This window comes from Gordonia sp. KTR9 (genome assembly GCF_000143885.2).
Lineage (GTDB): Bacteria > Actinomycetota > Actinomycetes > Mycobacteriales > Mycobacteriaceae > Gordonia.
This window is the reverse complement of record NC_018581.1, coordinates 1,838,926-2,069,611: the sequence shown is the minus strand read 5'-3', so window position 1 is coordinate 2,069,611 and position 230,686 is coordinate 1,838,926. Positions and strand designations below refer to the sequence as shown.

Here is a 230,686-nt window from a genome sequence, read left to right as displayed (position 1 = left end):
GGGTGCTCGAGCTGATCGCGGCCTATCGCAGCCGCGGGCACCTGATGGCCGACATCGATCCGCTCATGATGGACAGCGATGCGCGCAGCAGCCATCCGGATCTGGACATCCAGAACTACGGCCTGACCCTGTGGGACCTCGATCGCAGCTTCAAGGTCGGCGGATTCCACGGCCAGGAGAAGATGAAGCTGCGGGACGTGCTGTCGATCCTGCGGGACGCGTACTGCCGGCACGTCGGTGTCGAATACACCCACATCCTCGAACCCGAGCAGCAGAAGTGGCTGCAGGAACGGGTCGAGATCAAGCACGTCAAGCCGCCGGTCGGCGAGCAGAAGTACATCCTGAGCAAGCTCAACGCCGCCGAGGCGTTCGAGACCTTCCTGCAGACCAAGTACGTCGGGCAGAAGCGCTTCTCGCTCGAAGGCGCCGAGTCGGTCATCCCGATGATGGATGCGGTGATCGACCAGAGCGCCGAGCACAGTCTCTCCGAGGTCGTGATCGGCATGCCGCACCGCGGCCGCCTGAACGTGCTCGCCAACATCGTCGGCAAGCCGTACTCGAAGATCTTCAGCGAGTTCGAGGGCAACCTGAACCCGTCGCAGGCGCACGGTTCCGGTGACGTGAAGTACCACCTCGGCGCCGAGGGCAAGTACTACCAGATGTTCGGCGACAACGAGATCAACGTCTCGCTGACCGCCAACCCCAGCCACCTGGAGGCCGTCGACCCGGTCCTCGAAGGTCTGGTCCGCGCCAAGCAGGACCTCATGGACGAGGACGATCGCTTCCCGATCCTTCCGCTCATGCTGCACGGTGATGCCGCGTTCGCCGGTCAGGGCGTGGTCGCCGAGACCCTGAACATGGCGATGTTGCCCGGTTACCGCACCGGCGGCACCGTGCACATCGTGGTCAACAACCAGGTCGGGTTCACCACCGCGCCCGAGCACTCGCGCTCCACCGAGTACTGCACCGACGTCGCGAAGATGATCGGTGCGCCGATCTTCCACGTGAACGGCGACGACCCCGAGGCCTGCGTCTGGGCCGCCAAGCTCGCCGTCGACTATCGCCAGGCGTACCACAAGGACGTCGTCATCGACCTCGTCTGCTTCCGTCGCCGCGGGCACAACGAGGGCGACGACCCGTCGATGACTCAGCCGGCGATGTACGAGGTCATCGACACCAAGCGCGGCGTCCGCAAGAGCTACACCGAAGCCCTGATCGGTCGCGGTGACATCTCGACGAAGGAGGCCGAGGACGCCCTGCGCGACTACCAGGGTCAGCTCGAGCGGGTCTTCAACGAGGTCAAGGAACTCGAGAAGTTCAGCGTCGAGCCGTCCCCGTCGATCCAAGCCGATCAGACCCTGCCGACCAAGCTGGTGACCGCCGTCGACAACAAGACGCTGGAGCTCATCGGCGACGCCTTCGTCAACGTCCCCGACGGCTTCACCCCGCATCCGCGCGTCAAGCCGGTGCTGGAGCGGCGTGCCGAGGCCGCCCGCAAGGGCAACATCGACTGGGCCTTCGCCGAGTTGCTGGCGTTCGGCTCGCTGGTCATGGAGGGACGCACCGTCCGGCTGTCCGGCCAGGACTCGCGTCGCGGCACGTTCACGCAGCGTCACTCGGTACTCATCGACCGTTCGACCGGTAAGGAGTACACGCCGCTCAACCATCTGCAGCCCGCTGGTGAGGAGAACGACGCCGAGAGCAACGGCGGCCGGTTCATGGTCTACGACTCGCCGCTCTCCGAGTTCGCGATCGTCGGCTTCGAGTACGGCTACTCGGTCGGCAACCCCGATGCACTCGTGGTGTGGGAGGGTCAGTTCGGCGACTTCGTCAACGGCGCGCAGTCCATCATCGACGAGTTCATCTCGTCGGGTGAGGCCAAGTGGGGCCAGCTCTCCGACGTCGTGCTGCTGCTGCCGCACGGCCACGAGGGACAGGGACCCGACCACACCTCGGGACGCATCGAGCGGTTCCTACAGCTCTGTGCTGAGGGTTCGATGACGGTCGCACTGCCGTCGACGCCGGCGAGCTACTTCCACCTGCTGCGCCGCCACGTGCTCGACGGCATCAGCCGCCCGCTCATCGTCTTTACCCCGAAGTCGATGCTGCGCAACAAGGCCGCCGTCAGTCCGGTGGAGGACTTCACCGAGGACAAGTTCCGGTCGGTCATCGACGACCCGCGCTTCGAGAAAGACGGCGCCGATCGCAGCAAGGTGAAGCGGGTGCTGCTGGTGAGCGGCAAGCTCTACTACGAGCTCGCCGCCCGCCGCGACAAGGAGAAGCGCGAGGACATCGCCGTCGTACGCATCGAGCAGCTCTACCCGGTGCCGCACCGCCGGCTCCGCAAGACGCTCGAGCAGTACGGCAACGCGACCGAGTTCCGGTGGGTTCAGGAAGAGCCCGCCAACCAGGGCCCGTGGCCGTTCCTCGGTCTTTGGCTGCCCGAGGTGCTGCCGGACCTGCTCGGCGGTCTCCGCCGGGTGTCGCGCCGCGCGATGTCGGCACCGTCGTCGGGTTCGAGCAAGGTCCACGCGGTCGAGCAGCAGGAGATCCTCGACGAGGCCTTCGGCGAGTAGCCAGTACGACTGTCGTCACCGCGGCCACCGACCCAGAGGGTCGGTGGCCGCCGTTGTGGCCCCGATCGTCTCGACGCCTATCGCAACCGGGACTCACAGATGTCGGCAGCGGCGGCGACGGCCTTGTCGGGGGATGTCATCCGCCGTGCGAAAGCGGCAGCCGCCGAACGGGTCTCGGCGGCGAGCACCGTGGCCAGACCCGCGTGCGCGTCGTCGTCGGTGAAGGTGGACAGCCGCACGGCCGCACCCACCCGCAGGGCCCGGACCCGTTCGCCCCAGAACGGTTGATCGGCGGTGACCGCACAGACGAGGGTCGGAAGTCCGGCTCGCAGGCTCGCCGCGGTGGTCCCGGCGCCGCCGTGATGGACCGCCGCGACGCAGCGAGGCAGGACCGACGCGTGGTCGACGCCCGCGGTGTGGAAGACATCGGGGTCGTCGGGATCGATCCCGGTCGCGTCTCCCATCGCGATCAGGCAGCGCACCCCGTGGGCGCGCGCGGCGGCGCGCCAGCGTGCGATCACCGTCTTCGGCTCGAGGATCGGCATACTGCCGAAGGTGAGGAACACCGGCGGTTCGCCCGCATCCAGCCAGCGGGCGAGTCCGGTGGCATCGGCTCCGATCTCCCCGATCCCCGCCCGGCTCGCCGCCGGCAGGTCGAAGAACCCGACGAGGGGTTTGCGATCGTCCCACTCCGCCGCCAGGCCCGGGACCATCTCCGGGTCGTAGGCCTGGATCTGCTGGATCCGGTCGGCACCCAGTCGCCGCGGCAGCGGGCGGCGGCTCGGGGGAAGCCCGATCCGGCGCCGGAAGCGATTCTCGTTCCATCCGGTCGCGATCCAGGTCAGTTGATCGGCGATGCGCCAGGATCGACGCTTCCAGGCCGGCGACCACCGCTCGGTGAGACCGGGTACGGCGCCGATGAGTCCGTTCTCCGACATCGGGCCGAATCGCAGCACGGCCGGCGGGATGTCGAGACGCTCGGCCACCGCCACCACGCGGTCCTGGCAGAGCGGCGCTGCGACGAGGAGATCGGCGTCGTGCAGCGGCGCGGTCTCCGGTACGAACAGCCGCTCGAGGTCGGTGTCGAGGGCGTCGAATCCGGCACGGACGGTCCGCAGCGCGAACGCCGCGCGCGTCAACGGGTTACGGTGGCCGCGCGCCGACCGCGCATCGTCCGACGACCACGCCGCGTCGGAGTCGAGACCGATCTCGTGGACGTCGCCGACACCGGTGGCCCGTGCGAGGCCGGCCAGGTTCGGCGGGACGAGGACGCTCACGCGATGCCCGCGCATCAGGAGTTCGAGTGCCAGGCAGATGCCCGGCTGGATGTCGCCGCGGCTGCCGTACAGGACGATCGAGACGTGGTGCGCCGTCACCAGAATCGGTGTCCGATCCGCCAGGCGGTCAGCTCGTCGGCGATGAGGGTGCGCAACCGCCCGGGGTCGCCGAAGTCGTCGGGGTCGATACCGAAGAACGTGAGCGTGACCGTGTCGCCGTAGGTGACCGCCCACGCGGCGATCGCCGGACCCCGCACCCGCCGTTCCTGCGCGGGCATGCCCTGCATCACCGCGCGGATGGCGAACCGGGACGCCGTGCGGCCGCCGATGCGCAACGCCGAGTCCGGCGTCGTCCCCAGATTGGACACGGTCGTGTCGGGCCCGGGGATGGCACGCATCATCCGGCCGATGAGTCGATTCGGCAGCATCCGGACGATCGGCTGCAGATTGTCGGCGGCCTGATCGGCCCCGGACTCGGCGTAGTCGACGAAGGCCTGCTTGCTCGACGCCCGGATGCCGGCGAGGTCGGTGCCCGGCTCGACGGGATCGGCGAGCCGGATCCACACGCCGCCCGACGCATTGGCGCGGTTGTCCTCGTCGCCGTCCCTCTTGCTGACCGCGATGCACACCCTCATCGGGCCGTCGAGCGGACGGCCCGAGCGGTGCACGATCCCGGCGAGGAGCGCGGTGAACAACGAGTTCTGAGTGCCACCGTGCTCGGCGGCGCGTGCTGCCCACTCGGTTGCCGAGACGTCGACGGTGGCCAGCGTCGTGTCCGGGTCGGGCGCGGACCGCACCCTCCTCGGACGGTCGGCACGCGCGGATCGCGGAGCGGTTCCGGTGCCGGCGGCCCGTGCCGTGCGCGCCTCGCGGATCAGGATCCGCACCGATCGCGCGGCCGCGCGCACCGAGGCGGCGGCGTCGGCGGCGTCGGCGCGCAGGGTGTCCCAGGAGCGTTCACTCCCCGCGGCGGGAAGCCCGGCGGTCCGGCCCGCGGCCGCGTCCGCCACCAGTCGATACAGACCGTGGCCGTCGGTGATCATGTGCGAGGCGAGCAACGACACCGCCCGGCCACCGCCTCGGATCCGTGCCGAGTCGAGCTGCCAGCCCGACCCTCGCACCGGATCGAGACGACTCGCGCGGAGCACCGAATCCGCCCATGCCCCGACGTCGTCGGCGTCGACGACCTCCACCGGCCCGGCCTGCACCGGAAGAGGCGACCGTACCCAGCGGTGGCGGGCGAAGGGGACCCGACGCCGGGACACGGCACGGTGCAGCGGTCCGGCCGCGAGTCCGGCCCGTAGCGAGTCGATCGCCTCGTCCCCCGGATCGTCATCGAAGATCCAGGTGATCTGGATGGGGGCACCCATCCCGAACAGTTCCGCGACGAGGAGATAGGACTCGTCGGGGCCCGTCACGCGGAGCACCTCGGTGGGCCGGGTCTCGGTCGCCGTTGCCGTCACATGTTCTCCTCTGCATCACGGGGTCTCATGGGTCACCAGATCTCATGGGGCAGTCCCCACGCCGTCAGTTCACGGTCGAGCAGGTCCGCGACCCGGGCGTCGGAGGAGAAACTGGTCTCGTCACAGCCCAGCACGGTGAAGGTCACCTGGTCCCGGGTGCGGACCAGCCACGACTGGACACCGTCGCCGAACCGCTGCCCCGCCGAGGCGTCGACGCCCTGTGCCATCCCGCGGAAGGCGACCTTGCGCGCCGACCTGCCCCCCAGCACCGTCGCCGCCGGCGGCACGTCACCGAGGTTGGAGATGACCGCGTCGGGAATACCGTTGCCCGCGCTGACGATCTTGACGATCACCGCGGGCGGCAGGAACCAGGCCAGCGGTCGCAGGTGGATGTGCGGGGCACGCCGGCCCTCCGACAGGCGGACGAATGCCGCCTTGCACGTCGCCCGGATGCCGCCCAGATCGCCACCTGCGACCGGCTCGTCGGTGAGGTACACCGAGACGCCGGCGATCGGGTTGGACCGGGTGTCCTCCTCGCTCTCGCGACGGTCGACCGGCACTCCGACCTTGATCGGGTTCGGCAGCGGCGCATGGCCACTCGACCGCAGTAGACCGCTGACCACGGCGATGAACAGGGTGTTGGCGGTGCCATCGTGTTCTGCGGCGACCCGGTCGAAGTCCGCCGCCGGGACGGTCGCCGTCGCCCAGGTGAACTCGGCGGCGGGCGAGCGTTCGGCGATCGGGGCGCGAACCGGGCGGGGGTCGGGTTCGGGGCCGCCGGCCTTGCGCTGTTCGAGCGCCGCCCGCGCGAGCCCGGTGACGACCGCGACGGCTTGTGATCCGGCGTCCACGAGGTCACCGACCCGCCGGCGACGCCACGAGACCGGCGGGAGGGGCGTCACGCCGGTCGCTGCGGTCGCGGGACCCGACACCGGGTTCAGCGGAACCTCCGACGCTGAGGCGGCCTCGGCCGCGGCCGCCAACATGCCGCGGCCGTCGGTGACCACGTGCAGCGTGCACAGGGAGACCACGGTGCCGCCGCCCGCGATGGGAACCGACCGCAGCCGCCAGCACCGGCCACCCTCGGCGTCGAGGGGAACCGAGGACATCTCGGCGGTCGCCCACTCGTCGATCTCCGCGTCTGACACCGGCCGGCTGTCGGCGGCCAGTCCGGGTGCGTCGGGCGCATCGACCCACCGGGGACGCGCACCGACGACATCCGGTACGACGAGCATGCGGTTCAGCCGCCCCCGAGCCAGGGCCGCGTTCATCGCGGTCAGTGCCTCGATCGAGACCTCGTCGTCGAACACCCAGACCAGCTGGAGCACGACCGACCAGCCGAGGGCCGGCGTGACGAACCAGAACGGGGCGTCTTCGGAGGTGAGGCGGTCGCCTCGGAGAGCCGAGCTCTGCGCGCGTAGCCGCGCCGTGATGCCGCGCAGGCCCCGATCTCCCGCCGCCGGCGGGCCGGCCTCGGGTCGTCCTGTCACGGGCGACGGCATCGTCGTCATACGTCCACCTTCGTTTCGCTGTGCATATGCGGTCCCCGCGTACTCGGTTCCCTCATGCACGAGCTTGTCACCGAACTCTCGACCGCGTGTACGGCGTCCGCCAGAGCCACGTCCTCGGCCACCAAGACGTCCCGCAGCCGCGCGGCGCGCTCGGCCACCGCGGGGTCGAGCATCGCCGCGACGGCGTCGCACAGCCGATCCACGTCCAGGTCGCGTCCCGCGCGGGCCATCGGCATCGACACGCCGACACCCAGTCGTTCGAGTTCGGCTCCCCAGAACGGCTGGTCCGCGCCGTACCAGCAGATGACCGACGGCCGGCCCGCGCGCAGCACGGCCGCGGTGGTCCCGGCGCCGCCGTGGTGGACCACGACCGCGCACCGGCCGAAGACCGTGCGGTGGTCGACCTGGGACTCGATGCGCACCGCGTCGGACTCGGCGCCGGTGCGCACCTCCGCACTCAGTTCGGTCCAGCCCGCACACACCAGGACACGTCGGCCGAGCCGGCGGCCGAGTTCCGCGACGACGCGGAGGGTGCTCTCCTCTCCCCGCAACGGCATGCTGCCGAAACCCACGTAGATCGGGGCGTCACCGCCGTCGAGCCAAGACGCGAGCGCGTCGGACCCGGCGACCGGGTGCTCCCCCGGCAACCCGAGGAACCCCACCGAGGGTCGAGGACGCGCCGCCGTGTCGGCGATCCACCTCTGGTCGTCGTGCACCCCGAACATCGGGTCGTAGGCCTGCAACTCCAGACCCGCCGCCGCACGGAGTCGAGCGGTGTAGGGCCGCGATGTCCCGGTCGAACCCAGTTCGGCGCGCAGGCGACGCTCGCGTCGTCTGGTGAGGACGCCGAACGCGGCGTCGTAGGCCGCCCACTGCGCACGAACGGCGCGCGGGCCACCCGGGAGGTGACCGGGTACGGGGCCGACGCGGCTGTTGCGGCGCACCGGGGCGTGGTGCAGCGACACCAGCGGAACCCCGGCGGACTCGGCGAAGGCGAGTGCGGGCTGTTCGGTGATCAGCCCGCTCACGATGACGTCCGCGCCGTCGACGACGTCGGTCATGTCGGAGACGAGGTCCTCCCACCCGGCATTCCGCAGCGACAGGAACACACGCAGCCGACGCAGCGGGCGACGACCCGCCTGCTTGCGGGCCCGCGCCACCGATTCGAGGTGGGCGCGGGTGTCCTGGCCGAGGGGCACGACCTCGAGCCGCGCGACCCCGTCCGCCCAGCCCCGGGCCGGCCGCACCATGTTGGGCGGGACCCCGAGACGCACGTCGTGCCCGCGCCGCGCGAGTGCGGTCGCAAGCAGCGTCGCCGGCTGGACGTCCCCGCGGGTCCCGTTGATGACGAACGAGATTCTCATGACAAGGCCCCGGTGATCCCGGTCTCCGGCCGCGCGGCGCGGTGGCCGGCCGTGTTTAGAATCGGTCGCCCATCTGACCACACCGACACGTGAGGGGTCCGACGTTGAGGTTCGTGATCGCGGTCAACGGTAGTCGCGGAGACGCCCAGCCGGCCGTCGCCCTCGCCGCCGAACTCCTGGGCCGGGGTCATGGGGTGACTCTCGCGGCGCCACCGGATCTGGTCGGATTCGGCAGCGGTGCAGGTGTTCCCACCGAGGTCTACGGCGAGAGCACACGCGCCCTGTTCGATTCCGGTCTGGTGCGGGAGGACATGCGGTCGAAGAACCCGCGCACCAGGCTGCGTGCAGTGTCGGCCATGTCGGTGCGGGGCGGCCGGACCATGCAGCAACGCTTGCTCGAGCTCGCCGACGGCGCGGATGCGATCATCGCGAGCAGCGCCGGTCAGGAACGCGCCCACAACGTCTCGGCGGTTCTCGGGATTCCACACATCCCGTTGCACTACTGCCCCATTCGGCGCAACAGCTCGGTGTCGCTGCTCGCCCACCTCGGTGTCGATGCCCCGGCGGTGGTCAACGACCTGAGCTGGCGGGTCGCCGAACGCGCTCTCTGGCTGGCCACCCGGTCGGCCGAGAACACACTGCGGACCGACCTGGGTCTGTCGCCACTGAACCGCCCCTACTCCGAACTGATCGCCCGCACCGGGGTTCCCGAGATCCAGGCCTACGACCCCGCCCTCTTCGAGGGGCTCGCAGCGCAGTGGGGACCGCGTCGGCCGCTGGTCGGATTCTTCACCCTCGCCGCGGCACAGCGAGCCGGGGTGGGTGACGCCGGACTCGACGGAGCTTCGGGCGCAGGCACACTCGGCGAGTGGCTCGACGCGGGCGAGGCCCCGGTGTACGTCGGTTTCGGCAGTATGCTGCCGGCCGACCCGGACGGGCTGGCCGACGCGTTCCGTACCGCGGCGCAACGCCTCGGGATCCGACTGCTGGTGTCGGGCGGCTGGAGCGGATTCATGTCGAGCGAATCCACCTCGGGTGCAACGACATCGGGGGACGCCGTGCATGTCGTCGGGCACGTCGATCACGACACCGTATTGCCGAGATGTCGTGCCGCGGTCCACCATGGCGGCGCGGGTTCGGTGGCCGCCGGCCTGCGTGCCGGTCTGCCCACCCTGGTCACCTGGGTCGGAGCCGATCAGCCGATCTGGGGACGCGCGGTGAGCAAGGCGCGTGTGGGTGCCACCTTGCCGATGGCGCGGGTGACCGCGAAGTCGCTGATCCCGGCGCTCGAGCAGATCCTGGACGCGGACACCCGACGGCGTTCCGCCGATCTCCGCGGCCGGCTCGTACCCCCTGGCGAGGCGGTCCGCTCGGCGGCCGCCATCGCCGAGCGGGCGGCCGGCGCCGGGGCGACGGGTAGGCGTGCCGGCTGACTCCGGCATGGTCGTGTCCGGACTCCGCCGATCACGGCAGGACACGATCGGAACCACCGCCCCGCACCAGGTTTCGCGGGTCGAGCCGTCCTGTCCGGGTGTCGTAGGACCGCAGCACGACGAGGCGCAACGCGTGCGCGATCGTGATCGCGGGCACGTAGACCGCCGCGGCACCGGCGGCCAGCCCGAATCGACGGTGCAGCAGGAATGTTCGCGGGAGGAAACTCATGTACTGGACGAACGGCACCATGCCGGTCTCCATCCGGCGGGGCGACACCCCGACGGTCAGCGAGCGGAGGAAGGCGTTGCGCCCGCCGGTGTCACCGACGCAGAGACCCATGTCGACATCCTCGAAGATGTTCCGGCGCATGCTGACACGATCCCGGATCACCGCCCAGGTCTCGCGCCGCAGCACCATGTTCGAGCCGTAGAGCACGGGCACCTCGGTCACGGCCTTCTCGCGCCACAACCGGTTCAGCGGGTGCAGCCGGGTCTTCCATCTGTCGAATCTGCCGGCAAGCGGCACGTCGTAGGCCTCGCCGCGCCCGCAGAGTGCCGACCAGTCTCCCCCGACGTCCGCGGCGAAGAACTCCACGATCGTCCGCGCCCAGTCCGGCGGCACCCGGGTGTCGGCGTCGATCCGGGCCACGAGGTCTCCGGTCGCGGCGTCGAGTCCGGCGTTCCGTGCGTACACCAGCCCCTGTCGTGGCTCGTCGATCGTGCGGATCCGTGGGTGAGCCGAACACCAGGCGTCGATCACCGCACTGCTGCCGTCGGTCGAGTTGTTGTCCACGACCACGATCTCGGTGATCCGGTCGAACTGCGCGGACAGCCGGGCGAGACACTCGCCGATCGTGTCCACCTCGTTGTAGACCGGGACCACCACCGAGAAGGTGAGCGGCATGGTGTCTGCTCCTTGTGCTGATCGGTTCGTCATGGGCGCGGACATTCAGGTCCGCCGCATGTAGGTCCGCAGGGTCACCGGCACCACCACGGCGAGGATCGCCGCCGCGCCCACGAGCGTGTATGCGATGTCGGTCCCCACGTTCTCGCCGGCGGCCAGTCCGCGTGCCGCCGTGACGAGATGGGAGACGGGGTTGGCCGATGCGCAGGCCTGCATCCACCCGGGCATGGTGTCGATCGGGACGAGCGCGTTGGACACGAACGTGATCGGCATCAGCACGAGCATCGAGACACCCTGGACGGTCGACGCCTTGTCGAGCAGGACCCCGAGGAGCGCGAAGATCCAGCTCAACGAGAACGCCACGACCACGATCAGCACGCAGGCGACCACGATCCCCACCGGGCTCGCCGGCCGGTACCCCATGATCAGCCCGACGCACACCGTGATGGCCGAGGCCACCACGTAGCGGAACGTGTTGGCCACCAGCGCGCCGGCCAGCGGAGCGATACGCGCTATCGGCAGCGACTTGAACCGGTCGAAGACCCCGCGGTCGAGGTCCTCGCGCAACTGGACTCCGGTGACGACCGACGCCGCGATACACACCTGGACCAGTACGCCCGGGATCAGCAACGGGAGATAGCCGACGACGTTCCCGGCGATCGCACCGCCGAAGATCGAGGAGAACATGACGGTGAACACGATGGGCAGCACGATGACGTCGAACAGCTGCTGTGGATTGTGTTTGATCTTCAGCAGGCCCCGGTGGGTCATCGTGAGCGACTGCATCACCGCGGCCGCCGGCCGAACCCGATCGTGCGCCTCGGGCGTCGCGCCGCCGGAAAGGGCGCTCGGTTGCAGTGATCCCGTGGTCATGCCCGCGCTCCCGTCGGATCGACTTCCGGCGCGGACCGCGTGGGGTCGCCGCCGTCGGTCAGCGCGAAGAACACCTCGTCGAGGGTCGGACGCACGACGTTGACCGACGTCAGCACGATCCCGCGGGCGCGGAGCGCACCGAGGATGTCGGCGAGCGGGTCGATGTCGGACATCGGCAGCACGAGGACCCCCTCGCGCCGGGCGATCGTCGCCTCGCCGCTCGAGGTGAACGGCGCGCACACCTGGGCGGCCGCCGTCAGATCATCCACGTCGGCGAGTTCGATTCGCACGCTCATGTCCCCGACGCCGGCCTTCAGTTCGTCCGCGGTGCCGTCGGCGACCACCCGGCCACGATCCATCACCGCGATGTGATCGGCGAGTTCGTCGGCCTCGTCGAGATACTGTGTGGTCAGCAGGACTGTCGATCCGCGCGCGACCATGTCGCGCACCGTCTGCCACATCTGGGCCCGCGTGCGGGGGTCGAGTCCGGTGGTGGGCTCGTCCAGGAACAGCAGGCGGGGCCGGGTGATCAGCGACGCCGCGAGATCCAGACGGCGGCGCATGCCGCCGGAGAAATGCCCCACGCGCCGGGTGGCGACCGCGCCGAGCCCGAACTCGTCGAGCAGTTCGTCGGCGCGGATGCGCGCCCGGCTGCGTGACGATCCGATGAGTCGACCGAAGATCATGAGGTTCTCGCGGGCGGTGAGATCTTCGTCCACGGAGGCGTATTGGCCGGTGACCCCGATGAGCGACCGGACCGCCGTCGCCTGCGTGACGACATCGTGCCCGAAGATCCGGGCGTCTCCGGCATCCGGCCGCAGCAGCGTCGCGAGCATGCGCACGGTGGTGGTCTTTCCGGCGCCGTTGGTCCCCAGCAGGGCGAAGACGCCACCTGCGGGCACGAGGAGATCGACCGCGTCGACGGCCCGTGTGCCGCCGAATTCCTTGGTCAGACCGCGGGCCTCGATGGCCGGGACGGTCGTGGACATGGCACCCCCGATGCGTGTGGTCGACTTCGGCCCCACGGTAGGTGAGCTCCCGAGGTGTCGCAACGTGACCTGTTGCGGTATTCGACACTGCCCGGCAACGGTTTTCGTCGACACGCCGTCTGACTTCGCATTCCGTCGGGACGGCGCCCGATCGCGTCGCAGCTCGTCACCAGTTCTTTACATGAACGCAACGAGAGCCCGGTGCGTTCACCGCCGTCGATCCCCGATCAGCGAAACAACCAGGTACACAGCCGACTTCCACGCCCACACGGTCGATCCTCGACGCAGCGACAACGGCCTCGGTGATGAACGTCACGCGCTCGTGCCGCTGCACGTGTCCGTTGTGACCGCTTAGGCTCGCTACAGACACAGGCGGTTTCGACGTGATCCGCTCGATCCCGGGGAAACTCCCCCGGTGCGTCGTACCGAGTCGCGCACGTGCATCGGGGTACGAGCGATTCCTGTTGTCTCAGATCAGAACTCATGGGCCGGGGGGTCATGTCGTCGAAGGCACGGCATGGTGTCGCGGCCCGGGAACGGATGACCGACACATGGACGACCGCGCATGAAGTTCACCGAGCTGTCCGACTATCCCGTACCGGCTGGGACGGTGACGATCTGGACACCGACCACACGTACGGATCTCGCGGGGTGGCAGTCGGATCCGCGGCCGTTCACCTACGACCAGTCGGCGTCGATATGGCGGTCGGCGGCCGGTGACGACGATGAGAACTCCTGGCTCGGAGCGATTTTCGAGATCGACGACGAGCTCGATGCCGAGCGTTTCGAATCCTGCCTGAACCAGTTCCTCACCCGGCACGAGGCCCTTCGGTCGACCGCCGACCCGACGAGCGACGATCCGCACCACGGACGCCGGACGTACCGGGGCGGCCATCTCGGTGTCGACACCGAGGTGGCCGGCGGATTCGACTCCGGTGACGATGTCCGCGAGCTCCTGACCGGGATCTTCGACGCCAGACTCGCGCCGACGCGCTGGCCGCACTGCATCGTGGCCACCATCTCCTCGCCCCGCGGTGGTTTCTGCGTTGCGTTCGCCGCCGATCACGTGGTGATGGATGCGTATTCGATCCTGTTGAGCATGAGTGAGATCCGGCGCCTGTACATCTCGGCGCGGCGCGGCGCGTCCACCGAGATGGCGGATGTCGGAAGTCATCTCGACTTCGGCGTCCATGACCGCGCGGTGGGGCTCGGACTCACCGGCGAGCACCCGGCCGTCTCGCGCTGGCGCACGTTCCTGGACCGTTCCGCGGACGCACCGGGATTCGGTCTGCCACTGGTCCGTCCGCACCTGGAGACCGGGGATCGTGCGCGCACACCGCGCCAGCGCGGCGTTTCCGAGTACGTGGCCACCGACCGCCTGGCGACGTTCGTGACATCGGCGGCCCGGACGAGCGGACACGGAACGCAGACGGCGGTGTTCGCCGCTCTCGCGGTCACCCTCCGCGCACTCACCGGGCGCGACACGCTGCGACTGACGATGCCGATGCACACGCGAACGGAGGCTCGGTACGCGGGATCGGTGGGCTGGTATGTCGGGCTGGCGCCGCTCGAGGTCGATCTGTCCGGCTCGGTCACCTTCGACGACGCACTCACCGCGACCGCGGCCGCGATCGACGAGGTGCGGCACCTGCCGCTGTTCCCCTATCAGCGCATCGTCGAATTGCTCGGCACCGGAGGAGAACCGGAGTTCGTCGTGTCGTACCTGGACATCCGTCACGTCCCGGGAGCCGCCGAATGGGATGCGGCCCGGGCGCAGATCCTGCGGGGCGGCTCGAGGTCGGACCGTGAGGTGTACCTCTGGATCGCGCGGGTGCCCGGCGGGATCACGGTGTCGGCCCGGCATCCGGGTCACGATCCCGCCGACGCGAGCATTCGCGACCTCATCACGACCTACGCGACGATCCTGCGGACGCTCGCGACCGAGGGAACAGCACTCCCGCTGTCCTCCTACACCTGCGCGACCTTCGCCGGCACCGCCGCGCTGGACGACGCCCGCCCCGCCTGATCGACGAGAGGACCCGATGAGAATCACGGCAATGGGCAACTGGCGCCCGCAACCGGGAACCGCAGTTCGCTTCGACCCGACCGAAGCGTGCCGCGAGGCCGCCGCGACCGCCCTCGCCCACGCGGCGCCGGTCACGTTCCTGGCGCAGAACCACGTCCGCGGTGCCCAGCTGGCCCGGGCGGCGGGTCGCACCCATCGCGGATACCTGGGATCGGGCACCGAGATCGACGGCGACCTCGACACCGCCGCCCTCGGACGCGCCCTGACCCTTTTCGTCCGGCGTCACGAGGTACTGCGCACCTGGTTCGAGTGCCGCGACGGGGAGGTCACCGCTCATCTCGTCGACTCGTCGGACATCGAGTTCGAGGGTCACGTCGACCGCCGACTGACGACCGTCGACGACGTGCACCCGTATCTCATCGATCGTTTCGACCGCGAGACCCCCAGCGACACCTTCCCCGGCTTCGCCTTCGGGGCCATCAGCCGGCCGGGCGGTTTCGCCATCTTCCTGGCGTGCGACCACGCCCTCTCCGACGGCGCGTCACAGGCCCTCGCCCTCGACGAGATCGCGCAGATCTACGCCGAACTGGTGCGGGCCGACGAGCCCGACGACGCGGTGGCCGCAGAGGCAATACAGACCGGGGCAATGCAGACCGAGGCGGCGGCGCCCGCCGGAGGCTACTTCGCCTACGCCGCGGCCGAGGAGCAAGCGACCGCCGCGCATCTGGCCGGAACCCCGCAGACCCGCGCCTGGCAGGACATCTTCCGTCGGCACGACCTGCAGATGCCCCGCTTCCCTCTCGACCTCGGCCTGGGCCCGGGTGAGACCGCGCAGGTGACCGGTGTCGAGGTCTCGCTGCTCGACCGTGCCGGGATCGTCGCCTTCGACGCCGCCTGCCGCGCGGCGGGAGGTCGCTTCATCGACGGCGTCTACGCGGCCATCGCCATCGCCGACCGGGAACTGGCCGGCGCCGAGGACTACTACGGCATGACGGTGTTCAACACCCGGGTCGCCCTCGACGGTTACGCCACGTCTCAGGGATGGTTCTGCAGCTTCGCACCGGTCGAGTTCTCCATGACCGACGCATCCACCTTCGCCGAACTGATCCCGGCCGCCCACGCGGCCCGCCGGCGCGCGCGCGACCTCGCGGCGGTGCCGGTGGCGGCCGCGCTCGCCGCCATAGCCGCCGCGGGCGCCACCCCGGATGCGATCGTCACTGCCCCGAACCTGCTGTCGTACATCGATTTCCGATGGTTTCCCGGAACGTCGCGCGACGCGTTCCGGCGCGGCGCCCTGTTCACCGGGGAGGGCCGCACGGCCAACGCGTCGGCGTGGATCAACCGCGACCACGACGAGCTCTACCTGGGCAGCCAGATCCCGGGGACGCCGTTCGCGGAGTCGGTGGCGCGCCCCTACTACCACCACCTGCGCGACATCGTCACCGACATCGCCGCAGCCGGCGACCGGCAGATCCACGGGCCCGCGGTTGCGGCAGGGCCATCCGACCCCGGCGCCGCGGCTCTGCGCAGAGGAGCGTGAGTACGAGTGCACGTCACCACCATCGATCGCTATGGTCCGCCCGCGGGTGAGCTGTTGTGCTGGACCGTGGACACCTCCGCCGCACGGTCCGAGATCTCCGATGTGCCACCGTCGTTCAACCAGACCGTGCACCTGGCCACCGCCGAGGACTCGAGTACGTGGTTGGCCGCGGCGTTCACGGTCCGCGGCCGGGTGGACCGCGCCGCGCTCGGCTCCGCCTACCACGCCCTCATCGCACGGCACGGCACCCTGCGGTCGTCGTTCTCGACCGGGCCGGAGGGGGTCCGGCGCCACTCCTACGATCCGGACGACCTCGTACTCCGCATCGACACCGTGATCGACACGTCCTCCGACACCGTCCTGCGCGATCGGCTCCGCGACACCCTCGACCGCGCATGTCATCCCTTCGGCTACCCGGCGTACCTGTTCGCCGCGATCGACCGCGACGACGCGTCGACGATCATCTGCGGATTCGACCACTGCCACGTGGATGCCTACTCGATCTCCATCGTGATCGACGACCTGCACCGCTTGTATGACGGATACCGTTGCCACGGAGGTTCTTTCGATCCCTCGGCGACTGCCATGAGCGGTAGTTTCGTCGACTTCTGCGCAGCCGAGTCATCCGCTCCCCCCGTCGCGCTGTCCGATCCCCGGATGCGCCAATGGCTCCGCTTCTTCGACGACCGGGACGGCGCGCTGCCCACCTTTCCCCTTGATCTCGGTGTCGAACCCGGGGCCATCGCAGCCCAGGCCACCGAGGTGCGCACGCTGTTGGATTCGGCTGCGACGGAGCGGTTCGCCCAGTTGTGCCGACGCAACGGTGCGAGCGTGTTCGGCGGAACGCTGGCCGCGATGGCCGACGCGGTGCGCCGCTGCGGCGGCGGGCCAGAACTACCTCTGCTGTTCCCGATGCACACGCGTCGGGAGGAGAGGTGGCGCGACGCCGTCGGCTGGTTCACCACCAATGCGCCGCTGCGGGTCGTCGGTACCGGGGATCTGGTGGAGACGATCCGGCGCACCGGACCGGAGCTGCGTCGGGCCGTCGCGCTCGGCGAGGTACCCGTTCCGCAGGTCATCGAGGCGATGGGCGGACTACGCCGCACGCGGGCGGACATCTTCATGGTGTCCTACGTCGACTACCGGCTGCTCCCCGGCGCGGATCGGCACCGGGCCATCGATGCCCACCACATCTCCAATGCGACGACCGCCGACGACGCGCAGTTCTGGATCTCACGGACCGGCGACGGACTGGCGCTTCGTGCCCGGCATCCCGACACGCTGACCGCCCACCGCACGATCCGCCGGTTCACCGACGAACTCGTCCGGACGCTGCGCGCCGGCGCCGAACTCGCGGACACCGATGGTGTCGATGTTCTCGAGCAAGCCGTCGGGCCCGACACCGCGCGGGTCGTCGGCCTCTGACCGCCTCACGAGCAGGTTTCGGGACACCGGTGGGCGGATACTCCTCTGCGGTCCACCCGCCACGGTGAAGAGCCCGCCGCGGCGACCCGGCATCTCTCGGAGGCGATCCTCATGACATCGGAGAATTCGCGACTGACACGTTCACCGATCCGGACCGCGGCGCTGGCAGTCGGTGTCGTGTTCCTGCTGGTCGGCATCCTCGGGTTCATCCCCGGCATCACCACGGACTACGACACGCTGACGTTCGCCGGTCATCATTCCGAGGCCGCACTGCTGGGCATCTTCCAGGTGTCGATCCTGCACAACATCGTCCACCTGCTGTTCGGCGTCGCGGGTGTGCTCATGTCCCGCACGGCGTCCTCGTCGTTCCTCTATCTCGTGGCCGGCGGTGCCGTGTACCTGGTGCTCTGGGTGTACGGACTGCTGATCGACCACCACAGTGCCGCCAATTTCGTACCGGTGAACACGGCCGACAACTGGTTGCACTTCGTGCTCGGCGTCGGGATGGTGGGCCTCGGCCTGCTCCTGCGACGGTCGGAGCCAGTAGCCACGCGGCATACGGGCCCGGCCGGCGGCCGGCGGATCTGATCCGCTGCGCCCGGCAGCTACCCGATGGTCGCCGCCGCGAGGGCGGGAAGCGCGGCGGTGATCAGGGCGAGCAGTTCGTCCCGGGTGAGCGTCGGCGCCTCGGTCGTCTCCGCGGTGAGCCACCGGATCGTCGTCTCCTCGACGAAGGCGATCCAGCCGTGCACGCTCATCACGACGACCGGGGTCACCTCGACCCCGAACACCGGAGCGTGGTCGAGAACCCGGGCGACCATCACCTCGCGGGTGCGGTCGAAGACCTCCCGCATCGCGGCGTCCGAACTCGAGGCTCCGCGGATCAGCGTGGTGTAGGCGGTGCGGTTCTCACTCACATAGTCGACGAACGCGGCCATCGACGCCGACAGGATCGCTATCGGATCACCCAGGGACTCGTCCGGCTCGGTACGCGCGAGCATCCGGTCCGCCTGAGCCTGCGCGATCGCGACGTGGAACTCCTGCTTCGAGGCGAAGTAGTGGAAGAGCAGCGCCCGCGACACCCCGGCGGCGTCGGCGATCGCGTCGATGGTGATCTCCTCGAGCGGCCGGTCCCCGACCATGGCGAGGCCGTACTCGATGAGCTGGTCGCGACGCGCCTCGGGACTCATCCGCGTGCGCTTGTGCGGGGCGCGCCGGTCGCCGGCGTCGCCGCCGATCGGGTCGCCGCTGATCGTCTTGCCGTTGATCACCGACACTGTGCACTTCCTCGTCCTCTGGCCACCCGGCCAGACTACTCCTATTGAGTCTCGTTCAATAGCTATTGACACGTGTTCAGTACCACCCTATGGTGACACCATGACAACGAACGATGTAGAGATCGCCATCATCGGTGCCGGCTTCTCGGGTCTCGGTGCCGCGGTCCGTCTCAAGCAGAACGGCTTCGACGACTTCGTCCTCCTCGATCGCGGTCGCGACTTCGGCGGGACCTGGCGCGACAACACCTACCCCGGCGCGGCCTGCGACGTGCCCTCACAGCTCTACTCCTTCTCGTTCGCGAAGAACCCCACGTGGTCGCGGTCGTACTCGCACCAGCCCGAGATCCACGACTACATCAACGGGGTGGCCGACAAGTTCGACATCCCCGCCAAGGCCCGATTCGGCACCGAGGTGACCCGGACCGAGTGGAACGAGGACGAGGGCCGGTGGATCATCGACACCCTCCGGGACGGCACCACCGACCAGGTCCGGGCGCGAGTGCTCGTCGGCGGTGTCGGCCCGCTCTGTGAACCCAACCTCCCCGACATCGAGGGCATCGAGTCCTTCGAGGGCAAGATCGTGCACTCCGCACGCTGGGACAACGACCACGACTTCGGCGGTCAGCGGGTCGCCGTTATCGGCACCGGGGCGTCGGCCATCCAGTTGGTCCCCGAGGTCGCGAAGGTCGCCGGCCGTCTGGACGTCTACCAGCGCACCGCACCGTGGATCGTGCCCCGCACAGAGCGCGCCTACAGCTCGGTCGAACACTGGGCCTACAAGAACGTCCCGGGGTACCAGTCCGCGGTCCGCGGCGGGATCTACGCCGCCAACGAGGTCGTGGCGTTCGGCCTCACCTACTCACCGAAGTCGCTCAAGCCGGTCGAGTTGCTCTGCCGCGCCAACATCCTGCGCGGCATCGGCCGCGACGCCGAACTGCGCCGCAAGGCGACTCCGACGTTCCAGGTGGGCTGTAAGCGAATCCTGCGCTCCAACGACTGGTACCCGGCGCTCGCGCGGCCCAACGTCGATCTGGTGACCGACGGCATCGACCGGATCACCCCGACCGGGATCGTGGCCAAGGACGGCACCGTCCGGGAGGTCGACGTGATCGTCGTCGCCACCGGATTCCACGTCACCGACTCCCCCGTGTTCGAGAAGATCATCGGCAAGGACGGCCGCAGCCTCGCGCAGGTGTGGAGCGAGATCGGCATGCAGGGCTACAAGGGTTCGTTCGTCCACGGGTTCCCGAACATGATGCTCATGGTCGGCCCGTCGACCGGCCTGGGCCACACCTCGATGGTCTACATGATCGAGTCGCAGCTCAACTACCTCGTCGACTACCTGAAAACCTCTCGCGCGCTGGGCATCACCCGGACCGAGGTGAAGCTCGCCGCCCAGCAGGAGTTCAACGCGGGCATCCAGCACAAGCTCCGCAACAGCGTCTGGGTGAACGGCGGGTGCGCCTCCTGGTACAAGGACGCCAACGGCAACATCACGACTCTGTGGCCCGGCTTCACCTTCGCGTTCCGACAGGCGACCCGGTCCTTCGATGTCGCCGCCTACGATGTCACCCGCGGCGCCCGGCGACCCGTCGCACCCGCCGTGTCGGCCGGTTCCGCCACCGGCGAGGACATCGACTCGCCCGCCACCGCCAACGCCTGACCGACCGCACCCACTCACAGGAGACAACACATGAAGGACTTTCGCGGCAAGGTCGTCGTGATCACCGGCGCCGGTTCGGGAATGGGCCGTGACATCGCGGTCAAGCTCGCGCGCCGTGGTGCGCGGCTGGCCATCTCCGACGTCACCCCCGACGGCCTGGCCGTCACCGAGAAGCTGGTGAAAGAGGCCGGCGCCGAGGTTCATTCGCAGCTGCTCAACGTCGCCGAGCGCGAAGCCGTGCTCACCTATGCCGACACCGTCGCCGAGCACTTCGGCGTGGTCAACGTCGTCTTCAACAACGCAGGCATCGCCCACCACGGGGAGATCGAGCGCACCGAGTTCAAGGACATCGAACGGGTGATGGATGTCGACTACTGGGGAGTCGTCAACGGCACCAAGGCATTCCTGCCCCACGTGATCGCCTCCGGCGACGGGCACATCGTGAACACGTCGTCGTTGTTCGGATTGCTCGCCGAGCCGGGACAGGCCGCCTACAACTCCGCGAAGTTCGCGGTACGCGGGTTCACCGAGGCGCTGCGCCAGGAGATGATCGTCGCCAAGCACCCGGTGCAGGTGTCCTGTGTGCACCCCGGCGGTATCAAGACCGCGATCGCCCGGAACGCCACCGTGTCCGGCGACCACGACCAGAAGGCCACGGCGGCGCTCTTCGATCGCTATCTCGCCCGTATGACCAGCGAAGACGCCGCGGAGGTGATCATCGAGGGCGTTCGCAAGAACAAGGCACGCATCCTCGTCGGCACCGACGCCAAGATCCTCGACCTCGCGGTGCGCCTGGTCGCGTCGAAGTACCAGTGGGTGTCGGCGAAGCTCACCGGCTGGGCGATGTCGAAGGCCGCCTGACACCTCAGGTGAGCCGGCGACGCCGTGGCACCAACACGCGGTCGGGGGCGTGTTGGTGCCACGGCGTTTGTCGTGTCCGGCAGGCCGTGTCGTGTCTACAGCCCGTGTTCGCCCAGCCAGGCCAGGGCCACATCGCGCGGGTCCGCCCCACCGTCGACCTCGGCGGACATGGTGGCGAGATCGGCGGTGGTGATCTCGCCCGCCACCTTGTTCATCGCCTTGACCTGGTCGCGATTCAGCGCCGCGGAACGGAAAACCGGCACGAGGACCTCCGCCCGCGGGCCCGAGGGGTCCGCCTGGTCGGCGTCCGCGTCGACCGCACCGTCCGCGGTGTCGCCGCCGCCCGGCGTGGTCCGGAGCGCCTGCACCTCCGAGGACGCGCCCTCGGCGTTCTCGCCGGCGAGCTCGAGAGGCGTCAGCAGACCGACAGCCGTGCCGCCGGCGGCGCGACGGAGCACGTCCTCGGACGTCGCGGCGAGCTCGACCGGGCCGAACACGCAGCCCGCGTCGGCGAAGGCACGCATGGTCGCCTCGTCGGGTTCGGCGACGGCCGCGACCGGCAGTCCCGAGGGCAGTCGCGCACAATCGTCGAGGCCGGTGGCGCCGACGTCGCCCGCGAGGGTCGTCGACACGAAGATCTGCGGAGCCGCTGCCACCGGCGTCTCGTCACCGACCGAAACACCTTGCGGCAGTGCGCGGTTGAGGTCGCGGTAGACGTCTTCGGCACCGATCGCGGTGGACGACGGGGAGAGCATCGTCAGCAGTTCCCCGGTGAAGGCCGGGAAGAGATCGAGTCCGGCGCGATCCATCTCGTCCAGCAGGGTCGGCACGTCACCGCGGAGCTGGTCGGCGGACACCACGGAGCCGGAGTTGCGCAGCGCCCCCGCATAGATCTCGGCCATCACCCGCATCGCCGGGTCGTCCGACGAGCCGATCACCAGCCCACGCGGCGGGGACGAGGCGTCGTCGGCGCATCCGGCGATCACCACCGCGAGGACCACGAGCAGGCCGGCCAGCGTGACGAGACGTTTGCGGACAAGACGTTCAGGCACCCCGCCACCGTATCCCCAGCACAGCTCCGCGCCCGAACGAGGCCGCCGGGTACCATCGGCACTCATGCCGTCGCTCCCCCGGCCCGGTCCGCGCGGGTTGTCCCCGCGCCGCGAACGCCGACCGCTCCCGCAGATCCGTGTCCCGGTGGCTCGGGCGATCGTGGACTGCGCGGTCTACATCGACGGTCGCCGACAGCCCGGCCGCGTCACCTACACCGAGGGCCTCGCCCGGGTGCGGGCAGCGGGCGAGGGCTTCGTGTGGGTCGGGTTGCACGCCCCCGACGACGCGCAGATGGCCGACGTCGGAGCCACGTTCGGCCTGCACGAACTCGTCGTCGAGGATGCGGTACACGCACACCAGCGACCGAAACTCGAGGTGTACGACGAGACCCAGTTCCTGGTCCTGCGGACCGTGCAGTACGTCGAGCACGAGACGATGGCCTTGGCCAGCGAGGTCGTGGAGACCGGCGAGATCATGGTCTTCGCCGGACCCGACTTCGTCCTGACCGTGCGGCACGGCGAGCACACCGAGTTGTCGGAGCTGCGACGCCGTCTGGAAACCCATCCCGAGCGACTCGCCCTCGGCCCCACCGCGGTCTTGCACGCCGTCGCCGACAAGGTCGTCGACACCTACCTGGCGGTCAGCGACCGGATGGACGTCGACGTCGCCGCGATCGAGGAGGTCGTCTTCGGCCGCCAGGGCCACTCGCTCGACATCGACCCGGTCTACCTCCTGCGTCGCGAGGTGCTCGAACTGCGTCGCGCGGTGACGCCGCTCGCGGCACCGTTGCAGAGCCTGACGGCGAGCGGTAACCCGTTGGTGCCCAAAGAGATCCGACGCCAGTTCCGGGACGTCTCCGACCACCTCACCACCGTCATCGACCGCGTCCTCGAGTACGACGACCTGCTCACCTCACTACTGCAGGCCGCGGCCGCCAAGGTCGGCATCCAGCAGTCGACCGACATGCGCAAGATCTCGGCCTGGGTCGCGATCGCCGCGGTGCCCACCATGGTCGCCGGCATCTACGGCATGAACTTCGACCACATGCCCGAGCTCCATCAGGAGTGGGGTTACCCCGTCGTGCTCGCCTGCCTGGCCACGCTCTGCAGTGTGCTGTTCGTGGTGTTCCGCCGCAGTCACTGGTTGTGACCCCCGGCGTGTGACCCGCGACCGCACGGAGGATTACCCGGGCACAGCGACGGGTAATCGGCAGCAATGACCCGCACCGACCACGCCGGCGACACGGCCCGGGCCCTGCTCGACCGCGCCGGCCACACCTACGCCGAGGACGCCGGCATCACGCTGAAGAACACGCCGTCGCCGCTGTTCGAACTGTTGGTGCTCGCCCTGCTGCTGAGCACCCGGATCTCCGCGGACATCGCGGTGGCAGCCGCCCGCGAATTGTTCGCGGCCGGTTACCGCACGCCGGAGAAGATGGCGCGGGCCGACTGGCAGAGCCTGGTCGACGCCCTCGGCCGAGGCCACTACGTCCGCTACGACGAGAGCACCGCCACCCGCCTCGGCGAGGCAGCACGGAAGGTTCTCGACGACTATCACGGCGATCTGCGCCGCCTCGCCGACGAGGCCGGGTCCGAGCCCGCCCGCGCGGCACAGCTGCTCCAGGGGTTCACCGGTATCGGGCCGGTCGGGGCCGACATCTTCCTGCGCGAGGTGCAGTCGGTGTGGGACTGGGCGACACCGTATTTCGACAAGCGCGCCCTCGCCGCGGCGCGCGACCTCGGCCTGCCCGACGATCCGGCCAGGCTCGCCGACCTCGCCGACGGGCGACCCGAGGCCCTGGCTGCCGCGCTGGTCCGCGTCTCCCTCGACGAGTCCCTGCGCAGGGAGATCGTCTGAGCCGACCGGCGGCCCTATGCTGGGACAACGGTCACAGTCACATCCGGGTGGTTTGCGTGGCGCCCGGTTCGGTTATCCGGAAGAGTCCGCGTTCGCTGCACGCAGCGATACTGGACGCCCGGACACGACAGGAGGACTCGCAGGTGTCAGCTGATCCGATGGTCGACGTCTCGACGGTGCACGACACGGCCTTCCGACGGCCGGAGTTGCCGAGTGCGCGTGGACCGCTGTCGGGCATCGTCATCGATCTCCTGCGGGGTGATCCCGACTCCGCGTCGGTTCCCGAGTTGCCGATCGACGACGCCGACCCCTACGGCGACGACCTCCAGCTCGCCCTCTACCTCTGCTACGAGATGCACTACATGGGGTTTGCCGACGCCGAGGTCGAGTGGGAATGGAACCCCGCGCTCCTCACGGTGCGGGCCGCGCTCGAGCGGCCCTTCCTCGCGGCCCTGCACCGGGACGTGCCCACCGCGACCGCTGCCGATTCCGCCGACCACGAGATGGACGAGCTCTGCATCGAGAACCCCGACGGCGACGGTGCTTCGTACCGCCTCCGCGACGCGGGGACGTGGGAGCAGTACCGACAGCTGTTCGCGCTGCGCTCGCTGTACCACCTCAAGGAGGCCGACCCGCACGCGTGGGCGATCCCGCGTCTGAGAGGCCACGCCAAGGCCGCCTATGTCGCCGTCGAGTTCGACGAGTTCGGCGGCGGGCGAGGCGACGCCGTGCATCAGGAGCTCTTCGCCGACCTGCTCCGGGCCGCGGATCTGAGCGCCGACTACCTCGGTTATCTCGACACCGTCCCCGGGGTCGCCCTGACACCGGTCAACCTGATGTCGCTGTTCGGCCTCCATCGCCGGTACCGGGGTGCCGCGGTCGGACATCTGGCGGCCACCGAGATCACCTCACCTCCGGGCTCCCAGCGCCTGCTCGCGGGCCTGGAACAGCTCGACGCGCCGGAGGCCTGCCGACGCTTCTATCGCGAACACGTCGAGGCGGATGCGGTTCACGAGCAGATCCTGCGCACCGATGTCGTCGGCGATCTCATCCGCACCGAGCCGGACACCGAGGCCGACGTGATCTTCGGGATCCGCGCCTTCCTGTTCGTCGAGGACGCCCTCGACCGGTATGTGCTGTCCGCCTGGGACAACGGCGAAAGCGCCTTCCCAGGCATCTGAGCTCCCCGGAGGTCAGTCGGTCCGTCGACGCTTCCTGCGATGGCTGGTGTCGCACAGTGGATAGTTCTTGCTGCGGCCGCACGCGCACACCGCGACCATGAACCGATCCGACTCGACCTTGGCACCGTCGGGAAGTTCGATCTCGACGGGGCCGGAGACGAGGACGGGTCCGCCGCGGACCACCCGCACCACGTTGCGCTTGCCGTCCCCACTCACGCCGGGCATCCCCTCGGACCGGAACCGCCCGGGGCGACCGCGACGATCGCGACCAGTCGCTCGATCCGGCGGTTGCGTTCGAGCATTCCGCACTCCTCCATCCAGCCCGCGCGCGCGGTGAGGACCGGACCGAATGGGATGACCCGTTCGGCCACCACCTCGGCGGTCAGTCCGGCGGCGCGCAGAGCGCGTACCGAGGCGTCCTCGTCCGCGAATTCCGAGTGCACGAGGATGAATGCGCCGCCGGGTACCAGCAGATCGGCAACGCGTGCGCACAGCGGGTCGAGGACGGCCCGGCCGTCGAGGCCGGCATCCCAGGCGTGCGACGGCCCGGCCGGATGAAGCGCCGCCTCGGATTCGGGCGGGGTCGGCACATAGGGCGGATTACAGGTGACCACGTCATAGCGACCCCGGTGACGGCGGAGATCACCGAGTGTCACCTCGATCCGGACGCCGGCTTCGGCTGCCGCACGGCGCGCGTAGGCGACTGCGTCCTCGGAGGCGTCCACCGCGGTCACCTCGGCCGCACCTGCCCGGGCCGCCGCGATGGCGATGGCCCCGCTGCCGGTGCAGAGATCGAGGACACGGGCGCCGGAGACCCCGCGGGATCGGAGGGTGTCGATCAGCAACTGCGTGTCCTGCTGCGGCAGATAGACATCGAGATCGGACCGTGCGGCTGTCGTCGTCGGCGACGATGATGTGAGCGTCACGCCGGGCACCGCCCATCCGCCGTGCCGATGGTCCCTGCACCCCGTGACTCCATGCACCCTCACCTTTCCGACCGACCGTGATGTCGTGCTCAGACGTTCCCTCTGTCATACGTTCCGAAACCTGGGAACGGATGTGTCCGCCGACGATCCGCCGGCCGTCTCAGGACGGTGTCGCCGACGAACGGTCGGGCCTGGTCACGTCGATACCCGCCTCGCGCCACGCCTCCCGCAGCGCGTCGGCACCCTTCAGTCGGACCCACGCGGCCTCGTTGGCGGTGATCGGTATGGCCCGGAGCATGGTGACCGGGTCCATCGGCTCGGGCAGTTCGACGATGCCCAGCTCGTCGGCCTCGAGCAGCACGGCGGTGAACGGGGAACCGTCCCAGAGGGGTTCGCCGAGGTCGACCAGGGCGTCGGCGGCGATGATCAGACCCTCGACCGCGGGCGCGGCCGCCAGCGTCGCCATGCGTTTGTGCAGACCCGGCAGCGGCGTACCCGACCGCATGCGCACGACCAGTTCGGCCCGGGGGCCACGGACCGGATCGGCATGCAGGTCGGTGGGATCGGACATGGGGTGCCGCGCGCAGCCCGACGTCACGTAGACCACCGTGCCGCGATCGTCGGTGTCGCCGGTCACGAACCGCAGGACGTCGATCGGCTCGACCCCCAGGAACGTCACCGACGCACGCTGCGGCGTCGCCCCCAGCCGGTCTTCCAGGAATCGTCCGACGACCTCTGTCACGGCTTCACTCACATCCGACAGGCTACCGACCGGCCGCGAGGGTCCGGGGTGCTCCTCTAGCCTGGAGCCATGGTCCGGGTTCTGGCTGTCGCCGACGAGGTGGTGGATTCCCTCACCTTCGGCGTGGGGATCGAGTCCCGCCCCGACCTCATCCTCGGGGCGGGCGATCTCCCGTTCGAGTACCTGGAGATCCTGTCGTCGCTGTGCGACGCGCCGTGCGTCTTCGTACCCGGCAATCACGACCGGGACCTGCGCGGCTACCGGCGCGGCCGGACCGGCTGGACGCGGGCGGGGCTCCCCGCCGAGGACCCCGGACCCTGCGGTGCGGTCAACGCCGACGGGCGTACCGTCACGGTCGCCGGACTCCGCATCAGCGGACTCGGCGGCAGCCGTCGCTACAACGGCGGCACCAACCAGTACACCGACATCCAGCAGCGGCTGCGCTCCCTCCGCCTGCGGTGCACGGCCGCCCTGTCGCCGCCGCGTGGCGCCGACATCCTCCTCACCCACAGTCCCGCCCGCGGCGTCGGCGACCGCGACGATCTCCCCCACCGGGGTTTCGACTGTTTCCATCCACTGGTGCGGTCGCTGCAGCCCGCACTGCTGGTCCACGGGCATGTGCATCCGTATGGCGAACGGCCGTCGGATCTGCCCATCGGGTCGTCGACGACGTCGATGAACGTCGTCGGCTTCTGTCAGTTCGACATCGATCCCGTGACGCGGGAGGTCGAGATCGTGAGGCGCAGATATGGTGCGTGACACCGGTTTTCCCGATGCCGACGCCGAGAACGACTTCGCCCGGCTGCGACGGCAAGCCGAACGGGCCCGGCTCGCGCAGTGGTTCATGCGTCAGCCGGCCGACGTCAACACCATCCTCCCGTTCGACGAGGTCGTCGCCGCGCTCGGCCGGACCGGGGAGACCTCGCTCGGGCTGCAGGTGGTCGAGGTGTCCTCGATCGTCGGCAGTGTCGACCGCACGAAGGACTTCGACCGCTACTTCCGGCCCACGTCGTCCCGCGGCCGTGAGCGCTGGCAGCGGCTGGCGGCCGCGCAACGACGGGGCGAGTCGGTGCCACCGGTCCAGCTCTACCGGATCGGGTCGATGCACTTCGTCATCGACGGTCACCACCGCGTGTCCATCGCGATCGCGCGGAACTGGGCCACGATCGACGCCTACGTCACCCTCATCCACACGCGCATCTCCCCCGAGGGCATCACCGCGACCTCCGACCTGGTCCTCAAGGACCACCGTCGGATCTTCCTGTCCCGCGTGCCGCTCGAGGGTTCCCAGGCCGACGCCATCCGGCTCAGTTTCCCGTTCGACTACGCCGAACTCGCCGAAAACGTCGAAGCCTGGGGATTCCGTCTGAGTCAGGAGATCGGCGAGTTCCTCAACCGCACCGAGACCGCCCGGCGCTGGTTCGGTGAGGAGTTCCTGCCGGTCGTCCGGATGGCCCGGCGCGCGGGCATCCGTCCCGACCTCGAAAGCGACGCCGAGCTGTACATGTGGGTCGCCTGCGAACGCTATCGCCTCGTGCGCAGGCACATCTGGGACGAGCACGTCTTCGACGAACTCCTCGACCACTCCCGGCGACGTAAACGATGACCCGTCGCCGGGAGGACAGCGCTCAGCGAACCCGCAGGGACGCCCCCGAGCTCTGATCGAACACCGCGATCTTCGAGGCGTCGTAGAACAGTTCGGCCGAAGTGCCGCGTGTCACCTTCGAGTCCGGGGACAGCCTGGCGATGAGCTGGTTGCCGCCGAGATCGGCTCCGGAATCGGCGGACAGCTCCGCGAGGGCGTCGCTCGACGCCCGGCCCGACCCCACACCGAAGTAGGCGTAGATGTCCGACCCCATCGACTCCAGGACATCGATGTTCGCGGTGAACGTCGCCCCCTGTCCACGCGTCGTCGAGTCGACGAGAGACGCGTCCTCGAGATGCTCTGGGCGGATGCCGATCAGCACGTCCCCGCTGCTGCCGACGTCACCGGCGCGGGACATCACCGCACGGTGGTCGTCGAGAACGATCGTGCCGATCGCGGTCTCGATGCCGTCGGAGCCCAGGCGCCCGGACAGGAAGTTCATCGCGGGCGAACCGATGAAGCCTGCCACGAACACGTTGGTCGGGTTGTTGTAGAGCTCCTGCGGTGTGCCGATCTGCTGCACGTGGCCACCGCGCAGGACGACCACGCGATCTCCGAGGGTCATCGCCTCGGTCTGGTCGTGGGTCACGTAGACGGTCGTGGTGCCCAGTCGCTGCTGCAACTGCGAGATCTCGGTCCGCATCTGCACGCGCAGCTTCGCGTCGAGATTCGACAGCGGCTCGTCCATCAGGAACGCCTTGGGAGACCGCACGATCGCGCGTCCCATCGCGACACGCTGCCGCTGACCACCGGAGAGGTTCGCCGGCTTGCGATCGAGGTACTGACCGAGATCGAGGATGCGCGCAGCCTCGTCGACCTTCGCGGCCACCTGATCCTTCGACATCTTCGCGAGTGTCAATGGGAAGGCGATGTTCTCGCGCACCGACATGTGTGGGTAGAGCGCGTAGCTCTGGAACACCATGGCGATGTCGCGGTCCTTCGGCGCACGCTCGTTGACCCGCTCGCCACCGATGCGCAGTTCACCCCCGGAGATGTCCTCGAGCCCGGCGATCATGTTGAGCGTCGTCGACTTACCGCAGCCCGACGGACCCACCAGGATCACGAACTCGCCGTCGGCGATCTCGATGTCGACCCCGTGTACGGCGGTCGAGCCGTCGGGATACTGCTTGGAGACGTTGTCCAGAACGATGTCTGCCATGGGTTATCCCTTCACGGCGCCGGAGGTCAGGCCGGCCACGATTCGACGTTGGAAGAAGAGCACGAAGATGATGATGGGGATGGTGATGATCACCGCAGCGGCCGAGATCGACCCGGTGGGTTCCTCGAATTGCGATGCGCCGGTGAAGTTCGCGATGGCGACCGGGGCGGTGATCGCGCGTTCGGTCGAGGTCAGCGACAAGGCCAGCAGGAGGTCGTTCCAGGCGAAGATGAACACCAGGATCGCGGCCGTCACCACGCCGGGCGCGGCGAGTGGGGCGATGACCTTGCGGAACGCCTGCCATGGTGTGGCGCCGTCCATCTTGGCGGCCTTCTCCAGCTCCCACGGGATCTCGCGGAAGAACGCGGAAAGGGTGTAGATCGCCAGCGGTAGCGCGAAGGTGATGTACGGCAGGATCAGGCCCGGCCACGTGTCGAACAGCCCGAGTCGGCGTTCGATGTTGAACAGCGGTGTGACGAGGGAGATCTGCGGGAACATCGCGATCAGCAGAGCGGCACCGATCAGCAGCTTCTTACCCGGGAACTCCAGGCGCGCCACCGCATACGCGGCCATGGTGCCCAGGATGACCGCGATCACCGTGGTGATGAGCCCGACGCCGATCGAGTTGATCAGCGCCGAGGTGAAGGCACTCGTCTCGAAGATGCTCCGATAGTTGTCGAGGGTGAACTCGCTCGGCCAGAACTTGCCGTCGGTCACGCTGCTCGCCGGCTTGAACGACAGGCTGATGATCCAGAGCAGCGGGATGAGTGCGTACAGGATCACCAGGATGTTCGCGATCGACCACCACGCCTTGGACTTTCCGCTCGTATTCAACGGCTTACCTCCCCTCGTCGTCGGAACCCGGTGCGGCGGTGCCGAACCCCTTGATGAACACGAACGCGATGATCGCGACGCACAGGAAGATCAGGATCGAGATGGCCGATCCGACTCCGAGATTGAATGCGCCGAACAGGTTGTCGTAACCGAGCATCGACACCGAATACGTGTTGTTGGACCCGCTGGTGAGGACGTAGATGTTGTCGAACACGCGGAATGCGTCCAGTGTGCGGAACAGCAGCGCGACCAGGATCGCCGGCTTCATCAGCGGAAGGATGATGCGCCACAACCTCGTCCACGCCCCGGCACCGTCCACCTGGGCCGCCTTGAGCAGGTCGTCGGGAACGAGCGCGAGGCCGGCCAGCAGGAGCAGCGCCATGAACGGCGTGGTCTTCCAGACCTCGGCGAGGACGATGATCGCCAGTGAGGGCCACTGCTCGGTCAGCGGTGCGGTGCCATCGGGCAACAGGTTGGCGAGGTAACCGGTCCCCGGCGTCCACGCGTAGTACCACGAGAACGCCGCCGCCACCGTCACGATGCCGTACGGGATGAGGACGACGGTACGAATCGTGCCGCGCCCGAAGATCGTTCGGTGCATGACCAGTGCGATCGCCATGCCCAGCACGAGTTCGATGATCACCGACACGACCGTGATGCCGACCGTGACCGCGAACGCCGTCCACCAGTAGTTGTCGGTGAGCACGGTCGCGTAGTTGGCGAACCACACGAACTCGCGTTCGCCCGGTGCCGACAGGCTCATCTTGTTCAGCGACAGCCAGACCGCGTACACGATCGGGTACCCGGTGACCAGGATCATCATCAGCGCGGCCGGCGCCACGAGCCAGAAGGCCAGACGGCGCTCGGCGGCCTTGCCCTCGCTGCGCCTGCGCGGTTCGGCCGGCGCAGCATCGGCGCGGGGACGCTCGGCGACCGCCGTCGTACCGGCGCCAGGACCGGCAGCGGGACCGGCGGCCGGAGCAGGCGCACCTGCCGAGCCGCTCACCGGTGGCCCGGCGTCGCGCCGACCGCCCGGTGGTGGGGTCCACACCTGATCCGATTGCACCGGCGGTGTGTCGCCGACGATCGGGATCGGGCCGGTCTGCGGCGGGGCGTCATCCGGCAGGGCATGCCGTCCGGCGCGGAACCGTGCGTCGTCATCCGACCGGCCGGCGCCGGTCCGCTCGTCGTCCCCGGGTGTCGTGTTGTCGCTCACGGGACCAGCCCTTCCCCGTCGATGGCCTTCTGGACCGCTTCGGCGAGCTCGTCGACCAGGGCCTCCGGCTCCCACGCGCCGACCGGGCTCAACTTGGCCTGCAACAGCGTCGAGATCGCCTGGTAGTCGGGCGACTTCGGACGCAACGCGGCGTGCTCGGGTTCGAGCTGCCGCTTGATCTCGTCGGCCATCGGGTAGGCGAGCCGGAAATCGGCGTCGTCGTAGATGGATTCGATGACCGGCGGTGGTCCGGCACTGAAGGAGAACGCCTTCTGCGACGCCTCACTGGTGATGCACTCGGCGGCCTGGTAGGCGAGGTCCTGCTGCTGCGAGGTGCTCGCGACCGCGATGTTGATGCCGCCCACGGTCGTCTTCGTCGGGAGTCCCTCGAACCCGGGGTAGGGCGCGAAGTCGAAGACCCGCCGCATCTCGCGGTTGAGCGGGACCACCTGGGCCGGGGTCGGCGGGTTCGCGGTGTCGGCGTAGAGGTTCGCGTATTGGGTCAGGTCGAGGAAGGCGACGCTTCCCGCCACGGCGTTCTCGCGCATGCCGGCGAAGACGAAGGGCCAGTTGACCTGGTACAGAGCCTCTCCGCTCTCCATGCCGAGTCGGGCAGCACCCTCGTCGGAGTTGGTCAGCGACGGGTCGGCCCCCGGTGCGGTCGCCACGCGCTTGAGGGTTTCCAGGGCGCGCACTGTGGCGGCGCGGTGCTCGGGTGTGTCGTTCAGGGTGACCTTGTCGGGATCGTCCGGGTCGACGATCTGGCCGCCTGCGCTGGCGAGCACCGAGTTGAACCACACCATCAGGCCCTCGTATTGCCTGCCCTGCACCATGATGTAGGTCGGACCGCCGTTGCGTCCGCTGACGAGCGCGTCCTCGAGCATGCCGTTCCACGTCGACGCCGGGCGCCGGCGGTCGACGTCTTCGGCGAGGACATCCGGTCGGTACCAGAGCAATTGGGTGTTCGTGGAGAACGGGATGGCGTAGAGGCGTTCACGCTCGTCGTCGTCGGTCTTCCACACCGCCGTGTCGAGCGGGCCGCCCAGCGTGCGCGCCGAGACCTCCGCGGCCATGGCGTCGGGCACCGGCACCATCCACCCCGCGTCGGCGAATTCGGCGGTCCACACGACGTCCATGCCCATCAGATCCAGACCGCTGTCGTTGCCCGCGAGGCGCCGTGCGAGCTGAAGACGCTGATCGTCGGCACCCTTGGGCAGCGGAGTGGTCACGACCTTGTACGCCCCGCCGGAGTCGGCCGAGCACTTGTCGCCGATCTCGGCGAGGGTGTCCGCGCCGTCGGCCGGCGGATAGAAATTGAGTACGCCCGCTTCATATCCCGAGCCACACGCGGACAGCACGGGCAGCATGGCCGCCGCTGCCACCGCCGCGGCGAGGACCTTCCGTCTCACGCGCCTGGTAGATCCGTCAGTCCTGACCCTGCTCCGCACGCAGCCTCCTCGATGTCGTACGCGGCGCGGCACCAGGTGCTCGGCCGTGAGCGTCCGAAGAGCAACGCTATACGTGAGGATTCGTGACATGCAACACATTCGGCATGGGCGTGCCACTCCCCGAGCGATTGTGATCCCACCGTGTCCGAGCGAGGGACGCGCGCTCAGAAGGTCAGACGGGTGAGCATGTCGCGCGCCCTCTCTGCGCTTTTCGGGTCGCACAGCACGTCATAGCGGCCGGCGACCAATTGCATCGTCGAGGCGAAATCCCGTTGGCCGCGCGTCGCCGCGTACGGAATGGTCGCGGAGATCACACCGAAGACCATGCCGCCGACGATGCCCACGAGGATCGGCGCGATCGGCGAACCGGTGAACACCAGCGCCACCAGACACCCGAAGAAGAAGCCGAGCCAGGCACCCGACACCAGCCCGCCGCCGATCACCTTGCCCCATGTCAGCCGGCCGATGACCCGCTCGACCTGCATGAGGTCGACGCCCACGATGGTGACGTCCTGCACGGTGAAGTTCTCGTCGGACAGGTAGTCCACCGCTCGCTGGGCCTCGGCGTAGGTTCCGTAGGAACCGATCGGCCAGCCCTTGGGCGGGGTGGGCAGGCCCGGCGTCTCGCGGCTCGGGCGCATCGGATTGGTCATATCGGAGCCTTCCCTCGTAGGACTCGACAGTGAGACGTCGTGAGACTGCACGTCCGCCCGTGCTGTTCAGGTCTGCCGTCGGCCTGCCGTGCACCGATGGCACTACCCTTACTCCCATGTCGTCGGTGAGCAAGGTGTTCGTGGCCAGATTAGTCGGGTTGGCCGTCCTTGGTCCCGATGGCGAATCCATCGGACGCGTCCGCGACGTGGTGATCTCGATCCGGATGTCCGGACAGCAGCCGCGCGTTCTGGGCCTGGCGGTCGAATTGACCACTCGGCGTAGGATTTTCGTGCCCATGCTGCGGGTGACCGCGATCGAGCCGCAGGCCGTCGCCCTCAACACCGGCACCGTCAGCCTCCGCCGGCTCCACCTGCGGCCCGGCGAGGCACTCGCCATCGGGCAGGTCCTCGACACCCACGTCCGGGTCGTCGATCCCGACCTCCCCGAACTCGCCGACGCCGACGTGACGGTGATCGACCTCGGCATCGAACGCACCCGGACCCGCGACTGGGTCGTGTCCCGCGTCGCGATCCGTGCGGGCCGGCGAGGCCTGCGGAGGCGTCACGAGACCCAGGTCGTGGAGTGGTCCAGCGTGCAGGGCATCACCCAGAGTGCACTGAACCTCCCGGGCCAGGGAGTCGCCCAGGCGCTCCTGCAGTTCGAGGGCATGCGCGCGGCCGACGTGGCCAACGCGCTGCGGGAACTGCCGGCGAAACGGCGCGACGAGATCGCCACGGCCCTCGACGACGAACGGCTCGCCGACGTGCTGCAGGAGCTGCCGCCCGACGACCAGAAGGAGGTCCTCGCCGCGCTCGGACGCGACCGCGCCGTCGACATCCTCGAGGCAATGGATCCCGACGACGCCGCCGATCTCCTCGGCGAGCTGCCCGACACCGAGGCCGAGGCGTTCCTGAAGGAGATGGACCCCGAGGAGTCCGAACCCGTTCGGCGACTGCTCCTCCACTCCCCCGACACCGCGGGCGGTGTGATGACCTCCGAGCCGATCGTGGTCACGCCGTCGACCACCATCGCCGAAGCCCTGGCCCGGGTCCGCAATCCCGATCTGACGCCCGCCGCGGCCAGCATCGTGTTCGTCGTCCGCCCACCCACCGCGACGCCGACCGGGAAGTATCTCGGGTGCGTGCACCTGCAAGCGCTGCTGCGGGAACCGCCTGCGCATCTCGTCGGCGGAATCCTGGACACCGACCTCGCCCAACTCCACCCCGAGGATTCCCTGGAGACGATGACGAGATATTTCGCGACCTACAACCTGGTCTGTGGACCCGTCGTGGACGAGTCCGGCCATCTCCTCGGCGCGGTGAGCGTCGACGACCTCCTCGACGAGATCCTGCCGCGCGACTGGCGTGAGACCGAACCCGAGGACGTCGTCGACCCCGCCGGCCAGGGACCCCCGCCGGGAAGCCGCGCGCAGGTGCGGATCCGATGAGCGAGCCCGGACGCAAACTCGACACCCCCAGCACTCGTCGCACGATCTCGTTCAACCTCGACTCCGACGTCGTCGGGATGTACAGCGAACGCATCGCGCGATTCCTGGGCACCGGGCGCTATCTGGCGATCCAGACGGTCATCGTGATCGTGTGGATCGCGCTGAACCTGATCGCGGTGTCCATCCAGTGGGACCCCTATCCGTTCATCCTGCTGAACCTCGCGTTCTCCACCCAGGCGGCGTACGCGGCCCCGCTGATCCTGCTGGCCCAGAACCGGCAGGAGAACCGCGACCGGGTCTCACTGGAAGAGGACCGGCTGCGGTCCGCCCAGACGAAGGCCGACACCGAGTTCCTCGCCCGCGAGCTCGCCGCCGTCCGCCTCGCGGTCGGCGACACCGTCACACGCGACTACCTGCGCAAGGAACTCGACGACCTGCTGGACGAGCTCACCGAACGGCTGGGTGCCCCCGCAGGCGACGAGCCGTCCGCCGGCCAGGGTTCGCGCGACCGCACCCGCTAGCACCCGAACCCGGCGGCCCCGGCGTAAGCCTGGCCCGCGTCGGAGCGATTCGATCACTGACGCCAATAGCGGAGTTCGTGTCTGGGACGTCAGACCCATATGTATGGTGGGTCACAGTCAGGATCGGATTCCGGTGTCGACCACGACATGACGAATCGGTCCGGTGCATCCATGCGAGCGGCTCTCGACCTGGGCCGCAGGTGGTGATGGCCGCGTTCTCGGGGGCAGATGTGTGTGACAACGGAGTGGACATGATCGGGCAGCGCCGTGGGGCCGTGCTCTGCGATCGGAGCGGTCGATGAGGCCCCTCGACCTCGTCCGCCGTCGCCGCGGGCCGCGCCGCCCGTCCTCCTTCCCGCGACGCGCCGCCACGCTGGCGGTGGGTGGCGGTCTGGTCGGCGCCCTGGTCCTGGGCACCGCGACGTCGAGCGCCTCGGGCGGCTCGGTCGCCGCGCCGGCGGCCGAGACGGTCGCCCCCGTCGTGGTCGCCGGGGTCGTGTCCGGTTCGCCGGTGGCGCTCCTCGGCTTCGCGCCGCCGCCGGAGAAGCCCGCGACGGCGCTCCCGGCGCCGCAGTTCCGGCTCGCGAACGATCTCCCCTCCGGTCCGCTGGGGATTCCCGGCGTCGTACTACAGGCCTACAAGCTGGCCGCCAACCGCGTCGCGGCCGAGAGCCCCCAGTGCAAGCTCCCCTGGTTCCTGCTGGCCGGAATCGGACGGATCGAGTCCAATCACGCGAGCAACGGCTCGGTCGATCAGTACGGCACGACCATCAACCCGATCGCCGGTCCGGTCCTCGACGGTTCCCTGGCCGGCAACGCGGTCATCAAGGACACCGACGGCGGTCGCATCGACGGCGACGCCGGACACGACCGCGCGATGGGCCCGATGCAGTTCATCCCCAGCACCTGGGCCGCGTGGGGCTCCGACGCCAACGGCGACGCGAAACCCGACCCGAACAACATCTTCGACGCCACCTACTCGGCGGGCCGGTACCTGTGCGCCGGGGTCACCGACATCATGAACGAGCGCACCCGGGTGTCGGCGGTGCTGCGCTACAACCGTTCGATGGAGTACGTCGCGAACGTGCTCGGCTGGGCCGGGGCCTACGCGACGGGCGTGATGCCGACGAACCCCATCCCGGAGATGAAGCGCAAGCCGTCGAGCAGTTCGAGCAAGTCCAGCAAGCCGCGCGCACCGGAGTCCGGGTCGTCCTCGTCCTCGTCGTCGTCCTCCACCTCGCGCCGGCCGAGTCCGCCGCCGCAGCCGTGCATCATCGTCTGCCTGCCGTCGATCCCACCGTTGTTCCCGGGCCAGCCCGCGCCCCCACCGCCCAAGAAGGACGCGCCGGCGATCAAGCAGGCACCGGCGGGCAACGCCGGGCCGAACCGGCCCGGCGCGGCGAGCACCCCCGTACCGGTTCGCTGACACCGTGACCCGGGCCTCCGCCGGGAGTCATCGGCGCCGCCGGTAGTCTGGACCAGATGACAACAGGAGTCGTGCCCACGGAATCGGCAGTTCGCGCCGCTCTGGGCAAGGTCAAGGATCCCGAGATCGGCAAGCCGATCACCGACATCGGGATGGTCAAGTCGGTGACGATCAACGGCGACGCGAGTGTCGACGTCGGCGTATACCTCACGACGTCGGGCTGTCCGATGCGCACCGAGATCGCGCAGCGCGTGGAGACGGCCGTGTCCGACGTCCCGGGGGTCGGCGCGATCCGCGTCGAACTCGACGTGATGGACGACGAACAGCGCACCGAGCTCCGCAAGAAGCTGCGCGGGGACAAGGCAGAACCGGTCATCCCGTTCGCCCAGCCCGGATCACTGACCCGCGTGTACGCGGTCGCATCGGGCAAGGGCGGCGTCGGCAAGTCGAGCGTGACCGTCAACCTGGCCACCGCGCTCGCCGAACGCGGGCTCAGCGTGGGTGTTCTCGACGCCGACATCTACGGCCATTCGGTTCCCCGCATGCTCGGCAGCGACGCCAAGCCCACCCAGGTCGAGCGCATGATCATGCCGCCGATCAACCACGGGGTCCGCTTCATCTCGATCGGACAGTTCACCGACGGCAACACCCCGGTGACGTGGCGCGGTCCGATGCTGCACCGCGCTCTCCAGCAGTTCCTCGCGGACGTGTACTGGGGCGATCTCGACGTGTTGCTCCTCGACCTGCCGCCGGGCACCGGCGACGTCGCGATCTCCATCGCGCAGCTGATCCCGGGCGCGGAGATCCTGGTCGTGACGACACCTCAGCAGGCCGCCGCCGAGGTCGCCGAACGCGCGGGCGCCATCGCCCTGCAGACGCGGCAGAAGATCCTCGGTGTCGTCGAGAACATGTCGTGGCTGGAACTGCCCGACGGCAGCCGCATGGAACCGTTCGGCTCCGGCGGCGGCGAGCAGGTTGCGCAACGCCTCACGCGTGCCGTCGGCGCTCAGGTCGACCTACTCGGTCAGGTGCCGCTGGAGACCGCCCTGCGCGAGGGTGGCGACGCCGGTGTCCCGGTTGTGCTGTCGGCGCCGGAATCGGCCTCCGGGTCCGCGCTGCGCGCGATCGCCGGCAAACTCGCCTCGCGCAAGCGCGGTCTGGCCGGGATGAGTCTGGGACTCGACACCATCCGTAATTCCTGACCGGTCAGGTCGCGTCCCAGTCGGCAGCGGCGGGACGTGACCCGGGACGGGGAGTACGTTCCGACCCCGCGGCGCTCGTCGCCGACGATTCCGGTTTGTCGAACGACAGCGGTGCCGAGACAGGCTTGATCTCCGGCGCCGCCGGAGTGGTGTTCCGATCGATCGTGGTGGCGCTCTCGTTCAGGCGGAAGAGCGAATCATCGCCGTCCAGAAGGTGTTTCGTGACGATGGACCGCGGTGTCATACCCCGGAGCTCATTCAGGTCGGCGAGCGGTTTGCGCAGATCCTCGAATTCCGGACCGAGCTCGTCCTTCAGCTGGTTGCTCGCCCCGGTCGCGTAATCGCGCACCTTCTTGACCGACTGCATCGTCCAGGAGACGGCGCCGGGCAGGCGTTCGGGTCCGAGGATGACGAGCGCCGCGACCACCAGGATCGCGATCTCGCCCCATCCGATGCTGCTGAACATGTACCTCGTCCTGACCCGTGCCGGTGATTTTCTAGTCGCTCGCCGGAGTGATGGTACCGCTGAACGTCCGACCGGCACGCCAGTACTGGAACGGGACCGACTCGCCGATGTTCGCGGTCCGGATCGCGACGTTCAACTCGTCGGCGCTCTCGATCGGCCGGTTGTTGAAGGACGTGATCACGTCGTTTTCCCGGACTCCCGCGCGTTCGGCGGGGCTGCCCGCCACGACGTTGCGGACCTGCGCACCGAGGACCCGCTCATTGCGGACCGAGCTCGCGTTGACCCCGATCTGCGGATGGTTGACCCGGCCGTCGCGGATCAGCGCCTCGGCGATCGGCCTTGCCTCGTCGATCGGGATCGCGAAACCGAGTCCGATGTTGCCGCCGCCTGCGCCCAGGCGCCCGGCGGTGTTGATCCCGACCACCTGGGCCTCGGCGTTGACCAGTGGCCCGCCGGAGTTGCCCGGGTTGATCGCGGCATCGGTCTGGATGGCGTCGATCACCGCGTCGGTGTCGGACTCCGCGTCGGGGGTCAGTGCCACGGCACGATCGGTCGCACTGACGATGCCGCTGGTCACGGTCCGGTTGAGTCCGAGTGGAGATCCGAAGGCGACGACCTCCTCACCGATCTGGAGATCGCCCGAGCTGCCGAGCACCGACACGGTCGGGTTCTCGACGTTGTCGACCTTCAGCACCGCGAGATCGGTCTTGGGGTCGCGGCCGACGATGCGCGCCGGGACCCGCTGGCGGTCGAAGAACACGACCTCGAGTTTGGCGCTCTTGTCGTTCGCGGCCATCGAGATCACGTGGTTGTTGGTGAGGATGTAACCCTCTTTGTCGATGACGAATCCCGACCCGGTGGCGTAGGCACCCGCGGCGCGGACGTCGATGGCGACCACCGACTTCTCGACGGCGCGTGCCACCTCGGCCACCGAGGACCGGGGTCCGGTGTCGCCGTCGGTGTCCTCGGTGGACAGTTCGACGGTGTCGCTGGTGAGCGGAGCGGCCACCTCGGCGGTGTATCGCCCCATGAGACCGCCGACGAGTCCGATGAGCAACGCGATCATCGCGAGCGTCGCGAGGGCGACCCAACTGAGGCGCTTGCCGAGCAGGATGTCCCGGACGCCGAGCTTGGGGCCTGGTTCGGTCGGCGTCTCCGAAGCCGCGGTCGCCAGCGCGGGCGCGTCCAGCCGGGCCGGACTCTCGGGGTCGCGCCACGGATCGTCCGGCGTCGGCGGCTGTTCGGTCTGCCCGTAGGTCGCGAGCGGGTCCCGCTGCAGGGTGTCGGTGGATCCGGCCGGCCGGCCGAACGCCTCGGCGAGTACCGGGTCCGGGGCCGCGATCTGTGGCTCGGGCGGGCGGGCACCGGCCGAGGTGGCGAACGATCCACGCACCCCCGACGGACGGCCGAACACCTGCGCGGTCGACGGCGACACAGGTGAGTGTCGGGATCTCGACGGGGTCAGACGTTGCGACTCGGGTGGTTCGGCACGACGCGCGAACTGTGCATCACCCGCATCGGGAAAATCGGCGCCGGGAGAACCGGCATCAGGAGAATCGGGATCGTGGGCCACGTTCACCGGCCCCGGCGGCGGAAGGCGCGACCCCGACCGGAATTCCGGTCGAGCGGGCCTGCGGAGGGGCGCATCGCGTCGCGGACGGCGGGGATTCCGTCGGTCGGCGCATCGGGCGACGCGGCGCCGGGCCCGAGGTCGCGCGACCGGGGACCATCGGAGGACATGTCGATCTCCCGCGTCGGGATCTGCGAGAGCTGACCGAGGAGGGAGTCCGGTATCGACACCCGGCCGGACTCGCGGAGTCGGGTGCGGGCGAGGGACTGCGCATCCACGGCCGCCACGCATTCGGGGCACAGCGCGAGGTGGTGAGTCGCCCGCGCATGCGCGGACATGCCGAGCTCACCGTCGACGAACGCGGCGACCGCCTCGGGGGCGAGGTGCTCGGTGGGTGCGAAACCGCGTCCACCGGCCGTTCCCGGCGCACGGTAGCCACGGTTGGGCAGGAACGACGAGGGAGCCGGACTCCAGGTGTTGGGGTTCCATCTGGCGGGGGTCCAGGAAGACCGTCGGCGACGGAGGTTCGGCGTTGGTGGCTCGACACCGCCACTCCCGGTCGGACGCCCGCGATCGCCGTCCATCATCGTCGTTCACCCCTCTCCACGACGAAACCGCCGCACGATGAATCCTTGTTGCTGGGCCTACTGCTCCACTGCCACGGTACCGACCGGCGGCAATCGATGCGTCCGCCGAACGGGCGGTCGTCGGCGGATCACGCAGACCGTCGGCATCGTGCGCCGCGGCACGTGCAACGTCTCAGCTTATCCGAGACCGACAACGAAGCTCGGCCGAGAAGGGTTCCCGGGACGGGCGGTACCGGCCCAGGCGGCGGCCGGGTTCAGGGACGCGAGCCGATCGCGACCGAACGGCTGCTGGTGTGGCCCTGTGCCGCGAGGGCGTCGCGGATGCTCTGCCGACCGCGGTGGATGCGGCTGCGAACGGTACCCAGCTTGACGCCGAGCGTCGCCGAGATCTCCTCGTAGGACAGACCTTCGATGTCACACAGCACCACCGCCGCGCGGAAGTCGGGCGCCAGTGAGTCCAGGGCCCGCTGCAGGTCGGGGTCGAGATTCGTCGCGTCGAAGATCTGCTGCGGATCCGGGGTGTCGGCCGGCACGCGGTCGTACTCCTCGGGCAGCGCTTCCATCCGGATCTTGCTGCGGCGTCGGACCATGTCGAGGAACAGGTTGGTGGTGATGCGGTGCAGCCAGCCCTCGAAGGTGCCGGGACGATAGTTCGACAGGGAACGGAAGACCCGGATGAACGTCTCCTGCGTCAGGTCCTCGGCGTCGTGCTGATTCCCCGACAGGCGGTAGGCCAGGCGGTAGACGCGGTCGGCGTGTTCGCGTACCAGGTCGTCCCAGGACGGCATGAGCAGTTCGTCGCCGGTGGCGTCGAAACCTGCGGTGCCCGCGGGCACGGCGTCGGCGGGATCGCGGGGATCGATCATGGTCGGTGGTCGGTTCCTCTCTCGTGAACACGCACCCGGTGACCCAAGTACTCACCGAATCGAACAGATGACTCCGGTTGGGTATTCCCGAACTGCCGGGGGTTCACACCGACCTCACGGGAACTGTCCCAACCGGAACAGCTCTCACCCTCTCCTATCCGAGTGTGGCCGCCGTATGAGGCGCCTGAGTGTTGCCTGAGGATGCGTCGCCACTCTCGCCGCGAGCGGATTCGTGCAGGTCTGGCGTGCCGCGTCCGATTCCGCCGCGGGCTCGGACTAACCTCGACGCGTGACCGAGTCAACGCCGTCCGCGCGCCCCGACCTGATCGCCTACGCCGAGTCGGCCATCGTCGAGGACGACGCCGTCATCGCCGCCCGCGCCCGCGCCGAGGAACTGGGCGCGACGCCGGTCTCACCGGCGGTCGGTGCGTTGCTGGCGCTGCTGGCCCGCGTGGCCGACGCGCACGCCGTCGTCGAGATCGGCACCGGCACCGGGGTGAGCGGCCTGTGGTTGCTCAACGGCATGTCGGCCGACGGCGTGCTGACCACCATCGACCCCGAACCCGAACACCACCGGGCCGCGCGGGCGTCGTTCGCCGGCGCCGACATCGCCCCCGGCCGCACCCGCCTCATCAACGGCACCCCCATCGAGGTCCTGCCGCGGTTGTCCGATGCGTCCTACGATCTCGTCTTCGTCGACGGACCACTGCTCGACCTGCCCCGATTCGTCGGCGAGGCGGTCCGGATGCTGCGGCCGGGAGGGGTCGTGGTCGTGCACAACGCGACCGCGGACGGGACGGTCGGCGATCCGGCCCGCACCGAACCTCCCACCGCGGCCGCTCGCGAGGCGGCACTGCTGATCGCCGACGACGAGCAGCTGCTGCCGGTGGTCATCCCGCTGGGTCCCGGTGTGCTCGCCGCGGCGAAGATCCGCTAGGCGGATCCGCCGGCCGGACTAGACGTCCGTGGAGAACCGGACCCCGTTGTCGGGGATCTCGATGCCCGGCCACACCCGCGCCCCGCGCAGCAGCTCACAGCGCGCGCCGATGTCGGCGCCGTCGCCGATGACCGTGTCCCGGATCAGGGCTCGCGGGCCGATACGGGCCCCGAAGCCGATGATCGACCGTTCCACGACCGCGCCGGCCTCGATCACGGCGCCGTCGAAGACGACCGCACCGTCGAGGCGGGCCCGTGGCCCGATCTCGGCGCCGCGACCGACCACGGTGCCACCGATCAGGAGGGCACCCGGGCCCACGCCCGCACCCTCGTGAACCAGGGATTCGCCGCGACGGTCCCCCAGAGCCGGTGAGGGCGCGATCCCGCGGACGAGGTCGGCCGAGCCGCGGACGAAGTCCTCCGGCGTACCCATGTCCCGCCAGTAGGCGTGGTCGACGTGCGCATGGACATGACTGCCCTCGGCGAGCAGGCGGGGAAACACCTCACGCTCCACCGACACCGGCAGCCCGGACGGAATGGACTCGATGACCTCGCGCTTGAAAACGTATGTGCCGGCATTGATCTGATCGGTCGGCGGGTCCTGGGTCTTCTCCAGGAACGCGGTGACCCGACCGTCGCCGTCGGTGGGCACGCAACCGAACGCGCGCGGGTCGCTCACGCGCACGAGGTGGATGGTGACGTCGGCGTCGGCAGCGCGGTGACTGTCGATGACGTCGCCGACGTCGGTGCCGCCCAGGACGTCGCCGTTGAACACCACGATCGTGCTGGCGGTCAGTTCGTCGAGGACGTTGCGGATGCCGCCGCCGGTGCCCAGCGGCTCGTCCTCGGTGACATAGCGCATGCGCAGTCCCAGTTTCGAACCGTCGCCGTAGTACTCGCTGAAGACCTCGGCCTTGAACGAGGTGCTGAGCACGATGTCGCGGATACCCGCCGCGCGGATGCGGGACAGCAGGTGGGTGAGGAAGGGCAGTCCGGCCGTCGGCAACATCGGTTTGGGCGCCGACAGGGTGAGTGGACGCAGGCGGGTTCCCTTGCCGCCGACGAGGATGACGGCCTCGACGTCCTCCCTGATGTCGTCCGATCCCCCCACAGACTGTCTTTCCACCGACTCACGCACGGTGTAGTTGTCCACTGGATCGGGTCCTTCCTCGAGGTGACTGGTGTTCACTCAGCGTTCGGTGTTCACTTCAGCACTCAGCGGCTGTTTTCGCTCGCCGACGCGCGGCGCGCCGCACGGACGGCCAGCCGTGACCGCACGCCCAGACCGACGCGCAACGCCAGGCGCAGCGGCGCCCGCCACGGGCCGGGATTGCGGTCGGCCTGGAACCGGTAGGCACTGCGATGGTGCGCCGGCAGCATCTTCTCCGGATGCCGACCTGCGCTGTGCCCCTTGGTGTGTACGACCTCCGCGGTGGGGACGTACACGTTCTGCCAGCCCGCCTTGCCGAGCCGGTCGCCGAGGTCGACGTCCTCCATGTACATGAAGTAGCGGGCGTCGAATCCGCCGATGGCGTCGAAGGCTTCACGCCGCACGAGCAGACAGGATCCCGAGAGCCATCCCACAGCACGCTCCGAGGGTGTCTCGTCGTCGGCGCGGTAGGCCGCGGTCCACGGATTGGACTTCCAGACGGTGCCGAGGATCGCGTGCCCGGTGCCCGACACGAGGTCGGGAACCCGTCGAGCCGACGGGTAGATCGAGCCGTCGGGCTCGCGGATCAGCGGACCGAGCGAGCCCGCGCGCGGCCAGCGCTGCGCGGCGGCCATCAGCTCCTCGATGGCTCCCGGCTTCCACTCGACATCCGGGTTGGAGATGAGGATGAACTCGACGTCGGGGTCGACTTCGGCGACCCCGCGGTTCATCGCGCCGCCGTATCCGATGTTGCCGCCGGTCCGGACGAGGGTCACCGCGTCGTACTCCTGCTCGGCCCGTTCCGGCGCGCCGTCCTCCGAACCGTTGTCGGCGATGATGACCTGCGGCATGACGTCGGTGACGGCGGCAAGACTACGCAGGAAGGTCGCGAGGTGATCGCCGGAGAAATAGGTCACCGTCACCACGGCTGGCTGAACTGGCACGCCGCTCAGGGTAACGAACGGGTGCCGGCGTCCGACGCGGCGATCGCCGCGTGCAGCGCGGGCCGCCACGGGCGGAGCGGGGTGAGTCCGGCTGACGCCCACGACTGTCCGGACAGCACCGAGTAGGCCGGACGCGGCGCCGGGCGAGGGAAATCCGCGGTCGTGGTGGGCAGGACCCGGTCGGGCTGTGCCCCGATCTCCTCGAAGACGCCTCGGGCGACGTCGAACCACGTGGCACTGCCCGAGTTCGTCGCATGCAGGACCGCACCGGCGACCTCGGGACGCGCTCCGCCCTCGACCAGTTCCCAGAGGCCGTCGGCGAGATCGTGCGAATAGGTGGGCGACCCGAGCTGGTCGTCGACGACCGACACCGTCTCCCGTGACTGCTCGAGACGCCGCATCGTGCCGACGAAGTCGCGGCTGTCGGGTCCGCCGGTGTACACCCACGCCGTGCGCACGACGGTGGCCCGCGGGTCGGCCGCCAGCGCCGCGCGTTCGCCGTCGAGTTTGGTGCGGCCGTACACGGTGGCCGGTGTTCCGCTCACGTCGCCGGGCTCGTATCCGCCGCCCGCGCCCTTCGGCGACTCCGCCTCGGCGGTCCCCGGGAACACGTAGTCGGTCGAGACGTGGATGAGCCACGCGCCGGCCTCGGCGGTCCGGGCCGCGAGGACCTCGGGCCCGACGGTGTTGACCCGTCGCGCGCCGGCCTCGTCGGACTCCGCGCCGTCGACGTCGGTGTAGGCCGCACAGTTCACCACGACGTCGTCGGCGGCGAGGTCGCCGAGCGCGGCGGCCACCGAGGTCGGGTCGGCGATGTCGATGTCGGCCGAGGTGAGCGGCCGCACGAGCGTGTCGTCGACTCGCGCCGCGCGCTCCTGCAGGGCGGTTCCGAGTTGCCCGCCGGCTCCGACGATGTACACGGTGGGGTTGCTCGGCGTGACACGCATGGGCACCATCGTGCCGGACCCGGGTGATGTCCTCCACTCCGCCCGGACCGCACACGTGACGACGGCTACTCACCCGCCCGGCGTTGCGTTCTCGAATTTCGGAATCACTTCAGTAGCCTGACGAGAGCACACAACACCTGACTCGTCCTGCACATCAGCATCGACATCCTCAGGCGTAACCGTTGCCGCGTCGACGCTCCGACGCGACGTCTCGACCTCGAAAGGGACCGTTCACCAGTGGATTCACCATCCGACGGCCCGCGCCGGCGTTCGCAGGCGCGCCGTCCGGCGGGGCCGGGTCCGGACGGGCGTCAGCCGATGCCCGGCGACCGGCGGGGCCCCGAGCCGGGTGCCCGTCGACGCCCGGCGCGGCCCCCGCACGACGGTGGACCCGATGGCCGCGGGTTCCCCCGCGGCGCCGAACCGCGCCCCGGTGAACCCGGTTCTCCCCCACCCCGCGCGCGCCGCCAACCCCCGCCGGAACAGCAGCGACGTCGCGCCGCCGATCCCCGCGACCCCCGGCGCCGGGCGGCCGCCGATCCGCGCAACCCGGCACGACGGGCGGCCGGCGATCGCCGCGCGGCACCGGAGTCGGTGGAACCCGCACCGACCCGCCCCCGTCGTCCCGGTGAACCGCGGCCCGTCCGACGGACCTCCGGCGAGATCCACACCCGTCCGGCCCCGAACGCGAAGAAGAAGGGCAAGCCGGCACCCCGCGCACAGGCAGCCGAACCGAAGGCCGGACCGAAGCCCGGACCGAAGCCCGGACGCCGTCGTGATCCGGCGACGGTGGCGACACCGACCAAGTCCGCGGCAACGGCGGCCGCACCGGCCACCCCGCCGACCACCCCACCGAGCGGCACCCCGCGAACAGGCGGCCGGCTGTCGGGCGCGGGATGGGGCCGTGCGCTCATCGCCGTCGCATCCGTGGCGGTGCTGTTGTGCACCGGCTACGCGTGGAACACCATGTCGGATCTGCAGACCCGTATCACCCAGCTCGGCGGACTCGACCTCGGCGGCGCCGAAGACGGTGCCGTCGACATCCTTCTCGTGGGCACCGACTCGCGAACCGATGCGAAGGGCAACCCGCTCTCCCCGGAGGAGCTCCGGCTCCTGCGCTCGGGCGACGAGGTCGCGACCAACACCGACACCATCCTGCTGATCCGCATCCCCGACGACGGCTCGTCGGCGACCGCGATCTCGATCCCCCGCGACTCCTACGTCGACGTGCCCGGCATCGGGATGAGCAAGATCAACGCCGCCTACGGCACGACCCGCGAAAGCGTCCGCGCCCGGGCGGTCGGCGAGGGCAGGTCGGAGGGCGAGGCCGAGTCCGAGGGCACGCTCGCGGGCCGGAAAGCGTTGGTGGACACGGTCGCCAACCTGACCGGTGTGCAGGTGGACCACTACGCGGAGGTCGGTCTGTTGGGTTTCGTGCTGCTCACGAACGCGGCCGGCGGCATCGACGTCTGCCTGAACGACGCGGTCCGCGATCCCTACAGTGGCGCGCGGTTCAAGGCCGGCCGCCAGACACTGAACGGCCCCAAGGCACTGAGCTTCGTGCGCCAGCGGCACGGACTCCCCCGCGGCGACCTGGACCGCATCACACGCCAGCAGGCGTTCATGGCGTCGCTGACCCAGAAGATCCTCTCCGCGGGCACCCTCACCGATCCGGGCAAGCTGTCGGAGTTGCAGAACGCGGTCTCGCGTTCGGTGGTCATCGACGACGACTGGGACATCATCCGGTTCGCCGAGCAGCTCAAGGATCTCAGCGGCGGCCGGGTCAAGTTCGCGACCATCCCGATCGTGACCGAACAGGGCTGGAGCGAGGACGGACAGCAGAGCGTCGTGGAGGTGGACCCGCGCGAGGTCCAGACGTTCACCGGGGACCTGCTGGCTCCGAAGGAGTCGAAGGGAATCCAGCGCGGCGACTACACGGTCGACGTGGTCAACGCCGGCACCATCGACGGCCTCGCCTCGAACGTGGCGAACATCCTGACCAACAAGGGATTCCGGGTCGGTGCCACCTCGAGCGGCAAGGCCGACACGAGAGACTCCATCGTCTACGCCAAGGACGACAACGAGGCGGCGCGGGTTCTCGCGAAGGATCTGGGCGGCGCCCGGGTCGTGGCCGATCCCGCACTGGCCGACGACCGGTTCAAGGTCGTGCTCACCAACACCTATGCCGGGCCGGGCTCGATCAGCGACACCGGCGACCAGACCGACAACACCCCGGCGAGCGAGCGCGTCGGCAACAAGCGTCCGCCGATCACGGCGGGCAACGAGGGGCCGATGTGCGTGAACTGAACACCGTCACCGATGCGATCTTCGATGCGGTCGCCGATCATTCGCGTCCGCTGCTGACCTATTACGACGACGCGACCGGCGAGCGCACCGAACTCTCCGGCGCCACCCTCGGCAACTGGGCGGCCAAGACCGCGAACTATCTTCTCGACGAGATCGGCGTGGTCGAGGGCGACATCGTCGCGGTCGATCTACCCGAACACTGGCAGACCGCGGGCATTCTGCTCGGCGCCCTCTGGGCAGGCGCCGACGTGCACCTCGACATCGACGACGACACCCCGCTGGTCTTGTTCACCAGCCGTGATCGTCTCGACGATCACCCGGACGCCGACGAGGTCGTGGTCGCCTCGCTGGATCCGTTCGCCCTGCCGCTGCGTGATCTGCCGCCGGGCGTCGGCGACTACGGCAGCGTCGTCCGCGTCCACGGCGACCAGTTCTTCTCCCGCGGGCCGGCATCGGCAGCGGTCGAGGGAGAGCCGACCACCGCGGTACTGGCCGCCGCGCGGGCGACCGCCGAGCGCGACGGCCTCGGTCCCGGCGCCCGTGTGGTGTCCACCCGGCCGTGGCACACGGCCGATCGGGTGATCGACCATCTCCTGGCACCATTCCTGGTGGGCGGCAGTCTGGTCCACGTCACGGCGGCCTCGCCGGAGCGGATCTCGGCGATCGCCGAGATGGAGAAGGCCACGCTGATCCTGTCGTGAACCCCGGCGGGCGCGCCGCCGATCGGGCACAGTGGGGACATGCGAATTCCCCGCGCGGTGGCCCGCCTCAACAAGCGAGTGACGAACCCGATCCAGCGACAATGGGCACCCCGCGTGGCCCCGTACGCGATGGTCGAGCACGTCGGCCGCAAGTCCGGTCGGCACTACTCCATCCCGGTGCTCGCGTGGGTCGACGGCGACCGGCTCACGATCATCCTCACCTACGGGCGGCACACCGATTGGGTCCGGAACGTGCAGGCCGCGGGCAGCTTCGGACTGATCCGGAAGAACCGGCACTACCGGGTGACGGGTCCGCGGGTGGTGCCCTCCGACTCACCGGACATCGCGCGTGGTGCACGCATCCCGGCGCGGCTGTTCGAGTCCGCGCTCCTCGGCACCCTGCACCGGGCGTGATCGCATGGCCGACGATCCACTCGACGACTTCGACGCCGAGGACGTGACGCTGTGCGGGACGACCCGCCGAGTGCATCGCCTCGGTAGTGGCCCGGCGGTCATCGTCATCGCCGAGATGCCGGGAATCAGTCCCAAGGTCGCCGACGTCGGTCGCCGCATCGCCGGCGCCGGGGCCACCGCGGTGCTCCCCTCGTTGTTCGGCGTCGACGGTCGCGACCCGCGTCCGGAGAATCTCGGCGTCGTCGGATCGGCCACGAACATGCTCACCACCATCGCCCGGGCGTGCATCACCCGCGAGTTCACCATCCTCGCCTCCGGCAAGACATCCCCGGTCGCGTCGTGGTTGCGAGCGCTGGCCGCCCGCGAGCACGACCGGTGCGGCGGGCCCGGGGTCGGCGCGGTCGGGATGTGCTTCACCGGCGGGTTCGCGCTCGCGATGGCGACCGACGACCGCATGCTCGCACCGGTGTTGTCCCAGCCCTCACTGCCGTTCGCGGTGCTACCCGGACGCGCCCGCGCCATCGACGTGAGCGAGTCGGATCTCGCACTGGTGCAAGCGCGTTGCGCGCGGGGTCTGAAGGTGATGGGTCTTCGTTTCCGAGGCGACCGGCTCGTGCCGGAGGCCCGATTCGCTCATCTGCGGGAGCTCCTCGGCGACGCCTTCATCGGCATCGAACTACCCGATGAGTCCGCGAACCCGGATTCGATGCTGCCGCGGCCACATTCAGTGCTCACCGAGGACCTGCGCGACGAACCGGGACAACCCACGCGAGAGGCCTACGACCGGGTCATCGCCTTCTTCACCGAGAAACTCGGCCTGCAGCCGACGGCCTGACCGCGACGAGAGTCCTACTCCCCCAGCAATTCCTGCTGCAGTGCCGCATCCTTGTCGAGGACCATCTGCTCGAGCCCCTGCTGGAACTCGACCATCCGGGCGCGCAGCCCTGGGTCGGCGGCCGCGAGGATACGAACCGCGAGCAGACCGGCGTTGCGGGCCCCACCGACCGAGACGGTCGCCACCGGGACACCGGCGGGCATCTGCACGATCGACAGCAGTGAATCCAGTCCGTCGAGGTGCCGCAGCGGTACCGGCACGCCGATCACCGGCAACGGCGTCGCGGAGGCGACCATACCCGGAAGATGAGCTGCGCCACCGGCTCCCGCGATGATCACCTCGATGCCGTGGTCGGCGGCACCGGCCGCGTAGTCGAGCATGCGCTGCGGCGTGCGGTGCGCCGAGACGACACCTACCTGGAACGGCACGTCGAACTCGGCGAGCGCCTCGGCGGCTGCCTTCATCGTCGGCCAGTCCGAATCGCTGCCCATGATCAGGCCCACCCGCGGGCCGTGTGTCTCACTCATGAATGTTCATCCCATCCGTCGGTCCACGTCGCCCGCGACATCCACTGGGCCGCCCGCTCGGCGCGTTCGCGTACCGATTCCGGCGAATCCCCTTCGCGCCCCACGATGTTCACATGCCCGATCTTGCGATCGGGTCGCTCGCCCTTGCCGTAGAGGTGCACCTTGGCCTCGGGCATCCGGGCCATCAGATGGTGCAGCCGCTCGTCCATCGACATCGCCGGCGCGTCCGGTGCGCCGAGGATGTTGGCCATCACGGTCATCGGTGCGCTCGGCACCGTGCTGCCGAGCGGATAGTCGAGGACCGCGCGAAGGTGCTGCTCGAACTGCGAGGTCACCGCCCCGTCCATCGTCCAGTGCCCGCTGTTGTGCGGACGCATCGCCAGCTCGTTGACGACCAGCTCGCCGTCCACGGTCTCGAAGAGTTCCATCGCCATCACACCGACCACGCCGAGCTCGTCTGCCAGTCGCAGCGCCATCTGCTGTGCGCAGGCGGCGACCTCGTCGTCGAGCCCGGGTGCGGGCGCCAGGACGACGGCGCATTGACCGTTGCGCTGGATGGTCTCGACCACCGGCCACGCCCCGCCCTGGCCGAACGGCGACCGGGCGATCATCGCCGAGAGCTCGCGCCGCATCGGCACCTTCTGTTCGGCGAGCAGCGCCGGCGCGTCCTCGGGATGGTCGTCGAAGACGGCGAGTGCGTCCTGCGCACCGTCGACGAGCCACACACCGCGTCCGTCGTAGCCTCCGCGCACCGCCTTCACGACGATGGCCCAGTCGTTGGCCTCGCCGAACTCGATCAGACGTGAGCGGGCCGCCGCGCGATCTCCGGACAGGTCGGCGAAATCGGGCACCGGCAGGCCGAGTTCGGCCAGCCGGACACGCATCGCGAGCTTGTCCTGCGCGAAATGCAGTGCGGCCGGCGGCGGGAGAACGGCGACGCCCTCGGCTTCGAGCGCGCGGAGATGCTCCAGCGGGACGCCTTCGTGGTCGAAGGTCAGGGCGACCGACCCGGCCGCGGCGCGGCGCAGGTCATCGAGGTCGTCGTGGGACCCGAGGACGATGTCGGCACTGACCTGTGCCGCCGGATCGGCCTCCGAGGCGGCCAGCACGCGCAGGCACTGGCCGAGGGCGATGGCCGCCTGATGGGTCATCCGAGCGAGCTGGCCGCCGCCGATCATGGTGACGGTCGGCATCCCCGACGACCCGCCGTTCGCGCGTCCGGTGTCGGGCACCGGCGGCACCTGCGACGACGGGGCCACGGCGCCGTCGACCTGCTCGCGTGGATTCACGCGAACCATCGTGGCATGTGGTCGGCGTCATTCGCACAACCGCCCAGGAAGTGCCCGGCGGTTGTCGTTTCGTACACTCGGATCTTGTGCCATTGATCGACGAGATGATCGCCCGCCTCCCAGCGCCGGCTCGTCGGCTCGTGATGCGGCACCACGAACTGATCAAGTTCGCGATGGTCGGCGGCACTACCTTCGTCTTCGACCTCGCGATCTTCTACAGCCTGAGCCTCACGGTCCTCGAGACGAAACCGGTGATCGCCAAGGTCATCGCCGGCGTCCTGGCCACGATCCTGAGCTACGTACTCAATCGCGAGTGGGCGTTCAAGAACCGCGGCGGCCGCGAGCGGCACCACGAGGCGATGCTGTTCTTCGCCATCAGCGGCATCGGCGTGATCCTGCAGGCGGCACCGCTGTTCGTCGCCAACAACGTCTTCGACATGCGCTCCAACCTCAGCGTGTCCGAGATCGTGATCATCGACTTCGTGCTCGGCTACATCATCGGCAATCTGATGCAGATGGCGTTCCGGTTCTGGGCGCTGCGCAAGTTCGCGTTTCCCGAGGAGCAGCTCCGCGGAGGCGACGCGGGGTCCACCGACCTGCATCCCTCGCTCGCCGAACTCAACGATGAGGAACTCGGTCACGCCTGACGCCGGAGTCGGCGGACCGGCCTGACTTCTCGTCGATGCCGACGGCGAGTTCGGTGTCGCCGCGGTCGGTGCCGAAGTGCTCGCGTCCGGTGACCAGCCGGGCGGGCACGACGATCGCGAAGACCGGGGGCCGGCGGACGGTGAGTTCGAGCCGTCCCCCGTCGGATTCGATGAGCGCCCGGGCCAGGGAGAGTCCGACCCCGCTGCGGCCCGCACCCGGCCGGCCGCCGCCGGAGAAGCCCCGGCGGAAGATGTGGGCGGCAATCTCGTCGGCCACCCCGTCGCCCTCGTCCGCGACGGTGATGCGCACCAGGTCGCCCGCGGGCAGTGTGCCCACGTGGATCCGGCAGGTCCCGCGGCCGTGGTGCAGCGCGTTGTCGACGAGCACGCTGACCGCCTCCCGGAGCCGGCCCGGGTTGGAGGTCAACGCATGCGGCACGCCGTCGAAGGTGACGACCAGCTCGCGACCCCGCGCCTCGAAGACCTGCCGGAAGTCCCCGACCAGGGTGGTGAGCATGCCCGACACGTCCACGAACACCGGGGCGGGCTCGTCGGCGCGTGATGCCTCGACCAGGTCGTCGAGCTCGCAGGCGAGCCGTTCTATCTGATCGAGCGCTGCCTCGGCTTCGGTGACCACGGCCGGATCGTCGTGCAGGGTGAGTTCCTCCAGACGCAGCTGGATCGCGGTGAGGCGGCTGCGGAGCTGGTGCGAGGCGTCGCCGGCGACCTCCCGCTCGCGTTCGAGACGCAGGGCGAGTTCGGCGTTCGCGTCGGCCAGCGCCCGTGAGACCCGGTCGAGTTCGGCGATGCCGTACATCTTCCACTGCGTCCGGAAATCGCCCCGGCCCATGGTCGCGGCACGGTTCGCGAGGTCGGTGAGGGGGTCGACGATCCGTCCCGCGGTGACCGCGGCGACCACCGTGCCGCCGATGACGGACGCGACGACGATGATGGCGACGATCGAGGCCGCGGTGAACTGGTCGTTGCGCACCTCGTCCCGCGGTATCGACAGGGTCAGTGTCCCCGCGGCACCCAGCGCGATCGACTCCGACAGGCGTGAACCGTCGATCTCGGCACCCACGACCGTGCGCTGCGGGGTCCCGGTGGGGTCGGGGAAGGTGACCGTCAGGCGGCCGTTCGGCGGCAGCAGCAGCTCGAAGGCGTCGCGGTCGAGCGATTCCGGCGGGATCCGGCCGTCGGCACCCTCCTGCCGGATCAGCTGGTCGGCGACGATCTTGAGCCGGTTGTCGAGGTCTTGATGGGCGTTCTCGGCCACCCACCACCACGCGACGACGCTCAGCGGGATACCCAGCAGACCACCGACCGCCAGCAGGACGGCGATCGTGGTGGTGAGCAGGCGACGGCGCATGACTGCTACGAGTCGAAGCGGAAGCCGACGCCGCGCACGGTCACGATGTGGCGAGGACGATCGTGGCGGTCGTCGCCGATCTTCCGGCGCAACCAGGAGATGTGCATGTCGAGGGTCTTCGACGACCGCAGGTCGGCCGAACCCCACACCTCGGTGAGGATCTCCTCCCGGGTCACCACCTCACCGGCGCGTTCCATCAGGAAGCGCAGGAGGTCGAACTCCCGGTTCGCGAGGGTGAGATCGTGCCCGTTCACCAGGACGCGCCGCGCGCGTGCGTCCAGGCGCAGGGCACCGCCCTCGAGCACCACGTCGCCGGGCTGGCGACGCCGCAGCAGGGCGCGCACCCGGGCCAGCAGTTCGGCCAGGCGGAACGGTTTGCCGACGTAGTCGTCGGCACCGGCATCGAGTCCGACCACGAAGTCCACCTCGTCGGTGCGCGCGGTCAACATCAGCACGGCCAGCGCGGGACGTTGGGCGCGCACCCGCCGGCACACCTCCAGGCCGTCGAGGACCGGGAGTCCGAGGTCGAGGATGAGCAACTCGTAGCGGGTGTCCAGGGCCTTCTCGAGGGCGTCGGCGCCGGTCGAGACGACTTCGCAGCCGTAGCCCTCGCGCGTCAGTGCCCGCGCGAGCGGCTCGGCGATCGCGGCGTCGTCCTCGGCGAGCAACACGGTGGTCATCGGTCACGCCCCCCGCGATCGGACCGGTCCCCGGTGGGAGCGGTACCGGCGCCGGGCTGGTCATAGGAGTCGCGCCGGCGTCCCTCCCACGTATGACCTTCGTCGTCGTGCACGTCGAGCACCTCGTGGTAGAGCAGCGCATGCACCCTCTCCACCTGCGGGATGTCGTCGAAGGACAGCGGCTCGTCGGATGCCGATTCGATGACCAGGGTGCCGGTGCGCAGCATCCGGTCGACGAGGCCGTGCCGGAACTCGACGGTGTTGATCCGACGGATCGGGATGTCGATCCCCGACCGGGTGACGATGCCGTTGCGAAACATCACCCGTCGGTCGGTGAGCACGAAATGCGTTGTCTTCCAGGCCAACAACGGGCGAATGAAGTACCAGCAGAAGCCGGCCGCCCAGACCACCGCGACGACGATGAGCAGGACGGTCTGCGGTGTCGACCGCAACGACGACGAGGCGATGACGCCGAGTAGTACGCCCGCGGCGGCGGTCACGATCGCGAACAGCAGAAACGGCCCCAACAGGCACTTCCAGTGCGGATGTCGATGGAGGACGACACGCTCACCCGGTGCCAGGTTCTCCCGCGGATAGGCCATGCGGCTCAGCATAAACGGCACCGGCCCCACCGGGGCCCACCCGCGTAAACGCGGCACGGACGCCTCCGGATCGCGGCCGGGCCTGAGTAGACTGCACGCAGACGACCGCCGTCGACGTGCAGTTGAGCATGCCAGGCCCACACACCTGATCCGACCGACACCGGATCCGACCATCGGCTTCGAGAACCGGCCGGCGAGGAGAACGCCATGAGCTACCAGGATCCCCGTGACCCTCGGACCGCGCGCTACGAGTCCGGCTACACCCCCGAGTCACGGGCCTACAGCAGTCAGAACGACCCGTATGCGAGAGATCCCTACGCGGCCGATCCGTACGCGGGCCAGGCCGGCTACAACCAGGGCGGCTACGAGCAGGGCCGGCCGGCGAAACCTCGTCGTGGTCCGGACATCAACCCCGTCACGTTCGCCGGCGGCGTGGTCATGACCGGTGTGGTGACCGGTCTGGCCGCCTGGCTGGTGGCCTGGATCATCTCCGCGTTCGTCGAGAAGGTGAACGAGTCGGGCAAGCTCGGCGTGTGGAACCCGGTGGCCGCCAGCGAACTCTGGTTCGGCGTCGTCGGCTTCCTGTGCGCGCTCGCCGCCGGTGCGCTCTGGTACGTCCTGCACCTCATCACGCCGTCCCCGGACCAGTTCTACCGCTGGATCGTCGGCCTGCTGCTCGTGGCGGCGGTGCTGATCCCGATCCTGACCTACAACCAGATCTCGGTGGGCATCGAGACCGCGATCGTGCACCTGGTGATCGGTCTCCCGTCGCTGACGATCATCCCGGCCATGGCCGGCAAGAGCCTGCAGTCCACCGCCGGCTGAGCCGGCGAGGAGCGCAGCCGTCGGGCCGAGCAAGCGACGAAGGAGCGCGTCGAGGTCGACGAGCCGAGTCGAAGTCACTCCGGCCGAAGATGGGTGACGTCGCCCGCGGCGGCGACCACCTGCTGACCGTCGGCGTCGACGATGATCCGGCCGGAGTGGTCGACACCGGTCGCGGTGCCGATGACCTCACGATCGCCGGGCAGGACCAGCCGCACACTGCGGCCGATGGTGTCGCTGCTGTCGCGGTACCGCGCTGCCAGCCCGTCCAGATCGTGCGGCCAGAGGTCGAGCAGGTCCGACAGGGCCCGCAGGTACGACGCGGCGAGCTCGGTCAGCGGTACCTCGCGGCCGGTCGCCAGCCGGAGCGAGGTCGCGGTCGGGACCGGCAGCTGATCCGCCGCCATCGTGGTGTTGAGTCCGGTGCCGATCACCGCCACTCCTCCCGGCCCGGACGGGGCGTGCTCGGAACGGGTGTACTCGGAGAGGATCCCGGCGACCTTCTTGCCGTCGATCAGGACGTCGTTCGGCCACTTGAGCGTCGGACGCACTCCCACCGCCTCGTCGACGCCCTGCACCGCGGCGAGACCTGCCAGCAGCGACAGCCAGCCCAGGTCCTCGGTGTGGTCGGCGACGTCGATCGCCGCCGACATGGCCAGCTGCGTCCCGGCTGGCGCCGTCCACGTCCGGGCGTGGCGACCGCGCCCGGCGGTCTGGTCGGTGGTGATCCGCACGGTGCCGCCGATGCTCTCGGTGGCTGCCCGCGACACCAGGTCGGCGTTCGTCGAGCCGGTCGACTCGACCACCTCGATCCGGTCCCAGCGGGTGCCGGCGAGACGGGTGCGGAGCAGATCTGCGTCGAGAGTCATGGACAACGAACCTACTGTCCGCCGCGGTGACACGGTCGGGTACCGCCTGTTTCGACGAGATGCGGCCACCGCACCGACCGATCGCTCGGAAACCTGAGGGATATCTCACGTTGATCCGGTTGACTTGGCTCACACCTGGGTAGTTAGCATCGTCAGTCATGACCACTGCTTCGCGCGACGACGCCGCCGCTCCCGACATCCACACCACGGCGGGAAAGCTCGCCGATCTGCGCAATCGTCTCGACGAGACGAAGCACCCGGTGGGTGAGGCCGCCGTCGAGAAGACCCACGCGAAGGGCAAGCTGACCGCGCGGGAGCGCATCACGCACCTGCTCGACGATGGATCGTTCGTCGAGCTCGACGCCCTCGCCCGGCACCGCAGCACCAACTTCGGGCTCGCCGAACGCCGCCCGCTCGGCGACGGTGTCGTCTCGGGTTACGGCACCATCGACGGCCGCGAGGTCTGCGTCTTCTCGCAGGATTCCACCGTCTTCGGCGGCAGCCTCGGCGAGGTCTACGGCGAGAAGATCGTCAAGGTCATGGATCTCGCGATCAAGACCGGTCGGCCGCTGATCGGCATCAACGACGGCGCCGGTGCCCGAATCCAGGAGGGCGTGGTCTCCCTGGGTCTGTACGGCGAGATCTTCCACCGCAACGTGCGCGCGTCCGGCGTCATCCCGCAGATCTCGCTGATCATGGGCGCCGCGGCCGGCGGTCATGTGTACTCCCCCGCACTCACCGACTTCGTGGTCATGGTCGACAAGACCAGCCAGATGTTCATCACGGGTCCGGACGTCATCAAGACGGTCACCGGCGAAGAGGTGACCATGGAGGAGCTCGGCGGTGCGCACACGCACATGTCGAAGTCGGGCACCGCGCACTACGTCGCCTCCGACGAAGAGGACGCCCTGGAGTACGTCAAGGAACTCCTGAGCTACCTGCCGAGCAACAACCGCGCCGACGCGCCGCGTCTGCCGGTCGCGCAGCCTGCCGCCGGTTCCATCGAGGACACCCTCACCGAAGAGGATCTCGAGCTCGACACCCTGATCCCGGATTCGCCGAACCAGCCCTACGACATGCACGAGGTCATCCGTCGCATCCTCGACGACGACGAGTTCCTCGAGGTCCAGGCCGAGTACGCGACCAACATCATCGTCGGCTACGGGCGCGTCGACGGCCGCAGCGTCGGCATCGTCGCCAATCAGCCGACCCAGTTCGCCGGCTGCCTCGACATCGACGCCTCGGAGAAGGCCGCGCGGTTCGTCCGGACCTGCGACGCCTTCAACATCCCGATCGTCACCCTGGTCGACGTCCCCGGCTTCCTGCCCGGAACCGACCAGGAGTACCGGGGCATCATCCGACGCGGCGCCAAGCTGCTCTACGCCTACGGCGAGGCGACGGTCGGCAAGATCACGGTCATCACCCGCAAGGCCTACGGCGGCGCGTACGACGTCATGGGCTCCAAGCACATGGGTGCCGACGTCAACCTCGCGTGGCCGACCGCCCAGATCGCGGTCATGGGCGCCTCCGGTGCGGTCGGGTTCGTCTACCGCAGCCAGCTCAAGGACGCCGCCGCCAAGGGCGAGGACGTCGACGCGCTGCGCCTGCAGCTGCAGGAGGAGTACGAGGACACGCTGGTCAATCCGTATGTCGCGGCCGCCCGCGGATACGTCGACGCCGTGATCCCGCCGAGCCACACCCGCGGCCAGATCGCCACCGCACTCAAGCTGCTCGAGCGCAAGATGGTCAACCTGCCGCCCAAGAAGCACGGCAACATCCCCCTGTGACATCAGCCGGTAATCCCGAGAGCGAGAATCCCGTGAGCGAAGACTCGAAGTCCGAGCGTCCGTTCCTCACCGTCGTCGGCGGCAATCCGACCGACGAGGACCTCGCGGTGCTGGTGACCGTCCTCGCCGGTGCCGGCTCGGGCGGCGGTGACTCCGAGCCCTCGACGCGCAACGACTGGGGCCGGCCGATCGACCGGCTGCGTCCTCAGTGGGGCGGTCCGGGGAGTTTCACCAACCTGCGCTACTGACTGTGACGCCTCCATCTGAGATCGGGCCGGGTTCCTCCGGCCCGATCTTCGTCCTCGGCTCGGCCTCCCCCGCTCGGCTCCGCATCCTGCGGGCGGCGGGTGTCGAGCCGGTCGTGCGTGTGTCGGACGTCGACGAGGATGCGCTCCTCGCCTCGCTCCCCGACTCCACGCCGGCAGACGTGGTCGTCGCCGAACTGGCCCGGGCCAAGGCAGAGGCCGTCGCGGCACTTCCGGAGATCGCCGAGCTCGCCGGCTCCGGCAACCCGGTGGCGGTCATCGGCTGTGACTCGATGCTCCATCTGGGCGATCAGCTCCTGGGCAAGCCGCACACACCCGAACGCGCTGTCGCGCAGTGGTCGGACATGCGCGGCCGTAGCGCGGCCCTGCTGACCGGACACCACCTGATCCGGTTGGACCTCCCCGACACCGCCGGCGGCACCAGCTCCACGACCATCCATTTCGCCGATGCGGACGACGACGTGATCCACCGGTACGTCGCCAGCGGCGAACCGCTGCAGGTCGCCGGCGCCTTCACGCTCGACGGCCTCGGCGGCTGGCTGGTCGAACGCATCGAGGGCGACCCGTCGTCGGTCATCGGCATCGGCCTGCCGCTGGTCCGAACCCTCTTGCGAGACGTGGGCCTGTCGGTCACCGACTTCTGGCAGCACTGACCGTCACTCCACCTCGAAGAACTCCGGCCAGTACCTCTCGATGCAGTCCACGGGCTGTCCCTGGCGGTTGAACTGCGGGCCGGTGAGCCCCACCGTCAGGGCCACCGCGCGTTCGCGTGCCGATCCGTGCCCGGAGGCGCCGCCGGTGTCGCCGATGATCGGCAGCAGACTTGCGACCTGCAGGACCTCCTTGGCGCCGAGCGCATCCCGCTGATAGGCGGTCGCACCCCAGTTCGCGGCCAGGCAGTCGGCGATCAGTTCGCTGTTCTTGCCTGCCGGGAGTCGACTGTCCGGGATGTCGAAGGCCTCGGCCATCCGGAACACGATGTTGTGGCCGTACTCGTGCGCGACCACGATCGCCGCGGTGAAGTCCCCGACGATCGGCGACGGCACCCCGAAGACGTTGCCGTCCCAGATCGCCGCGAAGGTCTCGACCGGCAGGACGACGCTTCCCTCGGTCGGGGTGCCCTGGCCGTTGGGTTCGGTGTCCACACCGCAGAAGAACGCGTTCGCCTCGTCGGAGGGAATCGGTACCGGACTCGAATCCTCGTCACCGACAATGCATTCGGTGGTGAACGAGGTGCCGGATTCGATGAGGACCCGGCCGGGTGCTGGATCGCCCCAGCCGAGTTCGTCGAACCAACCGCCCCATGTCTGGTCGAGGTCGTCGAGGAGGGTCGTGAGGTACTCGGGGACCGCGGTGTCGACGTTGGCCGGGTTCACCCCGCTCGTCATGAGTTCCGCGGTCGGCGTCGGCAGCTTCGGGCAGTCGTCGGGGCGGCACTGGGCCGGGTCGCCCGGTCCGGCGGAATCCGATCCGGAGGTGTCCGGCGAGCGCGACTGCGTCGGGCTCGGCGTGGCGCTCGTCGACGCGGACGAGGCGGGAGCCTGCCCCGAATCGTCGGACGGGATCAGCGAGCATCCGCTCCCGACGGTCAGTGCCGCCACGACGGCCAAGGAGACCGCCCACCGCATCGCGAGGGGGCCGCGTCGATCGATCATTCGGCGAACCTAGCAGGCGATGACCCGTTTCACCTGCGGTTTGTCGTCTGATCGAAGCACGCTCCGGCCGATGCCCTACGCTTTATCAGCGGGACCGCAGATGGTCCGCGCGTGATCCACGCGGAACGTCCGAACAGCGAGCTGGAGAGCACCGTGAGCGTTGACACCGACCCGAATCCGGCCTTCGCCGAATACGCCCACCCCGAACGGCTGGTGACGACACAGTGGCTGTCGGCGCATCTCGGCGCCAAGGGACTCAAGATCATCGAGTCCGACGAGGATGTGTTGCTCTACGACATCGGCCACATCCCGACGGCCCAGAAGATCGACTGGCATCTGCACCTCAACGATCCGGTCACGCGTGACTACATCAACGGCGAGCAGTTCGCGGAGTTGATGCGCAGCAAGGGAATCGAGCGGGACGACACCGTCGTCATCTACGGCGACAAGAGCAACTGGTGGGCCGCCTACGCGCTGTGGGTGTTCACCTTGTTCGGTCACGAGGACGTGCGCCTCCTCGACGGCGGGCGCGATGCCTGGATGGCCGAGGACCGCGACACCTCCTTCGACGTCCCCGACTACCCCCGGTCGGACTACCCGGTCGTCGAGCGCGACGACGCCAAGATCCGCGCGTTCGCACCCCAGGTCCTGGAGGCTCTGGGCACCGAGCCGCTGGTCGACGTCCGCTCGCCGCAGGAGTACACCGGCGAGCGCACCCACATGCCGGACTACCCGGAGGAGGGCGCGTTGCGCGGCGGGCACATCCCCACCGCCATCTCGATCCCGTGGGCGAAGTCCGCGGCGCCCGACGGCCGTTTCCGCAGTCGCGCCGAGCTCGACGAGATCTATGCGGATCTCGATCCGCAGACACCCACGATCGCCTACTGCCGCATCGGCGAACGGTCGAGCCACACCTGGTTCGTGCTGACACACCTGCTGGGACACACCGCGGTCCGCAACTATGACGGCTCGTGGACCGAGTGGGGCAACGCCGTGCGGGTCCCGATCGCCGTCGGCGACGAGCCGGGCGCCGCCCCCGGCACCGAGTGAGCCCGACCGCACGATGAGTCTGCCCCCAGCCCTGGCCGAGATCGTCGACGACTTCGGCGCCCTCGGCGATTCCGACAAGATCACGCTCCTGCTCGAGTTCGCCGGCGAATTGCCGGACCTGCCGGCGCATCTCGAGCAGGATGCGATGGAACCGGTACCCGAGTGCCAGTCCCCGGTGTTCCTGTCGGTCGACGCCGGCGACCAGTCGTCGGTGCGGTTGTACTTCAGCGCTCCGCGCGAGGCGCCGACGACGCGCGGTTTCGCGGCGATCCTGCACCAGGGGCTCGACACCGCGTCAGCGCGCGAGATCCTCGGCGTGCCATCGGATTTCTACTACGACCTCGGACTCGGGAGCGCGGTGAGTCCGCTGCGTCTGAGAGGTATGGCGGGCATGCTGGGCCGGATCAAGGCCCAGGTTCGCGCCCAGGTCCCCGACCTGTCCGGGGCATGAAGTTCATCCAGATCCGCGACGAACCCATCGCTCCCGGCGGTCTCGTCGAGTGGACGCCGTATGTGCCGGGTGGGCTGGGCAACTGGGACTTCGACTCTCGTCTGACCTCGCACAACCACGAGCAGCATCTCCGCTCCGCGTTCGACTACCGGGTCCGCACCCGTCGCGAGGGTGGACGCGAGGCATGGCTCGGGTTGAGCATCGAGTTCGACGAGCCGCTGTCGATCCCGGCGATCCGGTCGGTGCTGACCCAGTGGATCGACCGGCACGAGGTGCTGCGGAGTCACGTGGTGATCAAGGGATCCGGTCTGCAGCGACTCACCACCGCGCCCGGCACGGTGAAACTCAAGATGGGCCGGGTCGGCTGGTACTCCGAATCCGGTCCCCTCGTCGAGCAGCTGGCCGGGTCGTTCGATCGTGCGACCGCGCCGCTGCACTGGCCGGCGTATCGGTTCGCGACGGTCGGTCGCGAACGGTCGTTCACCCTGCTCTTCGCCGCCGACCACTCGTTGGTGGACGGGTACTCGTTGATCATGGCGCAGCAGGAGCTGGTGTCGATGTACCGGGCGGCACGAGAGCACCGCGGCGCGAACCTGCCCGAGGTAGGCAGCTATGTCGACTTCAGCGCAGAGGAACGCCGGGACGCCGACCAGACCGGCAGCGACCACCCGGCCGTCGGCCTGTGGTCGGAGTTCCTGGCTGCCGGGAACGGAGACATGCCCGGTCTGCACACGACCGCGCCCACGGCGCCGACCGCCGACGATCCCGTCGACGACGCCTCGCAGCCTCAGGAGTCGCTGTGGGGTGTGATCGCCGACGACGCGACGGCCAATCGGTTCACCGCGATCTGCTCCGAGGCCGGCGGGACACTGACCGCCGGGGTGCTCGCGGCCTTCGCGGTGGTCCACCACGAGCTGACCGGTGATCGGAAGTTCCGCTGTGTGCTGCCGCGGCACACCCGCGACGATGCCCGCTGGCTGACCTCACTCGGCTGGTTCGTGGGGGTCGCCCCGTTCTGTGTGGACATGTCCGACTCACCGACGTTCGATCAGACCGTCGCCCGGTCGACCGCCGCGCTCAAACGCGGACGCCAGGGCGCCTCGCTGCCCTTCCTACGGGTGGCGGACCTGATCGGTCACGAGGGTGGACCCCGCTTCGTGATCTCGTTCATCGACACCCGCTACGCACCGGGGGCGGGTGCCGCCGACGCGGGGCGCGCGAAAGTGATCCGGAGTCACAGCTACTCGCCCGACGAGGTGTACATCTGGATCAACCGAACGCCGTCGGGGCTGCGGTACTCCGCCCGATTCCCCTGGGAGTCGCCGCTGCACGATCTCGGCGTCGAATCCTCGGCGACCGACGTCCCCGACCGGGGCGTCCTGGCGGGCAGCACGGCTGCCGCGCACCCGCCGTCCGGGAACGTGCTGGAGGCCCAACATGAGGGAATCATCACATTTACCGACCCGGGCGACCAACGCGATCCCCGTCCCGACATCGACGCTTCCGCTGGTCCTGTCCATGCCTACCTGCACGGTTTCGCCCAACTGATCCGCAGCCTCGGTGATGCGAGCACATTCTCTCCGGCGTTGTGACCCAGGGCTCCACCGAACGATTGCTCGGTGGGCTAGGGTATTGCCCGGAAGGTCGCGACACCTGCACCTCGAAGGTGTCGCAGCGCCCTCGCCGTCCGCATCCCGGCCGGTGACGGCGTACCACCAGACTTGACCGACGTCCGACAACCGTGTCGCGTGCGCTACCGCGTCGTGAGCACCGAGTACGAGTAAGGCCCAGGAGAACAAGTGCCCAGTACCTCTGCGAACACCCCGTCCGCAATCAGCAAGGTCCTCATCGCCAACCGCGGCGAGATCGCTGTCCGCGTGATCCGCGCCGCCCGGGATGCAGGCATCGCGAGCGTCGCCGTCTACGCCGAGCCCGACGCGAACGCGCTGTTCGTCAAGCTCGCCGACGAGGCTTTCGCACTGGGCGGGCAGACCTCGGCGGAGTCGTACCTGGTCTTCGACAAGATCCTCGACGCAGCCAAGAAGTCCGGTGCGGACGCGATCCATCCCGGCTACGGCTTCCTGTCGGAGAACGGCGACTTCGCGCAGGCCGTCATCGACGCCGGGCTCATCTGGATCGGTCCGTCACCGCAGTCGATCCGCGACCTGGGCGACAAGGTCACCGCGCGTCACATCGCACTCAAGGCCGACGCCCCGATGGCCCCTGGCACCAAGGACCCGGTGAAGAACGCCGACGAGGTCGTCGCGTTCGCCAAGGAGCACGGCGTGCCGGTCGCCATCAAGGCGGCATTCGGCGGCGGCGGACGCGGCATGAAGGTCGCGTACACCATCGAGGAGATCCCGCACCTGTTCGAGTCGGCCACCCGCGAGGCCGTTGCGGCGTTCGGTCGCGGCGAGTGCTTCGTCGAGCGCTACCTGGACAAGGCGCGCCACGTGGAGGCCCAGGTCATCGCCGACCAGCACGGCAACGTCATCGTCGCCGGCACTCGCGACTGCTCGCTGCAGCGTCGCTTCCAGAAGCTGGTCGAGGAGGCGCCCGCGCCGTTCCTCACCGCCGAGCAGCGCACCAAGATCCACGAGTCGGCCAAGGCCATCTGCCGCGAGGCCGGTTACTACGGCGCCGGCACCGTCGAGTTCCTGGTCGGCAGCGACGGACTGGTCTCGTTCCTCGAGGTCAACACCCGCCTGCAGGTCGAGCACCCGGTCACCGAGGAGACCGCGGGCATCGACCTCGTGCGTCAGCAGTTCCGCATCGCCAACGGCGAGAAGCTGGAGTTCACCGAGGACCCGACGCCGCGCGGTCACGCCTTCGAGTTCCGGATCAACGGCGAGGACGCGGGCCGCAACTTCCTGCCCGCCCCCGGACCGATCTCGGTCTACAAGGAGCCGACCGGCCCCGGCGTGCGCGTCGACTCCGGTGTCGTCGAGGGCGACGTCATCGGCGGACAGTTCGACTCGATGCTGGCCAAGCTGATCGTCACCGGCGAGACCCGCGAGCAGGCTCTCGAACGTTCGCGGCGCGCACTCGCCGAGTTCCAGGTCGAGGGCCTGGCAACGGTCATCCCGTTCCATCGGCACATCGTCTCCAACCCCGCCTTCATCGGCGACGGTGAGAAGTTCGACGTCTACACCAAGTGGATCGAGACCGATTGGGAGAACCCGATCGAGCCGTACACCGGTGGCGAGCCCATCGAAGAGGACGAGGCCGCGCCGCGGCAGAACGTCGTCGTCGAGGTCGGCGGCCGTCGCGTCGAGGTGTCGCTGCCCGGCGATCTCGCGCTCGGCGGCGGTGGCGGATCGGCCAACGGCGTCGTCCGCAAGAAGCCGAAGGCACGGTCGCGCAAGAAGGGTGGCGGCGCAGCCGTCTCCGGTGACGCCGTGGCCGCTCCCATGCAGGGCACCGTCGTCAAGGTTGCCGTCGAAGAGGGCCAGGAAGTCGCCGCCGGCGATCTGGTCGTCGTGCTCGAGGCCATGAAGATGGAGAACCCGGTCACCGCCCACAAGGACGGCGTCGTCACCGGCCTCACCATCGAGGCCGGCGCCGCGGTCACCCAGGGCACGGTACTGCTCGAGCTGAAGTAGCCCCTGTTCCCTGAGTAGCGAGCCCGCTCCTGCTCCCTGAGGTGCGAGGAGCGCAAGCGACGAGCCTCGAAGGGCCGCGAAGCTCGCAAGCCTCCCCTGCTCCCTGAGGAGCCCCGAAGCTTGCGGAGGGGCGTCACGAAGGGTCAACGCGGCACCAGGACAATGCAACCAGTCGAGATCAACGCCGGGACGTGGTATCTGCGTGCGCTTCGTGCGGACGAGCGGATCACCGACGTCCCGGCGTTGTCTCTTCTCCAGGTCGACGACCCCACCGCGTACGTCGCCGCGGCAGAGCGTGATTGGGAGTCCGAGACCCGATTCGTCTGGGCGATCTGCATCCCGACCACCGGGGAGCTCATCGCGCTGATCGGGCTCACGTCGGACGGTTCGTCCGGCCGGCTCTGGGGCGAGGCACGCGACGGTTACGACGAGGCGCTCGACGCCGCGATCGGGCCGGTGTCGCGATTCGCGGAGGGTGCGCTCGATCTGGCTGTCGAGCAACCGTTCTCGCGCGGGATCGGCTGAGTCTCGCAGAACCAGCACACGATGACGCGCATAATCTGTCGGTGCGTCATGGTTACCTGTGCAGACCGTCGAAGAAGACAAAACCCTTGACTCGAACATATGTTCGAGTACACTGGGAACATGGCGCAGGGGCGGGGGTCGATTCCCAGGGTTCGGTGGCTTCGTCACCGGACTCCGTTGAACCGCGCCTTAGCCCTGACGATGAACTTTCTGCCGCCGAACTCGTCGAGGTCCTGAATCATTGTGCGGGACTGGCTGCTTCGGCGGCGCATCGGATGATGACCGTGGCCAGCCTCATTCACGACGAACGTGCGATGGACTACGCGCAGCGACGCGCCGAGGTGCACAGCGGTGAACTCGACTCCCTCGAAGCGTTCGACGCGCTGTCGGCGCGGGTGGCCGCCGGTGAGGACCCCTACGAACAGTTCGGGCCCGACGGGCTCGAGCAGGCCATCGCCGAAGTCGGCGCCACCCTCACGGTGACCCCGGCCGAGGCCAAAGACCTCATCATGGCCGGTGACGCCCTGCGCTACCGACTGTCCTTCACCGGCCACGCCCTGGCCTGCGGACGAATCGACAAGCGCCGCTTCCTCATCGCACTCAAACGCACCGACCTGATCACCGACGCCGACGAGATGCAGACCGTCGACGCCCACCTCGCCGAGGCCATCTTCGCCCGCGCACCCATGTCCACAGCACGCTTCACCGCCATGGTCGACGCCATCGTCGCCGCGTGGGCACCCGACGCGCTCCGGCGACGCAAAGAGCGGGTGACCGCCGACCGCAACGTGTCGATCACCCCGGATCGGTTCACCCCCGGCCAATCCCGGATCTCGGGTACCTTGCCCGACGCCGACGCCGCCGAATTCAACGCCCGCCTATCCGCGATGGCCGCAGCGGTGCACCCCGGGGACCCGCGCACCCTGCCCATGCGACGCGCCGACGCCCTCAAAGCACTCGCCCGCGGCGAAGTCGCCCTGACATGCCGCTGCGCCGACTGCGACGCTGCCGCAGCCGAACCCGACACCACTGCGGGACAGGAGCTCGACGAAACCAGGGGCGACACCGACACTCCCGCCGACGCACCAGCCGTCGACGCGATCGTCGCCGAGCCGCACGAGTCGGCCGCTTCGTCGTCGCCGTCGCACGCTCCGCGCGCGACCTTCCACATCGTGGTCAACCTGTCGACGCTGATCGGCCTCGATGACGACCCCGCGTTCCTCGACCGGCACGGCATCATCGACGCCGACACCGCCCGCCGGCTGCTCGCCGAAGCCCGACGCACCTACATCCAGCCCACCCCCGCCGACCCCGACGCGCCACCGGGACCCGCCGCGAACAGTTCAGTGACCCGGTACACCCCGTCGAGAAAGCTCCAGGCGCTGGTGCGTGCGGGCGAGTTGTGCTGCACCTTCCCGGGCTGCAACGCCCCGGTGTGGCAGATCGACCTCGACCACACCGATCCGTTCGACCACACCGACCCACGTCGCGGTGGCCGCACCGAAGCGCGCAACCTCAAACCGCTGTGCCGGTTTTTCACCACCGGATCAAGACCTTCACCAGCTGGCAGGACCACCAGGACGAGTTCCTGACGGCCTGGTTCACCACACCCACCGGCCACATGTTCGTCGGCAACGCCTACAACGGACGCGACCTGTTCAACCGGCTCGCTCCCGGCCGGCCTCCCGATCACCCGGCACGCGACACACTGAACCAGATGCGCACCAACGACTTCCGACGCCAACAGCGCGCCGAGAAACGCTGGAACGACGCCAACCCGCCACCCTTCTAGGGACGGACCGGGTCAACCGGTGCGCATGAGCACGCGCACCGGTTGCCGTGGCATCCCCCGTACGCCCATCCCCGTACGCCTCAGCCCATCAACACCGACGCCGACGGGTAGCTCTCCGCGAATCCCGTCGGCAACGGTGCGATGAAGACGTTCTCGGTACGCGTGCGGGTGATCCGCCAGCGCCCGTCGCTTCTACGGAACGCGTTGTTCAGTCGACTCGATCGCAGGAGCGCCGTTCCGTCTCCGAACAGCCAGGGCTGCATGTGAATCCACTGCCCCTCCGCGTCTTCGCCGTCGACGTGGATCTGCTCCGAGGTGAGGTAGTGCGCGTTGAGCAACAGTGCGGGGTCACGCTTCTCACCCCAGAAGCGCTGAAAATGTTCGCGGATCGCCTGCTTGCCCTCCGCGCGCCCGAACTGACCGTCGTAGTACTCGCCGACGCCCTCCCACAGCGCGTCGTCGGTGTAGAGGTCGAGGATGAGCTCGATGCGCTCGGCGTCGTCGGCGACACCGGGCTCGGGACACGGGGTGTCACACAGGAACATGTACCGAGCCTGAATCCGCCGGATGTCGGCTTCGGCCTCCAGCGTCTCGATGCGGGCCACCAGAGTGGCGATCCTGGCGTCGACCTGCACATCGGTCATCGCCCGAGCACCTCCACCACCGCGCGGGCCTGCTCGATCCACGCCTGCACCTGGGCTCCGGTCACGCCCAGTGGCAGCTGTGACAACCGAAGCGTCATCGAGTAACCGCCGCGTGCGTCCCGGATCGGCAACACGATGGAGCCGACGTCGTAGGTCTGATCGCTTCGCACGTCGCGCAGGCGGTAGTCGATCGGCGACTTCCCGATGGATTCGCAGATCTCGCGTTCCTGTGACGGCGTCAACCTGCCCCGCTCATAGGATTTCGTCGCCGCCCGCATCTCCTCGTACGCGGTCGAGCCCGCATCGGGCAAGAAGGACACGAGATATCCGTGCTGCCGTACGAAGTCGAGCCGGTCGCGATGCACCTGTCGCACCTCGTCGTCGGCGTCTCGCAGTTTGGCCAGCCACCTCTCGCGGGTGTCGCCGTCCTGGTCGAACACGTACGTGTCGCCGATCGGCGGCACCATCGGGATGCGGTAGGCCAGGCCCTCCTCGCGGTCGACGCCCGGCGCGGTGGCCGACAGGACCACCGCCATCTCGTCGCGACTGACGGCGGTGAGCACGGACACCTCGCACCGCGCGGACGTGGCCAGCGCCTCGACCTGGGGACGCGCCGCGTGCGCGGCGTGGATCGTCGGCAGGATCTCGTGGTCCATCCGGGCCATCAGCGACGTCGACACGAAACTGCCATAGCCGCCCTGGAAGAAGATCAGCGGAGACACGGGGTTGGTCACCGCCAGATCCCGCACCTCGCAGAGCGCGATCCAGTGATCGCCTGCCTCGACGACGTTCCGGATGCGGGTGTCGATCCAGGCCACCGAGTCGGCCAGGACCGGATCGCCCGACGGTGACGGGAACCAGTCGATGCCGTCGAGCTTGTTCTCCCACCGCTGCGCGATCGTGAGGACGACGTCTTCCTGCTCACCCCCGAGAATGTTGATGCACAGCGACTCGCAGTCCCGCATCTTCTCGAAGGTGCGCGAGGTCTTCATCGGCATGAAGGACACCAGCGGCGGGTCCATCGACACCGAGCTGAAGGTTCCGACGACCATGGCCAGCACCGATCCGTCGTCTCCACGTCCGGTCACCACCACCACACCGGTCGGATAGTGCCCCATCACATTTCGGAAGATGCCTGGGTCGATGGCACTGAGTACGTTGTCGGACATGACTTCTCCTGTGTCGGGTCGTCGGGCAGGGTCAGGCGGCGGGGGCCTCGGCCGGCTCCTTGACGTAGCGCTTCTGCAAAGTGGCACCGAGTCGTTCCGGGCGGAGGAAGGCGATACAGAGCGCGCCGCCGACGAGGAGGACGATTCCGGTGATGGTGAAGGCCTGGTGCACGCCGTCGGCCATGTTCCCGGCCATCTCCGCGCTGGGCTTCTCGCCCTTCGGCGGCGACACGTATCCGGCGTCGGTCATGAGCCATCCGACGAGAATCGGCGAGATGACCGCGCCGAACGACGCCACACCGCCGAGGGTCGCCATCAGGATGGGCCGCTGCCGGGCGCCGACCGCGTAGCCGATCGCCGTGGCGGTCATCGGGAACGCCAGACTGCATCCGCCGGCCAGGCACAGCAGTGCCACCGCGGTGATCCCCGACGTCGCCTGGATCGCGATGAAGCACAATCCGGCCAGCACCGCGGCACACCCGAACGGAACGGCGATCGCCAGATGGGCCGAACTCCCCCGATGCATCATCCGGTGCCCGAGCGCGCCCAGTCCGAGCAGGACGAGGGCTCCGACCACCCACGGCACGGTCGTCATCGCACCGACCTCGCCGAGCGAGAGCCCGACGACGGTGCCCAGGTACTGAGGCAGCCAGGTCGTCAGGAAGCCCTGCACCCAGAAGTTCGACGCCCCGCCGATCACGGCGGACAAGAATGCCAGACTCAGCAGCGCACGCCAGATCACGACCGGCTTCTGCTCGTCGACCGCGGAGGTCGCCACCTCCTTGGTACCGGTCACCCGCTCGCCGGCGTCGGCCGCCGTCTCGTCCGGCGACGCTGCCTTCTTGGGCCGGTAGGGACCGTCGGCACCGATCGCGAACCAGGCGATCACCCACACCAGGCCGATGATGCCGAGCACACCGAACGCCCAGCGCCAACCCCACACGGCGATGACCCAGGCCAGCAGCGGTGCCGCGAAGACCGGACCCAGGGTGGATCCGGCGGCGATGAGGTTCGACGGCAGCGCGCGTCGCGTCGGCGAGAACCAGGTGTGTGCGGAGGTGAGCGACATCGCGGTGGCCGGACCCTCGGCACCGCCGAGCACGATCCGGGTCACCAGGAGAACCGCCGCACCGCCGCCGAGAAGCATCGGGAACTGCAGGACCGCCCAGGTGACGCCCATCGCGAACAGGATCCACTTCACCGAGATCTTCGATGCCAGGAATCCGGTGATGACCGAGACGACCGCGTACAGGAAGAAGAAGGCACTGCCGATGAAACCGAATTCGGTTGGGGTCAAACCGAGTTCGGGCATGGCGTCGGCCGAGACCAGACCGAGCACCGCCTTGTCGGCGAAGGCGATGATCTGGAACAGCACGAGCATGCCGGTGACGATCCATGCCCTTCTCGACATGCGGCTGAGGTCGATTCGCCGTTCGGGGGCGGCCGGCGTCGACGACGGCGTCGTCACCGCGGATTCTCTGATGGTCATTGCGTTTCCTTGGGCTGGCGGACTGAGATGACGCCTGGATTTCGAGGGCTGACACCGAAGTTATGGCCACCCGTGCCTACGGCGATACGAGGGAAATCTTTACTGTCGCCGCGATGCGCGACAGGGCAGACTGGTGCCAGAACGCGAAGGAGGAACGGTGAGCTCGGCCTACTGGAAACACCCCATCAGCGAGCAGGCGACCGCGGTGCACGAGAAGGTCGTGTCGGCGGAGGTTCTGGCGCAACAGGTTCGTGAGGAGATCATCCGCACCGACACCGAACTGCACGCCTGGGTCGAGCTGTCCCCGACCGTCGTCGACGACGCACGCCGGCAGGATGCGATGCCTGGGCGTCGGCCCCTGCGCGGTGTCTCGCTCGGCGTCAAAGACCTCATCGACGTCTCCGGGCTGCCGACCCGAGCCGGTTCCCCCATCACGTCCTCGTCACCGGCATCCTCGGATGCACCCTGTGTCAGTCGCTTTCGCGACCTCGGTGCGGTGGTCCAGGGCAAGACGGTCACGACCGAGTTCGGCTACTTCTCGCCCGGACCCACGCGTAATCCGCACCAGCACGAGCACACGCCGGGCGGGTCGTCGAGCGGATCGGCGGCCGCCGTCGGGGCCGGTGTCATCCCGGTGGCGCTCGGTACGCAGACCGCGGGTTCGCTGACGCGGCCGGCCGCCTACTGCGGTGCGGCGGGCATGGTCCTCGCGCACGGCTCGACGGACCTGTCCGGGGTCACCGGGCTCAGCGAGTCGCTGGACTCCCTGGGAATCCTCACCCGGGACATCGCCGACCTGCAGTACGTGTACTCCGCCTTCTCCGGCCGTTCGCCGATCGTCCCCGGACGTTCCACCGTCCGGACCGTGGTGGTGTGGGGCGGCAGCGACCTGCATCCGATCGACGAGGCGATGACGGGGTTGATCAACCGGTTGCCGGAACTGCTCGACGGAGCCGGCGTCGAGACCCGGGCTCTCGAGTACGACGATCACGTGCGCACCCTGGCCGACGACCACGTGACGGTCATGTCCCATGAGGCGGCCCGCACGCTGGACGACGCCGTCCGGGAACACGCGAACGCACTCGGCCCGGAACTGCGCGCACTCGTCGAAGCCGGCCGCGCGATCAGCGTCACCGATCATGCGGCCGCCCTCATCCGCCGCGACCGCTCCCGTGATCTACTCGCCGAGGCGCTCGGCGACCACACCGTGATCGTCGGTCCCGCCGCACCCGGTCCCGCACCGCACGGTCTCGCGGCAACCGGGTCACCGGTGCTGAGCCGCCCGTGGCAACTCCTCGGGTGTCCGGTCGTCGTCGTGCCCGGTGCGACAACCGACGCCGGGATGCCCCTCGGGCTACAGGTGATCGGTCTGCTCGGGCGGGAGTCGGCGCTGTTCGAGGTCGCCGCCGTGCTCGAGACCGAGCTCCGGTCGCATCCGGTCGTTCCGGCCTGAGTCCGGTTGGAAGAGAGAAGATCTGCCATGACGATCAAGCCCCGTCCGGAGACGCATCACCGGATGTTCCTCACGTGCTACGAGGACACCTTCAACTACGGCTGGCATCACGTCGACCTGTTCGTGCACGACGAGCACGGCCGCGAGGTCAACTGGGTGCACTGGACCGTCGAAGCCGATGGTCCGGAGGCCGCCGACGAATCTGTCCGGCGCGAGGAGCCCTGGCTGAACCGGACCTCGGAGTGGCGGCATCAGGTCAGTGCCGTCGGCATGAACTACTGGACGGCGGACGCGGCGTGGGTGTGACCGCGACGGTGTACGTGGTCGACGACGACCCGGAGCTCTGCGAATCGGTCGACTGGCTACTCGGCAGCATCGGGATCTCGCCGCGGATCTGCCACAGCGCCGACGACTTCCTCGCGCAGTACTCCGGGGACGCGCCCGCGTGCATCGTGCTCGATGTGCGAATGCCGACGATGAGCGGTCCGCGGTTGCAGGAGAAGCTCAACGAGTTCGCGCCGCACGTCGCCATCATCTTCGTCTCCGCGCACGGCGACATCCGGATGTCGGTGTCCACGCTGCAGGCCGGCGCGATGGACTTCCTGGAGAAGCCCTACGACCCCCAGCGACTGCTCGACGCCGTCCAGGCGGGTATGGAGAAGGCCGTCGAGCGCTTTCGCACCCACGAGCAGAAGCGGTCGGTGGAGTCGAAGGTCGCTCTCCTCACGCCCCGTGAGCGCGAGATCCTCGCGCTGGTGGTCGAGGGGTTGCCGAGCCAGAACATCGCACGCCGGCTCGAGATGAGCGTGAAGACGGTGGACGTGCACCGTGCGCGGATCAAGAGCAAGACCGACGCCGACAGCATCAGCACGCTCGTGCGGGACATCCTCCGCTTCGATGTCGAGGTGCCGACCAACTCCTGAGATCCGCCCCCCCGGCGCTCGGTTCAGTAGTAGTCGAGCACGATCTTCTCGCCGGAGGTCCGCGAGACGCACACGGCGATCACCTCTCCGGACTCTCGCTCCGCCTTGGTCAGCACGTTGTCGCGGTGCTCGGGTTCGCCGGCGAGGACCTGCATGATGCAGGTGCCGCAGATGCCCTCCTGACAGGAGGTGTCGACGTCGCAACCGTTCTCCTCGAGGACCTCGACGATGCTCCGATCGGCCGGCACGTGATACGTCTGTCCGTCGAGCTCGACGTCGAAAGCGGTGTTCTCCGACGCGTCGGGCTGGTCCGTGGCGTGGAAGTTCTCGAAGTGGACCGCGTCGGCCGGGACGAAACGTTCGGCGAGTTCCCGGACCTTGGTCATGAAGCCGTCCGGGCCGCAGACGTAGACGTGCGACTGCTGCGGTGCCGATTCCAGGGCGGTGGTCAGGATCGCTCCGTGGGCCTCGCGGCGCACGCCGACGTGGGCGTGCAGCTTCTCCGGGCAGCGCTCGCGCAGCAGCGGCAGGAACGCCGCGTCCTCGGCGGTGCGGGCGAAGTAGTGCAGCTCGAAGCTGATGCCGTGCACGTCCATGTGGCGCGCCATGCTCAGCATCGGGGTGATCCCGATCCCGGCGGCCACCAGGACGTGATGCATTGCCGCGGGGTCGATCCCGAGCAGATTCCGCGTCTCGCTGATCTGCAGCCGGTCGCCGACCCGCAGCTCGTGCAGTGCCGCCGACCCGCCCCGGGACTGGTCCTCACGCTTGACCGCCACGGCGAACGACTCCCGGCCGTCGGGGCGGCTACAGAGCGAGTACTGCCGGGTGATGGCGGTCGGCCCGACGACGTCGATGTGCGCACCCGGCGTGTACTCCCCCATCGTCGAGCCGTCGGGCCTCGACAGGTAGAAGGTCTTGATGCTCGGGGTCTCCTGGACGATCGCGGACACGACGACGTCGGTGAGGGCCATGTGTACTCCTGGTGATGGCAGATGGTTCTACAGGTGCGATCAGCGGACGAAGAGCCCACCGTTGACGTCCCAGCACGCACCCGTGACGAAGAAGGCGTTCTCGGCGGTCAGCAGGCCGACCATGTCCCCGATGAAGTCGGGGCTGCCCAGCTTGCCGACGGGGATGCCGGCGATCACGGCGTCGAGTCTGTCCGGCGGAACGGTCGCCTTCACGACGGGCAGGTCATGGGGTCCCGGTGCGATCGCGTTGACCGTGACCCCCTTCGGCGCAAGCTCTTTCGCGAAGATCTTGGTGACCGTCAGGATCGCGCCCTTCGACGTGGCGTAGTGCGCGCCGGTGGCGGTGCCGCCGTTCTGGCCCGCCAGCGAGGCCATGTTGACGATGCGGCCGAAACCCTCGTCGGCCATTGCGGCACCGAACACCTGGCAGCCGAAGAAGATGCTGTTGACGTTGGTGTTCAGCACCCGCGTGAAATCCGGCTCGTCGATGCTCATGAGATCGGCCGCCTGGGTCAGCGCGGCGTTGTTGACGACGATCGTGGGAGTGCCCCACACCGACTGCACATGTGCCAGCGCGTCGACGAAGTTCTGCCGGTGCGCGACGTCGAGGACCGCCGCCTGAGCCGTCGACCCGTCGGGCGAGAGTTCTTCGGCGATCCGTCGGGCCGGGTCGAGGGCGATGTCGGTGAGCAGGACGCGATGTCCGTCCCGATGGAGCCGGCGGGCGATGAAGGAACCCATCCCGCCGGCGGCGCCGGTGACGACCGCGATCCCCTTGGTGGTCGAGCTCATGTCCACGCCCCCGTTCACACGAGGTATCCCGAGGCGCTGACCGCGTCCTCGCTGTCGATGAGGCGGGCCACCTTCAGGCTGATCCGGTCGTTCCCGTCCGGTCCGAGTGAGATGGTGTGGGTGAGCTCGGCGCCGATCGTGGAGAAGGCATCGCGCTTGAACGCGTTGAGGATCTGCGCCGAGCGCAGGATGACGGTGTCCTCGCTCACGTCGGACACCGTGAAGCGCGAGATGACTCGAACCGTACGAGCCGCGGCCACCGCCGACGGTGCGTACCCCTGCATCATCCGCTCGACGCGCAGCCGCCGCATCCGCTTGTCGTCGTACACCATGTTCAGCGACGAGTCGAAGTCGTCGGTGTCGGGATCGATCGGGATGACGTAATGCGCGTCGTCGGTGTAGAGGGCCTCCCACGCCGGATAGTCCTTGGCGTCGAGGAGTTCGGCCTCCTTCCACACGAGCGCGATCGCGCGCAGGACACGCGGGTCGTTGAAGGTGTGCAGTTCAGTCATCGCTCATCATCCTCTTCCACATGCCGTAGGACTCGCGCATCCCGGTTTCGTCGGTGACATGCGAAGTGGGCCAGCCCTCTTCGGTCGTGAACTCGCGGTTCTCCCCGCGGTTGACCAGGATCGGCATGTTCGGGTTGCCCCCGGCGCCTATCTGCACCCGGTCCCATCCCTCCGCGTCGTCGGGGCTACCGAACCCGAAGGGGCCCTGGAAGTGTTCGTGGATGCGCAGGCGTTCCCGGTTGATGCTCTCCGGACCGCCTTCCATACCGATGGCCATGTGCCACACCTCGGTGACGTCGACGCTGATCGGGATGAGCACCCGGAAGAACGACGACGACATGGCGATGTTCGGGAACATGTTGAGGTTGAACCCGCAACCGTGCATCGAACGCATGTAGCGACGGATGCGTTCGGGACTCTCCCCCGCCTCGGCCAGTTCGTCGACCAGGTGCTGGAACCGCGGCTGGATCTCCTCGCTGCCGTCGTCGACGTCGAGGTCGGCGTGCGCGGCCGCCATGATCGCGACGCTGTGCCCGTTGCCGAGGGCATGCGTCTGCGCGGCCGGATCGTCCATGAACGACATCATGTTCGCGGTCTCGGCGTCGACGGAGGCCATCCACGACTTGTGCACCATCGGGAAGTGGTAACCGTCGGTGGTGTTCTCGAGCTGGATCTTCCAGTTGCCCTTGAAGCGGAACTTGTGGCTGCCGAGCACCTTGGTGGGAAATCCGTTGGACTGCTTGAGGAATCGCTCCATCCAGATCTTGGCGTCACCGAGGTGATCCTCGAGCGGCTCGATCTCGTGGTTGAACGTCGCGAAGATCATGCCGAGGTAGCTCTCGGTGCGCAACTTCTGCAGCGGGAAGTCGTTCTTCTCGACGACGCCCTCGTACCCGTCCGGGTACGGGATACCACGGAGCCGGCCGTCGAGGGTGTACGACCAATTGTGGTACGGGCAGGTGAACCCGTTGGCCTTGCCGCTGCGCTGGTCGCAGACCGTCGCACCGCGATGCCGACACCTGTTGAGCAGGGTGTTGAAGTTGCCCTTGCGATCCCGGGTCACGATGACCGGTTGGTCACCGACCTGCGTCGTCTTGAACGAACCTGCCTCGGGGACCTCGCTCTCGTGCGCGACCCACACCCAGGTGCGGTAGAAGATCTTGCGCATCTCCTCGGCGAAGATCTCGGGATCGGTGTAGAGCTGACCGGCGACGCGGTCTTTCTCGGCGAGGTCCGCGAAGCCGCGGGTCGGCCTCTCGATGGTGGTCATCGATAATCCTTCGTGTGGTCGGGATGGTCGGGATCGGTTGTCGCGCAGGAGGCGGTGCTCACGAGGCGACGTCGTCGCGGATGGTGAGAGCCCGACCCATCCTCGCCTCGACCTTGAAGTACTTCCAGAGGGCGTATTCGCCGACCATGGTGGTGCGCAACAGGTTGCAGGCCGCCTTGACGGTCGGCTGGTCGCGTACGTCGGCGAGGACGTAGAAGGTCCACGGCCAGCCCTCGGACGGCCCGACCATGTGGGCATCGTCGTCGAAGGTCCCGATGATCTCGACGCCGTCGAGGTTCTTGAGACCGGAGAGGAATTCCATCGTCGCCTTCCACACCGGACCGATGTCGGCCTTGGGCAGGTCGAAGAAGTTCTGGTTGTTCCCCACGCAGAACAGCGTGCGCAACGGTTCGTCGGTCATGGGCGGTGCACTCCTTGCGGGTGGTGATGTCGGCGGTCGTGATGTCCGGGCTGATGTCGGGTGTGTCAGGGAAAGCTGGGGATTCCGGCCTCGAGGCCGAGGAGCAGGGCACCGGCGGCCTCGTAGGTGTTGGTCTGCAACATGGCGTGCTGCGCGGGTACGAGGGCGTCCTGCAGGTACCGCTGGAGCGGATGGGTCTCGTAGATGGCGCCGGTCCCGGCGAGATCGAAGACCTGCAGCACCACGCTGCGCCCGACATGCGCCGCGTGTGTGGCACTCAGCCGCAGCAACGCTTGATCGTCGGTCGAGATGTGCGCTCCGGCGACGGCCTTGGCCCACACCTGGTCGGTGCTGTCGTAGAAGAACGCTCGCGCCGAACGTAATTCGGCCTCGGCGACCGCGAGGCCGCTCTTGTATGCCGGGCGGTTTCCCTTGCTGGCTCCCCCGGTGATCGAGGTCCGCGCCGCACCGACCTCGATCGCATAGTCGAGTGCACCCCGGGCCGCACCGAGGGTCACCACCGCCAGCACCTGGGCGGCGTACGCCAGCGCCGGGTAGCGGGTCAGCGGTTCGTCGATCTGGGGCGCGCCGCCCCGCACGAAGGTCATCTCCTCCGGCACGAACACGCGATCGGCGCGGACCGCGTGTGAACCCGTCGCCTTCATCCCGGCGACATCCCAGTTCTCGACGATCTCCACGTCGGCCGGATCGACCAGTGCCGTCAGCGGTTTGCCGCCGGTCTCGGGTCCGCCGGCCAGGCCGATGCCGATGAGGTCGGCACCGCGGCATCCGCTCGCGAATTGCCAGACCCCGGTACACAGGTAGCCCCCGTCGACCTTCTGTGCCTCCTGCATCGGGAACAGTCCGCCCGCATACGCGATGTCGGGTCCGTGCGCGTAGATCTTCCGTTGCGTCTCGGCGGGCAGTGCGGCGAAGTACACCAGCGACGATCCGAAGCTGGACACCCACCCGGTGGCGGGGTCGACAGCGGAGATGCGCTCGACGAGCGACATGAAATCGGACGGCGCCATCGGCTCACCCCCGAACACCGCCGGCGTCGACGCCCGGTACATGCCGGCGCGCTTCAGCAACGCGATGTAGTCACCGGGGACGTACCGCTGCGAGTTGAACTCGTCCCGACGATCCCGGAGCACGTCGAGCGCATGATCGAAGGCTGCATCACGCGCCGCCCCCGCCGGTTCGGCACACACCCGTTCGGTCAGGCTCTCCGCGGTCATCATTGTCTCCGTTCGGAATCGACTCTCGATCTCGAGTCCGACACTATGGACGCGGGACCCGGCGCGGTATCGGGATTTCCCGCGTCGCGGGTAAGCAATTCCTTACTTGCGTGTCCTCACCTGCATGGCATCGTGGCGGGGGCGAAGGTCGAACTCGACGAAGGTGAGGTGATGGCGATGTTCCCCGCTCGTCGGGACTTCGAGCAGATGATCCTCAACACCGGTACCGGGATCCTGATCCACGAGGCGAGTTCGAAGAACATCCTGTGGGCGAATCCGGCCGCCTGCCGCATCTTCGGTTTCACGCTCGAAGAGCTCAAGCCGCTCAAGGCGCACCACATGAGCGCGCAGGAACGCCAGTATCGCCGCGAGGTCGGGGTGGCGTGGCTCCAGTCGGCGGTGGTCCACGGGTCGAGCCGCAAACAGTGGAAGTACCGCGCGAAGGACGGCACCGAATTCCTCACCGATGCGCGCGCGACTCTCGTGCGCTGCGAGGACGGGCCGGTCGTGATGGTCGAGTTCCGCAACATCTCCGACGAGGTCGAGTTGCAGGAAGAACTCACGTGGGTGTCGGAGTCGTTGCAGCGCATCATGACCCACACCTCGGCCGGCATCGTCGTGCTCGACGACGACAACTGCATCGACGACATCTCACCGCTGGCCGCGAAGCTGTTCGGTCGCACCCCCGCGGAGTTGTCGGGGGTCCATCTGGAAGACCTCGGACGATGCGAACCCCGACTGACCAGTGACCCCGTCGTCGAACGCCTGGCGGACGGTGGGGGTTCGGTGGAGATCCAGCAGGAGATCATCAAGGACGACGGCAGCACCGTGTGGCTGGCCGGCGAACTCGAGATCGTCGCCCATGACGGCATCCGGTCGCGGGTCCTGACCGTCCGCGACGTGACCGACCGGGTCGAATGGGAGCGACGCAACGCCTACCAGGAAGCCAATCTCCAGTACCTGAGCCGCTATCACGCGATGGGCGACATGGCGATGATCCTGGCCCATGAGCTCGGTCAGCCGCTCGCGGCGTCGACCAACTATCTCACCGGCCTGAAGGCGCGCGTGTCCGCCGAGACGGTCGATGCACGGAGCCTCGCCTACGGGATCGACCAGATCGAGAAACAGCTGCACCGCGCCGCCGACATCGTCGCGTCCGTGAAGCGCTACGTACGACGCATCGAGAGCACGGCGACCCTGATGGACCTCAACGAGACCGTCGAGGAGAGCTTGTACTTCGTGCGATTGCGCGCGGCCGAGCAGGGGGTCCGGGTGTATGCCGAGACCCTCGACCGCGACCTGCCGATCCAGGGCGAGAACGTGCTCATCGGTCAGGTCATCATCAACCTCTGCGTCAACGCACTCGACGAGATCGTGCGGCCGACGACCGAGGTGAAAGAGCTGACGATCCAGACCGGCGAGGCCGACGGACAGGCCTCGGTGTGGATCCGCGACCAGGGCCGCGGCATGACGGGCGCACCCGCCGACCGGCTCGCGTCGGGTGCGTTCTCCGCCAAACAGGACGGCTCGGGGATCGGGCTGATCATCTCCGAGCACATCGTGGAACGGCACGGCGGCACGATCAGTTACCTGCCGAACGAACCGTCCGGGACCGCGGTCCGCGTGACGTTCCCGCTCGCGCCGGCGCCCTGACCCGACCCCGCACGGCTGTTAGCCTGCGACCATGCCGGAGCCGCCGCCGTTCAGTCCCACCGTCATGTTGCTCACGGTGGGCCGCGTCTGGGAGGCCGAGCTGACGACGGCGCTGAAACCGCTCGGTCTCACCCCGCGGAAGTACGGTCTCCTGGGCCACATCCGGGGCACGCCGGGGATCTCGTTCAGCGAGCTCGCGCGCCGTTCTCGGATCACGGTGCAGAGCGCGCACACGGCGGTCTCGGGATTCGTCGACGCCGGGCTCGTCGACGACCGGACCGCGCACGCCGGCACCGCATCGACGCTGGGGATCACCGCCGCCGGCGAGGACCTTCTCGCACAGGCCGCCGAGCGGGTCACCCGCCTCGACGCCGAGTTCACCGCCCGCCACCCCGAGCTCACCGCGGCCCTCGCCGCACACTTCGAGTCGGTGTCCCGTACCTTCAGTTAGACTGAAGGTTATGAAGGTCCGTCACTATCTCCGGCGCCCGCCCGCCGTGCCCGCCTCCGACGCCGTGCGCCTCGTCGCCGAGGGTGCGGTGATCGTGGACGTGCGTCGCGACTTCGAATGGAACCGCGTCCACATCCCGGGAGCGGTACACATGCCGCTCGAGGTCCTGCCCGAGCGCTGCATCGAGCTACCCGAGGACAGGCTCCTCATCGCGTTCTGCACCGGCGGAATCAGATCCGCCGGTGCGGCGAACCTCCTCGTGGAGAACGGCTTCGACGCCACGAACATGAGCGGCGGCCTCATCGGCTGGCGGGCCGCCGGCGGCGCGCTATCCGAGTGAGTCGACGCCCTAAGCGTTCGCGAACGAGTCCAGACTGCTCGTCGCGTCGATGTACTCGGTGACCCACCGTTCGATCACCGCGGAGGTCTTCTCGACCTTGCGGAACTGACCGACCACCTGCCCGACGGGATTGAAGGCGACGTCGATGCTCTCGTCGGGGTACTTGTGGGTCGCGGCCACCGCCATGCCGGACACCATGTACTGCAGCGGCATCCCCAACGGATCGGGATTGTTGGGGTCCTCCCAGGCCTCGGTCCAGTCGTTGCGCAGCATCCGGCACGGCTTTCCGGTGAACGACCGGCTCCGCACGGTGTCCCGGCTCGACGCCTCGATGTAGGTCTGCTGCTGGACCGGGGTGTTCTCGGCCTCCTCGACCATGAGCCACTGCGATCCGGTCCAGGCGCCTTGCGCACCCAGGGCCAGCGCGGCCGCGATCTGTTCGCCGCTGCCGATGCCCCCGGCGGCCAGAACCGGCACCGGCGCAACCTCTTTGACCACCTGCGGCCACAGCACGATGGAACCCACCTCGCCGCAGTGACCACCACCTTCGCCACCCTGGGCGATGATGATGTCGACGCCCGCGTCGGCGTGCTTGCGCGCCTGCTTCGGCGATCCGCACAGGGCGGCCACCTTGCGGCCCGCGGACTGGATCTTCTCGATCATGTCCGCGGGAGGCGTCCCGAGGGCGTTCGCGATCAGGGTGACCTTGGGATGCTGTAACGCGATCTCGACCTGCGGGGTGGCGGTGGCCTCGGTCCAGCCGAGGAGCTGCAGGGAGTTGTCGCTGTCCTCGTTGAGTGGCACCCCGTGGTCACGCAGGAGCTTGCGACCGAAGTCGAGGGTCTCCGCGGGAACCATCGACTGCAGCATCGCGGCCAGGTCTTCGCCCGACATGTTCGAGTCCATGCCCTCGTACTTGTTCGGGATGACGATGTCGACGCCGTAGGGGCGGTCGCCGATGTGCTCGTCGATCCAGTTCAGCTCGACCTCGAGTTCCTCGGGCGTGAAGCCGACCGCGCCGAGCACGCCGAACCCGCCGGCCTTGCTCACCGCGACCACGACGTCGCGGCAGTGGGTGAACGCGAAGATCGGGAACTCGACACCGAGCTCGTCGCAGATCGGAGTGTGCATGGAGGACTCCTCGCCCTGTCAGAATTAGAACGTGTTCTACTCTGGATACCAGGCGCGCGGGTCACGGACAAGCGTTCGAGGGCAACTCGGGCTGCTCCCGGCGCCGGGAGCGAAGCGAGCGGGCCGAATCAACCCGGCGCCGGGAGCGAAACGAGCGGGCCGAATCAACCCGGCGCCGGGAGCGAAGCGAGCGGGCCTAATCGACCCGGTCACCCCCCGTAGGGCTGCCTCGCCGTCTCCGGGTCGCCGTAGGTGATCGCGCGCTCCCGCCGACTGTCGGTGAGCAGTGTTGCACCCCAGGTCATCACGGTGCCCATACGGTTGCGCACACCCGCCAGGAAGGCGATGTGGATGACGCCCCACGCGACCCAGCCGAGGAACCCCGACAACTGGAGCGGCCCCGACTGCACGATCGCGTGACGGCGCGCGATGTAGGCGGCCGTGCCGAGATCGCGGTATTTGAACGGGGACCGGTCGGCCTGGCCCGCAACGGTTTCGGCGATCACGGACCCGGCATGACGGCCGCCCTGCATGGCCACCTCGGCAACCCCGGCGAGGTCGCGGTAGGAGCTCATGTCACCGCAGACGAAGACGTCGGGGTGGCCCGGGACCGACAGGTCGGGCTCCACCGGTATCCGCCCCCCGCGGTCCTGTTCGACACCGAGCGCCTGGGCGAGTGTGGTGGCGAACGGGACGGCCTCGACACCGGTCGTCCACAGGGTCGTCCGTGCGGGATAGGTCTGTTTGCTGCCGTCGGCCTTGCGGGTCGTCTCGACGAAGTCCTCCCCCACACCGGTCACATGCACACCGAGGTGGGTCTCGACCCCGAGATCGTCGAGGGTGCGCTGGGCACTGGCCGAGAGTCTGGAGGAGAACGACGGCAGTACCCGATCACCGCCGTGGAGCAGCAGCACCCGCGCCTGGGCCGGATCGATCGCGTCGAACTCCCGCTCGAGGGCGAGCGTCGCGACCTCCCGGATCTGTCCCGCGAGCTCGACCCCGGTGGGGCCGCCACCCGCCACCGCGAAGGTGAGCCAGGACCGCTGCTCCTCCGGGTCGGTGATCGTCTCGGCCATCTCGAACGCGGCCATGATCTTGCGCCGGATCGACAGCGCGTCGTCGAGGGTCTTCATCCCCGGCGCGTGGGCGGCGAAGTCCTCGTTGCCGCGATAGGCGGTGCGCATCCCGGCGGCGACGACGAGGTAGTCGTACGAGAGGTGGAACGACGACCCGTCGATGCGGTCGACGGTCAGCTCGCGGGCGTCGACGTCGATGCCCGAAGCCTCACCGAGTACCACGTCGAGGTTCTTGTGTCTGCGGGTCAGATGACGAACCGGGCTGGAGATCGCGCCTTCCGACAGCAGACCGGTGGCGCACTGATACAGCAGTGGCTGGAACAGGTGGCTCGTTCCGCGGTCGACGATGGTGACATCCACCGGCTCGTTCTTGAGCCGACGGACGCAGTGCATGCCCGCGAATCCGGCGCCGATGACGACAACTCTGGGTCTCGAGGTGGCCATTGCGCCGATTCTTCCAGAGATCCAACGCATCTGCGGCGAGTGTTTACCGCCCGGGCCGTCGGGTACGCCCCGCGATGTGGAAGCCAGAATCTCGCTGTCCGTGAACGGTGCCGATCACGACGTCGTCGTGGACACGCGCACGACCCTGCTCGACGGCCTGCGCGACCGGCTCGGGATCTTCTCCCCGAAGAAGGGATGCGATCACGGGCAGTGCGGATCCTGCACCGTCCTGGTCGACGGTCGTCGGATCGTCAGCTGCCTGTCGTTCGCGGTGGCCTACGAGGGCAGTGAGATCGTGACCGCCGAGGGGCTGGGTGAGGGCGACGACCTGCACGAGATGCAGCAGGCGTTCATCGACGAAGACGCCTTCCAGTGCGGATACTGCACCCCCGGTCAGTTGTGCTCGGCTATCGGCATGCTCGACGAGGCGAAGCAGGGGTACCCGAGCCACGTCACCGAGGACCTCGACCCGTCCGCCGGGGATGCGAGCCCGCCGACCGAGGGCGCCGACAGGCTGGCCGACGACGAGATCCGAGAACGGATGAGCGGCAACCTCTGCCGGTGCGCTGCCTACCCCAACATCCTCGCCGCGATCCGACAGGTGGTCGATCGATGATCCCGTTCACCTACGACCGGGCGACCGATGTGGCCGGCGCCGTGGAGTTCCTGCGCGACCACGACGGCGCGAAACTGATCGCCGGGGGCACCAACCTCGTCGATCACATGAAGCTAGGGATCGCCGATCCGACTGCGCTGCTCGACATCTCGCGCCTTCCACTCGACGACATCACCGAGAGACCGGACGGCTCGCTGCGGCTGGGCGGCACCGCCCGCAATGCCGACACCGCCGCCCACCCCCTGGTCCGACGTCGCTATCCCGTGTTGGCACGCGCGCTGCTCTCGGGCGCATCTCCGCAACTGCGCAATCTCGCGACGAACGCGGGCAATCTGCTGCAGCGCACGCGGTGCGTGTACTTCCAGGACGTCACGACACCCTGCAACAAGCGGACGCCGGGTTCGGGATGCTCGGCCATCGGCGGTTACACGCGGTACCACGCCGTCCTGGGCGCGTCGGACGCCTGCGTGGCGACCCACCCGTCGGACATGGCGGTGGCCCTCACCGTCCTCGACGCGCGCGTCGTGGTGCAGGGTCCCGACGGGGAGCGCGAGGTGGACATCCGGGACTTCTACCGCCTGCCGGGCGAACACCCCGAACGCGACACGGTGCTCGAGCCACACGACGTCATCGTGGCCGTCGACGTGCCGCCTCCGCCGCCCGACTCGTCGTCGACCTACCGCAAGGTCCGCGACCGCGCCTCCTATGCGTTCGCCCTGGTGTCCGTCGGGGCCGAGGTGACGATGGACGGCGACGTGATCGGCGACGCTCGGATCGCGCTCGGCGGCGTCGCACACAAGCCCTGGCGGGCCGAACGCGCCGAAGCCGTGGTGCGCGGGCAGCGCCCGTCACCCGAACTGTTCGCCGCGGCAGCCGACGCCGAACTCGGCGACGCGCGCACACTGGACGGAAACGAGTTCAAGGTGCCCCTGGCCCGTCGCACCCTGATCGCCACCCTGCGGGAGCTGAGCACCCGATGACCGCCATCGGCACCTCCCATGCACGGATCGACGGCGCCGACAAGGTCCGCGGCACGGCGCCCTACGCGTACGAGCACCTCACCGACGCGGTGTACCTGTGGCCTGTCACCGCCACCGTCGCGCGCGGCCGGGTGACCGGATTCGACACCGCCGCAGCCGAATCCACGTCCGGTGTCCTACTCGTCCTCACCCACGAGAACGCGCCTCGACTCGCGGACACGTCCAACGGCGACCTCACGATCCTGCAGTCGCCGGAGATCGCCTACCGCGGTCAGCTGATCGGCGCCGTCGTCGCGGAGAGTCCCGAGACGGCCCGGGAGGCCGCGGCGGCTGTGACCGTGACCTACGACGAGGACGACCACGACACCGAGTTCCGCGTCGATCACCCCGGCAGCTACCGGCCCGAACAGGTCAACGGCGGATTCGAGCCGACCTCGCTGGACGGCGACCCCGACCGAATCCTGGACCGGGCGGCAGGGGACCCGGCACACACCGACCTCGTCACGATCGACGAGTGGTACTCGACGCCGGAAGAGCACAACAACCCGATGGAGCCCCACACCGTGGTGGCGACGTGGCAGCCCGCCGACTCGACCTTGACGCTGTACGACTCGACCCAGTCGACACAGGGCGTGGTGTCCACGCTGGCGCCGGTCCTCGGACTCGAGCCCGAGCAGATGAGGGTCGTCGCGCCGCACGTCGGCGGCGGTTTCGGCTCCAAGGGCTCCCCCCATTCCCACGACGTGCTGGCCGCCTTCGCGGCGATGAGCCTGCCCGGGCGTCCGGTGAAGTTCGCCGTCACCCGACAGCACATGTTCGTCTACGTCGGACACCGCGCGCCCACGCGGTCGCGGCTCCGGCTCGCCGCGGACCGCACGGGCCACCTCATCGCCCTGGTACATGAAGCGCACACGCACAGCGCACATGCCAAGGAGTTCGCCGAACAGGCCGCGGTCACGTCGCGTTCGATGTACGCCGCCGAGAACCGCCGGACCGACCACCATGTCGTCCCGCTCGACGTGCCGGTCCCCTTCTGGATGCGCGCGCCCGGTGAGGCGCCGGGGATGTTCGCCGGCGAGGTGGCGATGGACGAACTCGCGCACGCAACCGGTATCGACCCGATCGAGCTGCGTGTGCGCAACGAACCGTCGGAGGACCCCGAGACGGGTAACCCGTGGTCGTCGAGGCGGTTGCTCGACTGTCTCCGCGAGGGCGCCGCCAGATTCGGCTGGGACCGCCGTGCCGCCGAGCCCGGCTCACTACGCGACGGTCGCCACCTCATCGGCCTGGGCGTCGCATCGTCGACCTACCCGCACATGGTGCAACCGGGCAACGAGGCCTCGATCGCACATCGCGGTGGTCGCTACTCGGTGCGGATCGCCGCCACCGACATCGGGACCGGTGCGTGGACGACCCTGCTGCTCATCGCCGCCGACGCGCTCGGGGTCTCCACCGACGTGGTCGACATCGAGATCGGCGACAGTGCACTCCCGAGCGCCACCGTCGCCGGCGGCTCGTCGGGCACCTCGTCGTGGGGATCGGCGATCGTCACCGCCGCGCATCAGTTCCGCGCGCGATTCGGCGACGATCCGCCCGAGGGCGCGGAGCTGAGCGCCGAGGCCGCGGACAACCCCGACCTCGAGAAGTTCACGGTGGCCTCGTTCGGCGCGCACTTCGTGGAGGTCCGCGTCGACGTGGACACCGGCGAGATCAGGATCCCGCGCATGCTCGGGGTGTTCTCCATCGGGCGTGCCATCAATCCGCGCACCGTCCGCTCACAGCTGATCGGCGGCATGACCTTCGGCATCTCGATGGCGTTGCACGAGGAAAGCGTTCGCGATCACCGCTTCGGGCACGTGGTCACGCAGGATCTCGCCGAGTACCACATCCCCGTACACGCCGACATCGCCGACGTCGACGCGATCTGTCTCGACGACCGCGACGAGCACGCCACTCCGATGGGCTCACGCGGCGCAGGTGAGATCGGCATCGTGGGCAGCGCCGCGGCAGTGGTCAACGCGATCCACAACGCCACCGGAGTCCGGGTCCGCGACCTGCCGGTCCACCTCGACGACCTGCTCGACGGGCTGCCCGACCAGTAGGTACCCCGACCAGTGGGCACGGGGTCTCCGGTCGAGGTTCAAGCCGCACCGGGGTAGCTGGACCACCCCGGCGACGGCGACAGCGACGGCCACGGCTCGGCGTCGGCCATCGGCAGCCAGCGCGGCATTCCCGCCGGAGTCATTGCCGCACACGCTTTCTGGTCGGCTGTCGGGGTCGGATACAGCGCCGCGAAGTCGTAGCGGGAGGTGAACCACCCGCCGAACACATCGGACCCCGGGGTTCGTTCGCCGCCGCGCGACGCGACCGCGGGATCGTGCCCCACCCGTCGGATGTCGATCTCGACCGGTCGCGGGGTGTCGAAGCCGACGGTCCAGGCGCCGTCTCGCTGCACGGACCGATATCCATGGCGGCACAGTACGATTCGCGCCCACCCGTTGTCGTCGACGCGGCGCAGAGCGCGGTAGAAGGCCGTGCCGACCTCGCGCTCCGACGCCGACACGTCCGCGGGGTACGCCGTCACCATCTGGTCGATGTTCGACGGCGCGGCCTCGGCGAAACCGGGGTACCCCCACCGGGCCGACCGACCGGCGTTGGCGAGTTCGAAGGACTCGGTGAAGGCGCGGACGAAGGTGCCCTCGGCGGACTGCGGGTCGAGGACCCCGGTGGCGGTCCAGCGGAAAGTGGTGTCGAATCCGGGCGGCAGATGCGAATCCTCGACGAACCGTGAGACGGGGTTCGGATCGGCGGCGTCGGGACCGGTCGCGCACGCGGCGAGTCCGCCTCCCACGACGAGCGCGGCGATGATCGCGGTGAGGCGTCGACGACGATCCTGCGCCACGGCGATCACCCGCTTCGAGGAGAGTGCGGTCCGTTACCCGGCTATGTCTGCACCCTAGACATGGACGGTTGTCCCACGTGGGATCACCGTGCACCGGAACGGCGACGAGAAGGTCTCGAAATGGGCACGCCCGCCCTCAGCGGAACCGCTCGTCGATGTCCTCACCGGTGGACAGATCCCCGCATTCGACGGGGGTCACCGCCTGGGAGCGGAGATAGACCTGAGCCCCCACATCACCGCCGATCACGCGCAGCGCGGACGCGAAATGGTCGGCTCCGATGTACACGGGGTGTCCGGGACGACCGTCGAAGACCGCTCGAGCGAGCACGCCTCGATCACCGGACGCCGCGTCGAGCACCCGTCGGGTGACCTCGGGGCCGGTGTCGGGGGTGTCGACCACGTGCACTGCCAGTCCCGCAGCGGCCGGTCGTGCGATCGCCCACCGCAGGGCGGCCGACACCGAGGCGCCCACCCCGTCGGCCCAGTCCTCGACGATCAGGGCCTCGGCGCCCGCGGGCGGCTCGACGACCGCGGCGCCCATCGCGACCGCCACCTCGGCGCAGCCACCGTCGCGCAACGCCGCGACCGCACACTCGAGCCACTCTCCGTCGTCTGCGAGGATCTTCGGCATTCCGTATCTGGTTCCGGCGCCGGCGGCGAGCACCGCACCGAGCACCTGACCCGGCGACCGATGCGCGCGCGAGGGCACGGTGCTGTCGCTCATCGCTCCATCTTCCACGCGACGACCACGCCCGCTGATCCTAGGCTGGTCACCATGTTGCTCAACGAGATGGACGACGCGCAGGCCCGGTCCGCCCTGCGCTCCTGCTGCGCATCGACGGCCTGGATCGAGCGCATGATCCGCGCCAGGCCCTTTCGCGATGTCCCGGCACTGCTCGACGTCGCCGACCACGCCCTCGCCGAGATCTCGGAGGACGACGTCGACGAGGCGCTCGCCGGACACCCCCGGATCGGCGACCGGCCGGACAACGCCTCGTCGGCGCGGGAGCAGTCGGGGGTGGCCGGGGCTGCGGCGTCGGTGCTCGCCGAGCTGCGCGAGCGCAACGCGTCCTACGAGGAGCGGTTCGGGCACGTGTACCTGGTCTTCGCCAACGGCCGGCCCGCCGACGAACTGCTGGCCATCCTCGAACAGCGGATGACCAATGACGCCACGACCGAACGGCGCGTCCTGCGCGAGGAACTGGCGAAGATCAACCGCGCCCGCCTGCTCCGTATGCTGTCGACCGAGCACAACGCCGACGAACACGCCGACGATCAAGGGGTTTCGAGATGACCGGACTGTCCACGCACGTCCTGAACGCGGTGTCGGGAGCACCCGCCGTCGGTGTCGAGGTGTCCCTCCAGGATGCGTCGGGGACGCAGTTGTCCGCCGGCACGACCGATTCGGACGGTCGCATCACCAGCGTGAACACCGAGACCCTCGTCCCGGGGATCTACCACCTCGTCTTCGACACCGGGAACTGGTTCGCCGACAACGACATCAAGGGTTTCTATCCCGAAATCGACATCTGCTTCGAGATCGAGGACCCCGAACGTCACCACCACGTACCGATCCTGTTGAGCCCCTTCGCCTATTCGACCTACCGGGGTAGCTGACCGGGCGGCGGGGCGCTCGCCCCGCCGCCCTCGGATCAGCGGATCTCGATGAGCAGGTCACCCGGCGCGACCTGGGTGACCTGTCCGACGGCGAGTCTGGCCACCTTGCCCGCGACCGGCGCGGTGATCGCCGCCTCCATCTTCATCGCCTCGATCGTGCCGATCGTCGCGCCGACGGCCACCTCGTCGCCGACGTCGACCGACAGGGAGACGACGCCGGCGAACGGGGCGCCGATGTGGTGCGGGTCGGAACGGTCGGCCTTCTCTGCCGACGCGACCGCCGAATCGACCGAGTGGTCGCGCACCGCGATGGGCCGCAACTGGCCGTTGAGGACGCACATGACCGTCCGCATGCCCTGCTCATCCGGTTCGCTGATCGCCTCGAGCCCGATGAGCAGGTCCACGCCCGGTTCGAGCACCACCCGATGTTCCTCGCCGTAGCGCAGACCGTAGAAGAACTGGTTGGCCGACAGCGTCGAGGTGTCGCCGTAGGCCTCGTAGTGCTCCTCGAATTCCTTTGCCGGACCGGGGAACAGCAGGTGGTTGAGCCGGACCTGACGGTCGCGCCCCGGCTTGTCGAGGATGGCCTCGTCGTCGGCGGTGAGTTCGGTGACCTCCGGGGCGGGTGCCCGACCCTGCAGCGCGAGGGTGCGCAACGGTTCGGGCCAGCCGCCGGGCGGATCACCCAGCTCGCCGCGCAGGAAGCCGATGACCGAGTCCGGGATGTCGTAGGACGCCGGATCGGCGGCGAAGTCCGACGCGGTGATACCGCGACCCACCAGGGCCAGCGCGAGGTCACCGACGACCTTCGACGACGGGGTCACCTTGACCAGCCGACCCAGCATCGAATCGGCTGCGGCGTAGGCCTGCTCGACGGCCTCGAAGCGGTTGCCCAGGCCCAGGGAGATGGCCTGCTGCCGCAGGTTCGACAGCTGCCCGCCGGGGATCTCGTGCGAGTAGACCCGGCCGGTCGGCGCCGGAAGACCGGACTCGAACGGCGAGTACACCTTTCGCAGCGCCTCCCAGTACGGCTCGAGGTCGCACACCCGCGCCAGGTCGATCCCGCTGTCCCGCTCGGTGTGGGCGGTCGCGGCCACGATCGCCGACAACGGCGGCTGGCTGGTGGTGCCCGCCAACGCGGCGCTGGCGCCGTCGACGGCGTCGGCACCGGCCTGCCACGCGGCCATGTAGGTCGCGAGCTGCCCGCCGGGGGTGTCGTGGGTGTGCACATGGATCGGCAGATCGAACTCCCGCCGCAGCGCCGTGACCAGGGTGGTCGCCGCGGGTGCCCGCAGCAGACCCGCCATGTCCTTGATCGCCAGGACGTGGGCGCCCGCCTCCACGATCTGTTCGGCCAGCCGCAGGTAGTAGTCGAGCGTGTAGAGGTCCTCGGCCGGATCCGACAGATCGCCGGTGTAACTCATCGCCACCTCGGCCACCGCCGTGCCGGTCTCGCGGACCGCGTCGATCGCCGGTCGCATCGCGTCGATGTTGTTCAGCGCATCGAAGATGCGGAAGATGTCGATGCCGACGTCGGTCGCCTCGGACACGAACGCGGTCGTCACCTTCGTGGGATACGGCGTGTACCCGACGGTGTTGGCGCCGCGCAGCAGCATCTGCAGACAGATGTTGGGGATGGCTTCGCGCAACTGCGCGAGGCGATCCCACGGATCTTCCTTCAGGAAGCGCAGTGCCACATCGTAGGTCGCGCCGCCCCAGCACTCGACGGAGAGCAGTTCGGGGGTCAGCGCCGCCACATACGGCGCGACGTTGAGCAGCCCGTTGGTGCGCACCCGCGTCGCGAGCAGCGACTGGTGCGCATCACGGAACGTCGTGTCGGTGATGCCCAGACGCGGGTTCTCCCGCAGGTCACGGGCGAACCCCTCCGGGCCGAGCTCCAGCAACCGCTGCCGTGAGCCGTTCGGCGGCGAGGCCAGCACCGAGCGCTCGACGGTGGGCAGCTTGTCCCTCGGGTACACCGTCGTCGGACGCTCACCGTGCGGCTTGTTGACGGTGACATCGGCGAGGTACGACAGGATCTTGGTGCCGCGGTCGGCCGACGAGCGTGAGGTCAGCAGGCCGGGACGTTCGTCGATGAACGAGGTGGTGACGCGGCCGGCGCGGAAGTCCGGGTCGTCGAGCACCGCCTGCAGGAACGGGATGTTGGTCGCGACGCCGCGGATGCGGAACTCGGCCACAGCGCGCCGTGCGCGCCGCATCGCGGTCGGGAAATCCCTTCCACGACAGGTGAGTTTGACCAGCATCGAGTCGAAGTGACCACTGACCTCGGCACCCAGGGTGGCGCCGCCGTCGAGCCGGACACCCGCGCCGCCCGGGCTGCGGTAGGCCGTGATCCGGCCGACGTCGGGCCGGAAGCCGTTGGCGGGGTCCTCGGTGGTGATGCGGCACTGCAGGGCGGCTCCGCGGATGCCGATCACGTCCTGACTCAGGCCCAGATCAGCCAGCGACTCACCCGAGGCGATGCGCAGCTGCGCGCTGACGAGGTCGACGTCGGTGATCTCCTCGGTGACCGTGTGCTCGACCTGGATGCGCGGATTCATCTCGATGAACACGTGCCGGCCCTGCTCGTCGAGCAGGAACTCCACCGTGCCCGCACACGAGTAGCCGATGGAACGGGCGAAAGCCACTGCGTCGGAGCAGATTCGCTCGCGCAATTCATCCGAGAGGTTCGGCGCGGGCGCGAGCTCGATCACCTTCTGGTGGCGGCGCTGCAGACTGCAGTCGCGTTCATAGAGGTGGATGACGTTGCCGTAGGTGTCGGCGAGGATCTGGACCTCGATGTGCCGCGGGTTGACCACCGCCTGCTCGAGGAACACCGTCGCATCACCGAACGCGGCCTCGGCCTCGCGCGACGCGGCGGCGATGGCCTCGGCGAGATCGGCGCGCTCGTCGACGCGACGCATCCCACGCCCGCCGCCACCGGCGACCGCCTTCACGAAGACCGGGAACTGCATGTCCTCGGCCGCGGCGAGCAACTCGTCGAGATCCGACGACGGCTCCGAACTCGCGAGAACGGGGATGCCCGCAGCCTTCGCCGCGGCCACCGCGGTCGCCTTGTTACCGGTCATCTCCAGGATGTCGGCGCTCGGACCCACGAAGGTGATGCCTGCCTCCGCGCACGCCGCGGCCAGACCCTGGTTCTCCGACAGGAACCCGTACCCGGGGTAGATCGCGTCCGCGCCACAGCGAACCGCCGCGCTGACGACCTCGTCGACCGACAGATACGCCCGCACCGGATGTCCCGGCACCCCGATCTGATAGGACTCGTCGGCCTTCAGCCGGTGCACCGAAGTGCGATCCTCGTACGGGAAGATCGCGACCGTGCGCGCACCGAGTTCGTAGGCAGCGCGGAACGCGCGGATGGCGATCTCGCCGCGGTTGGCGACCAGAACCTTGTCGAACATCGTCGTGTTCTCTTTCTCTCACGCCTGCGCCGGTCCGGCGCGTGCTCAGCGACTCGCACAATCGCGGTGGAGATCGCGCGAACAAACCCCCCGGCGGACACGGTTCGACGCAGGTGTCCCGACGACGCCGACCCGTTTTTCCACGGGCAGTTCACGTCGTGATCCTACTCACCGAGACCGGCCGACCGGCCACCCCCTCACACTGCCTTCGACGCTTTCGGAAAGGGCCGCCGGGACCGCATTCCGAATTGATCGGAACACCCTGCCGCCGCGATGCACCGACCCTTCCGCGAGAATCGAAAACAATTGCCGCGCAATGTACGTGGCACTCATTGCCGCTGTGTTGAGAAATGCTCTCCTCCGACGATCGACAATGAGAGATCCGCGGTCCGGAAATCCTCCGAATGCCGATCGATCGCTCCGTCGGAATGCCGACCGATCGCTCCGTCCAGGGCGCGCTTTGATCGGGCCGACAGACGGGATTAGCGTCATGCCGACACTCGACAGGAAGGCGCGCTCGTGGGCTTCACCCGCTACGTGGCATTGGGCGATTCGTTCACCGAAGGCGTGGGCGATCCGGATCCGACCCGACCCAACGGTGTCCGCGGATGGGCCGACCGCGTCGCCGAGCAACTCGCCGCGCGGGCCGACGACGGGACGGGCCCGGACCGGTCCGCCTTCACCTACGCGAACCTCGCCATCCGCGGCCGGTTGCTCGACGAGGTGGTCGCCGAGCAGGTCGGTCCGGCCATCGACCTGGACCCCGACCTCGTCACCATCTATGCGGGCGGGAACGACCTCATGCGTCCGTCCCTCGACGTGGACAAGTTGATCGCGCGTTATGACGCCGCACTCGGCGACCTGGCGGCGACCGGCGCCACCGTCGTCGTCTTCACCGCCTACGACACCGGATGGGCTCCGGTGTTCCGGATGCTGCGCGGACGCATCGCGATCTACAACGAACTCGTGCGCGGAGTGGCAGAGCGCCACGGCGCACTGATCTGCGACTTCTGGCGCATGCCGGGATATGACGACTACCGCATGTGGGACACCGACCGCCTGCACATGTCCCCGCTCGGCCACGCACACATGTCCGGCCGGGTCCTCGACCTCCTCGGCGTCGACCACGACATCACACCCGCCACCCTGGCCGCCGCCGCGGTCGCCACCCGCCGGGAGCAACGGCGCCAGAACGCGGAATGGGCCCGGACGTTTCTCGGACCGTGGGTGATGCGACGCATCCGTGGGGTCTCGTCGGGTGACGGACTCACCCCGCGATGGCCGCACCCCGTCAGCGCCGCCGAGCTCGCCTAGCTGTACTGAGCCGATCAGGCCCCGCTCGGGCGGATCCGAACGTCTGCGTCGATCGCCCGCGCGATACCCTGATCGTTCGGAGGTGTGAACAATCGATGATCGGAACCAGCGGGATGACGGCGTGACCAGCCGCACCGACGCCGACGGAACAACGGACAGCACCCCGGACCTCCCGCCCCCCGATCCCGCCGCCGACAAGCCCCACCCCCGCCTGGCGGTGGCCGTGCTCTGCCTCGCCGGCATCGTCGTGGCACTGATGCAGACGATCATCGTGCCGCTCATCCCCCAGCTCCCCGCGCTGTTGCACGCCGATGCCTCCGACACCACGTGGGCGATCACCATCACCCTGCTGCTCGGCGCGGTCGCGACCCCCATCGGCGGGCGGATCGGTGACATGTACGGCAAACGTCTCGCCATCCTGGTCAGTCTCGGTTTCGTCGCCGTGGGTTCGGTCGCCTGCGCGGTCGCGACGTCGCTCCCGCTGTTCATCATCGGCCGCGGCCTCCAGGGTCTGGGTTTCGGCATCATCGCGCTCGGCATCAGCGTGATGCGCGACATCGTCCCGCCCCGCCACCTCGGCTCGTCGGTGGGGACGATGAGCGCCTCGCTCGGCATCGGCGGTGCACTCGGACTCCCGGTCGCCGCCCTCATCGCCCAGCACGTGAGCTGGCACGCCCTCTTCTGGTCGTGTGCCGGCGCCGCGACCCTGGCCGGCGTCGGCGTGGCCCTCACGGTGCGGTCCACCGCCAAGCCCTCGGGCGGCCGCTTCGACGCGCTCGGTGCGCTCGGCCTCACCGTGCTGCTCGTCTGCCTGCTGTTGCCGTTGTCGAAGGGCGCCGAATGGGGATGGTCCGCTCCGGTCACGCTCGGGCTGTTCGCCGGCTTCGTCGTGTCGTTGGGCGTGTGGGTCCTCGTCGAACTCCGTCGCAAGGGTCCACTGATCGATCTCCGCATCCTCGCCAAGCGTCCGCTGCTCATGACCAACCTCGCCTCCATCGCGACCGGGTTCGCCTTCTACGCGATGCAACTCATCCCGATCCAGCTGCTGATGGCCCCGACGAGCAGCCCGGACGGCTTCGGCTACGACATGGTCCACGCGAGTCTGCTGCTCGCGCCCAGTGGGGCGGTCATGTTCCTCTTCTCCCACGTCAGCGGTCGCATGAATGCACGCTTCGGCGCCCGCGTGTCCCTGGCGATGGGCGCGATCGTGATCGGGATCGGTTACGTCGTGTTCATCGTCGGGATCGCCGGCCCGTGGGACCTGACGTGGATCCACATGGTCGTCATCGCCTGCTGCATCGGCGCGGGTCTCGGCATCGCCTACTCGGCGATGCCGGCCCTGATCATGCAATCGGTCAGTGTCGAGCAGACCGGTGAGTCCAACGGCGTCAACGCGCTCATGCGGATCGTCGGGACGTCGACGGCCGCCGCGGTGGTCGGCATGCTCCTCACGTGGTCGATGGTCTCGGTTCAAGCCGCCGATGGGACCACGGTCGAGGTCCCGACCGCCGATGGTTACCTGTGGGCCTCCGGCATCGCCCTCGTCATGAGCGTGGTCGCCGCCCTGGTCGCCTTCGGCATCCCCGCACACGGACGCAGCGCCGAGACCCCGGTCTGACGAGTCGATCACGTCTACCACCGGCCCGCCGATCACGAGATGCGGACCGCACCGGATACACGTAGCGTGACGCCGTGCTTCTCTTGACGTCGATCTCGGCGATCCGCTCCGACGGGCGCATCGGCCTCGTACGGTGGGAGCCACCCACCGCTGCACCCCGCCTCCTCGACAAGGCACGCTGATGGACCTCACCGCCGTCTCCCACTACCGGTTCGCCCGAACCCGCGAGGAGGCGTTCCCCGGTCCCGGCGAACAGATCGTCGCCGGTGGCACGTGGGTGTTCTCCGAGCCGCAGCCGGCCACCACCGGACTCGTCGACCTGAGCGAGATGGGTTGGGCACCTGTCGAAGATCTACCCGGAGGCGGCCTGCGGATCGCGGCCACCTGCACGATCGCCGAGCTCGCCGCGCTGCCCCCGCGTCCGGGCTTCAGGGCCCATCCGATGTTCGCGCACTGCGCGAACGCGCTGCTGGCATCGTTCAAGATCTGGAACATGGCCACGGTCGGCGGCAACATCTGCCGATCGTTCGCCGCCGCGTCGATGGTCTCCCTCGCGGTGGGACTCGACGCGACCGCACACGTGTGGGCACCCACCGGCGCCGACCGCGATCTGCCCGTCGCCGAGCTGGTCATCGGGGACGGGATCAATCTCCTCGGACCGGGAGAAGTCCTGCGTGCCATCGACTTCCCCGGTCACGCCCTGCGCGCACACACCGCGGTTCGCACGATCGCCCTCGCCGAACTCGGTCGCTCGGGGGCGGTGGTCACCGGCCGCATCGACGACGACGGCGCCGCCACCTTCGGGATCACCGCGGCCACCGAGTGGCCGACGGTCCTGCGCTACCCCGGATTACCGACCCGCGACGCGCTCCACGACGACATCGTCGCGGCGAGCGGCTATTACACCGATCCGATGGGCTCGGCCGACTGGCGCCGCGGAGTCTCGGCGGTCCTCGGCGAGGAGATCCGGACCGAGTTGGCCGAATGGGTGCCGCTGAGCGACAAGGGATTCGGAGCCCACGTATGAAATTCGAGGTCAACGGCGAGCATCTCGAAGCCGAACCCGCTGCGGGACAGTGCCTGCGGATGTTGCTGCGCGAACACGCCCACTACGAGGTCAAGAAGGGCTGCGACGCCGGGGACTGCGGGGCGTGCTCGGTACTCGTCGACGGCGAACCCGTGCACTCCTGCATCTTTCCCGCCCACCGCGCCGCCGGGAAGTCGGTGACGACGGTCTCCGGGCTCGGCACCCCGGACGACCTGCATCCCGTCCAGCAGTCCTTCGTCGACAACTTCGGGTTCCAGTGCGGGTTCTGCACCGCGGGGATGATCGTGACCGCCTCGACCGTCACCGCCGAGAATCTTCCCGACCTGCCGCGGCGGATGAAGGGAAACATCTGCCGCTGCACCGGATACCGGTCCATCCGGGATGCGATCACCGCGGCCGTCGCACCCCCCGCCACCACGACCGCGCCGCCCCCGGCGGCGGATCCGCGTCCCCTCGTCGGCACCTCGGTCAACCCGCTCGCGGCCCGGCGGGTGGTGACCGGCACCGAGCCGTACACCTTCGACGTCCCCACGCCCGGGACCCTGCACATCCACGTGCTCGGATCACCGCACGCGCATGCACGGATCACCACCATCGACACCACCGACGCGGCCGCGCTGCCGGGCGTCGAGCTGATCCTGACCCACGAGAACGTGTCGACCCCGAGGTTTTCCACGGGACGTCACGAGAACCGACTGGAAGACCCCGACGACACGCTCATCTTCGACCCGATCGTGCGGTTCGTCGGCCAGCGGGTCGCCGCGGTGGTCGCCTCGTCCCCCGCCGTGGCCGATCAGGCGTTGGCGCTGATCGACGTCACCTACGAGGTGCTCCCCGCGGTGTTCGACCCGGAGGAGGCCCGGACTCCGGGTGCGCCGCTGCTCCACCCCGATCGCACCCCCGCCGACCGGGTCGCCGAGGCCGACCGCAACGTCGTCGCCACCTTCCACGAGGGCTTCGGCGGTGACGTCGACGATGCGCTCGCCGCGTCGACGGCGACCGTGCACGGTACCTGGTCCAGCGGACGGGTCTCGCACGCCCAGCTGGAGACACATGGCTCGATCGGGTGGTTCGACGAACACGGCCGCCTGGTCATCCGGACCAGCACGCAGGTCCCGTTCCTCGTCCGCAACGAACTCGCAGTCCTCTTCGACCTGCCACCAGAACGCATCCGGGTCTTCAGCGCCCGGGTGGGCGGAGGATTCGGCGGCAAACAGGAGATGCTGACCGAGGATCTCGTGGCCCTCGCCGTACTCCGCACCGGTAGACCCTGCGCCTACGAGATGACCCGCACGGACGAGCTGACCCGCACCACCTACCGTCATCCGATGCGGGTCACGGTCGATGTCGGCGCCGACGCGGACGGTCGGCTCACGGGCTTGCGCGTGAACCTGTTGTCCGACACCGGCGCCTACGGCAACCACGCCATCGGCGTGATGTTCCACGCCTGCGCGGAATCGGTGTCGGTGTACAACTGCCCGGTCAAACGACTCGACGCGGAGGTCGTCTACACCAACAACCCGCCGTCGGGTGCGTTCCGCGGTTACGGCCTCGGCCAGGTGGTCTTCGCCGTGGAGAGTGCGATGGACGAACTCGCGATCGAACTCGGCATCGATCCGTTCGAGTTCCGGCGGCGCAATGCCGTCGCCGACGGCGATCCACTGCTCATCGCGCGCGCCGAACCCGAGGTCGACCTGGTCTACGGCAGCTACGGACTCGACCAGTGTCTCGACCTCGCCGAGCAGGCGATGCGCGCCGGCAACGGGGTCGAGGCACCGCCGGGTGAACGCTGGCGCGTGGGCGAGGGTATGGCCATCGCCGCGATCGCGACCATGGCCCCGCGCGGGCACTTCGCCGACGTCACCGTCGCGGTCGACGCCGCGGGGACCTACCACGTGGGCGTCGGGACCGCCGAGTTCGGCAACGGCACCACCACGGTGCACGCCCAGATCGTCGCCACCGCCCTGTCGACCGGGCTGGATCGCGTCTCTCTGTGGCACGGCGACACCGACGCCGTCGCCCACGACACCGGGGCATTCGCCTCGGCCGGCACGACCGTCGCGGGAAAGGCCGTGTACTCGGCCTGCCTCGCGTTGCGCGACGCACTCGTCGGCGCGGCGGCGCAACTCACCGGAACCGGGGCGGCACAGATCGATCTCGTCGCGGACGGCGCTCTCGTCGACGGCCGGATCGTCGGGTTCACCGACCTCATCGGCTCCGTCGATCCGTCGTTCCGGGTCGACCACCCCGCCGGACCGCGCGCTGTCGCCGCGGGCGCCGAACGCGGCGAGATGCGGTCCATCGCGTTCAACGTGCAGGCGTTCCGCGTCGCGGTCGACACCGAGACCGGCACCGTACGCATACTGCAGTCCGTGCACGCGGCCGACGCCGGCACCGTGATGAATCCCGAACAATGCCGCGGCCAGGTGGAAGGTGGTGTCGCACAAGGCATCGGGACGGCCCTGTACGAGGAGATCATGATCGACGAGCGCGGACGGCCGGTGACGAACGTCTTCCGGACCTACCGCGTGCCGCAGATGGCCGATATCCCCGTCACCGAGGTCCACTTCGCCGAGACCAGCGACGAACTGGGTCCGTTCGGCGCGAAGTCGATGAGCGAGTCGCCCTACAATCCGGTCGCGCCGGCACTCGCCAACGCGATCCGCCGCGCGCTGGGCACCCGGCCCTGTGAGACGCCGATGTCGCGAGACCGGATCTGGCGTCTCGGCCGGAATGCGGACTGACCGGACTCGTTAGCTGCGCGTAAGGCATTGTGGGACAGTCGTATCGAATCGACGGCATGGTTGTCACAAATCTGCGCCCGCTCTTCTCGGAACGCTTGCGGGGCGAGACGCCTGGTAGGACACTCCACATTGTCGGAGTTGTCCAGAGAAGGGCGTCATCATGACTCACACCGCACCCATCCATGAGAACGACCGTCCACCCGTCAGACAGGGCATCGCCGCGGGAACCTCCATCGGAGCCGCGATCATCCTGACCGTCCTAGGTGTAGTCCAGCTCGCCCAGGGGATCGCCGCGGTCGCCGAGGACGAGGTCTTCGTCCGCGGCGTGGAGTACGTCTACAAGCTCGACTTCACCACCTGGGGCTGGATACACGTCGCCCTGGGCGTCGTGATGGTCATCGTGGGCATCGCACTGATGACCGGCGCGACGTGGGCGCGGTTCACCGCGATCGTCATCGCCGGTCTGTCGATCATCGCGAACTTCCTGTGGTTGCCCTACTACCCGTGGTGGTCGATCCTGATCATCGCTCTCGACGTCGTCGTCATCTGGGCCGTGTCCACCTGGCACCCGAAGGCCGAGTACCGCTAGGACCCGTTCACGCTCCACCGGCGAGGCGCGGCCTCGGCGGTGGAGCGTGCTCGCTCGACCACGGATCTCCAGACGACCAGCGGCCGGAAGGGCGGCGTCGACATGACCACGGACACCAACGGAAACAACGTCGAGCAGAGTGTCGGGATCACCGACTCCGAGCGCGCCGAACTCGAACGTCTACGAGCCGAAGTCGCCCGGCTGCGCGACACCGTCGGCGGTGAACCGCCCTCGTCCTCATCTGCTGCGGCGTCGCGACACCGGTGGCGCTGGTTCGCCGTCGGGGTCCTGTGCGTCCTCGTCGCGATCCTCGCGATCACCTCCGTGACGTCGCGTTTCGTCCGGGGCGAGATCCTCGACACGGACCGCTACATCAGCACCGTCGCACCACTCGCCTCCGATCCCGCAGTCCAAGCGGAGATCTCGAACACGATCACCGACGAGATCTTCACCCGCATCGACGTCGAGGGCCTCACCGCCGCCGCGTTGACGACACTGACCGACGCCGTGCCGGCCACCCAGAACGCGCCGCGCGTCGATCGTGCGGTCGAGGGCCTCGCTCCGGTGCTGGCCGGCCAGGCGCGCGGATTCGTCCAGCAGACCGTGTCGTCGTTCGTCGCGAGTGACGAGTTCGAATCGCTGTGGCTGCAGGCGAATCGGGCCGCTCACACCGCCCTGGTCGCAGTCGTGACCGGCGACGTCGGACCGTCGTCGGTGACGGTCGACGACTCCGGCACGGTGAGCATCTCACTCGGCACCGTGATCGAGAACGTCAAGGCGCGCCTGCTCGACCGCGGCTTCACCTTCGCCGAGAAGATCCCCGCGGTCGACAAGCAGTTCGTCCTCTTCCGCTCGCCCGAACTCGTTCGCGCCCAACGCGCCGTCTCGGCACTCGACACCGCCGCCGACGTGTTGCCCTGGCTGACGATCGCCCTGGCATTCGCCGCGGTCGCGGTCGCACCCCGCGGTCGGCGCATGCGCGCCTTCTCGCTTGCGGGCCTCTCGCTCGTCCTCGCCATGCTCGTGTTGGCCATCGCACTGCTGATCGGCCGAGGACTGTACCTCGACGCGATGCCTCCTGACATCCTCGCTCCGGATGCCGCGACCGCCATCATCGACACCGTGCTCGACCCGTTACGTCTCGCCCTGCGTGCCGTGGCGGTCCTCGGCCTCGTGGTCGCGGTCGGGGCCTATCTGTTGGGCGGGTCCTCGTCCGCCGCGGCGGTTCGGCGTGGATTCGCCCAAGGGCTCGACTCGGTGCAGCGGATGCGTCGGACGCGACCGCCGAACACCTTCGAGGAGAGCCTGTTCCGGGCACGGATCGCGCTCCGCAGCGCGATCATCGGCATCGCCGCATTGCTCTTGGTGTTCTGGAGCTATCCGACCGGGCTGGTGGTCCTGCTCATCGCCGTCTTCGGGCTCCTCGCCCTGCTGATCCTCGAACTCGTGATCAGGCCGGCGAAGAGCTGGGTCGAGGATGACGAGACGCCCGCTCGGAAGTCGCCGGATCAGAAGTCGCCGGATCAGGAGACGCCACCGGGTGAGGCGACGTCGGTCGTCGAGACCGTATGAGCCAGGCATCGGTTGCCGCCGAGGTCGCACCGCCCACGACGCGCCGGTGGTGGGCGCGCGCGGCCATGGCGCTGGCCGTCGCGGCGATCCTGCTACCGGTGGCCGCCGCCGGACTGCTCCAGCTGCTGGGTCTCCTGGCGATCTGCGGCGCCTGCGTCGTCGTCATCGTCGCGGCAGCGTACTGGTTCCTGATCAGCCGCGGTGTCGTCCGCGTGGTCTCGGCCGCACTCGCCCTGCTGCCGGTGGCCGTGCTCGCGGTGTTCCTCATCCGCGAGCGTCAGCTGTGGGTGGTGATCGTCGCCGCACTGCTGGCGGCCGCGGCGGTCGGGTGCGGCCGGCGAGCGCTACGACCGTCCCGCGTCGACTCCCTCATGCCCGAACACCCGGCTCCGGACGTCCACCGTCCGTTCATCATCATGAATCCCCGATCGGGCGGCGGGAAGGTCGGCCGGTTCGACCTGCAGCGCAAAGCCGAGTCCCTCGGCGCCGAAGTCGCGCTGCTGAGCGGGCCCGTCGAGATCGACGTGGCCCAACTGGCCCGGGACGCCGTGGCCCGCGGGGCCGACCTGCTCGGGGTCGCCGGCGGCGACGGCACCCAGGCGCTCGTCGCGGGAGTGGCCGCCGAATCCGGGGTGCCCTTCCTGGTCGTCAGTGCCGGGACACGAAACCATTTCGCCCTCGATCTCGGACTCGACCGCCAGGATCCGGCGCGGTGCCTCGACGCGCTGCGCGACGGCGTCGAGTTCCGCGTCGACCTCTGTCACATCAACGGTCGCCCCTTCGTCAACAACGCCTCGTTCGGCATCTACGCCGAGGTCGTCCAGAGCCCTCAGTACCGGGATGACAAGACGCGCACGGTGTTACGCATGCTCCCCGACCTCCTCGGGAGAGGGTCGAGGTCCGGATTGCGTGCCGTCATCGGTGACGAGCCCGTCTCCGATCCCCAGGCGATCCTGGTCAGCAACGGCCCCTACGCCACCAACGACGTCGCCGGGCTCGGCCGCCGCACCCGCATCGACGAGGGACTCCTCGGGGTCGTCACCGTCTCGGTGTCCGACACCCGGCAGGCAGTCGGTCTGTTACGCCGCACGCACGACCGTGGACTGGTCCAGCGGACCGCCACCGAGGTGACCGTCGACGCCGACGCCGACGTCATCCCCGTCGGGGTCGACGGCGAATCGTTACAGCTCACGACGCCGGTGCGCTGCACCATCACGCCCGGCGCACTCCGCGTGCGCGTTCCCCGCCACCGCCCCGAGACCCGGGTCGCGCCACCGCAACTGGACTGGCTCCAGCTGTGGTACCTCGCGTGGCATCCGCACCGCGCCTCCTGACCACAGCTGGAGCGGCGGAGCCTCAGCCGCGCAGCAACCCCTTGGCGACATGCGTCACCTGGATCTCGTTGCTGCCGGCATAGATCATGAGCGACTTCGCATCTCGCGCGAGCTGCTCCACCCGGTACTCGGCCATGTAACCGTTGCCGCCGAACAGCTGCACCGCCTCCATCGCGACATCGGTGGCCGCCTTGGACGAGTAGAGCTTCATCGCCGATGCCTCGGAGAGGCTGAGCGGCTTACCCGCCTTGCCGCGTTCGAGGGCACTGAAGAGCATGTTCTGCACGTTGATCCGAGCGACCTCCATCTCGGCGAGCTTGAGCTGGATGAGCTGGAACTGGGCGATCTCCTGACCCCACAGCTTCCGGTTCTTCGCGTAGTCGATCGACAAACGTTGTGCCTCGTTGATGATGCCCAGTGACAGCGCGGCGATGCCGACGCGCTCCGCGGTGAAACCGGCCTTCGCGCCTTCGGATCCACGCGAATCCGAACCGGTGTCCTCGGTTTCGCCGAGCAGACGGTCCTTGCCGACGCGCACGTTGTCGAAGAACAACTCGCCCGTCGGCGAGCTCATCATGCCCATCTTCTTGAACGGCTTGCCCTGGATCAGGCCCGGCATTCCCTTGTCCAGGACGAACGACAGGACCTTGCGATCCCGCATCGGGATTCCGCTGCCGTCGTCGAGCTTGGCGAACACGACGATGGTGTCGGCGTAGGGGCCGTTGGTGATGAACGTCTTCTGTCCGTTGAGGATGTAGTCGTCACCGTCACGACGAACCGTTGTCTTCATGCCGCCGAGCGCATCCGACCCTGAGTCGGGTTCGGTGATCGCCCAGGCGCCGACCTTCTCCATCGTGACCAGTTCCGGCAGCCAGCGCTTCTTCTGGGCCAGCGTGCCCTTGCCGCGGATCGTCGAGGCGGTGAGCCCCATGCTCACGCCCAGAGATGCGACGAGGCCGAGGCAGACACCCGCGAGCTCGATGTTGACCATCATGAACATCGATCCACCCATGCCGCCACCGTCGCCGGAGGACTTCTTCTCCCCTTTGGCTTCCGCCTCGAGTTCCTTCTCGAGCGCATCCTTGGCCATGGCGTCGACACCGAAGCTCGACAGCAGCTTGCGCGTGATGTCATACGGCGGCAGGACGCCGGACTCGAGCTCGTCGAGATGTGGCCGGATCTCCTTGTCGATGAACGCCCGCAGGGCGTCCCGAACCATCAGATCTTCATCGGACCACTCGAACATCGTCACACTCCCAGACCGGTGTCCGCCCGGGGGCGAACATGTTTCAGTTTCGTCGTCCCCAACTGTGTCAGGAGTCACTGCCGATGTCTAGGTACGTGGTCGCGAATCTGTTCCTTTCACACGTCGGCGCAGGTGTACAGCGTCGCCGGGCGCACCTCGTGCGCGAAGAACCGTCCCGCATCGGTGCACAGCAGCGCCTGCGCCACCGGCATCGCCACCACCACACACCGATCGCCGTGGCGCGTCTGCGCGGCGCGCCAGGCGTGAACGCGGTCGACGAAATCGGAGACGCTCTCGCCCCCATGCGGCCGTGCTCCCGGGTCGGCGAACCACCCGCCGAGTTCGGCCGGATCGATGTCCTCCGGGGTACGGCCCGCCCACGTCCCGACGTCCAGGGTCCGCAGCGCGTCGTCGACGACGAGGTCTGGTGTCGAACCGAGCAACTCGGCGGTCTCCCGGGTCGAGATCTCCGGCCCGCAGGTGTCGACGGATCGGGTCATCGACGCGGCGAGCCGCAGGACGGATGAACGGCCGCGCTCGTCCAGGACCGGATCACCGCCGAATCGCACCGACCGATTCGGGCCGGTGCGACCGGCGGTGATGATGTCCATGTGACCGATCGCCTCAGCCCTGCGAGGACACCGCCGGTGCGCGATCGGCGGTCCGCGATCGCGCCATCGCCCCCAGAAGCAAGGCGAAGACAACGGTGAGGACCGTCCAGAGGATCACCTGGTTGGCGATCGCGTACACCCGGAAATCTCCGATCACGTCACCGGGGAAACCGGGGAACACGATCTGGCCGGCGTCGTTGCGGACCGGTTCGGGGACCTCGCTGAACGACGGCAGGAACGCGAGCACGATCGCGACCCCGACCAGGTAGGCCGCGGTGCCGGCGACCGCCGAGATCAATCCGCCGATCCGCGGGCGCAGCCAGAGTGCCAGAACGACCGCCGCGATCGCGAGGATCACCGACGCGACGGTGATGGTGAGAAAGGCGCCGGTTCGTTCGCCGATGGTGTCGTCGTCGCCGACGGCGGGCGGGTTCGCCGGGTAGGCGAAGAACGGCACGGCGAACACGGCCACGAAACCGATCCCGCCCAGCGCGCCGGCGACCGCCCGCGGATCGGTGGCCGGGTGACGGCTGCCGACGTAGCTCCACAGCACGGTGAACGCCACCGCGAAGAACGCACCCATGCACAGGGCGAACACGACGTTGCCGACGCCGGCACCGAGGTTCTCCTGCATCGCGCGTGTGAACAGCTCACCGCCCTCACCGTGGGTGTGGCCGCCCGGCTCGGCAGCGTGGGCCAGCGCCTCCTCGGCCTCCGATCGGGCGCCCTCGTAGTCGACGGCCTTGCCGACCACCGGTTCGAGGTAGAACCGGGCGAACACGAACGAGACGATTCCGGCGATCAGACCTGCGAGCAGGCCGGCGCCGATGAACTTCTTCTCCATATTGAATTCGACTTCCTGTCGGTGTGGCCGGCGAGGCCGGCTCAGTGGCAGGGGAAGCCGAGGAAGTGACGGGCGTCGTGCACGAACTCGTGCACGTGGGTGTCGGAACCGAAAACGGACACGACACCCTGGTCGTACCCGAGGAAGTAGTAGGCGAGACCGGCCAGCAGCACGGTCAGGCTCAGCCAGAGGGCGGTGCTCGCGACCGAGAGGTTCGGTACGGCCAGGGCACGGGCCGGTGCGGCCTGTGCAACCGCGGTGGTACGAGGAGCTGTCATGGTGGGTCCTTTCGCCGATCTCGCGTCGGAGAGTCCGTGGATATGGTGCACGCCGGCACGGCATCCTGACTCACGTCTCCCCGTCACCGTCGAAACGTCGACCGCGTCGATGGGCAGCGTTCACAGTGGCGCGACCGTTCCGGACTCTCACCGGATTCCCCGTACAGGCGTGGGATGACTGTATACCGCGTCCTGTCGTACGTGTGAGACATAGTGGAGAGATGCCCCGCGCTTCGGTGCTCGACCGCTTCACCGCCCCCACCCGACGATGGTTCACGGGCGCGTTCACCTCGCCCACGGCCGCGCAGAAGGGCGCCTGGACCTCCATCGCCGACGGCGCGAACACCCTGGTCATCGCGCCGACCGGGTCGGGCAAGACCCTGGCGGCGTTCCTCTGGGCCCTCGACCGGCTCGCCGCCGACCCCGACAGCCGTCCCGCGGGCACCAAGGTCGTCTACATCTCGCCACTGAAGGCACTGGCCGTCGACGTCGAGCGCAACCTCCGCGCACCGCTGACCGGCATCACCCGCGCCGCCCAGGAACTCAATCTCCCGGAGCCGCACATCACCGTGGGCGTGCGCTCGGGCGACACGTCGGCCGCCGACCGCCGCGCCCTGGTCAAGACCCCACCCGACATCCTCATCACGACCCCGGAGTCGCTGTACCTGATGCTCACCTCGGCCGCGCGGGAGAGCCTCACCGGTGTGGAGGCGATCATCGTCGACGAGGTGCACGCGGTCGCCGCGACCAAACGCGGCACCCACCTCGCGCTGACCCTGGAACGCCTCGACGAGCTGTTGGACAAGCCCGCCCAGCGGATCGGACTGTCGGCGACGGTCCGCCCGCCTGAGGTGGTGGCGGGGTTCCTGTCCGGCGCCGCGCCGTGTCAGGTGGTCAAACCCAAAGCCGACAAGACGTTCGACCTGCGCGTCGACGTCCCCGTCGAGGACATGGCCAACATCCCGCCCCCGGTGTCCGATGCCGATCCCGCCGCGCTGGACGACGCGTTCTCGCCGACCGCCGGCTCGCTGTGGCCGTACGTCGAGGCCTCGATCGTCGACCAGATCGAGGCCAACCGGGCGACGATCGTCTTCGCCAACTCGCGACGCCTGGCCGAGAAACTCACCGCCCGGCTCAACGAGATCCACGCCGAACGCCACGGCGAACCGGCCGAACCGACCGGCAATCCGTCGGTCGCCGGCGGTGCCCCGGCGTTCGTGATGGGCAGCGGCGCGAGCTCCGGTGCGGAGCCGGTACTCGCCCGCGCACACCACGGCTCGGTCAGCAAGGAGCAGCGCGCCCAGATCGAGGACGACCTGAAGGCCGGACGACTCTCGTGCGTGGTGGCCACCAGCTCACTCGAACTCGGTATCGACATGGGCGCGGTCGATCTCGTGATCCAGGTGGAGTCGCCGCCGTCGGTGGCCAGCGGACTGCAGCGGATCGGTCGCGCGGGACACCAGGTTGGCGAGATCAGCCAGGGCATCCTCTACCCGAAGCACCGCACCGACCTGCTGCACTGCACCGTGACCGTCAGCCGGATGCTCGACGGGGCGATCGAGGAGATCAAGGTTCCCCAGAACCCCCTCGACATCCTCGCCCAGCAGACCATCGCGGCCGCCGCGGTCGACGACCTCGAGGTGGACCACTGGTACGACGTGGTGCGGCGAGCGGCGCCCTACCGCGAACTGGGCCGGGGCGTCTTCGACGCGACCCTCGACCTGATCGCGGGACGTTTTCCGTCCGACGAGTTCGCCGAGCTGCGCCCCCGGGTCAACTGGGACCGCGACGCCGGAGTCATCACCGGCCGCCGCGGAGCCCAGCGCCTCGCGGTCACCTCGGGCGGTTCGATCCCCGACCGCGGCCTGTTCGGCGTGTTCATGGTCGGCGAGAAGGCCACTCGCGTGGGCGAACTCGACGAGGAGATGGTCTACGAGTCGCGGGTCGGCGATGTGTTCGCCCTGGGGGCGACCAGCTGGCGAATCGAGGACATCACCCACGACCGCGTCCTGGTCTCGCCCGCGTTCGGTCAGCCGGGCCGGTTGCCGTTCTGGATCGGCGACGCGATCGGACGACCCGCCGAACTCGGGGCCGCGATCGGCGCGTTCACCCAGTCGATCGCCGATCCCGGGAAGCTCGACGACCACGCGGATCGCCTGGGACTGACCGAGAACGCCCGCACCAACCTCGCGACACTCATCGCCGAACAGCGCGAGGCGACCGGCCACCTGCCCACCGACCGCACGCTGGTCGTCGAACGGTTCCGCGACGAGCTCGGCGACTGGCGAGTGATCCTGCACTCCCCCTACGGTTTACGTGTCCACGCACCCTGGGCGAGTGCCATCTCGCAGCGGTTGCTGGAGACGCTGGGGATCGAGGGCGCGACCACGGCCTCCGACGACGGCATCATCCTGCGCATGCCCGACACCGACGACGCCCCACCGGGGGCGGACATGTTCCTCCTCGACCCGGACGAGGTCGAGCAACTCGTGACCGACGGGCTCGCCGATTCGTCGATGTTCGCGTCCCGGTTCCGCGAATGTGCCGCACGCGCACTGCTGTTGCCCCGACGGGATCCGGGGCGGCGCGCCCCGCTGTGGCAACAACGGCAGCGCAGCGCGCAACTGCTGTCCGTCGCATCGAAGTTCCCCGATTTCCCGATCGTGCTCGAGGCGGTTCGCGAATGCCTGCAGGACGTCTACGACCTCCCCGCGCTCCTCGATCTGCTGACCCGCATCCGCACGCGCCGGATCCGGGTCGTGGAGACCGAGACGCAGAGCCCGTCTCCCTTCGCCGCCTCACTGTTGTTCGGGTACGTGGGGGCGTTCATGTACGCCGACGACGCTCCGCTCGCCGAGCGCCGAGCGGCCGCACTCTCCCTCGACACCAGTCTGCTCGCACAACTGCTCGGACGCGTCGACCTGCGGGAACTGCTCGACCCGGCCGTCATCGCCGAGGTGATCGCCCGGCTCCAGCGCCTGTCCCCCGAACGCCAGGCCCGCGACGCCGAGGACGTCGTCGACCTGTTGCGGTGGCTGGGGCCCCTCACCACCGAGGAGGTCGAGGCCAGGTACCGCGGCGAGACGCCCGCGCCCGAGCTGCTCACCGAACTGCACCGCGTCGGGCAGATCATCTCGGTGAACCACAACGCTCGCGCCCTGTGGGCCGCGATCGACGACACCGCCCGCCTCCGCGACGCGCTGGGGGTTCCGGCGCCGCTCGGCATCCCGGCGGCCTACCTCGAACCGGTGCCCGATCCGGTCGGGGACCTGATCGGCCGTTACGCCCGCACCCACGGCCCGTTCACCGTCCCGGAGGCCGCCGCCGCCCTGGGTGTCGCCACCGGGGTCGTGCGCGACACCCTGAACCGCCTCGCCGCGGAACGACGCGTCGTCGAAGGCGATTTCCTGCCGGAGAGCGGCGCCGACACCGCCCCCCGCGAGGGTCAGTGGTGTCACACCGACGTGCTCGGTCAGATCCGCCGAGGCTCGCTCGCCGCGAGCCGCGCCGAGGTGGCGCCGGTGGGCACCGACGTACTCGCCCGTTTCCTCGCCGACTGGCAGCACGCCTCGCCGGGCACGCAACTGCGGGGAGTGGACGGGGTGGCGACGGTGATCGACCAGCTGGCGGGGTTCCCGCTCCCGGCGTCGGCGTGGGAGTCACTGGTCCTGCCCGCCCGGATCTCCGACTATGCACCGCCCATGCTCGACGAACTGCTCAGCGCCGGCGAGGTGATCTGGTCCGGCCACGGTCGGATCGGGAACTCCGACGGCTGGGTGGCCCTGCATCCGGCGGACGTCGCGGTGCTCACGCTGCCCGACGCCGACGAGATCGACACGACCCCGGTGCACGACGCGGTCACGGCCGCTCTCGAACCCGGTGGCGCGCTGCGATTCCCGCAGATCGCCGCCGACATCAGCACCGGCACCGCCACGCCGGCCGCCGACATCGAGAGCGCGCTGTGGGACCTCGTATGGGCCGGACAGGTCAGCAACGACAGCTTCGCGCCCGTCCGGGCACTCCTGCAGCCGCGGCGCAGCCCGTCCGCACCTCGCTCGGCCCCGGCTCATCGGGCACGCGGGCGAGCACCACGGCTCCGCGCCGGTCGTCTGTCGGCCCGGTATCTGACCGAGCACTCCGCGTCGCCACCGGTGTCGCCGACGGCGAGCGGTCGCTGGTTCGCTCTCGACCACCCCTCGACCGAACCGACGATCGCCACGCAGGGCCTGTGCGACCAGTTGCTCACCCGGTACGGCGTGATCACGCGCGGGAGCGTCGTCGCCGAGGAGGTCACGGGGGGCTTCGCGCGGGTGTACAAGGCGCTCACCGTCTTCGAGGACAACGGACACGTCCGCCGCGGCTACTACGTCGACGGTCTCGGCGGAGCACAGTTCGCCTCGCCCGCCACGGTCGACGAGTTGCGGCGGCATGCGCTCCCCGATCGCAAACCGCCCCGCGAGGCCACGGTGCTGGCCGCGACGGATCCGGCCAACCCCTTCGGGGCCGCGCTGGAGTGGCCGCGGTCCCGCGACACCGACGCCGGCCACCGCCCGGGCCGCAAACCGGGAGCGCTGGTGGTGCTCGTGGACGGCGAACTGGTGAGTTTCGTCGAGCGCGGCGGCAAGACGCTGCTCACGTTCAGCGACTCGATCCCGCGGCTGGAGTCGGCCGCCGGCGCGCTGGTCGCGCTCGTCCGGCGCGGTCGGATCTCCCGCCTGACGATCGACCACATCGACTCCGAGCCCGTGCGCGCCACCGACTTCGGCAAGGTACTCGTCGAAGCCGGGTTCTCGACGACACCGCGCGGCATCCGCCTGCGCTTCGGTGATCATGCCTGAGGGGGGCCATGCCTGAGGGCGACACCGTCTTCGCCGCCGCGGCGCGTCTGCGGGCCGGGCTCGCCGGCCGCGTGCTCGAGTCGACGGACTTCCGGATCCCGTCACTGGCGACCGCCGATCTGTCCGGCCGGGAGGTGTCGGCGGTTCGCTCGGTGGGCAAACACCTGCTCATCGACATCGCCGAGAGCAGCCCCGGAACCGGTGACACCGTGAGCATCCACTCACACCTGAAGATGGAGGGTGCCTGGCATGTGCATCCTCGCGGGCAGCGCTGGCGGCGACCGGCCTATCAGGCACGCGCGGTGCTGCGCACCGCCGACCACGAGGCGGTGGGTTTCGACCTGGGTGTGCTCGAACTGCTCGCCGACCCCGACGCCGCGCTCGCCTACCTCGGTCCCGACCTGCTCGCCGACGACTTCGACCGCGAGGAGGCGATCCGGCGACTAGCCTCGCAACCGGATGAGACCATCGGTGCCGCGTTGCTCGACCAACGCCTCATCGCCGGGATCGGCAACGTCTTTCGCAGCGAGATCTGCTTCCTCCGCCGGGTCCTGCCGACCCGACCGGTGCGCGAGGTCGACCTCGGGCCGGTCGTGGACCTGAGCCGACGCCTGTTGTGGGCCAACCGGATGCGATCGGCACGCACCACCACGGGTAACACCTCGCCCAACGCCCGGATGTGGGTGTACGGACGCCAGGGTCGGCTGTGCCGACGCTGCGCCACGCCGGTGAAGCGCGGCGAACTCGAATCCACCGGCGGCGAACGATCCATCTACTGGTGCCCCCGGTGTCAGATCTGATGGCCGGGATCGTCGGATCGACGTCCGCGGTCTACACCGGGTAACGCTCGGGCTCGGGCCCGAACTCGAAGCGGCGTGCGGTGATCGAGTCCACCGTGATCTCCACGTAGTTGTACTTCATCGTCGCGATCCACGGCCGCAACGGCAGCTGGTCGGCGGCCTCGATCTCCTGCAGGGACACCAGGATGCGCGCCGTCCCCTTGGCGACGACGCTCCACCCGTCACTGTCGGTGTACCCGTCGGCCTCGAACGCCACCCGCGAATTCACCGCCAGCTCCGACAATTTCGTGCCTTCACCGGTCCGCAGCAGGACGCGGTCCGGCGTCGCATGGAAATTGACCGGGAAGATGTCGGGCTGACCGTCGACACTCAACGCGATCCGGCCGAGCTCGGCGGCTCCCAACAGATCCCAGGCCTCGTCGGTGGTGAGCACCCGAACCGCTTCGTCGACCATGACCGTCTCCTTCTCCCCCACCCCGATCGTGCTCCACGAACGGGCGGCGGGACAGAGGCCAACGTCCCGACTCGGCCCCCACCGTCACCGCGGAACGGGCACCGGCTCCAGGATCTCGGCCCGGGCCTCGGGCGCCGCGGCGCGCAAGGCGTCGGCGGAGTCGTCGTCGGGTTGCTGTTGCGAGGCCACCTCGGCTTCGACACGCGCGATGTAGGTCGCCACCTCGAAGTCACGCTGCTCGGTGGTCCACCCGAGCAGCGGCGCGAGCAGGTCGGCGACCTCGTCGGCGCAGTCGACCCCGCGATGGGAGTACTCGATCGCGATGCGGGTCCGCCGGGCGAGAACGTCCTCCAGATGTAGCGCCGCCTCGTCGACCGCCGCGTAGACCACCTCCACACGCAGATACTGCGGCGCCGCGGCGAGCGGCTGCAGCAGGCTCTTGTCGCCGTCGGCGTAGTAGAGCACGTCGTCGATAAGCGACCCGTAGCGGTTGAGAAGACGCCGAATCCGGTACGGGTGCAACCCGAATCGGTGCCCGAGGTGCTCACACTGATTGATGAGCGCGAAGTAGCCGTCCGCACCGAGCAGCGGGACGCGTTCGGTGATCGACGGCGCGACGCGGGTGGGGATGAAGTCGTCGCACGCATCGACGGCATCGGCGGCCATCACCCGGTAGGTGGTGTACTTCCCGCCCGCGATCGACACGAGTCCCGGCGCGACGGTCGCGACCGCGTGCTCGCGGGACAGCTTCGAGGTCTCGTCGTCCTCGCCGGCGAGCAACGGCCGCAGGCCGGCATACACGCCTTCGATGTCGTCGTGGGTGAGCTTGGTGACCAGGACCTCGTTGACGCGTTCGAGGATGTAGTCGATGTCGGCGCGGGTGGCGGCCGGATGCGCGAGGTCGAGGTTCCAGTCGGTGTCGGTGGTACCGATGATCCAGTGCGTCTCCCAGGGGATGACGAACAGCACCGAGTTGGCGGTGCGCAGGATGATCGCCGTCTCGCTGACGATGCGGTCGCGCGGCACCACGATGTGCACACCCTTGGACGCCCGGACCTTGAAGTGCCCGCGCTGCTTGGACAGCGCCTGTACCTCGTCGGTCCACACCCCCGCGGCGTTGATCACGCAGTGCGCGCGGATCTCCGTGACGTCGCCGTTCTCGGTGTCGCGCACCCGGACTCCGAGCACCCGGTCGGATTCGCGCAGGAAGCCGGTCACCTGGGTCGACGTCCGGATGACCGCACCGTAGTTGGCCGCCGTGCGGGCCACCGTGAGGCTGTGCCGAGCATCGTCGACGACCGTGTCGTAGTAACGGATTCCGCCGATCAGCGAGCTGCGCTTGAGGGCCGGCGCCGCGCGCAATGCGCCCGACCGGGTGACGTGACGTTGTCCGGGAACGGACTTGGCGCCGCCCATCCGGTCGTAGAGGAAGATGCCGGCTCCGACGTACGGCCGCTCCCAGACACGTTGCGTGAGCGGATACAGGAACGGCAGCGGCTTCACCAGGTGCGGCGCGAGGAACCGCAGCGACAACTCACGTTCGCGCAGAGCCTCACGGACGAGCCCGAATTCGAGCTGTTCGAGATAACGGAGCCCACCGTGGAACATCTTCGACGACCTGCTCGAGGTACCCGAGGCGATGTCACGCGCCTCCACGAGCGCCACCCGCAGGCCGCGGGTGGCCGCGTCGAGTGCGGCGCCGACGCCCACCACGCCTCCGCCGATGACCACGACGTCGAACTGCTCCTCCCCGAACCTCCGCCACGCCTCGGCGCGGTAGAGGGGCCCCATGTCGGCCGGCCGGTCCGGGTTGAACTCGGTGTTCATGGTTGCCGAGCCTAATTGATCTCGGTGGGTCCGACAGCGTGCGACACTGTCCGGCGTGGGTAGGTCAGGCAAATACGTGGCGGCGATCGACCAGGGCACCACCTCGACCCGGGCGATGATCTTCGACCACAAAGGGCACGTCGTCGGCGTCGAACAGCTCGAGCACGAACAGATCTTCCCGCGCGCGGGCTGGGTGGAGCACGATGCCGCCGAGATCTGGCGCAACACGCGCCGGGTCGGGGCCGCTGCCCTCGCATCGGCCGAGCTGACCGCCAAGGACATCGTCGCGTGCGGCCTCACCAACCAGCGCGAGACCACCGTGATCTGGGAGCGCGACACCGGCAAGCCGGTGCACAACGCCATCGTCTGGCAGGACACGCGGACCGACGACCTGTGCACCGAACTCGCCGGCGACGTCGGCATGGACCGCTATCGCGATCGCACCGGCCTGCCGCTGTCGACCTACTTCGCCGGCCCGAAGGCCCGGTGGCTCCTCGATTCCGTCGACGGCCTCCGCGAGCGCGCCGAGAACGGGGAATTGTGTTTCGGCACAATGGATTCCTGGATTGCATGGAACATGACCGGCGGCGTGGACGGTGGCCGGCACGTCACAGACGTCACCAATGCCTCACGCACGATGCTCATGGATCTGCGGACCCAGCAGTGGGACCCCGAGATCTGCGCCGAGATGGGCATCCCGATGGCCATGCTGCCCGAGATCAGGAGCTCCTCAGGCGATTTCGGCGCTCTCCGCGGCAACGGCCCCCTCCCCGGCGTACCGCTGTCGGGCATCCTCGGAGACCAGCAGGCCGCGACATTCGGCCAGGCCTGCCTGGAACCCGGCGAGGCGAAGAACACCTATGGCACCGGGAACTTCCTGCTCCTCAACACCGGCACCGAGCCCGTCTTCAGCGAGCACGGGCTGCTCACCACCGTCTGCTACCGGATCGGCGATCAGCCCGCGCGATACGCACTCGAGGGTTCGATCGCGGTGACCGGTTCGCTCATCCAGTGGCTGCGCGACAATCTCGGCCTGATCTCGCAGGCGTCCGACGTCGAGGGACTGGCCGCCGGGGTCGACGACAACGGTGGTGCCTACTTCGTGCCGGCGTTCTCCGGACTCTTCGCACCGCGCTGGCGGCCCGACGCCCGCGGCGTCATCGTGGGTCTCACCCGCTTCGTCGACAAAGGTCACATCGCGCGGGCAGCGTTGGAGGCCAGCGCTTTTCAGACCCGGGAGGTCATCGAGGCGATGCAGGCCGACTCCGGGGTGGAACTGTCGACACTGAAGGTCGACGGCGGGATGGTCGTCAACGAACTGCTCATGCAGTTCCAGGCCGACATCCTGGATGTCCCGGTCGTGCGCCCGGTCGTCAACGAGACGACCGCGCTCGGGGCGGCCTACGCGGCCGGCCTGGCGGTGGGCTTCTGGGAGAGCGAGGACGAGATCCGCGCCAACTGGGCCGAGGACAAGCGGTGGGAGCCGGGGATGGAGGCAGCCGAACGCGACCGCCTCTACGCGGGGTGGAACCGGGCGGTCGAGCACAGCTTCGGCCTGACCTGAACCGGCGCGAACCGCGGCCGACGGCCGCGCCTCACACCACGTGGTCGGCGAGGACGGCGACGACACCGGCACTTCCGCCGAGTGCCGCGGCGGCCTCGTAGGCCGATTCGCGGAGCGCGTCGCGTGGGGACTCACCGGTGGTCGACGGCGACATCGCGGCCACGGCGCAGTCGACGGCACGGGCACGGCGGAAGCTGTCGCGCTGTGCGGCGACGTCGCCGCGACGCTGGTGCGCGAATGCGTCGAAGTCGTGCTGGGCGGCGACGAGCCGGAGTCGTGCGACGCCGGCCGTCGTCGCACCGCCCTGCCGGCGCCAGTGACCGATCACCTCCCGGATCTCGGGTGTCGACACCGCCGTCACGTCCATAACGGTGGCGACGATCAGGTGCAGACACGCGGTAAGGTCCTCGTCGGGCACCGCATCGACCAGCCGGGCGACGCCGCCGGGCAACCGGTCGACCCGCCTCAGCACGACCCCACCCGTCGCGAATGGGCATTCTCGACGATCACGCCGGCTCCGGTTTCGACGGGACCGGCCCCTCCGCGGACGTTAAGTCGTCGCCCGAAAGCGTTTGCGCTGCAGTGCCGTTGTCGCGCGCAGGATCGGTGTCGCCGGGCGGGGCGGACCGCGGGGACGAGGTCTCCCGGGAATCGGCCGCCGGAGGATCGGCGACTGCCGGGAACGTCTGCCGAATCCAGTCGCCGATGACGGGCGGACCGACGAGCGGCATGTCGCCGACGATCTCCGCACCGTGTTCCCGGTTGTGGAGGTACGGCGCGGCCCGGTGACGGTCGTCGTCGGCTCCGGGACGCCTGCCACCGCCTGGTACGCCGGCGGGCGGCATCCCCGCCGGGCGCTGGGCGACCGGCCCGGCCGGAGACGCCGGTGTCGGGGTGCCGGCAGTCGGGGTCGCCGGCGTCGGAGTGGCCGGCAGGGCAGACAGCGGTGGAGCAATCGCCCCGGGCGACAGGAAGGCGGGGACGGCCGTCGAGGCCGGGACATCCGCTCCAGCTCCGGCACCACTCCCCGACGCTCCGGCGCGGGACCCGGACTCCGCGGTGCCGTCGGCGCCCGCGGCGTGCGATCCCGGTGTCGCCGCACCCCGGGTCGTCGACTCGGGTGTGGCCCGGCCTCCGCGCAGCAGGCCGTCGGACCCGTCGGTGCTGCCGCGGCCCGAGGGACCCGAGGGCGGACCTCCCGACCCCGATGGCGTCGACGACGGACCCGGACCTCCGCCACCCGGAGGCGGGCCGACGGCGCCGACCGGTGCCGGCGCGCCGGACGGTGCGGGGCGGCCGAAGTCGCCGGCATCGACGGTGTTACCCGCCTGACCCCGCGCGGCGTCGGACCCGGTGCCCCCGGTTCCGGGGCCACCACCCGTTGCCGCGCCCGGGAGGCCTGCGGTGACTCCGTTGGCGCCGGTCGGGTCGTGCGGGAGGGAGTGCTGCAGTCCGATCATCGGTGACGAGTAGGCACCCGTCATGGTGCGATCGGCCTCATGCCGCACCGAAGGCGCGTCCTCGGGATTGTCCCGGATGTGCTGCTGCAACTCGCGCAGCCGCCCCTCCTGACCGCGGGCCGACCCGAGGATTCCCGTCGCGCTCGTCAGCGCGTCACCGATCCGGCTCGCGGTGTCCGACGTCGCCGTCAGATCGGCGGACAGCGACCGGCCGGCTTCCAGTGCTGCGTCGGAGGCCACCCCGAGCATGCCGTCGCCGAACATCGCCTGCATCCGTTCGGCTGCCCGCCGGACGGACTCGATCGCTTTCAGGATCGTCTCGACGTCACCGCGCGCGCGTCCCGGTTCCATGGTGCTCAGGACGCCGAGGATCTCGTCGATGCTCATGCCCGCCCACTGTGTGCGGTCGCCACCGAACATGCGCTCGTTGCGGCTGCCGTAGGTGTTGTAGGACTTCTCCGGCGAGGTCACGACACCCCCTTGGTCGCTGGCCGGGACGAACGAATTCGTCCGACCCTACCGTGGCATCGCCTGCCGCGGTGAACACCGGCACCGCCTGTGCACAGCGGCGGGCACTGCCTCAGTCCAGGTCGTCGTGGCGGACCAGCTGGCGCGCCGCCTCGGTGATCGACCCGGTCAGCGACGGGTACACCGAGAAGGTCTGGGCGAGGTCGCCGACGGTGAGCTTGTTCTGCACCGCGAGGGCGATGGGCAGGATCAGCTCGGAGGCGTTCGGTGCCACCACGACTCCGCCGATGACCACGCCCGTGGCCGGCCGGCAGAAGATCTTCACGAAGCCGCGGCGCAGACCGCTCATCTTGGCGCGCGGGTTGGTGGCCAGGGGCAACATCACGGTGCGGGCCGGGTACTCACCGGTGTCGATCGCGTTCTGCGACACCCCCACCGTCGCGATCTCCGGACGGGTGAAGATCGCGGAGGCAACGGTTTTCAGCTTGATCGGGCTCACTCCCTCGCCGAGTGCGTGATACATGGCGATGCGGCCCTGCATGGCCGCCACCGATGCCAGCGGGAACAGCCCGGTGCAGTCGCCGGCCGCATAGATACCGGCGACCGACGTACGCGACACCCGGTCGACCTCGATGTATCCACCCTTGCCGACGGTCACGCCGGCGCGATCGAGGCCCAGGTCCGTGGTGTTCGGGACCGAACCGACGGTCATCAGCACGTGACTGCCGGTGACTGTCGAGCCGTCGGCCAGATGCGCGGTGACCGAGTCACCGTGGCGCTCGACCTTGTCGGCTCGGGCGTGTTTCACGAGTTCGACGCCGCGCTCGGCCAGCGCGTCCTCGAGCACCAGCGCGGCGTCCTCGTCCTCGTGCGGGAGCACACGGTCGCGGCTCGACACCAGCGTCACCTTGACGCCCAGTTCGGTATAGGCGTGGACGAACTCGGCGCCGGTGACGCCGGAACCGATGACGATGAGGTGTTCGGGGAGTTGCTCTAGGTCGTAGAGCTGACGCCAGGTGAGGATGCGCTCGCCGTCGGGGCGGGCATCGGGCAGGACGCGGGGCGAGGCGCCCGTCGCCAGCAACACCACGTCGCCGTCGTAGCGTTCGGTGGTTCCGTCGGCGAGGGTCGCGACGACGCTGTGGGTCGACACGCCCACCTGCCGCTCGTCGAGCATCGCGCTACCGGCGACGAGTTTGACGCCTTCGCTGATCAGCCGGGAGCGGATGTCCGCGGACTGGGCGAATGCCAGATCGCGGACCCGTTGGTGAATCTGTGGGAGCGTGACCGACGTGTCGTCGGTCTTGATGTTGATACCCAGGTCGACAGCGCGCCGGACCTCGGTGCGGATGCCGGTGGACGCGATGAAGGTCTTGGACGGCACGCAGTCCCACAACACACAGGCACCGCCGATCCCGTCCGAATCGATCACCGTGATGTCGGCGCCGTAGGCGGCCGCCGCGAGCGCCGCCTCGTAACCCGCAGGTCCACCGCCGATGATGACGATCCTGGTCACTGTCACTCCTGTTCCCATGCCGGTTCGTCGCGGCGTCCTTCGTGGGGATGCTGCGCCCGGCTGCGTGTTGTAGCTGAACGAACTGCTCGCTGCTGGATTTCTCGGGTCGGACCGGCTGATGTCCGACGGGTCGGTGGAGGTCGCGGGGGTGATGCAACCTCGGTCGGGCGAGAGGGTCGACCCCGTTCGCGCCGCCTACCAAACTAGTCGTGCGCGGGTGACGTTGTGAACGTGGTCGCACACCGGCGCCGACGGCGTGCCGTACATCACTCGAAGCGCGGCTCGGCTCCCGTGCGGCCCGGGTCACACCCGAGCGGCGGGCGTCGGTGTCGCCTTCCGGACTCGGCGACGACCATCTAGGCTCCATCCGTGCCCATCTATGCCGCCTACGGATCCAACATGCATCCCGACCAGATGGCCGAGCGCGCTCCGCACTCGCCGATGTCGGGCACCGGATGGCTTCGTGGCTGGCGTCTGACCTTCGGTGGCGGCGACATCGGCTGGGAGGGGTCACTGGCCACGGTCACCGAGGACCGCGACGACCCCGACGCCCGGGTGTTCGTGGTGCTGTACGACGTCACCACCGAGGACGAGGACCTCCTCGATCGGTGGGAGGGTTCCGAACTCGGCATCCACCGCAAGATCCGGGCTCGCGTCGACACCGCGGACGGCCCGGTCCTCGCCTGGCTGTATGTCCTCGACGCCTTCGAGGGCGGGCTCCCGTCGGCGCGCTACCTCGGGGTCATGGCCGAGGCGGCCGAGATCGCGGGTGCACCCGCGGAGTACGTGCAGGACCTGCGGTTGCGCGAGTCGCGGAACGTCGGGCCCGGCCCGGGTCCCGCGGAATAACCGACGCCACCCCGGCGAGCCTCGGCTCGCTAGCCTGCGGCGCTCGTCGCGTTCAGCACGATCCCGGCGAGTGCGCGGACGCCGATCGCGAGGGCACGTTCGTCGAGATCGAAGTTCGGCGCATGCAGGTCGACCTGCGGCCCGAATCCGTCCCACACGCCCAGGCGGGCCATCGCCCCCGGCACGTGTTCGAGATACCAGGAGAAGTCCTCACCACCGGGCGACTGCGGTGTGTCCGCGACGGCGTTGGGTCCGATCGCGGCGACCGATCGCTCGAACATCGCGACCGCGATCTCGTCGTTGACGACCGGCGGTACCCCGCGGAAGTACGAGAGGTCATAGCGGACGCCGAGCGGTGCGAGCAGTTCGCCGACGACGCTGCGGACGAGCGGTTCGAGCTCGGCCCAGGTGGCGTGGTCGCCGGTGCGGACCGTCCCGCGCATGCGCCCTTCCTGCGGGATCGCGTTGGCCGCGCTGCCGGCGTTGGCGGCACCCCACACCATCACGGTCCCCGACCGCGGGTCGACGCGTCGTGACAGCACCCCGGGCAATCCGGTGATCACGGTGCCCATCGCGTAGATCAGATCTCCGGTCAGATGCGGCCGCGACGTGTGCCCGCCGGCGGAGTGCAGTTGCAGGTCGATGTGGTCGGCCGCGGAGGTCAGGGGGCCGGACCGCAGACCGACCGTGCCCACGGGCAGGCGCGGATCGCAGTGCAGCGCGAAGATGCGCCCGAGACCGCCGGTCACCCCGGCGTCGATGGCGTCGAGGGCACCGCCGGGCATGACCTCTTCGGCGGCCTGGAAGATGAGCCGGACGCCGACGGGCAACGGCTCGGCCGCGGCGAGGAGTTTGGCCACGCCGATCAGGATGGCCGTGTGCGCGTCGTGCCCGCAGGAATGCGATGCGCCCTCCACAGCCGAGGTGAACGGCAGGCCGGTGTGTTCGGTGACGGGCAGGGCATCCATGTCCGCTCGCAGTGCGATCCGGGGCTCACCGACGGGCCCCAGATCGCACACCACGCCGGTGCCCAACGGGAGGCGGCGCGGGTCGAGTCCGGCGGCGGTCAGTTCGCTCATCACCAGCTCGGTGGTGCGTACCTCCTGCCGGGACAGCTCGGGGTGCGCGTGGATCTCGCGGCGCCACGCGATGAGATCGGTGCCGTGCTCGGCGAGCCATGCGTCGATCGGATCGTCCGCCGCGGCGAAGCCCGCTCCCACGGCCGACATCAGAAGACCCCGGGCGGTGTCGGACGCGCGAGATCGTCGAGCAGAGGTGCGCGCAGTCCGCGTTTGATGAGTGCGAGGTTCGGACCGACGGTTGCGGCGCGAGCGCCGGCGAGCTCGGCTGCCCGTGCCGTGAGGTGCTCGGCGTCCACTGCCTCGTCCACGATCCCCGCGCCGACCGCGTCGTCGGCGCCGTATCGCCGACTCGTGTACATCGCCTCGGTCGCGGTGCGATCGGTCAGGCGGGTGCGCAGCAACGTGGCCATCCCCCGGGTGAAGGGCATGGTGAGGGCGGCCTCGGGCAGCGACCAGAATCCGCGTTCGGTGCGCATCAGCACGTGGTCGGTGCACAACGCGAGCATGGCGCCGGCACCGAACGCGTGTCCGTTGATCGCGCTGACCGTGGGCACCGGCAGCGTGAGCACCTTCGCATACAGGGCATGGACGCGGTCGAGATACCCGGGCAGCTGATCGGGGGCGGCGAAGATGTGGTCGGTGTCCAGTCCGTTCGAGAAGAACTTCCCGGTGGCGGTGATCACCAGCGGACGTGACGGGGCGGCCACGATCTCGTCCAGCAGCCGGTCCACCTCGTCCAACCATTCCACCCGGAAGCGGTTCTCCGGATTGGACTCGCTGATCTCCTCCCCGTGCGTTCCGAGATGGAGTTCGACGACGTCCCCGGCATCGTTCAGAAATGGCATGTCCCGACCTTATCGCCCCCGGTCTCGTCGCCGCCGACCCGATCGGTCGGCGCGCTGCGTTCATACGGCCGTCCGGCCTGGGGAACGGTTTAGGGTTGGCGCATGGACCCCACCGCCGACGCAGACGCCGCAGCCATCGTCGCCGCGGCCACGATCGCCGCCGAGACCGATGCCGCTGCACACGATGTGGCCGTCATCCTGGGGTCGGGGTGGTCGCCCGCGGCCGAGGCCTTCGGGCGACCCATCCGCTCGTTGCCGATGGCCGAGATCCCCGGGTTCACTCCGCCCAAGGCCGCCGGCCACGGCGGTGTCGTCCACTCCGTGCGGATCGGTGATCGGCGGGTCCTGTTGATGCTGGGCCGCATTCACGCCTACGAGGGGCACGACCTCGCCCGCGTGGTCCACCCGGTCCGCACCGCGGCGGCGGCCGGTGTCCACACCGTCGTACTCACCAACGCGGCGGGCGGACTGCGCGCGGACATGTCGGTCGGACAGCCCGTCCTCATCTCCGATCACCTGAACCTCACGGCCCGCTCCCCTCTTGTCGGCGCTCAGTTCGTCGACCTCGTCGACGCGTACTCACCGCGGCTGCGTGACATCGCGAGCGGAATCGACGCGGGTCTCGCCGAGGGTGTGTACGCCGGATTGCCCGGCCCGCACTACGAGACACCCGCCGAGATCCGGATGCTGCGGACGATGGGCGCCGACCTGGTCGGTATGTCGACCGTGCACGAGACCATCGCCGCCCGAGCCGCCGGCCTCGACGTGCTCGGGATCTCGCTGGTCACCAACCTCGCAGCCGGAATGACCGGCGAACACCTGAGCCACGCCGAGGTTCTCGAAGTGGGACGCGCGTCGGCGGCCCGGATGGGCGAACTGCTGGCACAGATCATCGGCGAGCTGTAGGACCGCACCGACTTCCGGCCGGGCCGAACCGAAGGAGCGACATGAGCTATCCACCGAGCGGTGGCGGCTACCCGCAGGGCGGTTACCCATCGGGCCCGGTGCCACCCGGACCGCCTCGATCACCGTGGTCGTCGCCCGCTGTGCTAGTGGCGATCGGCGCGGGAGTGCTCCTGGTGGTCGTGGGCGTGCTCGCGGCGCTGTTGCTGATCCCCACCGACGACGAGTCCGCGGACCGCGACACCGCTGATGGCGGACAACCGTCGGCATCGACCTTCACGAGCACCGTCACCCGATCGGCCGAGACGACCACCACCACGACGACTCCCACCACGACAACGCCGACACCCGACCGTCCCACCCCCACCGTCGCGGGCGCGGACTGGCAGGGGTTCACCACCGGCCCACGCTGCAACGCCGCGGGCGACCCGGCCGTCGTCGTGGGACAGACCTCACGATCGCGCGTCGTCATCTGCCAGGTCGGCACCCAGACGGGCCGGTGGTACTACAAGGGCCTCGCACCCGAGGGCGGAATCGAGTTGCAGTTCCCGACCCGCACCGGCGACACCTTCGAAGCGCGCAACGGCGCTGTTCGTTACCTCGTCTCGCCGACGAGCCTCACCATCGTCGAAGGCGGCACCGTGCTCACCGAGGAGCCCATGCTGGCCTACTGGTCTCTGCCCGGCTGAGACTCGCCGTCCGGAACCCGGGGCCACGAACACTTGAAGTTCGGTCTTCGAGAACGGTAGGCGAGGGGCGGCCAGGGCCACCGCTGCGCGAATCGATTCACACTGTGGAGTTATCAAGGGACGGTTGCGATCCCGGGTATGAGTCGGGTGCGGAAGGTGCTACGCGAAGTGTGTTGTCGACGGTGTCAGGTCAGGCGGCGTCGTCGAGTCGCATGGTGCGTCGGTTGTAGGCGGGCAGGGGCCGGCGTTGCGGATCGATCGACACCGGCGGGACCAGCCAGGGATGTCGGTCGGAGCCCATGACGATGTCCCAGCCGTGGTGGTGGACCTGGGTATGGCAGCGTTGGCAGAGCAGGCAGCCATTGTCGAGGTCGGCGGGGCCGCCGTCAGCCCAATGCCGCACATGGTGTACCTGGGTATGCGACGGCGGCGCACCGCATTTGACGCAGCAGGAGTCTCGGACGATCACGGCTTTGCGCAAGTGCGCCGGGAACAGTAGGTTCGTGCGCCCCATCTGTAGTGGTACCCCCTCATCGTCGAGGACGACCTCGGTGAGCGATCCGTCGCAGGACAGCCGTTTCGCGGTGGCCTGACTGACCGACCCGGTCCACGGCAGGGTTGCCGGGTCGGCGCCGGTGGCGGGGATGGTGAGCAGGAGTTGGGTGCGGGGACTGCCGATGCTGTCGATGCTCGCACCCAATGCGGCTTGGTCGAGGATGAGTTCGAACGCGTCGGCGCGGCGTTGCTCAGCGGTGCGTCGGTCGTCGGCGCCGTCGGGTTCAGGTCGTGGGCAGGAGCGTTCGTCGATCATCGCGAGAAACTTCTCGCCGACGACTTGGGTGAGGTCGGCGCGGATGTCGATACGGCCGTCGTCGGTGGTGTGGACGTTGACTGTGTTGAGGGATGCGTCGTCCGCGGCGGGGATGCCGCTGTCGGTAGCTTCGACCAGTGCGTTGGCGATCGTGCGGGCGTGTTCAAACACCTGTGCCGGTGTCGCCCCGGAGAGTGCTTGGCCGAGGAGTTCGATCTCGTACTCGGAGCGCTCGTCGTCGGAAAGCGTGGCGGGGCATCGTTTCTCGATCTGGGTGATGCCGCGGATGATGGCGTCGACGTGCTCCGGGGAGAGGCGTCCGTCGGCGGCGTGACGAGCCAGGGCGGGTAGCTCAGGTAGGGCGTCAACGCTGCGCATGGCGCGTAGGGCTGCTGCGGGCGCAAATCCCATCTCGATCACCATCTTCTTGGTGGTGCTGCCGGTTTTCTGTGCGACGCCGAGGTCGTCGAGTTGTGCTGTGTGGGTGACGATCTGGTGATCGACGATGTTGCGGATCAACCGCAGCACATTCAACGCGTCGAATGTCGCTGTGCCCGTGGGGTCCTCGGCGGGCGGGGTGGTCTCGATGAGCTGATCGAGGAGGCTGGTGAGCTCTGGCATGGCTCCAAGCTACAGGAACATCTGTTCGATCTCGAGAAGTTTCCACAAGCCCGGGATCGCGAAATCATCGACTGTGCAGGTGATTTCGTCGACCGTGCGTAAACCGTTGACAGTGGTGAACTTCAGTCACACCCGTTTCGAATTTCGGCCCGACAGCGGTGACCCTGTCGTTGACTCTGCAATGCCCGCCTCGCCTCCCCGAGCACCTCGTGAAGCCGCCGACGCAGCCCACGCCCCCGCCGAACTCGGCGCACATCTCGAACCGCAACTACGAGTAGCGCGGACCGAACTGCCGGTCGCCCGCGTCACCGAGCCCCGGCACGATGTAGTTGACCTCGTTGAGGCCGTCGTCGACCGCGGCCACCACAAGCCGGCACGGATGTCCCGACTTCTCGAGCGCGGCAACACCTTCAGGAGCCGCCACGACGCAGACCGCGGTGATGTCGGTGGCGTTGCGGGCAACCAGGAGTTCGATCGTGTGAAGCATCGAACCGCCGGTGGCGAGCATCGGATCGAGGACGAACACCGGCCGCCCCGCCAGATCCTCCGGCAGCGACTCGAGATAGGGCACCGGCTGCGCGGTCTCCTCGTCACGTGCGAGACCCACGAAACCGACATGCGCCTCGGGGACCATTGCGTGGGCCTGCTCGACCATGCCGAGCCCCGCACGCAGCACCGGCACCAGGAGAGGCGGGGACGCCAGCCTCGACCCCGTGTGCGACGTCATCGGCGTGTTGATCGCGACATCGGCGCGCGGCGCATCGGCGAGCGCCTCGTAGATCAGCATCTGAGTGAGGTCGGACAGCGCCGCCCGGAATCCGGCGTTGTCGGTGGTCTCGTCACGCATCGTGGTCAGACGCGCGGCCGCGAGGGGATGGTCGACGATCAGGGACTCCATGCCCATCACCCTATTTCCTCGGTGACGATCGCGTGCCTCTTGGGCGTGGCCGGCCCCGCCCGATCTCTCGCGCGTCCGAAACTCGATGGAACCCAACTCGGCCGCGCCGCGTCAGAATCCCATGAGCCCGTCCTCCCCGCACCCCGATCCTGTCCCCGCCCGACCAGGCCTCGCGGCCGGCAACCGGCTGTCCGTCGATTCGACTGCGTTGCACGATTTCTCCGATACACATCGCACGAACGCCCGGATGCTCGACAGCGGCGCCGGGGTCGACGACACCGGGATGGTCGACCTGGCCATCACCTTCGGACTTATCGGAATCGAGTTCCTCGCCGCCGTCGTCGAGTTCCTCGAGCTTCATCGACGGAATGTCGCTGCCGCCGCGGCACGCGAGGAACGCGTCGGACTGACCACGAGTTCGGCCGCGACGTCCTACGCCGACTGTGACTGCGCGGCCGCCGACGGGATCACGGCACAAGGCGGGCTGACGCTGTGATCCCCGTCGAGCTCCTCATCGAACCGTTGCGTCAGCTGGTCGCCGCGCTGGGCACCGGCGTCCTGGCACCGGGCAACCCCGCCGAACGGGTCCGGGCCGACGCGTCCACCGTCGAGGAGGTGCGCCGCCGATCGATGTCGGCCACCGAATCCGTCCACACCCGATGGGACGGGGCGGGGTCGGCCGGGGCCGATGCCGCGACCACGGCGATCCGGCAGCAGCTCGCCGAGGTCACCGGGTGCGCCACCGAGTTCGGCCGGCTCGTCGAAGACGCGAGCCGCACCGTCCACGCCGCGGCGACCGGGCTGACCGGACTCGTGGACTCCATGGAGCGTCATGTGCGCGGCCTCGCCGGTGGACTGGCCACTCCGGCAGGACTTCTCGCGATCCTGCCGATCGCCGTCGAGCACCTGGGCCGGGGCGTGGAGATCGTGACCCGCGCCCGAGCCGAGCTCGGCTCGGACACCGAGGCGATGACCGGCCTCGCCCGGCGAACGGCGCCCGCCGAGGTCACCGGTGTCGCGAGCGGCCTCGAGCACCTGTCGACGGCGCCCACCCCCGGCGGCATCCCGATCACTCTGCCCGACGGTTCGGTCGCCTACGCACCGAATCAACGGGCGGCCACGGCGGTGCGTGCCGCGCTGAGTCAGCGCGGCGTCCCTTATGTATGGGGCGGCACCACTCCGGACGGATTCGATTGCAGCGGCTTCACCCAGTGGGCCTACCGCCAGGCCGGACTCGAGCTGCCCCGGCTCGCGCAGGAGCAGGACACCGCCGGAGTCCCGGTCTCGCAGGCGCACCTCCAGCCCGGGGACCTCGCGGTGTGGTCCGGTCACGTCGCCATGTACATCGGTAACGGTCAGATGGTCGAAGCCGGTGACCCGGTGGGCGTCTCGCCGGTACGGACCTCGAACCTCGACCAGGCGTTCGAGGGCTTCTTCCGTCCACGCTGAGAGCCGGGTGACGCTCGATCCACCAAGCCGGTGCGATGAGTTCATCGAAATGTCGTCGGCGCACCATCGACCGTCTGTGGGGGCACTACTGGATTCGCCGCCGACAATCGCTAGGCTGTGTCCCCATGGCCGGAGACATCGTCCCGATTGAGCTCGGACTCACCGACGGAAACAGCTTCACCCTGTGGGCACCCCGCTGGCGTGAGGGCGATGACGAGTGGGAGGCCTTCCTCGGACTGGACGAGGATCTGTATGTCCTGCCCGGCGTCGCCGAGCTCGCTGCGTTCATCCGTACCAACGAGGACAACGACCTCGTCGAACATCCCGCGTGGTCGACGGTGGTCGGACTGCAGGCCGAAGAACTGATTCCCGACGAGCGTCACAGCTACGACCTCGTGGGCGTGCCCGAGCTCGCCGCCGAGGACCCGACCCCGGAGGTCATCGCCGAACTCGAGGACGCACTCGAGATCGTCCGCATCCTCGGCGAGGTCTGCGAACTGACGCCGGTCACCAAGTTCTTCAACGGCAACCCGATCCTGGGCGCCGTCACCACGGGCACCCGCAACTTCGACGGCCGCGAGGGCACCGACCTCTGGGTACGCATCGGCCGGCTGATCGCCAAGCACTGGGACGACGTGCTCGACGCCATCGACGGGGTCATCAGCACGCCGAAGGTCGATGCCAAGGCCGTCGAGACCGCGGAGGCCGAGCTGGAGGCCGCCGCGTCCGCAGAGGACGAGGACGAGCCCACCGACGACGACATCGAGATCGTCGGTGCCACCGACACCGACGACGAGCCCGCGTTGTCCGACGACGACCTCGAGGACGACGACGAGGACGAACAGGCTGACGACGACTACGACGACGACGATTTCTGGGCGTCGGTCGGCATCGACCCGGTCAAGATCGTCACGAGCGCGAACGAATACCTGACACTCCGGTGCTACCTCGGCGACGATCCGGTCTTCCTCGGCAGCAAGGGCAAGATCTTCGTGTTCACCTCGGCGCGCGCACTGTCGCGGTTCCTCGCCGACGACAACACGCACGACCTCGCCGAGCTGTCCACGTTCGACGAGGTCCGCACCGAGGCCACCAACGGCTCCCTGGAATTCGACGTCATCGACGACAACGTCTACGTGCTGCCGGGACTCGCCGACGACATCGCCGACGGTCCGCGACGCATGGATCGTGACCAGCTCGACCTCGCCGTCGAATTGTTCACCGACGCGGCCGACTATGCCGGTGACGACACGGTCACCGAAGCCCTCGGCACCACCACCCCGTTGGGATGGTTCGTGGACTACACGGTCAACCCCGACCCCAAGCGCATGGCGCCGAGCGGCCCGTTCGACAACGAGGCCGAGGCGTGGCGCGCACTCGAGCACGACTTCGAGGCCCGCCTGACCAAGAAGGGCTGACGGGCCGGTCCGCTCCCGTTCCCACGCCCGCCAAGGCGGTGCTGCTCAGCCGAGCAGCACCGCGTAGCCGGGCTTGATGACGTCGTCGATGAACGCCAACCGCTCGTCGAAGTGGATGAACGCCGATTTCATCGCGTTCACGGTGAACCGTTCGAAATCTGCCCAGCCGTATCCGAACTGATCGGCGAGCAGACCGAATTCCTTGCTCATCGTGGTGTCGGACATGAGCCGGTTGTCGGTGTTGACGGTGACGCGGAATCGCAACCGTGCCAGCACGTTGAACGGATGCTCGGCGAGTGAACCGACCGCGCCGGTCTGGACATTCGAACTCGGGCACAGTTCGAGCGGAATCCGCTTGTCCCGCACGACGTTCGCCACCTGGCCCAGCTTCGCGCCGGCGAACGACCCCGCCGCGAGGTCGACCCCGGCGGGGAGTTCGATGTCGTCGAAGACGCGGACGCCGTGGCCCAGTCGGTCCGTCCCGCAGAAACCGATGGCTTCGTGGATCGACGGAAGGCCGAACGCCTCGCCCGCATGGATCGTGAACGGTGCGCAATTGGCTCGCATGTACTCGAACGCATCGAGGTGACGAGTCGGCGGATGCCCGGCCTCGGCACCGGCGATGTCGAAGCCCACGACGCCCCGCTCGCGGTAGCGGACCGCCAGTTCGGCGATCTCGCGCGACCGGGCCGCATGGCGCATCGCGGTGACCAGACAGCGCACGGTGATGCTCCGGCCCTGCTCGGCCGCGACGGCCTCCCCCTCGGCGAAACCCCGCAACACGGCCTCGACGACCTCACCGAGCTCCAGGCCACCTTCGAGATGCTGCTCGGGCGCGTAACGGACCTCGGCGTAGACGACACCGTCTGCGGCGAGATCCTCCACGCACTCCCGCGCAACGCGTTGCAGAGCGCCGGCGGTCTGCATCACCGCGACCGTGTGGGAGAAGGTCTCGAGGTAGCGCTCAAGCGAGCCGCTGTCGGCCGCCCGGCGGAACCACTGCCCGAGTGTCTCGGCGTCGTCGATCTGCCTGCCGTTCTCGTCCGACGGCAGGTCCTCGTAACCCACCTCGTGGGCCAGTTCGAGGACCGTCGCAGGCCGGAGTCCGCCGTCGAGGTGGTCGTGCAGCAGCACCTTCGGGGCGAGGGAGATGTTCGCCGGGGTCAGCGTCGTCATGGAGTGAACCTAACGCGGTCGATGATCAGTGGTCGGGTGCCCGCGCCGACCGCGTGTCCAGGGGCGTCGGGCTCGACCGTCGCCGCCCCGGGCAGACACGAGCGCGCGCCGGCGATCCGGCCCTCATCCTGCGTGTGCAGGGTGAACAACGGTTGACCGGCCCGCACACGATCCCCCGGTTTCGCATGGATGATCACTCCGGCCTCGGCCGCGACCGCCTCCCCCGGTTTCGATCTGCCACCCCCGAGTCGCCATGCGGCGTCGCCCACCGCGCGCGCATCCATCTGGGTGACGACACCGTCACGCGCCGCGGTCACGGTGTCGTGATGGCGCGCCTGCGGTAGCGGCGCGTCCGGGTCGCCGCCCTGCGCGGCGATCATCGCCCGCCAGGTGTCCATCGCCCGGCCGTCGGCGAGATGGGTTGCCGGATCGGCGTCGACGAGCCCCGCGGCGTCGAGCATCTCCCTGGCCAGGGCCAGGGTGAGCTCGACGACGTCGGCGGGCCCGCCGCCCGCGAGGACCTCCACCGACTCGGCCACCTCGACGGCATTGCCGACCGCGAGTCCGAGCGGTGTGCTCATGTCGGTGATCACGGCGCGGGTGTCGACCCCGGCGTCGTGACCGAGTTCGACCATCGTCGACGCGAGTTCGCGCGCGTCGCTCTCTTCGGGCAGGAAGGCACCCGATCCGGTCTTGACATCGAGGACCAGCGCACCGGTCCCCTCGGCGATCTTCTTGCTCATGATCGACGAGGCCAGCAGCGGAATGGATTCGACCGTTCCGGTGACGTCGCGCAGTGCGTAGAGCTTGCGGTCGGCCGGCGCCAGGTCGGCACCCGCGGCGCAGATGACCGCGCCGACGCGTTCGAGTTGGTCGAGCATCTCGGCCGTGCTCACCTCGGCCCGCCATCCCGGAATGGACTCCAGCTTGTCCAACGTGCCGCCGGTGTGACCGAGCCCCCGGCCGGACAGCTGCGGCACGGCGACACCGAAGGATGCGACCAGCGGTGTGAGCGGGAGGGTGATCTTGTCACCGACGCCGCCGGTCGAGTGCTTGTCGACGGTCGCGAGCGTCTTCCCGTTCCGCCGCAGACCGGACAGATCCATCCGCCGCCCGCTGTCGATCATCGCGTGCGTCCAGGACGCGATCTCCCGGCGATCCATACCGCGCAGGTACACCGCCATCAGCAGTGCCGACATCTGTTCCGGCGCCACCTCGCCACGGGTGTAACCGTCGACCATCCACGCGATCTGCGCGTCGCTGAGTTCGTGTCCGCCCCGCTTTGTGGCGATGACCGACACCGCGTGGATGATCTCGCGGTCCTCGACCGTCATGAGCGGACCGCGTCGAGATCGTCGGGTCCGAAGGCGTCCGGGAGCAGATCCGCGAGCGTCCGGGGACCCTGCGGATGGTCGACGAGGAGCCCGCGCCCGCCGTGTTCGAGGAGCACCTGCCGGCACCGGCCGCACGGCATCAGCACCGCCCCGCGGGAGTCGCAGACGCTGACCGCGCGCAGTGCCCGGTCGCCGCCGTTCACCAGGGCCGCGACCAGCGCGACCTCGGCGCAGATACCCAGCCCATATGAGACATTTTCCACATTGCAACCAGCGATGACACGCCCCTCGGCGGTGATCCCGGCAGCCCCCACCGGGTACTGCGAGTACGGCGCGTAGGCGCGTTCGATCATTGATTTTGCCTTGTCCCGCAACGTATTCCACTCGATTTCAGCAACCACGTGAATCTCCTGTCGCACGGCGTCACCGGCCGTTCATCTGGATTTCATCACCGCAAAGCTTGGGTAAGGCAAACCTAAGTCGTAATGTCTTGTCGCTCAGATCGGTTCGGGCAATTTACCACCGGAATGGGCATGGGTTTAGAGTCTCTTCCTATGGGTCCATGGTCGAGTCGGAGCATGCCGATTCGACGCGTCCATCGACGATGTTGGAGGCCACTTTCCCGATGAGCACCTCGACCGAAGTCGCACCCGACCCGGTGCGCAGACGATCTCTTTATCGCGGCGATCCCGGCATGTGGTCGTGGGTCCTGCACCGCATCACCGGCGTCACGATCTTCTTCTTCCTGTTCGTACACGTGCTGGACACCGCGGTCATCCGCGTCGACCCGAATCAGTACGACGCGATCATCGAGACCTACAAGACGCCGATCATCGGCCTCATGGAGATCGCCCTGGTCGCCTGCGTCCTGTTCCACGCCTTCAACGGTGTGCGCCTGATCCTCGTGGACTTCTGGTCCAAGGGACCCAAGTACCAGCGGCAGATGCTGTGGGTGGCCATGACCCTGTTCGTCATCGCCTTCGGGGCCGGCACGGTCCGCCTGCTGCAGATCCTGTTCAGCCACCTGTAGGAGACACCAGAGATGACCACCTCGGAAGCCACCGGTGTCGCCAAGACCCTCGGCACGCAACACGACCGTCCCGCGAGCCTGGACAACCCGCGCTCGCCCCGCAAGCCCAAGGGCGGCAACTTCGAGAAGAACGCATGGCTGTTCATGCGGTTCTCGGGTCTGCTGCTCGTCGTCCTGACGATCGGCCACATGTTCATCATGCTGGCCTGGGACGGCGGCGTGCACCGCATCGACGCCTCGTTCGTCGCCGCACGCTGGAGCTCACCCTTCTGGCAGATCTGGGACCTCACCATGCTGTGGCTGGCCCAGCTGCACGGCGGCAACGGTGTGCGCACCGTCATCGCCGACTACTCCCGCAAGGACTCGACCCGTTTCTGGCTGAACGTGCTGCTCGCCGTGTCGATGATCCTCGTCCTCACGATGGGCACCTACGCCCTCCTGACCTTCGACGTCAACAGCGTCGGCTAGAGGAGACCTAGAACATGCAGGAACATCGCTACGACGTCGTCATCGTGGGCGCCGGCGGCGCCGGAATGCGCGCGGCGATCGAAGCCGCACCTCGTGCCCGCACCGCGGTACTGACCAAGCTCTACCCGACCCGCAGCCACACCGGTGCGGCCCAGGGTGGCATGTGCGCGGCACTCGCCAACGTCGAGGAAGACAACTGGGAGTGGCACACCTTCGACACGGTCAAGGGTGGTGACTACCTCGCCGATCAGGACGCCGTCGAGATCATGGCCAAGGAGGCCATCGACGCGGTGCTCGATCTGGAGAAGATGGGCCTGCCCTTCAACCGGACCCCCGAGGGCAAGATCGACCAGCGGCGCTTCGGCGGTCACACCCGCGACCACGGCAAGTCCCCGGTCCGGCGTGCCTGTTACGCAGCCGACCGCACCGGTCACATGATCCTGCAGACGCTGTACCAGAACTGCGTCAAGCACGACGTCGAGTTCTTCAACGAGTTCTACGCCCTCGACATCTGCCTCACCGAGAACGAGAAGGGCGAGCAGGTCGCCACCGGCGTCGTCGCCTACGAGCTCGCGACCGGCGAGATCCACGTGTTCCACGCCAAGTCGATCGTCTTCGCCACCGGCGGCTCGGGCCGCATGTACAAGACGACGTCGAATGCGCACACGCTGACCGGTGACGGCATGGGCATCATCTTCCGCAAGGGGCTCCCCCTCGAGGACATGGAATTCCACCAGTTCCACCCGACGGGTCTGGCCGGCCTCGGCATCCTCATATCGGAGGCGGTCCGCGGTGAGGGCGGCATCCTGCGCAATGCCGACGGTGAGCGCTTCATGGAGCGCTACGCCCCCACCATCAAGGACCTCGCGCCGCGCGACATCGTCGCCCGATCGATGGTGCTCGAGGTGCTCGAGGGTCGCGGCGCCGGGCCGAACAAGGACTACGTCTACATCGACGTGACCCACCTCGGCGAGGACGTCCTCAACGAGAAGCTCCCCGACATCACCGAGTTCGCCCGCACCTACCTCGGCGTCGACCCGGTCACCGAGTACGTGCCGGTGTTCCCGACCTGCCACTACGTCATGGGCGGCATCCCGACGAACATCAACGGCCAGGTGCTGCGCAACAACGACGAGGTCGTCCACGGCCTGTACGCGGCCGGCGAGTGCGCGTGCGTGTCGGTCCACGGAGCAAACCGCCTGGGCACCAACTCACTGCTCGACATCAACGTCTTCGGACGCCGGGCGGGCATCGCCGCGGCGGACTACGCGAACTCGGCCGAGTTCGCCGAACTCCCCGAGACGCCCACCGAGATGGTCGATTCGTGGCTCGAACTGCTGCTCAGCGACCACGGCCACGAACGCGTCGCCGACATCCGTACCGAGCTGCAGGCCTCGATGGACGCCAACGCGTCGGTGTTCCGCACCGAGGAGACCCTCAAGCAGGCGCTGACCGACATCCACCGGTTCAAGGAGCGCTACGCGCACATCCGGGTCCACGACAAGGGCAAGCGCTTCAACAGCGATCTCCTCGAGGCCATCGAACTCGGCTTCCTGCTGGAGATGGCCGAGGTGACGGTGGCCGGAGCCCTGAACCGCAAGGAGTCCCGCGGCGGTCACGCACGCGAAGACTACCCGGATCGTGACGACGTCAACTACAAGCGGCACACCATGGCCTACAAAAAGGGCACCGATCTGCTGTCAGACATCGAGTTGGACTACAAGCCGGTCGTGGAAACCCGCTACGAGCCGATGGAGCGTAAGTACTGATGACATCTGTTCTGGACAAGCCCGCGCCGTCCTCCGACGAGCCGCCGTTGCCACCGGTGCCCGACGAGGCCACCATGGTGACGCTCAAGATCTTCCGTTTCAACCCGGAGAACCCCGACGCCCAGGGCTTCGAGAGCTTCCGCGTCCCGGCGCTGCCGACGGACCGTCTGCTCAACCTACTCCTGTATGTGAAGGGCTACCTCGACGGGACCCTCACGTTCCGTCGTAGTTGCGCCCACGGTGTGTGCGGGTCGGACGCGATGCGGATCAACGGCGTCAACCGTCTCGCCTGCAAGCTCCTGATGAAGGACATGCTCCCCAAGGACAAGTCCAAGGAGATCACCATCACCATCGAGCCGATCCGCGGCCTGCCGGTGGAGAAGGATCTCGTCGTCGACATGGAGCCGTTCTTCGACGCGTTCCGCGCGATCAAGCCGTTCCTGATCACCTCGGGCAACGAGCCGACCCGCGAGCGCATCCAGAGCCAGGCCGACCGCGCCCGCTTCGACGACACCACCAAGTGCATCCTGTGCGCCTGCTGTACGACGAGCTGTCCCGTGTTCTGGACCGAGGGTTCGTACTTCGGTCCGGCCGCGATCGTCAACGCGCATCGGTTCATCTTCGACAGCCGCGACGAGGGCGCCGTCGAGCGTCTCGACATCCTCAACGACGTCGACGGTGTGTGGCGCTGCCGCACGACCTTCAACTGCACCGACGCCTGCCCGCGCGGCATTCAGGTCACCCAGGCGATCTCGGAGGTCAAACGCGCGCTGATGTTCTCGCGCTGACCCAATCGAACTTCTCTCTGCAGCCCGTCGACGGCCCGCACCCTCAGGGGTGCGGGCCGTCGTCGTCGGGGTCGATCGAGGTGATGTGCGGGCCGAAGACGCCGGCGACGATCGCCGCCGCGCTCCGCGCCTCCTCCTCGGGTTCGGCGGGCCAGAGCAGCATGCCCAGAACCGAGCGGATCACGAACCGTGCGCCCACCACGTCGTCGGGATCGACACCGATCAGATCCGCGGCCACCGCATGTACCGCCGGCGAGGACAGGACCGTCGGCGTCGCGTCGATCAGGTTCTCGGGCCGGAGGAACTGTCGAATGACCCGGTCGGCGCGTAGGGCTCGCAGGGTCTCGATGATCGCCGTCCGGGCACGCTCACGCCCCGTGAGGTCTGAGATCGAGGCCCGGATGGCATCGAGCACCGGCGCCGAGGTCGAGGCGAGCACGGACTCGATCAGCACGGCCCGTCCGCCGGCGTGGCGGTAGATCGTCGCCCTCGAGCAGTGCGCCCGGCGTCCGAGTTCGTTGAGATCGAACGCGTCGAGCCCGCGCCGGGCGATGAGTGCCGCCGCGTGCGCGATGAGGCGTTCGCGCGCGGCGTCTCGCCGTTCGCCGCCGACCAGCCAGTCCTCAGCCACCCATCCTCCGTTCTCATCATGAGACGAATCGCGTCTTGGTTGTGGCCGCTCTCTGCTGGTCACGACCATACGTTGAGACATCGATCCGAGGTGCTCAATCCTCCCGATCTCGACTTCCGGGAATCGCGTGCCACCGTGGCCGATGTCGCCGACGCTGGTGTCATGGACACCACCGAGGACCCCACCACGTTCTACTCGCGCCTGCACACCGACTCCCCGGTGCAACGGATCGGGGACTCACCGTTCTTCGCCGTCGGCTCCTGGGACCTCATCGCCGAGGCGGTCCGCCGGCCCGAGGACTTCTCGTCGAACCTGACCGCGACGATGGTGTGGCACGACGACGGCACGGTCTCGGAGTTCCCCGTCGCCGGTCTGGGCGATGCGATGCACGTACTCGCCACCGCCGACGGTGCCCGGCACCGGGACCATCGCAAGCTCGTCATGCCGTCGGTCGCGCCGGCTCGCATCCGTGAACTCGAGCCCGGCATCCGCCGACTCCTCGACGAGTCGTGGACCGCGAATCTGCACGACGGTCGGATCGACTGGGTGAGCGCTGTCGCGCAACGGATTCCGATGGCGGTCGCCTGTGAACTGCTCGGGCTGCCGCCCGACGACCGAGCCACCCTCACCCGGTGGGCGATCGCGACCAACGTCCTGATCGACGGCGTCATCACGCCGGAGCAGCTGACGACGGCGACCGCGGCGGTCGGCGAGCTGACGGCGTACCTGTCGGCGGCGTTGACCGGCGCCGGGAGCGGAGCGAGCGGGCCGAATGGCACCGGCGCCGGGAGCGGAGCGGATACCACGCTCTCGGAGGTGGCCGCGCGCGTCGCGGACGGCCGTCTCGACCACGCCTCCGCCGTGATGATCTTGTTCCAACTGGTCGCCGCGGGCGCCGAGTCCACCACGAGCCTGCTGAACAGTGTCGTCTGGCTCTTGGACCGTCACCCCGAGGTCGTCGAGCGACTGCGCCGGGACCCTGATCTCATCCCGGTGTTCGTGGAGGAGACCCTTCGACTCGAGACCCCTTTTCGTGGACACTTCCGGCACGTCGTCACCGACACCACGCTCGGCGACACACACCTGCCCGCCGGCTCGCATGTCTTCCTGATGTGGGGGGCGGCCAACCGCGACCCGGCCCATTTCGACGATCCCGCCGCGATCGACCTCGACCCGGCGGCCCGCAGGTCGCACCTCGCGTTCGGCAAGGGCCTGCACCTGTGTGTCGGGGCCGCGCTGGCGCGCCTGCAGGCGCGACTGGCGGTCGAGCATCTGCTGCGCGTCGCCACGACCTTCCGGATCGATCTGGGGCAGACGCAATGGGAGCCGGGGATTCTCGTGCGACGTTTCACCACGTTGCCGCTGACGGTCACCACCTGACGACGCATCCGACTATCCGAGGGAACCGATCAGCCGCTCGATGCGTCGAAGAGAGACCGAAGGCGACCGGCTGGTCGCCGTCGACCGGCGCTCGTCCACCGAAACGGAGTTTCCATGGCCCGCACCCTGCTGTTCCGGCTGCTGTTGACGTTCGCGGTGAGTGTGCTCGCGTGCCTCCTGATCTTTGCACCGGCTGCGGCAGCGCCCACCACCCAGACCCAACGGATCACGATCACGTTGACCTCCGACCGGCAGCACAACGGCGCGGCAGCCTGGACCGACGCGGACGGACGGTTGCGCACGCAGACCGATGTACCACTGACGCAACATGATTCGCACGGGAACTGGTCGGCGTCCCTGGTGTACACCCGACTCGCGGGCGATCTTCCGCTCGATGCCCTCTTCCAGTCCGGCGGGCGTCTCGCGCGGTGCGAGATCCGGGTCGACGGCAAGATGGTCGCCGACCACACCGCACACGGCCCCCGCCCCACGAGTTCGTGCCGCACGGGTTGATCCCGGCCGGTTCACTCCGGCACCGCGTCGACGAGAGGAATGGCCGCCGGAACCGTACGCTTGCCACGTCATGAGCACCAGAACAGAGCAGGCCGGGTCCTCGCCGCAGCGACCGCGGGTCCTGGAGATCCGGCACGCGGAATCCGAGCCGCCGGGCGCGTACGGTCCCGCGTTGGACGACACCGCCGAGACGACGACCCTGCGGATCTGGCGCGATTCCGCGTCGATCGACCTGACCGACTTCGACGCCATCGTCGTTCTCGGCGGCGCGATGGGAGTGGGTGACGCCGACCGCATCCCATGGATCGGCGACGAGCTCGACCTGCTCCGTCGAGCCAGTGACCGAGGTATGCCCATCTGGGGCGTCTGCCTGGGTGCGCAGATGCTGGCGGCGGCTCTGGGTGGGGAGGTGTACACCAGTGACACACCGGAACTCGGCGTGCACCGGGTGAGCCTCACCGATGCGGGGATGGCCGACCCGGTCTGGGGTGGTGCGGCCACGGCACCCACACCCCGCGAGATCGACACCGTGCAATGGCATTTCGACACCGTCGTCCTGCCACCCGGTGCGACCCTGCTCGCGTCGTCGGAATCCTGCGTCAATCAGCTGTTCCGCGTGGACAACTGCTATGGCGTGCAGTTCCATCTCGAGGCCGGCGGCGATCTCGTCACCGACTGGCTGTCACACCCGGATTCACGGTCCGCGGTCGCCGGGGTCCTGGGCGAATCCGCCACCGATCGTTTCCCCGGCGACGCGGCGGCGGCCGAGGGCATCACCGCGCCGATGGCGGATGCGGTGATGCGGCGGTGGTTGCGCGAGGTCGTCGGCCACGGGCGATCCCGCTGGTAACGTGCGGCCGATGACCTCGACGTGGACTCGTCGCACCGCGTGCGCGCTCGTCGCCGTGCTGACCTTCGGGGTCCTCGGCATGCTCGCGCGCACCGGCCCGGCGGTCGCCGTCCCGCTCCCGACCCCGCCGCCTGTGGTCACCACCCCGGTCACCGATCACTGTCCGCACAAGGTCGCGACGCCGCCCGCCGTCGACGAATCCGAGGTCGTCGCACCTGGATCGGCGACCCCTACTCCCCTCCCGGTTCCGACCCCGACCCTCGGAGGTGACGCGCTGGCCGGTTGCGGCGTCATCGCCGACCCGGCCGCCGGCCCTGTTCCGCCGCGCCTGACCTCGGCGGGCTGGCTGATCGCCGACCTCGAGTCCGGGCGGGTCATCGCCGCCAAGGACCCCCACGGCCGTTACCGGCCGGCGTCGACGATCAAGGTGCTGCTCGCACTCGTCGTCCTCGACGAACTCGACCTCGCCGCACACGTCGTGCCGACCGCCGAGGACTGGAGTACCGAGGGCGACTCCTGCGGCATGGGGCCCGGCGGCATCTACACCGTCCGTGACCTGCTCACGGGTCTCCTACTGGTCTCGGGTAACGACTGCGCCAATGCGCTGGCGCGTGAGCTCGGCGGCGTCGACGCCGCTCTCGAGAAGATGAACGATCGGGCGAAACTGCTGGGCGCGCACGACACGCGGGCCGCGAGCCCGTCCGGACTCGACGCTGCCGGGATGTCGTCGTCGCCCTATGACCTCGCGCTGTTCTTCCGGGCTGCTCTCGCCGAACCGACCTTCCGCGAGTTGATCGCGATGCGCACGTTCCGCTTCCCGGGGTATCCGCGGCGCCCGGACGTACCGGGTGACAAGGACCATCCGCCCTACGACATGTACAGCACCAACCGCCTTCTCATCGACGGGTACCCGGGGATCATCGGCGGTAAGACCGGCTACACCGACGACGCGCGCAAGACGTTCGTGGGCGCGGCCGAGCGGGACGGCCGGACGGTGATCATCGTGCAGATGTTCGGTCTGTCCGTCGACGGCGACCTGTACTGGGATCAGGCCGAAGCGATGTTCGACTACGGCTTCCGGACCGACCCCGCCATCTCGGTGGGCCGCCTCGTCTCACCGTCGGCCGACACACCCGTCGTGTCGTCGGCACCGTCACCGCCGCAGAGCGAGAATCGGGCCGCGGCAACGGGTTCCGATCAGGCGTCGTCGACCTCGGTCCAGATCCTCATCGGCCTCGTGGCCGCGTTGGTGGCGGTCGTCCTGCTGCTCCTCGGGCTGCGGCTGTCCGGTCGGCGCTGAGCCCCCACGAGCGACCCCGCTCCAACGGTCCCGTGCGTCACCGTCGCCGGAGGACGCCGACCAGAGCGGCTGCTGCCGCGCCCACTCCGGCAGCCGCCGCGAGTGCACCCGCCCGGGGCGTCGGGTTCACCTCCACGGTCGGCGAGATCACCACCGGCCGGTGGAGTGCGGCGTCGGGCTCTTCGACCACCTGGTAGCGGCTGTTGATCGGGTCGGTGGCACACCACGCGCTGGCGTACAGCACGATGCGCGAAGCCAGGTAGGCGAAGACGAAGACACCGAAGATCGGACCGAACGCAACTCCGGCCGGCGACCCGAGCACCGATTGAAGATACAGTCCGCCAAGCGATTTCATGAGTTCGAATGCGATCGCGGTGACCAGGCCGGCCTTCATGGCATGCGTCATCGGCAACGGCACCAGCGGCAGCCGCGCGAGTACGAAGGTGAAGAGCAGCCAGCTGGCGAACACGGATACGACGATGGCGACCGCCCGCACCACGATCGGCGCCCACGACGCGTCGTCGAGTCCAACCCAGGACAGCATCGTGGTGGTGAGTCCGCTGTTGCCGAGGGTGGTCAGGCCCATGGTCGCCGCGAAGGCCAGGCCCAGTAGAGCGAACGTGAGGAGATCCCACACCTTCGACAGCACCGGGTTGCGGTCGACGCGACCCCCGTACATCTCGGTGAAGGCCACCCGGACGCCGGAGATCCACCCGATCCCCGTGAAGGCGGCACCGATCAGACCGACGATCCCGACCGCTGCGCGTGAGGCGATCGCCGAGTCGATGACCTCACTGAGCTGCTCACCCATCTTGCCGGGCGCGGCCTCCACAACGGCCTTCTGCAGGTCCTCGAGCAGCTGGGGCTGGTTGGCGAGCACGAACGCCGCGATCGAGAACACCACCATGATGATGGGGACGAGCGCCAGGATGCCGTTGAAGCTGATGGCCGCGGCATACACATTCCCGCGCCGGTCGTTGTACCGTTCGACGGTCTGCACCAGATGCTCGACGGCCGGCCACTTCTCGCGCGCCGCAGCGAAGGCCGACTTGCCCTTCTCCACGGTCGACTTCCCTTTGTCCACAGCCGACTTCGCGGTGTCTGCCGGTGATTTCGCCGTGCCTGGCGCGGAGGTCATGCGTGCCTTCCTCGTCGGAGCGCGGGACAGGCGTCCCTGTCAACATCCCGTGCAGGCGTCCTGCGGGTCCGGTCTCACCGGCCAGGCGCCAGGAATCCCACCCTGTCATAGACCGATGCGAGCGTCTCGGAGGCGACGGCCCGGGCGCGAGCCGCGCCCCGGGCCAGGACCGCGTCGAGCTCGGCCGGGTCGGACAGGTACTCGTCGACCCGTCCGCGCAGCGGTGTCACGAACTCGGTGAGCACCTCTGCGGTGTCGACCTTCAGATCGCCGTATCCCTTGCCTTCGTATTTGGCGACCAGATCGTCGACACCCACGCCGGAGAGCGCCGACTGGATGGTCAGCAGGTTGGAGACGCCGGGCTTCTCGGCCGCATCGAAACGGATCTCCGAGCCGGTGTCGGTGACAGCGGAGCGGATCTTCTTCGCCGAACGCTTCGGATCGTCCAGGAGGTTGATCAGACCCTTGTCGGTCTCGGCGGACTTGCTCATCTTGGCGGTGGGGTTCTGCAGGTCGTAGATCTTCGCGAACTCCTCGACGATGTGCGCCTGGGGCACCTTCAGCACCTTGCCGAACCGGGAGTTGAATCGCTGCGCGAGATCGCGGGTCAGTTCGAGGTGCTGACGCTGGTCCTCCCCGACAGGCACTCGATCGACCTGGAACGCGAGGATGTCGGCGGCCATCAGGATCGGGTAGGTGAACAAGCCGACACCCGCCGCGTCCACGCCCTGTTTGGCCGACTTGTCCTTGAACTGCGTCATGCGGCTGGCCTCGCCGAAACCCGTGATGCAGGACAGGACCCAGGTCAGCTGAGCGATCTCGGGGATGTGGGACTGCACATAGATGGTCGAACGCTCGGGATCCACGCCGACGGCCAGCAGCTGGGCAACGCTCAGGCGGGTGCGTTCGGCGAGGACCTTCGGATCGAATGGCACCGTCAGGGCATGCATGTCGGGGATGAAGTAGAACGCCTCGAAGTCGTCCTGCAACGCCACCCACTGTCGGACCGCGCCGAGATAGTTTCCGAGGTGGAAGGAATCGCTGGTCGGCTGGATACCCGACAGCACACGCGGGCGGGTCGGCACCGCCTCGGCCGCCGGGGCTCCGTTGCGCTCTACGTCGCTGGTCATGACGCCCAGTTTGTCAGACCCGGTCACTCGTACCGCACGGTGACCGGGGCATGGTCGGACCAGCGGAGGTCGTACGCCGCGGCACGTTCGACCTCGGCCTTGTTCGCCCGGGCAGCCAGCGTCTTGTTGGCGAGCTGATAGTCGATGCGCCACCCGGAGTCGTTGTCGAAGGCCTTCCCGCGCCACGACCACCAGGAGTAGGGCCCGGCGTCGTCGGGGAACAGTTCGCGCACGACGTCACGCCAGCCCGACTCCAGCAGGTCGGCGACCCAGGCCCGCTCGTGCGGGAGGAAACCGGGGCTCTTGAGATTGCCCTTCCAGTTCTTGATGTCGGCCTCGGCGGGCGCGATGTTCCAGTCACCGCCGACGACGACATGGCGACGCCGGCGGACCAGCCGGCCGAGATGGGCACCGAACTCGTCCATGAAGCGGACCTTCTCGTCGTGCTTGGCGATGTCCTTCTCCGCCTCGGTGAGCGCGGCACCCTTGGGGAGATAGAGACTCGCCGCGGTCAGCGACCCCAGATCGGTGTCGACGTCGACCTCGAGGTAGCGGCCGAGGTCGTCGAACTCGGCGCTCCCGAACCCGACCCGCACCGCCGACGGCGCCTCGCGCGTCAGCACACCGACACCCGCGTGGCCCTTCACGACCGACTCGCACATCGTCAGATGCCACCCGTCGGCGAGGGCCGGGGCCAGCGCCTCGCGCGCGAGCTCCTCGTCGGCGCGGACCTCCTGCAGCAGGACCACATCCGGTCCCGACGCATCGAGCCATGGCAGGAAGCCGCGGTTGGCCTCCGACCGGTGTTTGACCGCTGCGCGGATTCCGTTGACGTTCACCGTGGAGATCGTGAGTGGCACGGGGCCACATCCTACTGACGGGATCCGACAACCCGTGCCCCGGCGATCGGCGACCCCAGAGAAAAATAAAGGTAAGGCAACCCTTGTGCGTACCACCCAAGGTATGTAAGCATTACCTAATCCAGGCATGAAGGTGAGTCCGAAGATGTTCGTTTGCATATGCCGCGCCGTGACGGTCGACGAGGTTCACGCACACTGCGACGCAGGTGCGTACACCGTCGATGCGATCAGCGACCGATGTGGCGCAGGCGAAGGCTGCGGAACCTGCCTGGACCAACTGCACGACATCCTGAGCGAAAGGGCGTCAACCGCGACGACCGCTGCATGACCTGACACAGGAAACCGACGAACCTCGCGCGAGACCGCGCGCGGGGGTTTTTGTCGTGTTACGGTTCGAACGGACATTCACGGCGAACCGGAGGCTCACCCATGCGTGGCGACGACGAGGTCATCGAACTGCTCAACGAACAGCTCACCAGTGAGCTCACGGCGATCAATCAGTACTTTCTGCACGCGAAGATGCAGCAGAGCTGGGGTCTGACCGAGATCGCGGCGAAGACCCGGGCCGAGTCGATCGAGGAGATGACGCACGCGGAGATCCTCACCGACCGAATCCTGTTCCTCGACGCGCTCCCCAACTACCAGCGCCTGCTGCCGCTGCGTATCGGGCAGTCGATTCGCGAGCAGTTCGAATCCGACATGGCGATCGAGGTGGAGGTCGTGGAGCGACTCCGGCCCGGCATCGCCCTGTGCCGGTCGAAAGGCGACGTCACGAGCGCGAATCTGCTCGAGCAGATCCTCGCCGACGAGGAAGAGCACATCGACTACCTCGAGACGCAACTCGAGCTGATCAACAAGCTCGGCGAACAGCTCTACCTGTCGAAGACGATCGCCACCCCGCCGACCAACGGCTGAGCACACCCACTCGACACCACGAGGGCCGACCGGGACTTCCCCGGTCGGCCCTCGTCGTCGTCGAGCCGGTCATGCTCCGGCTCAGGACCCGACGGGATGGTGTCGTGCCTGGCGCCGGGAGGCGGCGAGGGCCAGGACGGTGACCGCGATCCCTGCCACCGCCAGCAACACCCCGACGACCGACGGCGCGAGATAGCCGTAGCCTGCGCCGACCACGACACCACCGAGCAGGGCTCCGGCCGCGTTGGCGATGTTCAGGGCGGAGTGGTTCAACGCCGCGGCCAGCGTCTGCGCATCGGCGGCCACGTCCATCAGTCTGGTCTGCAGGGCAGGCAGCATCGTCGACCCGGTGAGCGCCACGAGGTATGTGAGAATCAATGCCGCCCAAGCATTCTGCGCCAGCGTCGCGAAGGCGCCGAGAGAGATGGCGCTGGCCGTGAGTCCACCGAGGATCGCCACCGACACACTGCGGTCGGCGACGTAACCGCCGACGAAGTTGCCGGTCACCATCCCCAATCCATAGAGCATGAGCGCGAATGGCACGACCGAGACCGACAGCCCGGTATCGGTGGTCAGCGCGGAGTTGAGATATGTGTAGAACGCGAACATCCCGCCAAACCCGACGGTTCCGATGACGAGGGTGAACCAGACCTGGGAACGACGCAACGCACCGAGTTCGGTGAGCGGGTCGGTGGTCGTCATCCCGGTGAGCGCGGGCAGCGCACGCATCAGCGCGATGACGGTGGCGACTCCGATGGCGACGACGATCGCGAACGCCGACCGCCAGCCGAACGTCTCCCCCAGCCAGGCGGCAGCCGGCACGCCGAACACATTGGCGACGGACAGCCCGAGCATCACCTGGCCCACGGCTTTGGCGCGATTCCGGGGACCCGCGAGATGCGCGGCGACCAGCGCCGCGACGCCGAAGTAGGCACCGTGCGGCAGGCCCGCCACGAATCTCGCCACCAGCAGCAGTCCGTAGTCCGGCGCGAGGACCGTGGCCAGGTTACCCACGGTGAACGCCACCATCAGTCCGATCAGCAGCGTGCGTCGCGACATCCTCGCCGTGAGCGCCGCGATCAGCGGAGCGCCCACCACCACACCCATCGCGTATGCCGAGATGACGTGTCCGGCAGTCGGTTCGGACACCCCCAGCGATCCGGCGATGTTGGGCAGCAGCCCCATCGCGACGAACTCTGTCGTGCCGATCCCGAAACCACCCAGCGCGAGGGCGAGAATCGTCCAGCGACGCACCCGCCGGGACACGCCGCCCGAGACGGTACCCCCGGGGTTGGCCTCCGGGGCGGTGGACCGATTCGTCAGCGAGACGTCGGCCGGGGCATCGGTGGTCGAAAGAGCGTCAGACACGGTTCATGCCAACCCTGGCCGGCCGGCACTGATTCCTCACCCGCCGGTGAGTTCATTCACAGGCCCATACCCGCGAGGTGGTCCCGGCGCCGGCCGGCGTCGAATCACGCAGTGGCTTCGAGCGGCGGGTCAGGCTCCGCCCTCGGACCCCGTGGCCTCGAGGTCACTGCGCTCCCCGCCGGCACCCTGCCCGGACGGCTCCGGCTCGTTCCCCGACGTCTCGCCCCCCGAGGTGTCATGTTCTGAGGTGTTGTCTCCTGAGGTGTCCTCCGCTGACGGATCGTCCACCGTCGGGTTGTCCGCCGACGGATCGGTGGCGGCCGGAACCTCGTCGGCGCGCGAGGGCGGAGCGGGCTCCTCTCCGGGCTCGTCGCTCCCGGAGGCGTCGGCGGGCGCACCGGACGGATCGGCGGCCGGGTCGACCGCCGGAGCCGGATCGGTCGGGCCGGGCTGCGCGGTCACCGGTGCAGCCGGGGCACCGGACCCGGTCGGCGAGCCGGCGCGAACCGGCTCGGCGGCGTCGTCGGTCGCGGTCGCGAGCCGTGCGAACGTGGACGATCGCAGGCTCGTCGTATCCGCCGCGAGGACCGTGACCGTGCCGGCCCGCGGTGTCACCGGCCCGACGATCGCGCCCGCCCAGTACCGCACGAAGTTCACCGGCAACCAGACGATGCTGCGGAGGCTCGCAGCCAGTGCGGTCGCACCGTCGACGAACCGCGCCGGCGACAGCGTGAGAATCCCCTGGAGGATGTCCTCGAAGACGAAGAGGTCCGGTAGGTAGGCGCCGTACCCGAGTTTCGGCAACGGCGGCAGCAGACCCTGCACGAGCCTGACCACCGGCTGCAGCTTCGCGAGTTCGATCCCGTACGGCAGCTCGATCGTCGGACGCCCGGACAGGAAGTCCCCAATGACGCCGCCGTACCCGGCATCGCGCGCCCAGTCCCGCACGAGTTCGGCGAACGCGGAATCCGCGGCGACCATACAGACCGCTGACTCCGGCTCGCATCGGACGCTCCGCCCGTCGTTCCAGGCGGGTGTGCGCGGGTCCCGATACATCTGGAACGGGTACAGGTTGTGCTTGGTGAAGTAGCCGAGGAGGCCGTCGATGGCGCCGATCGGGTCGTGGATCGGGTCCGGCAGATCACAGATGGGATCGCCGTCGATGCACACGGACACCACCCTGCCCTCGAGCTCCCCGAACCCGCCGTCGGTCTCGGACCCGCCTCGCGACCCCGCCATCGTCAGACCGGGGATGATCCCGATCAACGACAGCTCGATGCCGCGCCCCGTCTTGTCACCGGCTTGTCGAGGGTCGGCGTAGAGCTCGCCGGAGATCCCGTCCGAATCGATGGTGACGAGGACCGGAGCGCCGTTCTCGTCGAGCATGACCTCGCCGTTCTCGTCGGTCGCGACGACCTCGTCGACATTCCGGCCGTTGCCGATGGCTGCGAGGACGTCGCCGGCGACACGGGCGCCCTGTGAGTAGCCGGCGACCACGATGTCGGACTCGGCGCCGCATCGCTTCTGGTACCCCGCGATCGCCGACGCCGTCGCACTCCTGCCCTGGGCGGTGCTGTCGTCGTACCCCGCGGCACCCAATGGCCACAGTGTGGTCGGGTAATCGACGTAGATCACGTCTTTCGGCTCTGCGAGGTAAGCACTACCGGGGTCGTCGACGACGACCACCTCACCGTCGCGCACCGTCGGCATCTTCCCGGTGTAGCGCTGCTCGACCCCGACGAGATGGGCGCTCTCCGGGTCGTTGGTACCGGCGACGATGACCACCGCGCCCGACTCGCTGCACTCGGCAGCCGCCGCCGGGGCGGTACCCGACAGACTGAGAGCCGCCGCGACGGCGACGGCGGTGACGGCGGCGATCACGAGCGAGGTGCGTCGGGTTCGGAGGTGAGCGATCGCGGACATGGCGCTCCTGGGCGAACCCGGACCACCCGATCGGAACGTTCCGACGCAGCCGGGGCTGGTTCGACGCTAGATCCGCGATCGGGGAACCGACAGCACACTGAGGGCCGCTAACGACCGTGACCAGGCACTATTGATCTGACCACGCCTGATTTCACTCGGTCAAAGGACAGCACACTCCACCCTCGCGCCGGCCTTCTCAAGTGTTGGGCGCGGCCTGACCGGGACGGTTCTCAGGCCCTCACATCCGTGTTATATCCTTGTCGCCAGGTCATGAGTATCAGCGTCAAGCCCCGGCTGGCTGATCGGCAACCCTCCATCCGCGGTGGGGTGCTCCGGGTGATGACCGGGTTGCGGGATCGCGCTGACGATCCCCGGCAAGCGCGGGTCCGAAGGTCGGACCCCAACAGGGTCGAGTGGGCCCTGCCGACCGTAGAAAGTGATCAATCGCCATGTCTGATGCCCCTGACGGCACTCTCGCCGACGGCACCAATCCAGCGGACAACTGGAGCTTCGAGACCAAGCAGATCCACGCCGGACAGGCCGCCGACGCGGTGACGAACGCCCGGGCGCTGCCGATCTACCAGACGACGTCGTACGTCTTCAACGACACGCAGCACGCGGCGAACCTCTTCGGACTCGCCGAACCGGGCAACATCTACACCCGCATCATGAACCCGACACAGGATGCCGTCGAGCAGCGGATCGCCGCGCTCGAAGGCGGCGTCGCCGCATTGCTGGTGGCATCGGGTCAGGCCGCAGAGACCTACTCGATCCTCAACATCGTCGAGACCGGCGGTCACGTGGTGTCGAGTCCGCGGCTGTACGGCGGCACCTTCAACCTCTTCCACTACACGTTGCCCAAGCTCGGCGTCGAGGTGAGCTTCGTCGAGGATCCCGAGGATCCGGCGTCGTGGCAGGCCGCGGTCAAGGACAACACCCGTGCGTTCTTCGGTGAGTCGATCTCCAACCCCAACAACGAGATCCTGGACATCAAGGGCATCTCAGAGGTCGCGCACCGCAACGGCGTACCGCTCATCATCGACAACACCGTCGCCACCCCGTACCTGATCAACCCGCTCGCCCACGGCGCCGACATCGTCGTGCACTCGGCCACCAAGTACATCGGCGGACACGGCACCGCGATCGGCGGCGTGATCGTCGACGGCGGCACCTTCGACTGGCGGGTCCAGCGTGACGGGAAAGACCTGTTCCCCGGCTTCACCACCCCTGACCCGAGCTACCACGGTGCGGTCTTCGCCGACCTCGGCGCACCGGCGTACGCGCTCAAGGCGCGCGTCCAGTGGCTGCGCGACACCGGTGCGGCCATCTCGCCGTTCAACGCGTTCCTGCTCGCCCAGGGCCTGGAGACCCTGAGCCTGCGCATCGAGCGCCACGTCGCCAACGCACAGAAGGTCGCCGCGTTCCTGGAGAAGCACGACCAGGTCGAGTCCGTCGCCTACGCCGGCCTCGAGTCCTCGCCGTGGTTCAAGCGCGGTCAGGAGCTCGCCCCCAAGGGTCAGGGCGCGATCATCGGTTTCGAGATCACCGGCGGCGTCGACGCGGGCAAGAAGTTCGTGGACGCACTGAGCCTCCACAGCCACGTCGCCAACATCGGCGACGTGCGGTCGCTGGTCATCCATCCGGCCTCGACGACGCACAGCCAGCTGACCCCCGAGGAACAGCTCGCCGCCGGCGTGACCCCCGGACTGGTGCGCCTGGCCGTGGGCATCGAGGGAATCGACGACATCTTGGCCGATCTCGAACAGGGATTCGCGGCGGCCAAGTGAAACAGGTGAGGCAGCTTTGTCGGTGAGTATCGACCTGAACGCGACAGCGTCTGATCAGCCCGACTGGGAGTCACTCCCGGACGGGGAACTCGTCGGCATCCCCATCGGATCGCTGCCTCTCGACAGCGGAGCACGGATCGACGACGTCACCCTGGCGTTCCAGCGCTGGGGGACGTTGTCGCCCTCCCGCGACAACGTGATCCTCACGCTCCATGCGCTCACCGGCGACTCGCACGTCACCGGACCCGCCGATGCCGACCACGACTCGGCCGGGTGGTGGGACGGGCTGATCGGACCCGGTCAGGCGATCGACACCGACGAGTGGTGCGTCATCTCGGCCAACGTTCTCGGCGGATGCAAGGGATCCACGGGTCCGGCGTCCCTCGCCCCCGACGGCCGTCCGTGGGGATCACGCTTTCCGCAGATCACCGTGCTCGATCAGGTCCGCGCCGAGGTGGCATTGCTGGACCGACTCGGAATCCGCAGCGTCGGAGCGGTTCTCGGTGGCTCGATGGGTGGCGCCCGCGCGCTCGAATGGGCCATCGAATACCCCGACCGGGTGCGCAGCGCACTCGTCCTCGCCGTCGGTGCCCGCGCGACCGCCGACCAGATCGGTATCCAGTCCGCACAGATCGCCGCGATCAAGGCCGATCCGGACTGGTGCGGCGGCGACTACCACGGCACCGGACGAACTCCGTTGCAAGGCATGGGAATCGCCCGCCGAATCGCCCACCTCATGTATCGCAGCGAGCCCGAGCTCGACAGTCGATTCGCCAATGACGCCCAGGGCGACGAGAATCCCCTGACCGGCGGGCGTTACGCCGTGCAGAGCTACCTCGACCACCAGGCGTCGAAGCTGATGTCCCGCTTCGACCCGGCGAGCTATGTCGTCCTCACCGAGGTCCTCAACCACCATGATGTCGGTCGCGGTCGCGGCGGAGTCGCGAAGGCGCTCAACGAATGCACCGTTCCGGTGATCGTCGGGGGCATCGACTCCGATCGCCTCTACCCGATTCGGCTGCAGGTCGAACTCGCCGACGAGCTGGGCAACTGCGTCGGGGGTCTCCAGGTCGTCCATTCCGACACCGGCCACGACGGATTCCTGACCGAGTTCGACGCCATCAGCGATCTGCTCAAGCGCACGGTCGAGCTCGCACGTCGCGACGCCTGACCGCGCCTCCGACAGTTCGGCCGCTCTCGTCAGCGAGTCGGGGTCAGCCGGTGTGATCAGCGGCCTCGCAGGCGCGGTTCTGACAGGGCGGTTCGGTCAGCGCGGCGCGGGAACCGTCGGGACCGGACTGCTGGGCGGGGGCGGCGGCGGAACCTGCGACTCCCCTTCCGTGACAACGGTTTTCCCTGATTCGGGAGCGGCGGGGAGCTGAGTCGACCCCTGTGCGCGCGTGCTGCTCGGCCGCACCGAGCCACCGCGCGGAGGCGCCGGTGTCGACGTCGAGTACGTCGGCGGGGGTGGCGTGGGCGCCGCACTGGGCGGACGCAACCCCGGCGGCAACAGGTCCTGCGGTATCGTCGGCGTCGAGCCCGGCGGGAACGCCAGGTCCGGCCATGGGAACGGCGACAGCGTGCGGGTGCTGGTACCCGTCGAGGGTCGCGTCGGCGGCAACTCCGTGGTCGCCCATGCCGGCGGGTCGTTCGACCCGGTCTGCGGTAACGGTTGTTGTGTGGGAACAGGATCCACGACGGTCGGCTCGACGGGTTCGGCCGGGATACGGGTGATCGGCTGAGAGGTCGGCGTCGGGGTGACCGGCTCGGTGTCACTGGTCGCCGCGGCCGGCGGCACGCTGCTCACCGCGGGCTGCGGATCGACGGTCGGCCGATCGGCGAAGGACGAGCTCACCGCATAGATCGTCATCAGCGTGGCGGCGATGACGGCCCCGGCCACCGCGATGGGTGTCGCGGAAAGCCATTCACGTTGCGGTTTGCCGCCGATGAAGGCGAGACGTGCTGCGCCCGAGTAGCTCTCGAGGGCGAGCAGGGCCGCACCGGTGGCCACGACCAGCTCCGGAGCCGTCGGACTGACTACCTCCAGATCATGCTCCGACGCGATCGCGCGCACCGCGGGAAGATTGGCGAGTCCGCCGATGAACACCACGGCGTCCGGTTGCACGCCCCGCGACCGGGCGGCCGCGACGTACCGGGCGAACACTTCTCGCGCGTCACGGATCATCGGCTCGATCGCCTGCTCGACATGCGTGGCCGACAGCGACACGCGTTCGGTGTTCGCCGACACCGCGACCACGGACTCGGTGGCGGAACCGCCGTAGGCGAGCTCCTCCTTCGCGGTCCGGCAGGCGCTGCGCAGTTCACTGCGATCGGCACGTGTTCGGGTGGCCTCGCCGAGGGCCGGGTGGTCGGCGGTCAGCTGATTGACGATCGACCGGTCGAGATGACGCCCACTCAGGACCGTCGAGTGCTCGGGATTGCCGATCCTGCCCTCGCGGGGGTCGACGGTGTAGAGCGACATGCCGGTGTCGCCACAGTCGACGACGACGGCGGCCGAGAAGCGGTCGATCTCCCCGGTGTCGGCGAGGTAGGCGAGGACGGCCTCGTCCTCACCGACGAGACGGACCTGACGTCGCGGGCCACTGCCCCTCGAGCGCAACTGCCGACGCTGGCTGCCCGTGCGTGCGGCGACCCCGATCGGGCCCACCCTCGTCCCGGTCTCGCGGGCGGCGGTCAGCATCACGTCGACGCCTGCGTTCACGCGGCCGGCGGAGTCGAGACCGTCGGTGGGGTCGACGTCGATGACACGCGAGTCGATCACACTGCGACCGAGATCGTCACGTGTCAGGAGGACGTAATGGATCATGCCAGCACCTGCTGACACGCCCATGGACGTCACTTCACTCACGGTGTCGTCGGTTGGTGATGCAGTGATACAAACTCCAGCGGTCGGTGCGTCTGCGGCAGGGCAGCGGAAAAGTGCCTGGTTGAGCGAACGACCATCTGTCAGGTCACGCTCAGGTCTCTATTGTAATCAATCCGTGCCCAAAGAGTCGATCGACGCTGCCAGCCACAGCATCACGGCGCCGACTGTCGCCATCACCGTGACGTCGAACGGCTTGCCCCTGACCTGCAGCAACCCGGCCTGCGATGACGGGATGAAGGCGCGAAGCACGGCGCCGACGAGCAGTGCCGCCCCGAAGACGAAGGATCCGCGCCGCCAGCGGTCGAACATCACGAGCAGCGCTGCGGCCAGCACACCGGCCATCACCAGCAGATATGGGAGTTGGACGAGCACCGCCCGCAGACGCGTGCCGTCGGTGGAACCGTGTTTCCGGCCTCCTGGACGGGATCGGTCGGCACCGCGCGGCTCGGAGTGAGCGGACTCACTCTGGTGCTCGTCTCGGGTCACGCGCCGCTGCCGCTCCCGGAGGCGAGCATCTGCTCCGCGCGTTCGACGACGTTGACGAGCAGGAACGCACGGGTCAGCGGCCCCACCCCACCGGGATTCGGCGAAACGTGGCCCGCCACCTCCCAGACATCGGGATGCACGTCACCGACGAGACGACCCTCGTCGGTGCGGCTGACACCCACGTCGACCACCGCGGCACCCGGCTTGACCATGTCCGCGGTGATGAGATGCGGCACTCCCGCGGCCGCGATCACGATGTCGGCGCGCTCGATCTCGGAGGCCAGATCGGTGGTGCCGGTGTGGCACAGGGTGACCGTGGCGTTCTCGCTGCGGCGGGTCAGGAGCAGACCGATGGGCCTGCCGATGGTGACCCCGCGACCGACGACGGTCACCCGGGCGCCGGCCAGCGGGACGTCGTAGCGACGCAGCAGATGGATGACACCGCGGGGGGTGCAGGGCAGGGTCGACTCCTTTCCCAGCACCAGTCGCCCGAGGTTGATCGGGTGGAGGCCGTCGGCATCCTTGAGCGGGTCGATCCGCTCGAGGGCGGCGTTCTCGTCGAGCTGCCGCGGCAGCGGCAACTGCACGATGTAGCCGGTGCAGGCGGGATCCGCGTTGAGTTCGTCGATCGCGGAGTTGAGCTGTTCGGTGGTGGCATCGGCCGGGAGATCCTTGCGGATCGAGGCGACACCGATGCGGGCGCAGTCGGCGTGCTTGCCCTTGACGTAGGAGTGCGAGCCCGGATCGTCGCCGACCAGAACGGTCCCCAGACCAGGGGTGACACCCGCCAGCCGGAGCTTCTCCACCCGCTCGGCCAGATCGGCGAAGATCTCGTCGCGCGTGGTCTTCCCATCGAGTCGTATCGCGGTCACGCCCGACATTCTTCCACTCGTCCCCGCGGTTTCCGACATCGGCGGATGGACCCGCCGTTCACCGCCGCCCGCGATCGACGTTTCGCCGCCCTCGGGCGGCCGACCACTAGTGTCGGAGTGGTGACCGTGGTGCCCGTCGACATCGATCTCGCCCGCGCGGCGATCACTCCCCATCTCCGTCGTACGCCGACGCTGCGCACGGTAATCGACACCGTCGACGGCCCGCTCGAGGTGGTCCTCAAACTCGAGTACACGCAGCTCGGCGGGTGCTTCAAACCGCGCGGCAGTCTGTGGGCGACCCTGCACGCGCGCGATCAGGGTGTCCTGACCGACGCCGGTGTCCTCGTCGCCTCCGGCGGCAATGCCGCGATCGGTGCCACGGTCGCCGCGCGGATCGTCGGTGTGCCGGTGACCGTGGTGATCCCCGAGACGGCACCACCGGTCAAGATCGACGCGCTGCGCGCCGCGGGTGCGCGGATCCATCTCATCGGACAGCGCTATCAGGAAGCCGCCGACGCGGCCGAGGAACTCGCGGAGCAGACCGGCGCGCTCGCGCTGCACGCCTACGATCTCCCCGACGTCGTCGCCGGCGCCGGAACGATCGGTCTCGAGATCATCGACGACGTACCCGGTCCGCTCACGACGGTCGTCTGTGTCGGCGGCGGCGGACTGCTGGCCGGCCTGACCGCGACGCTGCGCCCGGGCGACCGCCTCGTCGGCGTCGAACCGCTCGGTGCGTCGAGTCTGCATCAGGCACTCGCCGCGGGGACTCCCGTTCCCGTCGAACTCGAGAGCGTGGCCGCCGACTCCCTCGGCGCGACCCGGGTCGGGGATCTGTGCTGGGACGCCGTCGCCGGGAACCCGGCCGTCGACAGCGTGCTGGTCACCGACGACCAGATCATCGCGGCACGGCGGATGCTCTGGGATTCCCACCGCATCCTCGTCGAACACGGCACCGCCACCGCGGTCGCCGGCGTGGTCTCGGGACGGATTCGACCGCAACCCGATTCGACGCTGTGCATCGTGCTGTGCGGGGCCAACACCACGTTGGCGGTGTGAGGAACACGGTCGGGCGAGATCTGCTCCGCATGGCACCGACTACGCTGGCACCATCATGTTCCGAATCATGTTCTACCAGCCGTGCATCCCGCCGAACACGGGCAATGCGATCCGGCTGGCCGCCAACACCGGGTGCGAACTCCACCTCATCGAACCGCTCGGTTTCTCGATGTCCGACGCGCAGGTCAAACGCGCGGGACTCGACTACCACGAGATGGCCAACGTCACGGTGCATCCCAACCTGGTGACCGCCTGGACGACGCTGAAGCCGGAGCGGGTCTTCGCGTTCACCGCCCACGCCGAACGCTTCCACACCGACGTCGACTATCAGCCCGGCGACGTGTTGCTGTTCGGCCCCGAACCGACCGGACTGCCGGCGGAGGTCCTCGACGAACCCGAGGTGACCGACCGGGTGCGCATCCCCATGCTCGCCGGTCGTCGTTCGCACAACCTCGCCAACGCCGCGAGCATCGTCGTCTACGAGGCGTGGCGACAGCACGGCTTCGCCGGTGCTGTCTGACTTGTCAGCCGACGCGGTAGCGCTTCGTGCGTGCCGTGGCGCCGCCGATGAGCGCGACCTTGCTCTTCGGAACCCCGAGGTGGGCGGCGAGCAGTTCGGAGACGGCCCTGTTCGCCCTGCCCTCCGTGGCGGGCTCACGGACGTAGATGGTGATCGCGCCGTCGGGACCCGTCTCGACCAACGGGCCCTTGCTGCTCTTCGGTTTGACGGTCACCACGACCTGTTGCGGCATCGGTTCTTTCCTTGATTCGTCTCGAACACCCCGGCGCATTCCCCGGTCGGGGATCACTGCCAGTCCCTGGATCTGCTCCCCACCCGAAGATCCATGCGCTGCAGACGATCTGCGACGACGGTCACAGCACCTTCGGCGTTCTGCACCCGTCCGCGGACCAGCAGTGCGGGTGCCGTCTGGGCCAGTACACGGTACCGCGCCCACAAGCCGACCGAACACACCACGTTGACCATCCCGGTCTCGTCCTCGAGGTTGATGAACGTCACCCCGGACGCGGTGGCCGGTCGTTGGCGATGGGTCACCGCCCCGCCGATCAGCACCCGCGAACCGTCGGGCACCGACAGGAGCCGGTCGGCGGCCAGAACGCCCATCGCGTCGAGCCGGGGACGCAGGAACTGTGTCGGGTACGACGTGGGCGTGATCCCGGTGGCCCACGCGTCGGTGGCCGCGAGCTCGACGTCGGAGAGCCCCGGGAGCGTGGGCGTCGCCTGCGCCGACTCCAGGGCGAGCTGGTCGTCGCGCACCGTCGCCGCGGCGCCCGCCTCCCACAGGGCCTGACGCCGGCTGAGACCGAATCCGTCGAAGGCGCCGGCGCCGGCGAGTCCCTCGAGTTCCTTGGTCGTCAGCCGGGCGCGGCGGGAGAGATCGGTGATGTCGAGATACGGTCCCTCGGCCCGTCGTTCGACGATGCGCTCCGCCGTCTCCGTTCCGACCCCGCGCACCCCGTCGAGACCCAGCCGGACGTCGAGCCCCTCGTTCTCCAGGGTGGCGTGCGCGAGCGAAGCGTTGATGTCGGGACGATGGACCGCGACACCGTGCCGCCGGGCATCGGCGACCAAGGTCTGCGGTGAGTAGAACCCCATCGGCTGAGCCCGTAGCAACGCGGCGCAGAATGCCGCGGGATGGTGCAGCTTGAACCACGACGAGTAGAACACCAGTGACGCGAAGCTCTGCGAATGGCTCTCCGGGAAACCGAAATTGGCGAACGCCGCCATCTTCTCGAAGATGCGGTCGGCGGTGTCCCCGGTGATGCCGTGCAGGTTCTCCATGCCTTCGTAGAAGCGCTGCCGCAGGCGTTCCATCTTCTCCGGCGACCGTTTGGAACCCATCGCCCGGCGCAACTGATCGGCCTCGGAGGCGTCGAATCCGGCCACGTCGACGGCCAGCTGCATCAGCTGCTCCTGGAACAGCGGCACACCCAGGGTGCGCTCGAGCGCCTTGCTCATCGACGGGTGCTCGACCGTCACCGCCTCCTCCCCGTTGCGCCGCTTGATGAACGGATGCACCGAGCCGCCCTGGATGGGGCCGGGCCGGATCAGGGCCACCTCGACGACGAGGTCGTAGAAGCAGCGCGGCTTGAGCCGCGGAAGTGTGGCCATCTGCGCGCGTGACTCCACCTGGAACACGCCGACCGAGTCTGCGCGACAGAGCATCTCATACACGGCCGGTTCGCCGAGGTCCAGGGTGGCGAGGTCGACGTCGATCCCCTTGTGTTCGGCGACCAGGTCGATCGCGTAGTGCAGCGCGGAGAGCATGCCGAGTCCCAGCATGTCGAACTTGACCAGGCCGATGGCGGCGCAGTCGTCCTTGTCCCACTGCAGCACGCTGCGGTTCTCCATCCGCGCCCACTCCGTGGGGCAGACATCGGCGATCGGCCGGTCGCAGATCACCATACCGCCGGAGTGGATACCCAGATGCCTTGGCATACCGAGGATCTCACCGGCCAGCTCGGCGACGTCGGACGGTGCCGTGTCGGGCATCTTGGCCCAGGCGTCCTGCTGGCCGGGCGCGTACCCGAGCGCCCGGGCCATGTCCCGGATCGCCGACTTCCCGCGGTAGGTGATCACATTGGCGACCTGCGCGCTGCGGTCCCGGCCGTAGTGGCGGTAGACGTACTGGATGGCCTCCTCGCGACGATCGGATTCGATGTCGACGTCGATGTCGGGCGGACCGTCGCGTTCCGGGGCCAGGAACCGTTCGAAGAGCAGGGTGTTGGCGACCGGGTCGACATTGGTGATGCCGAGGGCGTAGCAGACGGCCGAGTTGGCCGCACTCCCCCGGCCCTGACACAGGATGTCGTTGGCCTTGCAGAAGTCGACGATGTCTGCGACCACGAGGAAGTAGCCGGGAAAGGTGAGCGCCTCGATGATGGCTAGTTCGTGCTCGATCTGCCGATAGGCCTGGGGATGTTCGGCCGGGGTGCCGTACCGCCGGCGTGCCCGGGTCATGGTGAGTTCGCGCAGCCAGCTCGCCTCGGTGTGACCGTCGGGAACGTCGAAGGGCGGCAACTGCGGCGCGATGAGGCCCAGATGGAATGCACAGTCCGCGGCGATGCCCACCGCGTTGTCGATGGCGTCGGGATGCGCGGGCAACAACCGGGCCATCTCGTCGCCGCTGCGCAGGTGCGCTCCGGCAACCCCCGGCATCCACCCGGAGATGGTGTCGATGTCGGTGCGGGCCCGAACGGCGGCCATGGCCATCGCCAGGCGTCGGCGCCGGGGCGCGGCGAAGTGCGCGCCGGTGGTGGCCACGGCCGGCACGCCCGCTCCGGCGGCGAGGCCGGCGAGCACCGCGTTGCGTTCGTCGTCGTCGGCCATGCCCTGCGCGGTCAGCTCGACGACGACGTTGTCGTGGCCGTAGGTCTCGATCAGTTCCCGCAGCGCCTGCTCGGCGGCCGGGACGCCGCCGCGATCGAGGGCGCGACGGAGTGCGCCCTTCCGGCAACCGGTGAGGATGAGCCAGTGTCCGTCGCCGGCACCGGCCAGGGCCTCGCGGTCATAGCGGAGCAATCCCTTCTCCCCGGCGACCATGTGCGCGTCGGCGATGGTCCGGGACAGGCGCCTATAACCCTCCCCGTCTCGGGCGAGAACCAGCAGGTGCTCTCCCGGCGGATCGTTCTGACCCGTCCGCGCGACGTCGGGCTCCAGTGACAGCTCGGCACCGAAGACCGTCGGCATCCCGAACTCGCGGGCCGCCTCGGCGAAGCGCACGATGCCGTAGAACCCGTCGTGATCGGTGACGGCCAGGGCGCGGAGCCCGAGTCGTTGCGCCTCCTCGACCAGTTCTTCGGGCATCGACGCACCGTCGAGGAAGCTGTACGAACTGTGCGCGTGGAGTTCGGCATAGGGCACCGCCGAGGAGCCACGGGAGATGTCTTCGGCCTGATAGGCCCCGCGCTTGCGCGACCAGGCCGGGCTGTCGCCGCCGTCGCCGGGGAACGGCGCCCATTCACTGAGGTCGGGGCCGAATTCGGTGCCGGGCCGGTCGGTGCTGCCGGGCGCTCGACCTGCGAGCACCCGCTCCATCTCCGACCACGTCGGTGGTCCTTGATCCCAGCCCACACCCCGAGCTTATCGAACATCCGTTCGATGGGCACCCGCGGCCGGTGGATCGGCCTCAGCCGGCGGACTTCGGGCGCTCGGCGAGCCCGAGACGCAGGTGTTCGCTGTGGTAGACGGCCTCGTCGAGCAGTTGGGCGACATGGCTGTCATAGAGGCTGTAACTGATCGACCGCCCGGAACGAGTGCCGGTGACCAGCCCGAGATTGCGCAGCAGCCGGAGCTGATGGGACACCGCGGACTGCTCCATGCCGACGGCGTCGGCGAGATCGGTGACCGAGCGCGGACCGGACCGCAGCTCGGTGAGGATGAGCAACCGGCTCGGGGTCGCCAGCGCCTGCAGCGTGGTGGCGACATGCACGGCCGATTCCGGATCGAGCCGCGCAGCCGGCCGCATCCCCTCGTCGATGCCGTGTCCCATGCAGCGAGATGCTACCGGTTCACCATCACATGAAAACCTCTTCATATGAACTGTTACTGTCGGGGCTGACGGTCCGCAACACGACGGGAGACATGATGGACACGGCGGAGGCGACCGGCGCGACGGACAGGGCGGCGCGTGACACCGTCCCGAGACCGGGAGGCGAACGCGGGATCACCGCCCCGCGATCGATCTTCCGGACCGGGCTCCGACTACCCGAGGTGCGCTGGGCGGGCATCGCGCTGGCACTGTTCCTCGCCGGATGGCTGCTTCAGCTCTGCGAGGCACCCGAATGGGCCTGGTGGACCGCGTATCTCGTGTGCTACCTGAGCGGCGGATGGGAACCGACCCGGTCCGGCCTGCAGGAACTGCGGCAACGACGACTCGACGTCGACCTGCTCATGATCGTCGCCGCCATCGCCGCCGCGTCGATCGGGCAGGTCTTCGACGGCGCGCTGCTGATCGTGATCTTCGCGACCTCGGGCGCGCTGGAGGTCGTCGTCACCCAGCGCACCGCGGACTCGGTGACCGCCCTCCTCGGCCTGGCTCCCGAACGGGCGACCCGGTACCACGACGACGGTTCCACCGTCGAGATCGACTGCCGCGATCTCGAAGTGGGACAACGCATCCTCGTCCGACCCGGCGAGCGGATCGGTGCCGACGGAGTGGTCCTCCGGGGGCGCAGCGAGGTCGACCAGCAGGCCGTGACCGGCGAGTCGATCCCCGTCGTGCGCGACGCGGGTGACGACGTGCTGTCCGGCACCGTCAACGGCACCGGCGCGCTGATCGTCGAAGTCGCCCGCCCGGCGTCGGAGTCGGTGATCGCCCGGATCGCGACACTCGTCGCCGAGGCCTCCGAGACGAAGGCCCCGACCCAGCTCTTCCTCGAAAAGGTCGAGCAGGCGTACTCCGTCACCGTCGTGGTCGCCACGCTTCTGGTATTGGGCGTTCCGATGGTGTTGTTCGACAACACCTTCGACGAGGCGCTGCTTCGAGCCATCGTGTTCATGATCGTGGCCTCACCCTGCGCCGTCGTCCTGTCGACGATGCCGCCGCTGCTGGCGTCGATCGCCAACGCCGGTCGTCACGGCGTGCTGGTCAAGTCCGCCGCGGTGATGGAGTCCGTCGGACGGACCAATGTCGTCGCCTTCGACAAGACCGGCACCCTGACCGAGGGACGCCCGCAGGTCGTCGACGTGACAGCACTCGACGGACGCGAGCCGTCGGAGGTGCTGGCGCTCGCCGCGGCCGTCGAACACCCCAGCGAACACCCGCTGGGACGCGCGATCGTGGCGGCCGCGATCGACCGTGGGCTGGACATCGAGACGGTCGAGGACTTCCGGGCACTTCCCGGCCGCGGCGTGACCGGTGCCGTGCGCGGTCACCGGATCACCGTCGAGCGCGCCGTCGCCGACTCGACCGGAACCGTGGTGGGCGTGCTCGTCGACGGATCGGAGGTCGGCCGGATCGAACTCGTCGACCGTCTTCGGGACGACGCCGCCGAAGCAGTGCGGCTGATCGGCGACGTGACCTCCGGGCCGGTCCTGCTGCTGACCGGCGACCGCCCGTCCGTCGCGGCGGATGTGGCAGACCGGACCGGAATCGAGGCGGTACACGCCGACCTCCTGCCCGAGGACAAGGTCCGAATAGTCGGCGAGACCGGCGGCCACGTTCTCGTGGTCGGCGACGGCATCAACGACGCACCGGCCCTCACGGCGGCCGGCACCGGCGTCGCCATGGGTCGTCGGGGCGCGGACCTCGCGGTCCAGACGGCCGACGCGATCATCGTGCGCGACGACCTCACCGCGGTCGCCGCGCTGATCCGGCTGTCCCGGCTCGCTCGCCGCTACGTGATCGCGAACCTCTGCATCGCGGGCACCATGATCATCACCCTCGTGACCTGGGATCTCGTCGGAACCCTTCCCCTCCCGCTGGCCGTCGCCGGCCACGAGGGTTCCACCGTGCTCGTCGCACTCAACGGCGCGCGCCTGCTCCGGCGGTCGGCGTGGTCGGGCGCACAGTCGACGTGATCGGGCGCACAGTCGACGTGTTTGGACGCACGGTCGACGGAGGCGCGGTCATTGCCTTCGCCGCAAGTTAGTGTCACTCTGAGTACCAGACAAATCCGCAACCCTGCGGGCGCGGACAGCCGGCGGGTCATCGGCCCGCCCATCTGATGGGATCTCTCACATGACGAGCTACTTCATCACCGGGGGCAGCGGGTTCATCGGGCGACGCGTTCTCGAACGTCTCTTGACCGTCACTCCCGACGCCACGGTCCACGCGCTGGTACGCGAGTCGTCGCTGGCGGCCTTCGTCGCCATGCTCGACGACCTGGACGCCGGCGACCGGGTGACCCCCGTGGTCGGAGACCTGACCGCGCCGGGACTCGGCATCGCACCGGACGCCGTACCCGCGATCGACCATGCCATCCACCTCGCCGCCATCTACGACATGGCCGCCGACGCGGAGTCACAGCGCGCCGCCAACGTCGTCGGGACCTCGCGCGCCGCCGACTTCGCGATCGCGCACGACGCGCTGTTCCACCACGTCTCGTCGATCGCGGTGGCCGGCGACCACCGCGGTCGCTTCACCGAGATGGACTTCGAAGTCGGACAAGGGTTCCCGACCCCCTACCACCGCACCAAGTTCGAGGCCGAACGCGTCGTCCGCGAACGCGAGGGACTCCGCTGGCGCGTCTACCGGCCGTCGGTCGTGGTCGGCGACTCCAGAACCGGGGAGATGGACAAGATCGACGGCCCGTACTACTTCTTCGGTCATCTCGGGATGCTCGGCCGGTTGCCCTCGATGCTGCGGCTGCCGATGCCCGACCTGGGCACGCTCAACATCGTGCCCGTCGACTACGTCGCCGCCGCGATGGTCGCCCTCATCGGCGTCAATCCCACACGCAGCGGGCTGGTGTTCCATCTCAGCGACCCGAAGTCGCTCACCACCACCGAGATGTACAACGCCCTCGCACCGGCATTCGACGCCCCCAAGGGCTTCGATGCCATCCCGCGCTCCGCGGTCGAACCCGTGATGGCGTTGTCCGGCATGGGGATCGCGCGTGTCGGACGCAACCTCGTCGCCGCTCAGCAGGGCATTCCCGGGGCACTGCTCGACGCGGTGACGCTGCCGGTCGACTTCCGCGCCGACACCACCGTCGCGGTCCTGCACGACCTCGGCATCACGATCCCCGACTTCACCGAATACGCCCCGCGGCTGTGGACCTACTGGTCACGGCATCTCGACCGGGCGCGCAACCGTCGCACCGATCCGCGCGGCCCCCTGGTCGGCAAGAACATCCTCATCACCGGTGGGTCGAGCGGCATCGGCAAGGCCACCGCCCGGATGTGTGTCGCCCGCGGGGCCAACGTCATCATCGTCGCCCGCAATGCCGCGGAACTCGATTCGGCGACAGAGGAATTGAACTCGACGACGAGCAAGAAGGGAATTCCGCCAGGCCAGGTGACCTCGTACCAGTGCGACATCACCGACGAGGAATCGGTCAACGCGCTCGTCAAGACCGTCCTGGCCGCACACGGCCATGTGGACGTGCTGGTCAACAACGCCGGCCGGTCGATCCGCCGCGCCACGCTCAATTCCGTGGACCGGTCACATGACTACCACCGGGTGATGGCGGTCAACTACTTCGGCGCGGTCAACCTCGTCCTCGGACTGTTGCCGCACATGGTCGCCAGGCAGGCGGGCCACGTGGTGAACGTGACCTCGGTCGCGGTGCAGTCACGGGGGCCGCGATTCGGGGCGTACGCGGCGTCGAAGGCCGCCCTCGAGGCCTTCAGCGACGTGACCGGCACCGAGACGGTCTCCGACCACGTCACTTTCTCCAATGTTCGTCTGCCCCTGGTGAAGACGCGGATGATCGCACCCACCGAGGCCTACGACAACCAACCCGGCGCCTGGAACGTCGACCGCGCCGCGGCGCGCGTCCTGCACGCCATCGTCGACCGGCCCAAACGGGTCGACTCGCTCGTCGGGCTGGTCGCCGAGATCGGGCATCGGATCACGCCCGGACTGACCACCCGCATCCTGCACCAGGAGTATCTCGTGTTCGGCGAATCGGCGGCAGCCCTCGGTCGTTCGGACCACGGCGCCGACAGGCGCGACACGTGATCGACACCCCTTATCTCGAGGTCGACGTCGATCGCATGACGCGTAACCTCGCGTCGCTCGCCGATCGTGCGCGATCGACCGGCGTCGAGGTGCGCCCGCACGCCAAGACCCACAAGAGCGCCGAGATCGCCCGCATGCAGATCGATGTCGGCGCCGTGGGCCTGGCGGTGGCGACCATCGGCGAGGCCGAGGCCTTCGCCGACGCCGCCGAGATCACCTCGTGCACCGACATCTTCATCGCCTACCCCGTCTGGCCGACCCCGGCGAAGGCCGCCCGGTTGCGTGCTCTGGCGGCCCGGGTGTCGCTGCGGGTGGGTGTCGAGTCGGTCGAGGGCGCCCGGCATCTCGGGGCTCTGCTCGATGGGCGGCGGATCGAGGCTCTCGTCGAGGTCGACTCCGGGCAGCACCGCACCGGGGTGACGCCCGGGGGTGCCGGCGAGGTCGCGGCCGCAGGAACGGCAGCCGGACTCGACGTCGTCGGCGTGTTCACCTTCCCCGGCCACGGCTACGGCCTCGGCGACACCCGACGGCGTGCCGCGGAGCAGGAGGTGGCGGCGCTTCGCGCGGCCGCGGAGAGTCTCCGGGAGCACGGGATCGATCCGCGCGTACGCAGCGGCGGGTCCACGCCCACCATCGAATTCGTCGGCGACCCGGCTCACGCGGGCGTGCTCACCGAGGTCCGTCCGGGCGTGTACCCCCTCAACGACGCCCAGCAGGTCGAGATCGGCGCCTGCGGATTCGACGACGTCGCGCTGACCGCGGTCGCGACCGTGGTACGCAGCGAGCCCGGACGAATCGTCGTCGATGCCGGCAGCAAGATCCTCGGCGCCGACCGAGCTACCTGGGCCACCGGGCACGGACGGCTCCTCGACCACCCCGACGCCCGTGTCGTGCAGTTGTCCGAACACCATGCCGTCGTCGACTTCCCGGCGGACTCGACGCCGGTCCCGCGGTTGGGCGACGTGGTCCGGGTGGTACCGAACCATGTCTGCACCGCGGTCAACCTCGTCGACGAACTGGTGGCGATCGACGGATCGGACAGCCGGTGGCCGGTCATCGCGCGGGGACGCAACAGCTGAGTCAGACGGGTCGGATTCCTTGCCGGACCAGGAATTTGCGTGCCCGTCCGAACTTGCGGTCGGTGGAGAACGCGTACCAGCGCTGACTCACACCCGCTTCGTGGACGACGTCCCGGAACCTGCGGAACGCGCCGCGTCCCTCGATCGCGCGCTCCAGACGGTTTCGCAGGTCGGGATCGGTGGTGCGCGTGGCGAAATCGGCCATGTCCCGCCAGCTGTCGCGCGAACCGATGCAGTCGAAGCGCAGCCAGCGGTCCGGGTCCTCCTCGACGTCGATCTCCTCATCGAGCACGCCCGGGTCGAGCATCTCGTCGTTGTACACGAAGCCGGTGCTCAGGTCGATGAGTCCGCCGGTTGACCGGTTCGGATCACCCTCCATCTCGTCGCTGAGCATCTCGAGATCCACCGCGATCGGCCGTCCCGGCGCGGGTTCTCCGCGCAGGATCGCGAGTAGTTCCTCGGCGAGTTCGGCGTCGCCGGACTCTCCCCGTCGGTTGAGTTGTTCGACGATCGACACGGCCACCGGTTCGGCTCGCTCGCGGCGCTTCTGCAGTGCCATCGACACCCCGGGGCCGACCTGCTGGAGTGCGTCGTGCAGATCGCATCCGATGACGGCATCCAGGAAACGATCGGCATCTGCGGATCTGATCGCCCCGCGCACCTCGCCCAGATCGAGTTCGCGTATCTCTTTCTGCGCGGGCCACTGGCCGACGAGCATCGGATGGGGAACGGTGGGGCGTGGTGGCGTCGCGTCGTCATCATCGGCCGTCCGTCGACCGTACTGATCCGGGATGTCGCCCCAGCCGAAGTACGCGAGGGGCGCCTTCGGTCGGACGCCCAATACCTCCTCCGGGTCGACCTTCAGATCCCCCACGACGCACCGGTGTGTCCACTCGTCGCCGAGGTCGAAGGTGTACTGGAACTCGGCACCCGGCTCGACGAACCGGGAGACCTTGGCCGTGGCGATGTCCACGGGCTCGGAGATCGGGCCGCCGATACCACCGGCCAGGTCGGCACCGAGCGCAGCGTCGGCGACCACCCTGCCGTCGTCCAGAGTGAAAAGTGACAGATGGGAACGATCCCATCTAGCGAACGCGTCATCGACGGCGGTCGCCAGATCCTTGAAGGTGTGCGACGGTCCGACCGCGAAAACCCTTCCGGGCCAGGGCCACAACTCAATACCACGACCACCGAGCAGTTCCACGGTCACCGACAACCACGTGCGCGCCATGCGTCGAGACTGGCATCTTCGAGGCAAAGACGCACGCTTTTGTCCTCGGGCGTTTCTTCCCGAAGGCCACTCCGCGAGACGTAGTCACTCATAGACCCCCTCGACGATCCATTCTCCGGCGCGGTAGCACAGCAACAGGGCTCGTGAATCGTCGAGCAGCACCTGCGCCCGGGCGATCAGTCCCGTCTCGCCGGCTCCGGCCGACACCGGCGCGCCGGCGGGGCGGTCGGCGCTCCCGACCGGCCACGGCCCGGCCCACCAGTACAGACCCCAGCTCGATCGGCGGCCCCGGGACGATGCCAGCGCCACGGTCACCGGCTCGGCGGTGAACGCCCCGCGCTCGGTCACCTTCACCGGTTGTCCTGTGGCGTCGAGCACGTGGATCGCGGTTTCCACCAGCACCGTCGGGCTGGGTTGCGGCAGACGCCCGGGCCACGGCGCCAGCGGATCCCGGCGAGGAGCCGGCTCGTCGCCCAGGGAGACCATCGTGATCCGTTCGGCGGGACCGCGACCACCGCTCAGCACGGGAATGCGGACCGCGTCCCCGCCCAGCAACCCCTGTATCCGCACCAGTGAACGCCGGGCGCGCTCCTCCACGTCGGGCTCACCCGCCGACCCGCCACGGGCGAGATCGTCGGTGAGCTGGTAGTGCAGGGCACCGGCCTCGACGACCTCGACCGGCTCGAGGCGCAACCGGACGATCGGCGAGTCGGGCCGGGTGTCCCGGGCCCTTCTCCCCTGCGCTTTGCCTCCGTAGGGGGCTTCGACTCGGCTCCTCGCTGCGCTCGGTGCCGGCTCAACCCGCGGGGTAGGCCGCGCCGCGCCGGTCAGCCACCCCTCCAGTTGCCATCGGATGCGGTCCGCGGTCGTCTCCGGCGTCAGCGGCTGGGCACAGCGCCAGGTTCGCGAATGCTGTTGTCCGCGTTCGGTGGTCGCGATGATGGTGAGTCGTGTACAGGCCACTGCGGCATCACGCAGGCGTCGGTGCAGCGCGTCGGCGAGGGTACGGCCGATGAACGCCGCGACGTCGATGCGGTCGACCGGAGGGTCGCAGGTGTGGTCGACGTCGAGTTCGGCAGGCACACCGCGGGACGACGGGACGCGCCCCGGCAACGCGTTGGCGAGCCGATGCGCGACGACCGCATCCCTGGCGAACCGAGTGGCGACATCGGTGACGGACATGTCGGCGAAGGCCCCGATCGTGCCGATCCCCAGTCGGCGCAGCAACTCGACGAGATCGGCGCGGGACGGATCGCTCATGCTGGGTTCGACGGCGAGATCGGCGACGGGCCGGCCGGCGAGGTACTCCCGGTCGCCGCCGGGCTCCACCTGATGTCCGTGCCGGGCGGCGAGGACGGCGGTGAAGATCTCGTCGGCGATGCCGACCTGCGACTCGATGCCACATGCCGACACCACGTCGACGAGCTCCTCCGCGAGGGACTCCATCCCCCCGAAATAACGGGCCGCACGGTCGCCGGCGATCACCAGGAGACCTGGCCGGAGCACTTCGAGAGCGGGTATCACCTCGGCGACCGCGGCGACCACCGGTTCGAACAACCGTCCGTCCCGGTTCTCGTCGGCGGTGACCACGGTCATCTCCGTACACGCCGCCTGCGCCTGACGCTTGCGCATCCCGCGACGGACACCGGCCGCCCGGGCCGACGCCGAACAGGCCACCACCCGATTCGCCGACAGCACCGCCACCGGATGCAGTGGGGGTAGATCCGCCTCGGCCGATGCCGCCATCGCCGGCCAGTCCGGGCACCAGAGCGCGAGGATACGCCGGGACCCCGGCTCCCCGGGGGGCATCAGTTCGCCACCGCGAGCACCGGTGAGGCACTCGCCGCCGCGACCATCTCGACCGTGCGATCGGGGCCGTGCCCCACCGCCCGGAGCTCGACCTCGGTGCTCTCGGATCGCCGGCCGCGGCCGGACACCGTGACCTGCAACCGCATCCCGCCGATGCGGCCGTAGCCACTGCGTGCGGAATCGAGACCGGCTGCGCGGGAAGCGGACCGGCCGGGCAGGTGTGGACTGTGCCGGTAGGTGAGGACACGGGCTTCGACGGCCAGCTGCGCACCCGGCCAGGTGCCACCGGTCACCAGCAGCACCGACGACTGCTTGCGCACGCGGCCCATGACCACCCGCGCACGCGACGGGGCCACCGTCTCGCCCCGCGGGCGTGTCCCCTCCCCGTCGCTTGCAAGGTCCAGGATCACCAGGTCCATACCGTCGAGCAGAACCGCCGCCACCTCGACCGGATCGGGGCCGGGCTCGGGGATGGTGGCGATACGGGATAGGTCGGCACCCATCTCCGCCGCCGACAACAGACTCAACCGTGGCAACCCGACGATCCCCACCTGCCCACCCGCACGGGTCACCGCTGCGATCATCGCGACCAGCACCGAGCGGGCACCGTCGAGCCGGACGACCGTACCGCGAGGAATCCCGTTGTGCGGCAGCACCTCCGACAGCGATTCCGGCATGGGGAGTACGCCCACCGCCTGATCGCGGACCTCGACCACCCGCTGGTCGGGCCGGCCGGACATGGCCGCCATCCGCCGGCGCAACCCCGCCAGCTCGTCCGCCCTGCCACGGGTCGCGACATCGGTCACGGCAACACCAGCTGACACATCCATTTTCCGGACACCCTCCAGTCGACATGAGGTACTCGAGCGAGCCGGGAAGGTGCGCGCATCAGGGTTCTCGAACTGTCCTCCGAAGTGATCCCGAGGGTCACCCTCGGCCGCAGATCGTTCGAACACAGTTTCGATGATTCGAGAGTAGAACCAACCACCGACAAGCGTCAAACGAAGACGAGATCCGTTGTACGACAGAGCATGTGCGATCCCACGTCGAATCGACGCAGATCAGCGCGGTGCCGGTTCAGAACGGCAGTGATCAGAACAGGGTGAGTGCGTGCTGCAACTCGGGCTCGGCGACCGTCGCCGGCGCGTCCCGGCCCGACTGCCGGAGACCACCGGACCCCGCCAGGCCGTGCCGGTGCACGAGAGGTTTCATCCGGTCACGCAGCCACGACGAATACTCGGGGGTGACGTAGGCACCACGTCCGTACAAACCCCGGTAGCGGCGGATGAGCGCCGGATGTTCCTCGGCCAGCCATTCGAGGAACCACGGCTTGGTCGAGGATCGCAGGTGCATCGGGAACGCGGTCACACCCGAGGCGCCCGCCTCGGCGAGGGCCTCGAGCAACGAATCGAGGTGCGAGGTCGAGTCGGTGAGGTAGGGGATGACGGGGGCCACCATCACATGCGGCGCGATGCCGGCATCGGCCAGATCCCGGATCAGCGCGAGCCGCGCCTGCGGCGAAGGTGTCCCCGGCTCGATCTTCTTCTGCAGATCCGGATCGAGGATCGCCAGCGAGATCCCGACGCTGACCGACACCTCGCCCGCGGCCTGGCGCAACAGCGGCAGATCACGACGGATCAACGTGCCCTTGGTGAGGATCGAGAACGGCGTCCGGGACTCGGCGAGCGCGGAGATCACCCCCGGCATGAGCCGATAACGCCCCTCGGCGCGCTGGTAGGGATCGGTGTTGGTCCCCAGCGCCACCGTCTCCCGGGTCCACGACCGGCGTTTGAGCTCCTTGCGCAACACCGCCGCGACGTTGAGCTTCACCACCACCTGGGTGTCGAAGTCGTTGCCCGCGTCGAGGTCCAGGTACTCGTGCGTCGGCCGGGCGAAACAGTAGCGGCAGGCATGCGTACACCCGCGAAAGGTGTTGACCGTGAACTGGAACGGGAGCTGCGAGGCCTCCGGGATGCGATTGAGCGCACTCTTGGCCAGCACCTCGTGGAAGGTGATGCCCTCGAAGTCGGGCGTACGCACCGACCGCACCAGGCCCGAGCGGCTCAACCCGGGAAGCGACCCGTCGTCGACCCCCACCGCCTGATCGGACCATCGCATGGAGCGAGTCGAACATACGTACGAGACGGCTGTCAAGTGCGGTGCCCGCCCCGATGGACTCGCCGCTATCATCGCCCTATGTCGACCACCGCCGGACACCGTCATGCACCAGGTCCCCAGTACCTGGTGGCCGGCCGATACCGCCTGAAGTCGCGGATCGGCGGGGGCGGCATGGGAACCGTGTGGCTCGCACGCGACCAGCTCCTCGACCGCGACGTCGCCGTCAAGCAGGTCGTCTCCACCGAGGGTCTCACCGAGGAATCCGCGGACAACGTGCGTCAGCGGGCGATGCGAGAGGGACGCATCGCCGCGAAGCTCTCCCATCGCAATGCGATCGCCATGCACGATGTCGCGCTCGACCGGGGTGAGCCCTGGCTGGTCATGGAATACCTACCCTCGCGCAGCGTCGCCCAGATCCTCCATGCCACACAGACTCTCACGCCTGCCGAAGCCGCCCAGATCGGCGCTCAGGTGGCCGATGCGATGGTCGAGGCCCACGCCGCGGGGATCGTGCACCGCGACATCAAGCCGGGCAACATCCTGATCGCCGAGGGCGGCCGCCACACGGGACTGGTCAAGATCACCGACTTCGGGATCTCGCGGGCGAAGGACGATGTCACGCTCACCCAGACCGGCGTGATCACCGGGACACCGGCATATTTCGCCCCCGAGGTCGCGCGCGGAGCCGATCCGCAGGAGGCGTCGGACGTGTACTCGCTGGGTGCGACCATCTACACGATGGTCGAGGGTCAGCCGCCGTTCGGTGTCGACGACAATTCGATCGCCCTGCTGCACAAGGTCGCGCGTGCCCGCATCACTCCCATGAAGAACGCCGCCGAACTCGAGCCGGTCCTGCTGCGACTTCTCGAACCCAGTCCCACCAAACGCCCCACGATGAGTCAGGCACGAGACCTGCTCACCTCGTTCGCGGCCGGCTCACGCGGCACCCGCGACCAGGTCCTGACCGGCCTCATCACCCGACCGGGGACGGGAACGCCGGTGTGGTCGCAGCGGACCAACCGGTCCTCGACGACCGGTACACACCGCCCCGCCGCAGCCACCCTGCCGCCGTACGCCCCGACGATGTCCGCCGATCGCGGCTCCCGCGACCTCCCGCGCACTCGTCAGGGCATGTCCCCGACTCTCATGTCGACGCCGCAACCACACTCGTCCACATCGAGACCACCTGTCGGACAGTCACAACCGTTTGATCGGCGACAGCCATCGTACAATCCGCCCCCGCAGCCGCCGGGCACGTCGAGCACCGCACTCGCGGTATCGATCTTCGTCTTCTTCGCGGTACTCGCGGTCGTCGTCGTCCTCGCCATCGCGCTGTTGCGCTGAGGTGCGAGAGCGGTGGCCCGTCAACCGATGTGACGGGTGGCCGCCCACCGCGTGAGCGCGTTGCGGTTGGACTGCTGGGTCTTGCGCAGGACATTCGACGCATGTGTCTCGACAGTCTTGATCGAGATGAACAGCTCCTCGGCGATCTCGCGATAGGTGTATCCGCGCGCGAGCAGACGCAACACCTCGAGCTCTCGCCTGGTCAGCGAGTCGAGTTCGGGGTCGAGGGGCGGTTCGGGGGCCGACGACTTCCCGGTGAACGAGTCGAGGACGAAACCCGCGAGCCGCGGACTGAACACCGCGTCGCCGTCGGCGACCCGCCGGACCGCGTCGGCTAGTTCAGGCCCGGCGATCGTCTTGGTCACGTAACCCCGGGCGCCGGCACGGATCGTCGCGATGACGTCCTCGGCGGCGTCGGACACACTCAACGCGAGGAACACCGGCGGTGTCGAACCGGGCCGTGTCGAACCGGGCCGTGTCGAACCCGGTGCGGCCGAAGCTGGTAAGGCCGAAGCTGTTGTGGCCGAAGCTGTTGTGGCCGAGGCGATCCGATCGAGCACACCGCGCAGCACCGCCACCCCGCCGCCCGCCGGCATGTGCACGTCGAGCAGGACCACGTCCGGAGCCGTCGAGACGATCCCGTCGATCGCCTCGGGCACCGCACCCGCCTCGCCGACGACGCGCAGACCCGGCTCGTCGGCCAGTTCGGCACGGACCCCGGAGCGGAAGACCGCATGGTCGTCGACCAGGTAGACGGTCACGGGACCGGAGGGGTCGGGACTCGTCGAACTCGCTGTCATCGTGCCTTCCTGTTGTCGGTCGGGGCCACTGCCTGCATGGTCATCTCGGTCGTGCGCTCGGCGTGTTCCGATTTCTCCGCGTCCGGTCGATCCTCGATCGAACCGCCGTCACCGCGCGGCATCATGAGACCGACGTTGGTTCCGCGTTCGGGACTCGAGGTGATCCGCACGTGTCCGCCCATGCGTTCCACACGCGCGCGGATCGAGCGCGAGATGCCCTGGCGGTCGTCGTCGACGATCTCGGGGTCGAAGCCGACCCCGCGGTCGCGCACATACACCTCCACCTCGTCGTCGGTGATCTCGCCGTACACGTCCACCGTGCGCTCGCCGGAGTGCTTGGCGGCGTTGACCAACGCTTCACGGGTCGCGCCGACGAGGGCCGCCCAGCGTCTGGCGTCCCGGGTGTTGGTGGGGCGCAGATCGCCGACGGTGATGATCTCCACCTCGATTCCGTAGGCGTCCTCGACCTCGGCTCCCACACTGCGCAGCGCTGCCGCGAGGGAACCTCGTTCGGTCGCCGGGTCGCCGAACAGCCACGCCCGCAGTTCGCGTTCCTGGCTCCGGGCCAGCCGCGCCACCTCCTCGGGCCGGCCGGCCTTCTTCTGTATCAGCGCCAGGGTCTGCAGGACCGAGTCGTGGAGATGCGACGCGATCTCCTCACGCTCGGCGTTCCGGATCCGGGCGGCGCGCTCCTCGTCGAGGGTGCGCAGCAACCGCATCCACAGCGGCACGGTCAGCAGGACGACGCCGATGAGCGTCGCCCCGACCGCGAGGATCGTGGAGTTGAGTCCGCCGAAGCTGCGGTCCCCCGCCACCACCACGACGACCAGTCCCCCGACAACGAGCGCGACCCCACCGATCAGCCGGGTCCAGGTGAGCGCCGGGGTGCGCGGTGCCCGAGGGGACGTGTCGAACTCGCGCCACACCAGGCTGGCACCGAGCGCGATGAAGACGAACGGGACCAGGTATTCCGCCGGGGTCCCCGACGCCGCGAAGCCCACCACGGCCATCGCCACCAGCCCGATCATCGCGAGGCCGAGGGATTGCCGGCGTTCACCCCGCGCCGGCGAGGCGGTGTCATCGCCCTGCGGGCAGAAGAACCAGAGCAGTCCGTAGGCGGCGACCCCGGCACCGGCCAGCGCGGCCAGGACCACGAAGACGATCCGCACGCGGAACACCTCGACCCCGAGATGATCGGCGATTCCACCGGCGACACCGGCGACCACGCGGCCGCCGTCCCGGCGCACCAGCCTGGGGACCGGCTCGACCTCCATTCGATTCACTCCTCGATCGTCCCATGCGTTCGGCTCCGCGACATCGGGGTCAACCCCGGTTCATGGGTCTCGATCTCAGGGTGTGTCGCTTCACCACCCCCACGAACCGGGTTCTTCCGGGGGACAATTCAGGGGATCACCCGATGTGTCCGGGGGCGTGCGAGCGGCACGATGATCGTCATGGACACGAAGCAGTTCCAGCAGCAGCTCCAGGGCTTGTGGTCGACCCGCCCGTACCGGCGCGACGATCGGACGATCGCCGGCGTGTGCACCGGCATAGCCGCTCGCTACCGCGTCGACCCGACCCTGGTGAAGGTCGCATTCGTGGTGGCGGCGTTCTTCGGCGGCAGCGGACTCATCCTCTATCTCGCGGCCTGGGTCGCGTTCCCGGGCGCCGGTCGCGCTCGCGCCGACGCGCTCCGCGCATATTCCTCTCGCGCCGGCCACACCGCGTCGCACAACTCGATGCACGGACTGGGCAACCCGCAGGTCATCGTGCTGGCCGTCCTCGCGATCGTCATCGTCACCTCCATCGGGCCCAACCGCACCTGGGGGTCGGGCGGACTCGTCGGCGCGATCCTGATGCTCGGCGGCTGGTTCCTGCTGTACCTGCGGACCCCGACCCCACCGGTCGGCACCAGCATCGACACGGCGGCGGTCACCGACATCGTCGTCCCGCCACCGGCGGCCGGCCAGTTCGAGCGGTGGGTGCCGCGAGCCATGACCAACCCGACCGGCGGTGGGTCCGTCACCGCGCCCGGTCTCCAGACATCAGGAGCGCCCATGACGGGAACACCGACCACATCCCCGACCACCGGGGACTCGTCCGCCGAACACCCGGCCACAGCAGCGCCACGGGTCGACCTCGAGAAGAGCGCAGCACTCGACGCGACCCCGCCGGCGTGGGATCCGCTGGGGGCGGCACGGTTCGCCTGGGACCTGCCCGAGCCGACCACCCCGGCCGACCCCGCCGTCCGCAGGCGCCGGCGCTCACCTCTCACCCTGATCGTGATCGGTCTCGCGATCATCGTGGGCGCCGTCGGCGCGGGCCTGCACCAGATGGGCGTCGACTGGTTCACCGTGCCGCACATCCTGTCGCTCTCCCTCGCCGTCGTCGGCGCGGGACTCCTGGTCGCGGCGTTCATCCGGCGCCGAACCGGCGAGCACAGCACCGGCCTCGTGCCGATCGCGGTCACCCTCGGGGCAGCCGTCGTCGTCACCACCGTGATCTCGGGTGTGAACGGCCTGTCCAGTCCCCTACCGCCCGGCGGAGCCGGCGACCGCGAGTGGAAACCATTGAGCGAGAAAGACATCGAGGCCGAGTACACACTCGGCGTGGGTGAGATGACCCTGGATCTGCGCGAGGTGGACCTCACCGCCGACCGCACGGTGCGACTCGAGACCGGTGTCGGGACGATCAAGGTCCACGTCCCGGACACGATGAACGTACGCGCCGACTGCCAGACCGGCATCGGTGACTACACCTGCCCCACCGGACTCGACGGCGGGCGTGACGGCACCGACGGCCCGGTCCTGCAGATCGATGCCCGCACCGGGATGGGAGAGGTTCAGGTCCTGCGATGAACACCCACGACGACGCCTACGGCGCGGACAACCCGGCGGCCGCCGACACCGCTGATCACCAGGGATGCGTGTCCACTCATCGCGCGCCGGGTCTGGGGCTCTTGGGAATCGCCGCCCTCGCGGTGGCCGGATGGGGACTCGCCGACGGGCCGGCACTACCCGATGCCGCCGACCTCGGGTGGGTCGCGGTCGGGATCGGCCTGCTCGTCGGGATCGTGCTGATCGTGTCGGGGACGCGATCTCGAGGCTGACCTCGACTCGCCGCCGGACTCGAGGCGGGCAGTCAGAAAAGCGGCCGGTGGCAGATGCCACCGGCCGCTCTCGTTCGGGTCATTCCCACTCGATGGTGCCCGGCGGTTTGCTCGTCACGTCCAGGACCACGCGATTGACCTCGGCCACCTCGTTGGTGATGCGGGTCGAGATGATCTCCAGCACCTCGTAGGGCACACGGGTCCAATCGGCCGTCATCGCGTCCTCGCTCGACACCGGGCGCAGGACGATCGGGTGACCGTAGGTCCGGCCGTCGCCCTGGACGCCCACGCTGCGCACGTCGGCGAGCAGCACCACCGGGCACTGCCAGATCTGGGAGTCGAGTCCGGCGGCGGTGAGTTCCTCGCGTGCGATCAGATCGGCCTTGCGCAACGTCTCCAGACGGTCGCCGGTGACCTCGCCGACGATCCGGATCGCCAGGCCGGGCCCGGGGAACGGCTGACGCGCGACGATCTCCTCGGGGAGTCCCAGTTCGCGACCGACCGCGCGCACCTCGTCCTTGAAGAGCAGCCGCAGCGGTTCGACCAGGCTGAACTCGAGGTCATCGGGCAGACCGCCGACGTTGTGATGGCTCTTGATGTTCGCGGTTCCGCTCCCGCCGCCGGACTCGACGACGTCGGGATAGAGCGTTCCCTGCACCAGGAACTCGACCTTCTCCCCCGCCTCGGCCTCCTCGCCGAGGACCTCGCTGACCGCACCCTCGAACGACCGGATGAACTCCCGGCCGATGATCTTGCGCTTGGTCTCGGGGTCGCTCACGCCGGACAGCTCACGCAGGAACGTGTCCGCGGCGTCGACGGTCACGAGTTTGGCGCCGGTAGCGCCCACGAAGTCGTGCTGCACCTGCTCGCGCTCACCCGCACGCAGCAACCCGTGATCGACGAAGACGCATGTCAGCCGGTCGCCGATGGCCCGTTGCACGAGCGCCGCCGCGACCGCGGAGTCCACACCGCCGGAGAGCCCGCAGATGGCCCGTCCGTCACCGATCTGATCGGCGACCGCGTCGATCAGGGCATCGGCGATGTTGGCGGCGGTCCAGGTGGCCTCGAGGCCGGCGATCTCGTAGAGGAAGCGCGTGAGAATCTGCTGGCCGTGCGGCGTGTGCAGCACCTCGGGGTGGTACTGCACACCGGCCATGCGGCGCTTCAGGTTCTCGAAGGACGCCACCGGCGCGCCGGGGGTCGATCCGGTGACGGTGAATCCCTCGGGCGCGCTCTGGACGGCGTCGTTGTGGCTCATCCACACCGGCTGGGTTTCCGAGAGACCCTGATGGAGCACGCCTTCGCCGTTGGCCGTCAGCGTCGTGCGACCGAACTCGCGTCCGCCGGTGTTGGCGACCTCGCCGCCCAGCGTGTCCGCCATCGCCTGGAACCCGTAGCAGATGCCGAACACCGGGACGTCGAGGTCGAAGAGGGCGGGATCGAGGTCGGGTGCGTCCTCGGCGTACACCGACGACGGACCGCCCGACAGGATGATCGCGACCGGGTCCTTCTCCTGGATCTTCTCGATCGGGACGTCGTGGGAGATCACCTCGGAGTAGATGCGCGCCTCGCGCACCCGGCGGGCGATCAGCTGCGCGTACTGCGCCCCGAAGTCGACGACGAGCACCGGCCGCGGGCCCTCGAGGAAATCCTCGGCAGAGGACGAGTTCGCAGAAGAAGTGTCTGTCACCGGGCCGAGTCTAGTGGGCGTGCCGGGGTCCGTACCTGGTCACCCCGCCCGGCGGGTGCGGACCCGCGATGCCCGCGTGAAATACTCCGGAATCGACATGACTGCATCGCCGAAATCCCCCAACCGCTGGTCGCTGAGCATCGGCGACCTCACCCAGGCCGCCGTGTTCGCCGCACTGATCGCCGCGCTCGGTCTGCCGGGAACCATCAACATCGGCACCAGCGGTGTGCCCATCACCCTCCAATCGCTCGGGGTCATCCTCGCCGGCGCCGTCCTGGGCCCGAAGAAGGGCACGCTGGCCGTGATCATCTTCATGGTCCTCGCGATCGCCGGGCTCCCGATCCTGTCCGGCGGGCGCAACGGTCTGACCGCGCTGTCGTCCCCGACCGCCGGATACTTCATCGGGTTCCTGCCTGCGGTGATCGTCATCGGCGTGCTGACCGCGATCATGGTTTCGACAGGCTCAACCGGCGGAAAGGCGGGCTCCGGCAAGTACCGCGTGCTGTGGGGCATCGGCATCAACGCGCTCGGCGGCATCGTCGTGCTGTACGCGTGCGGGGTCCTCGGCCTGCTCATCCGCACCGACCTGACCGTGTGGGCGGCGATCACCACCAACGGCCCGTTCATCCCCGGCGACATCGCCAAGGTCGTCATCGCAGCCCTGGTCGCCGCGCAGGTCCACCGCGGCCGCCCCGGTCTCATCGAACCCCTGCGCCCGCGCCGCGCCGGCTCTGTGGCCGGTTGACCGTCCCGCCCCGCCGGCGATGATCGAGTTCACCGACGTCTCCCACGCCTACGGCGACCGCGTCGTCCTGCGCGAGGTCTCACTGACGTTGGCGGAGAGGCGGATCGGCATCGTCGGCGCCAACGGGAGCGGCAAGTCGACGCTGGCGCGGATGATCAACGCCCTCGTCATCCCGGACTCCGGGACCGTCACCGTCGACGGGCTCACCGTCGCGAAGAACAAGCGCGAGATCCGGCGCCGGGTGGGGTTCATCTTCTCCGACCCCGACCGTCAGATCATCATGCCGACCGTCCGCGAGGACATCGAACTGTCGCTCCGCCGAACCGATCTCGGCAAGGTCGCACGCGCCGACCGGGCCCTCGAGGTACTCGCGCGCTTCGGACTCGGCGACCACGCCGACCATCCCGCGCAGCGGCTGTCGGGCGGACAGAAGCAACTCCTCGCCCTGGCCTCGATCTTCGTGACCGACCCCGCGATCATCGTCGCCGACGAGCCCACCACCCTGCTCGACCTGCGCAACACCCGCATGCTCACCGACGTGTTCGCGACACTCGACGAGCAACTAGTCGTCGTCAGTCACGACCTCGACATCCTGGCCGATTTCGACCGCGTCATCGTCGTCGACGAGGGACGTGTCGTCGCCGACGACGAACCCCGACCCGCGCTCGCCGCCTACCGCGAGATGATGTCGTGAACGTCCTCGGCGTCTACCGCCCAGGCACCACCGTGCTGCACCGCCTGCCGGCGGGCGTCAAGTTCGTCGCGATGGGCGTGCTGATCCTGGTGCTGTCACTGACGGTCCGCTCGCTGACCGCGCTCGGCATCGCCACGGTCGGAGTCGCGTGCGTCTACGCGCTGGGAGGCATCGGACCCCGCGAGGCCTGGCGTCAGTTGCGACCGCTGCTGTGGCTGCTGCTGTTCATCTTCGCCTTCCAGGTCGTCTTCACCGACTGGCGACGGGCGGTGGTCGTCTGCGGCGTGCTCGCACTGTCGGTCGCGCTCGCGGCGGTCGTCTCGCTGACCACCCGCACCACCGACATGCTCGACACGATCGTCCGCGCGCTCGGTCCCCTCGCCCGTCTCGGGGTGCGCGTCGACCTCATCGCCCTCGCACTGGCGTTGACCATCCGGGCGATCCCGCTGATGGTCGAGGTGGTGCGGGAGGTCGACGAAGCGCGCAAGGCGCGCGGGCTGCGGCCGGGTCCGCGCATCCTCGTCGCCCCGGTCGTACTCGCCGCGCTGCGTACCGCCGACGGCTTCGCCGACACGCTGACCGCGCGCGGACTGGACTGACGCGACCCGGGATTTCGTAGTCACAGTGCGCGCTATTTGCGCACTGTTGCTACGAGATCCGCTGGGCGGTGACCGGTGTGAGCGGGATGATCGGCAACCGCAGAGCGCCCGGTGCGTCGGCTGGGACCACCGGCGACGTCGGCGTGATCGGCTCGATGCGGCGGTACGGCTCGCCCTGCGCCGGACGACGATCCTGTTCACCCTTGTTCGGCCACAGGGCCGCCGCCCGCTCCGCCTGCGCACAGATCGTCAGCGACGGGTTGACACCGAGGTTCGCCGACACCGACGCACCGTCGGCGATGTGCAGCGTCGGGTAGTTCCACACGCGCTGGTAGGGGTCGATGACGCCGTTGTCCGGGTCGTCGGAGATCGCGCACCCGCCGAGATAGTGCGCGGTCAGCGGCATGTTGACGATGTCACCCCAGGTCCCGCCGGCGACGCCGCCGTTCAGTTTCGCCGCGATCCGGCGAGTTGCCTCGTTGCCCTTGGGAATCCACGTCGGGTTGGGCTCGCCGTGACCCTGCTTGCTGGTGACATACCGCAGCGGTCCGCGCTTGCGGACGAACGTGGTCAACGAATTGTTGTTGTTCTGCATGACGAGCGCGATCACGGTCCGCTCGCTCCACTGCCGCACCACGAGCAACCGCACCAGCAGGAACGGGTTGCGGGCGACCTGCCGCAGGAACTGGCCGAACCGGTCACGCCGGCTCCCCCCGTCGGTGAGCAGGGTCTGCAGGTACGCGATCGCGTTGGAGCCCTTGCCATATCGCACCGGCTCGATGTGCGTGTTCGGCTCGGGATAGAACGACGAGGTGATCGCGACACCGCGCGAGTAGTCGTTCTCCGGGTCGATCCGCGAACCCATCGCACCCAGGATCGACTCCGAGTTGGTCCGCGTGAGCCTGCCCATCGCATCCGAGATCCGGGGCAGCGAACCGAGTTTCGCGTGGTGCAGCAGTCGTTGGGTGTTGAACGTGCCGGCCGCCAGGATCACCTGACCAGCGGTGATCGTGCGCCGACGACGTCCGAGCGGCCCCCACGAGGACGAGTGATGTGTGCCCACCTCCCAGACACCGTCGGCGCGCTGGTGCAGAGAGTCCACCGTGGTGCGGTCGATGATGGTGGCGCCGTTGCGTTCTGCGAGACCGAGGTAGTTCTTCAGCAGGGTGTTCTTGGCGCCCACCCGGCACCCGGTCATGCACGCTCCGCATTCGGTGCAGGCGGTTCGGTCCGGGCCCGCACCGCCGAAATACGGGTCGCGGACGGTCTCACCGGGCGCCCCGGCCAGACCCGTCTTCGCACCGAAGAACACACCGACCGGGGTCGGGGTCACCGTGTCGCCAACACCCATCTCGGCGGCGACTTCGGCGACCACGCGGTCGGAGGCGGTGACCGTCGGGTTGGTGACCACACCGAGCATCCGGCGCGCCTGGTCGTAGTACGGACCGAGCTCGTCCTCCCAGTCGGTGATGTGGTTCCACTGGGGATCGGTGAAGAACGGTGTCGGGGGCTTGTACAGGGTGTTGGCGTAGTTGAGCGATCCGCCGCCGACCCCAGCGCCGGCCAGGATCATCACGTCCTTGAGCGCGTGAATGCGCTGAATGCCGTACAGACCCAGCTTCGGGGCCCACAACCACCGGTTGAGGCGCCAGCTGGTCTTGGCGAAGTCCTCGTCCTCGAAACGACGACCCGCCTCGACGACGCCGACGCGATACCCCTTCTCCACGAGACGCAACGCACTCACACTGCCGCCGAAGCCGGAGCCGACGATCAGGACGTCGAAGTCGGTGGCGCGTTCGGTGGACCTGTCGAAACCCATGGCGACCATACTAACGTGCATTGTCACATAAAGAGACCCAGGTCACCCTAACCCTTCGAGGCTCGTCGCCAGCGCTCCTCGCACCTCAGGGAGCAGGGCGTGGCTGCGCTAGCGCTCCTCGCACCTCAGGGAGCAGGCGAGGCTGCGCTTCGCTCCTCGCACCTCAGGGAGCAGGCGAGGCTGCGCTGGCGCTCCTCGCACCTCAGGGAGCGGGTACGGAGATCAGGCGTGGACGGACAACCCCACGCGCTGGAACTCCTTCAGATCGCAGTACCCGGCCTTCGCCATGGCGCGACGCAACGCACCGACGACGTTGAGCTCGCCGTACGGATCGTCGGAGGGCCCGTTGAGGACCCGCTCGAGACTCGGACGGTCCTCACCCGCGGCGACCTGCAGAAGGGCACCGCGCGGGGTGTCGGGGTGCGCGGCGGCCGACGGCCAGTACCAGCCGTTGCCGGGTGCCGAACTCGTTGTGGCGAGCGAGGTTCCGAGCACCGCGGCGTCGGCTCCGCAGGCGATCGCCTTGATCAGGTCGCCCGAGCTGTGGATGTCGCCGTCGGCGATGACGTGCACGTAGCGACCACCCGTCTCGTCCAGGTAGTCGCGACGCGCGGCGGCGGCGTCGGCGATGGCGGTCGCCATCGGGACACCGATGCCGAGGACCTCGCCGGTCGTCGTGGCCCCGGCGGCCGAACCGTATCCGACGATCACGCCCGCCGCGCCCGTCCGCATGAGGTGCAGCGCGGTGCGATGGTCGTGCACGCCGCCCGCGATGACGGGTACGTCGAGATCGGCGATGAAGGTCTTCAGGTTCAACGGCTCCCGCTGGGTGCCGTCGGCGTCGACCTGCGCCACGTGCTCGGCCGAGATGATCGTCCCGTGTACCACCAGGATCTCCACCCCGGCGGCCAACAGAGCCGGGGTCAGCTCCGGCGCGTGCTGGGGGCTGACCCGAACGGCCGTGGTGACGCCGGCCTCGCGGACCTGCGCCACGGCCTCGCCCAACAGCCCGCTGTCGAGCGGAGCCGCATGCAGCTTCTGCAGATGCCGAACCGCCGCATAGGGATCCGGATCCCCGGCCGCGATCGCGACCAGTTCCTCGATCTTCGCCTCGACGTCGCGGTGACGGGCCCACAGCCCCTCACCGTTCAGAACACCGAGCGCACCGAGCCTGCCTAGCTCGATCGCGACCGACGGCGACACCAGCGCATCGGTCGGATGACTCAGGATCGGTGAGGAGAAACGGTAGGCATCGATCTGCCACGCCGTGGAGACGTCCTTGGACGAACGGGTCCGACGGGAGGGGACGATGCTGATGTCGCCCAGTTCGTAGGTCCGTCGGGCCGTCCGGCCCATGCCGATTTCGACGAGGTCACGCACCACTGCGCCTTTCTGCGGGGTTCAGCTGCACAACGACCATACGGCCTGGCCCGCCGGACGAATCCGGCGGGAACGACCTCGGGGAGTTCAGCGGGAGTAGTAGTTGGGCGCCTCGGCGGTCAGCGTGATGTCGTGCGGATGGGATTCCTTGAGTCCGGCCGCGGTGATCTGGACGAACCGCGCGGTCTGCAGATCCGGGATCGTCGAGGCGCCGGTGTAGCCCATGGCGGCACGCAGGCCGCCGACCAGCTGGTGGATGACCTGGGACAGCGGGCCGCGGAACGGCACACGCCCCTCGATGCCCTCGGGAACCAGCTTCTCCTCCTTGAGGACGTCGTCCTGGAAGTAGCGGTCCTTGGAGTACGACTTCGCCTGCCCGCGCCCCTGCATCGCACCGAGCGAGCCCATGCCCCGGTAGCTCTTGAACTGCTTGCCGTTGACGAGGACCAATTCGCCGGGGGCCTCGGCGGTGCCCGCGAGCAGCGAGCCGAGCATCGCGGTCGACGCACCGGCGGCGAGCGCCTTGGCGATGTCGCCGGAGTACTGCAGACCGCCGTCGGCGATGACGGGGACGCCTGCCTTCTGGCAGACCGCCACGGCTTCGAGGATGGCGGTGATCTGCGGGGCGCCGACGCCGGCGACGACACGCGTGGTGCAGATCGAACCCGGTCCGACGCCGACCTTCACCGCATCGGCACCGGCATCGACGAGGGCCTGCGCGGCCTCACGGGTCGCGACGTTGCCGCCGACCACGTCCACCCGATCGCCGACCTCGGCCTTGAGCTTGGCCACCATGTCGAGCACGAGCCGGTTGTGCGCGTGGGCGGTGTCCACGATGATCACGTCGGCGCCGGCGTCGGCCAGTGCCATCGCACGGTCCCACTGCGGGTCACCGGTACCGACAGCGGCACCGACGAGAAGCCGTCCGTCGGAGTCCTTGGTCGCGAGCGGATGCTGCTCGGTCTTGACGAAGTCCTTGACGGTGATGAGTCCGGTCAGGCGTCCGTTGCCGTCGACGATCGGCAGCTTCTCGATCTTGTGCCGGCGCAGCAGTCCCAGCGCGGCCTCCGCGGAGACCCCTTCCTGGGCGGTGATGAGCGGCGCCTTGGTCATGACCTCGGCGACCGGACGGCTCTGGTCGACCTCGAACCGCATGTCGCGGTTGGTGATGATGCCGACGAGCTCACCCTTCTCATCGACGACCGGCAGGCCGGAGATGCGGTAGCGCGCACACATCGCGTCCACCTCGGCGAGCGTGTGGGACGGCGTGCAGGTGACCGGATCGGTGACCATTCCGGCCTCCGAGCGCTTGACCGTCTCGACCTGGCCGGCCTGCTCCTCGATGGACAGATTTCGGTGCAGGACGCCCATGCCGCCGGCGCGCGCCATCGCGATCGCCATGCGGGACTCGGTCACGGTGTCCATCGCCGAACTCACCAGCGGGACCCGCAGCGTCACGTTCTTGGTCACCCGCGACGAGGTGTCGACCTCGCTGGGAATCACGTCCGACGCCGAGGGCAGCAACAGGACGTCGTCGAAGGTCAGGCCGAGCATCGCGACCTTGCCGGGATCGTCTCCACCGGTACGAACAGCAGTCATCGGACCATCGTATCGACTCCCCTGGTGCGGCGATCGTCACACAGGCGTCTTCGTGCCGGTGAGACGGCCCGACCCGTCCGCATCACCGGCGTCCGGGACCGGTGAATGCCTGCGGCGCGACCAGCCGCGGATCGGCTACGGTGGTGATGTGCGTGACCACCTGCCACCCGGCCTCCCGCCGGATCCGTTCGCCGACGATCCCAGCGACCCCGCATCCGCACTGGACAGCGTGGAGCCGGGTATCCCGCTGGACGAGAACGAGCGGCTCGCGGTCGAAGAGGATCTCGCCGATCTCGCACTGTACGAGGCGTTGCTGACCAATCGCGGTGTGCGCGGTCTCGTCGTGGTCTGCGAGGACTGCCACGAGGATCACTACCACGACTGGGACATGCTGCGCGCCAATCTGATCCAGCTTCTCATCGATGGCACCGTGCGGCCCCATGAGCCGGCCGTGGACCCACGCCCCGACGCTTACGTCACGTGGGACTACTGCCGCGGCTACGCCGACGCGCGTAGCCATCTCGACGACGAACGCTGACGAACCCGGCGATCCGCCGACTCCCCGACGTCACAACCACGAGTGAGGCCCCGCACCGGTCCGGTGCGGGGCCTCACTCGTGAATCCGGGCTCGTGATCGGCGACCGGTCGTTGCGGAGTCCGGTCAGCCGATCGGCCGACCCGACGCGTCCACGCCGGGCGGCGGGGTCCACGGAATCCCGGGGATCTCGGCCGGGAAACGCGTGACCTTGGTGCTCGACGACGGCGCGGACGGCTGAGCCGGTCCGCTCGACGGCGGTGCGGACGACGGGACCTCCGGCTCGCTCGTCTCCTCGGACGGCGCGGTCGGATCGTCGGACCCGCCACCGGGCGGGGTCGACTCGCCTGGTGCCGACGGATCGTCCTCACGGCTGGTCAGATCGGGTCCAGTCGGCTCTGTCGTGGCCGGTTGCTCCGCGCCGCCCGGCGTCGTGGGATCGGTGACCTCCGTCGGCAGACCCGCGCCCGCGCGAATGCGGTTCATCCAGTCGGTCATCTCGTCGCGCATCTCGTTGTCGCCCATGGGACCCATGCGGTCCTTCGCCTCGGCCAGCAGACTGGCGGCCGCGACCGGATCACCCGCCGCGATCGCGGCCTCGGCACGCTCGAGATTCGTACGGACGTCGTGCGCCGCCTGCGTCTGCGACGCGGCCTCGGAGAACACGACCTGCTTGATGCCCCACAGCGGATCGCCGGGTTGCGAGCCCTCGGAGAGCACGGTCAGACCGGCAGCGGCGACAATGACGATCGCGGCCGCACCCGACACGACGCGTAGGTGCCGCACCATGCGGCGTCCGCGGCTCGCCCGCTCGGTGGTCCCGATCGCGCGCTCGACGTCGTCGACGGAGACCAGCTCCGGCTCGGGGGTGGACATGATCTCGGACTTCCAGCCCGACAGCATCTCGGCCAGCTGGTACTCCGCGGCGTCCCGGGTCGGCACAGGCACGTCCCGGGTGAGCGCGTCGAGGAAGTTCTCGTCGAAATTGACCTCGGAGAGGTCCAGCGAGTCGTCGGCTGCGGAAAAATCGTGGGCGGCTGGATCGAACGCGGGATTCGCGCCCGACGGGACCGGGTCCAGGGGTCCGGGGCCGGTGGGCGCCGGACCGCTCGAACCGGGCGCACGCCGATGGACCGGTGGCTGGCCGGGTCGATTCGGCTGGTCACCGCCGACGACACGGCGTCTACGCCAATCAGACTGTCCGCTCATCGTGACCTCCTGTCCGTCTCAACTCGTCTTTCAACTTCGCCAATGCCCTGTGCTGGGCGACTCGCACCGCTCCGGCGGTGCTGCCGATGGCCTGGGCGGTCTCCTCCGCCGACATACCGACGATCAGCCGCAGGACCAGCACCTCGCGCTGTTTCTCGGGCAGGATGCCCAGCAGGGCTCTCATCCGCCTGCTGCCGTCGGCGTCGATGGCGAACTGCTCGGGACCGCCGGTCACGTGCGAGACCTCGGGGATCTCCTCGACCGGGTCCGACTTCACCCGCGCCGCCACCCGCATGGCGTCGGCAACCTTGTGCGACGCGATGCCGTAGACGAAGGCCATGAACGGTTTGCCCTGGTCCCGGTAACGGGGCAATGCGGTCATCACCGCCATCAAAGCCTCCTGCGCGATGTCGTCGGCGGAGAACAGATGACGTTCCCCGACCCCGATGCGTCCTCGGCAGTAGCGCAGGATCGGCTCCTGCACGCTTTCGAGAACTGACGTGAGAGCGGCACGATCGCCTTGGCCCGCGGCCCGGACGGCGTCGTTCAACTCACCACCTGTCAATTTCATCGCGCGTAGGAATCCCCGTGTTACAGATCGGCCAACCGGCCTCGCCGCCAGTCCTGGTACGGGCCCCAGCACGGTGACGCCGCCGGTGGCGACCGTCGTGGAACGCGACTGGCGAGCAGCGTTCTCCGACGTCCCGGCGGCGATGACGTGGCAGACCCCAACACACCTTAGCGATCAACCCCCCGGCATCAGCGCCATGCCCTTGCCGATCAGCGTGGCGCGGAGCTCGCGGTGGCGCGCGATGTCGCCCTCGGACGCCGCTCCGGTACCCAGCAGCAGGCTCATCGCCGCCCACTCCAGCGGGAGCAGACCCTCGTCGCGAGCGTCGGCGACGACATCCCGCGCAACCGTGGCCGCGCCGCCCCTGTCCCCTCCACCGGCGGTGGCGGCAGCGGCGATGAGCGCGGTCTTGATGCGATGCCGGGCCGGGACCGGAGTCCCCGCGTCGTGCATCTCCCGGATCAGCGAGGCCCCCGCCCGGGCATGGTCGAGCCCGGTCGAGACGTCACCGCGATACAGACCGAGTTCGGCGCTCACCCATTCCCAGCGCAGTCGGCAGCGGGTCGCCGTCGTCCAGTCCGCGTCCGCCGGCCGCCACGACCAACCGTCGGGGGTCGTTCCCGACGATGGACCGTCCACGGGGTCGAGCACCGCTCTCGCCCGGTCGAGCAGCCGGCGCGCGGCACCGAACCTCAGCAGACCCAGATTGTCGGCCGCGAGCCCGACGAGTCCGTCCGCGACCGCGGCTCGCGTCAGCGACACCTCGGCCGGGTCCGGCGAGCCCGTCGACGGCCGGCTGTCCGGGATGCCGACGGTGAGGAGGGACCGGCCGTCGATTCCGGAGGCGATCCGGTGACGCCCGGCCTGGCGAACCAGCGACGCACGGGTGCTCTGACACAGCGACAGCAGTGCGGTCTCCGGGGCGAGAGACGCCGCCGGGCCCGTCGGCGGACCGATCACCCTCTCCAGCTCTGCCAGTGCCGTGAGCGCGCCGGCGTACTCCCCGCGCCCACCCGATGAGACCGCGGCGGCCCAGGCCCGAAACAGCGGAGCCACCGCGGGCTCGATCGACGGGTGTCGACGCAGCTCAACGGCGTTCTCGAACGCCTGCCAGGTGTTCTTGGTCACTCGAACTCTTTTGGTTTGCATGAATTTAACGAACGATTCCCAACGTTAATTCTCCGGACAGATCACGGGTGCATCATCGGAAGATTTCCGACGTGTAAATCGGTTCGATCGACGTCACCACACCCTCACGCTCCGCAGACCGGGAAAATACTACGTCATGTCGAGTGAATACCCAGCTCAAATGGGGTGGAGTTACCTGATTCGGGGGGCAACGGAATGTCTGGTCACAGCTGTGCTATCCGGCAGAGACGAACTAACCCGCCGTTAACATTTCTGAGACTTTCGCGGCAATCATGTCCCATTTGGGGCCTATTGACGCCATTTCTCAGGCCCGCTTAATGTGAGTTCAGCGTTGCAGGAAATCGACGTTTCTCACCGAGCACCTCGGTGCGGCCCACGACAAGGAGTAGCTGTCATGCCTCAGCCCAATCATCTCCCCGGCCCCAACGCTGACATCTGGGACTGGCAGATGTCAGGACTCTGCCGCGGCGTCGACTCGTCGATGTTCTTCCATCCGGACGGCGAACGCGGCCGGGCCCGAGCGCAGCGCGAGCGGCGAGCCAAAGAAATGTGTCACCAGTGCCCGGTCATCGCGCAGTGCCGGGAGCACGCCCTCGCGGTCGCGGAGCCGTACGGCATCTGGGGCGGTCTCTCCGAATCCGAGCGCAGCATCTTGATGAAGCGCGGCGTCGGCCGCCGTATGGCCAGCTGAGTCCAGGGCGTCGAGCCCACCCGACAGCGGCGAGAGCCGGGCATCCCCGAAAGGATGCCCGGCTCTCGTGTTCTCGTCGACTTCGTGACCTCGAGGGGTCTACGTCAGTGCGCGTGCCCGTGACCGGCGTGACCGGCCGGTTCGTCGGCCGGCCGCTCGGTGATGGCCGTCTCGGTGGTCAACACCATCCGGGCCACCGACGCCGCATTGACGACCGCCGACCGGGTGACCTTCACCGGGTCGATGATGCCCTCGGCGACCAGGTCGCCGTAGGTGAGGCTCGCGGCGTTGAAACCCGAGCCGTCGGCCGCACCGGCGACCTTGTCGACCACGACCGCGCCGTCGAGGCCCGCGTTCGCGGCGATCCAGTACAGCGGCGCCCGCGCCGAGTCGCGCACGACGCGCACGCCCAGGGCCTCGTCGCCGGTCAGCGAATCGGCGAGTGCGTCGAGCTTCTTCGACGCCTGCACGATCGCCGAGCCGCCGCCGGGGATGATCCCCTCTTCGACCGCGGCCTTGGCCGCCGCGACGGCGTCCTCGACGCGGTGCTTGCGCTCCTTGAGCGCGGTCTCGGTGGCCGCGCCGACACGGATGACGGCGACACCACCGGAGAGCTTCGCCAGACGCTCCGCGAGCTTCTCCTTGTCCCAGTCGGAGTCGGACTGCTCGATCTCGCGCCGCAGCTGGGCCGAACGGTCCGCGATCGCGTCCTTGGTGCCGGCGCCCTCGACGAGGGTGGTGGCGTCCTTGGTGACGACGACGCGACGGACCGAGCCGAGCACCTCGAGACCGACGGTCGACAGACTCAGGCCGATGTCGGAGGAGACCACGGTTCCACCGGTGACGACCGCGAGGTCTTCGAGGAATGCCTTGCGGCGGTCGCCGAAGAACGGCGCCTTGACCGCGACGGCGCGGATCGTCTTGCGGATCGAGTTGACGACGAGGGTCGACAGCGGCTCGCCCTCGACGTCCTCGGCGATGATCAGCAGCGACTTGCCCGCCTCGACGACCTTCTCCAGCAGCGGCAGGAACTCCGGCAGGGAGCTGATCTTGTCGCGGTAGAGCAGGACGAACGCGTCCTCGAGGACCGCTTCCTGGCTGTCGACGTCGGTGACGAAGTAGGGCGAGAGGAAGCCCTTGTCGAACTGGACGCCCTCGGTGATCTCGAGGTCGGTGCTCAATCCGGAGCCCTCCTCGACGGTGACGACACCGTCGGCGCCCACCGCGGTCATGGCCTTTCCGACCATCTCGCCGATCTCCTCGTCCCGAGAGGACACGGTGGCGATCTGGGCGATGGACTGTTCGCCCGCGACCGGGGTCGCAGCGGCCAGCAGCGCTTCGCTCAGCGCATCGGCAGCCTTGTTGATGCCCTGTCCCAGGGCGATCGGATTGGAGCCTGCGGCCACGTTGCGCAGGCCCGCCTTGACCATTGCCTGCGCGAGAACCGTTGCGGTCGTGGTGCCGTCGCCCGCAACGTCGTTGGTCTTGGTGGCGACGGACTTCACCAGCTGGGCACCGAGGTTCTCGAACGGATCGTCGAGCTCGATGTCGCGCGCGATGGTGACGCCGTCATTGGTGACACTCGGTCCGCCGAATGCCTTGGCGAGGACCACGTGCCTGCCGCGCGGGCCGAGGGTGACCTTGACGGTGTCGGCGAGCTGGTCGATGCCTCGCTCGAGCGCCCGACGCGCGGTTTCGTTGAATTCAATCTGCTTGGCCATATATTACTTTCTGCAACGGGAGCCGGTCGCCGCAACGCACATCGCCCCGGTACCCCTGCACGGGGCGCCGGGGCGATGTGAGACGCGAAAAAGGCTCGCGGGGTCTGACTCGGCCGGAGTTCTCGGTACCGGTCCTACTTGCCGATGACGGCGAGGACGTCGCGCGCCGAGAGGATCAGGTATTCCTCGCCGGCGTACTTGATCTCGGTGCCGCCGTACTTGCTGTAGATGACGGTGTCGCCCTCTTTGACGTCCACGGGGACGCGGTTGCCCTGCTCGGTGACCCGACCCTCGCCGACCGCGATGACGGTGCCTTCCTGCGGCTTCTCCTTGGCGGAGTCCGGGATGACCAGGCCCGAGGCGGTGGTCGTCTCGGCCTCGACGGCCTGCACCAGGATCTTGTCCTCAAGCGGCTTGATGTTCACGCTCGCCACGATGTGAGTCCTCAACTTTCGTACTGAGAAAGAATCTGCACGTTCACGGCCCTGCAAAACCCCGTCGTCGCGGGTTCCGAGGCTTCAGTCAGTGCCAACTAGCACTCTATACATGCGAGTGCCAGCACTCAAGGGTGGAGGCTGCAAAAACCCGGACGTGTTCGCTCCTCGCGTATCCACCGGGGGTCGGTCCGCTACAGCTGGCTGACGCGTACCGACATCGCCGGGTCCGACGCCACGGTCAGTGGCGAGGGGCGCGCTCCCCCGCCGATCACGTGGGCGCCCAGTGTCGCGATCATGACCCCGTTGTCGGTGCACAACCGCGGCTTCGGCACCCGCAGGTCGATCCCGGCGGCCGCACAGCGTTCCTCCGCCAGCGACCGGATACGCGAATTCGCGGTGGCACCTCCACCGAGAACCAGCGTTTCCACCCCGAGGTCACCGCACGCCCGGACCGCCTTCATCGTCAGCACGTCGGCGACCGCCTCCTGGAACGACGCCGCCACGTCCGCCACGGGGACCTCCGCACCGTCGCGCTCGCATTTCTCCACGTACCGTGCGACCGCCGTCTTCAGCCCGCTGAAGGAGAAGTCGTGCCGCGAGTCGCGGGGACCGGTCATCCCGCGCGGGAAGGCGATCGCACCCGGATCACCTTCGCGGGCAGCACGATCGAGCGCCGGCCCGCCCGGGAAGCCGAGACCCAGCAGGCGGGCGACCTTGTCGAACGCCTCCCCGGCCGCGTCGTCGACCGTGGTGCCCAGTTCGACGATGGGCTCGGCGAGATCGGTGACGTGCAGCAGGTGTGTGTGCCCGCCGGACACCAGCAGTGCGACGCATTCCGGCATGGGTCCGTGCTCGAGGGTGTCCACCGCGACGTGACCGCCGAGATGGTTCATCGCATACAGCGGCACATCCCAGGCGAGGGCGTAGGCCTTCGCCGCGGCGACACCGACGAGCAACGCACCGGCCAGGCCCGGCCCGATGGTGACGGCGATGGCGTCGGGACGGTCGATCCCGGCCGCCTCCCGCGCCCGGCGCATGGTGGGGACGATCGCCTCCAGATGCGCGCGCGAGGCGATCTCGGGGACCACGCCGCCGAACCGGGCGTGCTCGTCCACGCTGGACGCCACCTCGTCGGCCAGCATCGTCGCGAATCCCGGGGTGTCTCCCTCGCCCGGCGTCCACCGGACGATGCCGACACCGGTCTCGTCGCAGGAACTCTCGATACCCATGACTATCACGCCGGGCCCTCCTCGGGTTCGAGCGGCCGGCCCGACACCGGGAGCCGCAACATCGTGTAGGCATCCGCGCCGGACGGCTGATAGTAGTTGCGTCGAAGGCCCGCGGTGCTGAACCCGTGCCGCGAGTACAGCGCGATCGCCACGTCGTTGTCGGTGCGCACCTCGAGGAACACCGGGGCGTCGTTCTCGTCGGCGACGGTGAGCATGGCCTCGAGCAGCGCCTTGCCCACTCCCCGACCCCGACGGTCTGGGTCGACGGCGATGGTGTGGATCTCGCACTCCCAGGCGTCGGGCTGGCCGAGCAGGGAGATGCCGGCGTAGCCGATGACATCGGCTCCGGCGCGTTCCCGCGCCGCGAAATAGGTGTTGTACGGCGCGTTGAGCTCGGCCCGGAAAGCGGCGGCCGGCCACGGCGAGTCGTCGGCGAACATCTGCCGCTCCAGGGCCGCGCAGCGCGGGATGTCACCGTAGGTGAGGGCGTCGATCACCAGCTCGGGCGTTGTCATCGCGCCACACCCGCCCGGCGGGCCTTCTGCTCGACGGCGTCGGGGCGCCGGAGATACAGCGGGACAAGCGGTTCGGGTTCCCGGTCGGCGACGATGTCGGCCTGCGCCGCCTCGATCAGCCCCCGCACCGTCGGAACCGTGATCGCGGGAGCCCCACCGGTCCAGCCGGCGAGTTCGAGGTGGGCCGCCGAACCCGCGACCGCACCGATCCGGCCCTCGTCGAGGTCGGCGGCGAGTTCCTCGGCCACCACCGCGGGCGCGGCCACCTCGGGACCGCGCAGGCGCCGGTCGCCCTCGTACACCGCCCAATACACCTCACGCCGGCGCGCATCGGTCACCACGAGCATCCGTGACGTGGCGTCGACGCCCGGAACGGCTTCGGCGGCAAGAGCATCCAGCGAGCACACGCCGTACGCCGGGATTCCGAGCGCGTCGGCGAACGCGGCGCCGGTCGCCATCCCGACCCGTAACCCGGTGAACGGACCGGGGCCGCAACCGACCACGACCGCGGCCAGATCGGTTCGGGCGGTGCCGGATTCGGTGAGACACTCGGCGATGAGGCTGGTGAGCAGTTCCGCATGCCGACGATGGTCGGTGACCACGCGTTCGGCGAGCACCCGGATGTCCGACCCGGAGGGCCCGGGGTCGGAGCGCAGCGCGGCCACACCGGTCACCACCGAATCGGTGGCCGTGTCGACCGCCAGCACCAGCCGCGCGCCCCCGTTGCCCGGTCCGTCACCCGGCGTCACACTCATTCGGGACTCACCCATTCCCACTCCACTTGTCGCACATCGGTATCGGGGTCCCGGCGCAGCCGGACGACGAGATGCCGCTCGGCCAGCCGCTCGGCCACCCCCTCGCCCCACTCGACGACGACGACCGCCTCGTCCAGGTCGGAGTCCAGATCCAGGGCGTCGAGCTCGTCGAGGACTCCGGAACCGTTCCCGGCCCCGCCGAGTCGGTACGCGTCGACGTGGACCATCCCCGGCCGGCCCGGCCGGCCCGGTCGGTGTTCGCGCGCAATGATGAACGTCGGCGAGGTCACCCGTCCCACGATGCCGAGCCCGGCCCCGATCCCGCGGGCGAGCGCCGTCTTCCCCGCACCCAGCGGGCCGTCGAGGATGACGACGTCCCCCGCGGCCAGGGTCGACCCCAGCTCGGCGCCGAAGGCCTCGGTGTCGGCGACGTCGGGGAGTTCGCGGGTACCGGCGGAACCCAACCCATTCATCCGCGGCCCCGCTTCCACCAGCGTCGGCGGGGAGCCGGCAGCGCGACCCGCGCCCGATCCACCAGTTCGGCGATCGCGTCGCTCACCAGACCCGGCTCCTCCATCTGGACCATGTGCCCGGCGCCCTTGGCGACGACCAGACGCGAATCGGCACCGAGTTGTGAGTACATCCGCACCGAGTTGCGCAGGGGCGTGAGGCGGTCCCGGTCGCCGCACACGACCGTGGTCGGAACCTGCGCGATCACCGGCAGGGCTGTCGACTCGTCGTGGATCTCCAAGGCGTGCAGGAAGTTCACGATGGTCTCGATGGGCGTGCTCTGGATCATCTTGTCCACCGCGGCACCGAGCGCCGGACTGTAGAACGTCGGCCCGAAACTCGCTGCGACGAGCACCGGTTCGAGTGCGGAGCGGGTCAGTCCGCGCCCGGCCTGCACCAGGCGTGGCGCGCGGCGCACACTCATCCGGAAGGCGTCCACCACCGGATTACGCAGTCCCTCACCGAGTCCGGCGTCGGTGAGACCGCGCGACGCCGTCGCCACGAGACCCACCCCGGCCACCGGGCCATGGGTCGAGAACAGCGCCGGGTGGCGGCGCGCGAGGCCCATCAGCGTCATGCCACCCATCGAATGACCCACGAGGACAACGGGTCCGACCGGGACGGTGGCACGGACCACGGCTGCCGCGTCGTCGGCGAGCTGGGCGATCGTGCACGTCTCGGTCGGTGCGGGATCGCTCTCACCGTGACCCCGATGGTCGAAGAACACCAGACGATAGTTGCGGTCGTGCCACTCGGCGGCGAGTTGTTCTCGCTGGAAGTGCCAGCTCGACAACCGAAGGCTGAAGCCGTGCACGAACACGATCGTCAGGTCGGGTGCGGTGTCCGCCGTCACCGTCCCCAGATCGACGATCCGCACCGCGAGTTCCAGACCGTCGTCGGTGGTGACGGTGGTGGCGCGCTCGCCGTAGAGCTCGGTCAGATCGACGTCGGCGTAGGGGTCCGCGCGGCCCACCACGCTCTTGCGAGCGATGTTGCGCGCCGCTCCGACGGCTGCCATCCCGCCGAGGGCCGCGATTCCCGCCACCCCGGCCAGCAGTCCGACGCGTTCGGAATCGTCCACCAGTGGTGCCCCGCTCACTGTCCGGTCCCCGCGTTCTCGGGTGTCACCGTGTCCTCGGAATCTACCCCGGTGGCCCCCGCGCCGAGGTAACGACGGACCACTCGCTGCCCGACCTGGGAAACGATCTCGTAGTCGATGGTGCCGATCGTGTCCGCCCAGTCCTTCGCGGTCGGGCCACCGGAGGCCCCGGTGCCGAAGAGTTCGGCCTCGTCACCCTCGCGGACTCCTGCGCCGTCCGGTCCGAGGTCGACGACCAGCTGATCCATGCAGATCCGGCCCACACCGTCGAACAGCCGGTCTCCGATCCGTACCCGGATCCGGCCCGACAGCAGTCGCGGTACGCCGTCGGCGTATCCGGCGGCGACCACGGCCACCACCGTGTCGCGCGGCGCGATCCACGTCTCGCTGTAGGACACGCCCTGTCCCGCGGCCACCTTCTTCACGAGCGCGATACGCGCGGTCAGGGTCATCGCCGGGATCAGCCCGAAGTCGCCCCGCGCGGGTACCGGGGTGCGGCCGTAGACGGCGATCCCGGGCCGGACGAGGTCACGGGCGAGATCCGGACGGGTCAGTGCCGCGGGTGAATTGGCGATGTGCACCACCTGGGGCGCGGCGCCGAGACGGACCAGGTCGGCCACGGCGAGGTCGAGCCGCTGCGCCTGGGCATCGTTGAGCGGGTGATCGGGTTCGTCGCCGCGCGCGAGGTGGCACATCACCGCACGCAGGGTCACCGACCCGTCCGCATGCGCTTTCGCGACCCGCTCGGCGAAGTCCGCCCATTCGTCCACGGCGACACCGCTGCGGTTGAGGCCGGTGTCGACCTTGGCCGTCACGAGGGCGGTCTGTCCGATGCGCCGCGCCGCGGCGATGACCGCGTCGAGCTGCGAGATCGACGAGAGCGCGATGTCGATGCGGTCGGTGATCGCACCCGCGAAGTCGGCACCCGGTGTGTGCAGCCAGGCGGTGATCGGGGCGTCGATGCCGGCCGCCCGCAGTGCCGCGGCCTCGGTGAGGTGGGCGACACCGAGTTCGGTGGCACCCGCGGCGAGGACCGCACGCGCCACCGGTAGCGCCCCATGGCCGTAGGCGTCGGCTTTCACGACCGCCATCACGTCGGCACCCGAGGCGGCACGCAGCACGTCGACGTTGTGGGCGATCGCGCCGAGGTCGACGGTCGCGGTCAGAGCAGGGGAAGTCATCGTCGCCCATTGTCCCAGATCGCCTGGTCCGGCTCGTCCCGGCTGCCCGCAGTGAGAGCGGGGCGTCGTCTTGCGGACGTGGAGTGAGTAGTCACACCGATGCGGGCCGTCCGTCCGGACGGTTGAGTGGACCCCATCGCAGTTCCCGATCCGTCGCCGCAACCCCGGAAGTGACCATGTACGCCACCTCGAATCCGCAGGACAACGCCGTCGTCGTCCCCACCCGCCTCGCGCCCCCGGCCCCCGACCACGACTTCGGTGACCACGACCACGACGCCCACGACCTCGCCCACTTCTCGCCCGTCGACCCGCCCACCGTCCCCGCCCGCCCGGGCCTGCGCGCATCGTTGGTGTCGTGGGCGGCCAACACCGTCGCATGGGTGGCGTTCGTCACCGCCGGGGTGCTCTTCCTGCTCGCCCTCGGGCACGCGATGGCCGATGAACCCGCGGATGGCTACGGAGTCGCGGCCCTGATCGCCTTCGGCGTCGCGGTGCTCGCGACGATCGCCGCCTGCGCGGCGCTGGCCGTCTCGTTCACCCAGCGGATCCGGCACGGCGCGCTGCGGCGCGCGGGAACGATCGCCGACGTGATCGTGTTGTCGTCGGTCACCGCGTTCACCGCGCTGACGGCTCTGTATCCGCTCGTGTTCGTGCTGACCGCGTGGTGAACTCGCGGATCGCCGGACGCAGCGCCGACAGCAGCGCCGACGCCCCGATCGGCGCGCCGCGACTCGCGAGCTCGGCCGCCCGGGCGTGTACGCGCGCCGCCGCCGCACCGGCGATCTGCGGTGATCTCCCGGCGGCGAGCAGCGCCCCGGCGACACCCGACAGCACGTCGCCTGCGCCGGCGGTCGCCGCCCACGACGACCCGGCATCGTTGCCGAGGACGTGACCCGTGGGGTCGGCGACCAGCGTGATGCGCCCCTTGAGCAGCACCGTGACACCCCACCTCGCGGCGAGGCCGGCGACGGCGGTGAGACGGTCGGCCCCCAGCTCGGTGCCGGTCAGCCGGGCGAACTCGCCGGCATGCGGTGTCAGCAGCGTCGGCGCCGCCCGCCCGTCGACCAGCCCCGGATCGCGCGCGATCAGGGTCAGGGCGTCGGCATCGGCGAGAACCGGCAGGTCGGTACCCAGGACCGTGCGCAGGGTCGCCCTAGCCGCACCGTCGGTACCCATGCCGGGGCCGAGAACCCATGCCTGGACGCGGCCGGCGTCGGCGAGTTCGGGCGTGGCGACCACCTCCGGCCACTGCGCCACCACCTCGGCATGCGCCGATCCGACGAACCGGGTCATCCCCGAGGTCGCGGTCACCGCCGCGCCGGTGGCGAGGACGGCGGCGCCGGGGTACCGATGCGATCCGGCGATGACCCCGACGACCCCCTGCGTGTACTTGTCGTCGGCCGGACCTGGTGTGGGCCAATCGATTTCATCATCGTCGAGGGAGCTGAGCGTCGGCTCGGCGGTTCCACCCGATCGGTCGACGAGATCGCCGAGGCCGATGTCGACGAGAACGACTCGCCCGCACTGCGGCGCGGCGAGCAGATGCGCGCGGCGCCGGACCCCGAAGGTGACCGTGATGTCGGCACGGACCGCCGGGTCGTGGACCTCGCCGGTGTCGGCATCGACACCCGACGGCAGATCGACGGCGACGACGGTGGTCTCCGGACCGGTGGCCGCGAAGATCTCTGCGGCGTTCGTCCGCAGCGGACCGCGGCCGCCGAGCCCGACCACTCCGTCGACGATCACGTCGGGTCCGTCGGGTGGCCGCTCGACGGTCCGTCCGCCGGCAGCGCGGAATGCGGCCAGCCCCGCGGCGTGGGCCTTGTCCGGGGCGAGCAGGACCGCGTCGACCCGCACACCACGACGTCGCAGTTCGGCGCCGGCGAAGAGCGCGTCGCCCCCGTTGTCCCCCGCACCGACGACGAGACAGACCGACCGTCCGTAGCAGCCGCCGGTCCGGTTCAGCTCCGCCGCGACCACCCCGGCGACGCCGTGCGCCGCCAGGCGCATCAGGACGCCGCCGGTGAGCAGGTCACCCGTGGCCCGCTCGGCGTCGCGGACCTCGTCAGCCGTCAGATACCGGATCGGCATGCCGACGGACTATTCGACGGTCACCGACTTGGCCAGGTTCCGCGGTTTGTCGACGTCGTAGCCACGGGCCTGCGCGACGCTCGCCGCGAACACCTGCAGCGGCACGGTCGAGACCAGCGGCTGCAGGAGCGTCGGCGTCTTCGGGATCGGGATGAACTCGTCGGCGACGGCGCGGGCGGCCGCGTCGTCGGGTTCGGCGATGACGATCGTGCGGGCACCGCGGGCCTGGATCTCCCGGATGTTGCTGACCATCTTGGAATGCAGCACCGCGCGCCCGTCCGGGGACGGCATGACCGTGATCACCGGCAGCCCATCCTCGATCAGCGCGATCGGTCCGTGCTTGAGCTCCCCCGCAGCGAAGCCCTCGGCGTGCATGTACGCCAGTTCCTTGAGTTTCAGCGCGCCCTCGAGCGCGACCGGGTAGCCGACGTGACGGCCGATGAACAGCACCGTGTTGTGGTGCGCCAGCGAGCGTGCGAGTTCCCGCACCGGCTCCATCGTGCCGAGCACCTGCGCGACCGAGTCGGCCATCGCCTCGATCGCCGCGAACTCGCGGGCGACCTCGTCGGCGTACTTGGTGCCCCGGGCCTGTGCCAGCGCGAGCCCCAGGAGGTAGGCGGCGACGATCTGCGCGAGGAAACACTTGGTCGACGCGACGCCGATCTCGGGGCCGGCGTGCGTGTAGAGAACCGCGTCGGACTCGCGCGGGATCTGCGCGCCGTTGGTGTTGCAGATGGCCAGGACGCGGGCCTTCTGATCCTTCGCGTGCCGGACCGCCTCGAGCGTGTCGGCCGTCTCACCGGACTGCGAGATCGCCACGACCAGCGTCGAGCGGTCGAGCACCGGGTCGCGATAGCGGAACTCGCTGGCGAGCTCGATCTCGACCGGGAGCCGGGTCCAGTGCTCGATCGCGTACTTGGCGAGAAGTCCGGCATGGTAGGCGGTCCCACAGGCCACCACGAACACCTTGTCGACGTCGCGCAGGTCGTCGTCGGTCAGGCGCTGCTCGTCGAGCACGATCCGGCCGTTCTGCAGATGCCCGAGGAGGGTGTCGGCGATCGCCCGCGGCTGCTCGGCGATCTCCTTGAGCATGAAGAAGTCGTAACCGCCCTTCTCCGCGGCCGCGAGATCCCAGTCGATGTGAAAGGGCTTGCCCGCGCGGACGTTCTGGTCGAAGTCGCTGACCGTGTACGAGTCGGCGGTGATCACCACGACCTCGTCCTGGCCGAGTTCCACCGCATCCCGGGTGTGTTCGATGAATGCCGTCACGTCCGACGCGAGGAACATCTCGCCCTTGCCGACACCGACCACGAGCGGTGTCGACCGCCGCGCCGCGACGATGGTGTCCGCGTGGTCGGCGTGGGTGAACACGAGGGTGAAGGCTCCCTCGAGACGACGCAGCGCGGCGTAGGCGCTCGCCACGAAGTCGCCGGCGGTCGGACCCAGCGCGTAGTACTTGGACACCAGGTGCACGGCGGTCTCGGTGTCGGTCTCGGACGCGAACTCGACGCCGTCCTCCTCGAGTTCGGCGCGGAGTTCCGCGTAGTTCTCGATGATTCCGTTGTGCACGACGGCGAGCTTGCCGTCGTCACTGGCGTGCGGGTGCGCGTTGCGATCGGTCGGCTTGCCGTGCGTCGCCCACCGCGTGTGTCCGATGCCGGTCGTTCCGGCCAGCGACTCGCGACCGACCGTGGCGATCTGCTTCTCGAGATTCTCCAGCCGGAGCGCCTTCTTCTGGATCGCGGTGTTTCCCTCGCCGTCGAGGATCGCGACGCCCGCCGAGTCGTACCCGCGGTATTCCATCCGTCGCAGCGCGTCGACGACGATGTCCAGGGCATCGCGTCGCCCCACGTATCCCACGATTCCACACATAGCTAGTCAGCGTACCTGCGGACGCGGGAGTGGCAGCGCGGCGCGTCGGGTCCCGCGCCGGGTCACAACAGACCCCGGTCGGGTCCGGTCACACGGCCGTCACTCGATGGTGTCGGGTACCACTGCGTTCGGCAGGCCGGACGGAACCGGGCTCGCGGCGCGGCGTCGTTTGCGATCCTTCGCGCCGAGCAACTTGGCGATCTTGTCCTGGGCCTCCGGCGGATCGTCCAGATCCACCGCGGGCACCTTCCCCAGCTCGGTGTCGGCGTCGGCGAAGACCTCGTACCGACTGTCGTCGTCGAGCGTGTGCAGCAGGAACCCGGTGGTCAGGGCGCGTGCCGCGGTGTGGGTCTTCTTGTCGGCGCCGTTGCTGCCGAGCAGGGACTTGATGGACCGGTGCTCGATCAGTCCACGAGAGGTGGCACCCGGCGGGGTGCGCAGCACGGCGGCGGGACGGGGGTCGGCGGCCGACTCGGTTCCGTAGGCCTGTGCCAGCGGAAGCGCGTTGCCGTCGAGGGTGTCGAGTTCACCGATCGCCGACACGATGAGTCCGGGCGCACTCACCCGCCGGGCCGCGGGCAGCAGTGCGCCGGTCGTCGGCGCCGGGAACAGCGCGACCACCCCGCGAGCCTGCGGTTGCGGCTGGCCGTGCAGCACTCCCTCCGACGCGGCCAGCACCGCGGCGGCGGCACCGAAGCCGTGGCCGGCGAACCCGATCTTGCGCGGGTCGACGGTGATGTCGCCGAAGCCGAGCGGCACTCGGGTCACGATGGACAGTGCCGAGCGCAACTGGGCGGCCATCGTGTCGTCGGACGCCAGCAGACCTCGCTGACCCGCGGGCACAGCGACGACGATGCCCCAGGACGCGAGGTGGTGACACAGATCGCGGTAGCGCTCCACCGACGTCATCCACCCGTGGCCGAATGCGACGGCCGGGAGTCGTTCGCCCTCGGCGGGAGTGAACACGACACCCGGTGTCCCGACGATCCCGAGGTCACCGCGCAACACGCGATGGGGCCCGCGTCGGGCGAGCGCGGACATCAGCTTCGCGGGCGACTGCGTCGGCTTCTGCTGCTTCTTGCCTGGCACAGCAGACAGCCTATGTGTTCGGCGGCGGCAGATGGGGACTGGCGTCGGCCACGTCGGCCGGCAACATGATGCCCGGGGTGGCGTCGGCGGCGTCGGCCGCGTTCTCGAGGTCGTCGCGCATCTGCTGCGTCTCCGACCGCACCGCGGTGCGACGGTGGTCGTCCATCGCGAGTTCGAGGTCCCGCTGCCGCGCGGAGAAGCGGTGTGACGCCTCCGCGACACCGGCGGTGCAGGAGCGGGCCAGCGCCTCGATCTGGTCGGCGAGGTTCACTGGTCACCTGCCAGAGCCAGATCCCCCGACGACCTGTCCGACGGTGCGTCCGAGGACGTCCCCGAGTCCGGCGCGGAAGCCGGTCCCGACGAAGCCGGTCCCGTCGAATCCGCTTCGCGCTCTTCGGTTCCGGTGGTCACCGCACTCGCCCCGGTCACGCCGTCGGCGGAGGCCGGACCTACGGTTGGAGGGGTGGCGGGTGCGTCGTGCCCCTCGGTGCCGCCCAGCCGGAACGGGATGTCGATGCCGTCGTCGGGTTCGCGGTCGACGCGTGCGGCCTCGACGGGATCGGGTGGCGGAGCGGATCCGGCCGGCTCCGTTACAGATGAGCCGGTCACAGATGAGCCGGTCACCGCGGACGCGGTGGCGGCCCCGATCTCCGGCGGCCGGTCGTCCGTGGTGGATTCGGCGAGCCAGGTCCGGGTGACCGGAGTGGGAGCGGCACCGATCTCCACGGATGTCGCCATGGCCGGCCGGTCCGGCGGCGCGACCGGACGATCGTCCGCCATCTCGGCCTCCACCGGATAGGCCTCGTCGTCGATGCCGTCGACGGACCGGTTCAGGAGGTCGAGGATCCCGGCGATACCGCGGGTCGTGGTCTCGAGCGACGTGCTGAACAGCGCGAGCCGCGACGAGATGTCCTCGACCGCCACCCCGATCGGTACCCGGCCGGTGAGCACGGCCTGCGGGAGCTCGGCCGGTGGCACGCCCGCTGCGGTCGGCGCCGACAACCGTGCGAGCGTCAGATAGAAGGTGCGGAGCAGGCGGTCGATACCCGACGCCGCGGCCGAGGTCGCGTCGGTGAGGGTGCGAAGGATGTGCAGATCCGACTCGGCACGACGCTGATGATCGATGACCGTCGCGATCGCCACGGTCGCGGACTCACTGTTCCAGCCGTCGTCGAGGCGGACCTGCTGTTCGGGAAGGTGGTGAAGCTGTTCGGAGACGGCCCGATGCGCCGACTCCAGGGCGTGGCTGTCCGCGGACAGCGCCGCTATGTCGAAAGCGTCGACGACGCGGAGTCCGTTGCGGATGGTGGCGTCGTCGGGTGCTCCCACCCCCATCAGACGGCCGGCCGATACGAGCTCGATCAGTGTCTCGACACCGCCCCGGGCGTCGGATCTCAGAACCGACAGCGAGTCGGTGCCTCGTCTCACCTGACGTCCTTCGCCGAGGCGGGCAATGCTCGCGCGATCTCGACCGCCGCCCGGCCGTCGCCGTCCGCCATGGCCAGCGCACTGTTGCGCAGCGAGTCGGCCAGTGCCGCGGCCGCCGCGGCCTGCACCCGCAGGCGGCGCGACAGGGCCGTGCTCATCCCGGCGTACGCGGCGGCGAGCGGGCCGAAGGCGACCGAATTCCCGTCCGGTACACCGGAATCGCGCGCCCAGGTCCCGAAGTCGCGCGTGGCCAGGTCGTCGGCGACCGCCGACAGCACCAGCGAGGACCTGCGGTAGTACGCCGACACCGCGGACACCTGGGCGGTGTCCATCGAGATCCGGCGCGACACGACATCGTCCGCACCGTTGCCGTCCATGCCATCCCTCCCCGACCTGCTCAGCCGAACCGCTGCCGGTCCGCCGTGATCCCGCGCCTGGTGAATCCCGCACATTCGGACCCTGCACACTTGGACCCTGCACACTTGGACGCAGGACGGCGCGGTTCGGTTCCGTGTGTGTGCGAACCCGCAGGGAATTGTCGCGTACGCGGGCCCGTGCCGCCAGTGCCCGCGTCGCGCGAAGGCTGGACTCAGCCGCGCAGTTCGACGCCGTGCGAGGTCACCGCGTCGAGCAACGCGGTGGGCCGGTCGGCCGGCGGGACGTCGTGTACCAGCGCGAAGGAGCAACCAAGGGCACGCGCACCGCCGTCGGCGGTCTCGCTGTCCCCGATCATCAGCACCTCCTCCGCCGGCACACCCAGCGGGTCGAGGGCGGCGTGGAAGATCCGGGGGTCGGGTTTGATCGCCCCCACCTCGTAGGACAGCGCGAACGCGCCCACGAGGTCCTCGACGTCGTGCAGCGCCAGGACCTTGCGCAGGTCGAAGGCGATGTTGCTGACGATCCCGACCGGGACGTGTGCCGCACCGAGCTTCCGGAGCACCGCCACGGTGTCGGCGAACGGCACCCAGGACGACGGATCGAGGACTCGGTTGTAGAGCGAGTTCGCCTGGTCGGGGTCACTCATCCCCGCCGCACGCAACAGGGCCAGATAGCCGGTTCGATGCAGCGCCGGATCGAGATCCCGGGATTCCCAGGCGTGTCGATCGTCACCGACGATGCCGTCCGGCAGGCCGACGGGTGCGACCATCCGCCGGATGATGTCGGCCTGGCGGTCACGGTCGAACTCGGCGCCGGAGTCGTCGCGCAGGTCGGCGAACCACTCGCCGCGGGCCTCGAAGCGGAACAGCGTGCCGGAGAAGTCGAACAGCACCGCCCGCGGCGTCGTACCGGTCATGCCCCCGCGCCCTGGACGACCTCGGCCAGACGGCCGGCCACCGACAACGCCTGGTCGGCGGTCGCGGCCTCCACCATGACGCGAACGAGCTGCTCGGTTCCCGACGGCCGCAACAGGACTCGGCCGGTCTCGCCCAGTTCCGTCTCGGCGACCGCGACCGCGTCGCGGACCGCTTGCGACTGCGACACCGCATGCTTGTCGGCGACGCGCACGTTGATCAGTTCCTGGGGCAGCACGGTGACGATGCCGGCCAGGTCGGCGAGGCGTGCCGTGGTGGCGGCCATGCGGGCCATGAGCATCAGCCCGGTCAGGATGCCGTCACCCGTCGTGCCCGAACCCGGGACGACGATGTGGCCGGACTGCTCCCCGCCGATCGAATAACCGCCCCGGCGCAGCTCCTCGAGGACGTACCGGTCCCCGACCGCGGTGGTGTGCACGGTGATCCCGGCGTCACGCATCGCGATGTGCAGTCCGAGGTTGCTCATGACCGTGGCCACGAGCACGTCCTCCCGAAGCCTTCCCTGGTCCTTCAACGACGTCGCGAGCACGGCCATGATGGCATCACCGTCGACGATCTGACCGGTGGAATCGACTGCGAGACAACGGTCTGCGTCACCGTCGTGCGCCAGTCCGAGGTCGGCTCCGTGCTCGAGGACCGCCGCCTGCAGCTTGTCCATGTGCGTGGACCCGCAGTCGGCGTTGATGTTCAGACCGTCCGGCTCGGCGTGGATCGCGATGACGGTCGCGCCGGCGTCGGCGTAGGCCAGCGGCGCGAGCTCCGACGCTGCGCCGTGCGCGCAGTCGACGACCACGGTCAGCCCGTCCAGCCGGGTGTCGATGGCCTGCGCGAGGTGCTGCCGGTAACGGTCGCCGGCGTCGGGCGCCGCGACGATGCGCCCCACCGCGGCACCGATCGGACGGATGAGGTCATCGCCCATCGCCGCCTCGATGCGGTCCTCGACGTCGTCGTCGAGTTTGTGCCCGCCGGCGGAGAAGAATTTGATCCCGTTGTCGGGCATGGGGTTGTGCGATGCGGAGATCATCACCCCGAAGTCGGCGCGGTAGTCCGCGGTAAGGAATGCGACCGCCGGGGTCGGCACGGTGCCGACGCAGATGGCGTCGACTCCGGTGGCGGCCAGCCCCGCGCACACCGCGGCCTCCAGCATCTCGCCGGATGCGCGCGGATCGCGTCCGACCACCGCACGCGGGCGCCGGTGGGAGTCGGTCGCCGAACTCTCTGCGAAAACGACCGCGGCGGCCGAGGCCAGGCGCAACGCGAGCTCGGGAGTGAGCTCGGCGTTGGCCAGGCCTCGGACGCCGTCGGTTCCGAAAAGGCGTGCCAAGATCAGCGCTTGGAGTACTGCGACGCCTTGCGGGCCTTCTTGAGGCCGTACTTCTTGCGCTCGACCGCACGCGGGTCGCGGGTGAGGAAGCCGGCCTTCTTCAGGGCGGGACGATCCTCCGGCGTGACCTCGATGAGCGCACGCGCGATGGCGAGACGCAGCGCGCCGGCCTGGCCCGAGGGGCCGCCGCCGACGAGCTTGGCGAAGATGTCGAACGACTCGGTGCGCTCGACGAGGACCAGCGGCGCCTTGATGAGCTGCTGGTGCACCTTGTTGGGGAAGTACTCCTCCAACGAGCGTCCGTTGAGGGTGAACCCACCGTTGCCCGGCATCAGGCGGACGCGGACGACGGCTTCCTTGCGGCGGCCGACGGTCTGGATCGGACGATCGATGACGATCGGCTCGCGCACGTCTTCGACAGCGGCGGTCTCGTAGTCGTCAGCGGCGACCTCGACGGCCTCGGCCTCCACGACCTCGACGGCCGCGGCTTCGGCGACATCAGCTTCGTCGACGGCCTCGACGGCGTCGTTGATGTTCTCGTTGCTCACTGGGCCACCTGCTTGATCTCGAAGGGGACGGGGCGCTGGGCCGCGTGCGGATGATTCGGGCCGGCGTAGACCTTCAGCTTCGACGCCATGGCGCGGCCGAGCTTGGTCGACGGCAGCATGCCCTTGACGGCCTTCTCGATGACGCGCTCGGGGTAGGTCGCGAGCAGCTCGGTCGTGGTGCGGGACTTCAGGCCACCGGGATGCCCCGAGTGGGTGTAGTTCAGCTTGCGATCCGCCTTGTTGCTGGTCAGCGCAACCTTCTCCGCGTTGATGACGACGACGAAGTCGCCGCCGTCCATGTGCGGGGCGTAGGTCGGCTTGTGCTTGCCGCGGAGCAGGTTCGCGACCTGCACGGCCAGCCGGCCGAGCACCACGTTCTCGGCGTCGATGACATGCCACGTACGCGTGATGTCACCGGCCTTCGGGGTGTAGGTAGGCACAGTTGTCCTCAACTCTTGTCTTGTGGGTGCTGGTCGGGTGCACGGCAGAGGTTGTTCCCGGCGACCAGTGGGGACCCGGGCCTCCGCTGACCTGGACACGCTGATGCGGACCAGGTGCCGAGCACCAGCGATCCAGGCTACGCGACCGTGCTGGTCAGGGTCAAAACAGACGGCGTCGGCACCGACGCCGGCCCCGCCACCGGCGGCCACCCGCCTACGACGGCGACACCCGGACACTGCGCACCGCCTCCGCGCATTCGGCGTCGGTGGGCTCGGCCGCGGTACCCGCCTGGCAGCCGATCGAGACCTGCAGGCCGTCGTCGACGACGACGTACCAGCGGATCGCCCCGCCCGACGCCGGCGACTCCCGGTAGCCGATCACATCGCGGCCGGCGAAGCGGGTGGTGGCGGAGAACTCGGTGACCACGTCGTCGCCGCGCTGCTCGATCCTGTTACGGAGGCTGTCCGCCACCGACGCCGGCGTGGAGCCCTCGCGTACCTCGGTGAGGACGGCGATGATCCGCCGGCCGTCGTCGGGGTCCACGAACACCGCGCGGGTGGTCGACGGGTCGTCGGCCGCGTCGCTCGGGGTCTCCTGTTCGGTCTGTCGCCAGTCCCCCGGCACGGTCAGCGTCGCGCGGCCGAGCCGGACATCCGTCGACGACGTACCCGACGCGGGGTCGCGCTGCCAGAGCCCCACCCCGACCGCCCCGCTCACGACCAGAGCCGCCACGACGGCGGCGGCGACCAGTGATCGTGGCTGTCGGCGTGTACCGCCTGCCGGTACCGCACCCGGCGGGCCGGGATCACGTACGGGGGCCACCGCGTCATCGGCGGCGCCGCCGGTGCGGTGACCGAGCCGGACACCCAGATCACGGTCGACGGCGACGACCCGCCCCGCGACCGCGTGAGCCGAGACGAGATCGATCGCCGCGGACACCTCGTCGCGACGATCCCCGTCGACGAACACCGCCTCGACCGAGTCGTCGATGACGTCGATTCCGTCGACGACGACCGAGGAGTGCGACCGATCACCGGGACCGGGCCGGATGACCCCCGAACGCTCGACGGCCCACCCGTCGGGACCGCGACCCACGATCTGCACGTCCCACCACGACGGACGCGGACGGGCGGGATCGGCGGGCGGCCGCGGTAGATGGGTGGTCTCGACGACGGCACACCGCTGCACGGTCAGGTCGGCATGGCTTCGTGCGACGAGCACCGCCCGCGGCACCAGCTCCACCGATGAGCGCGCGTCGCCGACATCGGCGAGAATCGACGCACGCCGTGGTCCCCACGTGCTCGGGTGCCCGACGATCATCGGTCGTCCCGCGGGCAGGCCGAGATCGGCGAAGACCCGCCGCCACACCTGCCGCACGTGATCGCGCCGACCGTCGACCACGACGCTCGTCTGGTCCACCGACTCGAGCAACGTGCGCACGTCGCGATCCACCCGCCGCAGACCGAGGTCCGGCTCCCAGACCAGCGGCGTCCCGAACGCCAGATCGACGACGGTCGGGCGGGGGTTCCCCTGTTCTGTCAGGTGCGCGGGTCCCGCGTCCGATCCCTGCGCCCCGCCCGCTCCAGTCATCCCGGCCCCGACCTAGTCGCCGATCGGGAGATGGGCGACCTGGATCATCTCCTGCGGCCGGACCCGCGACACGAGCTCGCCCCGGCCGGGCACCAGCGACTGCAGGCGCGACCGTCCGGTGATGAATCCCTCGTCCCGGTCCCCGCTCATCAACAGGATGTCCGACGACAGGTCCTTGAGGCGGGCGATCAGCGGATCGAACATCGCCCGTCCCAGACCACCGGAACGGCGGGCGAGCACGACGTGCAGCCCGATGTCGCGCGCATGGGAGGCCAGTTCGACGATCGGCAGCATCGGGTTCCCCGTCGAGGTGACCACCATGTCGTAGTCGTCGACCACGACATACACCTCGGGCTGGCCCTCGAGCCAGGTGCGGTCCCGCAGCTGGGCAACCGTCACGTCCTCCGGTGGCATCCGGTTCTTCAGGTAGGCCGCCAGCTCCGTCATCATCGACGCCGCCCGGTCCGGTGAACTCGCATAACCGGCCAGATGATCACCGTCGATGATTCCCAGCATCGTGCGGCGGTAGTCGACGAAGACGATTCGCACCTGCTCCGGCGAGGCACCGGCGACCAGCCCGGTGACGATCGTCCGCAGCAGGTTGGTCTTGCCGTGCTCGACGTCGGCGAACGCCATGAAGTGGGGCTGCGCGGTGAAGTCGAGGACCACCGGCGCGAGTTCGAGCTCACCGACACCGATCGCCACCTGGTTGGGCGCCAGCGTCAACCCGGCGTCGGCGACGGCGCGCTGCACCGACGCGTAGTCGATCTCGGTGCTCAGTTTCCGCACGGCCATCGCCGAACGGCCCGGGTAGGCGGCGGTCAGCTTCTCCACCGACTGGGCGACGCCGGCGGGTAGCGACTCGGCACTGCTGACCGGGTCCAATCGCGGCAACGCGATCAGCATGTGCAGTTCCTGCCCGGTCAGGCCACGACCGGGACGGTTCTGCGGGACCAGCGCGGCAGCGCGGCGGCCCATGTCGGAATCCATCGGATCGCCCAGCCGCAGCTCGATCCGGGTGCCCATGAGATCGCGGACGGCCGGGCGCACCTCTGCCCACCGGGACGCGGTGACCATGACGTGGACGCCGTAGCTCAACCCCTGCGCCACGATCGCGGTGATCTGTTCCTCGAGCGATTCCAGTTCCGTACGCAGCACGTTCATGCCGTCGAGGACGAGGAACACGTCCCCGAACCGATCCTGGGCCAGCGGGTCGGCCGCCGACGAGGTGACGCCGGACCGGAACCAGGACGCGCGACGGGCCCGGTAGTCGCGCATCGACTCGACCCCCAGGCGGGTGAACAGCAGTTCGCGGGACCGGACCACGGCCGCGACCTCGGCAACCGTGCGGCGGACGGCGTCCATGTCGCCGCGCGAGGCGACCGAACCGACATGCGGGAGTCCGGCGAGGCCGGCCAGACTGCCGCCGCCGAAGTCCAGACAGTAGAACTGCACCTGCTCGGGCGTGTGGGACGCCGCGGCCGACATGATGATCGTGCGCAGAGTCGTCGACTTGCCCGACTGCGGACCGCCGACCACCGCCACGTTGCCCGCGGCGCCCGCGAGGTCGATGACCAGCGGGTCACGTCGCTGGTCGTAGGGCCGGTCGACGATGCCGATCGGGACGGTGAGATCGCCCGGCTCCGCCGGGTGGGACCAATCCCGCTCGCCGAGAAGGTGTTCGACGGTCGGCGAGGAGTCCAGCGGCGGCAGCCAGACGCGGTGAGCGGGCGGGCCGGCGCCTGCGATGCGTTCGACGATCGTCTCCATGAGAGTGGGCACCGGCGCCGAGACGGGTTCGAAGTCGGCGGGCGCCTCGGGAGCGGGCGGTTCCTCGTCGAGCAGGCTCTCGGCCTGGTCGAGCAGGGACCGGGACGCACCCTCGTCCAGCGGGACCGGAAGCGCGGTGAACACTTTCAGGTTTCCGCGCCCCGGCGACGCGGTGGTGCCCGGGTCCGACGATTCGGTGACCGTCGGCGAGTAGTAGGCCCCCGACACGTAGGACGTGTTGAACCGGATCGGGTCGGCCGAGTCGCACTTGAGGTACGCCGAACCCGGAACACTCGGCAGGTGGTACGCGTCGGGAACACCGAGAACCGACCGGGACTCGTTGGCGGAGAAGGTCTTCAGACCGATCCGATAGGACAGGTGCGAGTCCAGGCCGCGGAGCTTGCCTTCTTCCAGACGTTGCGAGGCGAGGAGCAGGTGGATGTGCAGCGAGCGGCCCAGGCGGCCGATCGCGACGAACAGCTCGGCGAAATCCGGCTTCTGCGCGAGCAGTTCGGAGAACTCGTCGACGACGATGAACAGCGCGGGCAGCGGATCGAGGCGCACCCCGGATGCGCGTGCGCGCTCGTAGTCGGCGACATTGGCGTAGTTGCCCGCCGCGCGCAGCACCTCCTGGCGCCGGTTCATCTCACCGGAGAGTGCGTCCTTCATGCGGTCGACCATCGACAGTTCCTGCTCGAGGTTGGTGATGATCGCGGCGACGTGGGGAGCGGATTCCAGACCGAGGAACGTCGCGCCGCCCTTGAAGTCGACGAGTACGAGATTCAGCTCGGACGGCGAATGGGTCGCCAGCATGGCCAGCACGAGAGTGCGCAGGAACTCCGACTTCCCCGATCCGGTGGCGCCGATACACAGCCCGTGCGGACCCATGCCACCGTGTGCGCTCTCCTTGATGTCGATCTCGACGGGGGCCCCGGTCGGCGTGTACCCGATCGGCACGCGCAGGCGCTCGCGGCCCGTCCGCCCGCGCCAGGCGGTGGCGGGGTCGAACCGCGCCGCATCGTCGATGCCCAGCAGCGCGGGCAGGCCCGGGTCGGCCGAGGTCGCCTCCGACTCGAGGTGGGCAAGCGTCGCGGCGGTGGCGAGCCGATAGCGCGCCATGCGCCGGGCGATCGCCTCGGCCTCGGGGATCGTCAGCGAGTCCATGTCGGCGAACTCCTCGACGCCGGCCGCGCTTCGCGCCGAGACCTTGCCGCCGCGGACGACGAGTTGCAGACCGCGTCGCGCCGCGAGACCGTCCGGCGGCGCGGTCAGGTCGAGGATCGTGACCCCCTCCATGCCCGCGTCGTTGATGATCCGTTCGTCGCCGGCGACATAGCCGTCGTCGATGATCACCACGAGGTGCGCGCGGTTGGCGTTCGGCGGCGCGGACCGGCTGAACCGGCCGCGCTCCAAGAGGTCGGCGGCCATCGAGTTCTCCAGGTCGGCCAGCGTCGGGTAGATCATCCGCATCGCGCCGACACCGTCCCGGAGCGTCGGATGTCCCACGTGCGGAAGCCATTTCGCCCAGTCCCAGGCCTCCCCCGCGGGGTCACCGGTGACGATGCCGATATGCAGGTGATCGGGACCGTGGAACGCGCACAACTCGACGATCATCGACCGGATGAGCTCGCGGGTCTCCTGCCGGGCACCCTCGATGTTGACAGCCGGGAAGCCGCGCAACGAGATCGAGGTCGGCAGGCGGTACACCGCGGAATGTGTGCGCACGAATCGGCGCAGGGCCACCATCGACACCGGCTCGATGTCCTCGAGGGGTCCGGTCTCCGGGGGCATGAGCCGAGTGGCGAGGCGCTGGACGCCGACACCCACTCGCACATGGGCGAAGTCGGCGTCGCTGGGGCGCCGCTCCCACATCCGCCTGCTGCCGATCACGTCGAGCAGCGCTCGCGGATCCGGGTGACTCCAGGTGCGCGCCGCGCGCTGGTTGTCGACCGTCTCGAAGACCTGACTGCGCAGCTGGCCGAGGTAGCGGAAGTAGTCCTTGCGCTCCTCGTTGAGTTCGCCCGCGCGTTTGCCGCCGCCGCGCCCGCCCGCGGCGAACATGCCGAACATCGACATCAGCATCATCAGCGGGAACATCATGAACAGCGGGTTGGACAGGATGTTGCGTCCACCGGTGACGACCATCAGCGACACCATGCCGACCACCGCGACGACCATCACCACCGGGAGCAGCCTCATCAGGAGACTGCCCGGCACCACCCGGGGCACGTCCGGCGGCGCCTGGATGTTGACCTCGCCGCCGGGCGTGCGCGGCGGCGTGATGCGCGGCCGACGCACAAATCCCTCGGTCGTGGTGACCACACGTCCCCCCTGACATGTCGCGCTGTGTATCCCCAGGCGGTCGAACCCGCTGAGGTTGGCTATGTTAGCTGCTGAACCCAGGGGGAGGATTGACCTGATGACGTCTGTGGACGGATTCGCGCCGGGGTACCCGACCACCGCTGCCGGTGCGGACACCGGGGACCGTCGGCGGGGCGAGGCGGCCGTCGAACCTCAGCTCGTACGGGTGTCGGTACTGGGCGGCAACACCCAGCTCGACGTCGGGCTGCCCGCCGGCATCCCCATCGCGGGACTCATCGGCGACCTCGTGGCGCAGATCGAGTCGCGCAATCCCACTCGGTCGGACCCCGACGATCCCGACGCCGACGCGCGCAACCCCGGACGCCCGCACGATCGCCAGAACAAGTGGACCCTCGCCCTCGTCGGACAGGAACCGCTCCCGCTGCACAGGTCGCTGTCCGAGTCGGGCATCCGCGACGGCGACCTGCTGCTGCTGACCTCGACGCGCACCGGGGAGTCCCCGGTGCTCTTCGACGACGTGGTCGACGCCGTCGCCCGGTTGAACGAATCCCAGTTCGTCGACTGGACCGCGGCGGCCGCCCGACGAGTCGGATACGCACTGGCTCTCGTCGCCGCGGTCGCGGCGGCGGCATCGCTGGCCGCGGTCCGGGCCGACACCGGCGCCCTGTGGTTCGCGGGCCTCTCGGGCCTGGCGGTCGTCGGATTCGTCACCGCCTCGACCATCGTGTCCCGCTACTACCGCGACGAACAGAGTTCGACCGTCCTGTCGTTGTGCGCCGCACCGATGGCGTTCGTGACCGGGATGATCCTCACGCCCGGACAGTTCGGCGCCGCGCATCTGACGCTGGGATTCGCGTTCACACTCGTGGCCGCCGTCGTCAGCTACCGCATGACCGCCGTCGGCGCCACCGCGCACAGTGCCGTGACCAGCGCGGCGCTGCTCGGCGCGGCCGGCGCCGGGGCCCGACTCCTCATCGATGCACCGGTGCCCGACGTCGCCGCCGTCATCGCCGCGGTCGGCCTGCTCCTGATCGGGCTCGCGCCCCGCACCACCATCCTGCTCGCCAAACTCCCACTGCCCCCGGTCCCGACGGCCGGTGCCGCCATCGACGTCAAGGACATCGAACCGCGCCCGGCCATCGAGGGCATCGGGGCGATCGGCGCGACCGCACTCCCCAAAGCCGATGCGCTGGAACGTCGTTCCTATCTCGCCAATGCCTATCTGACCGGTATCGTCGGCGGGCTGACCGCGGTCACCGCCATCGCGGCGGTCCTCACCGCCTCCCCGCTCGCCGGATTCGAGTGGCGTAACGCCGTCTACGCCGCGATCATCGGCGTCGTGCTGTGCCTGCGGGGCCGCTCCCACAGCGACCTGTTCCAGGCCGGAATCCTCATCGTCGGCGGATCGCTCGTGGTGATCACGCTGATCACCGGTCTCGCCTTCGGCGACGACCGATGGCCGGTCATCGGTTTCGCACTCGGCGTCGTCGTCGTGATCGCCGCATTCGTCTTCGGCGTCGTCGCCCCGAACCAGGACTTCTCCCCCGTGATGCGGCGCTGGGCGGAGATCGGCGAGTACATCCTCGTCGCGCTCATCGTGCCCCTGCTGCTCTGGCTGCTCGACCTGTATCGAATCGTCCGCGAGATCTGATGCGCGACATGCGCACCCGCAGCGCGGGGTTGTTCGCGACGGCCCTGGTCGCGGCGCTGGTCGGGACGTCGGCATCGCCGGCCGCGGCGGTGACCCCGCCGCGGATCGACCCCGGCGCCCTGATCCGGTCGGCCCCGGTCGCCCCGCCGGAACCGACCGAGCAGAGCCACCTGTGCAACACCGCGGAACTGACCCGTAATGTGTCGAAACCGACTGCGGCGCAGTCGATGATGAATCTCCCGGAAGCCTGGCGGTTCAGCCGCGGACAGGGTCAGCGGGTCGCGGTCATCGACACCGGCGTCACACCGCATCCGCGGCTCGGCCGTGTCGTCTCCGGCGGCGACTACGTCTCGGGTGGCAACGGACTCGACGACTGCGATGCACACGGGACCCTGGTGGCCGGCATCATCGCCGCACGTCCGAGCGCCTCCGACGCATTCGCCGGGGTGGCGCCCGCAGCCTCGGTCATCGCCATCCGCCAATCGAGCAGCGCCTTCCGGAAGAAAGACGACCGCACACGGGACGACGGCGCGCCGGTGGTCGGGTCCGGGTACGGCTCGGTCCGGACGCTCGCCCACGCGATCGTGCGCGCGGTCGATCTACGCGCCACCGTCATCAACATCTCCGAGGTGGCGTGTGCCCCGGCGTCGGACTCGTTCGACGATCGCGCACTCGGCGCGGCCATCCGCCACGCCTACGAGCGCGACGTCGTGGTAGTCGTCGCGGCCGGCAACCTGACCCGCGACGGCGCCTGCCAGAACCAGAACCCGGCCCCTGCCGCCGACGACCCCGACGGCTGGCGGTCGGTGTCCACCATCGCCAGCCCCGCGTGGTACTCGCCGTATGTGCTGACGGTGGGCTCCGTGGACGCCGACACCGGCTCCCCGAGCGACTTCAGCCTGCACGGGCCGTGGGTGAGCGTCGCGGCCCCGGGGACCGACATCGTGAGCCTCGACAGCCGACGTGGCTCGAGACGACTGGCGTCGGCGCAGGAGAGCGACGCCGGACCGGTTCCCCTGATCGGCACGAGTTTCGCCGCGCCGTATGTGGCCGGTACCGCCGCGCTGATCCGCTCGCGATTTCCCGAGCTGTCCGCGCGCGAGGTGATGGACCGCATCATCGAGACCGCGCATTCGCCGGGTACCGGCCGCGATCAGCGGATCGGCCACGGCGTCGTCGACCCGGTCGCCGCCCTGACTGCAGAGTTGCCCGTCGAGGACCAGCCGGACCGCGCCTCGGCGCCGATCGCCGCCCCGCCGGTTGCGCAGCCGCCCGATCACACCGCCCGCGACGTCGCGATCATCGGCAGCGCCGTCGCGGCGATCGTCATCGCAGCGGTCCTCGCGATCGCGCTACCTCATCGGCGCGTGCGCAAGCTCGACCCGGACGAGTTCTGACGCTCGCGGCCACCGCGGGAATAACGGTCTGCGCGGCGTCAGCTCGACGTGCGTGCCGGGCGCAGCTCGCGCGGAAGCGCGAAGGTGAGGGTCTCGTTGGCCGTGTTGACGGTCTCGACCGTGCCGTAGCCGCGCTCGGCCAGGTAATCCAGGACGCCGCGGACCAGGACCTCGGGCACCGACGCGCCGGAGGTGACGCCGACGGTCGTGACACCGTCCAGCCACGACTCGTCGATCTCACGCGCGTAGTCGACCAGGTGGCCTGCCCTCGCGCCGGCCTGCAGGGCCACTTCCACGAGGCGTACCGAGTTCGACGAGTTCTGTGACCCGACGACGATCACCAGATCACACTCGGGCGCCATTGCCTTGACCGCCACCTGACGGTTCTGGGTGGCGTAGCAGATGTCGTCGCTGGGCGGGTCGTTGAGCAGCGGGAACTTCTCCCGGAGCCGCCGGACGGTCTCCATCGTCTCGTCGACCGAGAGGGTGGTCTGCGACAGCCAGACGAGCTTCGACTCGTCGCGGACCGTCACCGACTCCACGCTGTCGGGGCCGTCGACCAGCTGGATGTGCTGGGGAGCCTCACCGGCGGTGCCCTCGACCTCCTCGTGGCCCTCGTGGCCGATCAGCAGGATGTCGTAGTCGTCGCGCGCGAACCGCTTGGCCTCCTGGTGGACCTTGGTGACCAGCGGGCAGGTCGCGTCGATGGTCCGCAGGTTGCGCTCCGCGGCGGTCTGGTGCACCAGCGGGGAGACGCCGTGCGCGGAGAACACGACGGTCGCGCCCTCGGGCACCTCGTCGGTCTCCCCGACGAAGATCGCCCCGCGCTCGGCGAGGGTCTCCACGACGTGCCGGTTGTGCACGATCTCCTTGCGCACGTAGACGGGAGCGCCGTGCTTGTCGAGGGCACGCTCGACCGTCTCCACCGCACGGTCGACACCAGCGCAGTAGCCGCGGGGTTCGGCGAGGAGGACACGCTTCGTCTCAGACATGCTTCCCAGGGTACGGGTTACGCGACGTTGCTCGTGATGGCAGAGTGTTGGCATGGATCGCGCACCGTACCCTGCCCGGATAGCCGCTGGTCTGATCGTCACCGCCCTCGAGGAGACGCGGAAACTCCCGGCCCTGCTCATCACGTTGCCGATGACCGCGGTCAGCCAGACCCTTCAGGCCGGCATGCGGGCGCAACAGAACATCGCCGAACTGGCCATCAAGGGCGACGCCGCCCTGGAGATGTTCTTCGACCGGCCCGACGAACAGCCCGAATGGGCGCGCTTCGACGAGGACGAGCCGGAGAGCCCCGCGCCGGTCTCGCCGCCCGCACCCGCCGCGAAGGCACCGAGTGCCGCACCGACCACCCCGGCACCGACCACACCCGGCCCCACCACCATCGACGACGAGGTCGAGGAGGCGGCCACCGACGCCGATCTCGCCGCGCCGCCGCGAGCCGACGCGGGTCGGTTCGCGCTGTACAGTTCCACCCCCGACGAGGCCGTCGCGGCCGAGGTGCCGGGCACCGAGGCGGTCACGTCGTCCGACGGTTCGGGACCCGAGATCGTCGAACTCATCGACTACGACACCCTGACCCTCGCGCAACTGCGCGCCCGGCTCCGGACGGTCGCCATCGAAGACCTGATCGCGCTCGTCGACTACGAGAAGGCCGGTCGTGCCCGCGCGCCGTTCGTGACGATGCTCGAGAACCGGATCGCCGCGCAGAACAAGCGCTCCACCGAAGCGTGACCGGAGCCGACACGAGCGACACACCGCGACGTTCCTCCTCGCCGAACTCCGCCGAGCACCCGTGGCCGGTCCGGACGGTCAACACCAAGATCGCCGACTGGATCCACCGGCTCGGACAGATCTGGGTGGAGGGGCAGGTCACCCAGATCAGCCGGCGACCCGGCACCCGGACCGCGTTCCTCACCCTGCGCGATCCCGCCGCCGACATCTCGATCTCGGTGACGTGCAGCCCGGATCTACTGGCGCGCACCGAGGTTCCGCTGACCGACGGCAGTTCCGTGGTGGTCCTGGGCCGTCCGAGTTACTACACCGGTCGCGGCACGGTGTCCCTGCGCGTCAGCGAGATCCGGGCGGTGGGCATCGGCGAGCTCTTGTTGCGCATCGAACGACTGCGCCAGCTGATGGCCGCCGAGGGCCTCTTCGATTCGCGCCTCAAGCGGCCCCTGCCCTTCCTGCCGCGTGTGGTCGGGCTGATCAGCGGGCGGGCGAGCGCCGCGCAGCACGACGTGGTGAGCGTGGCCACCGCGCGCTGGTCGGACGTCCGTTTCGACATCAGGGAAGCCCCCGTGCAGGGCCCGACGGCCGTCGCCCGCATCCTCACCCATCTCGCCGAACTCGATGCACACCCGGATGTCGAGGTCATCATCATCGCGCGCGGCGGGGGCAGCGTCGAAGACCTGCTCCCCTTCTCCGACGAGGCGCTGTTGCGCGCGGTCTCGCGGTGCCGGACGCCGGTCGTCAGCGCGATCGGGCACGAACCGGACAATCCGTTGCTCGATTTCGTCGCGGATCTGCGCGCGGCCACCCCGACAGACGCCGCCAAACGTGTGGTTCCCGACGTCGAGGCCGAGCTCGCCGGCATCGCGGACCTGCGCCGCCGCAGTGCGCAGGCGCTGCGCAACTGGGTCCGGCGGGAGTCCGGCGTCGTGGCGGCGCTCCGGGCGCGTCCGGTGCTCGCCCGTCCCGGGGTGCTGGTGGACTCCGAAGCCGCGCGGGTGGCCGAACTGGTCCGCGTATTGCGACGGGATGTGTTGCGCCACATAGATTCCGAGGAGCGTCGCAGCGAGCACCTCGCCGCGCGGTTGTCGACCCTCGGTCCCGCGCAGACCCTGGCGCGCGGCTACGCGGTGGTGCAGCGCACCGACACCGATCCCCCGCATGTGGTCGGCACCCTCGCGGACCTGCCGCCGGGTGCGCAGGTGCGGATCCGGGTCGCCGACGGCGCCGCGACCGCCCGGGTCGACGGGCCCGCCGCACGCCGCTCCCGCGCACGATCCCGGACGGGCGGCGCGACCGAACCGACGAACGCGCACGAAGACGGAGGAGACGCGTGAGCACCGACGAGACATCCACTCCCATCCAGGAACTCGGGTACGAGGAGGCACGGGACGAGCTCGCCGAGATCGTCACCACCCTCGAGCACGGCGGGCTCGATCTCGACGCCTCGCTCGCACTCTGGGAACGCGGAGAGGCCCTCGCCACGCGCTGCGAGGAACACCTGCGCGGGGCCCGGACGCGCATCGAGGCGGCGATCACCGACAAGGGCGCCGATCCCGGCGATGAGGACGACGACTGATCACTCGAACCGCGCGAGCAGTTCGTGGTCGAGGGCGCTGACGCGGGCATGGTCGGCGGTCGGGCGCGCACCGGCTCGCGCGAGGACCGGCCGCCGATCCTCCCCGCCCCTCACCGGGGAGGAAAGCGGCCACCCGACGGCGTCGTCGGAGGTCGGCCCGACGACGCCCGGATCGGGTGCGGTCGCCGCGATCCCGGCGACCGGCGCGGTCCGGTTCACGGTCGCGCCGACGCTCTGCACCGGCACGGTCACCACCAATGGCACCAGGACCGCGACCAACGCGAGCCTCGCCCACACGAAGTGCGGGCCGAACCCAGATCCCCCAGCCATGAGCGCCTCCTGGAGACGACGCTAGGAACTCGGGACCCCGTTCTCACGAGTAGTGCGCTACCCCAATTGCAACGGCGCCTGGGTGACGACCGACGACGCGATCGTCTCGATGTCGGCATCGTTGCCCCGCGACAGCACCGCGATGCGCACGTCGCCCAGATCGGTGATCCAGAACTTCTTGCCCTCCGCGGTCTCGTAGGTCACCCACTGGCGCCCGCCCGCCTGACGGGTACCGGTGCCGGAGATGTCGCCGAAGTCACCTCCGTTGCCGCCCAGATAGGGCACGAGCACGTCCTCAGGCGCATCGGACTGGCTGAGCTGTACGTAGGCGCCGCTGCTGCTCAGCCACCCCACCGTGCTGACCCGATGTCCCTCGATGGCGTCGGACGACCCCGAGTTGGGTCGCCATCCCTCCGGGGTCGGCGGGCGGCGGATCGGGAACGCCAGCTGACTGGCATCCGCGTTCAGTGCGCTGACCACGTCGAACGGCGGCAGCTTGCTGTCGGCCACGTCCTTGGACGCCCCGACCGAGCAGTTCCCCGAGGCGATCAGCACCAACGCACACAGCGCGAGCAACGGCACCAACGACCAGAACATGTCCTTACCGTTGATCAGGATGCGGGGTTTGTCTGCCATGGCGCCGAGTATCCCACCAGCAGGGTCACTGACCGAATGGCCGGTGTGACATGCAAGGATGGTCTTCGAGACCACCGCCACGATCACTCGGCGCCGCCCAGGCGACCAGCGCCGTACAGAGGAGTCGATTGCCCATGACCGTCAGCACCCACCAGGCCCCGGACCGCAACCTCGCGATGGAGTTGGTCCGCGTGACCGAGTCGGCTGCACTCGCGGCCGGGCGCTGGGTCGGCCGGGGCGACAAGAACGGCGGTGACGGCGCAGCGGTCGACGCGATGCGCGAGCTGCTCTCGTCGGTGTCGATGCGCGGTGTCGTGGTCATCGGCGAAGGCGAGAAGGACGAGGCGCCGATGCTCTACAACGGCGAGGAGGTCGGCAACGGCGAGGGACCCGACTGCGATGTCGCCGTCGACCCCATCGACGGCACCACCCTGATGGCCGAGGGACGCCCCAACTCGATCTCGGTGATCGCGGTCAGCGAACGCGGCACCATGTACGACCCGTCGGCCGTGTTCTACATGGACAAGATCGCCGTCGGCCCCGACGCCAAGGGCGCCATCAACATCAACGAGTCCGTCGAGTGGAACATCAACTCGGTCGCCAAGGCGAAGGGCATCGACGTCGCCGATCTGACGGTCATCGTCCTCGACCGTCCCCGCCACGCCGATCTCATCGGTGAGATCCGGGCGGCCGGCGCCAAGATCCGCCTCATCTCCGACGGCGACGTCGCCGGTGCGGTCGCGGCCGCCGACGACTACTCCACCGTCGACATGCTCATGGGCGTCGGCGGCACCCCCGAGGGCATCATCACCGCGGTGGCGATGAAGTGCATGGGCGGCGAGATCCAGGGCAAGCTGTGGCCGCGCAACGACGAAGAGCGTCAGAAGGCCCTCGACGCCGGCCACGACCTGGACCGCGTGCTGACCAATGACATCCTCGTCAGCGGCGAGAACGCCTTCTTCTGCGCCACCGGCGTCACCAACGGCGACATGCTGCGCGGCGTCACCTACCGACCCAACGGAGCGACGACCCGGTCGCTGGTGATGCGCTCGAAGTCCGGCACCGTCCGTCGCATCGAGGCCGTTCACAAGCCGGCCAAGCTCCGCGGCTACTCCCGCATCGATCTCTGAGACCCGGTTCGGCCCCCACGCCGGTGACTTCACGAGTCAACCTGTGGCGTGGGGCCGTTCGGGCGGGCGATACGATGCGGTCCGTGAGTAAACCAGCCTCAGCCCCCGAGTTTCTCTACTCTGATCTGCTCCCCACCGGCGCCGACGAGACCCCGTACCGGTTGATCACCGCCGACGGTGTGTCCACCTTCACCGCCGGCGGCCGAACTTTCCTGCAGGTCGACCCGGAGGCCATCCGGCGGCTCACCGCCGAGGCCATGCACGACATCAGCCACTACCTGCGCCCGGCTCATCTCGCGCAGCTGCGCAAGATCATCGACGACCCGGAGGCCTCGGGTAACGACCGGTTCGTCGCGCTCGACCTGCTGAAGAACGTCAACATCTCCGCGGGGGGCGTGTTGCCGATGTGTCAGGACACCGGCACCGCGATCGTGATGGGCAAGAAGAGTGAAGGGGTGCTGACCGGCACTGACGACGCCGAGGCCATCTCTCGGGGTGTCTACGACGCCTACACCCAGCTCAACCTGCGCTACTCGCAGCTCGCCCCGCTGACGACCTACGAAGAGAAGAACACCGGCTCCAACCTGCCCGCCCAGGTGGAGATCTACGCCACCGAACAGGGGCCCAAGGGGCCGGAGTACAAGTTCCTGTTCATGGCCAAGGGCGGTGGCAGTGCCAACAAGTCGTTCCTGTTCCAGGAGACCAAGGCGATCCTGAACCCGAAGAGCATTCTGAAGTTCCTCGACGAGAAGATCCGCTCGCTCGGCACCGCGGCGTGCCCGCCGTACCACCTTGCCGTCGTGATCGGCGGCACCTCAGCCGAATTCGCGCTCAAGACCGCCAAATACGCGTCGGCGCACTACCTCGACAACCTGCCCACGCAGGGTTCGATGTCGGCGCACGGTTTCCGTGACCTCGAACTCGAGGACAAGGTGTTCAAGCTGACCCAGTCCTTCGGTATCGGTGCGCAGTTCGGCGGCAAGTACTTCTGCCACGACGTGCGTGTCGTGCGGCTGCCCCGCCACGGCGCGTCGTGCCCGGTCGCGATCGCGGTGTCGTGTTCGGCCGACCGTCAGGCACTCGGCAAGATCACCGCCGACGGCGTCTTCCTCGAACAGCTCGAGACCGATCCGGCCAAGTACATGCCCGCAGCCGGTGTGGCCGAGGACATCTCGGGCGGCGAGGTGGTCGAGGTCGACCTCAACCGTCCGATGCCGGAGATCCTCGCCCAGCTCTCGCAGTACCCGGTCAAGACCCGTCTGTCGCTGACCGGGCCACTCGTCGTCGCGCGAGACATCGCGCACGCCAAGATCAAGGAGCGCCTCGACGCCGGCGAACCGATGCCCGACTACCTCCGCGACCACCCCGTCTACTACGCGGGACCGGCGAAGACCCCCGAGGGCATGGCCTCCGGATCGTTCGGGCCGACGACGGCCGGCCGGATGGACAGCTACGTCGAGCAGTTCCAGGCGGCCGGCGGCTCGATGGTCATGCTGGCCAAGGGAAATCGGTCCAAGCAGGTCACCGATGCGTGCGGCTCGCACGGCGGTTTCTACCTCGGCTCGATCGGCGGACCCGCGGCGCGTCTGGCGCTCGACTGCATCAAGAGCCAGGAGATCATCGAGTACCCCGAGCTCGGCATGGAGGCCGTGTGGAAGATCGAGGTCGAGAATTTTCCCGCGTTCATCGTTGTTGACGACAAGGGCAACGACTTTTTCACCGACCCGAGCGGGGCCGTGAACGTCCCGCTGAGCGGCATAAGGATTCGATCGAAGGAGTAGGACACCGATGACCGGAGCACAGGGCAATGAGCAGCGGTACCGCACCGAGCACGACACCATGGGCGAGGTGCAGGTACCCGTCGACGCCCTGTGGCGGGCCCAGACGCAGCGCGCCGTCGAGAACTTCCCGATCAGCGGACGGCCGCTCGAGCGGACCCAGATCCGCGCGATGGGACTGCTGAAGGCGGCCTGCGCCACGGTCAATGCCGACCTCGGTCTCCTCGACCCGGAGAAAGCCGATGCCATCGTCGCCGCGGCCACCGAGATCGCCGACGGCCGCCACGACGACCAGTTCCCGATCGATGTGTTCCAGACCGGTTCGGGCACCAGCTCGAACATGAACACGAACGAGGTCATCGCGTCGATCGCCAAGTCACGCGGCGTGGACGTCCATCCCAACGATCACGTCAACATGTCGCAGTCGTCGAACGACACCTTCCCGACGGCGACGCACGTCGCCGCCACCGAAGCCGCGGTCACCGACCTGATCCCGGCGCTGGAGCATCTGCAGAAGGCGTTGAGCGACAAGGCAACCGAATGGCGTGAGGTCGTCAAGAGCGGCCGCACGCATCTGATGGACGCCGTGCCGGTCACGCTGGGCCAGGAGTTCGGCGGCTATGCACGCCAGGTCGAGGCGGGCATCGAGCGCATCACCGCCACCCTCCCCCGCGTCGGCGAACTGCCCATCGGCGGCACCGCCGTCGGCACGGGCCTCAACGCGCCGGACGGTTTCGGAACCAAGGTGGTCGCCGAACTCGTGCGGCTGACCGGCGTCGAGGCCCTGACGCTCGCGAAGGACAACTTCGAGGCGCAGGCGGCCCGCGACGGGCTCGTCGAACTCTCCGGCCAGCTCAAGACGGTCGCGGTGTCGCTGACCAAGATCGCGAACGACGTCCGCTGGATGGGCTCCGGTCCGCTCACCGGACTCGGCGAGATCCTCCTCCCCGACCTCCAGCCGGGCAGCTCCATCATGCCGGGCAAGGTCAATCCCGTTCTGCCCGAGGCGGTCACACAGGTGGCGGCGCAGGTCATCGGCAACGACGCCGCGGTCACGTGGGGCGGCGGCAACGGCGCCTTCGAACTCAACGTCTACATCCCGATGATGGCCCGCAACGTCCTCGAGTCCCTGAAACTGCTCGCCAACGTCTCGCGGCTGTTCGCCGATCGCTGCATCTCCGGCCTGCAGGCCAACACCGAGCGATTGCGCACCCTCGCGGAGAGTTCACCGTCGATCGTCACCCCGCTCAACAGCGCCATCGGTTACGAGGAGGCGGCCGCCGTGGCCAAGCAGGCCCTCAAGGAGGGCAAGACGATTCGCGAGACCGTCCTGGATCGCGGACTGGTCGGCGACACGCTGACCGAGGCCGAACTCGACGCCCGGCTCGACGTGTTGAAGATGGCCAATCTCGACCGGGAGCGCTGAGAACCGTGGCGGCGCAGCTGCTTCCCATCCCCACCGACTGGCAGACCGCACTCGTGCTCGTCGCCCACCCCGACGATCCCGAGTACGGGATGGCCGCCGCCGTCGCCCGATGGACCGGCGAGGGCAGACGCGTCGTCTACGCGCTGGCCTCGAGTGGTGAGCGGGGCATCGAAGGTCTCTCACCCGCCGAGTGCGGGCCCCTGCGGGAAGCGGAGCAGCGCGCGTCCGCCTCGATCGTCGGCGTCGACGAGGTCGAGTTCTGGGGCTTCCCCGACAGCGACATCCGCAACGTCCCCGAGTTGCGGGCCAAGATCGCCGAGACCGTCGAACGCTTCCGCCCGCAGGTGATCGTCTCGCTGTTCGGGGGTCCCGAGTGGGCGCCGGGAATGCCCAACCAGCGCGATCACATGGAGTTCGCCGCGGCCGTGCTCGACGCCTACGACGCCCTGGAGTCCCCACCGCCGTGGTTGTTCGAGAACGGTCCCGCGGCGACCCACGGCGTCGACGTCGAGGATCAGATCGACACGGCCGTCCACGCGCTGGCCGCGCACGACCGCTACCTCTCCGTCCTGGATCCCGACACCCCGGTCCTCGACCAGGCACGAGCGCAGATCGAGATGGCGACAGCCCCACGCACCGATGATCCCCACGGCCACGTGGCCGGCTTCGAACTGAAGAGAGGTCACACCGGCTGACGTTCCTTGGCCCTGCGCATCGGTGACCTTCGGCCTCTCCCGCCAGGCGAGCCGTCGGTGGATGGTGTGGGGGTCCACTTCTCCGCACGCCGCCGGAGGAATCCGCTCCGACAGGGGGACCGTCATCACTCTCACATCCGTTCTCGTCGCACTGCTCGCCGCATTCACCGTGTGCGCACTCATCGGATTGTCGGTCTGGCTTCTCGTCCTGTTCGGGGTGCTGACCGGACTGCACTCGGTGGCATGGCTGTCCGAGCGCACATCGGCCTGGCGGCTGCCGGCCGACGCCGACGCACCCTAGAGGGGCGCCGACCAGCGCAGTGCCAGACCACGGCCGTTCGGTGGCGTGGTCAGCGTGAACGAACCACCGAGCTTCTCGGCCCGGAGGGCGAGATTGCGGAGGCCGCTCGGCGTCACATCGGCCGGCAGCCCGATGCCGTCGTCGACGACCTCGACGACGAGTTCGTCGGCAATCGCGAGCGACACCGTCACGGTCGTGGCCCGGGCATGCTTGACGACGTTGCTCACCGCTTCCCGCGTGACCGCGACGACGTGCTCGGCCAGCGGCGGCGCCACCACCGACAGCGGGCCCGACGTCCGGACGTGTACCTGAATCGGCAGATCGTCGATCTGCTGGTCGATGGCCTCCTGCACGCGCTGCCGCAGCCGGGTGATCATCATGTCCTCGGCCTGCAGATCGAAGATGGTCGTCCGAACCTCCTGGACGATGTCCTGCAGATTGTTGATGGAGCGGGTGAGGCGCGAACGGACATCGGGTGAATGGGTGCGCTGCAGCGTCGCCTGCAGACTGAGTCCTTCGGCGAAGATCCGCTGGATCACGTGATCGTGGAGGTCACGGGCGATCCGCTCGCGATCTTCGAGGACACGCATCTGATGGGTCTGCAGCGTGGCAGTGGCCAGCTGCATGGCCAGAGCGGCCTGGTCGGCGAAGTCCGCGCTGAGCTCCAGGAGGTCCCGCGTGAAAGGCTCTCGCCCCTCGGCCCGCATGGCGATCAGCACGCCCCGGGTGGAGTCGACCGTGCGCAGCGGCGCGGCCATCACCGGCCCGAAGCGCGTCGACGAATCGCCGATGTCGTATTCCAGGTGCTCACGCAGAACGGGACGTCGCTGGACGAATGCGGTCCCCGACGTCGACCCGACGATGGGGATGCTCTGGCCGCGGAAGACGTGGCCCTCGGTGCCCTCGGCCACGGTGATCACGAGTTCGTCGATCGACTCGACGGGCTCCTCGGTGTCGTGGGGCTCGGCGATGAAGACGAGGTCGGCCTCGGCGAGGCTCAGCACCTTGCGAGCGATCTCTTCGAGAACGTCCTGGTGATCGGCGCCGGTCAGCAGCTCGGTCATCACATCGCGGTTGGCCTCGATCCAGGCCAGCTGGTTCTGCGCCTGCTCGTAGAGGCGGGCGTTGTCGATCGCGATCCCGGCCGCGGACGCCAGAGCCTGGATCACCACCTCGTCGTCCTCGGTGAAGACGCCGCCGTTCCTTTTCTCCGTCAGATAGAGATTGCCGAAGATCTCGTCACGGACCCGGATGGGTGTACCCAGGAAACTCGTCATCGGCGGGTGGTTCGGGGGGAACCCCACGGATTCGGGATGCTCGGAGAGGTCGGGAAGGCGCAGCAGTTCGGGTCGGTCGATGAGCAGTCCGAGGACGCCGCCGCCGGTCGGCAGCCTTCCGATGCGCACGCGGGTCTCGTCGTCGATGCCCTGCGACAGAAAGGCAGACAGGTGGTGCCCGCGCCCGAGGACGCCGAGTGCGCCGTACTCCGCGTCGACCAGCCGGATCGCCGACGCCACGATCGATTCGAGTGTGGTTTCCAGATCGAGTCCGGAACTGACGACGAGCATCGCCTGAAGGAGTCCATCGGTCTGATCACGCACGTCGGCGATCTGGCCGACCCGGTCGGCGACCTCGTCGAGCAGCTCGCGCAAACGCATCTGCGACAGCGCTTTCTGCAATTCGAGCGATCTCGGGTCGAGTTCCGAGAATTCGGAAGCCATCTCTCGGATCATAGTCAGGCACGAATTCCACCGCGCAACTTCGGTCCAACGTCGCGCTCCCACGCGCCATACGACGAGAATCTTCTCGATTAGTTAGGCGTGCGGACATTTACGAAATGCGATCGGAAAGTCTTACAATTCGATGCAGGTGTCCGATGCCGGAGGGAGACGGCATGATCAGGGTCTTCCTGGTCGACGACCATGAAATCGTCCGACGGGGTCTCGTCGAATTGCTCGAGTCCGACCCCGATCTCGAGGTGGTCGGCGAGGCCGCCACCGTCGCGCAGGCGCTGGCCCGGGTACCGGCGGTACGACCGGATGTCGCCGTGCTCGACGTCCGACTCCCCGACGGCAGCGGCATCGAGCTGTGCCGGGAGCTGTTGAGCAGTGTCGACGGCCTGCACTGCCTGATGCTGACCTCCCTGACCGATGACGAGGCGATGATGGACGCCATCCTGGCCGGCGCCAGCGGATACGTCATCAAGGACATCACCGGAATGGAACTCGCGCGAGCGATCGCCGAGGTCGGAGCAGGGCGGTCCCTGCTGGACAACCGCGCCGCCGCGGCGCTGATGGATCGACTGCGCGCCCGGAAGGATGCCGAAGAACCGCCCCACGACGGCCTCAGCGAGCAGGACCGCACGCTCCTCGCCCTGCTCGGGGAGGGTCTGACGAACCGACAGATCGCCGCGCGGATGCACCTCGCCGAGAAGACGGTCAAGAACTACGTCTCGCGACTGCTCGGCAAACTCGGGATGGAACGGCGGACCCAGGCGGCGGTGTACGCGGCGAAGTCCGCGAATCGCGAACGACGCCGCTGAACCACGCCGCGCATGGGTCCTTGGTCCTCGATGTGCGGGATCTTTGGCGCATGTGCGACACATCACCCCGGGTGTGTACTCAGTGAATGGGCCCCATGGGGTCACCGGTGTGCGACCTGCGGAGGGGGCAGCCGCGTTGACTGCGTCCACGATCGTCGGGATCGACGGTTCGGCCACCGCCCGGGCGGCGGCGTGCTGGGCCGCTCGCGATGCCCTGTTGCACCATTCGCCGGTCGAACTCATCTCCGCCGCCTGTCCGTCGGCCGGCCTCGTCGCCGAGAGCCCGCACTCGCTCGATCCGTTGCGAAGGCGGGCCGAGCGGGCCTTGTCCGAATCGAGCCGTGCGATCAGGGAGTCGAGCGGTGCGGCTGCGGAGTCGCCCGTCCGGATCGCGACGCGGGTGGAATGCGCACCTCCGATACCCACTCTGCTCGAGGCCTCGTCGGCGGCGAGAGTGCTGGTCGTCGGCAATCGGGGCCATCGCGCGGGCGACCGCGTGGCACTGGGGTCGGTCGCTCTCGCACTCGCCGAGCACTCCCGGTGCCCGTTGACCGTGATCCGCGACCCGGGTTCGACCCCGCCGGAGCGGACGTCGGCCGCGGTGGTGGTCGGGGTGGACGGGTCACCCGCGAGCCGCCTCGCGGCGACGTCCGCCTTCGAGCAGGCGGCGGTTCGCGGCGTCCCCGTCACGGTCGTCCATGCCTGGCGCGACTCCGACGGGTCCGATGTCGATCCGGCAGCGCCCTCCCCCGAGCACGGGCTCGCCTGGCGGGCCCTACGCGCCACCGTGGCGACGTGGCTCGACGACGAGCTCACCGGGCTGCGACACGACCATCCGGCGGTCCGGGTCCGATGTGCGATCGTGCGGGATCGCCCGGCGCGGGCATTGCTCGATCACGCGCAGGCCGCGCAACTGGTGGTGGTCGGTGCCCGCGGCCGCGGTGGCTTCGACCGCATGCTGGTGGGGTCGACGACGCTCGCCGTTCTTCAACGGGCCCGGTGCCCGGTTCTGATCGTTCCGCACGACCGGTGACACCGCTTCGGCGGGACCACCGCCGAACTGTGTGTCATTCGGCCCTTGAGATCTGCATCACATCTTCCGACACTGGAATGGTCGCTCGTCCGAGGAGAGGGGAGGCCCCTGGGACGAGCGACCCGACACCCGGTCAAGCGACAGAACGATCAACTGACCGAAAGATCTACACAAAAGGCTTCGCGATGACAGTTGTTTCCGCACCCGTGGAAACCGAACGGCCGCCCGTCGACCGTGACTGCGACAGCTGCGGACGGAGATTCACCGTCCGCGCTCCCCTGCGCCGGTCCGATCTGGACAACCTCGCCCGGGTCAACGGCTGGGACATCCGCTCCGGGGCCACGTGGTGCCCCGGGTGCCGATGCGCCCGGGCAATCCTCTCGAGTTCGTAGTCCCGGCTCGACGAGCAGTCAGCCCGCCTGACCGCCGAGTCCGAAGAGCGCGGGAACCACACCGACGAGCTGCGAGAGCAGGCCGGTCAGGACATCGGCACCCGGGACACCCGACGTAGCGGGTGGTGTCGTCCCCGGCGGCGTCGTGCCCGGAGCGGTCTGAGGGGTCGCTCCGGGCGCCTCGCCCGCGGGTGCCCCCTGGTTGACGCCGATGGTGATCTTGGGGTTCTTCGCCGGGTCGAGCCACACGAGGATCTGCTTCATCAGTTCACGGTCGATCGCGACGCAGCCCATGGTCGGCTCACCGTTGGTGACGTGCAAGAACATCGCCGAGGCCCGGCCCGGGGTCCGTTGCGGGTTGTGCGCGATGTTGACCGCGTAGTCGTAGACCGGGCCGGAGTTGTACAGGTTCTCGCTGTCGCCACCAGGGCTCTGCGGCTGCCGCACGTGGGTGTTGTAGGTGGGCGACTTCATGTTCGAGTCCCACCAGTCCTGCTGGTCGACCTTCAGGTAGGGCATCTTGGTCCCGGGGTTCGCGGCGCGACCGAAAGCCTGGTCGAGCGGGAAGGTGCCCTGCGGCGTCCGGTGGACGTTGTCCTTCGGCTCGCCCATACCCAACGATCCGAGGAACGCTTTCGTCGGGCCGATGACCGGTTTCCAGCTGCCGTCGGCGCCCCGGTCGAAAGCCGTCAGGGTGGCGGTGGTGTCGGATGCCCTCGGCACCGTCACGACGATCATCTGGCTCGTCGACCCGGCCGTCCCGGTGCCATCGGTCCCGTCGGCCGAGCCCGTCCCGCCTGCCAGCTGATCGAGAATTCCGTCGAGGTGAGGGATTCCCGAGCCCGGCGCCGCCCCCGCACCCGGCGGGGGTGTCTCCGGTGTAGTCGTCTCTGGGGCGGCGAGCGCCTGGCCTGCACCGCCGACAGTCGCGGCGAGTACCGCGATCACCAGTAGCCCCAGCAGTCTCAATTGCCTCATCAGTAACTTCTGCACCACATCAGTGTGACAGCGCGCAAGAGTGCGTGAGTCACGTCCTGGTCACGGTGCGGTTCGGATCGGGTGTCGGCCGGCCCCGGCGACACACCGGGATCCGGCGGTGTCGCCCCGGATTTCCCGATACGAAAACAGGTGATTGTCATATTTCGCGATGCAGGGCAATAGACGTTTCACGAAACCATTAAGCAAAAGACCCGAAAATTCCGCGATCTTTGTTTGCGCGTTTGTCAGCAAATCATTAGTGTCGCAAATGACAGTGCCGGATCAAGGCGCTCGTCGACCGGATAGCCATTCGATAAAAGGGAGAACAATGACATCCTTGGAGAACGTCGAACTGCTCACCGCCATCGTCGACCTCCTGAATTCGCTCCGCGACTTCACCCCGATCGAACCGCCGACCGCCTGATCCGACACCGAAGGCCGCGTCGACTCCCCCTCTCGGGTGAGCGACGCGGCCTTCGCGTATCCGGCGAAATCTGGTGCACCGCAGAATTACCGATACCTGGACGAGTGCCGACCTACTGGGGCGCGAACTCCTCGAGCATCTCGGTCACGAGGGCGGCGATCGGCGACCGTTCGCTACGGGTGAGCGTGATGTGCGCGAAGAGCGGGTGGCCCTTCAGCTTCTCGATGACCGCGGCGACACCGTCGTGCCGGCCCACCCGGAGGTTGTCGCGTTGGGCGACGTCGTGCGTCAGGACCACTCGCGATCCCGACCCCAATCGCGAGAGAACGGTCAGCAGCACGTTGCGTTCGAGGGACTGCGCCTCGTCGACGATGACGAATGAGTCGTGCAGGGACCGTCCGCGGATGTGCGTCAGAGGGAGCACCTCCAACATCCCGCGGCTCAAGACCTCGTCGATGACCTCCGGGGACGCGAGCCCTTCGAGGGTGTCGAAAACCGCCTGCGCCCACGGGCCCATCTTGTCCGACTCACTACCCGGCAGGTAGCCCAGCTGCTGCCCGCCGACCGCGTACAGCGGACGGAACACGACCACCTTGCGCTGGGTGCGCCTCTCCAGGACCGCTTCGAGTCCCGCGCAGAGCGCCAGCGCCGACTTTCCGGTCCCCGCCTTGCCGCCGAGCGACACGATCCCGACGCTGTCGTCGAGGAGCAGATCGAGAGCGACGCGCTGCTCTGCCGACCGTCCGTGGAGCCCGAACGCCTCCCGGTCACCGCGAACCAACTGCACCCGCTTGTCCGAGTTCACGCGACCGAGCGCACTCGACGTGGCGCTGAGCAACCGGATTCCCGTGTGACACGGGAGCTCCCGGGCATCGTCGATGTCGACGACACCCTCGGCGAACAGCGTGTTGATCGCAGCGGTCTCGACATCCAGCTCGGTCATCCCCGTCCACCCCGAGACGACGACGTCCTGGGCGTGGTATTCGTCGGCGGCCAGCCCCACCGCGCCGGCCTTCACACGCAACGGCGTGTCCTTGGACACCAGCGTCACGTCCTTGCCCTCGGCACGCAGGTTGAGGGCGCAGGCGAGGATGCGGGAGTCATTGGAGTCGGTGCGGAAACCGGCGGGCAGTACCGCGGGGTCGGTGTGGTTGAGCTCCACCTGGAGGGTGCCGCCGTCGTCGCCGATCTCGAGCGGCAGGTCGAGTCGTCCGTGTTCGAGCCGCATGTCGTCGAGCATGCGCAACGCCTCACGCGCGAACCAACCGAGTTCGTGGTGGTGACGTTTGCCCTCGAGTTCGCTGATGACCACCAGTGGCAACACCACGTGGTGTTCGGCGAAGCGCATGACCGCCCAGGGGTCGGACAGCAGCACGGAGGTATCGAGGACGTAGGTGCGTGTGGTCACGTGGGGCTCCTACGTTCGTGCGGCACCCGCACAAACCGGTGTTGGTCGACCGGCGGTCCAGTTGTCCGATGTCCCGGCGTCAGCCGAGGTGGACGAGGACCGGGGCCGGCCCCCTCGCGTTGCTCGCACAAACCACGATGTGAACCTCCCGAACGAACCGCTTCCCCGCGGTCC

Annotated in this window: 209 protein-coding genes, 1 pseudogene and 2 riboswitches (1 of these 212 cut by a window edge); of the genes and pseudogenes, 98 read left to right on the top strand and 112 right to left on the bottom strand. The window is 69.0% G+C overall.

The genetic code is table 11. From position 1 onward, the window contains the following. On the top strand, window positions 1-2,576 hold the 3' portion of the coding sequence (locus KTR9_RS10220) for a multifunctional oxoglutarate decarboxylase/oxoglutarate dehydrogenase thiamine pyrophosphate-binding subunit/dihydrolipoyllysine-residue succinyltransferase subunit (protein ID WP_044507846.1). It extends 1,252 nt beyond the left edge of the window; 2,576 of the gene's 3,828 nt are visible here — the last part of the coding sequence; the start codon falls outside the window, past its left edge; the stop codon is at window positions 2,574-2,576. 77 nt (window positions 2,577-2,653) lie between these two features. Here KTR9_RS10220 and KTR9_RS10215 read toward each other — a convergent pair whose 3' ends face one another. From KTR9_RS10215 to KTR9_RS10200, 4 genes are read right to left on the bottom strand one after another with little or no spacing between them, the layout of a single operon-like run. After that, the gene (locus tag KTR9_RS10215; protein ID WP_014926322.1) at window positions 2,654-3,952 is read right to left on the bottom strand and encodes a glycosyltransferase; all 1,299 of its coding nucleotides are present in this window, start codon (window positions 3,950-3,952) and stop codon (window positions 2,654-2,656) included. Then, window positions 3,949-5,316 carry a hypothetical protein gene (locus tag KTR9_RS10210; protein WP_014926321.1) on the bottom strand — a complete coding sequence of 456 codons (1,368 nt, stop codon included), beginning with the start codon at window positions 5,314-5,316 and terminating at the stop codon, window positions 3,949-3,951. The genes KTR9_RS10215 and KTR9_RS10210 overlap by 4 nt, the downstream gene beginning before the upstream one ends. A gap of 32 nt (window positions 5,317-5,348) precedes the next feature. Next, window positions 5,349-6,827 carry a hypothetical protein gene (locus KTR9_RS10205; RefSeq protein WP_014926320.1) on the bottom strand — a complete coding sequence of 493 codons (1,479 nt, stop codon included), beginning with the start codon at window positions 6,825-6,827 and terminating at the stop codon, window positions 5,349-5,351. Continuing rightward, on the bottom strand, window positions 6,824-8,191 hold the full coding sequence (locus KTR9_RS10200) for a glycosyltransferase (protein WP_014926319.1): 1,368 nt from the start codon (window positions 8,189-8,191) through the stop codon (window positions 6,824-6,826). Before KTR9_RS10200 ends, KTR9_RS10205 begins: the two co-directional genes overlap by 4 nt. 113 nt (window positions 8,192-8,304) lie before the next feature. Between KTR9_RS10200 and KTR9_RS10195 the strand changes: the two genes are divergently transcribed. Beyond that, window positions 8,305-9,624 (top strand): glycosyltransferase, encoded by a 1,320-nt coding sequence (locus KTR9_RS10195; RefSeq protein WP_238554130.1) that lies wholly within the window; start codon window positions 8,305-8,307, stop codon window positions 9,622-9,624. Window positions 9,625-9,655: 31 nt separating this feature from the next. Here KTR9_RS10195 and KTR9_RS10190 read toward each other — a convergent pair whose 3' ends face one another. The 3 genes from KTR9_RS10190 to KTR9_RS10180 are packed head-to-tail and all read right to left on the bottom strand — an operon-like array spanning window position 9,656 to window position 12,390. Next, the gene (locus tag KTR9_RS10190; RefSeq protein ID WP_148281177.1) at window positions 9,656-10,528 is read right to left on the bottom strand and encodes a glycosyltransferase family 2 protein; all 873 of its coding nucleotides are present in this window, start codon (window positions 10,526-10,528) and stop codon (window positions 9,656-9,658) included. Window positions 10,529-10,573: 45 nt separating this feature from the next. Then, window positions 10,574-11,401: an ABC transporter permease gene (locus KTR9_RS10185; protein ID WP_010842943.1), complete on the bottom strand. Its 828-nt coding sequence runs from the start codon at window positions 11,399-11,401 to the stop codon at window positions 10,574-10,576. Further along, entirely contained in the window at window positions 11,398-12,390 is a 993-nt protein-coding gene (locus KTR9_RS10180; RefSeq protein WP_014926316.1) for a daunorubicin resistance protein DrrA family ABC transporter ATP-binding protein, read from the bottom strand. The genes KTR9_RS10185 and KTR9_RS10180 overlap by 4 nt, the downstream gene beginning before the upstream one ends. A gap of 565 nt (window positions 12,391-12,955) precedes the next feature. Between KTR9_RS10180 and KTR9_RS10175 the strand changes: the two genes are divergently transcribed. The 4 genes from KTR9_RS10175 to KTR9_RS10160 all read left to right on the top strand — a co-directional run bounded on the left by KTR9_RS10175 (window position 12,956) and on the right by KTR9_RS10160 (window position 17,969). Then, window positions 12,956-14,416, top strand: coding sequence for a condensation domain-containing protein (locus KTR9_RS10175; RefSeq protein WP_014926315.1), 1,461 nt, complete (start codon window positions 12,956-12,958; stop codon window positions 14,414-14,416). 16 nt (window positions 14,417-14,432) lie between these two features. Further along, complete coding sequence (locus KTR9_RS10170; RefSeq protein ID WP_014926314.1) at window positions 14,433-15,956, top strand: condensation domain-containing protein; 1,524 nt, start codon at window positions 14,433-14,435, stop codon at window positions 15,954-15,956. Window positions 15,957-15,962: 6 nt separating this feature from the next. Next, the gene (locus tag KTR9_RS10165) at window positions 15,963-17,381 is read left to right on the top strand and encodes a condensation domain-containing protein (protein WP_014926313.1); all 1,419 of its coding nucleotides are present in this window, start codon (window positions 15,963-15,965) and stop codon (window positions 17,379-17,381) included. Between the two features lie 111 nt (window positions 17,382-17,492). Beyond that, window positions 17,493-17,969: a DUF4383 domain-containing protein gene (locus KTR9_RS10160; RefSeq protein ID WP_014926312.1), complete on the top strand. Its 477-nt coding sequence runs from the start codon at window positions 17,493-17,495 to the stop codon at window positions 17,967-17,969. Window positions 17,970-17,986: 17 nt separating this feature from the next. On the opposite strand, the gene KTR9_RS10155 is transcribed toward KTR9_RS10160, so the two are convergent. Beyond that, complete coding sequence (locus tag KTR9_RS10155; protein ID WP_231632654.1) at window positions 17,987-18,571, bottom strand: TetR/AcrR family transcriptional regulator; 585 nt, start codon at window positions 18,569-18,571, stop codon at window positions 17,987-17,989. A gap of 187 nt (window positions 18,572-18,758) precedes the next feature. On the opposite strand from KTR9_RS10155, the gene KTR9_RS10150 reads away from it, so the two are divergent. Together KTR9_RS10150 and KTR9_RS10145 are read left to right on the top strand one after the other, a co-directional pair. Continuing rightward, on the top strand, window positions 18,759-20,321 hold the full coding sequence (locus KTR9_RS10150) for a flavin-containing monooxygenase (RefSeq protein WP_044506407.1): 1,563 nt from the start codon (window positions 18,759-18,761) through the stop codon (window positions 20,319-20,321). A 30-nt stretch (window positions 20,322-20,351) separates the two neighbouring features. Further along, on the top strand, window positions 20,352-21,182 hold the full coding sequence (locus KTR9_RS10145) for an SDR family NAD(P)-dependent oxidoreductase (RefSeq protein WP_014926309.1): 831 nt from the start codon (window positions 20,352-20,354) through the stop codon (window positions 21,180-21,182). 95 nt (window positions 21,183-21,277) lie between these two features. Here the strand turns inward: KTR9_RS10145 and KTR9_RS10140 are convergent, their stop codons facing one another. Next, on the bottom strand, window positions 21,278-22,234 hold the full coding sequence (locus KTR9_RS10140; RefSeq protein ID WP_014926308.1) for a glycine betaine ABC transporter substrate-binding protein: 957 nt from the start codon (window positions 22,232-22,234) through the stop codon (window positions 21,278-21,280). 64 nt (window positions 22,235-22,298) lie between these two features. On the opposite strand from KTR9_RS10140, the gene KTR9_RS10135 reads away from it, so the two are divergent. From KTR9_RS10135 to KTR9_RS10125, 3 genes are all read left to right on the top strand, one after another. Continuing rightward, a complete protein-coding gene (locus KTR9_RS10135) occupies window positions 22,299-23,384 on the top strand; it encodes a magnesium and cobalt transport protein CorA (RefSeq protein ID WP_010842933.1) in 1,086 nt (361 codons plus the stop codon). A 66-nt stretch (window positions 23,385-23,450) separates the two neighbouring features. Then, entirely contained in the window at window positions 23,451-24,092 is a 642-nt protein-coding gene (locus KTR9_RS10130) for an endonuclease (protein ID WP_014926307.1), read from the top strand. 158 nt (window positions 24,093-24,250) lie between these two features. Then, window positions 24,251-25,273 (top strand): iron-containing redox enzyme family protein, encoded by a 1,023-nt coding sequence (locus KTR9_RS10125; protein WP_044506405.1) that lies wholly within the window; start codon window positions 24,251-24,253, stop codon window positions 25,271-25,273. Window positions 25,274-25,285: 12 nt separating this feature from the next. Here KTR9_RS10125 and KTR9_RS10120 read toward each other — a convergent pair whose 3' ends face one another. From KTR9_RS10120 to KTR9_RS10110, 3 genes are all read right to left on the bottom strand, one after another. After that, window positions 25,286-25,498: a CDGSH iron-sulfur domain-containing protein gene (locus KTR9_RS10120; RefSeq protein WP_010842930.1), complete on the bottom strand. Its 213-nt coding sequence runs from the start codon at window positions 25,496-25,498 to the stop codon at window positions 25,286-25,288. Then, window positions 25,486-26,199: a HemK2/MTQ2 family protein methyltransferase gene (locus KTR9_RS10115; RefSeq protein WP_044507842.1), complete on the bottom strand. Its 714-nt coding sequence runs from the start codon at window positions 26,197-26,199 to the stop codon at window positions 25,486-25,488. The genes KTR9_RS10120 and KTR9_RS10115 overlap by 13 nt, the downstream gene beginning before the upstream one ends. 160 nt (window positions 26,200-26,359) lie before the next feature. Further along, window positions 26,360-26,953 carry a suppressor of fused domain protein gene (locus KTR9_RS10110; protein WP_044506403.1) on the bottom strand — a complete coding sequence of 198 codons (594 nt, stop codon included), beginning with the start codon at window positions 26,951-26,953 and terminating at the stop codon, window positions 26,360-26,362. A 57-nt stretch (window positions 26,954-27,010) separates the two neighbouring features. Between KTR9_RS10110 and KTR9_RS10105 the strand changes: the two genes are divergently transcribed. Further along, a complete protein-coding gene (locus KTR9_RS10105; protein ID WP_014926303.1) occupies window positions 27,011-27,700 on the top strand; it encodes a metallophosphoesterase family protein in 690 nt (229 codons plus the stop codon). After that, the gene (locus tag KTR9_RS10100; protein ID WP_014926302.1) at window positions 27,690-28,547 is read left to right on the top strand and encodes a hypothetical protein; all 858 of its coding nucleotides are present in this window, start codon (window positions 27,690-27,692) and stop codon (window positions 28,545-28,547) included. The genes KTR9_RS10105 and KTR9_RS10100 overlap by 11 nt, the downstream gene beginning before the upstream one ends. Window positions 28,548-28,569: 22 nt before the next feature. On the opposite strand, the gene KTR9_RS10095 is transcribed toward KTR9_RS10100, so the two are convergent. From KTR9_RS10095 to KTR9_RS10075, 5 genes are all read right to left on the bottom strand, one after another. After that, window positions 28,570-29,745 (bottom strand): ABC transporter ATP-binding protein, encoded by a 1,176-nt coding sequence (locus tag KTR9_RS10095; protein WP_014926301.1) that lies wholly within the window; start codon window positions 29,743-29,745, stop codon window positions 28,570-28,572. A gap of 3 nt (window positions 29,746-29,748) precedes the next feature. After that, the gene (locus KTR9_RS10090) at window positions 29,749-30,579 is read right to left on the bottom strand and encodes a carbohydrate ABC transporter permease (protein WP_014926300.1); all 831 of its coding nucleotides are present in this window, start codon (window positions 30,577-30,579) and stop codon (window positions 29,749-29,751) included. Between the two features lie 4 nt (window positions 30,580-30,583). After that, window positions 30,584-31,795 carry a sugar ABC transporter permease gene (locus KTR9_RS10085; protein WP_014926299.1) on the bottom strand — a complete coding sequence of 404 codons (1,212 nt, stop codon included), beginning with the start codon at window positions 31,793-31,795 and terminating at the stop codon, window positions 30,584-30,586. Further along, the gene (locus KTR9_RS10080) at window positions 31,792-33,204 is read right to left on the bottom strand and encodes an extracellular solute-binding protein (protein ID WP_010842923.1); all 1,413 of its coding nucleotides are present in this window, start codon (window positions 33,202-33,204) and stop codon (window positions 31,792-31,794) included. Before KTR9_RS10080 ends, KTR9_RS10085 begins: the two co-directional genes overlap by 4 nt. Window positions 33,205-33,407: 203 nt before the next feature. Next, entirely contained in the window at window positions 33,408-33,896 is a 489-nt protein-coding gene (locus KTR9_RS10075; RefSeq protein ID WP_014926297.1) for a general stress protein, read from the bottom strand. A 116-nt stretch (window positions 33,897-34,012) separates the two neighbouring features. On the opposite strand from KTR9_RS10075, the gene KTR9_RS10070 reads away from it, so the two are divergent. The 4 genes from KTR9_RS10070 to KTR9_RS10055 all read left to right on the top strand — a co-directional run bounded on the left by KTR9_RS10070 (window position 34,013) and on the right by KTR9_RS10055 (window position 38,493). Continuing rightward, on the top strand, window positions 34,013-35,344 hold the full coding sequence (locus tag KTR9_RS10070) for a magnesium transporter MgtE N-terminal domain-containing protein (RefSeq protein ID WP_010842921.1): 1,332 nt from the start codon (window positions 34,013-34,015) through the stop codon (window positions 35,342-35,344). Continuing rightward, the gene (locus tag KTR9_RS10065) at window positions 35,341-35,865 is read left to right on the top strand and encodes a DUF1003 domain-containing protein (protein ID WP_010842920.1); all 525 of its coding nucleotides are present in this window, start codon (window positions 35,341-35,343) and stop codon (window positions 35,863-35,865) included. Before KTR9_RS10070 ends, KTR9_RS10065 begins: the two co-directional genes overlap by 4 nt. Before the next feature lie 298 nt (window positions 35,866-36,163). Beyond that, a complete protein-coding gene (locus KTR9_RS10060; protein WP_014926295.1) occupies window positions 36,164-37,291 on the top strand; it encodes a lytic transglycosylase domain-containing protein in 1,128 nt (375 codons plus the stop codon). 56 nt (window positions 37,292-37,347) lie between these two features. Beyond that, a complete protein-coding gene (locus tag KTR9_RS10055) occupies window positions 37,348-38,493 on the top strand; it encodes an Mrp/NBP35 family ATP-binding protein (protein WP_035717460.1) in 1,146 nt (381 codons plus the stop codon). A gap of 4 nt (window positions 38,494-38,497) precedes the next feature. Here the strand turns inward: KTR9_RS10055 and tatB are convergent, their stop codons facing one another. From tatB to sigE, 4 genes are all read right to left on the bottom strand, one after another. Next, window positions 38,498-38,959, bottom strand: a complete 462-nt coding sequence (tatB, locus tag KTR9_RS10050) for a Sec-independent protein translocase protein TatB (RefSeq protein WP_014926294.1) — start codon at window positions 38,957-38,959, stop codon at window positions 38,498-38,500. Window positions 38,960-38,990: 31 nt separating this feature from the next. Then, on the bottom strand, window positions 38,991-40,538 hold the full coding sequence (locus KTR9_RS10045) for a trypsin-like peptidase domain-containing protein (RefSeq protein ID WP_443134917.1): 1,548 nt from the start codon (window positions 40,536-40,538) through the stop codon (window positions 38,991-38,993). Further along, window positions 40,535-41,116: a hypothetical protein gene (locus tag KTR9_RS10040; RefSeq protein ID WP_014926292.1), complete on the bottom strand. Its 582-nt coding sequence runs from the start codon at window positions 41,114-41,116 to the stop codon at window positions 40,535-40,537. Before KTR9_RS10040 ends, KTR9_RS10045 begins: the two co-directional genes overlap by 4 nt. Before the next feature lie 254 nt (window positions 41,117-41,370). Next, window positions 41,371-41,982, bottom strand: a complete 612-nt coding sequence (sigE, locus tag KTR9_RS10035) for an RNA polymerase sigma factor SigE (RefSeq protein ID WP_010842914.1) — start codon at window positions 41,980-41,982, stop codon at window positions 41,371-41,373. A gap of 289 nt (window positions 41,983-42,271) precedes the next feature. On the opposite strand from sigE, the gene KTR9_RS10030 reads away from it, so the two are divergent. After that, window positions 42,272-42,919, top strand: a complete 648-nt coding sequence (locus tag KTR9_RS10030; RefSeq protein WP_014926291.1) for an O-methyltransferase — start codon at window positions 42,272-42,274, stop codon at window positions 42,917-42,919. An 18-nt stretch (window positions 42,920-42,937) separates the two neighbouring features. On the opposite strand, the gene KTR9_RS10025 is transcribed toward KTR9_RS10030, so the two are convergent. The 3 genes from KTR9_RS10025 to rfbD all read right to left on the bottom strand — a co-directional run bounded on the left by KTR9_RS10025 (window position 42,938) and on the right by rfbD (window position 45,968). After that, a complete protein-coding gene (locus KTR9_RS10025; protein ID WP_010842912.1) occupies window positions 42,938-44,071 on the bottom strand; it encodes a sugar phosphate nucleotidyltransferase in 1,134 nt (377 codons plus the stop codon). Window positions 44,072-44,133: 62 nt separating this feature from the next. Next, complete coding sequence (locus KTR9_RS10020) at window positions 44,134-45,012, bottom strand: glycosyltransferase family 2 protein (RefSeq protein ID WP_193363239.1); 879 nt, start codon at window positions 45,010-45,012, stop codon at window positions 44,134-44,136. 5 nt (window positions 45,013-45,017) lie between these two features. Beyond that, window positions 45,018-45,968: a dTDP-4-dehydrorhamnose reductase gene (gene rfbD, locus KTR9_RS10015; protein ID WP_014926289.1), complete on the bottom strand. Its 951-nt coding sequence runs from the start codon at window positions 45,966-45,968 to the stop codon at window positions 45,018-45,020. 228 nt (window positions 45,969-46,196) lie between these two features. On the opposite strand from rfbD, the gene KTR9_RS10010 reads away from it, so the two are divergent. The 4 genes from KTR9_RS10010 to KTR9_RS09995 are packed head-to-tail and all read left to right on the top strand — an operon-like array spanning window position 46,197 to window position 50,216. After that, window positions 46,197-48,266 (top strand): LCP family glycopolymer transferase, encoded by a 2,070-nt coding sequence (locus KTR9_RS10010; protein ID WP_014926288.1) that lies wholly within the window; start codon window positions 46,197-46,199, stop codon window positions 48,264-48,266. After that, window positions 48,254-48,967: a TIGR03089 family protein gene (locus tag KTR9_RS10005; RefSeq protein WP_014926287.1), complete on the top strand. Its 714-nt coding sequence runs from the start codon at window positions 48,254-48,256 to the stop codon at window positions 48,965-48,967. Before KTR9_RS10010 ends, KTR9_RS10005 begins: the two co-directional genes overlap by 13 nt. 39 nt (window positions 48,968-49,006) lie before the next feature. Beyond that, entirely contained in the window at window positions 49,007-49,381 is a 375-nt protein-coding gene (locus KTR9_RS10000; protein WP_014926286.1) for a nitroreductase family deazaflavin-dependent oxidoreductase, read from the top strand. 4 nt (window positions 49,382-49,385) lie between these two features. Next, a complete protein-coding gene (locus KTR9_RS09995) occupies window positions 49,386-50,216 on the top strand; it encodes a dienelactone hydrolase family protein (protein ID WP_014926285.1) in 831 nt (276 codons plus the stop codon). Window positions 50,217-50,230: 14 nt separating this feature from the next. Here the strand turns inward: KTR9_RS09995 and purE are convergent, their stop codons facing one another. Both purE and KTR9_RS09985 read right to left on the bottom strand, forming a co-directional pair. Beyond that, the gene (gene purE, locus KTR9_RS09990) at window positions 50,231-50,743 is read right to left on the bottom strand and encodes a 5-(carboxyamino)imidazole ribonucleotide mutase (RefSeq protein ID WP_010842905.1); all 513 of its coding nucleotides are present in this window, start codon (window positions 50,741-50,743) and stop codon (window positions 50,231-50,233) included. Next, window positions 50,740-52,041 (bottom strand): 5-(carboxyamino)imidazole ribonucleotide synthase, encoded by a 1,302-nt coding sequence (locus tag KTR9_RS09985; protein WP_044506400.1) that lies wholly within the window; start codon window positions 52,039-52,041, stop codon window positions 50,740-50,742. Before KTR9_RS09985 ends, purE begins: the two co-directional genes overlap by 4 nt. Window positions 52,042-52,118: 77 nt before the next feature. On the opposite strand from KTR9_RS09985, the gene KTR9_RS09980 reads away from it, so the two are divergent. Continuing rightward, on the top strand, window positions 52,119-52,679 hold the full coding sequence (locus tag KTR9_RS09980) for a GtrA family protein (RefSeq protein WP_193363238.1): 561 nt from the start codon (window positions 52,119-52,121) through the stop codon (window positions 52,677-52,679). On the opposite strand, the gene KTR9_RS09975 is transcribed toward KTR9_RS09980, so the two are convergent. Genes KTR9_RS09975 through KTR9_RS09965 form a run of 3 tightly spaced genes read right to left on the bottom strand, consistent with a single transcriptional unit; the run spans window position 52,651 to window position 55,330 of the window. Continuing rightward, a complete protein-coding gene (locus tag KTR9_RS09975) occupies window positions 52,651-54,048 on the bottom strand; it encodes a sensor histidine kinase (protein ID WP_010842902.1) in 1,398 nt (465 codons plus the stop codon). The two genes, KTR9_RS09980 and KTR9_RS09975, sit on opposite strands and share 29 nt — an antisense overlap. A 5-nt stretch (window positions 54,049-54,053) precedes the next feature. Then, window positions 54,054-54,728: a response regulator transcription factor gene (locus KTR9_RS09970; RefSeq protein ID WP_010842901.1), complete on the bottom strand. Its 675-nt coding sequence runs from the start codon at window positions 54,726-54,728 to the stop codon at window positions 54,054-54,056. Further along, on the bottom strand, window positions 54,725-55,330 hold the full coding sequence (locus tag KTR9_RS09965) for a PH domain-containing protein (RefSeq protein WP_238554087.1): 606 nt from the start codon (window positions 55,328-55,330) through the stop codon (window positions 54,725-54,727). The genes KTR9_RS09970 and KTR9_RS09965 overlap by 4 nt, the downstream gene beginning before the upstream one ends. Before the next feature lie 207 nt (window positions 55,331-55,537). On the opposite strand from KTR9_RS09965, the gene KTR9_RS09960 reads away from it, so the two are divergent. Further along, a complete protein-coding gene (locus KTR9_RS09960) occupies window positions 55,538-56,155 on the top strand; it encodes a hypothetical protein (protein ID WP_010842899.1) in 618 nt (205 codons plus the stop codon). Between the two features lie 74 nt (window positions 56,156-56,229). Here KTR9_RS09960 and KTR9_RS09955 read toward each other — a convergent pair whose 3' ends face one another. Further along, window positions 56,230-57,021, bottom strand: a complete 792-nt coding sequence (locus KTR9_RS09955) for a biotin--[acetyl-CoA-carboxylase] ligase (protein ID WP_044506398.1) — start codon at window positions 57,019-57,021, stop codon at window positions 56,230-56,232. 158 nt (window positions 57,022-57,179) lie between these two features. On the opposite strand from KTR9_RS09955, the gene KTR9_RS09950 reads away from it, so the two are divergent. Genes KTR9_RS09950 through KTR9_RS09940 form a run of 3 tightly spaced genes read left to right on the top strand, consistent with a single transcriptional unit; the run spans window position 57,180 to window position 59,727 of the window. Continuing rightward, complete coding sequence (locus KTR9_RS09950) at window positions 57,180-58,808, top strand: acyl-CoA carboxylase subunit beta (protein WP_014926280.1); 1,629 nt, start codon at window positions 57,180-57,182, stop codon at window positions 58,806-58,808. A gap of 32 nt (window positions 58,809-58,840) precedes the next feature. After that, a complete protein-coding gene (locus KTR9_RS09945; protein ID WP_148281176.1) occupies window positions 58,841-59,056 on the top strand; it encodes an acyl-CoA carboxylase subunit epsilon in 216 nt (71 codons plus the stop codon). A gap of 2 nt (window positions 59,057-59,058) precedes the next feature. Beyond that, window positions 59,059-59,727, top strand: coding sequence for a Maf family protein (locus KTR9_RS09940; protein WP_014926278.1), 669 nt, complete (start codon window positions 59,059-59,061; stop codon window positions 59,725-59,727). Window positions 59,728-59,730: 3 nt separating this feature from the next. Here KTR9_RS09940 and KTR9_RS09935 read toward each other — a convergent pair whose 3' ends face one another. Continuing rightward, window positions 59,731-60,729, bottom strand: a complete 999-nt coding sequence (locus tag KTR9_RS09935) for a metalloprotease (RefSeq protein WP_014926277.1) — start codon at window positions 60,727-60,729, stop codon at window positions 59,731-59,733. A gap of 153 nt (window positions 60,730-60,882) precedes the next feature. On the opposite strand from KTR9_RS09935, the gene KTR9_RS09925 reads away from it, so the two are divergent. The 6 genes and pseudogenes from KTR9_RS09925 (at window position 60,883) to KTR9_RS09900 (ending at window position 68,149) form a co-directional block, all read left to right on the top strand. Next, on the top strand, window positions 60,883-61,779 hold the full coding sequence (locus KTR9_RS09925; protein WP_014926276.1) for a sulfurtransferase: 897 nt from the start codon (window positions 60,883-60,885) through the stop codon (window positions 61,777-61,779). 13 nt (window positions 61,780-61,792) lie between these two features. Continuing rightward, window positions 61,793-62,230 carry a SufE family protein gene (locus KTR9_RS09920; protein WP_014926275.1) on the top strand — a complete coding sequence of 146 codons (438 nt, stop codon included), beginning with the start codon at window positions 61,793-61,795 and terminating at the stop codon, window positions 62,228-62,230. After that, window positions 62,227-63,822 (top strand): condensation domain-containing protein, encoded by a 1,596-nt coding sequence (locus KTR9_RS09915; RefSeq protein ID WP_014926274.1) that lies wholly within the window; start codon window positions 62,227-62,229, stop codon window positions 63,820-63,822. The genes KTR9_RS09920 and KTR9_RS09915 overlap by 4 nt, the downstream gene beginning before the upstream one ends. 207 nt (window positions 63,823-64,029) lie before the next feature. Further along, window positions 64,030-65,832 (top strand): acetyl/propionyl/methylcrotonyl-CoA carboxylase subunit alpha, encoded by a 1,803-nt coding sequence (locus KTR9_RS09910; protein WP_014926273.1) that lies wholly within the window; start codon window positions 64,030-64,032, stop codon window positions 65,830-65,832. Window positions 65,833-65,994: 162 nt separating this feature from the next. Beyond that, on the top strand, window positions 65,995-66,357 hold the full coding sequence (locus tag KTR9_RS09905; protein WP_014926272.1) for a hypothetical protein: 363 nt from the start codon (window positions 65,995-65,997) through the stop codon (window positions 66,355-66,357). Between the two features lie 155 nt (window positions 66,358-66,512). Next, a pseudogene (locus tag KTR9_RS09900) lies at window positions 66,513-68,149 on the top strand (DUF222 domain-containing protein). Window positions 68,150-68,229: 80 nt separating this feature from the next. Here the strand turns inward: KTR9_RS09900 and KTR9_RS09895 are convergent. The 3 genes from KTR9_RS09895 to KTR9_RS09885 are packed head-to-tail and all read right to left on the bottom strand — an operon-like array spanning window position 68,230 to window position 71,451. After that, on the bottom strand, window positions 68,230-68,793 hold the full coding sequence (locus KTR9_RS09895; RefSeq protein WP_014926270.1) for a nuclear transport factor 2 family protein: 564 nt from the start codon (window positions 68,791-68,793) through the stop codon (window positions 68,230-68,232). After that, a complete protein-coding gene (locus tag KTR9_RS09890) occupies window positions 68,790-69,962 on the bottom strand; it encodes a flavin reductase family protein (protein WP_014926269.1) in 1,173 nt (390 codons plus the stop codon). Before KTR9_RS09890 ends, KTR9_RS09895 begins: the two co-directional genes overlap by 4 nt. 31 nt (window positions 69,963-69,993) lie before the next feature. After that, complete coding sequence (locus KTR9_RS09885) at window positions 69,994-71,451, bottom strand: MFS transporter (protein WP_014926268.1); 1,458 nt, start codon at window positions 71,449-71,451, stop codon at window positions 69,994-69,996. Between the two features lie 157 nt (window positions 71,452-71,608). On the opposite strand from KTR9_RS09885, the gene KTR9_RS09880 reads away from it, so the two are divergent. From KTR9_RS09880 to KTR9_RS09870, 3 genes are read left to right on the top strand one after another with little or no spacing between them, the layout of a single operon-like run. Beyond that, window positions 71,609-72,904, top strand: coding sequence for an amidase (locus KTR9_RS09880; protein ID WP_014926267.1), 1,296 nt, complete (start codon window positions 71,609-71,611; stop codon window positions 72,902-72,904). A 27-nt stretch (window positions 72,905-72,931) separates the two neighbouring features. After that, window positions 72,932-73,210, top strand: coding sequence for a hypothetical protein (locus tag KTR9_RS09875; protein WP_004572205.1), 279 nt, complete (start codon window positions 72,932-72,934; stop codon window positions 73,208-73,210). Next, entirely contained in the window at window positions 73,207-73,827 is a 621-nt protein-coding gene (locus KTR9_RS09870) for a response regulator transcription factor (RefSeq protein WP_014926266.1), read from the top strand. The genes KTR9_RS09875 and KTR9_RS09870 overlap by 4 nt, the downstream gene beginning before the upstream one ends. Window positions 73,828-73,850: 23 nt before the next feature. Here KTR9_RS09870 and KTR9_RS09865 read toward each other — a convergent pair whose 3' ends face one another. The 6 genes from KTR9_RS09865 to KTR9_RS09840 form a co-directional block, all read right to left on the bottom strand. Continuing rightward, on the bottom strand, window positions 73,851-74,801 hold the full coding sequence (locus tag KTR9_RS09865) for a PDR/VanB family oxidoreductase (RefSeq protein ID WP_014926265.1): 951 nt from the start codon (window positions 74,799-74,801) through the stop codon (window positions 73,851-73,853). 39 nt (window positions 74,802-74,840) lie between these two features. Further along, complete coding sequence (locus tag KTR9_RS09860; RefSeq protein ID WP_035717128.1) at window positions 74,841-75,593, bottom strand: SDR family NAD(P)-dependent oxidoreductase; 753 nt, start codon at window positions 75,591-75,593, stop codon at window positions 74,841-74,843. 14 nt (window positions 75,594-75,607) lie between these two features. Then, on the bottom strand, window positions 75,608-76,105 hold the full coding sequence (locus tag KTR9_RS09855; protein ID WP_010841962.1) for an aromatic-ring-hydroxylating dioxygenase subunit beta: 498 nt from the start codon (window positions 76,103-76,105) through the stop codon (window positions 75,608-75,610). Continuing rightward, a complete protein-coding gene (locus tag KTR9_RS09850; protein WP_014926264.1) occupies window positions 76,098-77,375 on the bottom strand; it encodes an aromatic ring-hydroxylating oxygenase subunit alpha in 1,278 nt (425 codons plus the stop codon). Before KTR9_RS09850 ends, KTR9_RS09855 begins: the two co-directional genes overlap by 8 nt. Before the next feature lie 58 nt (window positions 77,376-77,433). After that, window positions 77,434-77,796, bottom strand: a complete 363-nt coding sequence (locus KTR9_RS09845) for a hypothetical protein (protein WP_014926263.1) — start codon at window positions 77,794-77,796, stop codon at window positions 77,434-77,436. 65 nt (window positions 77,797-77,861) lie between these two features. Continuing rightward, on the bottom strand, window positions 77,862-79,037 hold the full coding sequence (locus KTR9_RS09840; protein WP_010841959.1) for an acyl-CoA dehydrogenase: 1,176 nt from the start codon (window positions 79,035-79,037) through the stop codon (window positions 77,862-77,864). Window positions 79,038-79,211: 174 nt separating this feature from the next. On the opposite strand from KTR9_RS09840, the gene KTR9_RS09835 reads away from it, so the two are divergent. Genes KTR9_RS09835 through KTR9_RS09825 form a run of 3 tightly spaced genes read left to right on the top strand, consistent with a single transcriptional unit; the run spans window position 79,212 to window position 81,478 of the window. Then, window positions 79,212-80,687 carry a PAS domain S-box protein gene (locus KTR9_RS09835; protein WP_044507830.1) on the top strand — a complete coding sequence of 492 codons (1,476 nt, stop codon included), beginning with the start codon at window positions 79,212-79,214 and terminating at the stop codon, window positions 80,685-80,687. Window positions 80,688-80,718: 31 nt separating this feature from the next. Further along, window positions 80,719-81,138, top strand: coding sequence for a MarR family winged helix-turn-helix transcriptional regulator (locus KTR9_RS09830; protein WP_044506391.1), 420 nt, complete (start codon window positions 80,719-80,721; stop codon window positions 81,136-81,138). A gap of 10 nt (window positions 81,139-81,148) precedes the next feature. After that, window positions 81,149-81,478, top strand: a complete 330-nt coding sequence (locus tag KTR9_RS09825) for a rhodanese-like domain-containing protein (protein WP_010841956.1) — start codon at window positions 81,149-81,151, stop codon at window positions 81,476-81,478. Window positions 81,479-81,487: 9 nt separating this feature from the next. Here the strand turns inward: KTR9_RS09825 and KTR9_RS09820 are convergent, their stop codons facing one another. Both KTR9_RS09820 and KTR9_RS09815 read right to left on the bottom strand, forming a co-directional pair. After that, on the bottom strand, window positions 81,488-82,609 hold the full coding sequence (locus KTR9_RS09820; RefSeq protein WP_014926260.1) for a nitronate monooxygenase: 1,122 nt from the start codon (window positions 82,607-82,609) through the stop codon (window positions 81,488-81,490). Between the two features lie 209 nt (window positions 82,610-82,818). Continuing rightward, a complete protein-coding gene (locus KTR9_RS09815; RefSeq protein ID WP_014926259.1) occupies window positions 82,819-84,129 on the bottom strand; it encodes an NAD(P)/FAD-dependent oxidoreductase in 1,311 nt (436 codons plus the stop codon). 76 nt (window positions 84,130-84,205) lie between these two features. Between KTR9_RS09815 and KTR9_RS09810 the strand changes: the two genes are divergently transcribed. From KTR9_RS09810 to KTR9_RS09800, 3 genes are read left to right on the top strand one after another with little or no spacing between them, the layout of a single operon-like run. After that, the gene (locus tag KTR9_RS09810) at window positions 84,206-84,745 is read left to right on the top strand and encodes a 2Fe-2S iron-sulfur cluster-binding protein (RefSeq protein ID WP_035717109.1); all 540 of its coding nucleotides are present in this window, start codon (window positions 84,206-84,208) and stop codon (window positions 84,743-84,745) included. Continuing rightward, on the top strand, window positions 84,742-85,725 hold the full coding sequence (locus tag KTR9_RS09805; protein WP_014926258.1) for an FAD binding domain-containing protein: 984 nt from the start codon (window positions 84,742-84,744) through the stop codon (window positions 85,723-85,725). The genes KTR9_RS09810 and KTR9_RS09805 overlap by 4 nt, the downstream gene beginning before the upstream one ends. Beyond that, on the top strand, window positions 85,722-87,827 hold the full coding sequence (locus KTR9_RS09800) for a xanthine dehydrogenase family protein molybdopterin-binding subunit (protein WP_014926257.1): 2,106 nt from the start codon (window positions 85,722-85,724) through the stop codon (window positions 87,825-87,827). The genes KTR9_RS09805 and KTR9_RS09800 overlap by 4 nt, the downstream gene beginning before the upstream one ends. Window positions 87,828-87,865: 38 nt before the next feature. Here the strand turns inward: KTR9_RS09800 and KTR9_RS09795 are convergent, their stop codons facing one another. Both KTR9_RS09795 and KTR9_RS09790 read right to left on the bottom strand, forming a co-directional pair. Further along, window positions 87,866-88,636, bottom strand: coding sequence for a hypothetical protein (locus KTR9_RS09795; protein ID WP_014926256.1), 771 nt, complete (start codon window positions 88,634-88,636; stop codon window positions 87,866-87,868). A gap of 127 nt (window positions 88,637-88,763) precedes the next feature. Further along, window positions 88,764-89,351 (bottom strand): nucleotidyltransferase family protein, encoded by a 588-nt coding sequence (locus tag KTR9_RS09790; RefSeq protein WP_014926255.1) that lies wholly within the window; start codon window positions 89,349-89,351, stop codon window positions 88,764-88,766. 51 nt (window positions 89,352-89,402) lie between these two features. On the opposite strand from KTR9_RS09790, the gene uraD reads away from it, so the two are divergent. Next, window positions 89,403-89,921: a 2-oxo-4-hydroxy-4-carboxy-5-ureidoimidazoline decarboxylase gene (gene uraD, locus KTR9_RS09785; protein ID WP_044506387.1), complete on the top strand. Its 519-nt coding sequence runs from the start codon at window positions 89,403-89,405 to the stop codon at window positions 89,919-89,921. Then, a complete protein-coding gene (gene uraH / locus KTR9_RS09780) occupies window positions 89,918-90,244 on the top strand; it encodes a hydroxyisourate hydrolase (RefSeq protein WP_010841947.1) in 327 nt (108 codons plus the stop codon). Before uraD ends, uraH begins: the two co-directional genes overlap by 4 nt. A 35-nt stretch (window positions 90,245-90,279) precedes the next feature. Here the strand turns inward: uraH and KTR9_RS09775 are convergent, their stop codons facing one another. Beyond that, a complete protein-coding gene (locus KTR9_RS09775) occupies window positions 90,280-93,669 on the bottom strand; it encodes a pyruvate carboxylase (protein WP_014926253.1) in 3,390 nt (1,129 codons plus the stop codon). 519 nt (window positions 93,670-94,188) lie between these two features. Between KTR9_RS09775 and KTR9_RS09770 the strand changes: the two genes are divergently transcribed. The 7 genes from KTR9_RS09770 to KTR9_RS09740 all read left to right on the top strand — a co-directional run bounded on the left by KTR9_RS09770 (window position 94,189) and on the right by KTR9_RS09740 (window position 103,888). Then, a complete protein-coding gene (locus tag KTR9_RS09770) occupies window positions 94,189-94,983 on the top strand; it encodes an SGNH/GDSL hydrolase family protein (RefSeq protein WP_014926252.1) in 795 nt (264 codons plus the stop codon). A 121-nt stretch (window positions 94,984-95,104) separates the two neighbouring features. Then, entirely contained in the window at window positions 95,105-96,601 is a 1,497-nt protein-coding gene (locus KTR9_RS09765; RefSeq protein ID WP_014926251.1) for an MFS transporter, read from the top strand. A gap of 181 nt (window positions 96,602-96,782) precedes the next feature. Continuing rightward, window positions 96,783-97,628 carry an FAD binding domain-containing protein gene (locus KTR9_RS09760; protein WP_014926250.1) on the top strand — a complete coding sequence of 282 codons (846 nt, stop codon included), beginning with the start codon at window positions 96,783-96,785 and terminating at the stop codon, window positions 97,626-97,628. Continuing rightward, window positions 97,625-100,393, top strand: a complete 2,769-nt coding sequence (locus tag KTR9_RS09755; RefSeq protein ID WP_014926249.1) for a molybdopterin-dependent oxidoreductase — start codon at window positions 97,625-97,627, stop codon at window positions 100,391-100,393. The genes KTR9_RS09760 and KTR9_RS09755 overlap by 4 nt, the downstream gene beginning before the upstream one ends. Window positions 100,394-100,553: 160 nt before the next feature. Continuing rightward, window positions 100,554-100,982, top strand: coding sequence for a DUF7144 family membrane protein (locus tag KTR9_RS09750; RefSeq protein WP_010841941.1), 429 nt, complete (start codon window positions 100,554-100,556; stop codon window positions 100,980-100,982). Window positions 100,983-101,084: 102 nt separating this feature from the next. After that, window positions 101,085-102,554, top strand: coding sequence for a hypothetical protein (locus KTR9_RS09745; RefSeq protein WP_044507828.1), 1,470 nt, complete (start codon window positions 101,085-101,087; stop codon window positions 102,552-102,554). After that, the gene (locus KTR9_RS09740) at window positions 102,551-103,888 is read left to right on the top strand and encodes a diacylglycerol/lipid kinase family protein (RefSeq protein ID WP_014926247.1); all 1,338 of its coding nucleotides are present in this window, start codon (window positions 102,551-102,553) and stop codon (window positions 103,886-103,888) included. Before KTR9_RS09745 ends, KTR9_RS09740 begins: the two co-directional genes overlap by 4 nt. 22 nt (window positions 103,889-103,910) lie before the next feature. Here KTR9_RS09740 and KTR9_RS09735 read toward each other — a convergent pair whose 3' ends face one another. The 4 genes from KTR9_RS09735 to KTR9_RS09720 form a co-directional block, all read right to left on the bottom strand. Further along, window positions 103,911-105,134, bottom strand: a complete 1,224-nt coding sequence (locus tag KTR9_RS09735) for an acyl-CoA dehydrogenase family protein (protein WP_044507826.1) — start codon at window positions 105,132-105,134, stop codon at window positions 103,911-103,913. A 116-nt stretch (window positions 105,135-105,250) separates the two neighbouring features. Next, complete coding sequence (locus KTR9_RS09730; RefSeq protein WP_014926245.1) at window positions 105,251-105,745, bottom strand: histidine phosphatase family protein; 495 nt, start codon at window positions 105,743-105,745, stop codon at window positions 105,251-105,253. 13 nt (window positions 105,746-105,758) lie between these two features. Next, a complete protein-coding gene (locus KTR9_RS09725; protein WP_014926244.1) occupies window positions 105,759-106,589 on the bottom strand; it encodes a CbtA family protein in 831 nt (276 codons plus the stop codon). Between the two features lie 41 nt (window positions 106,590-106,630). Further along, window positions 106,631-106,867 carry a CbtB domain-containing protein gene (locus KTR9_RS09720; protein ID WP_010841933.1) on the bottom strand — a complete coding sequence of 79 codons (237 nt, stop codon included), beginning with the start codon at window positions 106,865-106,867 and terminating at the stop codon, window positions 106,631-106,633. A 59-nt stretch (window positions 106,868-106,926) separates the two neighbouring features. Then, window positions 106,927-107,027, bottom strand: a riboswitch (cobalamin riboswitch). A gap of 61 nt (window positions 107,028-107,088) precedes the next feature. Between KTR9_RS09720 and KTR9_RS09715 the strand changes: the two genes are divergently transcribed. Together KTR9_RS09715 and KTR9_RS09710 are read left to right on the top strand one after the other, a co-directional pair. Then, window positions 107,089-111,705, top strand: a complete 4,617-nt coding sequence (locus tag KTR9_RS09715; protein ID WP_014926242.1) for an ATP-dependent helicase — start codon at window positions 107,089-107,091, stop codon at window positions 111,703-111,705. Between the two features lie 8 nt (window positions 111,706-111,713). After that, window positions 111,714-112,505 carry a DNA-formamidopyrimidine glycosylase family protein gene (locus KTR9_RS09710; RefSeq protein ID WP_010841931.1) on the top strand — a complete coding sequence of 264 codons (792 nt, stop codon included), beginning with the start codon at window positions 111,714-111,716 and terminating at the stop codon, window positions 112,503-112,505. A gap of 31 nt (window positions 112,506-112,536) precedes the next feature. Here KTR9_RS09710 and KTR9_RS09705 read toward each other — a convergent pair whose 3' ends face one another. Further along, complete coding sequence (locus tag KTR9_RS09705; RefSeq protein ID WP_014926241.1) at window positions 112,537-112,959, bottom strand: pyridoxamine 5'-phosphate oxidase family protein; 423 nt, start codon at window positions 112,957-112,959, stop codon at window positions 112,537-112,539. A gap of 84 nt (window positions 112,960-113,043) precedes the next feature. Beyond that, window positions 113,044-114,786 (bottom strand): glycerol-3-phosphate dehydrogenase, encoded by a 1,743-nt coding sequence (gene glpD / locus KTR9_RS09700; RefSeq protein WP_014926240.1) that lies wholly within the window; start codon window positions 114,784-114,786, stop codon window positions 113,044-113,046. Between the two features lie 76 nt (window positions 114,787-114,862). Between glpD and glpK the strand changes: the two genes are divergently transcribed. After that, the gene (gene glpK, locus KTR9_RS09695; RefSeq protein ID WP_014926239.1) at window positions 114,863-116,350 is read left to right on the top strand and encodes a glycerol kinase GlpK; all 1,488 of its coding nucleotides are present in this window, start codon (window positions 114,863-114,865) and stop codon (window positions 116,348-116,350) included. A 31-nt stretch (window positions 116,351-116,381) separates the two neighbouring features. Here glpK and KTR9_RS09690 read toward each other — a convergent pair whose 3' ends face one another. The 3 genes from KTR9_RS09690 to KTR9_RS09680 all read right to left on the bottom strand — a co-directional run bounded on the left by KTR9_RS09690 (window position 116,382) and on the right by KTR9_RS09680 (window position 119,794). After that, a complete protein-coding gene (locus KTR9_RS09690) occupies window positions 116,382-116,822 on the bottom strand; it encodes a hypothetical protein (RefSeq protein WP_010841927.1) in 441 nt (146 codons plus the stop codon). Between the two features lie 34 nt (window positions 116,823-116,856). After that, complete coding sequence (locus KTR9_RS09685; RefSeq protein WP_014926238.1) at window positions 116,857-118,281, bottom strand: hypothetical protein; 1,425 nt, start codon at window positions 118,279-118,281, stop codon at window positions 116,857-116,859. Window positions 118,282-118,390: 109 nt separating this feature from the next. After that, window positions 118,391-119,794, bottom strand: a complete 1,404-nt coding sequence (locus KTR9_RS09680; protein ID WP_010841925.1) for an NAD(P)H-quinone dehydrogenase — start codon at window positions 119,792-119,794, stop codon at window positions 118,391-118,393. A 369-nt stretch (window positions 119,795-120,163) separates the two neighbouring features. Here KTR9_RS09680 and KTR9_RS09675 point away from each other — a divergent pair, with 369 nt between their 5' ends. Beyond that, complete coding sequence (locus KTR9_RS09675) at window positions 120,164-120,643, top strand: gamma-glutamylcyclotransferase (RefSeq protein ID WP_010841924.1); 480 nt, start codon at window positions 120,164-120,166, stop codon at window positions 120,641-120,643. Window positions 120,644-120,672: 29 nt separating this feature from the next. Here KTR9_RS09675 and KTR9_RS09670 read toward each other — a convergent pair whose 3' ends face one another. Further along, window positions 120,673-121,872 (bottom strand): amidohydrolase, encoded by a 1,200-nt coding sequence (locus tag KTR9_RS09670; RefSeq protein WP_014926236.1) that lies wholly within the window; start codon window positions 121,870-121,872, stop codon window positions 120,673-120,675. Beyond that, window positions 121,872-122,570, bottom strand: coding sequence for an enoyl-CoA hydratase/isomerase family protein (locus KTR9_RS09665; protein ID WP_010841922.1), 699 nt, complete (start codon window positions 122,568-122,570; stop codon window positions 121,872-121,874). The genes KTR9_RS09670 and KTR9_RS09665 overlap by 1 nt, the downstream gene beginning before the upstream one ends. 102 nt (window positions 122,571-122,672) lie before the next feature. Between KTR9_RS09665 and KTR9_RS09660 the strand changes: the two genes are divergently transcribed. Beyond that, complete coding sequence (locus KTR9_RS09660; RefSeq protein WP_010841921.1) at window positions 122,673-123,476, top strand: purine-nucleoside phosphorylase; 804 nt, start codon at window positions 122,673-122,675, stop codon at window positions 123,474-123,476. 41 nt (window positions 123,477-123,517) lie between these two features. After that, complete coding sequence (locus KTR9_RS09655; protein ID WP_014926235.1) at window positions 123,518-124,162, top strand: hypothetical protein; 645 nt, start codon at window positions 123,518-123,520, stop codon at window positions 124,160-124,162. 190 nt (window positions 124,163-124,352) lie between these two features. Here the strand turns inward: KTR9_RS09655 and KTR9_RS09650 are convergent, their stop codons facing one another. Next, window positions 124,353-125,594, bottom strand: a complete 1,242-nt coding sequence (locus tag KTR9_RS09650) for an HNH endonuclease (RefSeq protein WP_014926234.1) — start codon at window positions 125,592-125,594, stop codon at window positions 124,353-124,355. A gap of 268 nt (window positions 125,595-125,862) precedes the next feature. After that, window positions 125,863-126,492, bottom strand: coding sequence for a uracil phosphoribosyltransferase (upp, locus tag KTR9_RS09645; RefSeq protein WP_044507825.1), 630 nt, complete (start codon window positions 126,490-126,492; stop codon window positions 125,863-125,865). Between the two features lie 121 nt (window positions 126,493-126,613). Here upp and KTR9_RS09640 point away from each other — a divergent pair, with 121 nt between their 5' ends. The 3 genes from KTR9_RS09640 (at window position 126,614) to KTR9_RS09630 (ending at window position 129,359) form a co-directional block, all read left to right on the top strand. Further along, window positions 126,614-126,988 (top strand): type VII secretion target, encoded by a 375-nt coding sequence (locus KTR9_RS09640; RefSeq protein ID WP_014926232.1) that lies wholly within the window; start codon window positions 126,614-126,616, stop codon window positions 126,986-126,988. Further along, window positions 126,985-127,941, top strand: coding sequence for a C40 family peptidase (locus KTR9_RS09635; RefSeq protein ID WP_014926231.1), 957 nt, complete (start codon window positions 126,985-126,987; stop codon window positions 127,939-127,941). Before KTR9_RS09640 ends, KTR9_RS09635 begins: the two co-directional genes overlap by 4 nt. A gap of 125 nt (window positions 127,942-128,066) precedes the next feature. After that, complete coding sequence (locus tag KTR9_RS09630; RefSeq protein WP_014926230.1) at window positions 128,067-129,359, top strand: hypothetical protein; 1,293 nt, start codon at window positions 128,067-128,069, stop codon at window positions 129,357-129,359. Window positions 129,360-129,404: 45 nt separating this feature from the next. Here KTR9_RS09630 and KTR9_RS09625 read toward each other — a convergent pair whose 3' ends face one another. Genes KTR9_RS09625 through KTR9_RS09615 form a run of 3 tightly spaced genes read right to left on the bottom strand, consistent with a single transcriptional unit; the run spans window position 129,405 to window position 132,270 of the window. After that, window positions 129,405-130,535 carry an adenosine deaminase gene (locus tag KTR9_RS09625; protein ID WP_010841915.1) on the bottom strand — a complete coding sequence of 377 codons (1,131 nt, stop codon included), beginning with the start codon at window positions 130,533-130,535 and terminating at the stop codon, window positions 129,405-129,407. Continuing rightward, entirely contained in the window at window positions 130,532-131,869 is a 1,338-nt protein-coding gene (locus tag KTR9_RS09620; protein WP_044506383.1) for a thymidine phosphorylase, read from the bottom strand. Before KTR9_RS09620 ends, KTR9_RS09625 begins: the two co-directional genes overlap by 4 nt. Beyond that, a complete protein-coding gene (locus tag KTR9_RS09615; protein ID WP_014926227.1) occupies window positions 131,866-132,270 on the bottom strand; it encodes a cytidine deaminase in 405 nt (134 codons plus the stop codon). The genes KTR9_RS09620 and KTR9_RS09615 overlap by 4 nt, the downstream gene beginning before the upstream one ends. 224 nt (window positions 132,271-132,494) lie before the next feature. Here KTR9_RS09615 and sdhC point away from each other — a divergent pair, with 224 nt between their 5' ends. From sdhC to KTR9_RS09595, 4 genes are read left to right on the top strand one after another with little or no spacing between them, the layout of a single operon-like run. After that, window positions 132,495-132,899: a succinate dehydrogenase, cytochrome b556 subunit gene (sdhC, locus tag KTR9_RS09610; RefSeq protein ID WP_014926226.1), complete on the top strand. Its 405-nt coding sequence runs from the start codon at window positions 132,495-132,497 to the stop codon at window positions 132,897-132,899. Between the two features lie 12 nt (window positions 132,900-132,911). Further along, complete coding sequence (locus KTR9_RS09605) at window positions 132,912-133,367, top strand: succinate dehydrogenase hydrophobic membrane anchor subunit (RefSeq protein WP_004021682.1); 456 nt, start codon at window positions 132,912-132,914, stop codon at window positions 133,365-133,367. 14 nt (window positions 133,368-133,381) lie between these two features. Continuing rightward, window positions 133,382-135,136, top strand: coding sequence for a succinate dehydrogenase flavoprotein subunit (gene sdhA, locus KTR9_RS09600; RefSeq protein ID WP_014926225.1), 1,755 nt, complete (start codon window positions 133,382-133,384; stop codon window positions 135,134-135,136). Next, window positions 135,136-135,924 (top strand): succinate dehydrogenase iron-sulfur subunit, encoded by a 789-nt coding sequence (locus KTR9_RS09595; protein ID WP_004021684.1) that lies wholly within the window; start codon window positions 135,136-135,138, stop codon window positions 135,922-135,924. The genes sdhA and KTR9_RS09595 overlap by 1 nt, the downstream gene beginning before the upstream one ends. 43 nt (window positions 135,925-135,967) lie before the next feature. On the opposite strand, the gene KTR9_RS09590 is transcribed toward KTR9_RS09595, so the two are convergent. Then, the gene (locus tag KTR9_RS09590) at window positions 135,968-136,555 is read right to left on the bottom strand and encodes a TetR/AcrR family transcriptional regulator (protein WP_044506381.1); all 588 of its coding nucleotides are present in this window, start codon (window positions 136,553-136,555) and stop codon (window positions 135,968-135,970) included. Between the two features lie 162 nt (window positions 136,556-136,717). Here KTR9_RS09590 and KTR9_RS09585 point away from each other — a divergent pair, with 162 nt between their 5' ends. The 4 genes from KTR9_RS09585 to KTR9_RS09570 all read left to right on the top strand — a co-directional run bounded on the left by KTR9_RS09585 (window position 136,718) and on the right by KTR9_RS09570 (window position 140,598). Continuing rightward, window positions 136,718-137,935, top strand: coding sequence for a cytochrome P450 (locus tag KTR9_RS09585; RefSeq protein WP_044507823.1), 1,218 nt, complete (start codon window positions 136,718-136,720; stop codon window positions 137,933-137,935). Window positions 137,936-138,049: 114 nt separating this feature from the next. Further along, window positions 138,050-138,448 (top strand): hypothetical protein, encoded by a 399-nt coding sequence (locus KTR9_RS09580; RefSeq protein WP_014926222.1) that lies wholly within the window; start codon window positions 138,050-138,052, stop codon window positions 138,446-138,448. A 70-nt stretch (window positions 138,449-138,518) separates the two neighbouring features. Beyond that, entirely contained in the window at window positions 138,519-139,298 is a 780-nt protein-coding gene (locus tag KTR9_RS09575) for a type 1 glutamine amidotransferase (RefSeq protein WP_014926221.1), read from the top strand. Between the two features lie 10 nt (window positions 139,299-139,308). Continuing rightward, on the top strand, window positions 139,309-140,598 hold the full coding sequence (locus tag KTR9_RS09570) for a D-alanyl-D-alanine carboxypeptidase family protein (protein WP_044507821.1): 1,290 nt from the start codon (window positions 139,309-139,311) through the stop codon (window positions 140,596-140,598). A 37-nt stretch (window positions 140,599-140,635) separates the two neighbouring features. On the opposite strand, the gene KTR9_RS09565 is transcribed toward KTR9_RS09570, so the two are convergent. The 3 genes from KTR9_RS09565 to KTR9_RS09555 form a co-directional block, all read right to left on the bottom strand. Then, window positions 140,636-141,736 (bottom strand): YhjD/YihY/BrkB family envelope integrity protein, encoded by a 1,101-nt coding sequence (locus KTR9_RS09565; protein WP_010841905.1) that lies wholly within the window; start codon window positions 141,734-141,736, stop codon window positions 140,636-140,638. Window positions 141,737-141,810: 74 nt separating this feature from the next. Beyond that, on the bottom strand, window positions 141,811-142,866 hold the full coding sequence (trpS, locus tag KTR9_RS09560; protein WP_014926219.1) for a tryptophan--tRNA ligase: 1,056 nt from the start codon (window positions 142,864-142,866) through the stop codon (window positions 141,811-141,813). A 23-nt stretch (window positions 142,867-142,889) separates the two neighbouring features. Next, window positions 142,890-143,726 (bottom strand): exodeoxyribonuclease III, encoded by an 837-nt coding sequence (locus tag KTR9_RS09555; protein ID WP_010841903.1) that lies wholly within the window; start codon window positions 143,724-143,726, stop codon window positions 142,890-142,892. A 145-nt stretch (window positions 143,727-143,871) separates the two neighbouring features. Here KTR9_RS09555 and KTR9_RS09550 point away from each other — a divergent pair, with 145 nt between their 5' ends. Together KTR9_RS09550 and bfr are read left to right on the top strand one after the other, a co-directional pair. Continuing rightward, window positions 143,872-144,054, top strand: a complete 183-nt coding sequence (locus KTR9_RS09550) for a (2Fe-2S)-binding protein (RefSeq protein WP_010841902.1) — start codon at window positions 143,872-143,874, stop codon at window positions 144,052-144,054. A gap of 101 nt (window positions 144,055-144,155) precedes the next feature. Further along, the gene (gene bfr, locus KTR9_RS09545; RefSeq protein WP_010841901.1) at window positions 144,156-144,641 is read left to right on the top strand and encodes a bacterioferritin; all 486 of its coding nucleotides are present in this window, start codon (window positions 144,156-144,158) and stop codon (window positions 144,639-144,641) included. A gap of 81 nt (window positions 144,642-144,722) precedes the next feature. On the opposite strand, the gene KTR9_RS09540 is transcribed toward bfr, so the two are convergent. Together KTR9_RS09540 and KTR9_RS09535 are read right to left on the bottom strand one after the other, a co-directional pair. After that, window positions 144,723-146,009 carry an MFS transporter gene (locus KTR9_RS09540; protein WP_014926218.1) on the bottom strand — a complete coding sequence of 429 codons (1,287 nt, stop codon included), beginning with the start codon at window positions 146,007-146,009 and terminating at the stop codon, window positions 144,723-144,725. A 129-nt stretch (window positions 146,010-146,138) separates the two neighbouring features. Beyond that, entirely contained in the window at window positions 146,139-147,932 is a 1,794-nt protein-coding gene (locus tag KTR9_RS09535) for a cutinase family protein (RefSeq protein WP_014926217.1), read from the bottom strand. A gap of 266 nt (window positions 147,933-148,198) precedes the next feature. Continuing rightward, window positions 148,199-148,319, top strand: a riboswitch (SAM riboswitch). A gap of 62 nt (window positions 148,320-148,381) precedes the next feature. Between KTR9_RS09535 and KTR9_RS09530 the strand changes: the two genes are divergently transcribed. Together KTR9_RS09530 and metX are read left to right on the top strand one after the other, a co-directional pair. Continuing rightward, complete coding sequence (locus KTR9_RS09530) at window positions 148,382-149,719, top strand: bifunctional o-acetylhomoserine/o-acetylserine sulfhydrylase (RefSeq protein WP_010841898.1); 1,338 nt, start codon at window positions 148,382-148,384, stop codon at window positions 149,717-149,719. 16 nt (window positions 149,720-149,735) lie between these two features. Next, window positions 149,736-150,890: a homoserine O-acetyltransferase MetX gene (gene metX / locus KTR9_RS09525; protein WP_014926216.1), complete on the top strand. Its 1,155-nt coding sequence runs from the start codon at window positions 149,736-149,738 to the stop codon at window positions 150,888-150,890. Between the two features lie 96 nt (window positions 150,891-150,986). Here metX and KTR9_RS09520 read toward each other — a convergent pair whose 3' ends face one another. The 3 genes from KTR9_RS09520 to KTR9_RS09510 all read right to left on the bottom strand — a co-directional run bounded on the left by KTR9_RS09520 (window position 150,987) and on the right by KTR9_RS09510 (window position 153,964). Next, window positions 150,987-152,546, bottom strand: coding sequence for an Hsp70 family protein (locus KTR9_RS09520; RefSeq protein WP_049942588.1), 1,560 nt, complete (start codon window positions 152,544-152,546; stop codon window positions 150,987-150,989). A 168-nt stretch (window positions 152,547-152,714) separates the two neighbouring features. Then, window positions 152,715-152,987 (bottom strand): DUF3017 domain-containing protein, encoded by a 273-nt coding sequence (locus KTR9_RS09515; protein ID WP_035717121.1) that lies wholly within the window; start codon window positions 152,985-152,987, stop codon window positions 152,715-152,717. Window positions 152,988-153,088: 101 nt separating this feature from the next. Further along, window positions 153,089-153,964 (bottom strand): bifunctional methylenetetrahydrofolate dehydrogenase/methenyltetrahydrofolate cyclohydrolase, encoded by an 876-nt coding sequence (locus KTR9_RS09510; protein ID WP_010841894.1) that lies wholly within the window; start codon window positions 153,962-153,964, stop codon window positions 153,089-153,091. 126 nt (window positions 153,965-154,090) lie between these two features. Here KTR9_RS09510 and KTR9_RS09505 point away from each other — a divergent pair, with 126 nt between their 5' ends. Both KTR9_RS09505 and KTR9_RS09500 read left to right on the top strand, forming a co-directional pair. After that, a complete protein-coding gene (locus KTR9_RS09505; protein WP_014926212.1) occupies window positions 154,091-155,023 on the top strand; it encodes a serine/threonine dehydratase in 933 nt (310 codons plus the stop codon). A 55-nt stretch (window positions 155,024-155,078) separates the two neighbouring features. Next, complete coding sequence (locus KTR9_RS09500; protein WP_014926211.1) at window positions 155,079-155,543, top strand: tRNA (cytidine(34)-2'-O)-methyltransferase; 465 nt, start codon at window positions 155,079-155,081, stop codon at window positions 155,541-155,543. 4 nt (window positions 155,544-155,547) lie between these two features. Here the strand turns inward: KTR9_RS09500 and KTR9_RS09495 are convergent, their stop codons facing one another. Genes KTR9_RS09495 through KTR9_RS09485 form a run of 3 tightly spaced genes read right to left on the bottom strand, consistent with a single transcriptional unit; the run spans window position 155,548 to window position 159,534 of the window. Further along, complete coding sequence (locus tag KTR9_RS09495) at window positions 155,548-155,775, bottom strand: DUF167 domain-containing protein (protein ID WP_010841891.1); 228 nt, start codon at window positions 155,773-155,775, stop codon at window positions 155,548-155,550. 53 nt (window positions 155,776-155,828) lie between these two features. Continuing rightward, on the bottom strand, window positions 155,829-159,116 hold the full coding sequence (locus tag KTR9_RS09490; protein ID WP_014926209.1) for an error-prone DNA polymerase: 3,288 nt from the start codon (window positions 159,114-159,116) through the stop codon (window positions 155,829-155,831). A gap of 55 nt (window positions 159,117-159,171) precedes the next feature. Next, complete coding sequence (locus KTR9_RS09485; protein WP_010841889.1) at window positions 159,172-159,534, bottom strand: ArsR/SmtB family transcription factor; 363 nt, start codon at window positions 159,532-159,534, stop codon at window positions 159,172-159,174. A gap of 92 nt (window positions 159,535-159,626) precedes the next feature. Between KTR9_RS09485 and KTR9_RS09480 the strand changes: the two genes are divergently transcribed. The 3 genes from KTR9_RS09480 (at window position 159,627) to KTR9_RS09470 (ending at window position 164,747) form a co-directional block, all read left to right on the top strand. After that, entirely contained in the window at window positions 159,627-161,564 is a 1,938-nt protein-coding gene (locus KTR9_RS09480) for a heavy metal translocating P-type ATPase (RefSeq protein ID WP_014926208.1), read from the top strand. Window positions 161,565-161,724: 160 nt separating this feature from the next. Then, a complete protein-coding gene (locus tag KTR9_RS09475) occupies window positions 161,725-163,668 on the top strand; it encodes an SDR family oxidoreductase (protein ID WP_014926207.1) in 1,944 nt (647 codons plus the stop codon). Then, complete coding sequence (locus KTR9_RS09470) at window positions 163,665-164,747, top strand: alanine racemase (protein ID WP_014926206.1); 1,083 nt, start codon at window positions 163,665-163,667, stop codon at window positions 164,745-164,747. The genes KTR9_RS09475 and KTR9_RS09470 overlap by 4 nt, the downstream gene beginning before the upstream one ends. Before the next feature lies 1 nt (window position 164,748). On the opposite strand, the gene KTR9_RS09465 is transcribed toward KTR9_RS09470, so the two are convergent. The 4 genes from KTR9_RS09465 to KTR9_RS09450 all read right to left on the bottom strand — a co-directional run bounded on the left by KTR9_RS09465 (window position 164,749) and on the right by KTR9_RS09450 (window position 169,905). Continuing rightward, window positions 164,749-165,978 carry a UPF0158 family protein gene (locus KTR9_RS09465; RefSeq protein ID WP_044506375.1) on the bottom strand — a complete coding sequence of 410 codons (1,230 nt, stop codon included), beginning with the start codon at window positions 165,976-165,978 and terminating at the stop codon, window positions 164,749-164,751. A gap of 84 nt (window positions 165,979-166,062) precedes the next feature. After that, the gene (locus tag KTR9_RS09460) at window positions 166,063-167,787 is read right to left on the bottom strand and encodes a DNA polymerase Y family protein (RefSeq protein WP_014926204.1); all 1,725 of its coding nucleotides are present in this window, start codon (window positions 167,785-167,787) and stop codon (window positions 166,063-166,065) included. Continuing rightward, window positions 167,787-168,617 carry a hypothetical protein gene (locus tag KTR9_RS09455; RefSeq protein ID WP_014926203.1) on the bottom strand — a complete coding sequence of 277 codons (831 nt, stop codon included), beginning with the start codon at window positions 168,615-168,617 and terminating at the stop codon, window positions 167,787-167,789. The genes KTR9_RS09460 and KTR9_RS09455 overlap by 1 nt, the downstream gene beginning before the upstream one ends. A gap of 262 nt (window positions 168,618-168,879) precedes the next feature. After that, complete coding sequence (locus KTR9_RS09450) at window positions 168,880-169,905, bottom strand: Rv2578c family radical SAM protein (protein ID WP_044506370.1); 1,026 nt, start codon at window positions 169,903-169,905, stop codon at window positions 168,880-168,882. A gap of 78 nt (window positions 169,906-169,983) precedes the next feature. Between KTR9_RS09450 and KTR9_RS09445 the strand changes: the two genes are divergently transcribed. After that, window positions 169,984-171,249 carry a serine/threonine-protein kinase gene (locus KTR9_RS09445; RefSeq protein ID WP_044506368.1) on the top strand — a complete coding sequence of 422 codons (1,266 nt, stop codon included), beginning with the start codon at window positions 169,984-169,986 and terminating at the stop codon, window positions 171,247-171,249. A 20-nt stretch (window positions 171,250-171,269) separates the two neighbouring features. On the opposite strand, the gene KTR9_RS09440 is transcribed toward KTR9_RS09445, so the two are convergent. After that, on the bottom strand, window positions 171,270-172,049 hold the full coding sequence (locus KTR9_RS09440) for a LuxR C-terminal-related transcriptional regulator (protein ID WP_014926200.1): 780 nt from the start codon (window positions 172,047-172,049) through the stop codon (window positions 171,270-171,272). Next, the gene (locus KTR9_RS09435; protein WP_014926199.1) at window positions 172,046-173,323 is read right to left on the bottom strand and encodes an ATP-binding protein; all 1,278 of its coding nucleotides are present in this window, start codon (window positions 173,321-173,323) and stop codon (window positions 172,046-172,048) included. The genes KTR9_RS09440 and KTR9_RS09435 overlap by 4 nt, the downstream gene beginning before the upstream one ends. Before the next feature lie 171 nt (window positions 173,324-173,494). On the opposite strand from KTR9_RS09435, the gene KTR9_RS09430 reads away from it, so the two are divergent. Together KTR9_RS09430 and KTR9_RS09425 are read left to right on the top strand one after the other, a co-directional pair. Continuing rightward, complete coding sequence (locus tag KTR9_RS09430; RefSeq protein ID WP_014926198.1) at window positions 173,495-174,907, top strand: PspC domain-containing protein; 1,413 nt, start codon at window positions 173,495-173,497, stop codon at window positions 174,905-174,907. Then, entirely contained in the window at window positions 174,904-175,158 is a 255-nt protein-coding gene (locus KTR9_RS09425) for a hypothetical protein (protein ID WP_010841877.1), read from the top strand. The genes KTR9_RS09430 and KTR9_RS09425 overlap by 4 nt, the downstream gene beginning before the upstream one ends. Before the next feature lie 79 nt (window positions 175,159-175,237). On the opposite strand, the gene guaA is transcribed toward KTR9_RS09425, so the two are convergent. Next, window positions 175,238-176,848, bottom strand: coding sequence for a glutamine-hydrolyzing GMP synthase (gene guaA, locus KTR9_RS09420; RefSeq protein ID WP_442902688.1), 1,611 nt, complete (start codon window positions 176,846-176,848; stop codon window positions 175,238-175,240). Between the two features lie 97 nt (window positions 176,849-176,945). Between guaA and KTR9_RS09415 the strand changes: the two genes are divergently transcribed. Genes KTR9_RS09415 through KTR9_RS09405 form a run of 3 tightly spaced genes read left to right on the top strand, consistent with a single transcriptional unit; the run spans window position 176,946 to window position 178,886 of the window. After that, window positions 176,946-177,593 (top strand): biotin transporter BioY, encoded by a 648-nt coding sequence (locus KTR9_RS09415; protein WP_044506366.1) that lies wholly within the window; start codon window positions 176,946-176,948, stop codon window positions 177,591-177,593. Window positions 177,594-177,612: 19 nt separating this feature from the next. After that, entirely contained in the window at window positions 177,613-178,287 is a 675-nt protein-coding gene (locus tag KTR9_RS09410) for an energy-coupling factor ABC transporter ATP-binding protein (RefSeq protein WP_044506364.1), read from the top strand. Then, window positions 178,284-178,886, top strand: coding sequence for an energy-coupling factor transporter transmembrane component T family protein (locus KTR9_RS09405; protein ID WP_010841873.1), 603 nt, complete (start codon window positions 178,284-178,286; stop codon window positions 178,884-178,886). The genes KTR9_RS09410 and KTR9_RS09405 overlap by 4 nt, the downstream gene beginning before the upstream one ends. A gap of 49 nt (window positions 178,887-178,935) precedes the next feature. Here the strand turns inward: KTR9_RS09405 and KTR9_RS09400 are convergent, their stop codons facing one another. The 3 genes from KTR9_RS09400 to guaB form a co-directional block, all read right to left on the bottom strand. Next, window positions 178,936-180,714, bottom strand: coding sequence for a GMC family oxidoreductase N-terminal domain-containing protein (locus KTR9_RS09400; protein ID WP_083888950.1), 1,779 nt, complete (start codon window positions 180,712-180,714; stop codon window positions 178,936-178,938). A gap of 213 nt (window positions 180,715-180,927) precedes the next feature. Next, window positions 180,928-182,085, bottom strand: a complete 1,158-nt coding sequence (locus KTR9_RS09395; RefSeq protein WP_010841871.1) for a GuaB3 family IMP dehydrogenase-related protein — start codon at window positions 182,083-182,085, stop codon at window positions 180,928-180,930. 87 nt (window positions 182,086-182,172) lie between these two features. After that, window positions 182,173-183,684, bottom strand: coding sequence for an IMP dehydrogenase (gene guaB, locus KTR9_RS09390; RefSeq protein ID WP_010841870.1), 1,512 nt, complete (start codon window positions 183,682-183,684; stop codon window positions 182,173-182,175). A 148-nt stretch (window positions 183,685-183,832) separates the two neighbouring features. Between guaB and KTR9_RS09385 the strand changes: the two genes are divergently transcribed. Further along, window positions 183,833-184,222, top strand: a complete 390-nt coding sequence (locus KTR9_RS09385; protein ID WP_004019191.1) for a DUF5319 domain-containing protein — start codon at window positions 183,833-183,835, stop codon at window positions 184,220-184,222. A gap of 124 nt (window positions 184,223-184,346) precedes the next feature. On the opposite strand, the gene KTR9_RS09380 is transcribed toward KTR9_RS09385, so the two are convergent. The 3 genes from KTR9_RS09380 to KTR9_RS09370 all read right to left on the bottom strand — a co-directional run bounded on the left by KTR9_RS09380 (window position 184,347) and on the right by KTR9_RS09370 (window position 187,128). Further along, the gene (locus KTR9_RS09380; protein WP_014926193.1) at window positions 184,347-185,429 is read right to left on the bottom strand and encodes an anti-sigma-D factor RsdA; all 1,083 of its coding nucleotides are present in this window, start codon (window positions 185,427-185,429) and stop codon (window positions 184,347-184,349) included. Then, window positions 185,413-186,000 carry a sigma-70 family RNA polymerase sigma factor gene (locus KTR9_RS09375; protein ID WP_010841867.1) on the bottom strand — a complete coding sequence of 196 codons (588 nt, stop codon included), beginning with the start codon at window positions 185,998-186,000 and terminating at the stop codon, window positions 185,413-185,415. Before KTR9_RS09375 ends, KTR9_RS09380 begins: the two co-directional genes overlap by 17 nt. A 174-nt stretch (window positions 186,001-186,174) precedes the next feature. Next, window positions 186,175-187,128, bottom strand: a complete 954-nt coding sequence (locus KTR9_RS09370; protein ID WP_014926192.1) for a hypothetical protein — start codon at window positions 187,126-187,128, stop codon at window positions 186,175-186,177. Window positions 187,129-187,543: 415 nt separating this feature from the next. Between KTR9_RS09370 and KTR9_RS09365 the strand changes: the two genes are divergently transcribed. After that, entirely contained in the window at window positions 187,544-187,840 is a 297-nt protein-coding gene (locus tag KTR9_RS09365; protein ID WP_010841865.1) for a WhiB family transcriptional regulator, read from the top strand. Between the two features lie 104 nt (window positions 187,841-187,944). Here KTR9_RS09365 and groL read toward each other — a convergent pair whose 3' ends face one another. The 8 genes from groL to alr all read right to left on the bottom strand — a co-directional run bounded on the left by groL (window position 187,945) and on the right by alr (window position 195,287). Continuing rightward, entirely contained in the window at window positions 187,945-189,561 is a 1,617-nt protein-coding gene (gene groL, locus KTR9_RS09360; protein ID WP_014926191.1) for a chaperonin GroEL, read from the bottom strand. A gap of 134 nt (window positions 189,562-189,695) precedes the next feature. Continuing rightward, a complete protein-coding gene (groES, locus tag KTR9_RS09355; RefSeq protein ID WP_004019185.1) occupies window positions 189,696-189,995 on the bottom strand; it encodes a co-chaperone GroES in 300 nt (99 codons plus the stop codon). Window positions 189,996-190,189: 194 nt separating this feature from the next. Further along, window positions 190,190-191,236 carry a tRNA (adenosine(37)-N6)-threonylcarbamoyltransferase complex transferase subunit TsaD gene (gene tsaD / locus KTR9_RS09350; RefSeq protein ID WP_014926189.1) on the bottom strand — a complete coding sequence of 349 codons (1,047 nt, stop codon included), beginning with the start codon at window positions 191,234-191,236 and terminating at the stop codon, window positions 190,190-190,192. Then, window positions 191,233-191,742 carry a ribosomal protein S18-alanine N-acetyltransferase gene (rimI, locus tag KTR9_RS09345; protein WP_014926188.1) on the bottom strand — a complete coding sequence of 170 codons (510 nt, stop codon included), beginning with the start codon at window positions 191,740-191,742 and terminating at the stop codon, window positions 191,233-191,235. Before rimI ends, tsaD begins: the two co-directional genes overlap by 4 nt. After that, complete coding sequence (gene tsaB / locus KTR9_RS09340) at window positions 191,739-192,497, bottom strand: tRNA (adenosine(37)-N6)-threonylcarbamoyltransferase complex dimerization subunit type 1 TsaB (protein ID WP_014926187.1); 759 nt, start codon at window positions 192,495-192,497, stop codon at window positions 191,739-191,741. The genes rimI and tsaB overlap by 4 nt, the downstream gene beginning before the upstream one ends. Next, entirely contained in the window at window positions 192,494-192,970 is a 477-nt protein-coding gene (gene tsaE / locus KTR9_RS09335) for a tRNA (adenosine(37)-N6)-threonylcarbamoyltransferase complex ATPase subunit type 1 TsaE (protein WP_014926186.1), read from the bottom strand. The genes tsaB and tsaE overlap by 4 nt, the downstream gene beginning before the upstream one ends. Further along, window positions 192,967-194,106, bottom strand: a complete 1,140-nt coding sequence (locus KTR9_RS09330) for an alpha/beta fold hydrolase (protein WP_010841859.1) — start codon at window positions 194,104-194,106, stop codon at window positions 192,967-192,969. The genes tsaE and KTR9_RS09330 overlap by 4 nt, the downstream gene beginning before the upstream one ends. Next, the gene (gene alr / locus KTR9_RS09325) at window positions 194,103-195,287 is read right to left on the bottom strand and encodes an alanine racemase (RefSeq protein ID WP_014926185.1); all 1,185 of its coding nucleotides are present in this window, start codon (window positions 195,285-195,287) and stop codon (window positions 194,103-194,105) included. Before alr ends, KTR9_RS09330 begins: the two co-directional genes overlap by 4 nt. Window positions 195,288-195,370: 83 nt before the next feature. Here alr and KTR9_RS09320 point away from each other — a divergent pair, with 83 nt between their 5' ends. Next, complete coding sequence (locus KTR9_RS09320) at window positions 195,371-195,955, top strand: hypothetical protein (RefSeq protein WP_238554081.1); 585 nt, start codon at window positions 195,371-195,373, stop codon at window positions 195,953-195,955. Here KTR9_RS09320 and KTR9_RS09315 read toward each other — a convergent pair. The 12 genes from KTR9_RS09315 to KTR9_RS09260 all read right to left on the bottom strand — a co-directional run bounded on the left by KTR9_RS09315 (window position 195,903) and on the right by KTR9_RS09260 (window position 211,075). Beyond that, window positions 195,903-197,378: an NAD(P)H-hydrate dehydratase gene (locus KTR9_RS09315; protein WP_014926184.1), complete on the bottom strand. Its 1,476-nt coding sequence runs from the start codon at window positions 197,376-197,378 to the stop codon at window positions 195,903-195,905. The genes KTR9_RS09320 and KTR9_RS09315 overlap by 53 nt on opposite strands. Before the next feature lie 9 nt (window positions 197,379-197,387). Continuing rightward, on the bottom strand, window positions 197,388-199,250 hold the full coding sequence (glmS, locus tag KTR9_RS09310; protein WP_044506353.1) for a glutamine--fructose-6-phosphate transaminase (isomerizing): 1,863 nt from the start codon (window positions 199,248-199,250) through the stop codon (window positions 197,388-197,390). Window positions 199,251-199,349: 99 nt separating this feature from the next. Further along, a complete protein-coding gene (locus KTR9_RS09305; RefSeq protein ID WP_044506352.1) occupies window positions 199,350-200,339 on the bottom strand; it encodes an alpha/beta hydrolase in 990 nt (329 codons plus the stop codon). 10 nt (window positions 200,340-200,349) lie between these two features. Continuing rightward, window positions 200,350-200,610 (bottom strand): hypothetical protein, encoded by a 261-nt coding sequence (locus KTR9_RS09300; protein ID WP_010841853.1) that lies wholly within the window; start codon window positions 200,608-200,610, stop codon window positions 200,350-200,352. Beyond that, window positions 200,607-201,767, bottom strand: coding sequence for a hypothetical protein (locus KTR9_RS09295; RefSeq protein ID WP_044506350.1), 1,161 nt, complete (start codon window positions 201,765-201,767; stop codon window positions 200,607-200,609). The genes KTR9_RS09300 and KTR9_RS09295 overlap by 4 nt, the downstream gene beginning before the upstream one ends. Then, the gene (locus KTR9_RS09290; RefSeq protein ID WP_044506348.1) at window positions 201,764-202,144 is read right to left on the bottom strand and encodes a hypothetical protein; all 381 of its coding nucleotides are present in this window, start codon (window positions 202,142-202,144) and stop codon (window positions 201,764-201,766) included. Before KTR9_RS09290 ends, KTR9_RS09295 begins: the two co-directional genes overlap by 4 nt. A 212-nt stretch (window positions 202,145-202,356) precedes the next feature. Next, window positions 202,357-203,061, bottom strand: a complete 705-nt coding sequence (locus KTR9_RS09285; protein ID WP_014926180.1) for an HAD family hydrolase — start codon at window positions 203,059-203,061, stop codon at window positions 202,357-202,359. Beyond that, a complete protein-coding gene (gene glmM, locus KTR9_RS09280; protein ID WP_010841849.1) occupies window positions 203,058-204,404 on the bottom strand; it encodes a phosphoglucosamine mutase in 1,347 nt (448 codons plus the stop codon). The genes KTR9_RS09285 and glmM overlap by 4 nt, the downstream gene beginning before the upstream one ends. 2 nt (window positions 204,405-204,406) lie before the next feature. Next, entirely contained in the window at window positions 204,407-204,952 is a 546-nt protein-coding gene (gene rpsI, locus KTR9_RS09275; RefSeq protein WP_010841848.1) for a 30S ribosomal protein S9, read from the bottom strand. Continuing rightward, on the bottom strand, window positions 204,949-205,392 hold the full coding sequence (rplM, locus tag KTR9_RS09270) for a 50S ribosomal protein L13 (RefSeq protein WP_010841847.1): 444 nt from the start codon (window positions 205,390-205,392) through the stop codon (window positions 204,949-204,951). Before rplM ends, rpsI begins: the two co-directional genes overlap by 4 nt. Before the next feature lie 214 nt (window positions 205,393-205,606). Beyond that, window positions 205,607-206,983: a type VII secretion-associated protein gene (locus tag KTR9_RS09265; RefSeq protein ID WP_014926178.1), complete on the bottom strand. Its 1,377-nt coding sequence runs from the start codon at window positions 206,981-206,983 to the stop codon at window positions 205,607-205,609. Between the two features lie 12 nt (window positions 206,984-206,995). Beyond that, window positions 206,996-211,075, bottom strand: a complete 4,080-nt coding sequence (locus KTR9_RS09260) for a type VII secretion protein EccC (protein ID WP_014926177.1) — start codon at window positions 211,073-211,075, stop codon at window positions 206,996-206,998. A gap of 97 nt (window positions 211,076-211,172) precedes the next feature. Here KTR9_RS09260 and eccD point away from each other — a divergent pair, with 97 nt between their 5' ends. Continuing rightward, window positions 211,173-212,726, top strand: coding sequence for a type VII secretion integral membrane protein EccD (gene eccD / locus KTR9_RS09255; protein WP_014926176.1), 1,554 nt, complete (start codon window positions 211,173-211,175; stop codon window positions 212,724-212,726). Then, window positions 212,726-214,123 carry a type VII secretion-associated serine protease mycosin gene (gene mycP, locus KTR9_RS09250; protein WP_014926175.1) on the top strand — a complete coding sequence of 466 codons (1,398 nt, stop codon included), beginning with the start codon at window positions 212,726-212,728 and terminating at the stop codon, window positions 214,121-214,123. Before eccD ends, mycP begins: the two co-directional genes overlap by 1 nt. Before the next feature lie 38 nt (window positions 214,124-214,161). Here the strand turns inward: mycP and KTR9_RS09245 are convergent, their stop codons facing one another. Beyond that, on the bottom strand, window positions 214,162-215,115 hold the full coding sequence (locus tag KTR9_RS09245; protein ID WP_014926174.1) for a 4-hydroxy-3-methylbut-2-enyl diphosphate reductase: 954 nt from the start codon (window positions 215,113-215,115) through the stop codon (window positions 214,162-214,164). A gap of 52 nt (window positions 215,116-215,167) precedes the next feature. On the opposite strand from KTR9_RS09245, the gene KTR9_RS09240 reads away from it, so the two are divergent. The 3 genes from KTR9_RS09240 to KTR9_RS09230 are packed head-to-tail and all read left to right on the top strand — an operon-like array spanning window position 215,168 to window position 217,439. After that, on the top strand, window positions 215,168-215,863 hold the full coding sequence (locus KTR9_RS09240) for a lipid droplet-associated protein (protein ID WP_014926173.1): 696 nt from the start codon (window positions 215,168-215,170) through the stop codon (window positions 215,861-215,863). Then, window positions 215,860-217,197 (top strand): exodeoxyribonuclease VII large subunit, encoded by a 1,338-nt coding sequence (gene xseA / locus KTR9_RS09235; RefSeq protein ID WP_014926172.1) that lies wholly within the window; start codon window positions 215,860-215,862, stop codon window positions 217,195-217,197. The genes KTR9_RS09240 and xseA overlap by 4 nt, the downstream gene beginning before the upstream one ends. Then, the gene (locus KTR9_RS09230) at window positions 217,194-217,439 is read left to right on the top strand and encodes an exodeoxyribonuclease VII small subunit (protein ID WP_010841839.1); all 246 of its coding nucleotides are present in this window, start codon (window positions 217,194-217,196) and stop codon (window positions 217,437-217,439) included. The genes xseA and KTR9_RS09230 overlap by 4 nt, the downstream gene beginning before the upstream one ends. Here the strand turns inward: KTR9_RS09230 and KTR9_RS09225 are convergent, their stop codons facing one another. Together KTR9_RS09225 and KTR9_RS09220 are read right to left on the bottom strand one after the other, a co-directional pair. Then, a complete protein-coding gene (locus KTR9_RS09225; RefSeq protein ID WP_044506346.1) occupies window positions 217,440-217,769 on the bottom strand; it encodes a hypothetical protein in 330 nt (109 codons plus the stop codon). Window positions 217,770-217,826: 57 nt separating this feature from the next. Continuing rightward, window positions 217,827-218,405, bottom strand: a complete 579-nt coding sequence (locus tag KTR9_RS09220) for a DUF4245 domain-containing protein (protein ID WP_014926171.1) — start codon at window positions 218,403-218,405, stop codon at window positions 217,827-217,829. 134 nt (window positions 218,406-218,539) lie between these two features. On the opposite strand from KTR9_RS09220, the gene glpX reads away from it, so the two are divergent. The 5 genes from glpX (at window position 218,540) to KTR9_RS09195 (ending at window position 223,735) form a co-directional block, all read left to right on the top strand. Beyond that, window positions 218,540-219,535 carry a class II fructose-bisphosphatase gene (gene glpX, locus KTR9_RS09215; protein WP_010841836.1) on the top strand — a complete coding sequence of 332 codons (996 nt, stop codon included), beginning with the start codon at window positions 218,540-218,542 and terminating at the stop codon, window positions 219,533-219,535. Between the two features lie 83 nt (window positions 219,536-219,618). Then, the gene (locus tag KTR9_RS09210) at window positions 219,619-221,316 is read left to right on the top strand and encodes a fumarate hydratase (protein ID WP_044507815.1); all 1,698 of its coding nucleotides are present in this window, start codon (window positions 219,619-219,621) and stop codon (window positions 221,314-221,316) included. Window positions 221,317-221,323: 7 nt separating this feature from the next. Then, window positions 221,324-222,739: a class II fumarate hydratase gene (locus tag KTR9_RS09205; protein WP_010841834.1), complete on the top strand. Its 1,416-nt coding sequence runs from the start codon at window positions 221,324-221,326 to the stop codon at window positions 222,737-222,739. Window positions 222,740-222,744: 5 nt separating this feature from the next. Then, entirely contained in the window at window positions 222,745-223,434 is a 690-nt protein-coding gene (locus tag KTR9_RS09200) for a PIG-L deacetylase family protein (protein ID WP_014926169.1), read from the top strand. 22 nt (window positions 223,435-223,456) lie between these two features. Beyond that, window positions 223,457-223,735 carry a hypothetical protein gene (locus tag KTR9_RS09195; RefSeq protein ID WP_010841832.1) on the top strand — a complete coding sequence of 93 codons (279 nt, stop codon included), beginning with the start codon at window positions 223,457-223,459 and terminating at the stop codon, window positions 223,733-223,735. Here the strand turns inward: KTR9_RS09195 and KTR9_RS09190 are convergent. Next, complete coding sequence (locus KTR9_RS09190) at window positions 223,732-225,456, bottom strand: sensor histidine kinase (protein WP_014926168.1); 1,725 nt, start codon at window positions 225,454-225,456, stop codon at window positions 223,732-223,734. The two genes, KTR9_RS09195 and KTR9_RS09190, sit on opposite strands and share 4 nt — an antisense overlap. A 173-nt stretch (window positions 225,457-225,629) precedes the next feature. Here KTR9_RS09190 and KTR9_RS09185 point away from each other — a divergent pair, with 173 nt between their 5' ends. Beyond that, entirely contained in the window at window positions 225,630-226,277 is a 648-nt protein-coding gene (locus KTR9_RS09185; protein ID WP_014926167.1) for a response regulator, read from the top strand. A 136-nt stretch (window positions 226,278-226,413) separates the two neighbouring features. Further along, window positions 226,414-227,310 carry a universal stress protein gene (locus KTR9_RS09180; RefSeq protein WP_014926166.1) on the top strand — a complete coding sequence of 299 codons (897 nt, stop codon included), beginning with the start codon at window positions 226,414-226,416 and terminating at the stop codon, window positions 227,308-227,310. 410 nt (window positions 227,311-227,720) lie between these two features. On the opposite strand, the gene KTR9_RS09175 is transcribed toward KTR9_RS09180, so the two are convergent. Next, window positions 227,721-228,680 carry a L,D-transpeptidase family protein gene (locus KTR9_RS09175; protein WP_014926165.1) on the bottom strand — a complete coding sequence of 320 codons (960 nt, stop codon included), beginning with the start codon at window positions 228,678-228,680 and terminating at the stop codon, window positions 227,721-227,723. A 536-nt stretch (window positions 228,681-229,216) separates the two neighbouring features. After that, window positions 229,217-230,512, bottom strand: a complete 1,296-nt coding sequence (locus tag KTR9_RS09170) for a PhoH family protein (protein ID WP_010841827.1) — start codon at window positions 230,510-230,512, stop codon at window positions 229,217-229,219. Window positions 230,513-230,686 lie beyond the last annotated feature (174 nt).

Excerpts from the sequence above, each read along its gene's own strand:
- KTR9_RS09465 (WP_044506375.1), bottom strand. The coding sequence starts at position 165,978 with ATGGCGCGCACGTGGTTGTCGGTGACCGTGGAACTGCTCGGTGGTCGT.
- KTR9_RS09890 (WP_014926269.1), bottom strand. The coding sequence starts at position 69,962 with ATGTCCGACAACGTACTCAGTGCCATCGACCCAGGCATCTTCCGAAAT.
- KTR9_RS09535 (WP_014926217.1), bottom strand. The coding sequence starts at position 147,932 with ATGTCCGCGATCGCTCACCTCCGAACCCGACGCACCTCGCTCGTGATC.
- KTR9_RS09265 (WP_014926178.1), bottom strand. The coding sequence starts at position 206,983 with ATGACTGGAGCGGGCGGGGCGCAGGGATCGGACGCGGGACCCGCGCAC.
- KTR9_RS10145 (WP_014926309.1), top strand. The coding sequence starts at position 20,352 with ATGAAGGACTTTCGCGGCAAGGTCGTCGTGATCACCGGCGCCGGTTCG.
- tsaB (WP_014926187.1), bottom strand. The coding sequence starts at position 192,497 with ATGAGTGTGACGCCGGGTGACGGACCGGGCAACGGGGGCGCGCGGCTG.
- KTR9_RS09965 (WP_238554087.1), bottom strand. The coding sequence starts at position 55,330 with ATGGCCTATCCGCGGGAGAACCTGGCACCGGGTGAGCGTGTCGTCCTC.
- KTR9_RS09205 (WP_010841834.1), top strand. The coding sequence starts at position 221,324 with ATGACCGGAGCACAGGGCAATGAGCAGCGGTACCGCACCGAGCACGAC.
- KTR9_RS09955 (WP_044506398.1), bottom strand. The coding sequence starts at position 57,021 with ATGACTCTCGACGCAGATCTGCTCCGCACCCGTCTCGCCGGCACCCGC.
- KTR9_RS10125 (WP_044506405.1), top strand. The coding sequence starts at position 24,251 with ATGGTCGACGTCTCGACGGTGCACGACACGGCCTTCCGACGGCCGGAG.
- KTR9_RS09885 (WP_014926268.1), bottom strand. The coding sequence starts at position 71,451 with ATGACCATCAGAGAATCCGCGGTGACGACGCCGTCGTCGACGCCGGCC.
- sigE (WP_010842914.1), bottom strand. The coding sequence starts at position 41,982 with ATGATCGATCCCCGCGATCCCGCCGACGCCGTGCCCGCGGGCACCGCA.
- KTR9_RS09790 (WP_014926255.1), bottom strand. The coding sequence starts at position 89,351 with ATGAGCGACAGCACCGTGCCCTCGCGCGCGCATCGGTCGCCGGGTCAG.
- KTR9_RS10205 (WP_014926320.1), bottom strand. The coding sequence starts at position 6,827 with ATGACGACGATGCCGTCGCCCGTGACAGGACGACCCGAGGCCGGCCCG.
- KTR9_RS09500 (WP_014926211.1), top strand. The coding sequence starts at position 155,079 with ATGTTCCGAATCATGTTCTACCAGCCGTGCATCCCGCCGAACACGGGC.
- KTR9_RS10135 (WP_010842933.1), top strand. The coding sequence starts at position 22,299 with ATGCCGTCGCTCCCCCGGCCCGGTCCGCGCGGGTTGTCCCCGCGCCGC.
- KTR9_RS09960 (WP_010842899.1), top strand. The coding sequence starts at position 55,538 with ATGAGCTACCAGGATCCCCGTGACCCTCGGACCGCGCGCTACGAGTCC.
- purE (WP_010842905.1), bottom strand. The coding sequence starts at position 50,743 with ATGAGTGAGACACACGGCCCGCGGGTGGGCCTGATCATGGGCAGCGAT.
- sdhC (WP_014926226.1), top strand. The coding sequence starts at position 132,495 with ATGAGCACCTCGACCGAAGTCGCACCCGACCCGGTGCGCAGACGATCT.
- KTR9_RS09985 (WP_044506400.1), bottom strand. The coding sequence starts at position 52,041 with ATGGTTCGCGTGAATCCACGCGAGCAGGTCGACGGCGCCGTGGCCCCG.
- KTR9_RS09425 (WP_010841877.1), top strand. The coding sequence starts at position 174,904 with ATGAACACCCACGACGACGCCTACGGCGCGGACAACCCGGCGGCCGCC.
- KTR9_RS09750 (WP_010841941.1), top strand. The coding sequence starts at position 100,554 with ATGACTCACACCGCACCCATCCATGAGAACGACCGTCCACCCGTCAGA.
- KTR9_RS09845 (WP_014926263.1), bottom strand. The coding sequence starts at position 77,796 with ATGACCGACGAACCGTTGCGCACGCTGTTCTGCGTGGGGAACAACCAG.
- KTR9_RS09995 (WP_014926285.1), top strand. The coding sequence starts at position 49,386 with ATGGCCGACGATCCACTCGACGACTTCGACGCCGAGGACGTGACGCTG.
- KTR9_RS09670 (WP_014926236.1), bottom strand. The coding sequence starts at position 121,872 with ATGTCGGCCGTGGGAGCGGGCTTCGCCGCGGCGGACGATCCGATCGAC.
- KTR9_RS09730 (WP_014926245.1), bottom strand. The coding sequence starts at position 105,745 with ATGGACATCATCACCGCCGGTCGCACCGGCCCGAATCGGTCGGTGCGA.
- KTR9_RS09800 (WP_014926257.1), top strand. The coding sequence starts at position 85,722 with ATGACCGCCATCGGCACCTCCCATGCACGGATCGACGGCGCCGACAAG.
- KTR9_RS09400 (WP_083888950.1), bottom strand. The coding sequence starts at position 180,714 with ATGGTCGCCATGGGTTTCGACAGGTCCACCGAACGCGCCACCGACTTC.
- KTR9_RS09285 (WP_014926180.1), bottom strand. The coding sequence starts at position 203,061 with ATGACCGGTACGACGCCGCGGGCGGTGCTGTTCGACTTCTCCGGCACG.
- KTR9_RS09585 (WP_044507823.1), top strand. The coding sequence starts at position 136,718 with ATGGACACCACCGAGGACCCCACCACGTTCTACTCGCGCCTGCACACC.
- KTR9_RS09805 (WP_014926258.1), top strand. The coding sequence starts at position 84,742 with ATGATCCCGTTCACCTACGACCGGGCGACCGATGTGGCCGGCGCCGTG.
- KTR9_RS09970 (WP_010842901.1), bottom strand. The coding sequence starts at position 54,728 with ATGACCACCGTGTTGCTCGCCGAGGACGACGCCGCGATCGCCGAGCCG.
- KTR9_RS10170 (WP_014926314.1), top strand. The coding sequence starts at position 14,433 with ATGAGAATCACGGCAATGGGCAACTGGCGCCCGCAACCGGGAACCGCA.
- KTR9_RS09745 (WP_044507828.1), top strand. The coding sequence starts at position 101,085 with ATGACCACGGACACCAACGGAAACAACGTCGAGCAGAGTGTCGGGATC.
- KTR9_RS09975 (WP_010842902.1), bottom strand. The coding sequence starts at position 54,048 with ATGCGCCGTCGCCTGCTCACCACCACGATCGCCGTCCTGCTGGCGGTC.
- sdhA (WP_014926225.1), top strand. The coding sequence starts at position 133,382 with ATGCAGGAACATCGCTACGACGTCGTCATCGTGGGCGCCGGCGGCGCC.
- KTR9_RS10150 (WP_044506407.1), top strand. The coding sequence starts at position 18,759 with ATGACAACGAACGATGTAGAGATCGCCATCATCGGTGCCGGCTTCTCG.
- KTR9_RS09595 (WP_004021684.1), top strand. The coding sequence starts at position 135,136 with ATGACATCTGTTCTGGACAAGCCCGCGCCGTCCTCCGACGAGCCGCCG.
- KTR9_RS09710 (WP_010841931.1), top strand. The coding sequence starts at position 111,714 with ATGCCTGAGGGCGACACCGTCTTCGCCGCCGCGGCGCGTCTGCGGGCC.
- KTR9_RS09480 (WP_014926208.1), top strand. The coding sequence starts at position 159,627 with ATGATGGACACGGCGGAGGCGACCGGCGCGACGGACAGGGCGGCGCGT.
- KTR9_RS09550 (WP_010841902.1), top strand. The coding sequence starts at position 143,872 with ATGTTCGTTTGCATATGCCGCGCCGTGACGGTCGACGAGGTTCACGCA.
- KTR9_RS10060 (WP_014926295.1), top strand. The coding sequence starts at position 36,164 with ATGAGGCCCCTCGACCTCGTCCGCCGTCGCCGCGGGCCGCGCCGCCCG.
- KTR9_RS10100 (WP_014926302.1), top strand. The coding sequence starts at position 27,690 with ATGGTGCGTGACACCGGTTTTCCCGATGCCGACGCCGAGAACGACTTC.
- KTR9_RS09475 (WP_014926207.1), top strand. The coding sequence starts at position 161,725 with ATGACGAGCTACTTCATCACCGGGGGCAGCGGGTTCATCGGGCGACGC.
- KTR9_RS09605 (WP_004021682.1), top strand. The coding sequence starts at position 132,912 with ATGACCACCTCGGAAGCCACCGGTGTCGCCAAGACCCTCGGCACGCAA.
- KTR9_RS09655 (WP_014926235.1), top strand. The coding sequence starts at position 123,518 with ATGAGCTATCCACCGAGCGGTGGCGGCTACCCGCAGGGCGGTTACCCA.
- KTR9_RS09485 (WP_010841889.1), bottom strand. The coding sequence starts at position 159,534 with ATGGGACACGGCATCGACGAGGGGATGCGGCCGGCTGCGCGGCTCGAT.
- KTR9_RS09915 (WP_014926274.1), top strand. The coding sequence starts at position 62,227 with ATGAAGTTCATCCAGATCCGCGACGAACCCATCGCTCCCGGCGGTCTC.
- uraH (WP_010841947.1), top strand. The coding sequence starts at position 89,918 with ATGACCGGACTGTCCACGCACGTCCTGAACGCGGTGTCGGGAGCACCC.
- KTR9_RS09565 (WP_010841905.1), bottom strand. The coding sequence starts at position 141,736 with ATGACCTCCGCGCCAGGCACGGCGAAATCACCGGCAGACACCGCGAAG.
- KTR9_RS09720 (WP_010841933.1), bottom strand. The coding sequence starts at position 106,867 with ATGACAGCTCCTCGTACCACCGCGGTTGCACAGGCCGCACCGGCCCGT.
- upp (WP_044507825.1), bottom strand. The coding sequence starts at position 126,492 with ATGGAGTCCCTGATCGTCGACCATCCCCTCGCGGCCGCGCGTCTGACC.
- KTR9_RS09935 (WP_014926277.1), bottom strand. The coding sequence starts at position 60,729 with ATGATCGATCGACGCGGCCCCCTCGCGATGCGGTGGGCGGTCTCCTTG.
- KTR9_RS09245 (WP_014926174.1), bottom strand. The coding sequence starts at position 215,115 with ATGTCTGAGACGAAGCGTGTCCTCCTCGCCGAACCCCGCGGCTACTGC.
- KTR9_RS09455 (WP_014926203.1), bottom strand. The coding sequence starts at position 168,617 with ATGGATGTGTCAGCTGGTGTTGCCGTGACCGATGTCGCGACCCGTGGC.
- KTR9_RS10040 (WP_014926292.1), bottom strand. The coding sequence starts at position 41,116 with ATGATGGACGGCGATCGCGGGCGTCCGACCGGGAGTGGCGGTGTCGAG.
- rimI (WP_014926188.1), bottom strand. The coding sequence starts at position 191,742 with ATGACAACGCCCGAGCTGGTGATCGACGCCCTCACCTACGGTGACATC.
- KTR9_RS10155 (WP_231632654.1), bottom strand. The coding sequence starts at position 18,571 with ATGAGTCCCGAGGCGCGTCGCGACCAGCTCATCGAGTACGGCCTCGCC.
- KTR9_RS09725 (WP_014926244.1), bottom strand. The coding sequence starts at position 106,589 with ATGGAGAAGAAGTTCATCGGCGCCGGCCTGCTCGCAGGTCTGATCGCC.
- KTR9_RS09225 (WP_044506346.1), bottom strand. The coding sequence starts at position 217,769 with ATGGCTGGGGGATCTGGGTTCGGCCCGCACTTCGTGTGGGCGAGGCTC.
- KTR9_RS09650 (WP_014926234.1), bottom strand. The coding sequence starts at position 125,594 with ATGCCAGAGCTCACCAGCCTCCTCGATCAGCTCATCGAGACCACCCCG.
- KTR9_RS09920 (WP_014926275.1), top strand. The coding sequence starts at position 61,793 with ATGAGTCTGCCCCCAGCCCTGGCCGAGATCGTCGACGACTTCGGCGCC.
- KTR9_RS09835 (WP_044507830.1), top strand. The coding sequence starts at position 79,212 with ATGTTCCCCGCTCGTCGGGACTTCGAGCAGATGATCCTCAACACCGGT.
- KTR9_RS09625 (WP_010841915.1), bottom strand. The coding sequence starts at position 130,535 with ATGACGACGCTGACCCCGGCGAACATCTCCCTCGCCCCGAAGGTGCTG.
- tsaE (WP_014926186.1), bottom strand. The coding sequence starts at position 192,970 with ATGAATGGGTTGGGTTCCGCCGGTACCCGCGAACTCCCCGACGTCGCC.
- KTR9_RS10105 (WP_014926303.1), top strand. The coding sequence starts at position 27,011 with ATGGTCCGGGTTCTGGCTGTCGCCGACGAGGTGGTGGATTCCCTCACC.
- KTR9_RS09905 (WP_014926272.1), top strand. The coding sequence starts at position 65,995 with ATGCAACCAGTCGAGATCAACGCCGGGACGTGGTATCTGCGTGCGCTT.
- KTR9_RS09440 (WP_014926200.1), bottom strand. The coding sequence starts at position 172,049 with ATGACAGCGAGTTCGACGAGTCCCGACCCCTCCGGTCCCGTGACCGTC.
- KTR9_RS09740 (WP_014926247.1), top strand. The coding sequence starts at position 102,551 with ATGAGCCAGGCATCGGTTGCCGCCGAGGTCGCACCGCCCACGACGCGC.
- KTR9_RS10065 (WP_010842920.1), top strand. The coding sequence starts at position 35,341 with ATGAGCGAGCCCGGACGCAAACTCGACACCCCCAGCACTCGTCGCACG.
- KTR9_RS09450 (WP_044506370.1), bottom strand. The coding sequence starts at position 169,905 with ATGCGATGGTCCGATCAGGCGGTGGGGGTCGACGACGGGTCGCTTCCC.
- guaB (WP_010841870.1), bottom strand. The coding sequence starts at position 183,684 with ATGACTGCTGTTCGTACCGGTGGAGACGATCCCGGCAAGGTCGCGATG.
- KTR9_RS10000 (WP_014926286.1), top strand. The coding sequence starts at position 49,007 with ATGCGAATTCCCCGCGCGGTGGCCCGCCTCAACAAGCGAGTGACGAAC.
- bfr (WP_010841901.1), top strand. The coding sequence starts at position 144,156 with ATGCGTGGCGACGACGAGGTCATCGAACTGCTCAACGAACAGCTCACC.
- KTR9_RS09415 (WP_044506366.1), top strand. The coding sequence starts at position 176,946 with ATGACTGCATCGCCGAAATCCCCCAACCGCTGGTCGCTGAGCATCGGC.
- KTR9_RS09755 (WP_014926249.1), top strand. The coding sequence starts at position 97,625 with ATGAAATTCGAGGTCAACGGCGAGCATCTCGAAGCCGAACCCGCTGCG.
- KTR9_RS09375 (WP_010841867.1), bottom strand. The coding sequence starts at position 186,000 with ATGAAATTGACAGGTGGTGAGTTGAACGACGCCGTCCGGGCCGCGGGC.
- KTR9_RS09530 (WP_010841898.1), top strand. The coding sequence starts at position 148,382 with ATGTCTGATGCCCCTGACGGCACTCTCGCCGACGGCACCAATCCAGCG.
- groL (WP_014926191.1), bottom strand. The coding sequence starts at position 189,561 with ATGGCCAAGCAGATTGAATTCAACGAAACCGCGCGTCGGGCGCTCGAG.
- glmS (WP_044506353.1), bottom strand. The coding sequence starts at position 199,250 with ATGTGTGGAATCGTGGGATACGTGGGGCGACGCGATGCCCTGGACATC.
- KTR9_RS10070 (WP_010842921.1), top strand. The coding sequence starts at position 34,013 with ATGTCGTCGGTGAGCAAGGTGTTCGTGGCCAGATTAGTCGGGTTGGCC.
- KTR9_RS10130 (WP_014926307.1), top strand. The coding sequence starts at position 23,451 with ATGACCCGCACCGACCACGCCGGCGACACGGCCCGGGCCCTGCTCGAC.
- KTR9_RS09365 (WP_010841865.1), top strand. The coding sequence starts at position 187,544 with ATGCCTCAGCCCAATCATCTCCCCGGCCCCAACGCTGACATCTGGGAC.
- KTR9_RS10190 (WP_148281177.1), bottom strand. The coding sequence starts at position 10,528 with ATGCCGCTCACCTTCTCGGTGGTGGTCCCGGTCTACAACGAGGTGGAC.
- KTR9_RS09410 (WP_044506364.1), top strand. The coding sequence starts at position 177,613 with ATGATCGAGTTCACCGACGTCTCCCACGCCTACGGCGACCGCGTCGTC.
- KTR9_RS09185 (WP_014926167.1), top strand. The coding sequence starts at position 225,630 with ATGATCAGGGTCTTCCTGGTCGACGACCATGAAATCGTCCGACGGGGT.
- KTR9_RS09830 (WP_044506391.1), top strand. The coding sequence starts at position 80,719 with ATGCCGGAGCCGCCGCCGTTCAGTCCCACCGTCATGTTGCTCACGGTG.
- KTR9_RS10180 (WP_014926316.1), bottom strand. The coding sequence starts at position 12,390 with ATGTCCACGACCGTCCCGGCCATCGAGGCCCGCGGTCTGACCAAGGAA.
- mycP (WP_014926175.1), top strand. The coding sequence starts at position 212,726 with ATGCGCGACATGCGCACCCGCAGCGCGGGGTTGTTCGCGACGGCCCTG.
- KTR9_RS09715 (WP_014926242.1), top strand. The coding sequence starts at position 107,089 with ATGCCCCGCGCTTCGGTGCTCGACCGCTTCACCGCCCCCACCCGACGA.
- KTR9_RS09460 (WP_014926204.1), bottom strand. The coding sequence starts at position 167,787 with ATGCCCCCCGGGGAGCCGGGGTCCCGGCGTATCCTCGCGCTCTGGTGC.
- KTR9_RS09855 (WP_010841962.1), bottom strand. The coding sequence starts at position 76,105 with ATGACTGAACTGCACACCTTCAACGACCCGCGTGTCCTGCGCGCGATC.
- KTR9_RS09240 (WP_014926173.1), top strand. The coding sequence starts at position 215,168 with ATGGATCGCGCACCGTACCCTGCCCGGATAGCCGCTGGTCTGATCGTC.
- KTR9_RS09775 (WP_014926253.1), bottom strand. The coding sequence starts at position 93,669 with ATGTTCGACAAGGTTCTGGTCGCCAACCGCGGCGAGATCGCCATCCGC.
- KTR9_RS09290 (WP_044506348.1), bottom strand. The coding sequence starts at position 202,144 with ATGGACGGCAACGGTGCGGACGATGTCGTGTCGCGCCGGATCTCGATG.
- trpS (WP_014926219.1), bottom strand. The coding sequence starts at position 142,866 with ATGACCAGCGACGTAGAGCGCAACGGAGCCCCGGCGGCCGAGGCGGTG.
- KTR9_RS10200 (WP_014926319.1), bottom strand. The coding sequence starts at position 8,191 with ATGAGAATCTCGTTCGTCATCAACGGGACCCGCGGGGACGTCCAGCCG.
- KTR9_RS09895 (WP_014926270.1), bottom strand. The coding sequence starts at position 68,793 with ATGACCGATGTGCAGGTCGACGCCAGGATCGCCACTCTGGTGGCCCGC.
- KTR9_RS09575 (WP_014926221.1), top strand. The coding sequence starts at position 138,519 with ATGAGCACCAGAACAGAGCAGGCCGGGTCCTCGCCGCAGCGACCGCGG.
- KTR9_RS09580 (WP_014926222.1), top strand. The coding sequence starts at position 138,050 with ATGGCCCGCACCCTGCTGTTCCGGCTGCTGTTGACGTTCGCGGTGAGT.
- KTR9_RS09660 (WP_010841921.1), top strand. The coding sequence starts at position 122,673 with ATGGACCCCACCGCCGACGCAGACGCCGCAGCCATCGTCGCCGCGGCC.
- KTR9_RS09175 (WP_014926165.1), bottom strand. The coding sequence starts at position 228,680 with ATGAGGCAATTGAGACTGCTGGGGCTACTGGTGATCGCGGTACTCGCC.
- KTR9_RS09435 (WP_014926199.1), bottom strand. The coding sequence starts at position 173,323 with ATGGAGGTCGAGCCGGTCCCCAGGCTGGTGCGCCGGGACGGCGGCCGC.
- KTR9_RS09760 (WP_014926250.1), top strand. The coding sequence starts at position 96,783 with ATGGACCTCACCGCCGTCTCCCACTACCGGTTCGCCCGAACCCGCGAG.
- eccD (WP_014926176.1), top strand. The coding sequence starts at position 211,173 with ATGACGTCTGTGGACGGATTCGCGCCGGGGTACCCGACCACCGCTGCC.
- KTR9_RS09570 (WP_044507821.1), top strand. The coding sequence starts at position 139,309 with ATGACCTCGACGTGGACTCGTCGCACCGCGTGCGCGCTCGTCGCCGTG.
- KTR9_RS10175 (WP_014926315.1), top strand. The coding sequence starts at position 12,956 with ATGAAGTTCACCGAGCTGTCCGACTATCCCGTACCGGCTGGGACGGTG.
- KTR9_RS09520 (WP_049942588.1), bottom strand. The coding sequence starts at position 152,546 with ATGATCCATTACGTCCTCCTGACACGTGACGATCTCGGTCGCAGTGTG.
- KTR9_RS10185 (WP_010842943.1), bottom strand. The coding sequence starts at position 11,401 with ATGACCACGGGATCACTGCAACCGAGCGCCCTTTCCGGCGGCGCGACG.
- KTR9_RS09640 (WP_014926232.1), top strand. The coding sequence starts at position 126,614 with ATGAGCCCGTCCTCCCCGCACCCCGATCCTGTCCCCGCCCGACCAGGC.
- KTR9_RS09190 (WP_014926168.1), bottom strand. The coding sequence starts at position 225,456 with ATGGCTTCCGAATTCTCGGAACTCGACCCGAGATCGCTCGAATTGCAG.
- KTR9_RS10095 (WP_014926301.1), bottom strand. The coding sequence starts at position 29,745 with ATGGCAGACATCGTTCTGGACAACGTCTCCAAGCAGTATCCCGACGGC.
- KTR9_RS09875 (WP_004572205.1), top strand. The coding sequence starts at position 72,932 with ATGACGATCAAGCCCCGTCCGGAGACGCATCACCGGATGTTCCTCACG.
- KTR9_RS10055 (WP_035717460.1), top strand. The coding sequence starts at position 37,348 with ATGACAACAGGAGTCGTGCCCACGGAATCGGCAGTTCGCGCCGCTCTG.
- KTR9_RS09865 (WP_014926265.1), bottom strand. The coding sequence starts at position 74,801 with ATGGCCCTCACCGACGTCGTCGTGTCCGCGATCGTCCAGGAGACCCCG.
- rfbD (WP_014926289.1), bottom strand. The coding sequence starts at position 45,968 with ATGGTGCCCATGCGTGTCACGCCGAGCAACCCCACCGTGTACATCGTC.
- KTR9_RS09495 (WP_010841891.1), bottom strand. The coding sequence starts at position 155,775 with ATGCCGCAACAGGTCGTGGTGACCGTCAAACCGAAGAGCAGCAAGGGC.
- KTR9_RS09430 (WP_014926198.1), top strand. The coding sequence starts at position 173,495 with ATGATCGTCATGGACACGAAGCAGTTCCAGCAGCAGCTCCAGGGCTTG.
- KTR9_RS09380 (WP_014926193.1), bottom strand. The coding sequence starts at position 185,429 with ATGAGCGGACAGTCTGATTGGCGTAGACGCCGTGTCGTCGGCGGTGAC.
- KTR9_RS09840 (WP_010841959.1), bottom strand. The coding sequence starts at position 79,037 with ATGATGACCGCGGAGAGCCTGACCGAACGGGTGTGTGCCGAACCGGCG.
- KTR9_RS10160 (WP_014926312.1), top strand. The coding sequence starts at position 17,493 with ATGACATCGGAGAATTCGCGACTGACACGTTCACCGATCCGGACCGCG.
- tatB (WP_014926294.1), bottom strand. The coding sequence starts at position 38,959 with ATGTTCAGCAGCATCGGATGGGGCGAGATCGCGATCCTGGTGGTCGCG.
- KTR9_RS09860 (WP_035717128.1), bottom strand. The coding sequence starts at position 75,593 with ATGAGCTCGACCACCAAGGGGATCGCGGTCGTCACCGGCGCCGCCGGC.
- alr (WP_014926185.1), bottom strand. The coding sequence starts at position 195,287 with ATGACTTCCCCTGCTCTGACCGCGACCGTCGACCTCGGCGCGATCGCC.
- KTR9_RS09815 (WP_014926259.1), bottom strand. The coding sequence starts at position 84,129 with ATGGCCACCTCGAGACCCAGAGTTGTCGTCATCGGCGCCGGATTCGCG.
- glpD (WP_014926240.1), bottom strand. The coding sequence starts at position 114,786 with ATGAACACCGAGTTCAACCCGGACCGGCCGGCCGACATGGGGCCCCTC.
- KTR9_RS09445 (WP_044506368.1), top strand. The coding sequence starts at position 169,984 with ATGTCGACCACCGCCGGACACCGTCATGCACCAGGTCCCCAGTACCTG.
- KTR9_RS09825 (WP_010841956.1), top strand. The coding sequence starts at position 81,149 with ATGAAGGTCCGTCACTATCTCCGGCGCCCGCCCGCCGTGCCCGCCTCC.
- uraD (WP_044506387.1), top strand. The coding sequence starts at position 89,403 with ATGTTGCTCAACGAGATGGACGACGCGCAGGCCCGGTCCGCCCTGCGC.
- KTR9_RS10075 (WP_014926297.1), bottom strand. The coding sequence starts at position 33,896 with ATGACCAATCCGATGCGCCCGAGCCGCGAGACGCCGGGCCTGCCCACC.
- KTR9_RS09705 (WP_014926241.1), bottom strand. The coding sequence starts at position 112,959 with ATGGTCGACGAAGCGGTTCGGGTGCTCACCACCGACGAGGCCTGGGAT.
- KTR9_RS09850 (WP_014926264.1), bottom strand. The coding sequence starts at position 77,375 with ATGACCACCATCGAGAGGCCGACCCGCGGCTTCGCGGACCTCGCCGAG.
- KTR9_RS09820 (WP_014926260.1), bottom strand. The coding sequence starts at position 82,609 with ATGCACACTCCGATCTGCGACGAGCTCGGTGTCGAGTTCCCGATCTTC.
- KTR9_RS09630 (WP_014926230.1), top strand. The coding sequence starts at position 128,067 with ATGGCCGGAGACATCGTCCCGATTGAGCTCGGACTCACCGACGGAAAC.
- KTR9_RS09315 (WP_014926184.1), bottom strand. The coding sequence starts at position 197,378 with ATGCCGATCCGGTATCTGACGGCTGACGAGGTCCGCGACGCCGAGCGG.
- KTR9_RS09735 (WP_044507826.1), bottom strand. The coding sequence starts at position 105,134 with ATGTTCGAGTGGTCCGATGAAGATCTGATGGTTCGGGACGCCCTGCGG.
- KTR9_RS09950 (WP_014926280.1), top strand. The coding sequence starts at position 57,180 with ATGACCACTGCTTCGCGCGACGACGCCGCCGCTCCCGACATCCACACC.
- KTR9_RS10120 (WP_010842930.1), bottom strand. The coding sequence starts at position 25,498 with ATGCCCGGCGTGAGTGGGGACGGCAAGCGCAACGTGGTGCGGGTGGTC.
- KTR9_RS09665 (WP_010841922.1), bottom strand. The coding sequence starts at position 122,570 with ATGCCATTTCTGAACGATGCCGGGGACGTCGTCGAACTCCATCTCGGA.
- glpX (WP_010841836.1), top strand. The coding sequence starts at position 218,540 with ATGACCGTCAGCACCCACCAGGCCCCGGACCGCAACCTCGCGATGGAG.
- KTR9_RS09620 (WP_044506383.1), bottom strand. The coding sequence starts at position 131,869 with ATGACGGTCGAGGACCGCGAGATCATCCACGCGGTGTCGGTCATCGCC.
- KTR9_RS09220 (WP_014926171.1), bottom strand. The coding sequence starts at position 218,405 with ATGGCAGACAAACCCCGCATCCTGATCAACGGTAAGGACATGTTCTGG.